At 62.8% G+C, this 227833-nt stretch carries 223 protein-coding genes, 1 tRNA gene, 2 pseudogenes and 1 other annotated feature (2 of these 227 only partly in view); of the genes and pseudogenes, 120 read left to right on the forward strand and 106 right to left on the reverse strand.

Annotated features, from left to right (window positions below):
* The 9 genes from ELS24_RS28300 to pilM form a co-directional block, all read left to right on the forward strand.
* A protein-coding gene (locus ELS24_RS28300) for a PilN family type IVB pilus formation outer membrane protein (RefSeq protein ID WP_052017902.1) crosses the window boundary here: on the forward strand, positions 1-177 show its end. It extends 1575 nt beyond the left edge of the window; the window shows 177 of its 1752 coding nt (coding positions 1576-1752); its start codon lies beyond the left edge, outside the window; the stop codon is at positions 175-177.
* A 4-nt stretch (positions 178-181) separates the two neighbouring features.
* A complete protein-coding gene (gene pilO2 / locus ELS24_RS28305; RefSeq protein WP_006225793.1) occupies positions 182-1510 on the forward strand; it encodes a type 4b pilus protein PilO2 in 1329 nt (442 codons plus the stop codon).
* Positions 1511-1676: 166 nt separating this feature from the next.
* Positions 1677-2015, forward strand: coding sequence for a type IV pilus biogenesis protein PilP (pilP, locus tag ELS24_RS28310; protein ID WP_223283304.1), 339 nt, complete (start codon positions 1677-1679; stop codon positions 2013-2015).
* Between the two features lie 6 nt (positions 2016-2021).
* Positions 2022-3725, forward strand: coding sequence for a GspE/PulE family protein (locus ELS24_RS28315; protein WP_006225791.1), 1704 nt, complete (start codon positions 2022-2024; stop codon positions 3723-3725).
* Positions 3712-4761, forward strand: a complete 1050-nt coding sequence (locus ELS24_RS28320; RefSeq protein ID WP_006225790.1) for a type II secretion system F family protein — start codon at positions 3712-3714, stop codon at positions 4759-4761. The genes ELS24_RS28315 and ELS24_RS28320 overlap by 14 nt, the downstream gene beginning before the upstream one ends.
* A gap of 51 nt (positions 4762-4812) precedes the next feature.
* Entirely contained in the window at positions 4813-5376 is a 564-nt protein-coding gene (locus ELS24_RS28325) for a type 4 pilus major pilin (protein ID WP_006225789.1), read from the forward strand.
* Positions 5376-6371, forward strand: coding sequence for an ATPase, T2SS/T4P/T4SS family (locus ELS24_RS28330; protein WP_006225788.1), 996 nt, complete (start codon positions 5376-5378; stop codon positions 6369-6371). The genes ELS24_RS28325 and ELS24_RS28330 overlap by 1 nt, the downstream gene beginning before the upstream one ends.
* Positions 6368-7606 (forward strand): shufflon system plasmid conjugative transfer pilus tip adhesin PilV, encoded by a 1239-nt coding sequence (gene pilV, locus ELS24_RS28335; RefSeq protein WP_006226463.1) that lies wholly within the window; start codon positions 6368-6370, stop codon positions 7604-7606. The genes ELS24_RS28330 and pilV overlap by 4 nt, the downstream gene beginning before the upstream one ends.
* A 40-nt stretch (positions 7607-7646) precedes the next feature.
* Complete coding sequence (gene pilM, locus ELS24_RS28340) at positions 7647-8099, forward strand: type IV pilus biogenesis protein PilM (protein ID WP_006226464.1); 453 nt, start codon at positions 7647-7649, stop codon at positions 8097-8099.
* A 478-nt stretch (positions 8100-8577) separates the two neighbouring features.
* Here the strand turns inward: pilM and ELS24_RS28345 are convergent, their stop codons facing one another.
* Both ELS24_RS28345 and ELS24_RS28350 read right to left on the reverse strand, forming a co-directional pair.
* Entirely contained in the window at positions 8578-9039 is a 462-nt protein-coding gene (locus tag ELS24_RS28345; protein WP_006226465.1) for a DUF3577 domain-containing protein, read from the reverse strand.
* A gap of 525 nt (positions 9040-9564) precedes the next feature.
* On the reverse strand, positions 9565-10182 hold the full coding sequence (locus ELS24_RS28350; protein WP_124260339.1) for a hypothetical protein: 618 nt from the start codon (positions 10180-10182) through the stop codon (positions 9565-9567).
* A 298-nt stretch (positions 10183-10480) separates the two neighbouring features.
* On the opposite strand from ELS24_RS28350, the gene ELS24_RS28355 reads away from it, so the two are divergent.
* From ELS24_RS28355 to ELS24_RS28390, 6 genes are all read left to right on the forward strand, one after another.
* A complete protein-coding gene (locus ELS24_RS28355; protein ID WP_006226466.1) occupies positions 10481-11089 on the forward strand; it encodes a glycine zipper 2TM domain-containing protein in 609 nt (202 codons plus the stop codon).
* A 91-nt stretch (positions 11090-11180) separates the two neighbouring features.
* The gene (locus ELS24_RS28360) at positions 11181-11537 is read left to right on the forward strand and encodes a hypothetical protein (protein ID WP_006226467.1); all 357 of its coding nucleotides are present in this window, start codon (positions 11181-11183) and stop codon (positions 11535-11537) included.
* 483 nt (positions 11538-12020) lie between these two features.
* Positions 12021-12647, forward strand: coding sequence for a DUF3275 family protein (locus ELS24_RS28370; protein ID WP_006226469.1), 627 nt, complete (start codon positions 12021-12023; stop codon positions 12645-12647).
* Between the two features lie 72 nt (positions 12648-12719).
* Positions 12720-13823, forward strand: a complete 1104-nt coding sequence (locus ELS24_RS28375) for a DUF6094 domain-containing protein (protein WP_006226470.1) — start codon at positions 12720-12722, stop codon at positions 13821-13823.
* Between the two features lie 242 nt (positions 13824-14065).
* Entirely contained in the window at positions 14066-14509 is a 444-nt protein-coding gene (locus ELS24_RS28380; protein WP_006226471.1) for a hypothetical protein, read from the forward strand.
* A gap of 737 nt (positions 14510-15246) precedes the next feature.
* On the forward strand, positions 15247-17523 hold the full coding sequence (locus ELS24_RS28390; RefSeq protein ID WP_006227458.1) for an SNF2-related protein: 2277 nt from the start codon (positions 15247-15249) through the stop codon (positions 17521-17523).
* 69 nt (positions 17524-17592) lie between these two features.
* Here the strand turns inward: ELS24_RS28390 and ELS24_RS28395 are convergent, their stop codons facing one another.
* Both ELS24_RS28395 and ELS24_RS28400 read right to left on the reverse strand, forming a co-directional pair.
* Positions 17593-18537, reverse strand: a complete 945-nt coding sequence (locus ELS24_RS28395; protein ID WP_006227457.1) for a glycosyltransferase family 9 protein — start codon at positions 18535-18537, stop codon at positions 17593-17595.
* Between the two features lie 170 nt (positions 18538-18707).
* Entirely contained in the window at positions 18708-20042 is a 1335-nt protein-coding gene (locus ELS24_RS28400) for a DUF5623 domain-containing protein (protein WP_006227456.1), read from the reverse strand.
* 778 nt (positions 20043-20820) lie between these two features.
* On the opposite strand from ELS24_RS28400, the gene ELS24_RS28410 reads away from it, so the two are divergent.
* Together ELS24_RS28410 and ELS24_RS28415 are read left to right on the forward strand one after the other, a co-directional pair.
* On the forward strand, positions 20821-21363 hold the full coding sequence (locus ELS24_RS28410; RefSeq protein WP_006227455.1) for a helix-turn-helix domain-containing protein: 543 nt from the start codon (positions 20821-20823) through the stop codon (positions 21361-21363).
* A gap of 51 nt (positions 21364-21414) precedes the next feature.
* Positions 21415-21963 carry a hypothetical protein gene (locus ELS24_RS28415; RefSeq protein WP_054485450.1) on the forward strand — a complete coding sequence of 183 codons (549 nt, stop codon included), beginning with the start codon at positions 21415-21417 and terminating at the stop codon, positions 21961-21963.
* A 235-nt stretch (positions 21964-22198) separates the two neighbouring features.
* Here ELS24_RS28415 and ELS24_RS28420 read toward each other — a convergent pair whose 3' ends face one another.
* The 13 genes and pseudogenes from ELS24_RS28420 to ELS24_RS28480 all read right to left on the reverse strand — a co-directional run bounded on the left by ELS24_RS28420 (position 22199) and on the right by ELS24_RS28480 (position 35288).
* Positions 22199-22693, reverse strand: coding sequence for a hypothetical protein (locus tag ELS24_RS28420; protein WP_006227972.1), 495 nt, complete (start codon positions 22691-22693; stop codon positions 22199-22201).
* Between the two features lie 165 nt (positions 22694-22858).
* Positions 22859-24391, reverse strand: a complete 1533-nt coding sequence (locus ELS24_RS28425; protein WP_006227973.1) for a UvrD-helicase domain-containing protein — start codon at positions 24389-24391, stop codon at positions 22859-22861.
* Positions 24388-26064 carry an ATP-dependent nuclease gene (locus ELS24_RS28430; RefSeq protein ID WP_223283291.1) on the reverse strand — a complete coding sequence of 559 codons (1677 nt, stop codon included), beginning with the start codon at positions 26062-26064 and terminating at the stop codon, positions 24388-24390. Before ELS24_RS28430 ends, ELS24_RS28425 begins: the two co-directional genes overlap by 4 nt.
* A 345-nt stretch (positions 26065-26409) precedes the next feature.
* Positions 26410-27690, reverse strand: a complete 1281-nt coding sequence (locus tag ELS24_RS28435; protein ID WP_006221942.1) for an arsenic transporter — start codon at positions 27688-27690, stop codon at positions 26410-26412.
* Between the two features lie 64 nt (positions 27691-27754).
* Positions 27755-29539, reverse strand: a complete 1785-nt coding sequence (gene arsA / locus ELS24_RS28440; protein WP_006221941.1) for an arsenical pump-driving ATPase — start codon at positions 29537-29539, stop codon at positions 27755-27757.
* A gap of 10 nt (positions 29540-29549) precedes the next feature.
* Positions 29550-29909 carry an arsenite efflux transporter metallochaperone ArsD gene (gene arsD / locus ELS24_RS28445; RefSeq protein ID WP_035212057.1) on the reverse strand — a complete coding sequence of 120 codons (360 nt, stop codon included), beginning with the start codon at positions 29907-29909 and terminating at the stop codon, positions 29550-29552.
* A 78-nt stretch (positions 29910-29987) separates the two neighbouring features.
* Positions 29988-30494 (reverse strand): arsenate reductase ArsC, encoded by a 507-nt coding sequence (locus ELS24_RS28450; RefSeq protein WP_006221939.1) that lies wholly within the window; start codon positions 30492-30494, stop codon positions 29988-29990.
* 12 nt (positions 30495-30506) lie between these two features.
* Positions 30507-30869, reverse strand: coding sequence for an ArsR/SmtB family transcription factor (locus tag ELS24_RS28455; protein ID WP_081247808.1), 363 nt, complete (start codon positions 30867-30869; stop codon positions 30507-30509).
* Between the two features lie 61 nt (positions 30870-30930).
* On the reverse strand, positions 30931-31707 hold the full coding sequence (gene pstB / locus ELS24_RS28460; protein WP_006221937.1) for a phosphate ABC transporter ATP-binding protein PstB: 777 nt from the start codon (positions 31705-31707) through the stop codon (positions 30931-30933).
* Between the two features lie 67 nt (positions 31708-31774).
* Positions 31775-32635 carry a phosphate ABC transporter permease PstA gene (gene pstA / locus ELS24_RS28465; protein ID WP_006221936.1) on the reverse strand — a complete coding sequence of 287 codons (861 nt, stop codon included), beginning with the start codon at positions 32633-32635 and terminating at the stop codon, positions 31775-31777.
* Entirely contained in the window at positions 32632-33621 is a 990-nt protein-coding gene (gene pstC, locus ELS24_RS28470) for a phosphate ABC transporter permease subunit PstC (RefSeq protein WP_006221935.1), read from the reverse strand. Before pstC ends, pstA begins: the two co-directional genes overlap by 4 nt.
* Before the next feature lie 95 nt (positions 33622-33716).
* A pseudogene (gene pstS / locus ELS24_RS28475) lies at positions 33717-34738 on the reverse strand (phosphate ABC transporter substrate-binding protein PstS).
* A 100-nt stretch (positions 34739-34838) separates the two neighbouring features.
* A complete protein-coding gene (locus tag ELS24_RS28480) occupies positions 34839-35288 on the reverse strand; it encodes an ArsR/SmtB family transcription factor (protein ID WP_006221933.1) in 450 nt (149 codons plus the stop codon).
* 111 nt (positions 35289-35399) lie between these two features.
* Here ELS24_RS28480 and ELS24_RS28485 point away from each other — a divergent pair, with 111 nt between their 5' ends.
* The 6 genes from ELS24_RS28485 to ELS24_RS28510 all read left to right on the forward strand — a co-directional run bounded on the left by ELS24_RS28485 (position 35400) and on the right by ELS24_RS28510 (position 39877).
* Complete coding sequence (locus ELS24_RS28485; RefSeq protein WP_006221932.1) at positions 35400-35723, forward strand: ArsR/SmtB family transcription factor; 324 nt, start codon at positions 35400-35402, stop codon at positions 35721-35723.
* A complete protein-coding gene (locus ELS24_RS28490) occupies positions 35723-36808 on the forward strand; it encodes an ArsO family NAD(P)H-dependent flavin-containing monooxygenase (RefSeq protein WP_035212062.1) in 1086 nt (361 codons plus the stop codon). Before ELS24_RS28485 ends, ELS24_RS28490 begins: the two co-directional genes overlap by 1 nt.
* An 8-nt stretch (positions 36809-36816) precedes the next feature.
* Positions 36817-37242, forward strand: a complete 426-nt coding sequence (gene arsC, locus ELS24_RS28495; RefSeq protein WP_006221930.1) for an arsenate reductase (glutaredoxin) — start codon at positions 36817-36819, stop codon at positions 37240-37242.
* Between the two features lie 60 nt (positions 37243-37302).
* On the forward strand, positions 37303-38502 hold the full coding sequence (locus tag ELS24_RS28500; protein ID WP_006221929.1) for an MFS transporter: 1200 nt from the start codon (positions 37303-37305) through the stop codon (positions 38500-38502).
* Between the two features lie 10 nt (positions 38503-38512).
* A complete protein-coding gene (gene arsH, locus ELS24_RS28505) occupies positions 38513-39265 on the forward strand; it encodes an arsenical resistance protein ArsH (protein ID WP_006221928.1) in 753 nt (250 codons plus the stop codon).
* A gap of 192 nt (positions 39266-39457) precedes the next feature.
* Positions 39458-39877, forward strand: a complete 420-nt coding sequence (locus ELS24_RS28510; RefSeq protein ID WP_100220332.1) for a universal stress protein — start codon at positions 39458-39460, stop codon at positions 39875-39877.
* A gap of 86 nt (positions 39878-39963) precedes the next feature.
* Here ELS24_RS28510 and ELS24_RS28515 read toward each other — a convergent pair whose 3' ends face one another.
* The 5 genes from ELS24_RS28515 to ELS24_RS28535 all read right to left on the reverse strand — a co-directional run bounded on the left by ELS24_RS28515 (position 39964) and on the right by ELS24_RS28535 (position 45499).
* Positions 39964-41241 carry an FAD-dependent oxidoreductase gene (locus ELS24_RS28515; RefSeq protein ID WP_127186021.1) on the reverse strand — a complete coding sequence of 426 codons (1278 nt, stop codon included), beginning with the start codon at positions 41239-41241 and terminating at the stop codon, positions 39964-39966.
* Between the two features lie 105 nt (positions 41242-41346).
* Positions 41347-41838 (reverse strand): MarR family winged helix-turn-helix transcriptional regulator, encoded by a 492-nt coding sequence (locus tag ELS24_RS28520; protein WP_035212055.1) that lies wholly within the window; start codon positions 41836-41838, stop codon positions 41347-41349.
* A 33-nt stretch (positions 41839-41871) separates the two neighbouring features.
* On the reverse strand, positions 41872-43221 hold the full coding sequence (locus ELS24_RS28525; protein WP_081247807.1) for a sigma-54-dependent transcriptional regulator: 1350 nt from the start codon (positions 43219-43221) through the stop codon (positions 41872-41874).
* Positions 43218-44735, reverse strand: a complete 1518-nt coding sequence (locus ELS24_RS28530; protein ID WP_006221923.1) for a sensor histidine kinase — start codon at positions 44733-44735, stop codon at positions 43218-43220. The genes ELS24_RS28525 and ELS24_RS28530 overlap by 4 nt, the downstream gene beginning before the upstream one ends.
* Positions 44732-45499, reverse strand: coding sequence for a PhnD/SsuA/transferrin family substrate-binding protein (locus ELS24_RS28535; protein WP_240669406.1), 768 nt, complete (start codon positions 45497-45499; stop codon positions 44732-44734). The genes ELS24_RS28530 and ELS24_RS28535 overlap by 4 nt, the downstream gene beginning before the upstream one ends.
* 282 nt (positions 45500-45781) lie before the next feature.
* On the opposite strand from ELS24_RS28535, the gene ELS24_RS28540 reads away from it, so the two are divergent.
* From ELS24_RS28540 to moaA, 4 genes are read left to right on the forward strand one after another with little or no spacing between them, the layout of a single operon-like run.
* On the forward strand, positions 45782-46312 hold the full coding sequence (locus tag ELS24_RS28540) for an arsenate reductase (azurin) small subunit (RefSeq protein WP_006221921.1): 531 nt from the start codon (positions 45782-45784) through the stop codon (positions 46310-46312).
* A gap of 14 nt (positions 46313-46326) precedes the next feature.
* Positions 46327-48810: an arsenate reductase (azurin) large subunit gene (locus tag ELS24_RS28545; protein ID WP_006221920.1), complete on the forward strand. Its 2484-nt coding sequence runs from the start codon at positions 46327-46329 to the stop codon at positions 48808-48810.
* 27 nt (positions 48811-48837) lie between these two features.
* The gene (locus ELS24_RS28550; RefSeq protein ID WP_006224616.1) at positions 48838-49167 is read left to right on the forward strand and encodes a c-type cytochrome; all 330 of its coding nucleotides are present in this window, start codon (positions 48838-48840) and stop codon (positions 49165-49167) included.
* Positions 49168-49175: 8 nt separating this feature from the next.
* The gene (moaA, locus tag ELS24_RS28555; RefSeq protein WP_081247806.1) at positions 49176-50270 is read left to right on the forward strand and encodes a GTP 3',8-cyclase MoaA; all 1095 of its coding nucleotides are present in this window, start codon (positions 49176-49178) and stop codon (positions 50268-50270) included.
* Here the strand turns inward: moaA and ELS24_RS28560 are convergent.
* The 3 genes from ELS24_RS28560 to ELS24_RS28570 all read right to left on the reverse strand — a co-directional run bounded on the left by ELS24_RS28560 (position 50267) and on the right by ELS24_RS28570 (position 53334).
* The gene (locus ELS24_RS28560) at positions 50267-50746 is read right to left on the reverse strand and encodes an ArsR/SmtB family transcription factor (protein WP_231690636.1); all 480 of its coding nucleotides are present in this window, start codon (positions 50744-50746) and stop codon (positions 50267-50269) included. The two genes, moaA and ELS24_RS28560, sit on opposite strands and share 4 nt — an antisense overlap.
* Positions 50747-50938: 192 nt before the next feature.
* Positions 50939-52858, reverse strand: a complete 1920-nt coding sequence (locus ELS24_RS28565; protein ID WP_231690637.1) for a PhoX family protein — start codon at positions 52856-52858, stop codon at positions 50939-50941.
* Positions 52859-52899: 41 nt separating this feature from the next.
* Positions 52900-53334, reverse strand: a complete 435-nt coding sequence (locus ELS24_RS28570) for a mercury resistance transcriptional regulator MerR (RefSeq protein WP_003131969.1) — start codon at positions 53332-53334, stop codon at positions 52900-52902.
* 71 nt (positions 53335-53405) lie between these two features.
* Here ELS24_RS28570 and merT point away from each other — a divergent pair, with 71 nt between their 5' ends.
* From merT to ELS24_RS28610, 8 genes are all read left to right on the forward strand, one after another.
* Complete coding sequence (merT, locus tag ELS24_RS28575; protein WP_006224622.1) at positions 53406-53756, forward strand: mercuric ion transporter MerT; 351 nt, start codon at positions 53406-53408, stop codon at positions 53754-53756.
* Between the two features lie 12 nt (positions 53757-53768).
* Positions 53769-54044 carry a mercury resistance system periplasmic binding protein MerP gene (gene merP / locus ELS24_RS28580; RefSeq protein ID WP_003131987.1) on the forward strand — a complete coding sequence of 92 codons (276 nt, stop codon included), beginning with the start codon at positions 53769-53771 and terminating at the stop codon, positions 54042-54044.
* Positions 54045-54115: 71 nt separating this feature from the next.
* Complete coding sequence (merA, locus tag ELS24_RS28585) at positions 54116-55801, forward strand: mercury(II) reductase (RefSeq protein ID WP_003156770.1); 1686 nt, start codon at positions 54116-54118, stop codon at positions 55799-55801.
* Positions 55802-55818: 17 nt separating this feature from the next.
* The gene (gene merD, locus ELS24_RS28590) at positions 55819-56184 is read left to right on the forward strand and encodes a mercury resistance co-regulator MerD (protein ID WP_000995360.1); all 366 of its coding nucleotides are present in this window, start codon (positions 55819-55821) and stop codon (positions 56182-56184) included.
* A complete protein-coding gene (gene merE, locus ELS24_RS28595) occupies positions 56181-56417 on the forward strand; it encodes a broad-spectrum mercury transporter MerE (protein ID WP_003132004.1) in 237 nt (78 codons plus the stop codon). Before merD ends, merE begins: the two co-directional genes overlap by 4 nt.
* The gene (locus ELS24_RS31635; protein ID WP_003132006.1) at positions 56414-57403 is read left to right on the forward strand and encodes a DUF3330 domain-containing protein; all 990 of its coding nucleotides are present in this window, start codon (positions 56414-56416) and stop codon (positions 57401-57403) included. The genes merE and ELS24_RS31635 overlap by 4 nt, the downstream gene beginning before the upstream one ends.
* A 130-nt stretch (positions 57404-57533) precedes the next feature.
* Complete coding sequence (locus ELS24_RS28605; RefSeq protein WP_003124096.1) at positions 57534-58094, forward strand: recombinase family protein; 561 nt, start codon at positions 57534-57536, stop codon at positions 58092-58094.
* A 2-nt stretch (positions 58095-58096) separates the two neighbouring features.
* Entirely contained in the window at positions 58097-61063 is a 2967-nt protein-coding gene (locus tag ELS24_RS28610; RefSeq protein WP_127186022.1) for a Tn3 family transposase, read from the forward strand.
* Between the two features lie 6 nt (positions 61064-61069).
* On the opposite strand, the gene ELS24_RS28615 is transcribed toward ELS24_RS28610, so the two are convergent.
* On the reverse strand, positions 61070-61423 hold the full coding sequence (locus tag ELS24_RS28615; RefSeq protein ID WP_164741317.1) for a hypothetical protein: 354 nt from the start codon (positions 61421-61423) through the stop codon (positions 61070-61072).
* A 347-nt stretch (positions 61424-61770) separates the two neighbouring features.
* On the opposite strand from ELS24_RS28615, the gene ELS24_RS28620 reads away from it, so the two are divergent.
* Entirely contained in the window at positions 61771-62100 is a 330-nt protein-coding gene (locus ELS24_RS28620) for a PadR family transcriptional regulator (protein WP_223283289.1), read from the forward strand.
* The gene (gene chrA / locus ELS24_RS28625; protein WP_006224630.1) at positions 62097-63326 is read left to right on the forward strand and encodes a chromate efflux transporter; all 1230 of its coding nucleotides are present in this window, start codon (positions 62097-62099) and stop codon (positions 63324-63326) included. Before ELS24_RS28620 ends, chrA begins: the two co-directional genes overlap by 4 nt.
* A gap of 291 nt (positions 63327-63617) precedes the next feature.
* Here chrA and ELS24_RS28630 read toward each other — a convergent pair whose 3' ends face one another.
* The 19 genes from ELS24_RS28630 to ELS24_RS28725 form a co-directional block, all read right to left on the reverse strand.
* Positions 63618-64472 carry a universal stress protein gene (locus ELS24_RS28630; RefSeq protein WP_006224631.1) on the reverse strand — a complete coding sequence of 285 codons (855 nt, stop codon included), beginning with the start codon at positions 64470-64472 and terminating at the stop codon, positions 63618-63620.
* A 9-nt stretch (positions 64473-64481) separates the two neighbouring features.
* Positions 64482-65966, reverse strand: a complete 1485-nt coding sequence (locus tag ELS24_RS28635; protein ID WP_006224632.1) for a SulP family inorganic anion transporter — start codon at positions 65964-65966, stop codon at positions 64482-64484.
* A gap of 86 nt (positions 65967-66052) precedes the next feature.
* Positions 66053-66107: a sequence feature (sul1 is cis-regulatory element that is thought to sense ions involved in sulfur or methionine metabolism; They are found in Alphaproteobacteria), on the reverse strand.
* Positions 66108-66426: 319 nt separating this feature from the next.
* The gene (locus ELS24_RS31470) at positions 66427-67641 is read right to left on the reverse strand and encodes a tyrosine-type recombinase/integrase (RefSeq protein ID WP_231690638.1); all 1215 of its coding nucleotides are present in this window, start codon (positions 67639-67641) and stop codon (positions 66427-66429) included.
* Positions 67638-68321 (reverse strand): hypothetical protein, encoded by a 684-nt coding sequence (locus tag ELS24_RS28645; RefSeq protein ID WP_231690639.1) that lies wholly within the window; start codon positions 68319-68321, stop codon positions 67638-67640. The genes ELS24_RS31470 and ELS24_RS28645 overlap by 4 nt, the downstream gene beginning before the upstream one ends.
* 421 nt (positions 68322-68742) lie before the next feature.
* Complete coding sequence (locus ELS24_RS28650; RefSeq protein WP_054485445.1) at positions 68743-71289, reverse strand: DNA topoisomerase; 2547 nt, start codon at positions 71287-71289, stop codon at positions 68743-68745.
* Positions 71286-71696, reverse strand: a complete 411-nt coding sequence (locus tag ELS24_RS28655) for a hypothetical protein (RefSeq protein WP_006224637.1) — start codon at positions 71694-71696, stop codon at positions 71286-71288. Before ELS24_RS28655 ends, ELS24_RS28650 begins: the two co-directional genes overlap by 4 nt.
* 9 nt (positions 71697-71705) lie before the next feature.
* Positions 71706-71963 carry a hypothetical protein gene (locus ELS24_RS28660; RefSeq protein WP_006224638.1) on the reverse strand — a complete coding sequence of 86 codons (258 nt, stop codon included), beginning with the start codon at positions 71961-71963 and terminating at the stop codon, positions 71706-71708.
* Between the two features lie 56 nt (positions 71964-72019).
* Entirely contained in the window at positions 72020-72526 is a 507-nt protein-coding gene (locus tag ELS24_RS28665; RefSeq protein ID WP_006224639.1) for a single-stranded DNA-binding protein, read from the reverse strand.
* Positions 72523-73101 carry a hypothetical protein gene (locus ELS24_RS28670; protein ID WP_127186024.1) on the reverse strand — a complete coding sequence of 193 codons (579 nt, stop codon included), beginning with the start codon at positions 73099-73101 and terminating at the stop codon, positions 72523-72525. The genes ELS24_RS28665 and ELS24_RS28670 overlap by 4 nt, the downstream gene beginning before the upstream one ends.
* Positions 73102-73113: 12 nt before the next feature.
* A complete protein-coding gene (locus ELS24_RS28675; RefSeq protein ID WP_006224641.1) occupies positions 73114-74166 on the reverse strand; it encodes a PFL_4669 family integrating conjugative element protein in 1053 nt (350 codons plus the stop codon).
* 127 nt (positions 74167-74293) lie between these two features.
* Positions 74294-75751, reverse strand: a complete 1458-nt coding sequence (locus tag ELS24_RS28680; RefSeq protein WP_006224642.1) for a hypothetical protein — start codon at positions 75749-75751, stop codon at positions 74294-74296.
* A 7-nt stretch (positions 75752-75758) separates the two neighbouring features.
* A complete protein-coding gene (locus tag ELS24_RS28685) occupies positions 75759-76217 on the reverse strand; it encodes a hypothetical protein (RefSeq protein WP_006224643.1) in 459 nt (152 codons plus the stop codon).
* Between the two features lie 397 nt (positions 76218-76614).
* Entirely contained in the window at positions 76615-77145 is a 531-nt protein-coding gene (locus ELS24_RS28690; protein WP_006224644.1) for a hypothetical protein, read from the reverse strand.
* Complete coding sequence (locus tag ELS24_RS28695; protein ID WP_006224645.1) at positions 77142-78788, reverse strand: ParB N-terminal domain-containing protein; 1647 nt, start codon at positions 78786-78788, stop codon at positions 77142-77144. Before ELS24_RS28695 ends, ELS24_RS28690 begins: the two co-directional genes overlap by 4 nt.
* A complete protein-coding gene (locus ELS24_RS28700) occupies positions 78788-79012 on the reverse strand; it encodes a hypothetical protein (RefSeq protein ID WP_006224646.1) in 225 nt (74 codons plus the stop codon). Before ELS24_RS28700 ends, ELS24_RS28695 begins: the two co-directional genes overlap by 1 nt.
* Before the next feature lie 398 nt (positions 79013-79410).
* On the reverse strand, positions 79411-80262 hold the full coding sequence (locus ELS24_RS28710) for a ParA family protein (RefSeq protein WP_006224648.1): 852 nt from the start codon (positions 80260-80262) through the stop codon (positions 79411-79413).
* Between the two features lie 447 nt (positions 80263-80709).
* Positions 80710-80786, reverse strand: a tRNA-Pro gene (locus ELS24_RS28715).
* Positions 80787-81036: 250 nt separating this feature from the next.
* Positions 81037-82002 (reverse strand): octaprenyl diphosphate synthase, encoded by a 966-nt coding sequence (ispB, locus tag ELS24_RS28720; RefSeq protein ID WP_050445801.1) that lies wholly within the window; start codon positions 82000-82002, stop codon positions 81037-81039.
* Between the two features lie 169 nt (positions 82003-82171).
* Positions 82172-83332: a fumarylacetoacetate hydrolase family protein gene (locus tag ELS24_RS28725; RefSeq protein WP_127186025.1), complete on the reverse strand. Its 1161-nt coding sequence runs from the start codon at positions 83330-83332 to the stop codon at positions 82172-82174.
* 133 nt (positions 83333-83465) lie between these two features.
* Here ELS24_RS28725 and ELS24_RS28730 point away from each other — a divergent pair, with 133 nt between their 5' ends.
* From ELS24_RS28730 to proB, 5 genes are all read left to right on the forward strand, one after another.
* A complete protein-coding gene (locus ELS24_RS28730; RefSeq protein ID WP_127186026.1) occupies positions 83466-84224 on the forward strand; it encodes an IclR family transcriptional regulator in 759 nt (252 codons plus the stop codon).
* Positions 84225-84504: 280 nt separating this feature from the next.
* The gene (gene rplU, locus ELS24_RS28735) at positions 84505-84816 is read left to right on the forward strand and encodes a 50S ribosomal protein L21 (protein WP_006216228.1); all 312 of its coding nucleotides are present in this window, start codon (positions 84505-84507) and stop codon (positions 84814-84816) included.
* Positions 84817-84850: 34 nt separating this feature from the next.
* Positions 84851-85111 carry a 50S ribosomal protein L27 gene (gene rpmA, locus ELS24_RS28740; RefSeq protein ID WP_050445798.1) on the forward strand — a complete coding sequence of 87 codons (261 nt, stop codon included), beginning with the start codon at positions 84851-84853 and terminating at the stop codon, positions 85109-85111.
* A gap of 188 nt (positions 85112-85299) precedes the next feature.
* Complete coding sequence (gene obgE, locus ELS24_RS28745) at positions 85300-86436, forward strand: GTPase ObgE (protein ID WP_050445797.1); 1137 nt, start codon at positions 85300-85302, stop codon at positions 86434-86436.
* 55 nt (positions 86437-86491) lie between these two features.
* Complete coding sequence (proB, locus tag ELS24_RS28750) at positions 86492-87628, forward strand: glutamate 5-kinase (protein ID WP_050445796.1); 1137 nt, start codon at positions 86492-86494, stop codon at positions 87626-87628.
* On the opposite strand, the gene ELS24_RS28755 is transcribed toward proB, so the two are convergent.
* A complete protein-coding gene (locus tag ELS24_RS28755) occupies positions 87625-88302 on the reverse strand; it encodes a transcriptional regulator (protein WP_127186027.1) in 678 nt (225 codons plus the stop codon). The genes proB and ELS24_RS28755 overlap by 4 nt on opposite strands.
* A 100-nt stretch (positions 88303-88402) precedes the next feature.
* Between ELS24_RS28755 and ELS24_RS28760 the strand changes: the two genes are divergently transcribed.
* A complete protein-coding gene (locus tag ELS24_RS28760) occupies positions 88403-88831 on the forward strand; it encodes a helix-turn-helix domain-containing protein (RefSeq protein ID WP_050445794.1) in 429 nt (142 codons plus the stop codon).
* Positions 88832-88929: 98 nt separating this feature from the next.
* Here ELS24_RS28760 and ELS24_RS28765 read toward each other — a convergent pair whose 3' ends face one another.
* On the reverse strand, positions 88930-89493 hold the full coding sequence (locus tag ELS24_RS28765; RefSeq protein WP_050445793.1) for a SecDF P1 head subdomain-containing protein: 564 nt from the start codon (positions 89491-89493) through the stop codon (positions 88930-88932).
* Positions 89494-89896: 403 nt separating this feature from the next.
* Here ELS24_RS28765 and thiC point away from each other — a divergent pair, with 403 nt between their 5' ends.
* Positions 89897-91810, forward strand: coding sequence for a phosphomethylpyrimidine synthase ThiC (thiC, locus tag ELS24_RS28770; protein ID WP_050445792.1), 1914 nt, complete (start codon positions 89897-89899; stop codon positions 91808-91810).
* A 127-nt stretch (positions 91811-91937) separates the two neighbouring features.
* On the opposite strand, the gene ELS24_RS28775 is transcribed toward thiC, so the two are convergent.
* The 8 genes from ELS24_RS28775 to gpmA all read right to left on the reverse strand — a co-directional run bounded on the left by ELS24_RS28775 (position 91938) and on the right by gpmA (position 100585).
* Positions 91938-92120, reverse strand: coding sequence for a hypothetical protein (locus ELS24_RS28775; protein WP_127186028.1), 183 nt, complete (start codon positions 92118-92120; stop codon positions 91938-91940).
* 194 nt (positions 92121-92314) lie between these two features.
* Positions 92315-93727 (reverse strand): FAD-binding oxidoreductase, encoded by a 1413-nt coding sequence (locus ELS24_RS28780; protein ID WP_127186029.1) that lies wholly within the window; start codon positions 93725-93727, stop codon positions 92315-92317.
* Positions 93724-94440 carry a FadR/GntR family transcriptional regulator gene (locus ELS24_RS28785; RefSeq protein ID WP_050445790.1) on the reverse strand — a complete coding sequence of 239 codons (717 nt, stop codon included), beginning with the start codon at positions 94438-94440 and terminating at the stop codon, positions 93724-93726. Before ELS24_RS28785 ends, ELS24_RS28780 begins: the two co-directional genes overlap by 4 nt.
* A gap of 73 nt (positions 94441-94513) precedes the next feature.
* On the reverse strand, positions 94514-95719 hold the full coding sequence (locus tag ELS24_RS28790; protein WP_050445789.1) for a GGDEF domain-containing protein: 1206 nt from the start codon (positions 95717-95719) through the stop codon (positions 94514-94516).
* A gap of 240 nt (positions 95720-95959) precedes the next feature.
* Positions 95960-96715 carry a HesA/MoeB/ThiF family protein gene (locus ELS24_RS28795; protein ID WP_127186030.1) on the reverse strand — a complete coding sequence of 252 codons (756 nt, stop codon included), beginning with the start codon at positions 96713-96715 and terminating at the stop codon, positions 95960-95962.
* Positions 96712-98157, reverse strand: coding sequence for a S41 family peptidase (locus ELS24_RS28800; protein ID WP_050445900.1), 1446 nt, complete (start codon positions 98155-98157; stop codon positions 96712-96714). The genes ELS24_RS28795 and ELS24_RS28800 overlap by 4 nt, the downstream gene beginning before the upstream one ends.
* A 69-nt stretch (positions 98158-98226) precedes the next feature.
* Positions 98227-99825, reverse strand: a complete 1599-nt coding sequence (locus tag ELS24_RS28805; RefSeq protein WP_127186031.1) for a murein hydrolase activator EnvC family protein — start codon at positions 99823-99825, stop codon at positions 98227-98229.
* A 7-nt stretch (positions 99826-99832) separates the two neighbouring features.
* Positions 99833-100585 carry a 2,3-diphosphoglycerate-dependent phosphoglycerate mutase gene (gene gpmA / locus ELS24_RS28810; RefSeq protein WP_127186032.1) on the reverse strand — a complete coding sequence of 251 codons (753 nt, stop codon included), beginning with the start codon at positions 100583-100585 and terminating at the stop codon, positions 99833-99835.
* A gap of 184 nt (positions 100586-100769) precedes the next feature.
* Between gpmA and ELS24_RS28815 the strand changes: the two genes are divergently transcribed.
* From ELS24_RS28815 to ELS24_RS28835, 5 genes are all read left to right on the forward strand, one after another.
* Positions 100770-101192, forward strand: coding sequence for a rhodanese-like domain-containing protein (locus ELS24_RS28815; RefSeq protein WP_050445785.1), 423 nt, complete (start codon positions 100770-100772; stop codon positions 101190-101192).
* Positions 101193-101254: 62 nt separating this feature from the next.
* Entirely contained in the window at positions 101255-101512 is a 258-nt protein-coding gene (gene grxC, locus ELS24_RS28820; RefSeq protein ID WP_050445784.1) for a glutaredoxin 3, read from the forward strand.
* A gap of 38 nt (positions 101513-101550) precedes the next feature.
* Positions 101551-102093, forward strand: a complete 543-nt coding sequence (gene secB, locus ELS24_RS28825; protein ID WP_050445783.1) for a protein-export chaperone SecB — start codon at positions 101551-101553, stop codon at positions 102091-102093.
* Positions 102094-102108: 15 nt separating this feature from the next.
* Positions 102109-103239, forward strand: coding sequence for an NAD(P)H-dependent glycerol-3-phosphate dehydrogenase (locus tag ELS24_RS28830; RefSeq protein WP_127186033.1), 1131 nt, complete (start codon positions 102109-102111; stop codon positions 103237-103239).
* 49 nt (positions 103240-103288) lie between these two features.
* Positions 103289-104281 carry a Bug family tripartite tricarboxylate transporter substrate binding protein gene (locus ELS24_RS28835; protein WP_127186034.1) on the forward strand — a complete coding sequence of 331 codons (993 nt, stop codon included), beginning with the start codon at positions 103289-103291 and terminating at the stop codon, positions 104279-104281.
* 255 nt (positions 104282-104536) lie between these two features.
* On the opposite strand, the gene ELS24_RS28840 is transcribed toward ELS24_RS28835, so the two are convergent.
* On the reverse strand, positions 104537-105007 hold the full coding sequence (locus ELS24_RS28840; RefSeq protein ID WP_127186035.1) for a tRNA (cytidine(34)-2'-O)-methyltransferase: 471 nt from the start codon (positions 105005-105007) through the stop codon (positions 104537-104539).
* 182 nt (positions 105008-105189) lie between these two features.
* Entirely contained in the window at positions 105190-105681 is a 492-nt protein-coding gene (locus ELS24_RS28845) for a ComF family protein (RefSeq protein ID WP_240669583.1), read from the reverse strand.
* Between the two features lie 465 nt (positions 105682-106146).
* On the opposite strand from ELS24_RS28845, the gene ELS24_RS28860 reads away from it, so the two are divergent.
* The 7 genes from ELS24_RS28860 to ELS24_RS28890 all read left to right on the forward strand — a co-directional run bounded on the left by ELS24_RS28860 (position 106147) and on the right by ELS24_RS28890 (position 110550).
* The gene (locus tag ELS24_RS28860) at positions 106147-107082 is read left to right on the forward strand and encodes a methyltransferase domain-containing protein (protein WP_050445899.1); all 936 of its coding nucleotides are present in this window, start codon (positions 106147-106149) and stop codon (positions 107080-107082) included.
* Positions 107083-107089: 7 nt separating this feature from the next.
* The gene (locus ELS24_RS28865; protein WP_164741319.1) at positions 107090-107680 is read left to right on the forward strand and encodes a sigma-70 family RNA polymerase sigma factor; all 591 of its coding nucleotides are present in this window, start codon (positions 107090-107092) and stop codon (positions 107678-107680) included.
* Positions 107674-107916, forward strand: a complete 243-nt coding sequence (locus tag ELS24_RS28870; protein WP_127186037.1) for a hypothetical protein — start codon at positions 107674-107676, stop codon at positions 107914-107916. Before ELS24_RS28865 ends, ELS24_RS28870 begins: the two co-directional genes overlap by 7 nt.
* Positions 107917-108036: 120 nt before the next feature.
* Positions 108037-108333 (forward strand): BufA1 family periplasmic bufferin-type metallophore, encoded by a 297-nt coding sequence (locus ELS24_RS28875; RefSeq protein ID WP_050445776.1) that lies wholly within the window; start codon positions 108037-108039, stop codon positions 108331-108333.
* A 16-nt stretch (positions 108334-108349) separates the two neighbouring features.
* A complete protein-coding gene (locus ELS24_RS28880; protein WP_127186038.1) occupies positions 108350-109237 on the forward strand; it encodes a DUF692 domain-containing protein in 888 nt (295 codons plus the stop codon).
* Positions 109234-109995: a DNA-binding domain-containing protein gene (locus ELS24_RS28885; RefSeq protein ID WP_127186039.1), complete on the forward strand. Its 762-nt coding sequence runs from the start codon at positions 109234-109236 to the stop codon at positions 109993-109995. The genes ELS24_RS28880 and ELS24_RS28885 overlap by 4 nt, the downstream gene beginning before the upstream one ends.
* A gap of 42 nt (positions 109996-110037) precedes the next feature.
* Positions 110038-110550, forward strand: a complete 513-nt coding sequence (locus tag ELS24_RS28890) for a DoxX family protein (protein ID WP_127186040.1) — start codon at positions 110038-110040, stop codon at positions 110548-110550.
* Positions 110551-110633: 83 nt separating this feature from the next.
* On the opposite strand, the gene ELS24_RS28895 is transcribed toward ELS24_RS28890, so the two are convergent.
* The 7 genes from ELS24_RS28895 to rsmB form a co-directional block, all read right to left on the reverse strand.
* Positions 110634-111875, reverse strand: coding sequence for a YbdK family carboxylate-amine ligase (locus ELS24_RS28895; protein ID WP_127186041.1), 1242 nt, complete (start codon positions 111873-111875; stop codon positions 110634-110636).
* 331 nt (positions 111876-112206) lie between these two features.
* The gene (locus ELS24_RS28900; protein ID WP_050445771.1) at positions 112207-113676 is read right to left on the reverse strand and encodes a TrkH family potassium uptake protein; all 1470 of its coding nucleotides are present in this window, start codon (positions 113674-113676) and stop codon (positions 112207-112209) included.
* Positions 113677-113728: 52 nt separating this feature from the next.
* Positions 113729-115108, reverse strand: a complete 1380-nt coding sequence (gene trkA / locus ELS24_RS28905; protein WP_050445770.1) for a Trk system potassium transporter TrkA — start codon at positions 115106-115108, stop codon at positions 113729-113731.
* Positions 115105-115797, reverse strand: a complete 693-nt coding sequence (locus ELS24_RS28910) for a response regulator (protein WP_050445769.1) — start codon at positions 115795-115797, stop codon at positions 115105-115107. The genes trkA and ELS24_RS28910 overlap by 4 nt, the downstream gene beginning before the upstream one ends.
* Before the next feature lie 11 nt (positions 115798-115808).
* Positions 115809-118121: a sensor histidine kinase gene (locus ELS24_RS28915; protein WP_050445768.1), complete on the reverse strand. Its 2313-nt coding sequence runs from the start codon at positions 118119-118121 to the stop codon at positions 115809-115811.
* Positions 118118-118708 (reverse strand): DUF4390 domain-containing protein, encoded by a 591-nt coding sequence (locus tag ELS24_RS28920; protein ID WP_083447289.1) that lies wholly within the window; start codon positions 118706-118708, stop codon positions 118118-118120. The genes ELS24_RS28915 and ELS24_RS28920 overlap by 4 nt, the downstream gene beginning before the upstream one ends.
* Before the next feature lie 39 nt (positions 118709-118747).
* A complete protein-coding gene (gene rsmB / locus ELS24_RS28925) occupies positions 118748-120085 on the reverse strand; it encodes a 16S rRNA (cytosine(967)-C(5))-methyltransferase RsmB (RefSeq protein WP_127186042.1) in 1338 nt (445 codons plus the stop codon).
* A 94-nt stretch (positions 120086-120179) separates the two neighbouring features.
* On the opposite strand from rsmB, the gene ELS24_RS28930 reads away from it, so the two are divergent.
* Both ELS24_RS28930 and rimO read left to right on the forward strand, forming a co-directional pair.
* Complete coding sequence (locus tag ELS24_RS28930) at positions 120180-120812, forward strand: LysE family translocator (RefSeq protein WP_127186043.1); 633 nt, start codon at positions 120180-120182, stop codon at positions 120810-120812.
* A gap of 132 nt (positions 120813-120944) precedes the next feature.
* Entirely contained in the window at positions 120945-122261 is a 1317-nt protein-coding gene (gene rimO / locus ELS24_RS28935) for a 30S ribosomal protein S12 methylthiotransferase RimO (protein WP_127186044.1), read from the forward strand.
* A gap of 101 nt (positions 122262-122362) precedes the next feature.
* Here the strand turns inward: rimO and ELS24_RS28940 are convergent, their stop codons facing one another.
* On the reverse strand, positions 122363-122914 hold the full coding sequence (locus ELS24_RS28940) for a ferritin-like domain-containing protein (protein WP_050448758.1): 552 nt from the start codon (positions 122912-122914) through the stop codon (positions 122363-122365).
* Positions 122915-123145: 231 nt separating this feature from the next.
* On the opposite strand from ELS24_RS28940, the gene ELS24_RS28945 reads away from it, so the two are divergent.
* Genes ELS24_RS28945 through ELS24_RS28965 form a run of 5 tightly spaced genes read left to right on the forward strand, consistent with a single transcriptional unit; the run spans position 123146 to position 126195 of the window.
* Positions 123146-123733 (forward strand): TIGR00730 family Rossman fold protein, encoded by a 588-nt coding sequence (locus tag ELS24_RS28945; protein ID WP_050448759.1) that lies wholly within the window; start codon positions 123146-123148, stop codon positions 123731-123733.
* Between the two features lie 24 nt (positions 123734-123757).
* On the forward strand, positions 123758-124342 hold the full coding sequence (locus tag ELS24_RS28950) for a hypothetical protein (RefSeq protein WP_370641207.1): 585 nt from the start codon (positions 123758-123760) through the stop codon (positions 124340-124342).
* Between the two features lie 32 nt (positions 124343-124374).
* The gene (locus ELS24_RS28955; protein ID WP_050448761.1) at positions 124375-125001 is read left to right on the forward strand and encodes an HAD hydrolase-like protein; all 627 of its coding nucleotides are present in this window, start codon (positions 124375-124377) and stop codon (positions 124999-125001) included.
* Between the two features lie 21 nt (positions 125002-125022).
* Positions 125023-125649 (forward strand): pyridoxamine 5'-phosphate oxidase family protein, encoded by a 627-nt coding sequence (locus tag ELS24_RS28960; RefSeq protein ID WP_127186046.1) that lies wholly within the window; start codon positions 125023-125025, stop codon positions 125647-125649.
* A 24-nt stretch (positions 125650-125673) separates the two neighbouring features.
* Positions 125674-126195, forward strand: coding sequence for a class IV adenylate cyclase (locus ELS24_RS28965; RefSeq protein ID WP_127186047.1), 522 nt, complete (start codon positions 125674-125676; stop codon positions 126193-126195).
* 4 nt (positions 126196-126199) lie between these two features.
* Here ELS24_RS28965 and fmt read toward each other — a convergent pair whose 3' ends face one another.
* Together fmt and def are read right to left on the reverse strand one after the other, a co-directional pair.
* On the reverse strand, positions 126200-127141 hold the full coding sequence (fmt, locus tag ELS24_RS28970; protein WP_050448764.1) for a methionyl-tRNA formyltransferase: 942 nt from the start codon (positions 127139-127141) through the stop codon (positions 126200-126202).
* A gap of 32 nt (positions 127142-127173) precedes the next feature.
* Complete coding sequence (def, locus tag ELS24_RS28975; RefSeq protein ID WP_127186048.1) at positions 127174-127686, reverse strand: peptide deformylase; 513 nt, start codon at positions 127684-127686, stop codon at positions 127174-127176.
* Positions 127687-127916: 230 nt separating this feature from the next.
* On the opposite strand from def, the gene dprA reads away from it, so the two are divergent.
* The 3 genes from dprA to ELS24_RS28990 all read left to right on the forward strand — a co-directional run bounded on the left by dprA (position 127917) and on the right by ELS24_RS28990 (position 130575).
* Positions 127917-129029, forward strand: a complete 1113-nt coding sequence (gene dprA / locus ELS24_RS28980) for a DNA-processing protein DprA (protein WP_127186049.1) — start codon at positions 127917-127919, stop codon at positions 129027-129029.
* Positions 129030-129196: 167 nt separating this feature from the next.
* Positions 129197-130105 carry a hydroxymethylglutaryl-CoA lyase gene (locus ELS24_RS28985; RefSeq protein ID WP_127186050.1) on the forward strand — a complete coding sequence of 303 codons (909 nt, stop codon included), beginning with the start codon at positions 129197-129199 and terminating at the stop codon, positions 130103-130105.
* Positions 130102-130575, forward strand: coding sequence for a hypothetical protein (locus ELS24_RS28990; protein ID WP_127186051.1), 474 nt, complete (start codon positions 130102-130104; stop codon positions 130573-130575). The genes ELS24_RS28985 and ELS24_RS28990 overlap by 4 nt, the downstream gene beginning before the upstream one ends.
* Positions 130576-130611: 36 nt before the next feature.
* On the opposite strand, the gene ELS24_RS28995 is transcribed toward ELS24_RS28990, so the two are convergent.
* The gene (locus ELS24_RS28995; protein ID WP_050448769.1) at positions 130612-131628 is read right to left on the reverse strand and encodes an amino acid ABC transporter substrate-binding protein; all 1017 of its coding nucleotides are present in this window, start codon (positions 131626-131628) and stop codon (positions 130612-130614) included.
* Positions 131629-131778: 150 nt separating this feature from the next.
* Complete coding sequence (locus ELS24_RS29000; protein ID WP_050448770.1) at positions 131779-133020, reverse strand: PLP-dependent aminotransferase family protein; 1242 nt, start codon at positions 133018-133020, stop codon at positions 131779-131781.
* A gap of 200 nt (positions 133021-133220) precedes the next feature.
* Here ELS24_RS29000 and ELS24_RS29005 point away from each other — a divergent pair, with 200 nt between their 5' ends.
* Both ELS24_RS29005 and ELS24_RS29010 read left to right on the forward strand, forming a co-directional pair.
* Positions 133221-133940, forward strand: coding sequence for a YggS family pyridoxal phosphate-dependent enzyme (locus ELS24_RS29005; RefSeq protein WP_050448771.1), 720 nt, complete (start codon positions 133221-133223; stop codon positions 133938-133940).
* Between the two features lie 161 nt (positions 133941-134101).
* Positions 134102-135070, forward strand: coding sequence for a Bug family tripartite tricarboxylate transporter substrate binding protein (locus tag ELS24_RS29010; RefSeq protein ID WP_050448772.1), 969 nt, complete (start codon positions 134102-134104; stop codon positions 135068-135070).
* A 231-nt stretch (positions 135071-135301) separates the two neighbouring features.
* On the opposite strand, the gene ELS24_RS29015 is transcribed toward ELS24_RS29010, so the two are convergent.
* Entirely contained in the window at positions 135302-139261 is a 3960-nt protein-coding gene (locus tag ELS24_RS29015; protein WP_127186052.1) for a DUF3683 domain-containing protein, read from the reverse strand.
* 132 nt (positions 139262-139393) lie between these two features.
* Positions 139394-139930 carry a YqaA family protein gene (locus ELS24_RS29020; RefSeq protein ID WP_127186053.1) on the reverse strand — a complete coding sequence of 179 codons (537 nt, stop codon included), beginning with the start codon at positions 139928-139930 and terminating at the stop codon, positions 139394-139396.
* Positions 139931-140088: 158 nt separating this feature from the next.
* Between ELS24_RS29020 and ilvA the strand changes: the two genes are divergently transcribed.
* Positions 140089-141597, forward strand: coding sequence for a threonine ammonia-lyase, biosynthetic (gene ilvA / locus ELS24_RS29025; protein ID WP_050448775.1), 1509 nt, complete (start codon positions 140089-140091; stop codon positions 141595-141597).
* A gap of 160 nt (positions 141598-141757) precedes the next feature.
* On the opposite strand, the gene ELS24_RS29030 is transcribed toward ilvA, so the two are convergent.
* Both ELS24_RS29030 and ELS24_RS29035 read right to left on the reverse strand, forming a co-directional pair.
* Complete coding sequence (locus ELS24_RS29030) at positions 141758-142870, reverse strand: porin (RefSeq protein ID WP_127186054.1); 1113 nt, start codon at positions 142868-142870, stop codon at positions 141758-141760.
* 492 nt (positions 142871-143362) lie between these two features.
* The gene (locus ELS24_RS29035) at positions 143363-143746 is read right to left on the reverse strand and encodes a DUF4148 domain-containing protein (protein ID WP_127186055.1); all 384 of its coding nucleotides are present in this window, start codon (positions 143744-143746) and stop codon (positions 143363-143365) included.
* 392 nt (positions 143747-144138) lie between these two features.
* On the opposite strand from ELS24_RS29035, the gene ELS24_RS29040 reads away from it, so the two are divergent.
* Positions 144139-145029, forward strand: coding sequence for a LysR family transcriptional regulator (locus ELS24_RS29040; RefSeq protein ID WP_050446239.1), 891 nt, complete (start codon positions 144139-144141; stop codon positions 145027-145029).
* Between the two features lie 393 nt (positions 145030-145422).
* On the opposite strand, the gene ELS24_RS29045 is transcribed toward ELS24_RS29040, so the two are convergent.
* From ELS24_RS29045 to purT, 8 genes are all read right to left on the reverse strand, one after another.
* Positions 145423-145974 carry an adenine phosphoribosyltransferase gene (locus ELS24_RS29045; protein ID WP_050446237.1) on the reverse strand — a complete coding sequence of 184 codons (552 nt, stop codon included), beginning with the start codon at positions 145972-145974 and terminating at the stop codon, positions 145423-145425.
* Between the two features lie 54 nt (positions 145975-146028).
* Positions 146029-147726: a thiol reductant ABC exporter subunit CydC gene (cydC, locus tag ELS24_RS29050; protein ID WP_127186056.1), complete on the reverse strand. Its 1698-nt coding sequence runs from the start codon at positions 147724-147726 to the stop codon at positions 146029-146031.
* Complete coding sequence (gene cydD, locus ELS24_RS29055; RefSeq protein WP_240669408.1) at positions 147723-149393, reverse strand: thiol reductant ABC exporter subunit CydD; 1671 nt, start codon at positions 149391-149393, stop codon at positions 147723-147725. The genes cydC and cydD overlap by 4 nt, the downstream gene beginning before the upstream one ends.
* A 77-nt stretch (positions 149394-149470) precedes the next feature.
* Positions 149471-149596, reverse strand: coding sequence for a cytochrome bd-I oxidase subunit CydX (gene cydX / locus ELS24_RS29060; protein ID WP_043546919.1), 126 nt, complete (start codon positions 149594-149596; stop codon positions 149471-149473).
* Positions 149597-149610: 14 nt separating this feature from the next.
* Positions 149611-150765 carry a cytochrome d ubiquinol oxidase subunit II gene (cydB, locus tag ELS24_RS29065; protein ID WP_050446234.1) on the reverse strand — a complete coding sequence of 385 codons (1155 nt, stop codon included), beginning with the start codon at positions 150763-150765 and terminating at the stop codon, positions 149611-149613.
* 14 nt (positions 150766-150779) lie between these two features.
* Positions 150780-152354: a cytochrome ubiquinol oxidase subunit I gene (locus tag ELS24_RS29070; protein ID WP_127186058.1), complete on the reverse strand. Its 1575-nt coding sequence runs from the start codon at positions 152352-152354 to the stop codon at positions 150780-150782.
* A 129-nt stretch (positions 152355-152483) separates the two neighbouring features.
* Complete coding sequence (locus ELS24_RS29075) at positions 152484-153029, reverse strand: GbsR/MarR family transcriptional regulator (RefSeq protein ID WP_050446232.1); 546 nt, start codon at positions 153027-153029, stop codon at positions 152484-152486.
* A 204-nt stretch (positions 153030-153233) separates the two neighbouring features.
* On the reverse strand, positions 153234-154451 hold the full coding sequence (gene purT / locus ELS24_RS29080) for a formate-dependent phosphoribosylglycinamide formyltransferase (RefSeq protein ID WP_050446231.1): 1218 nt from the start codon (positions 154449-154451) through the stop codon (positions 153234-153236).
* Positions 154452-154556: 105 nt separating this feature from the next.
* Here purT and ELS24_RS29085 point away from each other — a divergent pair, with 105 nt between their 5' ends.
* The 9 genes from ELS24_RS29085 to ELS24_RS29125 all read left to right on the forward strand — a co-directional run bounded on the left by ELS24_RS29085 (position 154557) and on the right by ELS24_RS29125 (position 162097).
* Positions 154557-155546, forward strand: a complete 990-nt coding sequence (locus tag ELS24_RS29085) for a KpsF/GutQ family sugar-phosphate isomerase (protein ID WP_050446230.1) — start codon at positions 154557-154559, stop codon at positions 155544-155546.
* Positions 155543-156151 carry a KdsC family phosphatase gene (locus ELS24_RS29090; RefSeq protein WP_083447313.1) on the forward strand — a complete coding sequence of 203 codons (609 nt, stop codon included), beginning with the start codon at positions 155543-155545 and terminating at the stop codon, positions 156149-156151. The genes ELS24_RS29085 and ELS24_RS29090 overlap by 4 nt, the downstream gene beginning before the upstream one ends.
* 37 nt (positions 156152-156188) lie before the next feature.
* On the forward strand, positions 156189-156821 hold the full coding sequence (gene lptC / locus ELS24_RS29095; RefSeq protein WP_050446228.1) for an LPS export ABC transporter periplasmic protein LptC: 633 nt from the start codon (positions 156189-156191) through the stop codon (positions 156819-156821).
* The gene (gene lptA, locus ELS24_RS29100; protein ID WP_127186059.1) at positions 156818-157438 is read left to right on the forward strand and encodes a lipopolysaccharide transport periplasmic protein LptA; all 621 of its coding nucleotides are present in this window, start codon (positions 156818-156820) and stop codon (positions 157436-157438) included. The genes lptC and lptA overlap by 4 nt, the downstream gene beginning before the upstream one ends.
* 34 nt (positions 157439-157472) lie before the next feature.
* Positions 157473-158267 (forward strand): LPS export ABC transporter ATP-binding protein, encoded by a 795-nt coding sequence (lptB, locus tag ELS24_RS29105; RefSeq protein ID WP_050446226.1) that lies wholly within the window; start codon positions 157473-157475, stop codon positions 158265-158267.
* Between the two features lie 224 nt (positions 158268-158491).
* The gene (gene hpf / locus ELS24_RS29110) at positions 158492-158830 is read left to right on the forward strand and encodes a ribosome hibernation-promoting factor, HPF/YfiA family (protein WP_050446225.1); all 339 of its coding nucleotides are present in this window, start codon (positions 158492-158494) and stop codon (positions 158828-158830) included.
* 403 nt (positions 158831-159233) lie between these two features.
* Positions 159234-159689 carry a PTS sugar transporter subunit IIA gene (locus tag ELS24_RS29115; RefSeq protein WP_050446224.1) on the forward strand — a complete coding sequence of 152 codons (456 nt, stop codon included), beginning with the start codon at positions 159234-159236 and terminating at the stop codon, positions 159687-159689.
* A gap of 19 nt (positions 159690-159708) precedes the next feature.
* The gene (hprK, locus tag ELS24_RS29120; RefSeq protein WP_006216298.1) at positions 159709-160635 is read left to right on the forward strand and encodes an HPr(Ser) kinase/phosphatase; all 927 of its coding nucleotides are present in this window, start codon (positions 159709-159711) and stop codon (positions 160633-160635) included.
* 22 nt (positions 160636-160657) lie between these two features.
* Entirely contained in the window at positions 160658-162097 is a 1440-nt protein-coding gene (locus ELS24_RS29125; protein WP_127186060.1) for a PLP-dependent aminotransferase family protein, read from the forward strand.
* A 6-nt stretch (positions 162098-162103) separates the two neighbouring features.
* On the opposite strand, the gene ELS24_RS29130 is transcribed toward ELS24_RS29125, so the two are convergent.
* Both ELS24_RS29130 and ELS24_RS29135 read right to left on the reverse strand, forming a co-directional pair.
* A complete protein-coding gene (locus ELS24_RS29130) occupies positions 162104-163384 on the reverse strand; it encodes a c-type cytochrome (protein WP_127186061.1) in 1281 nt (426 codons plus the stop codon).
* Positions 163385-163395: 11 nt separating this feature from the next.
* Positions 163396-164145, reverse strand: coding sequence for a c-type cytochrome (locus ELS24_RS29135; protein ID WP_127186062.1), 750 nt, complete (start codon positions 164143-164145; stop codon positions 163396-163398).
* Positions 164146-164328: 183 nt separating this feature from the next.
* Here ELS24_RS29135 and rapZ point away from each other — a divergent pair, with 183 nt between their 5' ends.
* A complete protein-coding gene (gene rapZ, locus ELS24_RS29140) occupies positions 164329-165201 on the forward strand; it encodes an RNase adapter RapZ (protein WP_050446258.1) in 873 nt (290 codons plus the stop codon).
* The gene (locus ELS24_RS29145; RefSeq protein WP_050446221.1) at positions 165198-166160 is read left to right on the forward strand and encodes a septal ring lytic transglycosylase RlpA family protein; all 963 of its coding nucleotides are present in this window, start codon (positions 165198-165200) and stop codon (positions 166158-166160) included. Before rapZ ends, ELS24_RS29145 begins: the two co-directional genes overlap by 4 nt.
* Before the next feature lie 32 nt (positions 166161-166192).
* Here the strand turns inward: ELS24_RS29145 and ELS24_RS29150 are convergent, their stop codons facing one another.
* A complete protein-coding gene (locus ELS24_RS29150) occupies positions 166193-166777 on the reverse strand; it encodes a methylated-DNA--[protein]-cysteine S-methyltransferase (protein ID WP_127186063.1) in 585 nt (194 codons plus the stop codon).
* A gap of 3 nt (positions 166778-166780) precedes the next feature.
* Positions 166781-167716, reverse strand: coding sequence for a 16S rRNA (cytidine(1402)-2'-O)-methyltransferase (gene rsmI, locus ELS24_RS29155; protein ID WP_127186064.1), 936 nt, complete (start codon positions 167714-167716; stop codon positions 166781-166783).
* 66 nt (positions 167717-167782) lie between these two features.
* Here rsmI and ELS24_RS29160 point away from each other — a divergent pair, with 66 nt between their 5' ends.
* The 4 genes from ELS24_RS29160 (at position 167783) to ELS24_RS29175 (ending at position 170191) form a co-directional block, all read left to right on the forward strand.
* Positions 167783-168265: a YraN family protein gene (locus ELS24_RS29160; protein WP_050446218.1), complete on the forward strand. Its 483-nt coding sequence runs from the start codon at positions 167783-167785 to the stop codon at positions 168263-168265.
* A 101-nt stretch (positions 168266-168366) separates the two neighbouring features.
* Positions 168367-168960, forward strand: a complete 594-nt coding sequence (locus ELS24_RS29165; protein WP_013396736.1) for a phosphoheptose isomerase — start codon at positions 168367-168369, stop codon at positions 168958-168960.
* Positions 168957-169700 (forward strand): BON domain-containing protein, encoded by a 744-nt coding sequence (locus ELS24_RS29170; RefSeq protein WP_127186065.1) that lies wholly within the window; start codon positions 168957-168959, stop codon positions 169698-169700. Before ELS24_RS29165 ends, ELS24_RS29170 begins: the two co-directional genes overlap by 4 nt.
* Complete coding sequence (locus tag ELS24_RS29175) at positions 169697-170191, forward strand: peroxiredoxin family protein (RefSeq protein ID WP_050446216.1); 495 nt, start codon at positions 169697-169699, stop codon at positions 170189-170191. Before ELS24_RS29170 ends, ELS24_RS29175 begins: the two co-directional genes overlap by 4 nt.
* Positions 170192-170300: 109 nt before the next feature.
* On the opposite strand, the gene ELS24_RS29180 is transcribed toward ELS24_RS29175, so the two are convergent.
* Positions 170301-171089 (reverse strand): MetQ/NlpA family ABC transporter substrate-binding protein, encoded by a 789-nt coding sequence (locus ELS24_RS29180; protein ID WP_127186066.1) that lies wholly within the window; start codon positions 171087-171089, stop codon positions 170301-170303.
* Between the two features lie 263 nt (positions 171090-171352).
* Here ELS24_RS29180 and argB point away from each other — a divergent pair, with 263 nt between their 5' ends.
* The 5 genes from argB to ELS24_RS29205 all read left to right on the forward strand — a co-directional run bounded on the left by argB (position 171353) and on the right by ELS24_RS29205 (position 176495).
* Positions 171353-172255, forward strand: coding sequence for an acetylglutamate kinase (gene argB, locus ELS24_RS29185; protein ID WP_006216311.1), 903 nt, complete (start codon positions 171353-171355; stop codon positions 172253-172255).
* Positions 172255-173001 carry a pyrimidine 5'-nucleotidase gene (locus ELS24_RS29190; protein WP_050446214.1) on the forward strand — a complete coding sequence of 249 codons (747 nt, stop codon included), beginning with the start codon at positions 172255-172257 and terminating at the stop codon, positions 172999-173001. Before argB ends, ELS24_RS29190 begins: the two co-directional genes overlap by 1 nt.
* Before the next feature lie 57 nt (positions 173002-173058).
* Positions 173059-173634, forward strand: a complete 576-nt coding sequence (slmA, locus tag ELS24_RS29195) for a nucleoid occlusion factor SlmA (protein ID WP_046803065.1) — start codon at positions 173059-173061, stop codon at positions 173632-173634.
* Between the two features lie 305 nt (positions 173635-173939).
* On the forward strand, positions 173940-175433 hold the full coding sequence (locus ELS24_RS29200; RefSeq protein ID WP_050446213.1) for a DASS family sodium-coupled anion symporter: 1494 nt from the start codon (positions 173940-173942) through the stop codon (positions 175431-175433).
* Positions 175434-175445: 12 nt separating this feature from the next.
* On the forward strand, positions 175446-176495 hold the full coding sequence (locus ELS24_RS29205) for an Ldh family oxidoreductase (protein ID WP_127186067.1): 1050 nt from the start codon (positions 175446-175448) through the stop codon (positions 176493-176495).
* 122 nt (positions 176496-176617) lie between these two features.
* Here the strand turns inward: ELS24_RS29205 and rodA are convergent.
* The 5 genes and pseudogenes from rodA to ELS24_RS29230 all read right to left on the reverse strand — a co-directional run bounded on the left by rodA (position 176618) and on the right by ELS24_RS29230 (position 182252).
* Positions 176618-177753 (reverse strand): annotated as a pseudogene (gene rodA / locus ELS24_RS29210) (rod shape-determining protein RodA).
* Positions 177750-179678: a penicillin-binding protein 2 gene (mrdA, locus tag ELS24_RS29215; protein ID WP_050446210.1), complete on the reverse strand. Its 1929-nt coding sequence runs from the start codon at positions 179676-179678 to the stop codon at positions 177750-177752. Before mrdA ends, rodA begins: the two are co-directional and overlap by 4 nt.
* 15 nt (positions 179679-179693) lie before the next feature.
* Positions 179694-180254 carry a rod shape-determining protein MreD gene (gene mreD, locus ELS24_RS29220; protein ID WP_050446209.1) on the reverse strand — a complete coding sequence of 187 codons (561 nt, stop codon included), beginning with the start codon at positions 180252-180254 and terminating at the stop codon, positions 179694-179696.
* Positions 180241-181074: a rod shape-determining protein MreC gene (mreC, locus tag ELS24_RS29225; RefSeq protein WP_240669409.1), complete on the reverse strand. Its 834-nt coding sequence runs from the start codon at positions 181072-181074 to the stop codon at positions 180241-180243. The genes mreD and mreC overlap by 14 nt, the downstream gene beginning before the upstream one ends.
* A 134-nt stretch (positions 181075-181208) precedes the next feature.
* Positions 181209-182252 carry a rod shape-determining protein gene (locus ELS24_RS29230; RefSeq protein ID WP_006216320.1) on the reverse strand — a complete coding sequence of 348 codons (1044 nt, stop codon included), beginning with the start codon at positions 182250-182252 and terminating at the stop codon, positions 181209-181211.
* 227 nt (positions 182253-182479) lie between these two features.
* Between ELS24_RS29230 and gatC the strand changes: the two genes are divergently transcribed.
* The 5 genes from gatC (at position 182480) to ELS24_RS29255 (ending at position 186695) form a co-directional block, all read left to right on the forward strand.
* On the forward strand, positions 182480-182788 hold the full coding sequence (gene gatC / locus ELS24_RS29235; RefSeq protein ID WP_050446207.1) for an Asp-tRNA(Asn)/Glu-tRNA(Gln) amidotransferase subunit GatC: 309 nt from the start codon (positions 182480-182482) through the stop codon (positions 182786-182788).
* Positions 182789-182791: 3 nt separating this feature from the next.
* Positions 182792-184318 (forward strand): Asp-tRNA(Asn)/Glu-tRNA(Gln) amidotransferase subunit GatA, encoded by a 1527-nt coding sequence (gatA, locus tag ELS24_RS29240; protein ID WP_127186069.1) that lies wholly within the window; start codon positions 182792-182794, stop codon positions 184316-184318.
* Positions 184319-184431: 113 nt separating this feature from the next.
* A complete protein-coding gene (gene gatB, locus ELS24_RS29245; RefSeq protein ID WP_127186070.1) occupies positions 184432-185889 on the forward strand; it encodes an Asp-tRNA(Asn)/Glu-tRNA(Gln) amidotransferase subunit GatB in 1458 nt (485 codons plus the stop codon).
* A 102-nt stretch (positions 185890-185991) separates the two neighbouring features.
* Positions 185992-186240, forward strand: a complete 249-nt coding sequence (locus tag ELS24_RS29250) for a hypothetical protein (protein WP_050446204.1) — start codon at positions 185992-185994, stop codon at positions 186238-186240.
* Positions 186237-186695, forward strand: a complete 459-nt coding sequence (locus ELS24_RS29255; RefSeq protein ID WP_127186071.1) for a type II toxin-antitoxin system VapC family toxin — start codon at positions 186237-186239, stop codon at positions 186693-186695. The genes ELS24_RS29250 and ELS24_RS29255 overlap by 4 nt, the downstream gene beginning before the upstream one ends.
* 62 nt (positions 186696-186757) lie before the next feature.
* Here the strand turns inward: ELS24_RS29255 and pyrE are convergent, their stop codons facing one another.
* Positions 186758-187456, reverse strand: coding sequence for an orotate phosphoribosyltransferase (gene pyrE, locus ELS24_RS29260; protein WP_050446202.1), 699 nt, complete (start codon positions 187454-187456; stop codon positions 186758-186760).
* Positions 187457-187587: 131 nt separating this feature from the next.
* Here pyrE and ELS24_RS29265 point away from each other — a divergent pair, with 131 nt between their 5' ends.
* Complete coding sequence (locus ELS24_RS29265) at positions 187588-188376, forward strand: exodeoxyribonuclease III (protein WP_050446201.1); 789 nt, start codon at positions 187588-187590, stop codon at positions 188374-188376.
* Between the two features lie 477 nt (positions 188377-188853).
* A complete protein-coding gene (gene gdhA / locus ELS24_RS29270) occupies positions 188854-190200 on the forward strand; it encodes an NADP-specific glutamate dehydrogenase (RefSeq protein ID WP_127186072.1) in 1347 nt (448 codons plus the stop codon).
* A gap of 94 nt (positions 190201-190294) precedes the next feature.
* On the opposite strand, the gene ELS24_RS29275 is transcribed toward gdhA, so the two are convergent.
* Positions 190295-190792, reverse strand: a complete 498-nt coding sequence (locus ELS24_RS29275; protein WP_050446200.1) for a copper chaperone PCu(A)C — start codon at positions 190790-190792, stop codon at positions 190295-190297.
* A 20-nt stretch (positions 190793-190812) separates the two neighbouring features.
* The gene (locus ELS24_RS29280; RefSeq protein WP_127186073.1) at positions 190813-191712 is read right to left on the reverse strand and encodes a LysR family transcriptional regulator ArgP; all 900 of its coding nucleotides are present in this window, start codon (positions 191710-191712) and stop codon (positions 190813-190815) included.
* Positions 191713-191882: 170 nt separating this feature from the next.
* On the opposite strand from ELS24_RS29280, the gene ELS24_RS29285 reads away from it, so the two are divergent.
* A complete protein-coding gene (locus tag ELS24_RS29285; RefSeq protein ID WP_127186074.1) occupies positions 191883-192509 on the forward strand; it encodes a LysE/ArgO family amino acid transporter in 627 nt (208 codons plus the stop codon).
* Positions 192510-192642: 133 nt separating this feature from the next.
* Here the strand turns inward: ELS24_RS29285 and ELS24_RS29290 are convergent, their stop codons facing one another.
* The 3 genes from ELS24_RS29290 to ELS24_RS29300 all read right to left on the reverse strand — a co-directional run bounded on the left by ELS24_RS29290 (position 192643) and on the right by ELS24_RS29300 (position 194478).
* The gene (locus ELS24_RS29290) at positions 192643-193068 is read right to left on the reverse strand and encodes an organic hydroperoxide resistance protein (RefSeq protein WP_006216338.1); all 426 of its coding nucleotides are present in this window, start codon (positions 193066-193068) and stop codon (positions 192643-192645) included.
* A gap of 172 nt (positions 193069-193240) precedes the next feature.
* Positions 193241-193702, reverse strand: a complete 462-nt coding sequence (locus ELS24_RS29295; RefSeq protein ID WP_050446197.1) for a MarR family winged helix-turn-helix transcriptional regulator — start codon at positions 193700-193702, stop codon at positions 193241-193243.
* 68 nt (positions 193703-193770) lie between these two features.
* Positions 193771-194478, reverse strand: coding sequence for a Crp/Fnr family transcriptional regulator (locus ELS24_RS29300; RefSeq protein WP_050446196.1), 708 nt, complete (start codon positions 194476-194478; stop codon positions 193771-193773).
* A 168-nt stretch (positions 194479-194646) separates the two neighbouring features.
* Here ELS24_RS29300 and ELS24_RS29305 point away from each other — a divergent pair, with 168 nt between their 5' ends.
* The 7 genes from ELS24_RS29305 (at position 194647) to ELS24_RS29335 (ending at position 203309) form a co-directional block, all read left to right on the forward strand.
* Positions 194647-196623, forward strand: a complete 1977-nt coding sequence (locus tag ELS24_RS29305; RefSeq protein WP_127186075.1) for an AMP-dependent synthetase/ligase — start codon at positions 194647-194649, stop codon at positions 196621-196623.
* A gap of 5 nt (positions 196624-196628) precedes the next feature.
* Positions 196629-197426 carry an ABC transporter ATP-binding protein gene (locus tag ELS24_RS29310; protein ID WP_050446194.1) on the forward strand — a complete coding sequence of 266 codons (798 nt, stop codon included), beginning with the start codon at positions 196629-196631 and terminating at the stop codon, positions 197424-197426.
* A gap of 11 nt (positions 197427-197437) precedes the next feature.
* Positions 197438-198367 carry a branched-chain amino acid ABC transporter permease gene (locus ELS24_RS29315; protein ID WP_050446193.1) on the forward strand — a complete coding sequence of 310 codons (930 nt, stop codon included), beginning with the start codon at positions 197438-197440 and terminating at the stop codon, positions 198365-198367.
* A 26-nt stretch (positions 198368-198393) separates the two neighbouring features.
* Positions 198394-199458 (forward strand): branched-chain amino acid ABC transporter permease, encoded by a 1065-nt coding sequence (locus ELS24_RS29320; protein ID WP_050446192.1) that lies wholly within the window; start codon positions 198394-198396, stop codon positions 199456-199458.
* Positions 199459-199702: 244 nt separating this feature from the next.
* Positions 199703-201043 (forward strand): ABC transporter substrate-binding protein, encoded by a 1341-nt coding sequence (locus ELS24_RS29325; RefSeq protein ID WP_083447312.1) that lies wholly within the window; start codon positions 199703-199705, stop codon positions 201041-201043.
* Between the two features lie 60 nt (positions 201044-201103).
* Positions 201104-201958, forward strand: a complete 855-nt coding sequence (locus ELS24_RS29330) for an ABC transporter ATP-binding protein (RefSeq protein WP_127186076.1) — start codon at positions 201104-201106, stop codon at positions 201956-201958.
* An 82-nt stretch (positions 201959-202040) separates the two neighbouring features.
* Complete coding sequence (locus ELS24_RS29335) at positions 202041-203309, forward strand: phenylacetate--CoA ligase family protein (protein WP_050446190.1); 1269 nt, start codon at positions 202041-202043, stop codon at positions 203307-203309.
* 110 nt (positions 203310-203419) lie between these two features.
* Here the strand turns inward: ELS24_RS29335 and ELS24_RS29340 are convergent, their stop codons facing one another.
* From ELS24_RS29340 to ELS24_RS29350, 3 genes are read right to left on the reverse strand one after another with little or no spacing between them, the layout of a single operon-like run.
* Complete coding sequence (locus tag ELS24_RS29340) at positions 203420-203839, reverse strand: YeeE/YedE family protein (RefSeq protein ID WP_050446189.1); 420 nt, start codon at positions 203837-203839, stop codon at positions 203420-203422.
* A 1-nt stretch (position 203840) separates the two neighbouring features.
* Complete coding sequence (locus tag ELS24_RS29345) at positions 203841-204272, reverse strand: YeeE/YedE family protein (RefSeq protein WP_050446188.1); 432 nt, start codon at positions 204270-204272, stop codon at positions 203841-203843.
* Positions 204269-204604, reverse strand: a complete 336-nt coding sequence (locus ELS24_RS29350) for an ArsR/SmtB family transcription factor (RefSeq protein WP_050446255.1) — start codon at positions 204602-204604, stop codon at positions 204269-204271. The genes ELS24_RS29345 and ELS24_RS29350 overlap by 4 nt, the downstream gene beginning before the upstream one ends.
* A 95-nt stretch (positions 204605-204699) precedes the next feature.
* Here ELS24_RS29350 and ELS24_RS29355 point away from each other — a divergent pair, with 95 nt between their 5' ends.
* The 4 genes from ELS24_RS29355 (at position 204700) to ELS24_RS29370 (ending at position 208059) form a co-directional block, all read left to right on the forward strand.
* Positions 204700-205554, forward strand: a complete 855-nt coding sequence (locus ELS24_RS29355) for an MBL fold metallo-hydrolase (RefSeq protein WP_127186077.1) — start codon at positions 204700-204702, stop codon at positions 205552-205554.
* Positions 205555-205641: 87 nt separating this feature from the next.
* A complete protein-coding gene (gene pap / locus ELS24_RS29360) occupies positions 205642-207108 on the forward strand; it encodes a polyphosphate:AMP phosphotransferase (protein WP_127186078.1) in 1467 nt (488 codons plus the stop codon).
* A gap of 40 nt (positions 207109-207148) precedes the next feature.
* Complete coding sequence (locus ELS24_RS29365) at positions 207149-207598, forward strand: GNAT family N-acetyltransferase (protein ID WP_050446185.1); 450 nt, start codon at positions 207149-207151, stop codon at positions 207596-207598.
* Positions 207595-208059, forward strand: coding sequence for an HIT family protein (locus tag ELS24_RS29370; protein WP_050446184.1), 465 nt, complete (start codon positions 207595-207597; stop codon positions 208057-208059). Before ELS24_RS29365 ends, ELS24_RS29370 begins: the two co-directional genes overlap by 4 nt.
* Before the next feature lie 45 nt (positions 208060-208104).
* Here ELS24_RS29370 and ELS24_RS29375 read toward each other — a convergent pair whose 3' ends face one another.
* Positions 208105-209259: a glycosyltransferase gene (locus ELS24_RS29375; protein ID WP_127186079.1), complete on the reverse strand. Its 1155-nt coding sequence runs from the start codon at positions 209257-209259 to the stop codon at positions 208105-208107.
* The gene (locus ELS24_RS29380) at positions 209256-209615 is read right to left on the reverse strand and encodes a hydrogenase (protein WP_127186080.1); all 360 of its coding nucleotides are present in this window, start codon (positions 209613-209615) and stop codon (positions 209256-209258) included. The genes ELS24_RS29375 and ELS24_RS29380 overlap by 4 nt, the downstream gene beginning before the upstream one ends.
* Positions 209616-210002: 387 nt before the next feature.
* On the opposite strand from ELS24_RS29380, the gene nhaA reads away from it, so the two are divergent.
* The 4 genes from nhaA to ELS24_RS29400 all read left to right on the forward strand — a co-directional run bounded on the left by nhaA (position 210003) and on the right by ELS24_RS29400 (position 215441).
* Positions 210003-211232 carry a Na+/H+ antiporter NhaA gene (gene nhaA / locus ELS24_RS29385; protein ID WP_127186081.1) on the forward strand — a complete coding sequence of 410 codons (1230 nt, stop codon included), beginning with the start codon at positions 210003-210005 and terminating at the stop codon, positions 211230-211232.
* Positions 211233-211271: 39 nt separating this feature from the next.
* On the forward strand, positions 211272-212033 hold the full coding sequence (locus ELS24_RS29390; protein WP_127186082.1) for a uracil-DNA glycosylase: 762 nt from the start codon (positions 211272-211274) through the stop codon (positions 212031-212033).
* A gap of 278 nt (positions 212034-212311) precedes the next feature.
* Positions 212312-214102, forward strand: coding sequence for a DEAD/DEAH box helicase (locus tag ELS24_RS29395; RefSeq protein WP_127186083.1), 1791 nt, complete (start codon positions 212312-212314; stop codon positions 214100-214102).
* Between the two features lie 151 nt (positions 214103-214253).
* Complete coding sequence (locus ELS24_RS29400) at positions 214254-215441, forward strand: class I SAM-dependent methyltransferase (protein ID WP_127186495.1); 1188 nt, start codon at positions 214254-214256, stop codon at positions 215439-215441.
* 18 nt (positions 215442-215459) lie between these two features.
* Here the strand turns inward: ELS24_RS29400 and ELS24_RS29405 are convergent, their stop codons facing one another.
* Together ELS24_RS29405 and ELS24_RS29410 are read right to left on the reverse strand one after the other, a co-directional pair.
* Positions 215460-216620 (reverse strand): CCA tRNA nucleotidyltransferase, encoded by a 1161-nt coding sequence (locus tag ELS24_RS29405; RefSeq protein ID WP_127186084.1) that lies wholly within the window; start codon positions 216618-216620, stop codon positions 215460-215462.
* An 11-nt stretch (positions 216621-216631) separates the two neighbouring features.
* Positions 216632-218770 carry a lytic transglycosylase domain-containing protein gene (locus ELS24_RS29410; protein WP_083447310.1) on the reverse strand — a complete coding sequence of 713 codons (2139 nt, stop codon included), beginning with the start codon at positions 218768-218770 and terminating at the stop codon, positions 216632-216634.
* 162 nt (positions 218771-218932) lie between these two features.
* Between ELS24_RS29410 and ELS24_RS29415 the strand changes: the two genes are divergently transcribed.
* The 7 genes from ELS24_RS29415 to ELS24_RS29445 all read left to right on the forward strand — a co-directional run bounded on the left by ELS24_RS29415 (position 218933) and on the right by ELS24_RS29445 (position 226654).
* Positions 218933-219607, forward strand: a complete 675-nt coding sequence (locus tag ELS24_RS29415; RefSeq protein ID WP_050446178.1) for a 5-formyltetrahydrofolate cyclo-ligase — start codon at positions 218933-218935, stop codon at positions 219605-219607.
* 218 nt (positions 219608-219825) lie between these two features.
* Positions 219826-221256: a circularly permuted type 2 ATP-grasp protein gene (locus tag ELS24_RS29420; RefSeq protein WP_127186085.1), complete on the forward strand. Its 1431-nt coding sequence runs from the start codon at positions 219826-219828 to the stop codon at positions 221254-221256.
* 2 nt (positions 221257-221258) lie between these two features.
* Positions 221259-222233, forward strand: coding sequence for an alpha-E domain-containing protein (locus ELS24_RS29425; protein WP_050446176.1), 975 nt, complete (start codon positions 221259-221261; stop codon positions 222231-222233).
* 15 nt (positions 222234-222248) lie between these two features.
* Positions 222249-223052 carry a transglutaminase family protein gene (locus ELS24_RS29430; protein WP_050446175.1) on the forward strand — a complete coding sequence of 268 codons (804 nt, stop codon included), beginning with the start codon at positions 222249-222251 and terminating at the stop codon, positions 223050-223052.
* Positions 223053-223106: 54 nt separating this feature from the next.
* The gene (locus ELS24_RS29435; protein ID WP_050446251.1) at positions 223107-223970 is read left to right on the forward strand and encodes a proteasome-type protease; all 864 of its coding nucleotides are present in this window, start codon (positions 223107-223109) and stop codon (positions 223968-223970) included.
* A 297-nt stretch (positions 223971-224267) separates the two neighbouring features.
* Complete coding sequence (locus ELS24_RS29440; protein ID WP_127186086.1) at positions 224268-225266, forward strand: tripartite tricarboxylate transporter substrate-binding protein; 999 nt, start codon at positions 224268-224270, stop codon at positions 225264-225266.
* Between the two features lie 470 nt (positions 225267-225736).
* Positions 225737-226654, forward strand: a complete 918-nt coding sequence (locus tag ELS24_RS29445) for an IS110 family transposase (RefSeq protein WP_240669584.1) — start codon at positions 225737-225739, stop codon at positions 226652-226654.
* Positions 226655-226790: 136 nt separating this feature from the next.
* Here ELS24_RS29445 and metF read toward each other — a convergent pair whose 3' ends face one another.
* Entirely contained in the window at positions 226791-227633 is an 843-nt protein-coding gene (gene metF, locus ELS24_RS29450; protein ID WP_050446173.1) for a methylenetetrahydrofolate reductase [NAD(P)H], read from the reverse strand.
* Positions 227633-227833, reverse strand: the 3' portion of a protein-coding gene (locus ELS24_RS29455) for a phage holin family protein (RefSeq protein WP_050446250.1). Its footprint extends 135 nt past the window's final position; only the last 201 of its 336 coding nucleotides appear in the window; its start codon lies off the right edge, out of view; its stop codon occupies positions 227633-227635. The genes metF and ELS24_RS29455 overlap by 1 nt, the downstream gene beginning before the upstream one ends.

Consider the following 227833-nt stretch of genomic DNA (forward strand, 5'->3'; position numbering starts at 1 on the left):
CGCGGGAACAGGAGCGGGATGTTCAGCCCATCAAACTGGCTCACGGGCGGTGGGGGCTCCACGAACAATCGACGCGAGGTGGTCGTGATTCTAATCACCCCTATCGTCTTGGATGATGACTCCGAGATTCACGAGTCTGGCGGCAGCGCTGGCGACTACAGAGCAACAGCGAGCTGAGCCTATGGGTCCGAAACAACCAGAACCCGGCCGGGTGATAGTGATCTCGGCCGGCGGAAAGTCCCTCGTTTCCGGTCTGTACTGGCAGACACTTTCGCAACCCCAAAAGGTCATGAAAGAGGCGCGCGAGATCGGCAAGCGAGACGGTATGGACATCGTCGCTATTCGCCGACTGCCCACAATCATCCAGGCCGGCTTTGTGCGCAAGCAAGCGGGAGTTCAGAAAGGCATGTTCAGCCTCGCCTCGATCGTGGCGGACCTGCTGCTGCGTAAAGAGGGGCAGTCCACGCTCGACCCCCTTATTGCGGCCTTCGCGGTCGGAGATGGGCGATTCGCCATTGTCGCGTTCAAGGATGGCGGCGTGGTGCCTGACTCGGACGTTGTTTTCGACACTCTGGCTCAGGCACAGGACGCAGTGCGCGCTCTTTACGCGCTGCTCTCTTCCAAGGGGAAGGAAGTCACCGTCTACGCCCCATCCGAGCTCGACTTTGGCGGTGATGCATCTGTCACGCTGGAGGTACTCGCCCGAGCTGCCACGCGCGATCACAAGCTAAAGCCGCTTCGCTTCGGGCTGAGTCGCCGCGAATGGCTTCTCCTGGCCCTTTCGGTGGCGGCGATCATCGCGCTCACCATCGTCTATATGGTCTGGCGCCAGCACGAACGCGAGCGCGAAGAACGCCTTGAACGGCTCCGCCAGGCCGAGCTGGAGCGCGTTCGGAAAGATAGTGGCCAGGACGTTCGGCCTGCCGCTTTGGTACATCCATGGACGACTACGCCCTCCGTGCCCGCGATGATTTCGCACTGCATAGCAGCCGCGAGATCGACACCACTGGATGTCGCTGCATGGGAACTCCGCGCGCAAAACTGCACGCCGAGTTCATACGAGGCGGCATATGCGCGGCGGCCCGGCGCCACGGTCATGGAGTTCAGAGCAGCAGCGGCAGCGGTGTTTCCCCCGGGATACGCCGTGTCGATCCAGGCGGACGCCGACCAAGCGACAGTGCGCGTCATGTCCAAAGCGCCTGCGGGAGGCGACGACGAGATGCTGGAGATCGGACACAGGGTGGATAGCCTTGTCTCCCACCTCCAGAAGCAGCTTATTCCGATCAAGGTCGCGCCAAAGGCTCCGCCTACTCACAGCACCCCCAACGAGCAGGTAGGCGAGCCCGCCCCGGACTGGAGCACTGCGACCTTCGAAATCGTCAGTGATTGGCCTGCCGCCTCCGTCTTCGCCGGTTTTGACACGCGCGGCGTGCGGCTGCTGGAGCAGTCTACGTCCCTCAAGGAGAGAAAGCTCTCCTACACGCTTAAAGGAGAGATCTATGGAAAGTAAGAACGTATTTGGCCTAGCGGCGTTCGTCGCTCTGATGCTCGGACCTGTCTCCCACGCGGTCGGGCAAGTCGCGCGCTCGCCCGACTCTGGCCCCGCAACCGCGAGCACCCTCGCAGACCTCGCCGAAATCCAGCTACGCAGGCTCACTTATGAAGCGCTGACCGGAATGAATGAAGCAAAACTGGCCTACGAAAAGACGTCTCGCGTCGAAGATCGCAGTGCGACCGGCGTTCCTACGGTTCGGTCTGTACAAGGGATTGGAGGGAAGCTATCCGCCATTTTGGTGTACGCGGGCGGCGCGCAGGCCACAGCTCGCGCAGGCGAGGACATCCCCGGAGGCTATCGCGTGAAATCAATTTCCGTAGACAGGGTGGTCCTTACGCGGAACGGTCAAGACCTACGCCTGGGCTTCTCGGCGGAAGCCCCCCAAAGCGTTACCGAGGGCTCTGTTCGCCTGACGTCTCCCTTCCCCGGGGCCGCGGTTCCATTCCAGCCTGGAAGGTAAACATAAATGGACACCACCATCCATGCCCCCAACTCGCCCGAAGGCCAGAACGAGACACTCGCCCCGCCCATGGCGCCTGCACGCCGAGTTCAGAATCTCAGCGCTGTCGGCGGGGACTGGCAGGCGCCTGAGTACGTAATCGACCGCGTCGTGCTGGCCGACGACGGCGTCCTGTACGTGGACGAAGAGCACAGCGACGATATGCGTGTGATGTCATACATATCGCGCCTTCGCCTCAACCGAGTAAGTTTCGAACTGCGGACGGTCAGTCACACCGAGATCAAACGCCTACAGCAGTCCGCGAAGGACGGCGCTGCGCTCTCCATGGCCGAAGGCCTCGGAAACACCAAGACCGCCCAGCAAGAACAGATCAATCGAATGATCTCCGAGGCAGCGAGCCTGGGCGCGAGCGACATTCACTTTCTTCCCGACGTCGATAAGACGTATGTGAAATACCGAATCAACGGCATTCCGGAGAGTCGATTCACCCTGGAGCGCGCCGTGGCGGAGGACCTAATCTCCACGCTCTACACGTCGATGTGCGAGAAGCCCGACAACTACGAGCCGTCCCGAAAGCAGAACGCTCGACTCATGGAGCGCTACGCCCGCCAGTCGGGATTGTTTGTTTGCCGGATTGCGACTGGCCCAGCGGCACGCGGTCGAAAGCTCGTCATCCGTCTCTATCCCGATACCGGAGACTCGCCGAAGTCCATGGCGGAGCTCGGCTACCTGCCCGAACAATGTGCCCAAATTCGATCATTCGGCCGCAAGACGTCCGGAATCGTATTGGTGACAGGGACCACTGGCTCGGGCAAGTCCACCACACTGAACCACTACCTGAAGCAAGCGTTGCTGCAAGCAGAAGGGGAGCTCATCGTCGCGACGGCCGAAGACCCCGTCGAGCAGCCCATTCGGGTGGTCACCGTCCGCAATGGCGCCGAGGCCGTCTACGTGGCAGTTCAGGAACCGATTATCCCGGCAGGCACCAGCGAAGAAGACGTTGAAGCAGCGTGGGTCGATGCCATCGATCACATGCTGAGGTCAGATCCGGACTCGATTCTGATCGGCGAGATTCGTGGGAAGGCCTCGGTGAGAGCTGCTATCCGCGCAGCGCTAACCGGCCACCCTACCCTTGCAACGCTGCACGTCAAGGATGCTATGAGCGCTTTTGACAGGCTCGAAGATTCCGGCGTGCCACGCAATTTGCTCACCGATCCAACCCTGTTCATCGGCATCATCAACCAGGCCCTAGTTCCGGTCCTATGTCGGCATTGCAGCAAGCCGTTCGCCAAAGCGGAGGGCGAACTTGAGCCGGGGCTTCGCGACCGGGTTAGGCGAGTCTGCGACGTATCGGGTGTTCGGATTCGAGGCGAGGGCTGCTCGCATTGCCGCCGCGGCCTGGTCGGACGTACCGTCTGCGCCGAAGTGGTGTCCCCGACCCCCTCACTGATGTCGGTCTACCGTAAGAACGGGACGTTCGCTGCGCAGAAATATTGGGTGCAGGAGATGGGTGGCGTAACCCAGTGCGGGCATCTGATCCGATTGATCGAAGCAGGCCGCGTGGATCCGGATCTCGGCGAGCTTATGGTTCGGCCGCTAGACAGCGACGACTGGCTCGCTGAAGGCATAGGGCCGCGCAAGGCCAGGCGCACGCGCCGCGCCCAGCGGACACTCTTCAACCGCCGGAGCTCTCGTCATGGCAAAGCTTAGCTCGCGTCGCCGCATAGTGATCTACCGAACCCTCTACGCCATGGCGCGATCGAAGGTTCCGGTCTTCGACGCCCTTGTCGACATTCAGAAGGCGCATAGCCGCAATGGTCGTCGCCCGAAGGCGACTATCGCGGTCTTCGCACACGAGGTGCTAGTGCGCCTTTCCAGCGGGATGAGCGGCGATCGGTTTTCCGAGGCACTCGAAGGTTGGCTTCCGGGCACCGAGATCTCTATGCTCGCTTCAGCCCAGAAAGCGGGGGACATCGCCACCGGGTGCGAAGACGCCATAAAGCACATCAAGCGCCAGGCACGTGTCCGCGCCGCAATTATTAGCGCTGTCGCGTACCCGGCAGTGATTCTAACTATGGCCGCCGTGCTACTGGCTTTTGTCTCCTTCAAGGTGGTCCCAGTTTTCGCCAGAGGCTCGGATCCAACAACTTGGACGGGGTACACCGCCTTTGTCTACTGGATGAGCGAAACCATCCGGCATTTCGGCATTTTCATCCTGGCCGGCCTTGTCGCGGTTGGCTTTGCGATCCGTTGGTCGCTGCCCAACTGGACCGGATCAATGAGGCTGGCGTTCGAACGCATTCCCCCATGGTCCACGTACAAGACCATGCAGGGCGCGGTTTTTTTTTCCAATCTCGCAATCCTGCTTAATGCCGGTGCGGATTTGCTGCAAACCATGGTGCATATCCATAAGCACGCGAGCCCCTGGCTGCAACAGCGCCTGCAAGACACTATGTATGGCCTCAGTATGGGCAAAAACCTTGGCGTCGCGCTAGACCTGGCAGGTCACAAGTTCCCGGACGAAGAATCGATCGCGTACATCACCACAATCGCCTCGCGCGAGGGATTCGCCTATGCGCTGTCTGAGTTTGCTGCCAACTCGGCAGAGAACGCCGCGCTGCGGCTTGAGGCGTCGGGCAAGGTCATCTTCTTCCTGGGCTTGATTGGCGTAACCGCACTCGCCGCCGTGATTTTCTTCGGACTATTCGGACTTCAGACCGCCGCGATGGGCGATCGAGTTTTCTAACTGCGCGCCGAAGGCGCGTTGCACAACTACTCCCGTTTATTGGAGCATCACATGACCCTTAACATCGACCCTTCCTGCACCGCTGCACCAGCCGATCGCGAGTCGCTATCCGACGGCGCTTCGCAGAAGGTCACTGGCTATGCGCTTCCTCACGCCGGCACGCCGGTAGCTCGCCAAGCAGGAGCCTCCGTCGCCGATTTCCTGGCGTGGATGCTGCTTGCCGTTATCGTGGCCAGCGCCATCTTTGGAGGCTACTACGTCCTCAATAAGGACACCGAGAACAACACGGAAGCTCAGAACATCGCCCAGCTCGTCAAGGGGGCCAAGCTCCTCCGGGACATGAATGGGTACGCCAATGTCACAACTGCGGCGCTACAAGCCGCCGGCGCGATTCCGAGCAACATGGTCGGCGCGACGACGGGCACGCTGTATCACAGTTGGGATGGCGAGGTGACTGTCGTTGGATCGGCCACCCAGTTCGTGATTACCTACCGGGCTGTCCCCAGCAGCAATTGCATCCCTCTGCGCGCCAACCTCTCCCGGACGGCTCAGTTCGTCAGCATGACCAATTGCCCAACCACCGGCAATGTTGACCTTGTAATGACTGCACGCTGATGGACAACACACCCGTTACCTTGGAGGAGGCAACCAGCCTCCTCGACCTGAGATTCGTCGATATGATCATCGGGCCCGACTACGCCGAGCTTCGTGAACTGGAGGGAAGTCAATCGCTCTCAGACAAGGTCCCGGGCCACCTGCAGGCGGACGTCAATCTGCTGCGTCAGCAATGCAGGCAGGCACTGCGGACACTGACGAAGTCGGAGTTCACCGCCACCCTAGGCGAGGAGAAGTTCAGGGTGACGCAGCTCTTCGACGTGGACTCGCAGGACATATTCATCCTGGCCCGCGCGGATGTGAAGACACGACCGCTGAGATCGCTCGGTATGGCGGACCGGCTATTCAACCATTTGATACAGCCGAAGCTGAGTGGCCTAGTCGTCGTGTCGGGAGGAATGCGCCACGGAAAGACGTCCACCGCTGATGCGATCTTCATCGACCGGCTTGAACGGCATGGTGGGCTTGGCATCGCGTTGGCTGATCCGCCTGAAACATCGTTGAATGGCATGCACGGGAGGGGCCGCGCGATTCAAATCGAGGTGGCACGCGAGCATGGCGGTTACCAAGAGCAGCTTATGCGAGGGCTGCGTTCTCGCGCGAACATCTTCTATCTTGGGGAGACCCGCGACCCGTCCTCCGCAATCGAGGTCGTCCGTGTAAGCGGCAACGGATGGCCCGTCCTCACCACACTGCACGCAGACAGTCCGGAGCTCACTTTCACCAAACTGCAATCGCTATGCGCTGGCTCGGGCGCATCGGTTGAGTCGTTCAACGCCATGCTGGCTGACAACATCAGCGCGGTGATTCACCAACAGCTTGAAACAGTCAAAACAGGCACTGGGATTGCCAAGCGCCTGCAAATCAACTGGCTGGTGTTGGATGGCAAAGAGGACACTGCCATCCGGGCCAAGATCCGCAAAGGCGACTTCGCCGGACTGAACACAGAAATTGCAGCGCAGAAAGCCGCTGCCATCTTCGGGAACAGATTATGAACCGACGCTACCAATTGACCGCTTCAAGGCGAAAGCAGGCGGGCTTCACAATGGTCGAGGGCATGCTGGTGCTCCTTCTCTTCGCGATAGGCCTGGGAGCATGGCTCTGGAACCAGACCGACTACATGGCCACGCTCACAAGCCGCCAAGCGGCATTTCATCAAAAACAGGTGGGCAACGCCGCTGCGGCATACGTCAAAAACAACTATGCATCTCTTCTGGCTGCTACCGCCGGCGGTCCTGTCACGATCTCACTGGACACGATCCGCAACGCTGGGAACCTGCCCGCCGCCCTGCCCGCGCTCAATCCTTACGGCCAGGCCTATACGCTCGCAGTACGCCGCGTAACGCAGGGTGGCCAGAACATTCTCGAAGCACTCCTGGTGACAGGTGGCGGCGACATTCCGGAACAAGACCTGCGTCGTACCGCTGCATTGCTGGAGGGAGGCGGGTTCGTTCTCGCGCGCCAGCCCGCCATAGCTCAAGGCTCAATGGGAAGCTGGCAGGTGCCGGTTTCCGGCTTCGGACTGGCATTGCCCGGCGGCAACTTGGCCACCGCGCTGTTCTTCAACAGCGCCGGCCAGGTTACGGACTATCTCTATCGAAATTCGGTCGCTGGGAGGCCAGAGGTCAACCGGATGAACACGAGTATCGACATGAATGGCAATGACCTCAATAACACACGCACCGTTCGCACTCAGACCGTGGAGGCCTCCGGCAATATCAATACTAAGAGCGCACTGGTAATACAGAACGCTGACGGATCTACCCGTAGCGGCTGGTATACAGCAGGCAACGATGGCTGGCTTCGCGTTCTAAATGACAATCATGTGGTCACTGCAGGCGAAGTCCGCGGCGGGGCACTACGTTCGATGGGCCAAACCTATTCTCACGGACGCCTCAACGCCTACGAATACGTGTACGTCGGCGGGGTCGCCAACGAAGGCTGGGCATGCGAAGCAAACGGCCTGGTGGCCAGGACGGGAATCGGTGAACCCCTATCCTGCCAGGCCGGAGTGTGGCGAAAGTCTGGCGGAGGACAATTTCGCTGCGAGTACTACTTCGCGGGACGTGCCGATAATTACCTCCCTACGGACAACTCTTGGTGCCCGGCCGGCATGATCGTAACCAGCGTAACCAGCGCAGGCAGGAACCAGAATTTCTACAACGTCATGGGAAAGAGCCTGTACGCGGGCAACGTCGGGCACGGCTACACGTGCTGCGGGATCTCTTGACCACCTCCGGCGGCGACCCCGTCCCAAAGGACGCACAGCTATGAGCATACTGATGATTCCGCTGCTGGCGCTGTTCATCCTAATTGCATCTCTGGCCTCCACGTCGGAGCAGACTACGTTGGATATGCAGCAGCAGCACGAGGCGGTCGTGTCCGGAGGCAGTCTGCGCATCTACGCGAATTCAGTAGCCAGGTTTGCAAAATCTAACCCAACGTTTTCTGGATCAGCCCCGTCCACGGCGCTCGACCTTCCGACCTGGTTCAGCCCACAGTTCGGCACGGGCAATGTCGTTGTGGGTGGCACCGCCTACATCTACTTTCTTCCAGGCGGACGCGCGGTAGATCTATACCGGATGTTCCCGGACGACGAGGATGGCCTGCCGATTCTCTTTGGCGTCGCCAGGAGCGGTATTCTGAGCTCGCCTTCTGGCGGGGCGGCAGTCCTTTCGTTGCCGCCCGGTGTGCCCGACGGGGCGATTGTGTACGTCCTTTAACCGCAAGGCCAACAAAAACCCCCGTCCGGCGGTGCCGGGCGGGGGTTGGAGCGCTTCATGCGCTAAGGTTGCGAGCGTTACGGGCCGCTGCTGGCCTGGGATAGCGGATAGGGTTGGCGCCCGAGTAAGCTTGACTATAGGCTTGCCACAGACGACGAAGTCGCCTCTGGCAAGCCTACTCGGGCCAAGTGTGCCCTGCCCTGGACAGAGCCGGGATCGGAAGAGAGAGCCGCGGCCGGTTCAGGGCCGCGACGGGTAGCTCAATTTCGATCGAGGAACGCCAATTCACCGAATCGACTGAGGGTGGAGGACACTGCTTTTTTCATCTGGCCTGTTCAGCAGCCTAACCAGATATTCGGGATGCGCCTTTTTGAGTGCGGCGCGCACTGAACAACCTGCGAAGTCTTCTTCAATATGCACCACCGGCGCACATTGAAGAAAACTCCACGTGTGTGGAGTTTCCGGGGTTGGCTAGGACTCAGTTGTCATCCGTGCCAGTTCGAACGCCATCGGCCGAAGCCTCGGGTTCAACGTACTGATAAACCATCACGCCATCAACTTTCGCCATGTGGATCTTCAGTAAGCGGCCCTTGAGGACCACCCCTGTTTGACCGGCACGGGTGCCGCTCGTGATCTTGTAGGTGTCGATGTACGGATCGCCGATGGTCACGGACGCCAGGACCTTGCGGCTGGAGTCGTTCGCGGCTTCTTGAAGCTTTTCGCTCATGACCTTGATGGCGTCTTTGCCGACGACCTTTACGTCGCAATTGAGCCAGGTGAGTGAATCCGCACTGCCTTCCTGCGCCTCACCGTGAAAGATGCTGATGCTGCACGCAAGGAACGGAGCACCTTTCTTGGGCTTAACTTCGCGAACACGACGAACATAGCCGAGGCCACGAAGATGAGCATCGAAGTACTTGGGGGTGTTTGCTTGAGCCATGACGGATCTCCTAAAGAAAAGGGGAACCGCCGCCCCATTCGGGGAGGAAAGTTCCCCGATGGGCTGAAAAGACACTCCTGGTCGCTAGGACCTGCGGTCACCGAATGGTGGAGCCAAACCGCAGTGCTACAAAAGATTCCGACATAAGCTGTCGGACGGCTTTCTAGCCGACATCTTACGTTTCGGCGATGAAGAAATCAATGGAATTTCCTGCAGCACCACACCAATTTTCGAGAGAGAGGAAAGTCCCTCACTCCGGACTCGGAGCCTTAAAGGAAAGTATGGTCGCGGGAGCTCGGCGCGGCAGCAAGTCTCGGCACGGGTCGACCGACGTCAGTTCCGCCGCCGGCACCGTTTCGACAGCGCGCACTTCGCACCCTTCGCTGTCCAGCGTCACTGTTTCGACTTCTCGGCTATCCCCACATTCAGCGAGGATTGACACGTCACCAAGACGTTCGTGTCTTGCCTGAGTTCCAGCACGGCACTTGCTTGCCCAGGGAGAAATAATGTTCATTGCGAGTTCCTTCATCGAGGTTGTTCACCTGTGGGCGGCAGTGGCCCCAGCCGGAGATCGTTATAGCCGACAGGCCGCGCTGGCACTGGCCCGCCTTGTTGTAGGACCGGAGCTGCAGCGCCGTTTTGAACCTCCGAAGCACTCCAGTCGAGGTTGGATTCAACTTCGTCGCCGTCGCCCTCGTCGCCAGAGGCGGTTGGTGGGCTTTGGACGGGTATGTGGTCGGAGTCGGACCCTGCCGCTGCGAGAACAGACGATCGAACGACATCAACGCGGCCTGCAGGCAGCAGCACGGAGAAGCGGTCCGGCCTGCCAGGTACAAAAACGTAGTTGCCTCGCACCTCGGCATCTCCCCGAGCCCCTCCTGGCAGTTCAATTGGCACCGACCGCAGCTTCGACGGCAACGGCTGGTCCAGGACCAGAATGATTTTTCCATGGTCACCAAATGCGCGTACCGCAACGTGGCCGCCGTCCGAACTGACCGTGTAGTCGAAGTCCAATCCCTCCGGCGCGACATGCAGGGCACCGGAGGTTGTCGCGCAACCAGACAGTGCGATCACCGCGACCAGGCCGAGCCCCGCAAACACCGATCGTGTCACGTACTTCGGGATTGAAAATACGGAGTTCAAGTTTATTCCTAAGCCACGGCAAAACAGGACGCTGCCACCGCAGCACCGCAACCATCATAGAGCGGCGGCAAGCTCCAAAAAAGCTCGGTAGCCCTCTTGCCAAACCGTTGAGATTGTGTGTAGGATTCCGCCCAGTATGCCCGTCAGAGCTCATCTGGCATCTTTTGCAGTGCTGCGGTTTGGCTCCACCATTCGGTGACCGCAGGTCCTAGCGACCAGGAGTGTCTTTTCAGCCCATCGGGGAACTTTCCTCCCCGAATGGGGCGGCGGTTCCCCTTTTTCATTCAGGAGAACCGACATGAGTTCAACGTTCAGCGTTGCAAGCCTTTCTATCGCCTTTGGCATCTGCGTCGGCGCCATTGTCTGGGGGGCTATTTCCCTGGCACCGCGGGCCTACGTGGCCGTGCGCGCATGCGCCCACGGCTTCACGCATAGCCGAGGCAACACCCGACGTGCGGCTATTGTCACCTCGATCGCGGTGACCGGCCTTCTCGCCGGATGTGCAAATCAGAGCGCCTCAGGCGGCGTGTACAGCTACCAGCAAGCTCAGCAGGTGCAGCAGGTCCAATCGGGGACGGTCATTTCGGCACGACCAATCACCATTCAGGCCGGCTACAACTCCGGGGCAGGCATGGCAGCAGGTTCCGCACTAGGCGGATTGGCGGGCAGCGCCATCGGAAACCACAAGGGGTCCTATGTCGCGGCAGCCATAGGCGCGCTCATCGGCGGTATCGCCGGCAATTCTGTCGAACGCAAGGTGTCCGAAGCCGCTGGCATCGAAGTCGTTGTACGACTCGATAGTGGTCAAACCCAAGCAATCGCGCAGGAGGCTGACATCCCGCTCAAGCCTGGCCAACGGGTCCAAGTCCTGAGCGGTGCCGGCGCAGTTCGCGTCATCCCGATTTAAACCCAAGCAGTGGCGCCCATTGGACGCCCTGCTCCTTCCCCTACCGGGCCCACGCCCGAACGGGCGAGTGGGCTCTTCTTCGGAGCTTGCGATGAGCAATCATTTCTTCAAAACCCTGCACAACGGCCATGCCATCACGGTCAATCTAGGCTGGGACCGCCCCATGGGCCATTTCTTCCTGGTCATACCGAAGCCGGTCGAGCTTCTTGACACTGATCCGGATGCAGACGACGACGGCGAATTCGGCGGCGACTTCCTTTATTCAAATCTTTACGAGCGAAATCCCTTTGGGTTGGACCTCGATTACTTCCGCGGAGTCTTGCATCGACTCGGCATTACCCTTCCCGAGAGCATGTACGTCGAGGTGCTTGCGGATCGTCGCAATAACGTGGGCAACCGCCTCGTCACACACCAGGCGGATGGCACGTTCTCCGAACATCCGATCTAAGACTGCTGTTCTCATTGACCCATCGGGGCCTCCCGATTGGGGGGCCTCCCTCTTAAAGGCCCAACTATGCCTCACCACTCAAACCGAGAAAGAATGACAAACGTTGAGTGCGTCACGGACTTAATGGAGTTCTCCTCCTATGGCCCGCTCGCTCAAATGTTTGTCGTAGACGCGCTCCTCAAGCACGCGACGAGCGTCGCGAAGTTCAGCGACGAAGATCTCCAAAACTGGCCTGAGAATCATCTCATCCACCCCCATTCATGGAGAGGTGTTGCGCAAGAAATCAAAACGAAACTTGAGCAGCACCTCAACCCCGACGCATCTTCGGAAGTGACGTAAAAATTCTGGAAACTGCCACAGGAACCGCGAATTCGTAGGGCCTGACGCAATCCAGTCCATCCCTCGCGCGGGTTTGCATTCCCGCGCAGCCCCTCTCATTCATCTTGGCCCCTAAGGGGCCGCTTTTTTTTCTGGAGCAACACCATGATCAAGATCCCCGGCACGCTGGAGGTCAAGACGATTCGAGGCGGCAACGGCGACTTCAATGTCGGTGAGCTGCAAACCGCAATCGGTGAATTCAAAATCAAGGACAAGATCTTGGAGCAGTTTCAGTCGGGCTCCTACCCCGGCGAGTTTCTAATCTCGAAGATCTATCCGCACTCATACACGTGGTACGGGAAGATCACAATTGAGATTCGCGCCATGCTCGCGGACGTGATGCTAGACAGCGACGACCCTGGCGACTCGGAGATTGCCACTCAGGCGACCGAGCCCGATCCAGCGGATGAAGAACGCAGTTCCCCATCGATCGCTACGCAGAGCGAGGCCGCAACTCCAAAGGTCTTGTCGGCGGAAGAGGCCCCTCCTCCTCCCGCAGCGAGCGCTCCACTTGCGACCGCCGAGCAGCCCACGGCGTCAAGCGTGCCCTTCGAGGACAGCGAGCTCTTGGAAGTCTTCGGCGCTGAGCTTACGGAGCTGATCAAAGCCCGGCAGCCAGTAAAGCTAGATCCGTCGGTCGACCGCGCGCTGTTCCGGTCGCAGCGCGATTGGCTCGGGAAGCGACTCAACTACAGCTTCCGTGCTGCATCTCAAACCTGGCACGTCAAATAACACCAATCCCTCGATGCGCAGGTCCGGCTTCAGCCGGCCCGCGCTTCAAACCTCCACTACAGGCAGAACCCCATGGCACTTATCTTTCCTAGGCTCGCGCAGAACTTCATTCGCAACGGCTATTTTCCAACCGACGAGGAGACACTGAAGCGAGTTTGCTCCGCCCTTGAGCTGCTCGATCCTGATGCGGGGGCAAGGCTCTATGACCCCTGCTGCGGAGAAGGAAGCGCCCTTAACTGGGTGGCTTCCGCTCTGGACGCGTTTCATGCCTCAAAGTCCACAGTGACGTATGGCGTCGAATTTGACCGGAGCCGCGCCTGGCACGCAAAGGAGCTCCTCTCGTCAGCACTTCACGCTGATGTCCACGATGTGTTTGTATCAGCGCGGTCTATGAGCCTCCTGTTCTTAAATCCCCCTTATGGAGCCGTGGTGGCCGACAAGGGGCACACTGGCGACCGGCACTATGACCGCTTGGAAAAGGTCTTCTACCAGGCCGCGGTGCCATCGCTCGCTTTCGGCGGCGTGCTGGTCTTGATCGTCCCACACTATGTGATGGACAAGCAATTTGCGACCATGATCTCCCGGAACTTTGAAGGGGTGCGGGCCCACTTGGCGCCTGAGCAGGAGTTTCGGCAGCTTGTCGTCTTCGGTGTAAAGAGGCGTTCCGACTCACCTGACCCCAATGTTGTGAAAAGGTTGGTCGAAATTGGGCAAGGAGCACTTCCGTCCGAGCTACCCGCTGAATGGACCACTGCACCCTATCTTGTGCCGCACGTTGCCGGTCAGCTCGCATTTCTGTCCACGAAAATCGACGCCGAACAGTTACGTGACGAGCTTCAACGCATAGCACCTTCGACTTTATGGCCGCAGCTCGGACGCTTCTTTTCGACCGGTGAAGTCACTCATCGACGCCCGCTCTGCAACCTCTCTGACTGGCATCTTGCGCTTGCGCTCGCGGCCGGACAGATAAGTGGCGTAGTGGAGGGCGACGACGGGACCAAGCTGCTTATCCGGGGAGACACGATCAAGGTCAAAGTCCAGGAAGTTCAGCTTGAAGAAGCCAGCAATGGCGATGTTCGCACCACGATCGTGATGCGCGACAAGTTCGTACCGACCATCGTCGGAATCGACTTCACGCCAGGAGCGCGCTTGGGCCGTCTGGTCAACATCCGGTGACTCAAGCCTTATTGAAACAGCCCCTCGCGTTCGCGAGGGCGCTGCCCTAAGCGTATCTCCATGCACTTAGGCCAGCGTTCCACGAAGCCCAGCGTTACTGGGCCGCCGCCGGCGTAACCGGCATCCTTTTGGTTCGGCTCCATGGGCTTTTGCCCAGGCCAAGGTCCTCCAGACCTGGAGTGTTTTCTTAACCCTTGCGGGCAACCTCCCGCAGGGTGCCCGCTGTCGCTTGGATATGACCAATGACAACGCCCTCAAATTTCATCGTAACTTTCGAAGTCGCGTATCGGCATCTCATAAAGGTCGGCGTAGAAGCGCCGAACGATCTAGCCGCATTGCAGCAAGCCGAAGCGGCTTTCGGGAATGCCACACTATGGGCAGAAGATTCCCCGCAAAAACTCCTTCATGATGACTTCCATGAGGATGGGGAATGCGTGAACCGATACGTTACCTATTTGGGAAGCGCCCCGCTTCCGTCTCCGGGCGCAAGCGTTCAGGAATTTGAGCTCCATTCGAGGGCCCGAAGCCTTCTTCAGTTCTGCCGCATGGTTTCTGATGCCGCACCTTCATTAACCGAGCAAGTCGTCGATCTCGACCGCCTGCTTGAGGTAAGGCTGTCTGCACGCTCGATTCAGCAGATTCGCGAGCTGTTGCCGTACTTGGCTTCTATCGAGCTCGCATCCTAACTGTGACCCGTTGCGATTGATCTAAATTCTGGAGCGCATCTATGATGTTCCGCATTCGCGAACTGCAAGATCTATTTGTAGACGCCTGCGTGAGGTTTCCTAACGGAGACCTTGCTTTTCTGTCGTTCTATGGCCGTGATGGGTCCGCGCAGCAGCTCTTCGCATCGCTGCAACTTGGCGTTCAAGAGGGAGGCCTGCGTCAATTGACACTGATGACGACCTCATCAGCCGTTGAAACCGTAGTCTCTGTCGGAGATGTGAAGCGGCTCGAAAAGCATTCGGGCAGACTGCCTAAGCAAACTCTCTTCGGCGGGCTCCTGCACTGCTGGATCTATGACCCCGCATTGTTGAAGCCGTCCCGAGCTACGCGTAGTGGCTGGGTGCTACGCGACGTTGGTGGCGACGAGCCACCGGGCGCTGCTGCAGACCTGGTATGGGACCTGATCAAGCAGGTCTCTGACGTCCCACTTTTGGATCACTGGCGGGACTTCCTTTTAGGAGAACTAAGCACAGACCTACTGGCCGACTTGAATGATGAGGCCTGCCGGCCTGTCGGGAGGATTAGTCCCACTTTCGTACGTCTTCCCACGGACTTTTCGAGGCGAATTTCTTCTTACGTCCGCAATGGACATCTGACACTTCACCCTAGCGCTTAACAGCGTCTTCTCTTCCCTTCCGGGACACCATCCCGGAAGGGGAGTTGGTGTCTCTCAATCCCCTTTTCTTGGAGCACCATTATGAACGCGATCGTTGACGACGAAGTTGTCGCATTGGAAGAAGCCCAGCTTGATGAAACCGATCACATCCCCCTTCCGGAGTTCATCAGCAAATTTGGCGCTGGCCTGTTGCAGGCCGTCCGAGCGCAGAACCCCCCTATATTTGACGAAGCCCACCGCCCCGACTGGGACGGGATCATAGACTCTCTCTCTCGCACACCGTTCCCGGCTCAACGGCGCGTCGTGCACGCCTTGACCACGCTGCTGACGCAGCATGCGCCAGCCGGCGTCATCAACGCTGAAATGGGCACGGGAAAGACTCTTATGGGCATTCTCGTGGCCACGCTCCTCCATCACGCCGGTTTCCCGAGAACTTTAGTACTTGCACCGCCTCATTTGGTCTACAAATGGCGGCGGGAGATTCGTGCAACGGTACCGAACGCACAAGTCTGGATCCTCAACGGTCCAGACACGCTTCGGAAGCTGCTTCAGCTCAGGACCATGCGAGGTCGACCTGCTGCACCGCAGTTCTTCATCTTGGGCCGCGTTCGGATGCGGATGGGGTTCGATTGGCGCCCTGCCTTCGCAACACGGCCGGTCCTCTTCGACTCGGAACTCGGTCGCGTTTGCAGAAGTGCCGCTTGCTGCCCCCGATGCGGTCAGTTCGTGTGCGACGAGGATGGTGTACCGCTCACACCGACGCTGGCTACGGCGGCCTTGAACGAGCGGCGCACCGCGTGCAATTGCGGCGAGCGCCTTTGGACGCTCGTTCCGAAGCGTGCGACGCCCATGAGCTACCGGGACATGGTCAAAAATGCACTCGTTCAAATGCCCACGGTAGGCCCCCGCACTGCGGACGGCTTGCTTTCTCGCTTCGGCGAGGAAATGCTCGGCGACATGCTGCAGGACAACGTCTACGAGTTCATCAACTTGATGGACGATGAAGGCGACTTAGTCTTTTCAGATCGCCAGGCCAAGCGCATGGAACGGGCACTCGCCTATACCGAAGTGTCTTTCGGACAAGGCGGATTCCAACCGACTGAGTTCATCAAACGGTATCTTCCGCAAGGCTACTTTGGCTTGCTCATTGCAGACGAGGGTCACGAGTACAAGAACGAAGGTTCGGCTCAAGGCCAGGCGATGGGCGTGCTCGCGCGCAAGTGCTCAAAGGCGTTGGCATTGACCGGAACGCTGATGGGAGGCTACGCGGACGACCTATACCATCTCCTCTATCGCCTCCACCCGCGGATGATGATAGAGGACGGGTATAACTTCAACTCAAAGGGGTCGATGGCATCTGCGACGATGGCATTCATGCGTGAACACGGCGTCCTCATCGACATCCACAAGGAATCGAACTCGGGATCTCATCGAACGGCAAAGGGGGATAAGAGGACCATCTCCACCGTCAAAGGTCCGGGCTTTGGTCCGAAGGGGATCATGCGGTATGTGGTCCCATACACGGCGTTCTTGAAGCTGTCTCAGCTCGGTCAGGACGTGCTGCCGCCCTATCGCGAGAGCATGGTGGAAGTCGCTATGTCGCCCGACATGGAGGCGGCGTATCACTATCTGGAGCGCACGCTGGTTGACGAGTTGCGGCGGGCACTGCGTGCTGGTGACAAGTCGCTCATGGGAGTTGTTCTGAATGCACTTCTCGCTTGGCCAGAATGCTGCTTTCGGGCTGAGACGGTTCGGCATCCTCATACCAAGTCGCTGCTTGCTAGCCTTCCAGCGCTGTACGGCAACCAGGATGCGTCGCCTAAAGAGAACGCATTGCTGGAGCGCGTGCGACGGGAGACTGCAAAAGGCCGTCGTACGCTCGTTTACACGACGTACACGGGCACACGCGACACATCGGCCAGGCTAAAGGCACTCTTTGACCAGGCCGGCGTGCGCAGTGCCGTGCTTCGTTCCAGTGTGGCCGCGGAAAAGCGGGAGGACTGGGTAATGGAGCAAGTCGACCGAGGGATCGATGCGTTGATCTGCAACCCGGAGTTGGTCAAGACAGGCCTGGATATGTTGGAGTTTCCGACCATCTTGTTCATGCAGACCGGCTACAACGTCTACACACTGCAGCAGGCCGCAAGGCGTAGTTGGCGGATCGGGCAGACGCGAGACGTGGACGTGGATTTTCTTGGCTATCAGGGCACCGCCCAGATGCGCTGCCTGCAGCTCATGGCTCAGAAGATTGCAGTCTCTCAATCCACATCTGGCGATATGCCCGACTCAGGGCTCGATATCCTGAATCAGGGGGGTGACAGCATTGAAGTCGCCCTTGCGAAGCAGTTGGTTAACTGACTTCGGTGCTTTCTCTCAGGACAGGCTACCCCACACCCGGGGTGGCCTTTTTTTTTGCAAGATGTAGCGCTACGCGCGCCGCCGCTCGCCAAGGACGTCCAGACACGCCCTTAGAACTCGCGCCGGCTCGATAGAGTTGATTTCGTCCGTTCCGTTGTCCGGAACCACATCCCGCGTGTACCTTCGCGCCCAGAACCATTCTGGATTCGGCTCATTGAAGATTCCGACATATGGAACGCACAGGCCTTGGGCGATATGCGACGGACCACAATCATTCGATACGACCAGGCGGGCATTGCGCATGAGCGCGGCGAGCTCTGCTGGCGGCCGACAGAACTCAATCTTGAAGTCGCTTCGGCCTAGGTATGCAATGTGCTCCCGCATTCTTCCTTCGTCGGGACCCAGAACGAAGGTGAACCCTGCAGATCCGGCGAAATGGTTTTGAAGAAGATCCGAGAGCGCCACGTAGTGGTCCAACGCCCATCGCTTGAAATCTCCGGCGCCACCGCCCGGTATGAAAACGATATCGGCCGGTGTGACCTTCCCGACGTGCGGCTTGGAGATCTCCAGAAATGCCTGACGCGCAGTTCGCTCAGGCTCATGCCCCTGATGCGTCGCGAGCAGGCGCAGATTTGCAAGCCCAATGTACTCATTGATGTCTTTTCGATGACTGTGGGTCCATACGCGATCGCCCAGCCGGCCATTCTCGAATCCCATGCGCAGCGCTGGCCGCCGAATAAGGTTAATCAGCGAGTAGCGCTCGCTAGAATGGTGAAGACTTAAGGAAGCGTGAGCTCGGCGTGGCAGCGCGCGCACTTGCGCCGCGAACGCATCCGCTTGGACGAATTCGTCCACCCACGGCAGGCTCGTGTAAAAGTGGCCAACTGCGTACCGGGACACTACACGGACGCGCTTTTCACGCCAAAATTTCTTCAGAAGGCTTAGCGCTGGAAAAGCTACGATTTGATCGCCGAACCTCGGCTGGCTCCTGACAAAAACCACAACATCAGACATAAACCGGACACCTAAACAAGTAGGCGGGGATTTATGGTCGTTTTCGGCACGACGCCGGCAATTTATCACGAGGCTGCACCGTGGCCTATAGGCTGTGCTGGCGCGAAGCGCTGCCAACAAAAAGCCCCCTTTCGGGGGCTGTTTGCAGCGAGCGCGCTTGTCGCGAGACGTCAGATCGCAGCGCTAGCGCCTGGGCTCGCCGCCGCGCGGATGCGCTCAACCTTCTGCAGCTCAGCGATGCCCGCGTCAAAAGCCGCGAGCAGTGTGCGCCGCGGCTTGCAGTCGTCGTAGCCGCGCACGACGATGGAACGCGCTTCGGTGAGCATCGCCAGGCGCTCCATGTCCGAATCGCCGCACACTGCGATCGGCCCTCCATAGTAGATATCGTCCAAGGCCCGCCCCTGCTCATCCCGGTGTTCCAATGGCCACCAATTGTCCAATTCGGAACGGGCAGCGCCCAGCTTCGAGTGGACTCGGCTGGAAAACCCGATGGCCGACAGGCCTCGCATTAGAGGGGCAAGTTGTAGATGTAGCTCAATTGGCATCGCTTTGGCCGGGCGCCAGCGCGACGGGATACCGGTTTGGCCACCATACGGCACCGCGCCGTTGTATTCGCCGTAAGACGGCCCCGGCCGCCGCCGGCGCGGCTTTGCATCCGCTTCGCGTTGAGGACTGACAAAATCGTCATTGCACCTGCCCGTCTCGTGTGGCCACGGGTGGGGCTCCACGACGGGGCGCAGATTGGCCAACGCGTCAGCAACACGCTGCAGCAGGGCGCCGTCCAGGCCAATCAGGAGAGGAATGCACTCGCCGGCGTAGTAGATGCCCTCCCACTTGGGCACCACCATTTTGCAGCCATTACTCTGCAGCCAGTGGGCGCGCTTGGCCTCCATGCGCTTGACCTCAGCCGCATACGGCTCGTCCAGGCACACATAGCTCCCGCTCACAGGGTCGAACCAGTCCGAGTTATGGTCTCTGCCGGGCATGCCGTTCAGCACGCTAGCGATGGCGTCGAACTTCTTGGTCGATACTGGTTGCAGGCCTGTCGCTTCCATGAAGCGCAAGCTGCGCTCCGCCTTCAGTAGAAGGTCCCGAGCCGCCTCTTGGTTGTCCACATTGGTCCGGTGTTCCAGATGATCGACGTATTCCATCCGGAAGCCGTAGAGCCCACGCGCGTGGCCGACGCGGTGCTTGGCCACGATTTCGGGCAATGGACGAGAGAGGTGCACACATAGCAGTTCTCGGCCATGCCTCAGCCCATTGGGCGTCTGATCGTCCTTGCGCGGACGCCGGGTGAACCAGTGCACGGAGATGTAGACGGGAAACCCGCGCGGTGCACTTGCGACGGGAAGCTGGCGCTTCGCGTGCACGAAGTTCTCGTAGCCAGCCTGGCGACTGGCAAGATTGAGAGCGTCTGTGTGGGTGATGTTTTGCTCGCGGCTAATTTTCTTGGCGAGCTGCTTGATGCCGTTCACTGAGAGCGGCTTAATGCTGGCGGTATTCATGCGCTTCGATCCTTAAGGCCCCGTTTACAGAGTCACCGTCGCTCTGAAAGGCCGGAAGGAAGGCATCGGCCAATAGAAGATCAAAGCACTGCTCTAGGAGCTTCGGAAGACGGCGTCCTGCGCGTGCCAGCGCAGATCGACTTTACTCCTCACGAATCGTTGAAGTCAATCAGGCCTGGCAGCGGGTGCGCTGGGACGGGGCACCTGTCGGCCAACCGGTAGAATCAGCTCCGTTCCTGTGTGGAGTTCCACACTTGCCGCCTACCGTGGCGCCATGCCTTTGCGTAGCTTACCGGGCCCCTCCAGCAGTTCACGAACCATCAGCTCCTGTTCAGCCACGCAAGGTTCCGCCGCGAGCGCTTCCCACCATTCATCGTAGACAGGGGCTAGAACGCCGGAAGGGCGTTTGAACCTCGCTCGACAACTGCTTCGTTCGCAGCACAAACGAGCGGTACCGCTTGACCTCCAGCAGCAGGGCGAGCACGTCTGCGTCGGAGATCTTGCCATCAGAGCCACGATGACGGTCCTGAATAGCGCGGAGCTCAGCGAGGGATAAAGGAGATCTGAACGGCATAGGCGAATACTGTATGTTTGCACAGTAAACCTATGTCGTCCTATCCCGCTAGCTAGAGCTGCGCCCTCTCTTGACGGGCCTGCACGGCAGCGGCCACAGCTTTGGCGGTGACTCGACACCGACTTGCCCTTACGTCTATTAGTCGCTATAGTGAAATTACGGCTCTAAGTCGCGTCTATTAGACGCATCCGATCGGAGCAAGACATGAACCAGAATCTCAGCCTGGCGGACACCATGAGGCCCACGTCGGAAGACCTCAAGAAATTGCGGGGGAAAACTCGCCGCACGCAAGCGCAAACGGCGGCCATTCTTGGCGTTGGCCTACGCCAAGTGCAACGTTGGGAGGCAGGTGAGCAGTCGATGCCGCCGGCAACGTGGCGCTTTTTACAGATGTGTGGCCACCGTTTGCCCTCGGACTTCCTCGTCCCGGAAGATGGCGCCACCCGATCTTGGGATCTCGACAGCGACACGATACGGGACACCATTGAGCAAGGTGATTTCGTCCACCTACAGCCTGTCGTTGGCCCGATGATCCAAGCCCGAGTGTGGCTGGACCGCGTGCATGACGGCCTGATCGACGAGGAGTCGTATGGCGGCTTTGTTATCGGATTCCCAGGGCACCCCGAAGCAGGCCAAGAATTCGGTGGCTTCTACATCGGCGAACGCATCACCTTCGCTAAGCGGAACGCCGTCCATGTGGAACAGCGCACACATACCACTGCAAGCGCGTCTAACCAGAAAATGTGACCAGATGAGGCATACTCGCCGCCTCGCACAACTCAAAACACGGAAAGAAAAATGGGGGCCAACTGGAACGAAGGAATGATGCGCTGGGCACCATATGTTGACGCCGAAGGCCGGTCCTTTCCGCTCAACCACTTGCATCCTTTCCGATACCAGTTGGAAACGACTGACGGCCGGACGGTAGAAATCCGTGTAGCTTTCGCGATGCACTGCTTCACGCACGGAAATGAGGTTACCGAGCATGCCCCGGATCTGTACCAGGATGAGCGCGAGGTCCGCAGGTTTTGCCATGACCGCTATGCTTTGTCCCCGCGCTTACCGCTCATTGTTCGCGAGCTGGCCAAACGCAAATGCGGCTATGCCAAGCATGAGAACTACGTCACCATCGACGTGGAGACCGCCGAAGGCTCTACCGGAAGCTATGGTGTCTTCTTCAACGTGCGGAGAATCAAGGACGCCGACGGTCTCGCAGTGCTCCTGACCATCCAGAGCGCCTACGAGCTGGACGCGGGAAAACAGCCGCCAATCCACGGCTCCATCAAGTTCACGCGTTTGATCGAACTGACGCTTGACGGAATCAAGCCGCGCCCGCCTCGAAAATAGTATGACCGGAAAAAGCGAAGGCCCCCGAAGGGGCCCCGTAGTCTGGCGTTCTGTTGCCTCCGCTTTTGGCGGAACCGCTTGCGCGGCAGTCAACGCTTTTGCCCGAAGGCTCACCAGCTATTGCGTTAGGTCTATTGTTGCTCAAATTTGAGCATCGCGCAACCCATCCTTCCCAGCCAGACCGGGTACGACGAAGAATTTGCCTCTGTACGTATCACTGTATATGTAACCAGTATCAACATTGGCGGAAATACAGCCTCTCAGGATCCACCGTCAAAAATTCCTCCTCTACCGCGCATGCCCGCGCCGCCATCGCTTGGGGCCGATAATCCCATTCCGGCTTTCCTGCGTCGTCAAATTCGACGATCGCAAAAGACCCGGCGGGCGCGAGGCCCCGCCCTTTTGGCCAATGCTCGATGATCGTGCTCAGGGCAGCCGCATTGGCAAGCACTTCCTCTCGAACAGGCTTGCGTTGCCACCACTTCCTTGCGGGCATGAGGTGCTGCAGCCCGACGTCGTCGTGCAACTGCACGATAGCTGCTTCGCGCACCTCTTCGATGGCATTCGTCACCGATGTCCCGTGATAGTCGTAAAGCTGCGCACAGACGATTACCAGGCTGTCATGTCGCACCCTGGCACGCAAAAAGCACGTGCCAACAGACATCAGGCCGGGGTATTGGAACCTGGGATACTCCTTGTCGATGCCCTGAAACTGCGAATTTCCGTCCATCCCTACATCTCCCTATATCCTGCTCCTATCGGAGACACGCCGGACCATGCGCGCGCCCTGAAGGAACAACGGCAAGATTCATGGGAAATTAAAGGACAACCTTGACCCGCCTGCCACTCACGCCCGCTAGTTCAGGTACGCGGACAGCCGGTAATTGGGGCTAATTCACCAACGGAGCTTGAAAAGGGGACTCGGATTGGATGTCGAAACCACTAAGGTTAGTGACTTTTTCGCCCTGCTAAAGGCTACATACATCTTGGACTTGGCGTACAGGGTCGATGTGAACTGCCCCTTGTCGCAGGCCATCAGCATCGCGTGGTCGCACTCCAGGCCCTTCGCCTTGTGAATGCTGCTGAGCACCTTTGGGGGTAATGACGGATGGGAATGGGAGCGCATACGCGACACCTCCGCAAATCCTTCGTCCGGATCTGCAAACTGACCAATGCGCACGGCATCCCGCAGTTCGGACCAGTGATCAATCTTCACTGTGTCAAAGCCTGCGGCGTTTTCCTTCACCAGCGCAGCAATTTTTGCGAGCGCGTTCGACACGCCCGTATGTGAGGGACTATTCAGGAGACATCGTGCGACCGCTTGGATGTTGGCCGGCTTTCCGGTGGTGGAGCGCGCCGCGCCGGTGCGAACTTCCTGCAAAAGTCGGTCACCGTGGCTGGACGAGCTGAATCCCGCTGCGACGCTGCCCATGAAAGTGATGACACCCTGCGCCAGTGCTTCCGGATCACCATGACCTGCGCGCAGTGTCTGTACGAGCGCCCCTAGCGCATTACGCGTATGACCTTCCCAAATTGGTACTGTACGAAACCAGAACGCCCGAAGTGCCGACACCAAGTCGTTCTGCGATGCGAGAATCATAAGCTGTGAGCTGCTTTTCAGCACCTTGTCGATCGGTGCTCTATGCTCCTTGGACAGTTTGTAGCCCGTACGCATCTGAGCCGTGTTGTTTCCGACAAGCACCCTAACTGATGGAGGCAGCGCTCCAGTCAGGTCTATTGGAATTCCGCGTTCCAAGCTCTCCCGCGCCTCGATGACCCAAGCCCCCAACAGAGGACAACCGGTCTGCCAGCGGTGGGGCGTGATCAGCTTCTCGCCTGCTCCCTGCGCCTTCAAAGCGTCCCAGCGGGCACGATCCTCGCGCGCGGCTTTGTCGGTCTTGGCGCCGTAAATCCGCTGCATGGGATCACCAAAGATCCGGACAACTGCTCCAGCAGACAGCAAGGACATGACAACACTGTGCTGATCGACACTCGTGTCCTGGTGCTCATCGCACACGATGACTGGATAGCGTTGGGCCAGTGCACGAGCCACCATTGGCTGATGCCGCAGAAATCCTGCGACCTTGGTTGCCATGATTTCAAAGCCTCGCCCGCCGTCCTGCCAAGCCCAGGAGGTCAGATCGCGTGGAAGACCAAGTGGCTCATGGTAAGCCAGTGCGATCTGCGCTATCAAGGCATCGATGGTCTTGATCTCGACGCGCGCCCCTGCCTTCTTCGTGCGTTCTGCGAAGACAGAGCACGCGGCGTGGGTGTGCGTCAGGATGAGCAAGCGGCCATCACCGATCGCCCCAACCACCTCCTGCGCGTACGCGGCGGCTTGGTATGTCTTGCCGCAGCCCGCCGCAGCTTCAATGATCACCAGCCGCTCGGGTGAGCGGAGAAGATTGGCAACGGCGTGGTCGCTCATAGATCGAGCTCTTGCAGAGCCTTGTGACCCACGGCTGTCAATACCGCGTTGATCAATGGAAGCAATTGCGGCTCTATTTTCTTCCAAGCGCCTAACGCGACCATTTTTTGGGCCAACTCTTGGCCACCGACAGTGGACTTGAACCATTGCTGGGAGTGCTTCTTCCAAGCCTTTTCTTGACCTGCAGGCGCACCATCCTTACTGCCGCTGGCGGCCGCTATTATCAAAGTACGCCACGTCTTTCCCGATGCTTTCAGCGCCGCATCTATCGTCTCCACGCTCTTGTCTTGAAGTCCGAGGCGCTCCGCCAAAGTCCGGAGTCGATAGCCATCCACCTCGCCTTCTGCATCCCTCAGCAGTGCGAGGAGATTTTCTTCAGGGACGGCCCCGATCACATGGTCCTCGGTGCAGCCCTTGGGCCACTGGTGCAATCGTCCTTTGAGCTTGTCCTTCAGCTTCTTCCACCGCTCTGGTGCGGTACCTTCGTCGTCAGCCAGGCCGGCAAATAGCAAACCGGAAGACGCGAGCGTCTCCAACAGATCCAAGGTCGCACCGTTTCCCTGACCATCGCAGACTCGCACCCCGTAATCAAGCGGGTTGCCCTTAAAGGCCCTCTCTAATAGATACTGCAAAAAGCCGACTTCGGTGGGTCCTTCTGCGATGACGGCCACACGCGCCAGGAATGTTTCAGGATCGCGCTTCTGCTGCGGCCCGATCTTGTCCCGAGGCAGCGCACCGATGGAGCCCGCGCTGTCCAGATACCAGAGGTGCGCGTCCTCGGCACACGAAATGGCGATAGGGCTATGCGTCGTGAGGAAAATCTGCCCGTGTTGGCCGGCCAGGATCTTGATGAGCTTGCGCAGACGGTACGGCTCAAGCCCGCGCTCGATCTCATCGATGAGCGTAATGCTAGCTTCCTTGTCCGTTGACGATGCGATTTCGAGCGCGGACATACGTCTGGTGCCAGCCCCCCAACTACTCAGAGGCAACGCCACGTCATTCTCGGTCGCCACTAGTCCGATGAGCGCGCCGATGGACAACCCCTGGCTGGTCGTGAGACCGAGTTTCAAATTGCTGGGAAGCGCGGCACCGGCCATACGCGCATCCAGCGATTCGATCGCCTTCTTACCCTTGTCATTGAGCGAATCGTGCAAATCGAGCCCTGCTACCTCCTTGCCGATGCGGGCCCGCAATGCGCTATCGGCCAACAACCGATCCAGCGCCGAGCCATAGACAAGCCGCAGATCGCGATCATTGCGCTCATCAGCACTCATTCGAACCGAGCCGATACGCCGGCGAACGGCTGACGAAAAATGGGCCAATTCTTCGTTGGGTTGCATGACCTCCCACGCGAGTTCCAATTCCGCGGTACCCCGTACCCGAACGCGATATACCGGCTCGCCGGGCGCGGCAAGGTCTCCTTCTTCGTCGGCTGACGGAGGTATCGCATTCTGCCCGTCCCACGCCCACGGCCAGGCGAAAGTGCTCTGCGAGCCGATCCCGGTCGTATCGGGTAGGGTCATGACGGCTTCGATGACGAACTCCTGCGCGTTGTCGCGCGCCCAGTAATCGGCCTCAGAGAGGACCGCAGTGTTCGACGGTGAAAGCAGCAATGCAATCGCTTCGAGGATGGTCGTTTTTCCGACGTCACCCCCACCCAGGATGACGTTCATTCCTTCCGCAGGCAGCCATGTTAGGGAGTGGATGCCCCTGAAGCGTTGAATAGTTAGTTTACGAATATGTGCTGTGTGGGCCATGTCATTATCAATTGCGGGCAATAAGAGCTAAGCCGGCAAGCCACTCTCTCACCTCATTCATGGAATGCGAGCTTCGAATACCCTCACAGGTTTACGATCACGCTCATTCCGCAACTGCAACAAAATGCTAAACGCACGTAGCTTAGCAGCACTCAACTCAATAAACAGTATTCGTATGAGCCGCCGTCGCGACAAGAAAAACCGAAGACCGCTTTCGGCCAGAAGCGGTCTTTGTCTGAGATATGAGCACCCTCGCCCTCGCTACCCTAGCCTGATTGCCAAGGCAGCCAGCGTCACCAGAAGCACCGGCAGCGTCAGCACAATGCCAACCTTGAAGTAATAGCCCCACGAGATCACGGTGCCTTTGCGCTCCAATACATGCAGCCAAAGCAACGTCGCCAGGCTCCCGATCGGGGTGATCTTCGGCCCCAGATCGCTACCGATCACATTGGCGTAGACCATCGCTTCCTTGACGACGCCGCTGGCCTGGCTGGCGTCGATCGACAAGGCGCCTACCAGCACCGTCGGCATGTTGTTCATGATGGACGACAGGAATGCCGCCACCAGGCCCGTACCGATCGTGGCCGTCCAGATCCCCTGCTCCGCGATCCCGCTCAGCAGATCAGCCAGGTATTGGGTCAGGCCGGCGTTGCGCAGGCCGTAAACGACCAGGTACATCCCCAACGAGAAGATCACGATCTGCCACGGCGCTTCGCGTATGACCTTGCGCGTGCTGATGATATGGCCGCGTCCTGCAACCAGCAGCAGGATTGCCGCCCCGACTGCCGCCACGGCGCTCACGGGCACGCCCAACGGCTCCAGGCCGAAAAATCCGATCAGCAGCAACACCAGGACGACCCAGCCGGCACGAAAAGTGCCCGCGTCGCGGATGGCTGCCGCAGGCGGCTTGAGCTGGCCCGCGTCGTATCGCGCGGGAATGCTCTTACGAAAATACAGCATCAGCACCGCCAAGGTCGCTGCCACCGCAACGAAATTGACAGGCACCATCACCGCGGCATAACGGTTGAAGCCGATGTCGAAGAAGTCGGCGGAAACGATATTGACCAGATTGGACACAATCAATGGCAAGCTGGCGGTGTCCGCGATAAAACCTGCCGCCATGACGAAGGCCAAGGTGGCGGCCGGGCTGAATCCCAGTGCCAGCAACATGGCCATGACGATGGGCGTCAGGATCAGCGCGGCGCCGTCGTTCGCAAACAGCGCCGCGACCGCCGCGCCCAGCAACACGATCAGCGCGAACAGCGCCCGACCGCTACCCTTGCCCCATCGCGCCACGTGCAAGGCGGCCCATTCAAAAAAGCCCGCCTCATCGAGCAACAGGCTGATGATGATGACGGCGATAAAGGTGGCGGTGGCGTTCCAGACGATATTCCACACCACCGGGATGTCACCGACGTGGACCACGCCGGCGACAAGCGCAAGGACGGCGCCCAAACTGGCGCTCCACCCGATCCCCAGGCCACGGGGCTGCCAGATCACGAGCACGAGCGTAAGAACAAAAATTGCTATTGCACCAAACATTGGGCGAACTCTTTTTTATTTGTGGATTGAAGGTTGAAGCGATAAAGGGTCATTACGTGGGTAACTACGCAAGGCTTGGCGCGGCGTCATGGTGGTGGCTGGCCAATTGCCGCAGGCGCTCGATGCCGACGGGTTCGGACTTCAGCAAGGGCACGACGGCGTATCGCTTCGCGTGTAGCTTGGCGATGCCGTCCATTTCGCGCAGTTCATTGAAAGCGCGTTGGCATAGCAAGGCCGATGTCGGTCCCGCCGCGGCGATGCTGCTATTGACCAGCCAGGCCCAGGGCTCGATGCCGGCGCGGCGCAGGTCTTCCTGAAGAATGGCGGCCTCCAACACGGGCGTGGTCTCCGCCAGGGTGACCAGCAGCACCTTGGTCTGCGTAGGGTCCTGCAATTGCATCATCGGCGTGGTGTAGTGGACATTGCTGCCCGACATCTGGCGGGCGATGTCCCGGTGATAGGCGCCGGTTGCATCCAGCAGCAGCAAAGTGTGGCCGGTGGGCGCGGTATCCATGATGACGAACTTGGTGCCGGCCTCGCGCACGATGCGGGAAAACGCGCCGAAGACGGCAATTTCCTCGGTGCATGGCGAACGCAAATCCTCTTCCAGCAAGGCCTTCCCGTGCGCGTCCAGCTTGGCGCCTTTGGTCGCCAATATGTACTGCTGGTAGCGCTCGGTTTCGACTCGCGGGTCAATGCGGCTGACCGTCAGATTGGGGAGCGTGCCTTCCAGCGTACGTGCCAGATGCGCCGCGGGATCCGACGTGGTCAGGTGCACCGCCAGGCCACGTTCCGCAAGGTTGACCGCGATCGCCGCGGCCAGCGTGGTTTTGCCCACGCCGCCCTTGCCCATCACCATGACCAGGCCGTGCCCGTCGGCGGCAATGCCATCAACCAGCGATGCCAGATCAGGGGCTTCGATCTTGGGAACGTCAACACGGTTCGGCTCGTCGGCATCAAGCGCGGCGTCGCTGAGCAGGTGGCGCAAGGCTTCCAGCCCAACGACGTTGAAGGCTTTCAAGGTGACCTGGTCCTTGGGCAAGGCCACAAGCGGTGCGGGCATGGCCTCGATGGCGGCCTGCTCTCGTGCATAGACGGCCGCGGCCAGATCGTCATGCTGGACGGCCGCGGCAGGCAGGACACCATTGATGACCAGGTGCTGCTGCAACAGCCCGATGCCCGCCAGCTCCTGGCTAGTCCGCGCGGCCTCTTCGAGCGTGGCCCGCTGCGCGCGCGTGACCAGCACCAGGCGCGTGCGTTGCGGGTCCGCCAACGCCGCGACGGCTTCGCGGTACTGGGAACGTTGCTTTTCCAGGCCGGCCAGCGGCCCCAGGCATGACGCATCGCCTTGGCCAGCATCCAGAAAGCTGCTCCAGGCTCCCGGCAACTGCAACAGGCGGATGGTATGCCCCGTGGGCGCCGTGTCGAAAATGACGTGATCGAAGTCCGACGTCAGGTTTGAGTCCGTCAGCAAAGACGTGAATTCGTCAAACGCCGCAATCTCCGTGGTGCAGGCGCCCGACAAGGATTCTTCAATGCCCCGCACCACATCGTCGGGCAAGACGCCGCGCACCGGGTTCACGATTCGGTCCCGGTACTGTTGGGCCGCGCCTTGCGGGTCAATTTCCAGCGCCGACAGGTTGCGCACGGCGGCAATCGCGGTGATGTGGTTGCCGATATCAACGCCGAATACCTGCCCCACGTTCGATGCGGGATCAGTGCTGACCAACAGCACACGCCTGCCCTGCTCCGCCAGCAAGACGGCCGCCGCGCAAGCCAGCGAGGTCTTGCCGACTCCGCCTTTGCCGGTAAAGAAGAAAAACCTGGGAGCTGCATCTAGAAATTTCATGGCCGTCCCCTTAGCAGGTGCGATTGCCGCCACAACAACCCGACTGCGGTTTGGCGTCGCCGGGGGCTTCGATACCTGTCCATCGCACGAGTTCCTCGCGCGTGGGATATCTGCCCGCCAACGCAATCTCGTTATCAACCAAGGTCAAAGGAAGCGCTTCCGCGCCCGAGCGCGTCAGAAACGCGCTCACCACCGCGTTCTGCGCAAACGCCAAGGGCTGTTGGGCCAGGTTGAGCCGTTCGATGTTTGCGCCTTGCCGCTTCGCCCAATCGATGTCGGCCGCACTCGTTACCAAAGCCTGATCCACGTCCAAGCCACACACGCCTGTGCTGCAGCACAGGGCCGGGTCAAATATCTGTATGGTTTTCATTTTGACGCTCCAAGAATTTTCGAAATATTCGTCAAAAAAAATGGCCCATCGACAGGCGTCATGAGCATTAGCACGGCATTACTCGGCCGGCTTGCTTTCACCAATCTGCTTCAACTCGCGATGAATCGCTGCCTTATCCAACGCCGCGATGGGCAGGTTGGCAAAAATATTGATGCGGGCGGAGATCTGCCGAAAGATCTTTTCGAAGACGCGGCGCTTCTCTTCATCGGTGCCCTCCGCGGCGGCAGGATCTTCAAAGCCCCAATGGGCAGAGATCGGCCGGCCTGGCCAAACCGGGCAGACTTCGCCGGCGGCGTTGTCGCACACGGTGATGATGAAATCCATCTGGGGTGCGTCCGGCGCGGCGAATTCGTCCCAGCTTTTGCTGCGCAGTTGCTCTATCGGGTAGTCCAACACTTGCACTCGTTCGATCGCGAACGGATTCACGGTGCCACCCGGATAGCTGCCCGCGCTGTACGCATGGAAGCGGCCCTTCCCCAGCGTATTGAGCAAGGCTTCCGCCATAATGCTGCGCGCCGAGTTGCCGGTGCACAAAAATAGAACGTTATAGACTTTCTCGGTCATGATGCGGACTCTTCAAGAGAGGTTGTTCACGCGCCGCGCGCGAGCGGCTGCATGTGGGGCACAAGCGGTGACGCTTGTCGGGGCACAAGGTTGGCCACCGCAGCAGTTGTCAGTCAGGTAGGCCAACAGTTCCGCCATCGACTCGAATCGAGCTTCATAGATGACAAACCTTCCTTCCTGCCGCGACGTCAACAAGCCGGCATACACCAGCTCTTTCAAGTGAAAAGAAAGCGAAGAGGGAGGGATGCCCGTCTTTTCCGATAGTTGGCCGGCAGGCAGACCTTCCGGCCCCGCCTGGACCAGCAGGCGGTAGACGGTAAGGCGCGATTCGTGTCCGATCGCGGCGAGGGCTTTGACAGCATCTTTCATTTCCATTTTTCGATTATCGTGGAATAGTGGAAGACTGTAAACCCTGATTTAGGGTCGCGGGTGATGGCTAGCCGAAGCGGCCGGTGATGTAGTCGGAAGTTTGTTCACGCTTCGGTTTGGTGAACAGGTCGTCGGTCCGGCCCATCTCGACCAGTTCGCCGGCGCACATGAACCCGGTGTAGTCAGAACAACGCGCAGCCTGTTGCATGTTGTGCGTCACGATCAGGACGGTGTAGTCCTTCTTCAGCTCGGCAATCAGCTGTTCGATCTTTGCGGTGGAGATCGGGTCCAGTGCGGAAGTCGGTTCATCCAGCAGCAACACGTCGGGGCTCAGGGCAATTGCGCGGGCGATGCATAGCCGCTGTTGCTGGCCGCCCGACAGCCCCAGCGCGTTCTGCTCCAGCTTGTCCTTGACCTCGTCCCAGAGCGCGGCGTTGCGCAATGCCGCTTCCACCCTGACGTCCATCTCGGCCTTGGGTAAGCGGTCGTAGTGCCGGATGGCGTAGGCAACGTTGTCGTAGATCGACATCGGAAACGGGACCGGCTTCTGGAACACCATCCCCACCTTGCTACGCAAGCGGTTGATCGAATACTCGGGGTCCAGAATGTTCTGGTTGTCCAGCAAGACCTCGCCGCGCGCTTCCAACCCTGGATAAATCGCGTAGATACGATTAAAGACACGCAAGAGGGTCGATTTGCCGCAGCCGGACGGGCCGATCAGCGCGGTAACGCGATTGGAAGCCAGTTCGATATTGACGTTGTTCAGCGCCTGGACACCCTTGTAATAGAAGCACAGGTCGCGAGTCACCACTTTCGGCTGCGTCGCGATGGCCGGATTGTCCAAGGTGGCGCTGCGGGCCGCAATGGCCCCGGCCGCCGAGGAGTTCAATACCGATGACGGGAAAGCAAATTCAGTCATGATTCACCTTGTTGCGTGACAAGATAGCGCGGGAGAGCAGGCTCAGGAGCAGTACGAACATCGTGACGACGAAGGCGCCGGCCCAGGCCAGCGCATGCCAGCTTTCGTAGGGGCTCATTGCATATTGGAAGATGACGGCGGGCACGCTGGCCATCGGCGCGCTCAGGTCCGCGTTCCAGTATTGGTTGTTCAACGCCGTAAAGAGCAAGGGCGCGGTTTCACCACTGATGCGCGCCAAGGCCAACAACACGCCGGTCGTGATGCCCGGCAACGCGGCCCGGAACAACACCTGAACCGTCACTTTCCATTGGGGCACCCCCAAAGCCAACGCCGCTTCGCGCATTTGGCTGGGAACCAGTTGCAGCATTTCGTCGGTGGTACGGACCACAACCGGCAGCACGATGAACGCCAACGCGATGGCGCCCGCCCAGCCGGAGAAATGCCCCATTTGCCGGACGACCAGTTCGTAGACGAACAGGCCCAACACGATGGAAGGCGCAGAAAGCAGAATGTCGTTCACGAAGCGGATCACCGCGCCGATCCGATGGCGGTTCACGTATTCTGCCAGGTACGTTCCGGCCGCAATCCCGATGGGGGTACCGAGCAGAATCGCGACCACACTCATCAACAGGCTGCCGAACAAGGCGTTGGCCAAGCCCCCATCGGCGCCCGGCGGCGGCGTCATCTTGAAGATCAGGTCCCATTTAAGCGCCGCGAAGCCCTTGGTTGCCGTGGTCCACAGGATCCAGATCAACCAGAACAGCCCAAACAGGGTCGCAGCCATCGACAGCGCTACCGACACCAGATTTCGCGCGGTACGCATGCGTTGCAGACGCAGGCCTTGCGGGGTCATTGCCTTCCCTCCTGACGATTGAGGCGGTTGAGCATCAGTTTGGCAATGGCCAGGACAACAAAGGTCACGACAAACAGCAGGAAACCCAGGGCGATCAACGACGACAGGTAGATGTCGGAGTCGGCCTCGGTGAACTCATTGGCGATGGTGGCCGCAATGGAATTGCCCGGCTCCAGCAACGAGGGCGTCAGCCGATGCGCGTTACCTAATACAAAGGTCACCGCCATGGTTTCGCCCAGCGCCCTGCCCAACCCCAGGAATACGCCGCCGATCACCGCCGAGCGCGTGTGCGGCAAGACGATGTTCCAGACGACTTCCCAGGTGGTGGAACCCAGGGCGTAGGCGGACTCTTTCAACGGGCGGGGCACCGTCAAAAACACTTCGCGCATGACGGATGTGATGAACGGCACCACCATGATGGCCAGCACGATGCCGGCCGTCAGCATGCCCATGCCCAGAGGCGGGCCGGAAAAAAGCACGCCGATGAAGGGAAGCGCGCCGATGTGTTCGTCAAGCCACGGATTGACGTATTCAGCCATCACCGGCACGAAGACGAAGAGGCCCCACATGCCGTAGATGATGGACGGGATGCCCGCCAGCAGTTCTATCGCCGACGCTACCGGCTGGCGCAGCCACTTGGGCGCGACTTCAGTCAGGTAGTACGCAATACCGAAGCTGACCGGTACCGCGATCAGCATGGCAATGAACGCCGTCACCAAGGTTCCGTAGATCGGCACCAACGCGCCAAACTTGTGATTGACCGCATCCCAATCACTGGACCAGAGAAATTCGAACCCAAAGGTGCTGAAGGCGAGCCTGCCTCCCCACAGCATGGACAGCGCGGCCCCGCTCAGCGACACCAATACAAAAATGCCGGCTACGGCAACAATGCGGCGAAAGACCTTGTCCGAAGACGCATCGCGGCGCGATCGCGACTCCTCGGCCTGGAAATCCAGCGCGGGGTTAAAACCCGGATTATTCGACATTTACGTCAACCTGTAAGAACGCAGCCAATTGGCTGTCGGTCTCGCCCGGCGGCGCCGATCCTGCAAGCGCTGCCGGGCGAGACCGACTCCTGGGATCAACGCTTGATCTGCGCGGCCCAGTAGCTTTCGATCTGGGCAACCAGCTCCTTGGGCAGCGGCACGTAGTCCAATGCCTCGGCTTCGTGCTGGCCGTTTTCCAGGGCCCACTTAAAGAAGTCCAGCGTGGCGACCGTACGCGCTGCGTCCTTGGGCTGCTTGTACATCATGACAAACACCGTTGCCGCGATGGGCCAGGCGTCGTCACCCGGCGCGTTGGTGATCACCAGATGGAAATCCTGCGAGTTCTTCCAGTCGGCGTGCGCGGCTGCGGATTGGAACGTCTTGTCACTGGGCACGACGAACTTTCCGTCCGAGTTCTTGACTGCCGCGTAAGACATCTCGTTCTGCAGCGCGTACGCCAGTTCTACGTAACCGATCGAATTCTTGATCTGCTTCACGTATGCGGCGACGCCTTCGTTGCCCTTGCCGCCCACACCAACGGGCCACCGTACGGACGTGCCCTCACCCACCTTGGTCTGCCATTCCGGGCTGATCTTGGACAGGTAGTTGACCCAGTTGAAGGTCGTGCCCGAGCCGTCCGAACGATGCACCACCGTGATCTTTGCGTCGGGCAGTTTCATCCCCGGGTTCAGATCGGCGATTGCTTTGTCATTCCATTTTTCGATCTTGCCCAGATAGATATCAGCGAGCAAGGGACCGGTGAAGCGCAGCTTGCCCGGCTCGATGCCGGCGATGTTAACGACGGGAACCACGCCGCCGATGACCACCGGGAACTGGCCCAAACCGGCCTCTGCGAGTTCCTTGGGGGCAAGGGCTTGTCAGACGCGCCGAAGTCGACCGTACCGGCCTTGATCTGCGCGATACCGCCGCCCGAACCGATCGATTGGTAGTTGATCTTGTTGCCCGTCTTGGTGTTGTAAGTGTCGGACCACTTCGACAGGATCGGGTAGACGAACGTCGATCCGGCGCCCGTGATATCCGCGGCCTGGGCTGAAACCATGCCGAGTGCGAAGGAAATGCCCAATCCGGCAGCGTATCTTTTGGCCTGTGCAAACATGCTTATTCTCCACTTGAGGGTGCATTGAGGAAGTCCGTTTGACTCCCTGATCACAACATCTCTGTCTGTCGTGATTTATGGAAATAATGAATCAAATTCATTAACGGTTTATGACAGTTTCCAATTCCTGCCTGCCCCGTCCCGACGTGCCAATGACAAGCTCGGCGTCGTCAGGCAAGCAGCCACACGCATGCGTCGCGCAGCAGTCTTCCAGGATGAATTCAAGTAGCCCGTAGATGCCTCCGAGCCGCGCACGATAGCGAACGACCTCGCCTGTTCTACTGCCGACGATCAGACCAGCTCTCGCAAGCCCAGCCAAGTGTTGCGACACCGTGCTGCGCGGCCCGCCGACGACGGCGGCTATCTTCGCCGCATCCATTCCGCGCGGCTCCTGGCGTATCAACATCCGGAAAATGGCCAAGCGCGTCGAGTGGCTCAGCGCAGTGAACACCGAGACAGCTTCCGCTGCATTCGTTGCCGAGGCGATTGGAGAGGCGAGCGCTGAGACCATGGCTTGAGGGCGCCCTGAGGGCCAATCGAGGGTTTCCATATAAAGTCCATATGTCTTGATTTAACGACATATTGTGCTTGTCACATGACGATTCGATGACAGTCTAAATTTATCTTCTCAACGTTTCAATTATTGTTGTAGTATTGACGAATGGATAAAAACACTGCTGTGAGCGTTTTCGAATCTCTTGCCTCCGGCGTTCGCTTGGACATATTCCGTCTTCTCGTGCGCGCCGCTCCAGTCGGCTGTGTTGCCGGGGAGATCGCGGCGGAATTAAACCTGCCGCCCACTAATCTTTCGTTTCATCTAAAGGCGCTAACGCAATCAGGTCTACTTACCGTAGAGCAAGAGGGGCGGTACATGCGCTACCGCGCGAATATCGATTTGATGAACGAGTTAGTGAGCTATCTCACTGCGGAATGCTGCAGCGGAATTCCAGCGCCCTCTTCCTCCGAAACTCTGGGGGCCGCCTGATGTCCGAGGTCGCTCCTGACCGCCATGCGGATGTGGTCATTGTTGGGGGTGGCCAGAGTGCCCTCGCCGTTGCCTACTTCCTCAGGCGTACCGCTTTAAAGGTGATTCTTCTGGACGCTGGCGCGGGTCCGGGCGGAGCATGGCGGCACGGATGGGAATCGTTGCACCTGTTCTCACCCGTACAGTGGAGCTCCCTGCCCGGCTGGCCTATGCCCCCGACACAAGGTTACCCGGCGCGAGATCAGGTTATTGAATACCTCGCGCGCTATGAACAACGATACCGCTTCAAGGTGGAGCGGCCTGTAGCGGTTGCGTCCATCAGCAAGCGGGAGTCAGGATTCTTCGTCGATACTGACAAGGGCGCTTGGCATGCCAAGGCCGTAATCAGCGCCACAGGCACCTGGAGCGCTCCATTCATTCCACCGTACGACGACCGGGACGTCTTTCGTGGCGAACAGGTCCATTCCGCGCACTACCAGTCGCCAGCCCCTTACGCGGGCAAGCGCGTGTTGGTCGTTGGCGGCGGTAATTCCGGAGCACAGATTCTCGCAGAGCTTTCCGAGGTTGCCCAAACCACGTGGGTAACGTCCACCGAACCGCTGTTCTTGCCGGATGACGTTGATGGACGGGTTCTATTTGAACGCGCTACCGCGCGTTGGCAGGCGATGCAGTCGGGCAAACAACCCGAAGACCTTCCAGGCGGATTTGGCGATGTGGTCATGGTCCCACCCGTGCGCAAGGCGCGCGAGCGCGGAGTACTGCAATCGGTTCGCCCATTCTCGCGCTTTACGTGCGATGGCGTCGTGTGGGCCGACGGTTCTTCGTCAGTGGTCGGCGCTGTCGTGTGGTGCACCGGATTCCGGCCTGCATTGGCGCATCTCGCCGCACTAGGCATCCTCGACCCCGATGGCAAAGTTCGAGTTTCTGGCACGCAGGCTGCCGATGTTCCAGGCCTGTGGCTCGTCGGTTATGGCGAATGGACGGGTTTTGCGTCCGCCACCCTCATTGGCGTCATGCGAACCGCCAAATCCACTGCGGCCGAAGTGGCCGCTTTTGTTGAAACCGCATTTTCTCTCACCTCCTGATCACACATATGAGCACCGTTACCATCTACCACAATCCCCAATGCGGAACCTCCCGGAACACGCTAGCGCTGATACGCAACGCGGGGATCGAACCGCAAGTTATCGAATATCTACAAACGCCGCCGGATCGCGACACCCTCGTTGATCTGATCGCCCAAGCAGGTTTGACCGTTCGTGACGCTATTCGCCAGAAGGGGACGCCGTATCTCGAGCTTGGGCTGGACGACGCATCCTTAAGCGATGATGCGTTGATCGACGCCATGCTGGCGCATCCCATTCTGATCAACCGCCCGTTTGTCGTGACTCCTTCGGGTGTTCGCCTGTGCCGACCTTCCGAGGAGGTATTGGACATCCTCGAGGCTCCCCAGCGCGGCCCGTTCACCAAAGAAGATGGCGAAGTGGTCATCGACGACAGCGGAAAGCGCGTGCGCTAAACCATGCCAAGTCCTTCGACAGCCGCGGACACTGTGCATCCATCCGACAAGGCGCACGGATTGGTCACAGCATTGGGGATAGGTCAGATCTGTTCCTGGGGATCGCTCTACTATAGCTTTCCGTTGATTGCCGAGGCGATGGGCAAAGAGCTTGGCTGGAGCAAACCCGACCTCTATGGCGCTGCCACGCTCGGGCTGATCCTCGCCGCGTTGGCCGCATATCCGGTGGGTGTTGCGGTTGATCGTGGACACGGTCGTTGGGTAATGGGCCTTTCCTCACTGCTCGCGGGAGGGTTGCTGTTGCTTTGGTCTCAAGTGACGTCCCTGCCGGCTTTCTACGTCCTTGTCGCAGCCCTGGGCGCGTTGCAAGCAGCCACGCTTTACGAGCCGGCCTTCGCCGTGATCGCGCGCCGCGTGGGTCCGGGTCATTCACGGGCGGGCATTACCGCTCTGACGCTATGGGGTGGCTTTGCCAGTACTGTCTTTATCCCGCTGGTGCAATGGCTGTTGAATCTATGGGGCTGGCGTGAAGCATTGATCGCACTAGCTGCGGTCAACGCAATCATCTGCACCGGCGCCTACCTGCTCTTTATTCAGCCTGCCCGAGATGCCAGGCCGACCGACAACGTCAATCCTGGTGAACAGCGCGAAAGAAATCGCCTAGCTGTTCAGGAAGCGCTGCGTCGGCCTGTTTTCTGGGCGCTGCTGTTGTCGCTGACAGCATACGCGGCCATGTTCTCTGCCTTTACGTTCCATATGTACCCCTTACTGCGCGAGCGAGGCATCGACACCGCTTCGGTTGTTCAAGCCATCGCTTTGATCGGCCCCGCCCAAGTGGCGGGCCGAATCGTCGTAAGCATTTTCGCGGCACGCGCCTCCATGCGAATGGTGGGTACAGCGGTGGTGACGGTCTTCCCGCTCGCCTTTGGCGCCCTTGCCTACTTGCACACGGACTTCATTGTCGTCGCGGCAATCTGCGTGGTTTACGGCGGAGCCAACGGCATATTCACGATCGTTCGTGGCATGGTTGTGCCTGAAATGTTGAGCCGACATGCCTACGGAGCCATCAACGGGCTCCTGACCGTGCCGATGACATTTGCGCGCGCCGCCGCCCCGGTGGGCGCCGCGGCCCTTTGGGCCATTGGATCCTCCTACGACGGAGTGCTTGTCTCAATCTTGGTGGTGGCGTTATTACTGGCCGCAAGCTTCTGGCTGGCAGCGTGGCTCAGCCGCCCAAAACTACAATTTTTGCCCGAGTGAGTGTATTGCAATGACGACGTATTCTTCACCCTCTGACCTCGATCTTCCGAGCCTGGATGACTCTTTGCTGGACGTCCCCACGCACGACAAGCTGTCGCTGACGGCCGGCGCGACGCATCCGCCCCGCATACTGCTGCTGTACGGTTCCCTGCGTGAACGCTCGTACAGTCGGTTGCTCACTGAAGAGGCGGCGCGGATTTTGACGCGGCTCGGCGCCGAGACCCGGATTTTCGATCCGAGCGGCTTGCCTTTGCCCGATAGTGTTCCCGCGGACCATCCAAAAGTGGCTGAATTGCGTGCACTATCCCTGTGGTCCGAGGGGCAGGTATGGTGCAGCCCCGAGCGGCACGGCACGCTTACGGGTGTGTTCAAGAGTCAGATCGACTGGTTGCCGCTGGAGACGGGTAGTGTGCGGCCGACACAGGGCCGCACGCTTGCGGTTATGCAGGTTTCGGGGGGGTCCCAATCCTTCAACGCGGTAAACGCCTTGCGCGTGCTGGGCCGCTGGATGCGCATGGTAACCATCCCGAACCAGTCCTCAGTCGCCAAGGCGTTTCAGGAGTTTGACGAAGCCGGCCGCATGAAGCCTTCGCCCTACTACGACCGGGTGGTGGATGTCATGGAAGAACTCTATAAATTCACACTGCTGGTGCGGGACCGAAGTGACTATCTCACGGACCGATATAGCGAGCGCAAGGGCATGGCCGAGGAGATCGCACGCCTGGCTCGTGAAGCGATGACGCATGAGACGGAGACCCAATAAGGTTTACGCCCTCCTCTCCTTATCTTCATCAACTTGACGAACGGACTTTATTTCCATATACCTGGACATACGGAATAGCTTCCGTTCTTTTCAAGAAATGCGGGTGGGACCGGACCGGTTATCCAGCCTATCGACGTTCCGATCAGCCTGAGGGACGCCGGCGAATCACGTTGCCTGGCCTCATGGGTGAAGATGATGTTTACGCGCATTCTGGTGGATTTCGACCTCGCACACCTGAGTCGGCCATCGTTGGTGGCGCTCTTGGACTTGGCACAAGCCAACCATGCTGCATTGACGTTCCTCGCAGTGCGCCCAAAGCTGGATGAGCTTTTGAGCGAATCCGAGGAGTCATTCCTCGCTGATGTGCATAAGCAGATTGGGACCGAGTGGGCTACGCTCTTGTCCGCAGCTCGAGAACGCGAATTGCAGCCGCGTCTTCATATCCTTGCGGGCGATTCTATTGAGTCTCTTTTGGCATTCGGGCGTGAGATGGACGCCGACCTAATCGTCGCAGGCAATTCGCACTGCGGCGGCCTCAAGAACGCCATTCTGGGAGTCCCGTGCAAAGAGCTTTTAGGGCGCGCAGATGTGGCCATCCTGATCCTTCCTTAAAACCACCTCGTCGACGTGGACCGTCTTCATCGGCAGCGGGGTCGCAGATTGAACCTCCGCCTGCGCCCTCCGATGACAATTGCAGATTAGGTGCAGCACTTTGCTTCAGCGCTTGCACGACGAACTTGCGTGTTACACACACCGGTCTCAGGAAGCACAAGCTCCACTCGTTTTGCAGCTTCCAAGTCGCCGGCTAGTGCGGCCACAACAGATCGGACCTGTTCATAGCCTGTCAGCATTAGAAACGTAGGCGCACGCCCGTAGCTTTTCATTCCAACGACGAACACCCCCTCGTCGGGATGCCCCAGTTCCGAGGCGCCATGGGGCCGAACTGTCCCGCAACTATGCACATTCGGGTCGATCATTGGAGCCAAGCGAATAGGGCTTTGCGTTGCAGGATCGAGTTCGAGCCTAAGCTCCGCCATCAACCGAAGGTCGGGACGAAATCCCGTTGCGACGACAATCTCGTCGACGGGGGCAAGCGCCTTGACGCCACTGTGAACCGTCAAGCCCTCGTCGGAATCGCTCACGCGGTCAACGTCGACACCGGTGAAAAGCGCTATCCTTCCCTCGTCCAGAAGCTTTTTGACTGTCGTTCCCAACCTACCGCGCTCCTCAAGCTGGTCATTCTCTCCGCCTCCGAAAAGCCGATCGGTCGAAGCCCCGCGGATCGCCCAATAAACCCGTGTACCAGGTTCAATGCTGGCCAGTTCCACTAGGTCCTGAAGCGCATTGAAGGCGGAATGGCCCCCGCCAATCACCAACACTCGACGATTGGCGTATCGCTGCCGGGCGTCTCCCAGAATGTCGGGAATGCCATAGGCGATCTGGGCCGCGAACCGCTCTTCTCCCAAGGCCGGGATGCCATGCGCGCCCATCCAGTTTGGTGTGTTCCAGGTGCCAGAGGCATCGATAACTGCCCGTGCCCGGACATCCCGCTCGCCATCGGGTCCGCTGACCCGCAGCAGGAACGGTGCGGCAGCGCGATCCTGGCTTCTCATGACATCGTGCCCAACGCGGCTGACCGCCATCACGCGGTGATGGGTCTTCAGGCAACGCTTGATCGGCGCCAATTCCGACAAGGGCTGCAAATACTGCGCCAGCAATTCGCGTCCGGTGGGATAAGCGTCACTGGGCGGGGCAACCCAACCTGACTGCGCGAGCAACTCGCCGGCCTTCTTGTCGATGTTGTAGCCCCACGGAGAGAACATCCGTACATGTCCCCACTGGTTCAGGCTTGCGCCCGACTGGTCCCCTGCTTCGAATACGACGAAGGGTATGCCTCTGTCCAGCAGATGAGCGGCGGCGCTCAGCCCGACGGGGCCGGCTCCGATGATTGCGACGGGGTGGTCATTGATGCGCATTCCAGGTACCTCTCTTCATGGGGTTGGGACACGGCCGAAGCCGTATTTAATTGGTACTACCAACTATTTGCTTAAAAAAAAGCCGCAATTTCTACGGCTTGGACTCTACGGCTCAAACTCCACGGCACACGTCGAGGCGACGCCACAACGTGCTTGTGCGGCGCGCGTCAACTGCCGCAGCAGATCAAGCGATGCCTCCAGGACCTCGGGCTTCATGTGTTCGATCATGGCAAATTCTTCGGCAACCAGATCCGCCCGAATGGTCTGATACAGCTTGCGCCCCGCCGCGGTCGGCTCAAGCTGCACCGCCCGGCGGTCGGCGGCATCTTCGATCCTTGTGACGTAGCCCTTGCGTTCCAGCGAATCAACAATTCGGCTGGCCGTGCTCTTGTCCAGGAACATCACCAGCGCAAGCGCCTGCAACCGCAGCGGCCCTTGCTTGACCAGGGTTTCCAAGGCATAGCACTGCGCCACGGACACGTCATAGCAACAAATGCGATCGCGATCGCGGAATTGATGGACCCTGATCAGCTGGTTCACCGCTTCATAGAGCGCTTCGGCGTCCCGACTGGCCAGACGTGTTCTTGTTGAATTCATTCTTGGTGGCTAAATTAGTTGTTGGTGCCAACGTTATTCGCTTTGGCGCTTCAGGTCAATACCGTAGCGCTTCATTTTTTGCCACAGGTTCTTCCTGGATATGCTCAAGACGTCGGCCGTTTCTTGAATGCGGCCGCCGTGCCGGCGCAACACCTCTTCGATGTACAGCCGCTCACAGATCTGTTGGTAGGCGTTGAGCGTGGCCTCTTCCCCACCTTGCGGCTCATCGTGAAAATGGTCGCCGTCCGGACCTTCAGGAAAGATGTCCCCCGGCAACAAGACGCTGGACTGGCTTACCAGACAGGCGCGTTCGATCCGGTTATGCAATTCGCGGATATTGCCCGGCCAGGGGTACGCCTGCATCTTGGCCAGTGACAACGGGTGCAGGGTTTTTGCAGGCTCTCCCAGGCGCTCGGCAATGCTGGTGGCAAACCGTTTGGCCAGCCAGAGGATGTCTTCAGGCCGATCGCGCAGCGGCTTTACCTCAAGGGTGACGGTGTTGATCCGGTAGTAAAGGTCTTCCCTGAACAACTTGGCGCTGACCATCTCGGCCAGGTTTCGGTTGGTGGCGCAGACCAGGTCGAACTTGGTGTGGGTGTCGTGTTCGGCGCCCAGTCGGCGGACACGCTTTTCCTGTATCGCACGCAACAGCGCGCCTTGCAGCGCCGGCGATAGCTCTCCGACTTCATCCAGGAACAGCGTGCCGCCGTCGGCTTGTTCGAAGTAACCCTTGCGTAGCTTGTCCGCACCGGTATAAGCCCCCTTTTCATAGCCGAAGAATTCCGCTTCGGCGATGGTGGAGGCAATGGCGCCGCAGTTCACGGCTACGAACGGCCGCGCGGTAAGGTCCGGCCCCGCCTGGCTGTGGATCAGTCGTGCCAATACCTCTTTGCCAACCCCTGACTCTCCAACCAACAGGACGGCCGACGCACGGCCCGCCAGCCGGGGCACCATGCGGCGTAGATTCTGGGCCGCCTGCGACACCCCTAGTTCCGTATCGCTTTCCGGCGAGGCCTGCGCCGGGACAACATCGCGCACGGTCTGGATCAGCGTCGCGATGTCAAAAGGCTTGGTCACGTAGTCCTTGACGCCGAGCTTCAGCAAATCCACGGCCCTTTCCACCGTGGCATAGGCGGTCATCAGGATGAACGGTGGCAATGTACCGCCCTGCGCCACCAACTGTAGATAAAGTTCGTCGCCATCCAGGTCTGGCAGGCGGACATCGCTGATCACCACGCCATAGGCATTGGCGTGGATGGCCTCCCTTGCCTCATACCCCTTGGAAAACCAGTCGGCACGGATTCCCTCCAGACGAAACCTTTCCACAATGGATTCGCCCATGATGGCGTCGTCTTCGATCAAACAGACATATGGCTGTATCACGGCGTCAGCTCCAAGTTCGTTTTTTCAATGGGTGCGGCGCAAGGCAGTGTGATGGTGAAGGCGGTGTAGCCTTCTTCGCTTATCACTTCGATCGTGCCTTGCAATTGCGTGACGATTTGGTAAGTCACCCACAGGCCCAGTCCGCGGGAGCGGCCCTCTGCCCGCCCCGCTCCCCGGGCATCCACCCGGTAAGGCTCAAACAAATGGGGCAGCACATCGTGTGGAATGTGCTGCCCGGAATTTGCAATTTCTACTGAAAGGCGGTCGGCGGTTCCGGTCACGGTGCAACTGACGCTACCGCCGCGTTCCACGGCGTTCTTTGCGTTGATGAGCAGGTTCAAGACCAACTGGCGCACCAGATGCGCGGGCAGCGGCAATTCGTCCCGGGTGGTGACGTCCCACAGCAACGAGGCGTTCTTCTCCGATAATTCGGGCTCGATCAGCAAGCGCAGATCCTGCCAATCCGTGGTGTGCATGAAGGCCGAATCCAGGCGCGCCTCCACCAGCAAGGCACCGACCGTATGCCGAATCTGCATCAAGCCCCGTCGCGTCAGGCCGACTGTTCTTTGGGTTAATTCATCGTAGGAACCGTGCTTTTCCAAGGTATCCAACGCGTTGAGCATGCCGCCAAGCGGGTTATTGATCTCGTGCGCGACCCCGGCAGCCACTAGGCCTACCGCTGCCAGCCGTTCGGCGGCAATGATTTCCTGTTCAAGCGCTTCCTGTCGTTCCAGTTGCGTCAGCATGGATGCAAAGCTGCGCCCCAACACCGCGATTTCGTCGCTTCCTTCCTTGCGCAAGGAAAGTCCGATGTTGGCCGCCGGTTCGCGCCCGACACGCTGAGTCGCCTGGGCCAAAGACAGGAGCGGCCGTGCAATGCGGTTTCCCCATAACCAGCCCAGCGCCAGTAGCAACAGCAGCCCGGGAATACTGACCAGCAGCACCTGGCTGACCAGGTCGTACAGGCGCTGGCGCCAGATGCTAGCGTCGTAAGACGCCAGCACGTATCCAGCCAATCCCGCATCTTCAGACACAACTGCGGCGCCGGCGACTGCCAACGTGGCGTCCAGGCTATCGGGGGTATTGAATACAAAGGTGCGCGGATCGTCACGCAGGGTTTGCGCCGCAGCAGCCAGCTCGGTGGGCAAACCGGCGCCGGGCGTCAGCACCGGATAGCGATGCGGATCGGATGACGCATACACATGCAAGCTGGGGTCCAGCACAATGATCGACCGCAAGCCTGGGGCGCCATCTCCTGCCGTGAGCGGTATGCGCAACGCCTCGTAGACCCGCCACAGATCGTCACGCATCAAGGGTTCGCGCACCGACAAGGATAAAACCTGCGTTAACGCCATCGCGCTTTGCCGCGTGTCTCGCAGCATGCCGACGTAAGCGGTTCGCATCAGCGTCGCGGTAACCACCAGTTCCGTTACCACGATCGCGGCGGCCAAGGCCAACGGCACCTTGTAGCGATAGCTGATTCTGGACCAGGGGTTCCAACGGGCTGACTTCATGCAGAATCTCGTGCCGGGTTTTCGCCCGCTGACGTGCGCACCAACCCACGGATACCGTCGTACAGGCTATCGGCCCCCTCAACAAACCGATCGAGGAATAGGCGCTTGAGTATCAAGCGGCCATCCGAACGCGCGTGCATCTGGAGCAAAGCATCGCGCAGCGCAAGCGCGGTGTCGTCGGCAACATGCTCGCCGACCACGATGGGCGGAAACCCATATTCCGGGGATCGCCATGCGACGCGGGTGCCGGCGGCGCGCGCGCCATGTTGCGACGCAATGCTGTCCCAGACGTATCCATCGACCGCCCCGCCGCTGGCCAGCCCCGCCGCGACCGCCTCCACAACTTTGCTGTGCGCAAAGGTGAAGAAAGCCTTGCTGAAAAACCGTAGCGGGTCCTGATGCTCGGCAAGCAGTTCCGTCCGAGGCACCAGAAAGCCGGAATTAGAAAGTGGGTCGCTGTAGGCGAAGACCCGTTCGCGCAAGCCTGCAATTCTTGCCGTGCTTCGGTCCTCCTTGGGCACGATCAGGTACGACCGGTACTGCGGTTTGCCTTGGTACTGCGGCACCACCAGCAGCTTGAGCTTATCGGCGTTCAAGACGTAGGGGTAGCCACAGATCCATGCCGCGTCGATCTGGCCGCGCAACAGCAGGTCCACGATTTCCCCGTAGCTGCGTCGTTGGACGAACTGAATGTCCTGCTTAAGCGCTGCTTGAAGATCGGCCCGCCAGATATCCAGCAGTTGGAGCTGGTCGTCCAGGAACACCGCGGTCGTGCCTAACAGAAGCGGCGCGGACGCCGCTGCGTTGCGCGGCAAGGTACAGGCCGCGATAGACGCTACGCCGGCCGCGAGAAAGCTGCGGCGGTTACCGAACGGTAACGCCAGCCCCTGTTGGGGCGCCTGGACGTTACCTCTCCGGCATCGCGTTGTGCCCATGGTCTTGGTCTCCTCCTGTGTAGGGCAGTGCCAGAGACACTTGGCATGCCCTTTGCTTATCGCTCTACAGAGTACTGAAGCCGTCATTTCGTTTCAATAGGAAATATCGACATGTCAGAGCCACAAATCCTTACCCGGCGCGGATTCCTCAAGTTGAGCGGAACGGGCGGTGCTGTTGCTGCCGCAACACTCATCCCGATCATGCCCGCCCAAGCCCAACCGGCCACGGCGCCGCACACAGGAACCACGCTGCCCTACCCCGTGAAGTCCATCGCCGTCGCGCAGAAGCTCACGGCCGACACGCCCCTGCAGTTCGCCTATCCCGACAATGCCTCGCCGTGTACCGCTGTGAAGCTCGGGCATCCCGTTCCCGGCGGCGTTGGCCCTGACCACGACATCGTCGCGTACAGCACGATGTGCACGCATATGGGCTGCCCCACAGTTTTCGACAACAAAACAAAAACGTTCAAGTGCCCGTGCCACTTCAGCGAGTTTGACGCCGAGAAGGCAGGCCAGATGATCTGCGGGCAAGCCACCGAAAACCTCCCACGGATTCTGCTGCGCTATGACGCCAGTTCGGACGCGATATCCGCGGTTGGGGTCGAAGGCTTGATCTACGGCCGCCAGGCCAACATTCTGTAAGTCGGGAGACGCTCATGTCCGCACCCAAAGACCGCATCACCTTGCCGCCGAAGGATGCCGCGCGCACGAATATGACGTGCCACTTCTGTATCGTCGGCTGTGGGTACCACGTTTACAAATGGCCGGAGCAAAGCGAGGGAGGCCGGGCACCCGAGGAGAATGCGCTGGGCCAGGACTTTCGTCAGCAGCTACCGCCTTTCGCGTTGACGCTTACCCCGGCGATGACCAACGTAATCACGCAGCGGGATGGCTCGCGTCACAACATCATGATCGTTCCGGACAAGGAATGCGTGGTCAACAGCGGCTTGAGTTCGACCCGTGGCGGCCGGATGGCCAGCTATATGTACACGCCCGATGGCGATGGCAAGGCGCGCCTGAAACAGCCGCGCATGTATGCCGCCGACCAATGGGTGGACGTTCCGTGGGACAACGCCTTGGCACTGTACGCCGGCCTGCTGAAGAAGGTACTGGATACCGATGGCCCCGAGGGCATTGTGTTCTCCTGTTTCGACCACGGTGGGGCTGGCGGAGGCTTCGAAAACACCTGGGGCACGGGCAAGCTGATGTTCACCGCGCTCCAGACGCCAATGGTCCGTATCCACAATCGTCCAGCCTACAACTCGGAATGCCATGCTACGCGCGAGATGGGCATCGGCGAGCTCAACAATGCCTACGAAGACGCCGAGCTTGCCGACGTGCTGTGGTCGATTGGAAATAATCCTTACGAATCCCAGACCAACTACTTCCTGAATCACTGGATCCCCAATCTGTATGGGCAGACGGTCGAAAAGAAAAAGGCGCGCTTCGCAGGCGAAGAGCTCCCGGATACCCGCATCGTCTTCGTGGACCCTCGCGACACGCCTTCCATCGCGATCGCCCGCCAAATTGCCGGAAAAGATCGGGTGCTGCATCTGGCGATCGAACCTGGCACTGACATCGCGCTGTTCAACGGGCTGTTCACCTACGTAGTTGAACAGGGCTGGGTGGACAAGCCGTTCATCAAGACGCACACGGCGGGATTTGATGAGGCCGTCAACACGAATCGCATGCCCCTGGAGGAATGCAGCAAGATCACGGGCGTACCGGTCGACGACCTGAAGAAGGCGGCGGAGTGGTCGTACAAGCCGAAGAAGACAGGGCAGCTTCCGCGCACCATGCATGCCTACGAAAAAGGCATCATCTGGGGCAACGACAACTACGTCATTCAGTCGGCGTTGCTGGATCTGGTCATCGCCACGCACAACGTGGGGCGCCGTGGCACCGGATGTGTACGCATGGGTGGGCACCAAGAGGGTTATGCCAGGCCCCCCTACCCTGGCGACAAGAAAATCTACATTGACCAGGAACTCATCAAAGGCAAGGGCAGGATGATGACCTGGTGGGGGTCCAACAACTTCCAGACCAGCAATAACGCGCAAGCGCTCCGAGAGGCGGTGCTCAAGCGATCCGCCATCGTGAAGGAAGCCATGCAGAAAGCGCGCGGCGCTTCAACCGAAGAGATGGTCGACATCATCTATGCGGCCACGCAACGAGGCGGATTGTTTGTTGCAAGCATCAATCTCTATCCAACCAAACTGGCCGAGGCTGCCCATCTGCTGCTTCCAGCGGCGCACCCGGGCGAAACGAACCTGACGTCCATGAATGGCGAGCGGCGCATTCGCCTGTCGCAAAAGTTCACGGACCCGCCCGGGGAAGCGCAAGCGGACTGCCTGATCGCCGCGCGAATCGCCAACACGCTGAAAGCCATGTACGAGAAGGAAGGCAACAGCAAGATGGCGCAACGTTTCGCCGGATTCGACTGGAAGACGGAAGAGGATGCGTTCAATGATGGGTTTCGTCGGGCGGGCCAGAAGGACGCGCCGAAGATTGACAGCCAAGGCGGCGATACCGGTCACCTGGTCACGTACGAACGGTTGCTCGCCGCCGGCAATAACGGCGTTCAGTTACCCGTTCAGGCCTACGCGGATGGGAAGCTCAAAGGCACCGAAATGCTCTACACGGACGGTAAGTTCGACACCGCCGACGGAAAAGCTCACTTCAAGCCGGCGCAGTGGAAAGGCCTGCCCGAGCCCGTGGTCGCCCAAAAGAAGATATACAAGTTCTGGTTGAACAACGGCCGCAATAACGAGATCTGGCAAACGGCCTATCACGATCAGTACAACAGCTTTGCGCAAGACCGTTATCCGATGGCGTACATCGAGATCAACCCTGCCGATTGCCAGGACCTAGGCGTGGAGGCTTCAGACGTGGTCGAGGTCTACAACGACTACGGCTCCACCTACGCGATGGTGTACCCGGTGCCTGAAATAAAGCGCGGCCAGACGTTCATGATGTTCGGCTACGTCAACGGAATCCAAGGCGACGTCACGACCGAATGGACCGACCGCAACATCATTCCTTACTACAAAGGCACCTGGGGGAATATCCGGAAAGTTGGCTCCGTCGAGGAGTTCCGGAACACCATCAGTTTCAAGAGCCGCCGATTCACCCTGGGCTGATTTTCAACAAAAGGAGCATTGCCCCTCATGCGTATCACCAAGCTGTTCGTGTCGGTTGGGTTGGCATCCGCCAGCCTGACCTGTGTTGCGGCCCCGGACGCCACAATCCAAGCGATCTTGACCAAGAACAATTGCCTGGCGTGCCACGCGGTTGACCGCAAGGTCGTCGGCCCCTCATACAAGGACGTGGGCGCCAAGTTCAAGGACGAACCCGGCGCCGCTGCCCTGCTGCTAGGGAAAATCAAGAATGGCAGTGCGGGCACCTGGGGACCTGTGCCGATGCCGCCGAACCCCGGAATTTCAGCCGAGGACGCGAAAAAGGTCGTCGACTGGATACTTGCCGGCGCGCCAGGCTGACGCAGAACATGATCGAAGCTCCACTTTTGGATCGCCGCAAATCTCCTTCGCTACGGTCAACATCGACCGCCTCGTCAGGCATGGACGGCCCGCCCGAAGACCGGCACGGTCGGCCTCTGCATGACTTGCGCATTTCGGTCATAGACCAGTGCAATTTTCGTTGCACCTACTGTATGCCCCGAGATCAGTTCGGCGCGGATCATTCATTCCTGCGCCGCGAAGAGCTGCTGACTTTTGATGAGATTGAGAGAGTCGCAAGCGCCTTCATCAGCCTGGGCGTACGTAAGGTCAGGGTCAGCGGGGGTGAACCGCTGCTGCGCAAAGACGTGGAGCATCTTATTGCGCGACTGGCGGCGTTGCGTACGCCGTCCGGCGCGCCGATTGATCTGGCCATGACCACCAACGGGTCTTTATTGGCACGCAAGGCCCGGGGGCTGGCCGCCGCCGGGTTGCGGCGTCTGAACGTCAGCCTTGACGCGCTTTCGCCGTCCATCTTTGCGCGGGTCGCGGACACGACTGCTTCCGTGGATGATGTATTGGCGGGTATAGCCGCAGCCCAGGCTGCGGGCATCCCGCACATCAAGATAAATATGGTGGTGCACCGTGGTGTGAATGACGATCAGATCCTGCCGATGGCCCGGCGCTTTCGCGGAACCGCGCACGCGCTGCGCTTCATCGAATTCATGGATGTCGGTGCGACCAACGGTTGGAATGCCTCGGCCGTCCTGCCGTCCGACGAAGTCCTAAAGAGAATACATGCCGTTTTCCCGTTGACACCCTTGGCGCCTACGGTGCGCGGCGAAGTCGCCCGCCGCTGGGCTTACCAAGACGGTCAAGGAGAAATCGGTTTGATTTCTAGCGTCAGCCACCCATTCTGCGGCGATTGCTCAAGGGCAAGGCTCTCGGCCGACGGCAAGCTCTATACCTGTCTGTTTGCCGAACAAGGCGATGACATACGTTTGCAATTGAGGTCGGAGTCGAATCCACAAATGCTGATCAACGGCTTGGCTGAGCGGTGGCGATCCCGCAACGATCGATACTCAGAGGTTCGAACGTCACAACCACGCCAACACAAGATCGAGATGAGCTACATCGGCGGCTAGGTAGCCGCCGAGGCGCCAGCATTTTTCTTGGCGCCACGAAGCGGCTTCTTATTCGGGATGATGTCGCAGTCGCAGTGACCCGCCAGCGCAGCGATGACCGGCGCGCACGCCTCGGGGTGGCCATGGCAGCAATCGGTCAACATGAACGACATCAACGAGCCCATGACGCCTACGTCGGCACGATATATGATGCTTCGCCCCTGGCGGTCTCCCCAGATCAAGCCCGCGCGGGCAAGCACCGACAGATGCTGCGACACCGTGTTGTGGGGGCCCTCCACCATTTCCGCGATGGCGCCCGCAGGCACCCCTTCCGGCTCGCGCGCCATCAAAAGGCGAAAAATCTCGAGCCGCGTTGGCTGAGAAAGGGCGTGGAATGCGCTTAGCGCGTGCTGGAAAGACACTCCGTCCCGAGGTAAATCCGGGTTGAAATGGCTGGCAACCGCTGGGGAAGGCGTGGACGTGCTGGCGATGGGCATGGAAATTCGATAAGTCGGTAGTTCTGTATATCCGGACAGACTATATCGCATAGATGACAGATTAGTGTCAGCAACATCTGACATGCTAAAGCGGCCGCCGCAAAAAAATTGGGGCGAGTGCCAGCCCCCCAGCATCGCCCCGCAAAGTCGTCGACGAATCGACGATGTTGGCCCTACTTATGGTTTTGGGTATCAGGTTCCGATACGGCCGCCGTCATCCTTCGTAATCACGATCGTCGCGGAGCGGGGTCGTTTGCCCGCTCCATACCCAGCATTGCTTGGCCATTGGCTGGTGTACTTGGAAGGATCAGCGAGGTTGGCTTGGTCCGTGTTTTCGCCAGGATGTTGGATGTTGACAAAAATGGCCTTGCCATCAGGGGTTTCGCAGAATCCCGTAATTTCGCATCCAACCGGACCCACCAGAAAGCGCTTGAGCTGCTCTGGCGCTGGCGGCTTACCGACATAGGTATCCACCGTAAGCGTGCTGCCGTCCCCCTCGGGATACGCCAGGGATTTCTTCGCCCCATCACCAACCTGCCCGGGGCGCGCGGCCAACATCATGCAGTTGGTCACGTCGGTGTAGGCGCCGTCATCGGTCTGCAGCCAGCACAGACCCGTTACCGCACTGAACACCAGACCATCCGGGCTTGAAAAGTCCTGGTCATCGGTAAGACTGGACAGGTTTACGGTCGTGACATCGGCGTCGGCTTGCGCGCCGAACAGGTACACATCCCATTCGAAGCGATCGCCATCACCGGCCGCTGCCAATTCCTTGATACGAATGATGTGTCCGTTGGGGTTGCCAGACTGGCTAGCGCCACCCTTCATATCGGTGTACACGCGAGGATTGGCGGAGTCGGGCTCATACTGCGAGCCGGTGGGATCAACGCGGCGGCTGCTGTTGTTCGTCAACGTGCAATAGAGTTCGCCGTTCGCGGGGTTCACGCCACACCATTCGGGCCGATCCATCTTAGTTGCACCGGCGGCATCGGCCGCCAACCGGGCATTGACCGCCACATCGGCCTGATCGGAAAAGGGGTAGGTCGCATACCCGCTGACCGCCGAGTTCTGCATCGACAGTTCCAACCACGAGCCGGTGCCATCTTCTGAGAACTGGGCCGCAAATAGTGTGCCGTTATCAAGGTACTTGTCGCCCACAGAGATACGACTGATCGCGTCTGCGTCCGCGGGATCCCAATTGGCCGACGAGACCCACTTGTAGAGGTACTCGCCACGAGCGTCGTCGCCCATATATACGATGATCGGTTGACCCGCGACTGCCGTGCGGAAAGCGGCCGATTCATGGGCAAACCGGCCCAAAGCCGAGCGCTTTTTCGCCTTTCTGCTGCGGTCGTAAGCATCCACCTCGACGACGTAGCCCTGGCCGTTCATCTCGTTGCGGTAGTCATCGCTACCGTCAGCCGACGCGCCAGACTGGCTGATTATCCAGCGAGCATATCGATCGTCCGCGCCGGCCGATTCCCAACCGTGGCGCGACGCAGCGCCTTGATTGCGTCCATAGCGCCGAAGCGAGGTGACAGATTTGTCATTCCCGCGGGCGGCATCGTCCGCAGCGTCTCGCGTGAAATAGCCGTACCAGTTTTCCTCGCCAGTCAGAAAGGTGCCCCAAGGGGTCTTTCCCGTGCCGCAGTTGTTGAGCGTGCCGCGCGTACGCGTCGCGTCGGGCGAGTACTTCGTCACCAGCAGCGGGTTACCTCGGGCGGGGCCGGCGATCTCGACTTCGGAAAGCGCCGTGAGCCTGAAATTGAACAACGAATCGGGAACCGTACCCCAGGCATTGCCGGCTTTCTTTACCTCGACAACCGACACTCCATGAATGGCGATCTCCTTGTCAACCTCGGCGGCTGGCCGGGGTAGCGTATTCGTGCCCCCATTTGCATGCAGGAAGAACGAACTGAGCCCTTCGTTCGTCGTGGCCTCATGGTTGACCGCCAGCAGCCCGCGATCCGTCGAGCTTGCCGACGGCCGGTTGTCAGCACCAAGGCCGAACCATTCCATGCCATCGTGGTGGTCACCAGCACGCTTGTCGAAATCGTTGTCCGTGCCATCGTTCTTGTAGGCAAGCACCCCCTCAGCGAGCGGGTCACCCAAGCCATAGAGGGGTCGTCTCAGAAAACGGAAAATAAAGCACGCTAAGGCATAGCCGAACCTGCCAAGCTTGCTCCACCCTGTAGTGACGCGATCAGCGGGCAGGAAACGTTCCCCCTTCGCGCATGGCAGGCGCACACCAACTCAGACAGCACGGCCTCCATGCGCGCCAGGTCAGCCATTTTCTCGCGCACGTCCTTGAGCTTGTGCTCGGCCAGACTGCTGGCTTCCTCGCAATGGGTGCCATCCTCCAGCCGCAGCAGCTCGGCGATCTCATCCAGGCTGAAGCCCAGCCGCTGGGCTGATTTCACGAAGCGCACCCGCGTTACATCCGCCTCGCCATAGCGGCGGATGCTGCCATAGGGCTTGTCAGGCTCCAGCAACAAGCCCTTGCGCTGATAGAAACGGATGGTCTCCACATTGACCCCGGCCGCCTTGGCGAAAACGCCAATGGTCAGGTTCTCCAAATTGTTTTCCATATCGCTTGACTCCGTACATGAGTACGGAAGTAAGGTTACGCTATCCAATTTCAATTCGAAAGGACAAGCGCATGTCTGAACCAAAAACCGGGCGCGGCGCGCTCTTCACTGGAGGGCTTGCCGCCATCCTCGCCTCGGCTTGCTGCCTCGGGCCGTTGGTTCTGATCGCCTTGGGGTTCAGCGGCGCTTGGATCGGCAACTTGGCGGTGTTGGATCCCTATCGCCCCATCTTTATCGGCGTGGCGCTGGTGGCGTTGTTCTTCGCCTGGCGGCGCATCTACCGGCAGGCAGCGGCCTGCAAACCGGGTGAGGTCTGCGCGATTCCCCAAGTGCGAGCTACTTACAAGCTCATTTTCTGGATCGTGGCCGCGCTGGTTCTGGTCGCGCTCGGATTTCCCTACGTCATGCCATTTTTCTACTGATCGGAGTTCACCATGAAGAAACTGTTTGCCTCCCTCGCCCTCGCCGCCGTTGTTGCCCCCGTCTGGGCCGCCACCCAGACCGTCACGCTGTCCGTACCGGGCATGACCTGCTCCGCCTGCCCGATCACTGTCAAGAAGGCGATTTCCAAGGTCGAAGGCGTCAGCAAAGTTGACGTGACTTTCGAGACACGCCAAGCGGTCGTCACCTTCGACGATGCCAAGACCAGCGTGCAGAAGCTGACCAAGGCAACCGCAGACGCGGGCTATCCGTCCAGCGTCAAGCAGTGAGTCACTGAAAACGGCACCGCAGCACAACGGACGTCATTGTCTGGCGCCACAAACGATAAAGGATCTGTTGCATGACCCATCTAAAAATCACCGGCATGACTTGCGACTCGTGCGCGGCGCACGTCAAGGAAGCGCTGGAAAAAGTGCCAGGCGTGCAGTCGGCGCTGGTGTCCTATCCGAAGGGCACAGCGCAACTCGCCATCGTGCCGGGCACATCGCCGGACGCGCTGACTGCCGCCGTGGCCGGACTGGGCTACAAGGCAACGCTAGCCGATGCGCCACTGGCGGACAACCGCGTCGGACTGCTCGACAAGGTGCGGGGATGGATGGCCGCCGCCGAAAAGCACAGTGGCAACGAGCCCCCGGTGCAGGTAGCGGTCATTGGCAGCGGTGGAGCCGCGATGGCGGCGGCGCTGAAGGCCGTCGAGCAAGGCGCGCAGGTCACGCTGATCGAGCGCGGCACCATCGGCGGCACCTGCGTCAATGTCGGCTGTGTGCCGTCCAAGATCATGATCCGCGCCGCCCACATCGCCCATCTGCGCCGGGAAAGCCCGTTCGATGGCGGTATTGCGGCAACTGTGCCTACGATTGACCGCAGTAAGCTGCTGGCCCAGCAGCAGGCCCGCGTCGACGAACTGCGGCACGCCAAGTACGAAGGCATCCTGGGCGGTAATCCGGCCATCACCGTTGTGCACGGTGAGGCGCGCTTCAAGGACGACCAGAGCCTTACCGTCCGTTTGAACGAGGGTGGCGAGCGCGTCGTGATGTTCGACCGCTGCCTGGTCGCCACGGGTGCCAGCCCGGCGGTCCCGCCGATTCCGGGCTTGAAAGAGTCACCCTACTGGACTTCCACCGAGGCCCTGGCGAGCGACACCATTCCCGAACGCCTTGCCGTAATCGGCTCGTCGGTGGTGGCGCTGGAGCTGGCGCAAGCCTTTGCCCGGCTGGGCAGCAAGGTCACGGTCCTGGCGCGCAATACCTTGTTCTTCCGTGAAGACCCGGCCATCGGCGAGGCGGTGACAGCCGCTTTCCGTGCCGAGGGCATCGAGGTGCTGGAGCACACGCAAGCCAGCCAGGTCGCCCATATGGACGGTGAATTCGTGCTGACCACCACGCACGGTGAATTGCGCGCCGACAAACTGCTGGTTGCCACCGGTCGGACACCGAACACGCGCAGCCTCGCGCTGGACGCAGCGGGGGTCACTGTCAATGCGCAAGGTGCCATCGTCATCGACCAAGGCATGCGCACGAGCAACCCGAACATCTACGCGGCCGGCGACTGCACCGACCAGCCGCAGTTCGTCTATGTGGCGGCAGCGGCCGGCACCCGTGCCGCGATCAACATGACCGGCGGCGATGCGGCGCTCGACCTGACCGCAATGCCGGCCGTGGTGTTCACCGATCCGCAAGTGGCGACCGTGGGCTACAGCGAGGCGGAAGCCCACCACGACGGGATCGAGACCGACAGCCGCACCTTGACCTTGGACAACGTGCCGCGTGCGCTCGCCAACTTCGACACACGCGGCTTCATCAAGTTGGTTATCGAGGAAGGCAGCCATCGGCTGATCGGCGTACAGGCGGTCGCGCCGGAAGCGGGTGAACTGATCCAGACGGCGGCTCTGGCCATTCGCAACCGCATGACGGTGCAGGAACTGGCCGACCAGTTGTTCCCCTACCTGACGATGGTCGAGGGGTTGAAGCTCGCGGCGCAGACCTTCAACAAGGATGTGAAGCAGCTTTCCTGCTGCGCCGGGTGAGAAAAAGGAGGTGTTCAATGAACGCCTACACGGTGTCCCGGCTGGCTCTTGATGCCGGGGTGAGCGTGCATATCGTGCGCGACTACCTGCTGCGCGGATTGCTGCGCCCGGTGGCGTGCACACCAGGCGGCTACGGCTTGTTCGATGACGCCGCCTTGCAACGGCTGTGCTTCGTGCGGGCGGCCTTCGAGGCGGGCATCGGCCTCGACGCGCTGGCGCGGCTGTGCCGGGCGCTGGATGCGGCGGACGGCGACGAAGCGGCCGCGCAGCTTGCCCTGCTGCGTCAGTTCGTCGAGCGTCGGCGCGAAGCGTTGGCCGATCTGGAAGTGCAGTTGGCCACCCTGCCGACCGAGCCGGCACAGCACGCGGAGAGTCTGCCATGAACAACCCCGAGCGCTTGCCGTCCGAGACGCACAAACCGATCACCGGCTACCTGTGGGGCGGACTGGCTGTGCTGACTTGCCCCTGCCACCTGCCCATCCTCGCTGTCGTGCTGGCCGGCACAACCGCCGGTGCTTTCCTCGGCGAGCATTGGGTCATCGCGGCGCTCGGTTTGACCGGCCTGTTCCTTCTGTCCCTGTCGCGGGCGTTGCGGGCATTCAGGGAAAGAGAATGAGCGCTTTCCGGCCGGATGGATGGACGACGCCGGAACTGGCCCAAGCGGTCGAGCGCGGGCAGCTTGAACTGCACTACCAGCCCGTCGTCGATCTGCGCAGTGGTGGGATTGTCGGCGCGGAAGCCCTGTTGCGCTGGCGTCATCCGACGCTTGGACTATTGCCACCGGGCCAGTTCCTGCCCGTGGTCGAATCGTCCGGCCTGATGCCTGAAATCGGCGCTTGGGTGCTGGGCGAAGCCTGCCGCCAGATGCGTGACTGGCGAATGCTGGCATGGCGACCGTTCCGGCTGGCCGTCAATGTTTCGGCGAGCCAAGTGGGACCGGACTTCGACGGGTGGGTAAAGGGCGTGCTGGCTGATGCCGAGTTGCCCGCCGAGTATCTCGAAATCGAGCTGACCGAATCGGTCGCGTTTGGTGATCCGGCGATCTTCCCCGCCCTGGACGCCTTGCGGCAGATCGGTGTGCGCTTCGCCGCCGATGACTTCGGGACGGGGTATTCCTGTCTGCAACATCTGAAGTGCTGCCCAATCAGCACGCTCAAGATCGACCAATCGTTTGTCGCCGGGCTCGCCAACGACCGCCGCGACCAAACCATCGTGCACACCGTGATTCAGCTTGCGCACGGGCTGGGCATGGATGTGGTGGCTGAAGGCGTGGAAACATCGGCGAGTCTTGATCTATTGCGACAAGCGGACTGCGACACAGGACAAGGCTTCCTGTTCGCGAAGCCAATGCCGGCGGCGGCATTCGCCGTCTTCGTCAGTCAATGGAGGGGTGCCACCATGAATGCAAGTGACTCGACCACCACCAGTTGCTGCGTGTGCTGCAAGGAAATCCCGCTCGATGCCGCCTTCACCCCGGAAGGCGCGGAATACGTCGAGCACTTCTGCGGGTTGGAGTGTTATCAACGCTTCGAAGCGCGTGCCAAGACAGGGAACGAAACCGATGCCGATCCGAACGCCTGCGACTCGCTACCGTCAGATTGAGGCATACCCTAACTTGGCGTCAGACCATCCGGCGCTAAATCGTCAGAATAGAGTTGCCTTCCGAATTGATTGACATACGCCGTCAAGGGTCATAGATTTCTTCCTGACACATTTCCCTCAGGAGGATACCTTGCACGGTCAGCGCATCGGTTACGTCCGCGTCAGCAGCTTCGACCAGAACCCAGAACGGCAGCTCGAACAGATCCAGGTGGATAAAGTGTTCACCGACAAGGCGTCGGGCAAGGACACACGGCGGCCCGAACTGGAACGGCTGCTCGCCTTCGTGCGCGAAGGCGACACGGTCGTGGTGCACAGCATGGATCGTCTGGCGCGCAACCTCGACGACCTGCGCCGCCTGGTGCAGGGCCTCACCCAGCGCGGCGTACGCATCGAGTTCCTTAAGGAGCATTTGACCTTCACCGGCGAGGACTCGCCGATGGCGAACCTGATGCTGTCGGTAATGGGCGCGTTCGCCGAGTTCGAACGCGCCTTGATCCGCGAGCGGCAGCGCGAGGGCATCGCGCTCGCCAAGCAGCGCGGGGCCTACCGTGGCAGGAAGAAATCCCTGTCGTCTGAGCGTATTGCCGAACTGCGCCAACGTGTCGAGGCTGGCGAGCAAAAGACCAAGCTGGCTCGTGAATTCGGAATCAGTCGCGAAACCCTGTATCAATACTTGAGAACGGATCAGTAAATATGCCACGTCGTTCAATCCTGTCCGCCGCCGAGCGCGAAAGCCTGCTGGCGTTGCCGGACACCAAGGATGAGTTGATCCGTCACTACACGTTCAGCGAAACCGACCTCTCCATCATCCGGCAGCGGCGCGGCCCGGCCAACCGGCTGGGCTTCGCCGTGCAGCTCTGTTACCTGCGCTTTCCTGGTGTCATCCTGGGCGTCGATGAGCCGCCGTTTCCGCCCTTGTTGAAACTGGTCGCCGACCAGCTCAAGGTCAGCGTCGAAAGCTGGGACGAATACGGGCAGCGGGAGCAGACCCGGCGCGAGCACCTGGTCGAACTGCAAACGGTGTTCGGCTTCCAGCCCTTTACCATGGGCCACTACCGGCAGGCCGTCCAGTTGCTGACCGAGATGGCCTTGCAGACCGACAAGGGCATCGTGCTGGCCAGCACCTTGATCGAGCACCTGCGGCAGCAGTCGGTCATTCTGCCTGCCCTCAACGCCGTCGAGCGGGCGAGCGCCGAAGCAATCACCCGCGCCAACCGGCGCATCTACGATGCCTTGGCCGAACCGCTGTCGGACGCGCATCGCCGCCGCCTCGACGATCTGCTCAAGCGTCGGGACAACGGCAAAACGACCTGGCTGGCCTGGCTGCGCCAATCGCCCGTCAAACCGAATTCGCGGCACATGCTGGAACACATCGAACGCCTCAAAGCGTGGCAGGCGCTCGACCTGCCTTCTGGCATCGAGCGGTCGGTGCACCAGAACCGCCTGCTCAAGATCGCCCGTGAGGGTGGCCAGATGACGCCCGCCGACCTGGCCAAGTTCGAGGCGCAGCGACGCTATGCCACCCTGGTGGCGCTTGCCATCGAGGGCATGGCCACCGTCACCGACGAAATCATCGACCTGCACGACCGCATCCTGGGCAAGCTGTTCAACGCCGCCAAGAACAAGCATCAGCAGCAATTCCAGGCGTCCGGCATGGCGATCAACGCCAAGGTGCGGCTGTTCGGCCGCATCGGCCAGGCGCTGATCGAGGCCAAGCAGGCGGGCCGCGATCCGTTCGCCGCCATCGAGGCCGTCATGTCCTGGGATGCCTTCGCCGAGAGCGTCACCGAAGCGCAGAAGCTTGCGCAGCCCGAGGACTTCGATTTCCTGCACCGCATCGGCGAAAGCTACGCCACGCTGCGCCGCTACGCGCCGGAATTCCTTGCCGTGCTCAAGCTGCGGGCCGCTCCCGCCGCGAAGGACGTGCTCGACGCCATCGAGGTGCTGCGCGGCATGAACAGCGACAACGCCCGCAAGGTGCCCGCCGACGCGCCGACCGAGTTCATCAAGCCGCGCTGGCAGAAGCTGGTCATGACCGACACCGGCATCGACCGGCGCTACTACGAACTGTGCGCGCTGTCGGAGATGAAGAACGCGTTGCGTTCCGGCGACATCTGGGTGCAGGGGTCGCGCCAGTTCAAGGACTTCGAGGACTACCTGGTGCCGCCCGCGAAATTCGCCAGCCTCAAGCAGGCCAGCGAATTGCCGCTGGCCGTGGCCACCGACTGCAACCGGTACCTGAACGACCGGCTGACGCTGCTGGAAACACAGCTTGCCACCGTCAACCGTATGGCGACGGCCAACGAGCTGCCGGACGCCATCATCACCGAGTCAGGCTTGAAGATCACGCCGCTCGACGCGGCGGTACCCGACACCGCCCAAGCGCTGATCGACCAGACGGCAATGATCCTGCCGCACGTCAAGATCACCGAACTGCTGCTGGAGGTGGACGAATGGACGGGCTTCACTCGGCATTTCGCGCATCTGAAATCGGGCGACCCGGCCAAAGACAAGAACCTGTTGCTGACCACGATCCTCGCCGACGCGATCAACCTGGGCCTGACCAAGATGGCGGAGTCTTGCCCCGGCACGACCTACGCCAAGCTGGCTTGGCTGCAAGCCTGGCACATCCGCGACGAAACCTACGGGGCGGCGCTGGCCGATCTGGTCAACGCACAGTTCCGCCATCCCTTCGCCGAGCACTGGGGCGACGGCACCACCTCATCGTCGGACGGCCAGAACTTCCGCACCGGCAGCAAGGCCGAGAGCACCGGCCACATCAACCCGAAATACGGGAGCAGCCCAGGGCGGACGTTCTACACCCACATTTCTGACCAGTACGCGCCATTTCACACCAAGGTCGTGAACGTCGGCGTGCGCGATTCGACCTACGTGCTCGACGGCCTGCTGTACCACGAGTCCGACTTGCGGATCGAGGAGCATTACACCGACACGGCGGGCTTCACCGATCACGTCTTCGCCCTGATGCACCTCCTGGGCTTCCGCTTCGCGCCGCGCATCCGCGACCTGGGCGACACCAAGCTCTACATCCCGAAGGGCGACGCCGCCTATGACGCGCTGAAACCCATGATCGGCGGCACGCTCAACATCAAGCACGTCCGCGCCCATTGGGACGAAATCCTGCGGCTGGCCACCTCGATCAAGCAGGGCACGGTGACGGCCTCCCTGATGCTCCGAAAGCTCGGCAGCTACCCACGCCAGAACGGCCTGGCCGTGGCGCTCCGCGAGCTGGGCCGCATCGAGCGCACGCTGTTCATCCTGGACTGGCTGCAAAGCGTGGAACTGCGCCGCCGCGTGCATGCCGGCCTGAACAAGGGCGAGGCGCGCAATGCGCTGGCCAGGGCAGTGTTTTTCAACCGCCTGGGTGAAATCCGCGACCGCAGTTTCGAGCAGCAGCGCTACCGGGCTAGCGGCCTCAATCTGGTAACGGCTGCCGTCGTGTTGTGGAACACGGTCTATCTGGAACGGGCTGCGCACGCGCTGCGTGGCAACGGCCATGCCGTTGATGACGCGCTGTTGCAGTACCTGTCGCCGCTCGGTTGGGAGCACATCAACCTCACCGGCGATTACCTCTGGCGCAGCAGCGCCAAGATCGGCGCGGGCAAGTTCAGGCCGCTACGACCGCTGCAACCGGCTTAGCGTGCTTTATTTTCCGTTTTCTGAGGCGACCCCATAGAGCACTTGCGCGGTGTATCCGGAAGGAACGCTGACCGCGTCTGCCAGCGATTTCGGAACCGCGCCGAAATTGAGCAGTTTTTCCGAGGGCTCCGTGGGAGGAGCTCCTGTGGGCGGTGTGTCCGGGCTATCGACATCGCTGTCGTCGTCTCCGTCGCCATTACAGCCCGCCAGGCCAACCCCGAACAGGGCAGAGCCCACCGTTGCCATGCCTCCCTTCAGAATCCGGCGTCGACTCAAGCGGGTTTGTAGCACCGCGTCGAATGTCGGATTTGGCGATGTGTTCGAGTCCTCGTCATTGAAGTCCACGACGGGCGCATTCATGTTGGTCTTCATATTGTCCATTTGTCTGGATTTAACGAAGCAATGAATGTAGGTGGCGCCAATTACTTTTTCATGACGGATCGGACGTTCGTTTCGGGCCGTAATGCGCGAGGCGATGCAGCGTCACCATGCGGTGGATTCAATGGACAGCAATCGCTGCACAGCAGCCGTTGACCGAGGCACTCCGACCGGCCGAAGTGGGTCGTCATCGGCCGAGCGATTGAACCAAGCTGTTGCAACGACCGGTTTCATCCACAGCCAATAACTGCCCTTCAAGACGGAACAGCTGGACCAACCTAGAATCTTGGTGCAAGTGCTATGATCGTATTTCGTTATCGAAACTCGATATGAAAGAGAACTCAACACCTCGCGCCATGGAGCACCACGATCTGCTATCGGGGCTGATCCGCCTGCACGTGCTGCACCACGCAGCCGCGCAGGAGATCTATGGGCAGTGGATGATTGACGAACTGGCCCACCACGGCTACCGACTTTCTCCCGGAACGCTGTACCCGATGCTTCACAAGATGGAGCGCGACGGATACCTAGTTTCGCGCCAGGAGCGCGACGGACGCACCGTGCGAAAGCTCTACACGATCACGCCCAAGGGCAAGGAAGGCTTGGCGCTGGCCAAGGAACGCATCCGGGAGTTCACCGGGGAGGCAATGCACAAATGACAGGCTCCACCAACACCGTACAGCACGAAGCTGTAGCTACGCGCGGTTCACCCGTTGAAGTCTTCGGCGCCTTCCTTAAACTGGGATTGACCTCCTTCGGTGGGCCGATCGCGCATCTGGGTTATTTCCGCTCGGAGTTTGTCGAGCGCCGCCGCTGGCTGGATGACCGCAGCTATTCCGATCTGGTCGCCTTGTGCCAGTTTCTTCCGGGTCCGGCCAGCAGCCAGGTGGGCATGGCGCTTGGGCTGGGTCGCGCTGGCTGGTTGGGCTTGCTGGCGGCGTGGGCAGGGTTCACTTTGCCATCGGCCATCGCGCTAATCCTGTTTGCCTTCGGCATCGCTGAGTACCAGGGACTAGCCCAGTCCGGGTGGGTGCATGGTCTCAAGGTAGTCGCCGTGGCCATCGTAGCTCAGGCGGTGTGGGGCATGGCCAAGTCGTTGTGCCCTGACCGGCCACGCGCTGCCCTGGCCATTCTGGCGGCACTGCTGACCATGATCCTACCCTCAGCAGCGGGACAGATTGTCGCGATCTTGTTGGCAGGACTGCTGGGCTGGTGGACGCTGAAGATTTCACAACCTGGCGGTGGCCAAGCTCACAGCTACCCGGTCTCGCGCAGACTGGGCGTCATTGCGCTGCTTCTGTTTGCAACACCGCTTGTCTTGCTGCCCCTATGTGCAGCAGCCACGGGATCGTCCACGATAGCGCTGCTGGATGGGGTGTACCGTTCCGGTGCGCTAGTCTTCGGCGGTGGGCACGTTGTGCTGCCGCTGCTGCAAGCCACCGTGGTGCCCAGCGGCATCGTCAGCAACGCAGACTTCCTAGCTGGCTATGGCGCTGCCCAGGCCGTGCCGGGACCGCTGTTCACTTTTTCGGCGTATCTTGGCGCAATAGCCCACGGCCCGCTGCATGGCTGGATTGGCGGCCTGGCTCTGCTGGGCACCATATTCCTCCCAGCCTTCCTCATGCTGGTCGGCGCATTGCCGTTCTGGGCGGCGCTTCGCCACCGGGCGGGTATTCAGACGACCATGGCGGGCATCAACGCCGGCGTGGTTGGTATCCTGGTATCGGCCTTATATGACCCGGTGTGGACAAGCGCCATCCACGGCAAGGCGGACTTCGGGTTGGCGTTGCTCTCGTTCGGGCTGCTCACAGTGGGGCGCGTGCCGCCAGCGCTCGTGGTGCTGCTGGCTGGCTTGGCAGGCTGGGTCATGGCGATGGGCATCTGAAATTCGTTTCACTCAGAGCTTTCAATCAAACTTCGCATAATTCCTTCGCTGATGTACCTCAGGACGAAGAATCTTCCAGCGGTATAGCTGCTGCTTGGGCGAACGAAGCTTGAACGCAGGGTTCGTTACCTCGGGATCGAGCTAACGATGCCGTTGAGATGGCAGAGCAAACTGAGGTTGATGCATCCCGGGCCGGCGAACGGTCGCTTGCCGGCCAAAGCCGGACATTCACCCGATCCTATGCAGGTGACGCACACCAGTCACCTCAGGGCATTCCATAATTTCACAGCGCTATCGCGCAAGCAGGATCGGCACCTCAACAGCTCGTATCATTGCCGTCGTGGTACTGCCGACGATCAAATTCCTGAGCGGCGAGTGACCATAGGCACCCATGACCAGCACGGACATCGGACCACCGGCTACGCAGTCAGCGATAACTTTCTCTGGAGCCCCCGGGGTAATCGAAAAAGTTGCCGTTCGCCCGCTTTGCGCGAATAGCTGAACGACCTGCTCCATCTGGGCTCGATTCTCCTGCGACTCCGCGCCAGCCCTCACGAGGTGTATTGGCAGACCGTCCAGCATCGGCGTGCTTGTCAGCAATGCAATCGCTCTAGCAATAGACTTTCCGCCATCGTAGGCAATCACAGCGCGCATTGGCGGCACGTGCCGCTCGGGAGCAACAAATAGCGGCTTGTTACTGGCTCGAAGCACGCGCTCGATTTTCGATCCGAGATGGCCGGCGGCGAATTCGCTCGACGCTCCCCGCTTGCCCATCACCACCAAGCCAGCCTCGGCTTCGCGCTCGATAATGGTTTCCACAATGCCACCATGGAGGTGCACCGTACTGACGTCGCCGATGCCGGCAGCCCGTAATCGCTCTTCAGCGGTCGCCAAGAGGGCGCGGCCACCTTCGACCGCCAGTTTTCCTTGCGCTTCTTCGATGCGAGTCAGCTCTTCTAGCAGCTCGCTTTTCACACCTAGCCCGATAGCGCCACTAAGGTCGTGCCGCGCTGTCACCGCGCTTTTTCGCTGCACAACATGCAGCAGTTCAACTCTCCAGGAAAGACGGTGCGCCGCCCAGGCTGACAAGTCGCAGACCGCGGCGGCGTAGTGGGAGGCATCGATGCATGCAAGTACTTTCGACATATCTTCTCCTTAGTGTCCCAACGACTTGGTGTCGGCGCCGGGTTTGTCGTGAATTGCAAATCGACCAATCATGGTGGCGCTGGCGGCATTCAAACCGACGACATCTACAGTCGTGCCTTCGCGGCGCAGCTTGATCACGACCTTGTCCAGGGCACCCACGGCCGAGATGTCCCAGAAGTGCGCGGCGGATACATCCAGCACCACGTGGTCGACGACCTCTTTAAAATCAATGGCTTCTGAAAACCGATCGGTGGATGCAAAAAACACCTGGCCCTCGTAGTAGTAGGTGCGGGTGCGCCCGTCCTCAGACAAGGCCGAAGTCACTGCGAAGAGCCGCTTGACCTTACCCGCGAAGAACACGCCGCTCAACAGCACGCCCGCCAGTACGCCCTGTGCAAGGTCATGCGTCCAGACGACCACCACAACGGTCGCCAGCATGACCACGGAAGACTGCCAGGGATGCGAACGCAGGTTGCGGATCGAACCCCAACTGAACGTGCCGATGGACACCATGATCATGACCGCGACCAGTGCCGGCATGGGAATCCTGGCCACCAAGGGCCCCAGCACCACGATCAGGAACAGCAGGAAGGAACCCGCCACGAAAGTGGAAAGCCGCGTCGAACCGCCCGACTTCACGTTGATGACGGACTGGCCGATCATGGCACAACCGCCCATGCCGCCAAAGAAGCCCGTCACGAAGTTCGCGATACCCTGGCCCTTGCATTCGCGCCGCTTATTGCTGGGCGTGTCGGTCAAGTCGTCCACGATCTGCGCGGTCATCATCGACTCCAGCAAACCCACCGCCGCCATGGTCAGCGAATACGGAAGAATGATCTGCAAGGTTTCAAACGTGAAGGGCACGTTCGGAATCAGGAACGAAGGCAGGGACGACGGCAGCTTGCCCATGTCGCCCACCGTGTTGACGGGCAGGCCCCAGTAAATAGAGATGGCCGTCAACACGATGATCGCGATCAACGGCGACGGCACGGCCCGGGTCAGGCGCGGAAACAGATAGATGATCGCCAACCCTCCCGCCACCATCACGTAGGTGACCCACGTGACGTTGGTCAGCTGCGGCAACTGGGCAACAAAGATCAGAATTGCCAGCGCGTTCACGAACCCGGTGACGACAGACCGCGACACATACTGCATCAGCAGGTCAAGCCGAAGAAAGCCGGCGATGATCTGGAAGATGCCCATCAGGATTGTGGCGGCGAACAGGTATTCAACGCCATGATCCTTGACCAAAGGCACCACCAGCACGGCAATGGCGGCCGTGGCCGCAGAAATCATGCCAGGCCGGCCGCCCACTAAAGCGATGATTACCGCGATCGAGAACGATGCGTAGAGGCCTACCCGCGGATCAATACCCGCGATGATGGAAAAGCCGATGGCTTCGGGGATAAGAGCAAGGGCAACGACGATGCCCGCAAGAATATCGTTACGAGGACTGGACATCCATTCGCGACGAAAAGAGGAGAAAAAAGACATTGTTAGGCTAACCTGACGTTAGCAAGCGATGCCTTGCACCGAGGGTGGTTTGTAGTTGGTCTCGGAGCGAGCCGTAATTCGCTTGGAGTTGTCCGAGGGATAGGCGCCCGGCCGAGCCACCCGGCAAACGCCGGGTCCACTAGTATCGCTATCGAAGCGAAGCCGCATCCGTTGCAGATGCTGCGGGAGCATTGTACACGGGTTGTGCAGCGTGACTCAGACCAGGGCCGAATCGTCACAAACACGATATCGGGCGGCGAGAACTAACCTTTGACCGGCCGCATTGGGTCGGGAGCTGCCTGTCATTGATGGCCGCTCCCGGCCTTCACCAAACATTGCGCGAATCAAGTGGACTTCCGCTTCTGGTCGGTTTGCCCCAAGGACCAGCAAAACATCCAAACATTTCCGCATGAAATTTCATTGCAAGGCCCCCCCTCTATCTGCCGGCTCGGCCCCCCCCTTATTTCCCGAAAAGCTGCGCCTTTTCCATTTCCCGCACGACGTCTAGAAAGTCCAGCTCCGTGTATGCCATAGAAGTCCGTACATCGTCATGACGCATCGCCTTGGCGACCACCCGCACGTCCACTCCCATCGCGGTCAGCTGCCGCCCGAACGTGTGCCTTAGCCAGTGGGTCGACGCCCGCTCCAGCAGCACTGCGTCCTGATCCCGGCCAGCGCTACGAAACCCCGCAGCACATCGCTGAAAGGCGCCCGTGAGTATGTCCCAAAGGGTGGCGCGACGACGAATCTCGGCCCATCGGCGCTGACTACGGCGTCCTACCACGGTGGACGGGCAGCGCGCCGGCCCGTCCACCTTGCGAGTCCGCGTCGACAGGATGAGCGCCGTAGTGTCACCACACACGGGATCTGGCGGAAAGTTAAACGCGTATCGGTATGCACGAAGATCGTCCATGACTGCGGGTGGAAGAGCTACGCGGCCTGTTTTTCCTCCCTTCCCATGCCTCACAACTAAGGACCAGTGCGCGCGCCCGGACTTCGGATCAGCATAGAGCTCGACATCGCCCATACTTGCGAGAACCACTTCGCTCGCCCTCATTCCTGTGAATTGCAGCAGTCGCAAGATAAAACGATCCCGCAAGAACATGAGCTTCTTCTCAACCGATGTGCGGGAGGCCTTTTCCATCGAATCTAGAACCTCCTCAATCAAGTCTGGTGGCACTGCATGCCGGCGTGGAGCATCCCGGCCCACTCCCCCACCACTCCCAATCGATGCCATCGGATTGGCCCGCCGATACCCTGCCTCAAACCAAAACTTGAGGAGGGCATGCAACACTTTCTGAGCATTCGCCAAGGCAGAAGCACCAAGCCTGGCGCGAAAAGGCGTCCAATCGATATCACCAACGCGTGCTGCACGTCTTCCGCAGATGTGGTCGCCTGAATGCTCCCGCAAGAATTTTAGATAGCGGGTAACGTCGGGAATGGACCATCGACTCGGCCCATCAGACCCGACCAAGTCGCAATACCATCGGATGCGGAAGATCTCGCGCTGATAGTTCGCCAGTGTGTGCCGGCTCACCGGCGGCCTTCTTGCAGCGAGCGCCTGAAGCCAACGCTCTGCCGCCTCCCAGTCATCGCTAACATGTCCAAGGACGCAAGAAACGGCCTCAGAGCCGTTTGCAGTGACGAACTGGGGGAGAGGTGCCACTTCGCTCATCGCGGCGCTCCTGCGGCCCCCACCGCCGCTCTTCGGTACGATTCGAGCAGCGCCTGTTCCTCCTTCCTTAGCGCCTGCAGCCCCTCGTAGCGCTCCCTCCACAGCCGGCTTTCCGCGCGTGCTGCCTCAATCGCGCGCAGAGCAAACGCCCGACCGCCCTTCTCCGCTTCCGTGACGTTCGTCACGGTAGTCACAAGCGCAGAGAGCTTATCCGCCATCGCGGCCAACGCCCGCTCGGCGCTGTCGGCCTGACCTTGCACGCGGGCGAGCTCACACTGCTGGGCCACCATCGCAGCCTCTAACCGAGCGTTGTCAGCCTCCAGCACCTGCCGCCGGCGGCGGTGCTCCTCCAACTCAACGGCAAGCAGTCGAAGGGTAGTCGGATCATCCTGCCTCGCCGCACGCTCTGTCACTCGCGGAAGCGCAGTCGCGCGGAGATCCGGATCGACCTGCCCAGCAGAGGTACGAGCCAGGCGCTCTTGCACGCGAACCAACACGGAAAGGATGGTGGTCGTGGAAGGTCTTCGGGTTGGCGCGTAGGCACGCAGTATCCGTTGGTATGTTGGAACGCCGTATAGGCGGCCCGTGACCTCTAGCACCGCGCTTATCAGACCACCAAGAAAAGCGCGGTTATCTGCGACGTCAGGATAGGCAGCCTGGAGGCGAGAGATCTCCGCCATGATTTGCCGCGCCTGGTCGTCCGTTAGCTGAAACGCAGGCCTACCCATTGCCGCAGATCTCCAAGCTATTGATCACGAAAATCGTCATATTTATGATGCTGCTTCTTCACTACCGTACACACCGCGCAGTGTGTACGCTAAACAGCGAATACCGCACCTACAGGTTCTGCAGTGCTAAACAGCAGCCTGCAGGCCGTCCAAACGCTGGCGTCGCTCGACCGCGAGAGTCACGTCCATCATCCCGTCCACAAGCTGCCGTAGTGCCGCAACGTCAAGACTGGCAGTAACTGCCTCCCCGCATGCCCCAACCCCCAAGTCAATAGATAAGCTGGCTTTTGGCACTTGAAGGCTGTCATAGTGGTCAAAGTTCAGAGACACACGCCCTATGGTTCCAATAGCTGCCCTGAAAGGCACGTCCACCCTAATTCGACGCATGACCTTTCTCCCATTCGAAATGACGGCATTTAGGGAACTTGCTGCAGCCTAGAAAGCGCCTGGGCGACGTGCTCGAAGCCCGGCTCACGAGCTTTCCCGAGCCGCAAGTCGGGCACGCCGCTCCGGCAGCGCCACCGGGCGCCTCACGGCTGGCAGATAGCTGCAACGCCTCCGCGACCGGCATGGATGCCGTGACCGTCGCCGTGCGAACGCCTGGCTTTCCGCCATCGTCGGGCTGAGTGTGCTTGCACTGCGGATAAGCTGAACATCCCCAAAAGGCTCCCTTCGAGCTCTGCCGCAGGCGCAGCGGTTGCCGGCAAAGCGGGCACGGATAGCGCTTCTGCGTACCACCGAGCGTCACACCGGCGCCCGTATTGGCGTCACCTCTGGCCTCGAATTCAAACTCCAGACGCCACTCTGCATTTACCTTGAGCTTGGCACTGAACAGTCGCTTCGTCTTGCTGACGAAGCCTTCCAGCAGCCCCGTTTTCCCATCGATGTACAGAACAGTCAGCTCTGCGTCGGAAAGTTCGCGTCCTGCCACCAATCTAACCTGGCGAAACCCACATTCTGCGCTGCACGAGACTTGTAGCGTGCCCGCCTGCAGCGGCGCCTGACACTTTGGGCATGGCGCTGCAAGCCTGGTCTTTGGCGTCGCAGGGGCGGCCGCGGCCCTGGCCTTCAATGTCTCAACCAGGCGACGTGCAAACTGAGCGGTTTCGGTCATGAAGCGCGATCGGTCGTACTGGGCGCGCTCCATAAGTCGCAGTTTGCTTTCCCAATCCCCGGTCATCCTGGGCGAAGTCAATTCTTCAAGTCCGTTGGATTCCAAGAACTGCACAAGCTGAATGCCCTTGTCGGTGGGCACGAGATGCTGCTCCTTTCCCTCCCGCCGCAAATAGGGTTCAATCGGTCGTTTGGCACGATCATGATCCGCTAGGAGTACTTCGATAATGGCCGCGCGAGTGGCGGGCGTTCCAAGCCCTCGCTCTCGCATCGCCTCTCTCAGATCATCGTCCTCCAACAACTTTCCAGCGGTCTCCATTGCCCCCAGCAACGTGGCTTCGTTAAACCGGGCGGGCGGCTTCGTCTTCTGCGCCACGAGCTTCACGCCGCGATTCGCCGCGCCTTCGCCTTGCACCAATGGGCAAAGTGATGTGGAATCGTCCTCCGGATCAAGGTCTCGCCCATAGACCGCCATCCATCCAGCCTCTTGAAGCACTCGGCCCGTGGCCGTGAACTCGTGCCCTGCCATGACTGTCGTTCGCTCGGTCTTAGCGTAGACCGCGGGCGGGTGAAAGGCAGCCAGGAACCGTCGCACGACCAGGTCGAAAACCTTAGCTTCGCCTTCGGTCAGGCCTTCCGGAAGCTTCCCAGTTGGAATAATGGCGAAGTGATCGGAGATCTTCGCATTGTTGAAGATCCGCTTGTCCGGGCGCACCCAGCTATTGGCAATGATCCGTCCAGCATGCTCGCCGTACGCACCCACAGAGAGCGTCTCCATTACTGAGGCAGCTTTCCCCACATAGTCCTCCGGAAGCGCATTGGAGTCTGTGCGCGGGTAAGTTACAGCTTTGTGCTTCTCGTATAAGGCCTGGGTCAAGTCCAACGTTTTCTTGGCGGAGAATTTGAACCGCTTGTTGGCCTCACGCTGAAGCGTCGTCAAGTCGAACAACTTAGGCGGAGCGCTTGTTACTGCCTTGAACTCATCTCGCACCGTGGAGGGCTCCGCAGCGCGGCATCGTGCGTGCAGGGCCTCGGCCGCGGATTTGTCCCATATGCGGTGAGTCGTGTCGCCAGAGTCCCCCGAGTCGATAGACGGACCGCGCCAACGCGCGACATATTCGCCCGCCTGCACGGCGAAAGTCGCATGCAGTTCCCAGTATGGCCGCGGCACAAAGGAGCGAATGGCAAGCTCCTGGTGAACAACAATCGCGAGCGTCGGCGTCTGGACTCGCCCCAGCGAATTCCGCTCGCGTCGATCGGTCAGCACTTCAACCAATGCAGATACCGCTCTTGAACCATTAATGCCAACCAGCCAATCCGCCTCGGACCGGCTGCGCGCCGCATCGCCCAACCTGGCGAAGGCTGAGGCCGGCCGAAGCCCCTTGTAGGCCTCGCGGATCGCCGCAGGAGTCATGGACTGAATCCACATCCGATACACCGGCTTCTGCGCCTTGTGAAACTCATAAATCAGATTGAAGATCAGCTCACCTTCACGGCCCGCGTCGCAAGCGTTGACCACCGAGATCACATCCGGGCGTGCAATCAGCTTCCCGAGCAGCTTGAGCTGGTCGACCGTTCCGGGGATAGGACTCAGCACAAATCGGTCGGGAATGCGGGGAAGGCCACCGAACCCACCAGCAGGCTGACCAGGATCGGGGTCGGCAATCTGAACTAAGTGCCCTATGCCAGAGCTGACAACAAACTGCTCACCTTCCAGCCAGTTCCCGGCCTGACGGCACCCACCAAGCGCCGCAGCGATATCGCGAGCGACAGAGGGCTTCTCAGCGATTATGAGGGTCTTCGTCATTTCCGCTCCTGAGGGATACGTCGCGGCCAGTTCGTGCGCTTTCCATTCATTCGCAAGAAGGACGCCCGCGTCATTTCCTCGCGGCCCAACCGTCGAACAACCGAAAGCAAGTTCCAGGTGCCGAAGCAGAGCACGTACCCGAGGACATAAGCGATGAGGGCCATGTTGAAGGGATGTGCGGCAAACCCGGCAAGACCCTCATGCCCAGACTCGCCGCCAGACACGAAATAGGCGATAAGGTTTGCGAAAAGCACACCAGAGCAGAAAAGAGCCAGAACGCGCCACCACCGGCGCGGCGCTCCCATCGCAGCGATGCGCCCCTTCCTCGCCAGGGCGGCAGTCCCGAGAACAGTCTCAAGAGTGGCTAGGCGCACGCGCGCCAAATACTGACCAATAAAGTTACGCATGGCCCGCCCCTATGCGGCCCGGGCCATTGGACTTGCCGCCATGCCTTTGAGCACCACCACTCCACCGCCCAGCCTAAGCAAGTCCTCAACCTTCCGCTTGGCCTCTTGAAGGCTGTAGGCGACATCCGTCTTATCGGCCGTCTGCCACCAGTACCCCACCGAGCCAATCACGTCGACTCTGCCCACCACTCGCTGCTCTTTCCCGACACGCAGGACGTACGACTCGCGAAACTGCTCCCACTTCGGCCTTCTCGTGCTGATACGCATATCAATGTCCTCCACGTCAGAGGTGGCGGAGCCACCCCCGACCGATCGAATAATGGTTAGAGAGCGGTCGGCGCCGCCTCGGTAGCTCGGGGTGCTTCCGGCTGCGCCTTGGCGCGGTACTGCACGGCTTCAATCCGCTGAAGGCCCAGGGTGACTTTCTCGGCGTCCATGCACATGCCGGCCTCTGCCTGACCGCTTTGCTCGTTGATCCATGGCCGCACATATGCGGCCCCGACCACGCTGACGGCTGCCCCAACCCGCACCACCTCGTACACCCGCTTTGCAGTTCCCTCATGCCAGATGGTCACTTGGACGGGAAACGTCCGTGAGTCGTCCTGCACGTACCCCCCATTGCCATCAGATTTGTATTCCGAGCACATCACTCGGAGCTCGCAAATTTGGCGATCATCACCCTTCACCTTGACGGTCTTCAGCACTGGATTCACCAGAACATTTCCGCCCATCTCGCTTCTCATAGCCATTTCAATGCTCCAAAAAAGTTGATCCTCGTAGAACTCTCTTACCGCGTGGACAGGGTCGTTCGCCCGTTTCGGCAGCTTCAAGATTGCTGGTTTCGTTCATAGGTTCTTGTGTTTTGCTGCAAAACGGCGCGCGGCACCAAGTTTCCAGCCCGTTGGCGCAGCGCACCATTTCGCAAGTACGATTCCACTTGGTCGACGGCTTGGCGCAGCACGCTTTCAAGCGCGTTCAATTCCATCGCGCGAACGTCGCAGTTGCGGAAGTGCTCCACGACCGATGGCGGGAGCGTCTCCAAGATTCCTGCCAGCGCTTCAAATCGCACGTAGCGCGCATGGCCTCGAATGCACCAACGCAACCGCGCCCGTCCCAGCGCCCCGCGGCCACGCTCTTCTACTAGGCGCAAGTAGCAGCCGACTTCGAATCTGGTGGTATCCAGCGCCAGATCGCTCATGGCATCCCTTGCCTGCGCCACCGAATCAGCGAACTGCCGCGACAGGGAGCGGAACGCTCCCTTACCCTTAAAGGCTTTTATGTCCACGGATACGGACGAGCACGAGAACGATGGGACACTGGCGACCGCTCGCGCACCCTCCAGCCCGGAAGGTGACGGCAAACCTGTCATGCTGGTGAGACCATCTGCGACAGACTTTGGCGACATGAGCGTCTCCATCTAGGTCAGAAGGTTCTTGTCGACGCCTGTAGCAACTGCATCCGCTAGCGGCACCGCATCCAACAGTCGCAATTCGGCAGCAGATAGATTTAGCCGGCGCTTCGTATGGCGAGGAGCCTCCTCACCCATGAACACCGGCTTGGGCACCTCCCCGAATATGGCTTTCACGGCGCTCACGCGCTGCTGGGCTGACGCTTCTGCTCCCGCGACAAAGTCGACGCGACTTAGGGTGACGAGCTCGTCCTTCATCAGATACTTCTGCCAGTACAGAACGCGTTCAAAGACGCTCCGACATTTGTGCTTGACGGCCTGCAGTAGCGCATGACCTTGGCGTCCCGAAACTAGGTCGCGACGTTGAGCACTCTTCAACACTCGTGTGAAGTAGTCGACTTCCACGATGAGTAGCGCCACCATATAGCCATAGGGCGAGGCGAAGCCGAGCTGCATTTGCGCGGGCTCCCGGGACTGCAAAACCGAGTACGCGAGGCCCTTGGCTCTCATCTCGTCCAGCTTCAACAGCAGTTGCCCTTGTTCGGATTTGATGTATGCGCGCACTTCCTCAATGCGGGCCTTCGTTTCGACCAGAGCCCAGTCTGCATAGGGATTGTCATTCGACGACAGCGACCAAAGGGATCGAAGTGCTGCCGCAACACGCTTTCCACCCGCAATCGGAGCGCCGGGCTTGCCGGGCTCGACCGCCTTTCCCATAAACAGCCGAAGGGCCTCCAGCGTGTGAAGAGACATAACGTCCTGGCTCTCGGCGACCAGCGACGGCAACGTCTTTATCTGGCGCGCCTCAGAACTCCCAACCAAGGGGTCGGCGCCGGCACGCGCTTCATGGGCCTGACGCATACGCGTAAATTCGGCCTCGCGCTCGTAGTAGAGTTGCAAGCGCCCGAAGAGAGGATGGGCCGGGTCGGGGTCATCGTCGTTGAGGAGGGAGCCCAGTATGCGGCGCTCACCGTCGAGGTCGTAACGATCGGGAAATGGGGAGTTGTCCGCCGTCGCAAATGCGGACAGGGAAGAATCAACCGCCGTTTTTTTCGGTGCCATCAGGCGCTTCTCCGTTGTTGAATGTGTTTATGGGTGATGCTGGCCCGCATCGTTAGGAAATTGCTCCAGGGCGACAGCGTGGTCGCGAATGTCAATTTCCTTGTCGACCTGTTTTGCTGCAAAACACTCATGGCCGAGCCCTCCGCTCCGCCATCACCGCGCGTAGCTCTGCGATTCGGGCGCGTCCCTCTTCCTTCGACGAAGGCTGAGGACCCGGGCAGGCCTTCGCCGCCACCACAGCCTCCGCCGCCCGCACCGAGGCGGAAACCGCAACCAGGTTGCGACGACGCTGTTCTTCAAGATGGGCAAGCTCGGGCACGAATCGTCCTTGCTGGGCCAGGAGAACCAGTCGCCTCAGGTATCCGAGCGGGTTCTCCACAGATTGCCGTCTTGCTCGCGCGCCAAACTCGTCGAGCAGGGTTTGCCGGACAGCAGTTGGCGCGTAGCCAAGAATCGTGATCGCGCCCTGCCTGCTCTCTTGCGGAAGCACGTCTGGCCACAGAAGGGAGTCCAAATCAACCACCACTGACTCGTTTCGCTGCAAAACGGCCTCCCGTGCGCGCGCGTGGGTTGTGGTCGTTGCTGTATTCGGACCTGTAGTCGTATCCCTTATAGAAGTGGACGAATCTGGCAAACTGCTATGCATGTTTCCAGCAATCTGCAATGTACGAATCCCACAATCTGATATTTCCGGTTTGGCATTACCAGTTTGTCGGTTTCGTACATTGGCAGGCGCGGGGCCCGCTTGCGGCATAGTCTGCCCCGGCTCGCCCCTAGACATTTGGAATGCCTGGTGGCGCCGCGTGGTCGCCAAACCTTCCACCTCAGCCCTCTTTCGGGCTGCTGCTTGAGATGCGAACTGTGCTTCCAGAAGCTTGCAGAGCAGTGCGGGATCTACTTGCGTGTAAACGCGCTTGGCGCCGCGGTTCAGGTAGAACTCCTGTACGAGACCTAGCTCTTTCAGCTTATCCTTGGCGTTCTCCAACGAGCGTCTATTCAGCGCGAGATCCTCTTGCCAGTTGAGTGCGGTCAGGCTGAACCAGGGATACCCGGACTCGACGGACTTGCGCTGAAGCTGGAGCAGTCGCGACAGAAGTAGACCGGCGTTCACTCCGCCGGTCACGTCTGCCAGGATGCGGTGATACGCCGTAGTTGGCCCGAGCAGATCCCGCACCGCGCGCTCAGGCGCGCGCATGAACTCAAATGTGAGTTCGACAGGAAGGGCCTCCTTCCTGCACACCTCCAAGGCCCTCGCTATGTTCGGAAGGTTCATTCGATACCACAACGTGGCTGGCCGGCCCGCCAATGTCTCCTCTACGAAGCCGAGATTGCGGAGCCTGCGGCGCGCGGTGTCGAGCTCCGCGCGCGACAGGCCTGTCTCAAGCCACCACTGCTGCTGAGTTTTAAAGATCCAGCCGTTGGTTTGAGCTACGTCTCGTCCGGTTCGCGTCCAATGCGCGAGCTGGGACAGTACGATCGCCGCCTTCGGATTCCCGGTCATACGTGCCAAGAACAGTCCAAAGGCGATAGGCCGGCTCCGCTTCAGGGCCAGCCAAAGTCGGTCGTAGGCGATGTTGGTCGACATACGACTGTCAGCTACTCAGGCTCGGAGATGGACGCGCCAGCGCCGCGTTCGCGGCCTGTACGCGTAGTTCCCTATCCACTACCAGCCAGTTGACGCGAACGGCCGTTCGCGGGGGCATTCCGATGCGCATCGTTTCCAGAAAGCCGTTCCGCTCCAATAGTCTTCGCGCTGTGAGCTGCTCTTTGTAGGACAGTCCCAGGCGCGAACGCCATTCCTCCGCGTCGATATAGACCCAGTCGCCCGCTAGTTCGGTCAGGTCGGATTGGGCGGCAAGGTCGCTCAAGATGGCCGCAGCGTTGAGACTGCCTGCGAGCTCTACGAAGGCGCGATGGATGGTGATCGGCGCGTCCAAGACTCTTAGCAAGTAATGCTCGTTGGCCTGGTCGCGCTGGGCGACGGCATCCGTATCGGCGTTCGCTGTGTACTGTCGCCCGTAGGGATCGAGCGCAAAATCCCATGCTGTCATTGCGGACTCCCGTCTGGGCACACGTGCCGACCCTCGGTGACGAACTGAGGATCGTTCGCAGCGCTTCCGCGTCGATCAAAGAGGCGAATTGGGAACCACGCAGGGTCGATGGGCGAAGCCAAAGGTCCCAAGCCCCTCCTGGGCATTGGGAAGCAACTCAACAGCGACAGGATCCTAATCACGGCCGGCCCTCCACAGGCCGGCACGGCCTGACATCGCCTTCATAGGGGGCTGATCTGCCGCACGTTCCACGACCCGTTGCATCGCGAGTGTGTACGTCAGCGGGCGAAACGCCGGCGTGCCCTTGAGGACGGTGACCATGGCACCAGGAGCATCCTCGCCAGCGTTTGCGGGTAAGGCCCGCGGTGATTTTGTCGCAGTCATCGGCGATCTCCAGTTAGCGCTGATTGAGCGCGGCGAACAGTGTGAGAAGCGTGTGCTTTGGAAATGCCTCATGGAGTGCGAGATATCGCTCCCGGACGTCAGAAGTGGTCCCCTGCAGCTCCTTCCAAATGCTGTGCACCCGAAGGTATTCCGCTGGATCCAGCTCAACGGCTGGGCCAGGCGGACTTAGCCGCATATGCGCCCGCATCTGGTCCACTTCCGCTGCCGGTATTGCCGGAAACAGCGCGCGGATCAGCGATCCGCCCGCTTGTGCGCGGAGAAACCGTCGAAGCTGCGCCATGAGCTCCTGGCGTCGCTGGTGCTCGCTCTGTTGTTCCACCAGTGCTTCGGGGTCCACGTAGATGCGCACCGTGACTGCTGGAAGCATTGCATCAAGCCCTCGATCGCGAAGGCCAGCCAATAAAAGTTCCGCCGTGTGCTGTGGTAGCGCCCCGTCGGCATGTGCGCGCCGCCGGATCTGTTCGTTCAGCTCTCGCAGCGCTTTGCGTTTCAGGGTGGGATGGGTCAACTCCAGGAAATTCATGACGCGCCTCCAGTCAACTCCACCGGCACGCCCACCGATTGCCAGAATGAGTCCTTCGAACGCTCAGGAAATGCTTGATTGAACTGTCGGACGGCTTGGATCACCCTGAGATACACAAGCCCAGTGGCATCATCCGGGTCCGTCATTCGACGCACGACGTGGTAGGAGCCGTCTGCGTAAACCGGGTCTCCCAACAGGTTGTCGCACGCATCCTGCCAGGAGTCAGTGCTTTCGGCGTGGAGCTTGAAGTCTGACTCAAGGGACAGAGCCGCGAGGCCTGCGGGCGTGTTTTGTTGCGACAGAAGGACCAGCCACCACCACGCGTAATAACGTTCGGCGTAGTCCCCACCCTGCAGAGCTTGTTCTTGCAATGAGCCCAGGTCGCCGCCAACATCCTTGGGTATCTCGACCATGAAGCGCAAAGGCAGCTCGTCAACGGACAGGAGGCACCCTTGAAGATGGCTGACCGTCACGAGTTCCTCCAGCGCATGCCAGAGTTCCCGTTCGGCGGAGCCTCGACTGTCGGCGGGCGGCTGCTTCGAACTCGGCTGCGCGCCGGCGGCTTCAGTGTCGTGCTCACCATTCCGCCGCGAGGTTGAGGCATTGGAGGTTTCATGCTGCGGAGGCAGCTTCATCTGCGTGGCCACGTTCGCTGAATCACGGCCTGAACTTTCATCGGCACCGTCCGAGGCTTGCGTGTCTGCCAGGGAGCTGCCTGGTGCTGGCGCATGCTGCTTCGCGTCACGCACCAAGCTCGCGGATTCAGCGTCCGGATTAGCCTGGAGGATCTGCACCGCGCGTTGGAGCTCGTCCACCGTAAGACTGATGCGCTGGGCGAAGTTCTCGTCAAGACGAGCAGTGAATGCCGCGAAGTCCAGCGACTTGGTCGCGACGTAGCGCTCTCGCATGTGATCGATCGCGAGCGTCCAAGCCTGGTCGAGAGCCTCCTCGGCACCAAGCTTCGCCGCAATCGTCGCCAGCCGACTGCGTGCCGGTATGAAGCGGTCCTGCACATCGCGCCTGGAGAGCTGGCTGGCCGCGCACGCCAGGTCGGCCAGATGCTTCATGGTGAAACCATAGTGGCTCAGAAGCGCAGGGGACGCCTGTATTCCTTCACCTGCTTTGAGGTGTTCGGAAAAGTCACGCAAGCTCATCGGGCCGCCGCGTTCGCGCTCCACCTCCTGCTTCAGGTCAAAGGTCGAACGCGCTGCGTCCCAAAACAGCAGGCCCGAGCGTTGGTCGTTCTCCACCATATGGGCCGCGAGAAGGGCTGCCTCGCTGCGGTACGGAACCTTCACGAAGTCCATATGCAAGAACTGCATATGGCCTTCGGCGACCAGTTCCTGCAGGATTTCCAAGCGGGTGTTGCCGCCCTTAGCCGGGATGTACTGCTTCTCGCCAGGTCTCTGCGTAACAGCAATCATCTGATCGAGGCCGCGCGTGCGGATCGACTCCTTGATCTCGTCGTACTTTTCATTGCGAACCGTCCGCGGGTTGCGCTCGTACAGACGGCAGTCGTCTCGGACATTGAGGGTAATCACGTTGGTCAACGCCGAGTCGATTGCGGCAGGGTCCGGCGACCTTTCGCTCAGCCGCGAAGCGATCATTTGGTCCAGGTCTACTTTCTTCGATGCGGGCTTCATCAGTTGCCCCTCAGGATTGGCAGCTTTTCGTCCTCGCCAGCGAGGGCGGTGGCCATGAAAAGCAAGTCGTCTTCATCAAGCACGCCGAGGTTTCGATACGCGCTCACGGCGCCTAACACCACGCCCAAGTGCAGGGCGCGTTCGGGGGAGCCCGCGGTTGCACGATGCAAAAGATCGAGCTCGGTGCTCAAGTGCAGGAGAGCAAGCTCCTTGTTCGTGCTCATGCCTCTACCCTCCCCGAGCTGATGGCGGACCACGCTTTCAAGTAGGGCGTTGGGTCCGGCACGATAAAGATCGGGCGGTGGACCCAGCGATGGAGGACTGGGTCTTCAAAAATTCTTGCGGCCTCGGTCTCTGAGACGCCCATAAGGCTCATTTCGCTGAAGCTCACGACTTCGGAGGGAGCCGTCGACGTAGAATCAAGGCCGACGGGTCGCATCGCGAGGAGAGCGGTCTGCACTACGGCAGCAGCACGCGCGCGTCGCATTTCCAGGGGCGCGTGATCTGAAGACACGGCCACGTAAAACGTCAGGGGCGGCTGCTCTCCTCCAGCAGGCGCGGTTGCGCGGAACACGTCTCCGATGTCCGGCAGTTCGGGAAGTCTAATGGCTCTTTTCATTGCTCAAGCCCCCGCGTCACTAGGCTGGCCCTGACCGTCCACGTAGATGCCGTTCAATGCGGGGAAGAGCTCCCAAGCCAAGCGGTGCATGACGTCCCAGGGCGACTTGTCCCCCCTGCGACGGTCGTATTGATGAACCGGAATTCGTGCAGTCGTCGCAGCGGTATAGGCGGCTGCATGCGGAACGACCGTCTCTAGAATGCCCTTCACCTGCCGATGACCGAGGAAGCTTCGGCGAATTTGATCCGCAACGTGACGCGCGTTGTTGTTACGCTCCAGGGCGCTGATGACGACGTATAGGTCCCCACTGCGGAAGTCGGCGCCGAAGTCGGACAGACTGTTCAAAGACTCCATCATGCGCAGCGTGCCGTCTGCAAATTCAGCCGCAGACAGAACGTCAGGCTTGATCGGCGACAGGATCACGTCCGCCGCCATCGCCGCCGTCTTCTGCAGCTCGCCCGCCGCGCCCTGGGTGTCGATGATGATCGCGTGGTATTTCTCGACGGCCGCTGAGCGCCTCACTGCCCGGCGCATTATCAACAGACGATCTTCACGATCCTTCAGCCACGTTTGCAGATTCCCCGCGACAGCATCCGAGCAAACGATGTCGATTCCCGGAATCGCGGTCTTGCTGATGCAGTCTTCGGTGACGAGGCCACCGCGCGTAATAACTCGCGTCAGCCCGTGTTCAGCGCGCTGTTCGATGGGGTAGTACTTCGTCAGGCTGTTCTGTTCGTCCGCGTCGAACAACAGCACCTGCATGCCGAAATCGGCAAATATTCCTGCGAGATTTGCGCAGGTTGTGGTCTTCGTGACTCCACCTTTGGTGGACGCGACAGCGATCACGTGTGGCATGGCGTTCCTCTTTTCGGCGCTAGGCCATTCGGCCCAGTTGCATACCCGTTCAAGGGCGGTTATCGTTAGTCAAAACACGGTTCCGTGTTACACGATTTTGTGTAATTCAGGGCGACATTACCCGAATCCGTGTAATTCGGCAAGATAGGACTGGCGATGGAATATCAGGAATTTGTAGAAGCCGCGCTCAAGGGGCGCAGCGTGAACAGCATGGCGAAGGCGTGGGGTCTGAAACAGCAGACCCTGGATCGCTATGTGAAGGGCACGCACCTTCCGGACTACCGGACTGCTATGCTGATGGCTCAGGAAGCGGGCGTCGCGATCGATGCGACGTTCATCTTGCTGGCACAGGAAGAGAGCAAACGCAAAAAAGCCGGCGCCGCTTTCGCGGTTCCGGCTATTGCTGCTGGTGTCGAGAACACCACCAAGAATTCGACCACAGATAAGTGGTCGGGGCGAGAGGATTCGAACCTCCGACTCCTGCGTCCCGAACGCAGTACTCTACCAGGCTGAGCTACGCCCCGAATCATTGAGTTTGGCAATTTGCCTAACTCGTACTACCAACTTAGCGGCGCTCAGTGCTACCAAGTTTCTACTGCTTTTTTTCTACTACTTTTTCCGCTGTGAATTAAACAGCGACCGCTATTAGAACCTATATTCCGTTTTTTTGAAAATCAGGTTTGGGGCTTAGCGACTTCAAGCGCTTTGCTACCGACCGCTTTGCTACCTACTGCTTTGCTACCGACTTTCAAGCTGGAATATGTAGTTCGCCTCTCAGCGATCTCTATTCACCGCGAAAGCGCAGAATTCTAGCAGAGAATCCAGAAAAGGCGAAACGGGGTAAATCGACAACGCGTCGCGAGCGCGATCCGCCTCGGCCACGGCGGCCAGGCGGGCGTGTTCCAGCGCATCAGTCGCTTGAATCGCGGCGGCCACCGCGGCGAAATCCGCGTCGCCGGTTTTGATGGCGTCGCGGATCAACTGTTGCTGTGCCGGCGTGCCCACTTCCATCACGCGGATCAGCGGCAGCGTCGGCTTGCCTTCGCGCAAGTCGTCGCCCACGTTCTTGCCCAAGGCCGCTGCGTCGCCGCTGTAGTCCAGCACGTCGTCGACCAGTTGGAACGCGGTGCCCACATGGCGGCCGTAGGCGGCAGCGGCGGCTTCCTGTTCGGGGGTGGCGCCCGCCAGCACGGCGCCCACCTGGGCGGCGGCTTCGAACAGCTTGGCGGTTTTGTAGCGCACCACTTGCAGGTAGCGTTCCTGCGAGACGTCGGGATCGTGCACGTTCAGCAGTTGCAGCACCTCGCCTTCGGCGATCACGGTCGTGGCCTCGGACAGGATGCTCATGATGCGCATCGAGTCGGCCTCGACCATCATTTCAAACGAGCGGGAATACAGGTAATCGCCAACCAGCACGCTGGCGGCGTTGCCGAAGACCGCGTTGGCCGTTTCGCGGCCACGGCGCAGGTCAGACTCGTCCACCACGTCGTCGTGCAGCAAGGTCGCGGTGTGGATGAATTCGACCACGGCGGCCAGCAGTTGGTGATGGGTGCCTTCGTAACCCAGGGCTCGCGCCACCATCAACACCATGGCCGGGCGCATGCGCTTGCCGCCCGCGCCAATGATGTAGTCGCCAATCGTGCGGATCAGGACCACGTCCGAATTCAGCCGATCGCGGATGACCGCGTCGACAGCCTTCATGTCGTCTGCAATGGGGGCAATAAGCGCGGGGAGATTCAAGACGTATCCGACAAGTGAAACGAGCCGCAAGGGGGCTCTTACCGCTGGGCCCGCCAGGTGTGGCGGGGGATTCGACCAGCGATTATACGGGGTGTGATTACGGGCGCCGACAGGGGCGACCACGGGGCGGCCCCCGCCGCCCCGATGGCCACGCCGCGCGCCGTCTCCTCTAGCGCAGCAGGCCGCGCTTGGCCAGATTGGCGTACAGGGCGCGCACGCCAAAGGTCCAGGGCGGGATCTCCGTGGACAACTGCAATTCATTGACCAGCGCCCCGATCCGGGCCGAGGCAATTTCCACGCGATCACCCAGCTTGTGCGTGAACCCCGTGCCGGGGCCGTGGCGGTCCTGGCTGGGCGAGAACATCGTGCCCAGAAACAGCATGAAGCCGTCGGGATACTGGTGGTGTGCGCCGAAGGCCTGGCGCACCAGGTCTTGCGGGTCGCGGCTGATTTCGCGCATGTGGCTCACGCCATCCAGTTGGAAGCCGTCCGGGCCGTCGATGCGCAGCGACACATCGGCCTGGCGCACGATATCCAGATCGAAGTCGCCGTCGAACAGGCGGATGAACGGGCCGATGGCGCAAGAGCCGTTGTTGTCCTTGGCCTTGGTCAGCAGCAAGGCGCTGCGGCCTTCGATGTCGCGCAGGTTGACGTCATTGCCCAACGTGGCGCCCACGATCTCGCCGCGGCTATCCACCGCCAGCACGATCTCGGGTTCCGGGTTGTTCCATTGCGATTCGGGCAGCACACCGATCTGCGCGCCGAATCCCACGGAGGCCATCGGCGGCGTCTTGGAGAAGATTTCGGCGTCGGGCCCGATGCCCACTTCCAGGTATTGCGACCACTGGCCGCGTTCGACCAATTCCGCTTTCAGCTTGGCCGCCTGGTCCGAACCCGGCTGCAAGCGCGACAGATCCGAACCAATCAAGGCCTGCATGCGCACGCGGATGTCGTCAGCGCGGCTGGCGTCGCCGCCTGCCTCTTCTTCGATCATCCGTTCCAACAGGCTGATGGCGAAGGTGACGCCGGCCGCCTTGATGGGCTGCAGATCGCAAGGGGCTAAGAGGCGCGCGCCGCCCTGGTTTTGCACGGTGGCGCTCATCAGGGCACGCACGTCGCCCAACGATTCCCCCTTGGCGCTTTTTGCAAGCGCCACGCGGTCGGGCCGGTCAAGCAGATCTGAAACGGTGGGGGCCACGGCGGTGATGTCGATGACTTCGCCGTTGCGCACCACCACCACGCTGGGGCCGTCGATGGGCGCCGGGCGCCACACACGGCCCACCAGCAGCGCATCCGCCAGATCGACGGGCAGTGAATTTTCTTGGTCCATGAGTCTCCACGCTTTATGCCTTGCAGGCGGCATTTGAATTAGGAGCCACGAGTCTAGAAGAAGGCCGTTATGATGTCCAACATAGTGAATATTTGTCCAATATGTTGGAAATTAACTTACTGGAATAACGCCGATGACCACGGAATACGATGTGCCCGCCATCCGGCGCACCCACGACATCCTGCGCGTGCTGGCCAGCCGCCGCACGCCCGTCAAGGCGGCCGAATTGGCGCAGTCCTGCCAGCTTGCCAAGAGCACGCTGTACCTGCTGCTGGACTGCCTGGAGCAGCGCCGCTGGATCGAACGCAAGGACGGCGGCTACATCATCGGCATTGAATTGATGTCCTTGGGCTTCGCCTATCTGCGCCACGATGGCTTGCAAGCGGCCTTCCACGAGGCGGCCAGCGACTTCGTGACCCGCTGCAACGAGGTCGTGCAACTGGCCGCGCTGGACGGGTTCGACGTGGTCTACATCGCCCGCGAAGACGCCCGGCGCCCGGTGCGGCTGGTGTCGGAACTGGGCATGCGCCTGCCCGCCCACGCCTGCGCGCTGGGCAAGGCGCTGCTGGCCAGTCTTGAACCCGACGCCCTGGCCGCGTGCGTGCCCGATACGCTGCCGCGCGTAACCGAGCGCACCCTGGCCACCCGCGAGGCGCTCTATGAAGAGCTGGAGCGGGTACGCCAGACGGGCTTGGGCCAGGATCAGGAAGAAGTGGCCACGGGCCTGGTCTGCTACGCCGCCTATGTGGGCGTGACGCCGCTGGGCAAGCGGGTGGCGGTCAGCACGTCCATCCCCACCGACCGGTTGGACGACGCCCACCGACACGCCGTGATGGAAGGCATCCGCCAGGTGGCCCGCCACGTCGCGCTGCGGGTGCTGCCCCCGGTCTGAAGCGCGCGCGCCACACCTAAGCCCTTAGCCCACAACGGCTTTTTGACTTTTGAAAAGTGCCACGCTAATATTGCGGATTCGGTCAGCAATGCCCGAATTACGTCGGTTGTTCGCGTAAACCCTTTGGACGTTTGGCTAAAGCATCAGCCAGATACTTGGGCCCACTTCCTTCTTGCCAGATTCTGGCGCCTAGACAGGAATCCAGCCTTTCCGAAGTGGCCCCCCGCCCAGCAGGGCGGCCCGCGCGAATGAACCCATTTACCTATTTAAGGAACACCCCATGTACGCGGTCGTAAAAACCGGTGGCAAGCAGTATCGCGTTGCCGCTGGCGAAAAACTCAAGATAGAACAGATACCGGCAGACATTGGGCAAGAAATCACCCTGGACCAAGTGCTGTCCGTGGGCGAAGGCGACCAACTCAAAGTTGGCACGCCCCTCGTCTCCGGCGCTGTGGTCAAGGCAACGGTTCTTGCGCAAGGCCGCCACGACAAGGTCAAGATCTTCAAGATGCGCCGTCGCAAGCACTATCAGAAGCGTCAGGGCCACCGTCAGAACTACACCGAAATCCGCATCGAAGCCATCACGGCTTAAGACGCGACTCGGTACCACTTAGCAGGAGCTAAACATGGCACAGAAAAAGGGCGGCGGCTCTACGCGAAACGGACGCGACTCAGAATCAAAGCGTCTGGGCGTCAAGACTTTCGGCGGTGAACTGATTCCCGCTGGTTCGATCATCGTGCGTCAGCGCGGTACTCGCTTCCACGCTGGCGTGAACGTCGGCATGGGCAAGGACCACACCCTGTACGCGCTGATCGACGGCAAGGTTCAATTCGGCTTCAAGGGCGCGTTGAACAAGCAGACCGTTTCGATCGTCGCTGCCGAGTAATCGGACAAGCACGTCAGCAACGCGGTTCGCCGCGTTCTCGAACGGCAAAAGCCCTGTCGCATGCGGCAGGGCTTTTTTGTTTTAAGCTTTTTTGTTATCAGGCAATTGGCGAGTAAAGTTTCCAATGCCACCTGGCAGCGCCCCATGGCGGGCGGCTGTCCTTATTACCCACTACACGCGCAAACACCATGAAATTCGTAGACGAAGCCACCATTGAAGTGGTCGCCGGCAAAGGCGGCAATGGCGTGGCGAGCTTTCGCCGCGAAAAGTTCATCCCCAAAGGGGGCCCGGACGGCGGCGACGGCGGACGCGGCGGCACCATCTATGCCGTGGCAGACCGCAACATCAACACGCTGATCGACTTCCGCTACGCGCGCCTGCATCGCGCCAAGGGCGGCGAAAACGGCCGTGGCTCGGACCAGTACGGCGCGGCCGCCCCAGACATCACCTTGCGCGTGCCGGTGGGCACGGTCATCCATGACGCCGAAACCGGCGAAGTCCTGTTCGACATGGACACGCATGACCAGAAGGTCGTGCTGGCCGCCGGCGGCCAGGGCGGCATGGGCAACATCCACTTCAAGTCCAGCTTGAACCGCGCACCGCGCCAGTGGACGCCCGGCAAGGAAGGCGAACACCGCTACCTGCGCATGGAACTGAAGGTGCTGGCGGACGTGGGCCTGCTGGGCCTGCCCAACGCCGGCAAGTCGACGCTGATCACCCGCATCTCGAATGCCAAGCCGAAGATCGCCGACTACCCCTTCACCACGCTGCACCCGAACCTGGGCGTCGTGCGTACGTCGCCGTCGCGCAGCTTCGTCGTGGCCGACATTCCCGGCCTGATCGAAGGTGCGTCCGAAGGCGCCGGCCTGGGCCACCTGTTCCTGCGCCATCTGGCGCGCACCCGCGTGCTGCTGCATCTGGTGGACGTGTCCACGCCCGATCCCGACGCGGATCCGGTCGAGCAAGCCGTCATCGACGCGCGCGCCATTGTTGAAGAACTGCGCCGCTACGACCAGGAACTGGCCGACAAGCCACGCTGGCTGGTCCTGAACAAGCTGGACATGGTGCCCGACCCCGAAGACACCAAGCGCCGCTTCCTGGAACTGTATGACTGGAAGGGTCCGGTGTTCGCCATTTCCGGCCTGACGGGCGAAGGCACGCAAGACCTGCTGTACGCGCTGCAAGACTACCTGGACGCCGAGCGCGAAAAGGAACACCTGTCGCGCGACCAGGCGGACGGCACCTATGTGGCGCCGGACCCCCGCTTTGACGACACGCGGTCCGACGCCGACAAGCCGGCCGCGCCGCGCGGCGGTGACGAATAAGCCATAATCGCAGTCTTTTCGATTACGTCTTTTTTCGCCGCAGCCGGCGCCTACCATGTCTGCTGAAACACCCGCCGTTTCCGTCGTCACCCACGCCCAGCGCCTGGTCGCCAAAGTTGGCTCGTCGCTGGTCACCAACGAAGGCCGAGGCCTGGACCGCGCCGCCGTGGCGCACTGGGCCTCACAGATCGCCGCCCTGCACAAGCAGGGCAAGCAGATCGTGCTGGTTTCCAGCGGCGCCATTGCCGAAGGCATGGCGCGGCTGGGCTGGCGCAAGCGCCCGTCGGTCATGCACGAGCTGCAAGCTGCCGCCGCCGTGGGGCAGATGGGGCTGTGCCAGGCCTACGAAGCGGCGTTCGCCGAATACGGCCTGCGCACCGCGCAGATTCTGCTGACACACGAAGACCTGGCCGACCGCCACCGCTACCTGAATGCCCGCAGCACGCTGTTCGCGCTGCTGCGCCTGGGCGTGGTGCCGATCGTGAACGAGAACGACACGGTCGTCACCGACGAAATCCGCCTGGGCGACAACGACACGCTGGGCGCGCTCGTCACCAACCTGATCGAAGCCGATACGCTGATCATCCTGACCGATCAGCGCGGCTTGTATGACTCCGACCCCCGCAAGAACCCCGGCGCCACCTTCATGTCGCATGCGCAAGCGGGCGACCCTGCGCTGGAAGCGATGGCGGGCGGCGCGGGCAGCGGCATCGGCACGGGCGGCATGCTGACCAAGGTGCTGGCCGCCAAGCGCGCGGCGCACAGCGGCGCGCACACCATCATTGCCTCAGGCCACGAACGCAATGTGCTGACCCGGCTGGCCCAAGGCGAATGCATCGGCAGCGAATTGCGCGCCGTGCTGCCCGTGTGGTCCGCCCGCAAGCAATGGCTGGCCGACCACCTGCGGCTGCGTGGGCGCGTGGTGCTGGACGACGGCGCCGTGCAAGCACTGATGCGCGAAGGCAAGAGCCTCTTGCCCATCGGCGTGACCGAGGTGGAAGGCGAGTTCGGCCGTGGCGACGTGGTGGCCTGCGTGGATAGCCAGGGCCGCGAATGCGCCCGCGGCCTGATCAACTATTCGTCGGCGGATACGCGGCGCATCCTGCGCCAGCCTTCGTCGCAGATCGCCCGTATCCTGGGCAGCATGACCGAACCCGAACTCATGCACCGGGACAACCTCGTCGTCCTTTAATCCTGCGTATCGCGGGGGTGGTCGTGCTGCAGCAAGATGTAGCCCCACCCGCGCACCGCCAGCACCGGCAGTTCAATGTCGAAGCGGCGCGCCTTGCTGCGTAGCCGCGACACCAGCACGTCCACGCTGCGCGCCCCTTCGCGCGGGTTGCACGGAAAGAACCGGTTTCTTGGCAGGCATTGGCCGGGCGCTCTCAACAATCGGATAAAAAAGTCGCGCTCGGTCAACGTCAATGGCAGCCGTTCGCCAGCGGGTCCCGCCAGCACGCGTTTATCCAGCCGCCAGGCCGGCCCGTCCGTGGACGGCGGCAACAGCCGGCGCCGCACGTTGCGCAGCAGCGCGTCCCATTCCTCGGGTTCCATGCGGGCCGAACTATAGAAGTGCACACCGGCCTCCAGCGCCTCGACCCGCTCACGCGCCGACGCCGCTGACGACTGCCACACCACCGCCGCATCCGGCGCCGCACGGCGCAGCAAAGCAATCAGCTGCGGGACCTCGGCGCCCTGCCCCCGCAACACCATTGCGTCGACATGGTCCGTGCGCAGTCGTTCCAACAGCTCGTCGACTGACTCAAACGCGCTGACTTGCCATTGAAAATCACGCAAAGCAGCGACAAAATGATTGCTCGTCATTTCATCAAGTTGCACGACGAACACCTTGCCTCGTTCATGCATGTGTCCTCGCCTCCAAAACTATCACCCAGGTAATGCTTATAACCACCAAAGTAAATCATGAGCAAGCTTCAATCGACGCGTGAAGACATTTTCAGACCGATTGAAGCAAGCCCGTCTTCTGCGTGGTCACACGCAGAAGACGCTCGCTCGTCTTGCGCGAATCTCGCAAAGTGCAATCGCCAGTTACGAAAGCGGGCTACGGCATTCCAGCCGATCCGTCCGTAAGCTTGCGCAGATTCTGAAGATAGAGCTGGAATGGCTGGAGACCGGCAAGGGTCCCATGGAATTGCCCATGGAAGGCTATGACCTGTCAGATACCTTGCTGCCCGTGGGCGTGGCCGAGACCATGCCCCGTGTGGCCCGCAGGCCGCGCCCACAGGCGCCCTGGCCGTTTCCCAACATCGCCCCGTCGCAGTTCGACGGCCTGACGCCCGACGATCGCGCGATGCTTGAAGCGTTGACGCAGACCTTCATTGAAACGGCGCAAGCACGCCGCACCGTCAAGCCTCGCGGCCGCAAGATAGGCTGACCGTTCAACGCAACAGCAGGCGTTCACCTGATCAGCAACAGGCAAAAAAATATCCGCACCCCAAGGTGCGGATATTTTTTTGCTTATGCGCCGGAAGATCAGGGTTTGGGCGCGGGAGCGGTGCCCCCGGTGGCCGGAGCCGGTGCCGGCGGGGCATCGCCACGGATCTTGGCGGCAATGTCAGACGCCGCTTTCGCCGACGGCACGCCAAAAGCAAGCACGCCACGGTTCAGGGGTTCGGCAATGCTGGGTGCGGCGACCAGTTCCTGGTCAATCACCAAGGCCAAACGGTTGCCTACGTTTTTCGTGCTGATTTCAGTCAGCTTGCGGGCGCCAGCTTCCGAGAAGCGCAGACCCACGAAGTTCTGGCCCTGGCGGTCAACCAGCGCGGCGGCGTCGGTCAAGTCGGCGCGCGTCAGCACCGGCACTTCCTGCAAATAGAGCTTGCCGTCGGGCAGCGTGATCTCACGCAGACCCGGGCCGGGTTGCTGGTGAGCCAGATAGAAGTCCACCGATGCGGCGGCGGCGGGCTGGGTCGTTTGTTGGCCAGCGTCGGGCGTGGCGGCCGCGTCAGGCGATTTGGTCGGAGCGGTCTTGCAACCCGCCAGCGCCAACGTCACGACAACCAGGGCGGGCGCCAATTTGCGCAGGGTCAGTTGCATGCTCGTTTCCTTCTTCTAAGTTAGCTATGCCCGGCGGACATAGGGCGACCTGCCGGGCGTTTGGTTGGAAAAAGTGTACCGAACCTGAATGACGGTGTCGCCGCAGACTGAATCCAAATGTAAACCAGTAATACCAGCTCTCCATGACGAGCGCTGCACGAATGATCTCATGCGAGCCAAACAGTGCTGAACAGCGCAGCAAGCGACGTCGGCTTGGCACGCTCTATACTTCGCTTTCGCGCAGGGGTACTCGTTCCGCTTTTTTGGCGGGACGTGTTGAGAGAGTCCCTTCGTACCAGTACGGATAATGCCGATGCTGGGAGCCGTATTTCCGCCTTGCGTCGCTGCACGCCTGGGGGAAGTCCATTCCCGATCGGCTCCAACCACTCGCTTGGAGCTTTCCATGAACGCCAATCCCAAATTCCTGGCCGCTACCGCCGAAGTCGACGCGGCGGCCGTCGCACCGCTGCCCAAATCGCGCCGCGTGTATGAGACGGGCTCGCGCCCCGACATCCGCGTACCGTTTCGCGAGATCGAGCAAGACGACACGCCGACCATGTTCGGCGGGGAAAAGAATCCGCCCTTGACTGTTTACGACTGCAGCGGCCCCTACACCGACCCCGACGTCAAGATCGATATCCGCCGAGGCTTGCCCGCGCTGCGCCGCGGCTGGATTGAAGAACGCGGCGACACGGACGTGCTGCCCGGCCCCACCAGTGAGTACGGCAAGCAACGCCTGACCGATCCCAAGCTGACGGCCATGCGCTTCGACCTGCAGCGCCCGCCGCGCCGTGCCAAGGTAGGCGCCAACGTATCGCAGATGCACTATGCGCGCCGCGGCATCATCACACCCGAAATGGAATTCGTGGCCATCCGCGAAAGCCTGCGCCGCGAGCACTACCTGCAAACGCTGCGCGACAGCGGCCCCGATGGCGAAAAGATGGTCAAGCGATTGCTGCGCCAGCACCCGGGCCAATCGTTCGGCGCGGCCATTCCCGCGGCGATCACGCCGGAATTCGTGCGGGATGAAATCGCGCGCGGCCGCGCCATCATACCGGCCAACATCAACCACCCCGAAGTCGAGCCCATGGCGATCGGGCGCAACTTCCTGGTGAAGATCAACGCCAACATCGGCAACTCGGCCGTGAGCTCGGGCATCGGCGAAGAAGTGGAAAAGATGACCTGGGCGATCCGCTGGGGCGGCGACACGGTGATGGATCTGTCCACCGGCAAGCACATCCACGAAACGCGCGAGTGGATCATCCGCAATTCACCCGTGCCAATTGGCACGGTGCCGATATACCAGGCGCTGGAAAAGGTGGATGGCAAGGCCGAAGACCTGACCTGGGAAATTTTCCGCGACACGCTGATCGAGCAGGCCGAGCAAGGCGTGGACTATTTCACCATCCATGCGGGCGTGCGCCTGCCGTTCATTCCCATGACGGCCGACCGCATGACGGGCATCGTGTCGCGCGGCGGTTCGATCATGGCCAAATGGTGTTTGGCGCATCACAAAGAGAGCTTTCTGTACGAGCGCTTTGAAGACATCTGCGACATCATGAAAGCGTATGACGTGAGCTTCTCGCTGGGCGACGGGCTGCGTCCGGGCTCGGGCTACGACGCCAACGATGAAGCGCAGTTCGCGGAATTGAAGACGCTGGGCGAGCTGACGCAGGTGGCGTGGAAGCACGATGTGCAGGTCATGATCGAAGGCCCGGGCCACGTGCCGATGCAGATGATCAAGGAAAACATGGAGCTGCAGCTGGAACACTGCCACGAGGCGCCGTTCTACACGCTGGGGCCGCTGACCACCGATATCGCGCCCGGCTATGACCACATCACGTCCGGCATCGGCGCGGCGCTGATCGGCTGGTACGGCACCGCGATGCTTTGCTACGTGACGCCCAAAGAGCACTTGGGCTTGCCGAACAAGAAGGACGTGAAGGACGGCATCATCACGTACAAGATCGCGGCGCATGCGGCGGACCTGGCCAAGGGCCACCCAGGCGCGGCGATCCGCGACAACGCCTTGTCAAAAGCGCGCTTCGAGTTCCGCTGGGACGATCAGTTCAACCTGGGCCTGGACCCGGACACCGCGAAGGAATTCCACGACGAAACGCTGCCGAAGGATTCGATGAAGGTCGCGCATTTTTGTTCGATGTGCGGCCCGCATTTCTGCAGCATGAAGATCACGCAGGACGTGCGCGATTACGCGGCGGCGCAAGGCGTCAGCGAGAAAGACGCCTTGCAGAAAGGGATGCAGGAAAAGTCGGTAGAGTTCGTGAAGAAGGGCGCCGAGGTGTATCACCGGCAGTAGATGGGTTACGCGCGAGCCGCATCGTCGTTCTTGCGCGCACCGTGCCGCGCTGCACCCATCCTACGTAGGATGGGTGCAGCGCGCCAGATCGATAGCAAGAACACCACCCCCCATCGCGCGAAACCCATCAAGCAGCGCCCAAAAATTCATCACCCGTAGGATGGGTGCAGCGCGCCAGATCGATGGCAAAAACACCACCACCCACCGCGCGAAACCCATCAAGCAGCGCCAAAAAATTCATCACCCGTAGGATGGGTGCAGCGCGCCAGATCGATGCCAAGAACACCACCACCCATCGCGCGAAACCCATCAAGCAGCGCCCAAAAATTCATCACCCGTAGGATGGGTGCAGCGCGCCAGACCGATGGCAAAAACATCACCCCCCATCGCGCGAAACCCATCAAGCAGCGCCCAAAAATTCATCACCCGTAGGATAGGTGCAGCGCGCCAGATCGATGGCAAGAACACCACCACCCACCGCGCGAAACCCATCACAGCAGCCGACTACAGCAACTTCCCCGGATTCATGATTCCCGCTGGGTCCATCACCTTCTTGATATCCCGCATCAGCCGCAGCTCCACCGCGTCCTTGCTGTGCAGAAAATGGTCGCGCTTGAGCTGCCCGATGCCGTGTTCGGCGGAAATGCTCCCGCCATAGCGGTTCACCTCGTCCAGCACGGCGTCGGTGATGGCCGCCCCGTTCACCGCCACCCAATCGCGGGCCGCGCCAGCCGGGCGCGACAGGTTGTAGTGCAGATTGCCATCGCCAAAATGGCCAAAAATAAAAGGTCGGATATCGGGGTATAGCGCCCGCACGCGCGCCTCGGCGGACACCATGAATTCAGGGATGCGTTCGATCGGCAGCGACACGTCGTGCTTCAAATGCGGACCATCAGCGCGCTGTGCTTCGGAGATTTCCTCGCGCAGTTTCCACAACGTCTGCAACTGCGACAACGAAGCCGACACCGCGGCGTCCAGACACAGGCCGCGTTCCAATGCCGTGCCGATCACATTTTCCAGCAGCGTAGTAAGACCTGCCTCGTCCGCCGTGTCGGCAAGCTCCACCAGCACATACGCGGGATAGCGCTGGTCGAACGGCTCTTGCACGCCTTCGGCATGGGCCAACACCAGATCCAGGCAGTCGCCGGAAAAATATTCAAACGCCTGCAAGCGCGCGCCGCACTGCTCGAACAGGATTTCAAACAACTGCAAAGCCTGGGCGGGTGATTCAACCGCGGTCAACACCACCGACCTCACATCGGTACGCGGAAACAGGCGCAGCGCCACCGCCGTGATCACGCCCAGGGTGCCCTCGGAACCAATCAGCAACTGCTTCAGGTCGTAGCCCGTGTTGTCTTTGCGCAGCGTGCGCAAACCGTTGAAGATTTCTCCGGTGGGCAGCACGGCTTCCAGGCCCAGCACCAGCTCGCGCGCCATGCCGTAACGCACCACGTTCACGCCACCGGCGTTGGTGGCGACGTTGCCGCCGATCTGGCTGGAGTCCTCGGCAGCCAGGCTCAGCGGCAGCAAACGCCCCGCGTCTTGCGCGGCGCGGCGCAGATTGCCCAGGATGGCGCCCGCCTCGGCCACCATGGTGTTGGCCACCGTATCAATCGAACGCACGGCATTCATGCGGTCCAGGCTTAACACCACGTTCCTGGCGCCGGCGTCGGGCGTGGCGCCGCCGCACAGGCCGGTATTGCCGCCGCGCGGCACCACCGGCACGCCTTCTTGCTGGCACAGCGCCAGGCAGGCGGCGACGTCGGCCGTGCTGCGCGGACGCACGACGGCCTGTGCGTGGCCGTTGTACAAGCCGCGCCAATCGGACAGCCAGGGCGCAATGTCGGTATCGGCGGTGTAGACGGTGTCGGGGCCCAGGGCTTGGACGAGGCGCTGCGTGAAGTCGGAGGTGCTCATGGTGGCGTGGCTGCGGGAAAAAGGTGATCGAGTTGCAGGCGGTTGGCCGCCTGCTGCAAATGACGCACCGCCGCCTGGCGGGCGCGGTCAGGATTACGGGCGCGAATGGCTTCAAACACCGCCACGTGTTCCTGATGCACGGCAGCGCTCAGGCCGTCGTGCAAGCGGCTGTTCGCGCGGGCGGTGCTGACGGCCAGACGCAACTGACGGTTCAGATACTGCAACAGGTCCTGATAGCTGCGGTTGTGCGTGGCGGCGGCAATCGCGACGTGAAACGAGATGTCGTGCTCGACGCCCTGTTCGGGGTGTTCAAGATGAGCTTCAAGCGACGCCAAGGCCTGCGCCATGGCATTCAGGTCGGCGGCATTGCGCCGCAAGGCGGCCAACGCCGCCGCGCCCCCTTCCAGTTCCATCCGCAATTCGTACAGGTTGGCCAGCAGTTCGCGGTTGACCGCGACGCCGCTCGACACCTGGAAGCCTTGGCCACCCGTGCGCGACACCACCGTGCTGCCCGAACCCTGACGGCTTTGGATCAGCCCTTGCGCGCGCAGGCGTTCGGTGACTTCGCGGATGACGGCGGCGCTGACGCCGTACTGCTCGGCCAGCACCCGGCCAGGGGGCAGCTTGGCACCCACGGCATGGACGCCGTCGGCAATATCCGTGGCGATGCGGTGCGCGACTTGTTCGGTCAGGGTCAGGCTTTTGGTCAGCATGCGGCGGATTATAAATAACTTTTCAGGTTATCTGATAAGTTTTAACCAAAAAAACAGGTCACGGACTCGGCAGTCAGACGGTCGCGGGCTCACTGCTGCCGCAGTCACCCGCCACGGGAGTCTCAAGCGCGTTCGCCGCACCGTCGTCGACGACGCAGCAGCGCCCTCCTCTTGCCTTGGCGCGGTATAGGGCGGCGTCGGCGGAGTCCAGCGCCGCCTGGGGGCGGCGGTTGGCGGCCGAAATAATCGAAATGCCGATCGACAAGCCGACAATGACGCGCGTGCCATCCGCCAGTGCAATGGGTTGCAAGGCATCCAGCAACAGATGCTCACCCAGGCGCAGGGCGGAAGTGGCGTCGATACCCGTCACCAGCACAATGAATTCGTCGCCGCCGATGCGGGCCGCCACGTCGTCCACCCGCAGCATGGCGCGCATGCGCTGAGCAATGGTCACCAGCACCTGATCACCGGCGGTATGCCCGTAGGTGTCGTTGATGCGTTTGAAGTCGTCCATGTCCATGTAGAGCAGCGCGGCGTTGCTGTCGTGCCCGCGCGCGCTGGCGCAGACGCGTTCAAGCGCCACCTGCAAGCCGGTACGGTTGGCCAGTCCGGTCAGCGCATCTTCGTTGGCGCGGCGTTCGCTGGCTCGTTCGGCCACCATGGTCGACACCAGGATGCGGTTCAGCCGGTGCGAGGCAATGGTCATGCTGACCAAGTAGAACGGGATCTGGATGAAGACGATGGCGGTGACGTATTCGCCTGTGAACAAGGCGCCCAGGCACATGGGGCCCAGACTCAGGAAGATCATCACGCCCACCAGACGCGGCGCGCCGTAGTTGCGGAAACAGATGCCGCCCGCCATGGCCCCGCAGGACACACCCGCCAGGGTGGCCGCCAGCCAATCGCCGTTGAGAAAGGTGATGAAGACGCCGTAGCCCACGCTGAAGGCCCAGACCAGGGCCAGCACGATGTACAGATCGGTATGGGTATTGCCACCCTTGGGCGCGGCACGCAAGGCCGCCCGCAGGATCGTCACGCGGACAACGGCCAGCACCACCTCCAGCAGCAGCCACGACACGTACAGGGGTTCGGGGCGCCGCCAGGCGACAACGCCGGAAATCATGAGTGTGTTGATGACGCCGCCCGCAAAAATGGGCAGCGTGCCGAATAGGCTGGCAATCAGCGCCGCGCGGATGTCCGCGGGGGTGTCCGGCCCCGAATGGGTCAGCCAGCGCGTCAGGCGCCACTTGGGCAAGCTGAACTTCAGTCCTGTATCCACGCGGTCATGTCCATATCGCCACCTTTGATTTCAGTAGGCTGGCTGGCGTTATAGCAGGTATTGATGGCCTTTTATATTGTCCGCAAGGGCAATCCGGCGCGTGCGCGCGAGCGGCGCGGGGGGGTGATAAGAGGGTGGCTGGGTCGTGAACCGGGAAGTAAACCGGTGAATGAACCGGGCGGTGATCCGGTTAGTGGTCCGGCTAGTGGTCCGAGTAATGGACAGGGACAGGCTGGGGAATTAGTGCCCGCGATGCCCGCAGACCGCGCATTCGGGGTCTCGCTGCACGTTGACGCTGCGCCATTGCATGGTGCGGACATCCAGCCACAGCAGCCGGCCCGACAGGCTTTCGCCCACGCCGGACAACAGTTTCAGGGCCTCGGCGGCCTGCATGCTGCCGATGATGCCGACCACGGGCGCAAACACGCCCATCGTGGCGCAATTGGCTTCTTCGACATCGTCGGCTTCGGGAAACAGGCAGTGATAACAGGGCGCGCTGTCGTCGCGCAGGTCGTACACGCTGACCTGCCCGTCAAAACGGATGGCCGCGCCCGACACCAAGGGCTTGCGGTGCTGCACGCAAGCGCGGTTGATGGCGTGGCGGGTGGTGAAGTTGTCGGTGCAGTCCAGCACCAGGTCCGCCGCCGCGACGGCGTCAGAGAGCGCTTGCCCTTGCAGCCGTTCGACCCGGGCATGCACCTGCGCCTGGGGGTTGAACGCCGCCAGCATGTCGCGCCCGGACTCGGCCTTGTGGCGACCAACGCTGGCGGTGGTGTGCAGGATCTGGCGTTGCAGGTTGCTGAGTTCAACAATGTCGTCGTCGGCAAGCGTGATGTCGCCTACACCGGCCGTGGCCAGGTACAAGGCGGCGGGGGAACCCAAGCCCCCCGCACCCACAATGAGCACACGCGCCGCCAGCAGTTTTTCCTGCCCTTCGATACCCAGCTCATCCAGCAGGATGTGGCGGGCATAGCGCAGCAATTGCTGGTCGTTCATTTGGCCTTGCTGGGTTCGACTCCGGTCGGCGTGATCGTCATGCGCACCGGGGTGCCGCCGCCGGCCTTGGCGTCAGCCTTGGCCTGGGCGCGCGCCGAACCCTTTTGCACCGGCTTGCCGGCCAGCACGTTCAGGGCTTGCTGCAGTTGGAAGTCGTCCTTGCCGCCGAACTCGAACATCTTGGTGGGCAGATCGACGTTGTCTTGCGTCGAGCTGGACTTCACCTCGTTGGCGGTCTCGGGGTTGGACAGGTGGCGTTGCAGGTCGGCTTCGCGCGGCAGGCGGAACAGATCTCCGTCGGCCGTATCGGCCACGACGTAGTCCGGTTCAATGCCCGTGGCCTGAATGGAACGGCCGCTGGGCGTGAAGTAGCGCGAGGTCGTCAGCTTGACGGCGGTGGATTCGGACAACGGCAGGATGACCTGCACCGAACCCTTGCCGAACGTGCGGTTGCCCAGCACCTTGGCGCGCTTGTGGTCTTGCAGCGCGCCGGCCACGATTTCAGACGCCGAGGCCGAACCCACGTTCACCAGCACCACCATGGGCACCGTCTTGGTCCAGGCAGGCAGGCCCGACAGGTAGTTGCTTTCGCCGCGGGCATATTCCGACGGCGTGGCCAGGTACTTGTGGCGGGCGTCAGGCGTGCGGCCGTCGGTGGACACCACCAGGGTATCCGGCGGCAGGAACGCGCCCGACACGCCGATGGCGCTGGTCAGGAGACCGCCCGGGTCATTGCGCAGGTCAAGCACCAGGCCCTTGGGCGCTTCCTTGGCGCCAAGGTCCTTCAGTTGCTTGGCAAGATCAGCGCCGGTCTTTTCCTGGAACTGCGCAACCCGAACGTAGCCCACGCCGTTGTCCAGCATCTTGCTGCGCACGCTGCGCACCTTGATCACGTCGCGCACGATCTTCAGCACGATGGGCTGAGGACGATCGGCACGCATGATGGTCAGGGTGATGGGCGACTTGGGCGCGCCACGCATGAGCTTGACCGCGTCGTTCAGGGTCATGCCCTTGGTGGGCGTGTCGTCGATTTTGATGATGAGGTCGCCGGCCATGACGCCAGCACGCGCGGCGGGCGTGTCTTCGATGGGCGAGATCACCTTCACGAAGCCGTCTTCCGCGCCGACCTCGATACCCAGGCCGCCGAATTCGCCTTGGGTCGCCGTCTGCATTTCGCGGAAGGCGTCGGCGTCCAGATAGGCCGAGTGCGGATCAAGGTTCGAGACCATGCCCGAGATCGCGTTGTCGATCAGGGTTTTGTCGTCGACCGCTTCGACGTAGTTGTTCTTGATGGCTGCGAAAACATTGCTCAGTTGCCTGAGCTCGTCCAAAGGCAATGGACTGCCGCGCTGGGCAACGGCTGTTACCCCTACGCTAAGCAATACGCCAGCCACCGCACCGATGGCAATCAGACCGAAACCGCGAAACTTGCGAGTGCCCATGCACACTTCCCGAATTTTGTTTTCGCCGATGGCGGTTTGGTAATTTACCAACGACTTGTACCTACCAACCTATTGGGCCAGCCACTGGGCCGGGTCCACAGGAGCGCCACGATGGCGAATTTCAAAGTATAGGCCGGATTCTACTTGACCGCCGGTTGCTCCTACCGTAGCAATAGTATCGCCACCCGCCACCGGATCCCCCACCTGTTTGAGCAGGCTTTGGTTGTAAGCATAGACAGTCAGGTATTGCTGGCCATGATCCACAATGATGAGATTGCCAAAACCACGCAGCCAAGCGGCGTAGACCACGGTGCCGGGGGCCACGACCTTGACGGGCGTGCCTTCGGGCGCGCGCAGCACCACCCCGCGCCATACGCCGCCGTCCGGGCGGTCAAGCCCGAAACGGCCCTGCACCTGGCCGCGCACCGGCATGGCCAGGCCATGTTTCAAGCCGCTGCCGCCCCCCAGCGGGGCGGCGCGGGCGCTTTGCTGCGCCGATGCACTGCGAGTTGGAGTGGTTTCGGCCTCTGCGGGTTCCGTCTTTTTTGCGGCTTCCGTGGATTGGGCAGGCGTCTGCCGCGCCGATTCGGCCGGGTCGGTCAGGCGCGTCTGCCTTTGTTCAGCCGGACGTAATCCGGCGGCGTCGGGGTCGGCTACGGCAACCTGGCCGCGGCTTTGGCGCGTAGCCGCCTCAACCTGTTCGCGGGCTTGCGCCGCGTCGCGGGCATCGCGGCTGTCGCGGTCACGCTGGGCGGCGGCTTCGGCGGCCAGCTTGCGGTCGGCCTCGGCTTTTTTGCGGGCTTCTTGCGCACGGCTTTCGGCCTCGGCCCGCTTTTTGGATTCTTCGGCGGCGCGGCGCGCTTCTTCCACGCGGCGGGCCTCTTCGGCCTTCTTGCGCGCCTCTGCGGCCTTGCGGGCTTCTTCAATCTGCTTGGCGATGGCCGCGTCCAGATCGGTGATCAGGCGCGACAGGCGCTGGTCATCGCGCCCCAGCTTGTTGGCTTCGGCGCGCTGGGCGGCAATCTGCCCTTCCAAGCGCGCCAGAAGCGTGGCGCGCTCTTTCTGCTGCCCCACCAGCGCGGCTTTCTGCTCGGAGGTTTCAGCCACGACCTTTTCGATTTCATCGCGCCGAGCGTCGGCACGCGCCTGCAAGGCCGCCAGGCGATCGATGTCCGCCCGGAGCGCCTTGACGGCATTGGCCCGGGCTTGCGACACGTAGTCCAGATAGCCCAGGTTGCGGCCCAGCACCTGGGGATCGTCGCCGGACAGCAGCGCCGTCCAGGGCGACAGGCCGCTGGTGTACTGGGTGCGAAGCTGGTCGGCAAGTTCCACGCGGCGCTTGGCCAACACGGCTTCCTGCGCGGTAATCTGCTTTTCCAGCCCGGTGAGTTCGGTCTGCGCCTGACGGCCGGCATCAGCCAGCTCGCGCAGGCGCAGATTGATCTTGGAAATGGCCGATTCTGACTGTTTGAGCGCGTCGGCCGCTTCCTTGCGGGCGGATTCGCGCCCGTCGATTTCCTTTTGCAGATTCTCGATGCGGTCGCGCAAGGCTGCCTGCTGACGCTCGGCGTCGGACTGGCGGCCTGCAAGGTCGTTGGGCGCGGCGTGAGCCGACAGCACTCCACCGGTCAACATGACCGCCAACAACAACCCTGCCGTGCGACGCATAGAGATATCAGTCCTTCTTAGCCTTGCCTTGGGCGGCAACCGCAGCCATCGCCGCCTCGATCTCGGCGGCATCGCCCAGATAATAGTGGCGGATGGGGCGCAGGTCATCATCCAATTCATAAACCAGGGGCTGGCCGGTCGGGATGTTCAGGTTGACGATGTCGTCGTCCGACACGTTGTCCAGATGCTTGATCAGCGCGCGCAGGCTGTTGCCGTGGGCGGCGATCAGCACCTTGCGGCCAGCGCGGATGGCCGGGGCGATCGAATCGTTCCAGAACGGCAGCACGCGGTTCACGGTGTCTTTCAGGCACTCGGTGGCGGGAAGCTGATCAGCCGGAATCTTGGCGTAGCGGCTGTCAAAACGGGGATGGCGTTCGTCGTCCAGCGACAGCGGTTCCGGGGCGATGGCGTAGGCACGGCGCCAGATCAGCACTTGCTCGTCGCCGTACTTGGCGGCGGTTTCGGCCTTGTTCAAGCCCTGCAGCGCGCCGTAGTGGCGTTCGTTCAGGCGCCAGTTCACGCCCACCGGGGTGTACATGGCGTCCATGGCGTCCAGCGCGATCCACAGGGTGCGGATGGCACGCTTGAGCACCGACGAGTAGGCCAGGTCGAAGGTATAGCCTTCTTTCTTCAGCAACTCACCGGCTTTGCGGGCCTGTTCACGGCCGGTTTCGGTCAGGTCGACGTCGGTCCAGCCGGTGAAGCGGTTTTCCAGATTCCACTGGCTTTCGCCGTGGCGCATGAGAACAAGTTTATGCATGGTTTGGCACGCTTTCCGCGCGGGTTAAAGTTAAAGGATGGTTAAAGAATGCGCTCATTTTATAATTGAGTGATTTTGCCCTTGATTTTGCCCCGGCGCACTCGTCCAATTCCCTGGCGCGGCGCCCGCGGGTTGGCCGAGGGTTCGCCCATATCCGGCTAGCTGCCGCCCTTCAGGATGCCCCGTGGATCTTTTGCAATTCTTGCTCGATAAAAACAATGTCTTCATCGTCGGCGTCGCCGTGATCTCCGGCGTGATGCTGGCGATTCCCGCCCTGCGCAAGGGCCGCAAGGGCTCGGCCGTCAGTACCGGCGAAGCCATCCAGATGGTGAACCAGCGCAACGCCGTGTGGATCGACGTGCGCCCCGCCGAACAATTCCAGGCCGGGCACATCGCCCAGGCACGAAATGTGCCGGCGGCAGACCTGGAACAAAAGGCTGCGTCGCTGCCCAAGAACAAGCCGCTGGTTGTGGTTTGCGACAATGGCCGTGATTCGGCCCGCGCCGCCGCCAAGCTGCGTGCGCAAGGTTTTGCCGACGCGGTGCCGCTGGAAGGTGGCATGCGCGCCTGGTCGGCGGCCAGCCTGCCGGTCACCCAAAAGGGCTGACACGGGCCGCCGCCCTCGTGGCTACCCCGATTTTTTCCATCTTCGATTCGCAAGGAGCGCCTATGAATAAAGTCGTCATGTACAGCAAGGACTACTGTCCCTATTGCTCGCGCGCGAAGGCCCTGCTTGAGCAGCGTGGCGTGACCGATCTGGAAATCATCCAGATCGACCGCGACCCGTCACAACGCGATGTCATGATCGAACGTACCGGCCGACGCACCGTGCCGCAAATCTTCATCGGCGATACCCATGTCGGCGGTTGCGACGACTTGATGGCCCTGGACCGCTCGGGTGGCCTTGCCCCCATGCTCAACGGCTAATCGCCTCTACTTTTGCCCCCCCACCAACGGAAACACTCATGGCTGATCAAGACCAAAACACCCAGCAAGAAGGCAGCAACGACGCGCCCTCGTTCAATCTGCAACGCGTCTACCTGAAAGACCTTTCGCTGGAAATGCCGAACGCGCCCCACGTCTTCCTGGAGCAAGAAGCGCCCCAGGTTGAAGTGAGCATCACCGTGGGTGGCCAGCGCCTGGCCGAGACCGTGTTCGAAACCACGGTCACCGTCACCGTCACCACCCGCATCAACGACAAGGTCGTGTACCTGGTTGAAGGCACGCAAGCGGGCATCTTCGAAGCGGCCAACATCCCCGAAGAGCAGTTGGATCCGCTGCTGGGCATTGTGTGCCCGACGATGCTGTACCCGTACCTGCGCGCGAACGTGGCCGATGCCATCACCCGCACCTCGATGCCGCCGCTGCACCTGACCGAAGTCAACTTCCAAGCCCTGTATGAACAGCGCCTGGCCGAGTTGCAACAGCAGCAGCAAGGCGCCGCCAACGGCAATGCCAACGGCAGCGATTCGGGCATCATCCTGCCCGCCAGCGCCACCCGTCAGTAAGCACGCCGCGCCCCGATGAACCATCCCGCTCAGCCGCGCTTGCGCGTTGCCGTCCTGGGTGCGGGAAGTTGGGGCACCGCGTTGGCGGCGGCCTCCAGCCGCCGCCACCCCACCGTGCTCTGGGCGCGCGACGCCGCGCAGGCCGCCAACATGGCTGCCGCGCACGAAAACGCGCGCTACCTTCCGGGCATTAACCTGCCCGCTTCCCTGAATTTTTCATCCGACCTGGACGCCACACTGCGCAGCTTGCGCGGCGAGGGCGAGGTCGGAGACATGTCCGACGACACGCGCCGTCTGATCGTGCTGGGCGTGCCCGTGGCCGGGCTGGCCGCCCTTTGCGGCGAACTGGCCCGCCGGCTACCCGTCCTGGGTCTGCAAGACACCCCCATCGTATGGACCTGCAAGGGCTTTGAAGCCGACACGGCCAGGCTGCCCCACGAGATCGTGCAAGCGGCCCTGCCCGGCGCAATCGGCGGCGTCTTGTCTGGCCCGTCCTTCGCGCGCGAAGTGGCCCAGGGCCTGCCAGTGGCGCTGACAGTCGCCAGCACCCATGCCGGGCTGCGGGATGCCACCACCGCGGCCTTCCACGGCGCGGCGCTGCGCGTCTACGCTAGTTCCGACCTGGTGGGCGTCGAGGTCGGCGGGGCGCTGAAAAACGTCATCGCGGTTGCCTGCGGCATCGGCGACGGGCTGGCGCTGGGCACCAATGCCCGCGCCGCGCTGATCACGCGCGGCCTGGCCGAAATGACCCGCTTTGGCGTTGCCTTGGGCGCGCGCGGCGAAACCTTCGCCGGGCTGACCGGCCTGGGCGACCTGGTGCTGACCGCCACGGGCGAGCTCTCGCGCAACCGTCGCGTAGGCCTGGAGATCGGCGCCGGCCGCAAGCTGGCCGACATCCTGGCCAGCGGCATCACGGCCGAAGGCGTGCGCTGCGCCCGCGCGGCGCGCGACCGCGCCCGCGCCATCCATGTCGAACTGCCCATTACCGAAGCCGTATGCGCCGTGTTGTTCGACGGCGTTGCGCCCATGACCGCGGTGTCGGCGCTGCTGGCGCGCGACCCGCGCGATGAAAGCGCCGACGTCAGCGTGAACATCGGCGCCAACGGCAGCGGCCCGCTGGACGACACGCTGGGTGGCCATCTTTGACCCCTCTCTAACAACAACACACACGCCCCATCCCGAGGAGACATCCGTCATGACGCAAACCCGCAAATTCCGGGTCGGCCCGCTGCTGCGCGGCCTGTGCCTGAGCCTGGCCGCCGTGCTGCCCGCCGCCGCCCATGCCGACTGGCCCGACCGCCCCATCCATATGGTCGTGCCGTTTCCGCCCGGCTCGTCGCCGGACCTGTTGGCACGCACGATATCCGAGCCGCTGTCGCAGGCGCTGGGCCAGCCCATCGTCATCGACAACAAGCCCGGCGCGGGTGGCAACATCGGCACCCGCATCGTGGCCAAGGCCAAGCCGGATGGCTACACGTTGCTCTATACGATCAACGGCCCGCTGGTGACCGCGCCCACGCTGTACAAGAAAACGTTGGGCTACGACCCGCTGAAGGACCTGGCGCCGGTGACGCTGGTGGGCACCAGCCCGAACGTGCTGGTGGTGCCCGGCAGCCTGAAGGTCGACAACGTCCAGGACTTCGTCAAGCTGGTCAAGGAACGCGGCAATTCGTTGAACTACGGGTCGGTTGGGCCGGGCAGCTCGGCGCATCTGGCGATGGAAATGTTCAAGGAAAGCGCGGGCGTGGACCTGGCGCATATTCCGTATTCCGGTTTTCCGCAGGTGATTACGGCCATCATCGGTGGCGATGTGCAGGCGGGTTTCATGGTGCCCGCGATTGCGGTGCCGCAGGCGCGCGACGGCAAGGTGAAGCTGCTGGCGGTGACCAGCCTGCAGCCCAGCGAGGCGCTGCCGGGGGTGCCGACGATGGCGTCGCAGGGCTATCCCGACTTCGAGGCGATTTCGTGGAACGCGGTGCTGGTTCCGGCGGGGACGCCCACGCCGGTGGTCGAACGGCTGAATAGTGAGTTGGCGCGTGTGATCAACAGCGAGGCGGTGCGCAAGCAGTTGGCGTTGCAGTATTTCACCCCGGCGGCGTCGACGCCTGAGGCGTTGACGACGCGGATCAAGAATGAGAAAGCGCGGTGGGATCAGGTGATTGAGCGCTTGAAGCTGTCGCTGGATTGATGGGTTTGCGTGTTTGAGGTGAGTGGGGCGATTTTTTATTCGCCGCTGCTTTGTGGGGTGGGCGGTTTGGTTTCGCCGCTGTTTGATGGGTTTGCGCGTTGGAAGGCGGCGTTCTTGGGTACGTCGTGGCGCGCTACACCCATCCTACGATCAACGGAAGGTGGGGTTCCTGGGCGGACCGTGGCGCGCCGCGCCCGTCCACGATCCGTGTTGGAAGGTGGGGTTCTTGGGCGGGCCGAGGCGCGCGGCGCCCATTCACGATCCGCCTTCGAAGGCTTGTTGGCGCCAGGCTTCGAAGACGGTGACGGCGACGGCGTTGGACAGGTTCAGGCTGCGTTGGCCCGCGCGCATCGGCAAGCGCAGACGCTGCTGGGGCGGGAACATCGCTTGATGCTCGTCGGATAGGCCGGCTGTTTCGCGGCCGAAGACGAAAACGTCGCCTGGCTTGAAGGCGACGTCGGCCACGCTGCGCTGCGCGTGCGTGGTCAGCGCGTAGATGCTGGAGGCGTCGGCCCCCGTGTCGTCCAGCGCTTCCTGCAGGGTGTCATGCACCCGCACGGGCTGCCACTCGTGATAGTCCAGCCCGGCGCGGCGCATGCGGGCGTCATCCAATTCGAATCCCAACGGACGCACCAGGTGCAATTGCGCGCCCGTGTTGGCGCACAGCCGGATGGCGTTGCCGGTGTTGGGGGGAATCTCGGGGCAGACGAGGATGACGTGGAACATGGCGAATACGGAACTGGGACGTAGGACTAGGACGGCTTGCGGCGCCAGGGTGGCGGCGTGGCGCGATTGTCGCCGATTTGAGAGAGCGGCGCGCTGACGGCCCGGGCGCTTCCCACGCTTTATGGGCGAGCCGCGCCGAAAGCCCGGCGCTCCACCAGCGCGGTAACACGACGCCGGCGCCATTACGGCGTGCGGGCGACCACCAGCACCGTCACTCCGGCCGCGCCCGCCGCCAACAGCGCCACCGCTGCGGCCTGCACGGTGCTGCCGGTGGTCATGACGTCGTCCACCACGGCCACGTGGCGGCCGCGTACTGCTGTAGAAGCCACGAACACGCCGGCTGCAACCTGGCGCCGCGCGTGCCGTCCCAACGCCGTCTGCCTGGGCGTTTCCCGGCACCGCCGCAGCGCTTGCCGGACCAGCTGCAGGTTCAGTTCGGCCGCCAGGCTGCGGGCGATTTCTGCTGCCGGGTTCATGCCGCGTGCGCGTAACGACGCGCGGCTGGCGGGCACGGGCGCCAGCAAGACGCCGTCGGGCAGCGGTGGTTTATTTCGGATGGCATCGGCCAGCAGGCTGGCCAGCACCGGCGCCATGCTCAGGCGCAGTTGCGTTTTCAGCATCCGGATCAGCGCGTCGGCGGGCGGCGCATAGTCAAAGGCCGCGATCGTCTGCACGTAAGCCCTTGGTGCTCCCAGGCAGGCGGGACAAATTGGAGCTGGGAGGGAGGCTGGGGCCGGGGCGGCAGTGGGCGTTGGGGCTGAGGCCGGGGCCGAAGCCACGTCCGAGGGCAACGCCGAAGCCACGTCCGTAGCCACGTCCGAAGCCACGTCCGAAGCCAAACCCGAAGCCAAACCCGGAGCCACACCCGAAGCAATAACCGGCAGCCGCAGCGCGCAGCACGGGCAGCGCGGGTTCGTGCCGGAAGGCGCGGCAGTGATGTCGTCCGCGCAGCCTAAACACAAGCGCGCGCCTGCCACGCGCACCCCGCACAACGGGCAATCGCAACCCACGCGGGACCAAAGCCGCCGCCCCATGGCCTGTAGGGACAATCGAATCCGCCGACCGGGATGCGTAATAATGGATGCCATTCCTCATGAAACCATGTTCCGCCCCGCCGCCAAGACGTGGGTGCGACCGAAATGTCCCTGCCAGAATCCGCCCCGCTTCCCTCCCTTCCCATCGTCAGCGCCGACGTGCCGCGGCAGTTCGCCCGCCGTGGCGACCTGTCCGACGCCCAGTTTCTTTACGGTGAAGTCGCCCGCCGCATGCTGGGCCGTTTGCAGTACATCCGCGTGCAGCCACAGGCCATGCTGGACGCGGGCTGCGGCGCGGGAGACAACCTGCCGCTGCTGCGCGAACGCTATCCCGACGCGGGCTACACCGGCCTGGACAACTGCCAACCGCTGCTGGATCTGGCCAAAAAGCGCCATGCGCCGGCCGGTTTAGGCGCCTGGATCGGCAAACTGGCTGGACGCGGGGCCAAGGCCCCGGCCTTCGTCAACGCCGACCTGGCGGAAACAGGCCTGCCCCCGGAATCCCTGGAGCTGGTGTGGTCCAACCTGGCGATGCATTGGCACCGCGCCCCGCATGCAGTCTTGGCGGAATGGCGCCGCATCCTGAAAGTGGGCGGGCTGGCAATGTTCTCCTGTCTGGGGCCTGCCACCCTGCGCGAATTGCGCCAAGCCCTGACCGATGCGGGCCTGTCCACCGCCACGCCGTCCTTCGTGGACATGCATGACTTTGGCGACTTGCTGGTGGAAAACGGTTTCGCTGACCCGGTGATGGACCAGGAAATCCTGACGCTGACCTACCGCAGCCCTGAAAAGCTGCTGGCCGACGTGCGCGCGCTGGGCGGCAACCCCGCCGAAGGCCGGCGCGGCGGGCTGGTGGGGCGAGACTGGCGCAACCGCCTCTGCGCCGCCCTGGAAGCCCAACGCCGGGCCGATGGCCTGATCGCACTAAGTATTGAAGTGGCTTACGGCCATGCCTGGCGCGCCGCGGCGCATCGCACCGTGGCGGGTGAGACTCGCCTGTCCGTCAGCGCCATCGGCGGCCGGCAGGCCAAGCCCCTCTGAGGCCGCGATGACACTGCCCCCCCGCGCCACCGCCGACCCACATGCCTGGATCGACGCCTTCCGGGGGCAGATGCTGCGCTTTGCCACGTTGCAGTTGGGCCAGCCCGAAGCGGCGCAGGACGCGGTGCAGGAAGCAATCGCGGCTGCGTTGGCCAAGCGGGGCGCGCTTGAAGATAGCGCGGCATTCAAGCAATGGGTGTTCGGCATCCTCAAGCACAAGATCGTGGACACTATCCGCAGCCGCGCGCGCTTGACGCACTTTCCAGAAGCCGACGACCCCGACATGATGGACGCCTGCTTCACACCGAACGGCGAATGGACCCCACAAGCCCTTCCGGCGGCCTGGGCGGCACCGGACGAAGCCATGCACAGCAAACAGTTCTGGCTGGTGTTCAGCACATGCCTGGAACGCTTGCCGCCTGCCAATGCGCGCGTCTTCATGATGCGCGAGTACCTGGAATTTGAGGCCGCCGAAATCTGCGAGCGCCTGTCCCTGACACCCGGTGCGCTGCACATCGCCATGCACCGGGCCCGCCTGCGGCTACGCAGTTGCCTGGAACTGAACTGGTTTGCTGACCAAGGGGGCCGCAAATGCTGAAATGCCGTGACGTCTCGCAACTGGCGTCTCAAGAACGCGAAGCGCCCCTGCGCCTGCCCCAACGCATCGGCATGACGATGCATCTGGCGATGTGCTGGCGCTGCCGCCGCTTCCGGCAGCAGATCGGTCTGCTGGGGGATTTGACGCGAGCCTACCCTGGCCCCTCGGAAGAAGGCGCCGACCCTCGCCCCTCGGAACGCGACGACGACGCCGCCCCCAAGCCGCCTTCGCTCTGAATTTACATTTCTTACAATTCTCTCCGTAAGGAAAGCGCTCTCTCGCGCGACTACCTCTTGCCAGCACTGCAATCCGTGGTGCGGTAACCGTTCACGTAGATTCCCCAGGAGAGAGACACCATGAAGACACGTACCACCGCCGCCCTGGCACTGGCTTTTGGCGCCGCGTTCACCATGGCCGGCGCCCCCGCCGCCCACGCCGCAGACATGGAAAAGTGCTACGGCGTCGCCCTCAAGGGCAAAAACGATTGCAAGGCGGGCGCCGGCACAACCTGCGCGGGCAGCTCCAAGGTCGACTACCAGGGCAACGCCTGGAAGAACGTGCCGAAGGGCACGTGCGAGAAAACCCCGTCGCCCACCTCGCCCACGGGCCAGGGTCAACTGAAGGAATTCAAGGAAATGAAGAAAGCGTCCTGACCTGCCCTGGCGCGTCATGAAATCGCTCCCCTTCCCGGCCACGGCGTCCGGCCCGGGCCTATCGGCCCAGGTCGGCGTCGGCTTGAAGCCCGAACACGCGGACGCCCTGCTGGACGGGGCGGCCGGCGTGGGGTTTCTGGAAATCCACGCCGAGAACTATATGGTTCCCGGGGGGCCGATGCACGCAATGCTGACCCGCTTGCGTGAACGCTACCCCCTGTCTGTACACGGCGTAGGCCTGTCGCTGGGCGGGCCGGACCCGCTGGACGAGGAACTGCTGGCCGGGCACCGTCGCTTGCGCGATCGCTACGCGCCCGCTCTGGTTTCCGAGCATCTGGCCTGGTCTCGCGGCGCCGGGGTGTTCTTCAATGACCTGCTGCCGTTTCCCTACGACGGCACGACCTTGCGGCGTACCAGCGAGCACATCGATGCGTTCCAGAACAGCCTGGGCCGCCGCATCCTGATCGAGAACCCGGCGACCTACCTGCGTTTTGATGCAAGCCTGATCGACGAAGCGCAGTTCCTGGGCGAGCTGGTCGCCCGCACAGGTTGCGGCCTACTGCTGGACGTCAACAACGTGTACGTCAGCGCGGTGAACCATGGATTTGACGCATGCGGCTATCTGAGGCTGCTGCCGCTTGGCAGCGTTGAAGAAATTCACCTGGCCGGCCATCACCGGCAAGTCGAGCCCGACGGCAGCGTGGTGCTTATCGACAGTCACGACGCCCCCATCGCCGAGCCCGTCTGGGCGCTGTATGAAACGGCGCTGCGCGCGACCGGCCCTGTTGCCACGCTGATCGAACGCGACGGCAACATCCCGCCCCTGACCGAATTGCTGCACGAGGCGGCGCGCGTTCAGGCCTGCCTGGCCAAGCTGGACGCCACACTGGTCACGCCGCCATGACAGCCCTGCGCCAATTCGCCGATTTGCTGTTGGACCAGGCGCCTCCCACGCCGGACGAGGTCAGGACGCGGCTGCAAGTCGCGCCTCCGGAACGCTTCGCCATCTATCGGAACAATGTCGTCAGTTCACTGATGCAGGCCTTGGCCGACAACTTCCCCGTTTGCGTTGAACTGGTGGGCGAGCCGTTCTTTCGGGACATGGCCCGAGGATATGCGCTGGCGAGTCCGCCGCGTTCCGCCATCATGGCCTACTACGGCGACACGTTTCCAGATTTTGTCCAAGCCTATGCGCCCGCGGCGTCGCTGCCCTATCTGGCGGATGTGGCGCGGCTGGAATATCGGGTCGTGCGCGCCTACCATGCCGCCGACCACGAGCCGCCCGCCCCAGCGGTGCTGCAAGCCTGTATCGCCGGCATGGCCGACTTGCCCGCCGCGCGCCTGCATATTCATCCCGCCGTGCAGGCCATGTCGTCGAACTACGCCGTGTTCTCGATCTGGGCCGCCCATCGGGGCCAGGGAGACCTGGCAACGGTCGACGTCTGCGTGCCGGAATCAGTGGTGGTGCTCCGGCCGGGGCAAACCGTGCATGCCGTTCCGGTGGACGCGTCGCTTGTTGAGCTGATCGACGCCCTTGGCACGCAGCCGCTTGGCGAAGCATTCGAACGACTGACCCAGCAGCATGACGATTTCCAGTGGAGCCACGCGCTGGCGCAACTGATCCGCCACCAGATCATCGTGGGTATATCGCCGGGCGCGTGATGCCGCGCCTGCCCCTTATTTGCTGACCCAAGGACTCTCATCATGGACCGCTCCGCCACTGCCGCTCCCGTACCCGAACACCGCTGCGTCTGGCGGCGGCTGAATGCGCAGTTCGAACGCATTCCGCACTGGTTGATTGCCTTGCTGGGGCGGTTTTCGATTGCGGCGGTGTTTTGGAAATCCGGACAGACGAAGGTCGAGGGTTTCGCCGTGGACCTGATCTCGGGTGAATTCCAATTGGGCTGGCCGTCGGTGTCGGCCTCGGCCGTGAGCCTGTTCGCCGACGAATACCGGTTGCCCCTGGCACCGCCCGAGTGGGCGGCGCTTGCCGCCGCCACCGCCGAGCATGTGCTGCCCGTGCTGTTGCTGCTTGGCTTGGCCACGCGCTTGTCGGCGCTGGGGTTGCTGGTGATGACCGCCGTGATCCAGATCTTCGTGTACCCAGACGCCTACCCCACGCACGGCGTGTGGGCGGCGGTGCTGCTGTATCTGGTTGCGCGCGGCGGCGGCGCCGTGTCGCTGGACGCCCTGATCCAGAACGCCAAGCGAAGATAAAGCACAGTCGCGATAAAACAAAGCCGCGATAAGACTCGCGGCTTTGTTCCCCTCGATGACTTCCGCCCAAGCGGCGGCAGCGGCTAGTGCAAGCGTTCCGGCAAGGGCACGCTGACACCGGGTTCCGACGCCGACAAGGGTTGCATCGGTTCGGAATTTGCCCGGATGCGCCGGCGCAGCACGGCGGTGGGCTCAGCCGGCGGGGCAGCCACCGTCTCGCCACGCCAGGCGTGCGTCATGGCGTCAACCATCAGCGGCAGGTCGCGCAGGCGATGGAACTGGCTGCGCAGCCAGCGTGCATCGTTGCCGCTGCGCATGGCCTCGTCGCGCAGGGCGGCGATCATGTCGCCCGTGCCCAGCTCTTCGGCCACCGACATCAGGCGTTGGAACAGCGTGCGCAGGTGGTCCATCAGGCGCAGCCGTTGGCCGTCGGGCGTCACGTAACTGCCCTGCAAGCCAAAACGGCAGGCCTGGAAATGGTTGCTGCGGTAAGACAGCCAGGCATTGTCGCTGGGGTCGTCCTCGCGCATCAGCAGCACGGCCAGGGCTTGCGCGAACGCCGCGATCTGGCAGGCACGCTCCACGGTCAAGGGCGTGTCGCAGACGCGGATTTCGACCGTGCCGAATTCCGGCTTGGGGCGGATGTCCCAATAGAGGTCCTTGATGCTCTCGGCCAGCCCGTAGGCGCGCAGTTGCGACAGATGGGCTTCGAACTGGTACCAGTCCTTCACCTCGGGCGGCATGTGGCCGGCAAGCGGGAAGCTGTTGACGGCGTTCAGGCGCGAGCACGAGAACAGGGTATCCACACCCTCGCAGTACGGCGACGAGGCCGACAGCGCGATGAAGTGGGGCACGTAGGGCGATAGGCGGCGCAGCAGCTTGATGGAGTCGTCGCCACTTTTCACGCCCAGATGGATGTGCTGGCCGAAGACCGTAAATTGACGCGCCAGGTAACCATACATTTCGGCCAGGTACTGGAAGCGCGGGGTGTCCGAAATGGACCGTTCCTGCCAACGCATGAAGGGGTGGGCGCCCCCGCCGGCCACCGACACGCCAACCGCGTCGGCCGCTTCGACCAGGGCATCGCGCATCTCGCGCATTTCGGCCAACAGGCCCATGGGGTGCTCGTGCACCGAGGAATTCAGTTCGATCATGGACCGCGTGATCTCGGGTTTGACGCGGTCGGCAATGGGGTGGTTGGCCATTTGGGCCAGCAATTCGTCAGAGGCGGCGGTCAGGTCAAAACTGCGGGGGTCGATCAGTTGCAACTCAAGTTCGATGCCCAGGGTGTTGGGGGCCGACGAAATGAACGGGATCGGTTCCATTCCGGACTCCTTTGAATGTTTGATATGAGGGGACGCGCCGTTCGACCTTGAAGCCCGGTAACTTCCCGGGGGGCACTAGACGGCAGCTTGTGGACTGGATGATAGCCGCAGGTTTGTGGCAATACGATTGAAAATCGTGACATTTGTGTGCAACATCGCGTAGCACACGGTTTTGCCCTCTGAAGATAAGTGAGCAAGCGCTTACAAGTCAGGAATGGCGCGGGTTGCCAAGCGATGGCGCCCGCAATTGCAGTAGCCAAGCGGTTTTCCGAGAGGGACGGGATAACCCTGAGTAGGGTTATTCCTGAGAGGCTTTCGGGGTCAGCGCCCCTTATTTGCGCCAGAACATGGGGGTGAACAGCACCAGCACGGTCAGCAACTCCAGGCGGCCGATCAGCATGGAGAAGGTGCAGACCCAGATCTGGAAATCGGACAGCACCGAGAAATTGCCCATGGGTCCAACGGGCCCGAGCCCAGGACCGGTGTTGTTGATGGTGGCGAATACGGCCGAGAACGCCGTGATGGGGTCCAGCCCGGACAGCAGCAGCAGGCTGGTGAACACCGCGATGGACAGCCCGTAGATCAGCATGAAGGCCAGCACGGACGACATGGTCCGCCCTTCCACCGCGCGCCCGTTGATTCGCACCGGGCTGATCGCATGCGGGTGCAGCATGGTCACCAATTCATTGCGAGCCTGCTTGACCAGCAAAATCGCCCGGATCATCTTGATGCCGCCCCCGGTGGACCCCGCCGACGTGGCGAAGCCCGACAGCAGCAGCATGGTCAGCGGCGCAAAGAGCGGCCACTGGGCAAAATCCGTATTGGCGTAGCCGGTGGTGGTAGCCAGGGAAATGGTGTTGAACATGCCATAGCGCAGCGCTTCCAAAGGCTCGTCGTAGACACCCTTGGCGTACAGGAACACCGAGATGACCAGGCCGGCCCCCAACACCACGACCAGGTACGGGATCGCTTGCGGGCATTGCACGTAGGCGCGCGCGCTGCGCTGGCGGAAGGCGTTGAAATGGGTGGCGAAGTTGATACCCGCGATCACCATGAACACCATCGCAACCATTTCCACGGCGACCGAATCGAAGTGGGCAAAGCCGTCGTCCCAGGTCGAAAAGCCGCCCAGCCCCATGGTGGTGGCCATGTGGCACCAAGCCTCAAACCAGGACAGGCCCGCCGCGCGGTACGCCAGGAAGCACAAAATGGAAAACACGAAGTACACCGCGTACAGCGCCTTGGCGGTGCTGGCGATGCGGGGCGTCAGGCGTTCATCCTTCATGGGGCCGGGCGTTTCGGCCCGCACCACCTGGTGGCCACCCACCCCCAGCAACGGCAAGATCGCCACCGCCAACACCAGGATGCCCATGCCGCCGATCCAGACCAGCGTGGCGCGCCACAGGTTGATGGACGGCGGCAAGGCGTCCAGGTTGGTCAAGACCGTGGCGCCCGTCGTGGTCAGCCCCGACATGGCTTCAAAATAGGCGCTGGTGAAAGACAGCGGCAAGCCAGCCCGGTGGAAGTAGAGCAACAGGGGAATTGCCGCCAGCAGCGGCAGGCCGGCCCACACCGCGGACACCAGCACGAAACCGTCGCGCGCGCGCAATTCGCAGCGGCTGCGCCGCGTCAACGCGGCAAGCGCCCCCCCGATCCCCAGGGAAAGCAGGAAGCCGTGCAGGAAGGCGTCACGCGCCGCGTCGCCCCCCACGTAGGCGATCAGCAGCGGGATCAGCATGGTTAGGGCGAACATCACCATGGTCAGCCCAAGGATATAGAGGGTTCCGAGAACGCGATTCATGGAGCCTATCCGGCGGCGCTCGGCCCGCGACGGAGCATGGAGTGGGCGCGCATCAGAAGAACGACGCCGACACTTGGAACAGCTTTTCCACGCGCGGCATCTGCCGGCGCGACGGAACGAAGACGATCACATGGTCGTTCGTTTCAATAATGGTGTCGGCATCCGGCAAGATGATTTCGTCTTCGCGCACCAAAGCGCCAATGCTGGCGCCCTTGGGCAGGCTGATCTGGCCCACCGGCCGGCCAACCACCTTGGACGTGGAGCGGTCACCGTGGGCAATGGCTTCCAGCGCCTCGGCCACGCCTTGGCGCAAGCGGTGCACGGCGGCCACGTCGCCGCGCCGCACGTGGCGCAGCAATTCGCTCATCGTCGCCTGCGAGGGCGATACGGCGATGTCGATATGGCTGCCCTGCATCAGTTCGCCATACGCCTGGCGATTGATCAGCGCAATCACCTTGCGGGCGCCCAGCCGCTTGGCCAGCAGCGACGACATGATGTTGTCCTCGTCGTCGCTGGTCAGGGCAAGCCAGGTGTCCATGTCTTCGATATTCTCGCGCTCCAGCAAGGCTTCGTCCGTGCCGCTGCCGTGAAGCACCAGCACGCTATCAGGCAGTTGCGTCGCCAGGTATTCGCAGCGCTTCAAGTCGCGTTCAATGATGCGGACGCTGTATTTTTCATCGGCCAACTGGCGCGCCAGGCGCAGGCCGATGTTGCCGCCGCCCGCGATCATCACGCGGCGCACGGCGCGTTCGGCATCGCGCAGTTGGCGCACGGCGCGGCGCGCATCGCGCGAATCCACCACCAGCACGACCTCGTCGCCCGGGGCAATGACCGTGCCGCTACCCGCCCGCAGCGGGCGGCCGCCGCGCAGCACGTCAACCACCCGCGCCTTCACGTCCGGCCACACGTCTCGCAGCTTGTCGACGGGTGAATGCGCCATGGGGCTGCCATGCCCCACGCGCACGGTCACGACCGACACGCGACCTTCGGCGAATTCCACCACCTGCAAGGCTTCGGGAAATTCAATCAGGCTATGCAGATAGGTAGTGACGCTGCGCTCGGGGCTGATCAGCGCGTCAATACAGAAGCCCTCTTCGCTCATGAGTTCCGGGTGTTCCGGAAATTCGGCCGAGCGGATGCGGGCAATGCGGCGGGGAATGTTGAACAGTTGGCGGGCGATCTTGCACGCCACCATGTTGGCGGCGTCAGAGGCCGCACAGGCAATGAACAGGTCGGTATCGGCCGCGCCGGCGGCTTCCAGCACAGAAACCTGCGAGCCGTCGCCATGGACGACACGCAGGTCGAAGTGTTCCTGCAGATAGCGAAGTTGCGTGGGGTCGGTATCCACCACGGTGATGTCGTTTTCTTCGGACACCAGGTTTTCGGCCACGCTGGTGCCTACGCGACCAGCGCCCATGATCAGGATTTTCATGTGCTGCGCTTGCGCGCCGATTCAATGCCCAATTGCTTGAGCTTGCGATACAGGTGGGTACGTTCCAGGCCGGTGCGCTCGGATACGCGCGTCATGCTGTGGCTTTCGCGGACCAGGTGATATTCGAAATAGATGCGTTCGAATTCGTCGCGCGCTTCCCGCAGGGGCTGGTCCAGCGAAATGGTGCCCAATTGGCCGTTGGAAGCAAGCGGCACTTCGTTGGCGGGCGCCGCCGTCAGAACCGGAGGGTCCAGCTCGTCTTCCAGCGCCACGGCCGTGTTGGCGGCCGCCGAATGCACGGCCACGGGCGCCGGTTGCGGAGCACGCCCGCGCGCCAGACCCGCCGCCACGGTCTTCAGAAGCCGTTGCAGCGTGATGGGCTTTTCCAGGAAATCCATGGCGCCGATGCGCGTGGCTTCAACCGCGGTGTCGATGGTGGCGTGGCCGCTCATCATGATCACCGGCATGTCCAGCAGGCCTTGCGAGCCCCACTCTTTCAGCAAACTTACGCCATCCGTGTCGGGCATCCAGATGTCCAGCAACACCAGATCAGGACGCATGCGAAGGCGTGCCGCGCGCGCTTGCGCCGCGTTTTCGGCCAGTTCGACCGTGTGCCCTTCGTCGTAAAGGATCTCTGACAAAAGCTCGCGTATACCGACTTCGTCGTCAACCACCAGAATTCTGGCCATAAAGCATCCACCTATTGCGTAGCCGCATTATCCTTTTCTTGCGCGGTCGCGTCCATAGTATCTGCCCCGGTCGCCAACCGGGTCAGCAAGATGGAAATCCGCGCGCCCCCTTCCTTGCGGTTCGCAAGGTCGATACGTCCGCCGTGCTCTTCCACAATCTTGCGTACGATTGCCAATCCTAACCCAGTCCCGTGGGACTTTGTGGTTACGTAGGGCTCGAACGCGCGCTGCATCACCTGGGCCGGAAAGCCCGGCCCGGTGTCTGCCACGGTAAATCGCAAGGCTTGCTGGTCGGCGCGGTCGGGTTGTTCACTGCGCATCAACTGCGTCGTCACGCTGACCCGCCCCTGGCCGCCCAGTTCGGCAATCGCGTCGCGCGCGTTGGACAGCAGGTTGTGGATGACCTGGCGCAGTTGGGTCGGGTCGCCTTCGATGTCGGGCAGGCCCGGCGCCAGCGTCACGTCCAGGTTCAAGGCTTTGCCGGTGATGCGAGACGCCCCGCCATCGGGCTCCCAGCCATACAGCGACAGCACGTCGGCCACCAGCGCGTTGAAGTCAATGCGCTGCATCACGGCCGGCGGCGTGCGCGCGTATTCACGGAAATCGTCCACCATCTGCTTCAGCGATGCCACCTGGTTGACGATGGTATTGGTGGAGCGCTGAACAATCTGCGCTTCCGCCGGTTGCAGCTTGCCTTCCAGCTTCATGGCCAGCCGTTCGGCCGACAACTGTATAGGGGTAAGCGGATTCTTGATCTCGTGCGCCAGTCGACGCGCCACTTCGCCCCAGGCCACGGTGCGGTTGGCGGAGATCACTTCGGTAATGTCATCGAACACCACCAGATAGCCGTTGCCGCGCCCATCCACGCGCAGATGGGTGCCGCGCGCCAGCAGGGTCAGCGGCTGCGGTGCCGTAGTGGCATCGCCTTGTGCCGGGCTGATCTCAAACTGCTGTTGCCAATGCTGCCGTTCCGACCCGACCGCCGCGTGCGTGGAAAACGCCTGTCGAACAATGTTCGCAAATTCGAGCATGCCGTCCACCGTTTCCAGTGGCCGGCCGATTACCGAACGCAGGTCCACGCCCAGAATGGTCTGGGCGCCCTGGTTGACGGTGGTCACGCGGAACGACTCGTCAAACACCAGCACCCCGGAAGACAGGTTCGACAGCACGCTTTCAAGATAGACGTTGGATCGCTCCAACTGCTGGCGATTGCTTTCGACCATGCGGCGCGCTTCATCCAGTTGGCGTGTCATGGCATTGAACGAGCGCGTCAATTGGCCGACTTCGTCACGCTCCGGGGGCTCGGGCAGCGGCCGGTAATCACCCACGCCCACCGCCTGCGTGCCACCGGCCAGGCTGAGCAAGGGGCGCACCAGGCGCTTGGACAGCGACAGCGCCACCGCGATGGCGCCGAACGCGGCCAGAAGCAGCGCCAAGGTCAGCGTGATGCCATAAAGCTTGCGCAACCCCAGGCGCGACAGCGCCAGTTCTTGATAATCCCGAAACCCCTGCTGCACCAGATTGGCGTTGTGCGCGATCTGTTCCGGCACCGGCTGCAGCAGTTGCAGCCAGCGCGGTTCGGACGACCCCAGCAGATTGTCGTAGCGCTCGGGCCCGGTCAGCGGAATCACCACGCGCAAATGCAGCCCGCCTTCGGCGCCCGCCGTGACGGGGTCGTCCGCTTCGGCGGCGGAATAGCCGCGCGCCAGCCGAAGCTGGTTCATGACAGTGGACGGGGGCATGGCGGGCAGCAACTGGCCGTACTGGCTGGTGGAAAACGCCACCATGCGGCCGCTGCCCGTGAACACCATGGCCTCTTGCACGCCATTGGCTTCGCGCAGCCGGGTCAGCGCCAGCGTCACGCCGCTGTCCGTGTTGCGGTTCAATTCCACGGCCATGGAGCGGGCGCGCGCATCCAGATCGGCCAGCAGCGAATCCAGCGCCGCGCGGCCCAGGTTCAGCCCGGCTTCCAGCGCCGTATCCACCCTAACGTTGAACCACGATTCGATCGACCGCGACATGAACTGCACGGACACGGTGTAGATCAGGGCGCCCGGCACCACGCCGATCAGCGCGAACGCCAGGGAAAAGCGCGCGGTCAGCCGCGCGCCAAACTGCCGCCGCCGGATCTGGCGCGCCAGCCGCACCGTCAGCGCCACCACCCAGACAAACAGCGCCAGGGCGAAGATGCCGTTCAACACCAGCAGCGTGTCGTAATAGCGCGCAAAGCGCGAGGCGTTGCCCGTGGACCATGCCAGCAAGCCCAGCAACGCCAGGCCGCTTACGGCACCCACCATCAGGGCCAGCCGGAGCAACAGCCTCATGAGGGATCCTTCTCCTTGTCGCTCAGCATGAACGAGAAGTCCATCCAGGGCGTGCTTTGCGCCCATGAGCTGCTGTTCAAGGCGTTGACCTGAAACGGACGGGGCAGCAGCGAGGTGTCCAGACGCAGCCGAATCTGTCCGCCATAGAGCACGCCGGCATCAAAATCGGTGGCATCCGCCACCGACCAGTTGCGTATATGCTGGATGACGCTCATCGCGTCGTCCAGCGACGCCACGGGAAAGGACAGTTCGCCCACGCCCGCGCGCCATTGCCGCGTCAGCGCGTTGTAGATGACGCGCCACGTGCGTGAGGTGTCCACCAGCGACTCGTCGAACCACCACCAGCGTTCGCGCGTCACGGTCAGGTCGGCCGTGAAATAAAGCGGGATGCCGCGCTGGGCCGCATCCCGCAATTGCTGATTCAGTTCAAATTCGATATCCGCATCGAATTCAAGCTTGCCATTGCGCACCGCCGGCTCAACCCGCGTCACCTGCGGCTCGGCGGCATGCACCTGGCCGCCCGGCACCGTGGAAAGCAAGGTAGATACCAGCAACAAGCCAAGAAATAAACGCGAAATAATGGACATACGACACCGCAACACCGTTATGCCCCTATTCTTGGTGATTCAGGACTGCTTGGCAAACAAGGCATAGAAAAAGCCGTCATGTTGCTCGACGGGTGTTGCATTGAGCGCAACTGGCAGCAACTGCCCGGGCGCATCCAGCCGTTGGGCCTCGGGATGACGCTGCAGGAACTCGAGCGCCTGGCGCGCCCCTTCAATCGGGAAGACCGAGCACGTCACATACAGCAAACGCCCCCCGGGCGCGACGGTTTTCCACAGGGAGTCCAGAATCCGGGCCTGCAACGTGGCCGTGCGGCGCACATCGTTTTCCCGGCGCAGCCAGCGGATGTCGGGGTGGCGACGCACGATGCCCGAAGCCGTGCAGGGCACGTCCGCCAGCACCGCATCAAAAGGCTTGCCGTCCCACCAGGCGTCCAGGTCAGCCGCGTCGGCCGCTTCCAGGTGCACGCGCTTGCTGGCCAGGCCCAGGCGGTCCAGGTTTTGCTCCACCCGTTCCAGCCGTTCGCCGTCGGCGTCCAGCGCCACCAGGTCGATATCGGCCAGTTCCAGCAGGTGCGCGGTCTTGCCGCCGGGCGCCGCGCAGGCGTCCAGCACCCGCATGCCGTCAGCCGGCGCCAGCAGTTCGGCCGCCAACTGCGCGCCCGCATCCTGCACCGACCACCAGCCCTCGGCAAAGCCGGGTAACTGCGTCACGGGCTTGGGGCTGCCGAGCACCACGCCGGCTTGGCCAACGGGTTGCGCCGCGAGGCCGGCGGCCTCGAAGGCGGCCAGCACCTGTTCGCGGCTGGCGCGGCGGCGGTTTACGCGCAAGGTCAGGGGCGCCGGTACATTGGCCGACTCCAGGATCCGCTGCCAGTCCTGCGGGTAGGCAATACCCAACTGCTTGACCCACCAGCCGGGGTGGTTCCATTGCGCCTCGGGGCTGTCGGCCACCGCGGCTTCCAACGCCGCGCGTTCGCGCAAAAACCGGCGCAGGCAAGCATTTAGCATGCCTTTGAACGACGCCAGGCTGCGGGTGTTGGAGGCGGCTGTCACGGCCTGGTCCACCACCGTATGGGCCGCGTAGACCGGCATGCCCGGCAACTGCGCAGCGGCCTCGCCCTCTTCTTTCAGCAGCGTCAAGGACACCAGCAGCAGCGATTCGAACAACACGCTGGGGTAGCGCTGCACCAATTCCCGGCCCACGGCATCCGCCCAGCCCAGATAGCGCATCGCATGAAACGACACCGCCTGGGTGGCCGGGCGCAAGGCGGCGCTGACGTCGGTCAACGCGTCCGTCAGGGAACGGCCGTCCAGCACGCCCTCGACCACCCCCGCGCTGGAAAGAAGAACGGAGGAAAGCGGGGGAGCAAGATGGGGGGAGTCGGAACGCGTGGACATGGCGGAAATTCTGAGGATAAGACCGATATGGTAGCCGGACCTGGACGATTGGCGCAGGCGGCGTCAAACTGGCCGCTGCCTAGGAGAGCGCTTTATGTCCACCGCCACGCTGCTGCTGTTCATCCTGGCCTCGGCCGTCGCCATCGTGACGCCCGGCCCAACCACCCTGCTTGCCATGAGCAATGGCTCGCGCCACGGCGTGCGCGCCGCCGGTTGGGGCATGGCGGGCGCGGTGCTGGCGGATTTGATTCTGGTTGGCTCGGTGGCGTCCGGCCTGGGCGTGTTGCTGGCCGCCTCTGAAGTTGCGTTTCAGGTTATCAAGTGGGTCGGCGCGGCGTATTTGGCCTATCTGGGCTGGAAGATGCTGCGGTCCGACTCGGCGCTGGTCTTACCAACCGCCACTGCGATGGACGGCCGCGCGGTTGGCCTGTCGCTGGGCGTGCGCAGCTTTCTGGTGGCGCTGACGAATCCCAAGGCCTTGTTATTCATGTCGGCCTTCTTGCCGCAGTTTATTGATCCGCAGGCGCCGCTGTTGATGCAATACGCCATCGTGGCGGGGGTGCTGGCTACGATCAATGTGCTGACCATGCTGGTTTATGCGGCGCTGGGCGCGCGGTTGGTGCGGCTGTTCAGGGGTGCAGGGTTACGGTGGATGAATCGGGTTTGTGGGGGACTGATGATCGGGCTGGCGGGGACGCTGGCGCTGTATCGGCGCGGGGCGGGGTAGCAAGCCCCGAGAAATGGGAACGGAACGGCCAGCACAGCCCGTTTGCCCCTAAAATAACGGCCCCCGCTCTGCCGCGCTAAAATTGCGCAGATTTTGATCATTGGCGCCGGCTCGCGCCCACCGAGGTATTCCATGTCTTCCCCCAAAGTCGGCTTCGTCAGCCTGGGCTGTCCTAAAGCCCTGGTCGACTCCGAACGCATCCTGACCCAACTGCGCACCGAAGGGTACGAAGTCACGCCCGAGTACAACGATGCGGACGTCGTCGTCGTCAACACCTGTGGATTCATCGACAGCGCCAAGGCCGAATCGCTTGAAGCCATTGGCGAAGCGCTGGCCGAGAACGGCAAGGTCATCGTCACCGGCTGTATGGGCGTTGAGGAATCGGTGATCCGCAAGGTGCACCCCAGCGTGCTCGCGGTGACCGGTCCTCAGCAATACGAAGAGGTGGTGCGCGCCGTGCATGACGCCGCGCCGCCCAAGCAGGACCACAACCCCTATCTGGATCTGGTGCCGCCGCAAGGCATCAAGCTGACGCCGCGCCACTACGCGTACCTGAAGATCTCGGAAGGCTGTAATCATCGTTGCAGCTTCTGCATCATCCCGTCGATGCGCGGTGATCTGGTCAGCCGCCCGGTGGGCGACGTGCTGAGCGAGGCCGAACGCCTGGTCAAGGCCGGCGTGAAAGAAATGCTGGTGATCTCGCAGGACACCAGCGCGTATGGCGTGGATGTGAAGTACCGCAGCGGTTTCTGGAACGGTCGCCCGGTCAAGACGCGCATGACGGAGCTCTGTCTGGCCTTGTCCGAAATGGGCGTCTGGACGCGCCTGCACTATGTGTACCCCTACCCGCACGTGGACGAAGTGATTCCGCTGATGGCCGAGGGCAAGATCCTGCCCTACCTGGACATTCCGTTCCAGCACGCCAGCCCGCGCATCCTGAAGGCCATGAAGCGCCCGGCGTTCGAAGACAAGACGCTGGCGCGCATCAAGCGCTGGCGCGAGATCTGCCCCGACCTGACCATCCGTTCCACCTTCATCGTGGGCTTTCCCGGCGAGACCGAGGAAGACTTCCAGTACCTGTTGGACTGGATGCAGGAAGCGCAGTTGGATCGCGTGGGCTGTTTCCAGTATTCGCCGGTGGAAGGCGCGCCCGCGAACCTGCTGGACAACCCCGTGCCCGACGAGGTCAAGCAAGACCGTTGGGAACGCTTCATGGAATTGCAGCAGGGCATTTCGACCGCGCGCCTGGCCCGCAAGGTGGGCCGCGAGATCGACGTGCTGATCGACGAAGTGGACGAAGACGGCGCCATTGGCCGCAGCAGCGCCGATGCACCTGAGATTGACGGCTGTGTGTACGTCAGTTCGGAAAAAACGCTGAAGGCGGGCGACATGGTGCGCGTGCGCGTCACCGAATCAGACGAATACGACCTCTGGGGCGAGGCGGTCTGAAAAAGCAGGGGCGCGCCGCCAGCCTTGGCGGTGCGCCCCTCTTGGTTTGACCGCGCCCGTCAGCCGAGCGCCTTGGCCGCGCGCGACGCGCGGCTGCTTCTTTACAGGAAATCCGCCAGATCGTCGGCGTGTTCCTCTTCCACCGCCAGGATCTCTTCCAGCAAGCGGCGCGTGGTGGAATCCTGTTCACCGATGTATTCGATCATCTGGCGATAGCTGTCGATGGCGATACGTTCGGCGATCAGGTTTTCCTTGATCATCTCCTGCAGGCTTTTGCCTTCGACGTATTCCGAATGGCTGCGCTCCAAGAGGCCCTTGGGCGACAGGTTCGGCTCACCGCCCAACTGCACGATGCGTTCGGCCAGACGGTCGGCATGATCCTGCTCTTGCGTGGCGTGTTCGGCAAATTCCGCGGCCACCGGTTCGGCGTTCAAGCCACGGGCCATGAAGTAGTGGCGCTTGTAGCGCAGCACACAGACGATTTCCGTGGCCAAGGCTTCGTTCAGCAGTTTCAGCACGGTTTCGCGGTCGGCGCGGTAGGTGTCCGTGACGGCGCCGGACTCGATGTCTTGGCGTGCCTTGGCGCGGATCGCCTTCACGTCCATGTCAAATGGGCGGCTGGCCTTCTCGGGGGTTCGGGTTGCTTGTTCCATATCGTTCGCTCCTCTAGTTAGTGAAAGCCCTACGACGCTGGATTTCCAGTCGTACCGAACGACCCAGTCTACCGATCACAGCGGAACTTGCTGTGTCGAAACATTGCTCCTGCCACTAATTTGCACGGCTGGCCGGGCCTGAAACACGCCCGCCGGCCTTCTCGTAAACTATCGGCTTCCCGGAACGCCCGTGACGCAATCTGTAACGGGCCCGGCCATCTCGTACCTGTCATGAACCTGAAGAACATCTGCGTGTATTGCGGCTCGAATCCCGGCACCCGCCCGGACTACATCGAACAGGCCCGCGTGCTGGCCCGCGAATTGGTCAAGCGTGACCTGGGGCTGGTGTACGGCGGATCGGTCGTCGGCATCATGGGCGTGGTGGCCAACGAAGTGCTTGCGGCCGGTGGCCGCGTGATCGGCGTGATCCCTGAACTGCTGCAGAAAAAGGAACAGGCGCACCGCGGCCTGACCGAACTGCACCTGGTGCAGAACATGCACGAACGCAAGGCGATGATGATCGAGAAGTCCGACGGCTTCATCGCGCTGCCTGGCGGCGCCGGCACGCTTGAAGAATTTTTTGAAGTCTGGACCTGGGCGCAATTGAACATGCACCAGAAGCCCTGCGGTCTGTTGAATATCGCGGGATACTACGATGCGCTGGTGCAGTTCGTGGACCACGCCGTCGAAGAAGCCTTTATCCGCCCGCAGCATCGCGACATGCTGGTGGTGGAAGAAGACCCCGCGCTGCTGCTGGACCGCTACGCCATCTACGAGCCGCCCAACGTCTCGAAGTGGTTCGATCCCATCACCGCCTGATGCCCCACTCTTACTGTTGAGACCATGACGGAAGCCCTTGCAATGTCCTCCGATTCGTTGTCCCCTTCCAGCACCGAGTCCGTGTTGCGCGCTTATTTCCACGCCAAGGACGAAAACCGCCCCCACCACATGGCGCGTGCCTTCGCCCCCGATGCCGTGCTGAAAATGGCGCTTCGCACGCAGGCCATTGCCTTTCCACCGGAATCCCACGGTTTGGCGGCCATTGCCGACACGCTGGTGCGCAAGTTCGGCCAGACCTACGAAAACGTCTACACGTTCTACCTGTCGCGCCCGGCGCCCGACACCCGCCTGCCTGACTACCAGTGCGACTGGATCGTGGGCATGACCGAAAAAGCCACCGGCAACGTGCGCGTGGGCTGCGGCCGGTACGACTGGAAGTTCCAGCCGGAACCCTATCGCGCCACCGACCTCATCATCACCATCGAAACCATGGTCACGCTGCCGGCTGCCGACATGCCCGCCGTGTTCGGCTGGCTGCTGGGCCTGGACTACCCCTGGACCAATGCCGCCCGTGTCGTGGCCAGCGCGCCGCCGCTTGAAGCGCTGGCGCCAGTGGTGCACTATTTGCTTCACCCCAACGGCTTGTAGCGCCGCCGCAAGCCGGCAAACGGATTGATTACTTGAAATACGACATCGCTGCATTCGACTTCGACGGAACCTTGGCGGACACCATGCCTTGGTTCAATTCCATACTGAACACGGTGGCCGACAAATACGGCTTTCGCAAGATCGACCTGTCCGAACGCGAAAACCTGCGCCATCGCGAAGCCTCGGAAATCCTGAAGTACCTGGGCATTCCGCTGTGGAAGCTGCCGGCCATCATGACGCATGTGCGCACGCTGATGCAGGACATCGACCCCAGCGTGCACCTGTTCGAGGGCATTCCCGCCATGCTCGCGCAGTTGAAGGCAAGCGGCATGCGCCTGGCGGTGGTGAGTTCGAACTCGATTGAAAACGTGCAGCGTGTGCTGGGCGCCGACACCGCCGCGCTGTTTGACGACTATGAATGCGGCACCGATCTGTTCGGCAAGGCCGCCAAGATCGACCGCCTGATGCGGCGCCATGACGTGACCCCCGAACGCTTTCTGCTGGTGGGCGACGAAATGCGCGACATCGACGCCGCCCGCAAGGCCGGCGTGCGCGTGGGGTCGGTCGCCTGGGGCTATAACCACATGGATGCCCTGCGCGAGCGCAAGCCCGACGAACTGTTTTTGACTGTAGCCGACCTGCCCGCCATCCTGGCCTGACCCTGCCCGCCGGAACCCGCCATGCATACCGACCCCGCCCATCTCGTCACCGAACCCGCCGCGCTGCAGGCGCTGTACGGCGCGCCTGGCGAGGCCTCGTTGAAGAAGGAAGTGGATCATGTGCACCCGCACTACCGCGCCTTCATCGAGGCGGCGCCGTTCGCGATGCTGGCCACTTGTGGGCCGGATGGCCTGGATGCATCGCCGCGCGGCGACCCCGCCGGCTTCGTGGTGGTGGAAGACGAAAAGACGCTGTTGCTGCCCGACCGTCGTGGCAACAACCGCATGGACAGCCTGCTGAACGTGCTGGCCGATCCGCGCGTGGCGCTGCTGTTCCTGGTGCCGGGCGTGGGCGAAACGCTGCGGGTCAACGGCACGGCGCGCATCAGCGTCGACCCGGCCTTGCTGGAACGCTTTGCCATGGACGGCAAACTGCCGCGCTCGGTGCTGATCATCGATGTGCAGACCGTGTACTTCCAATGCTCGCGCGCCCTGCTGCGCTCGCGCCTGTGGGATCCGGCCACGCAAGTGCCGCGTAGCGCACTGCCCAGCACCGGCCGCATCCTGTCTGACCTTAGCGCCGGCACCTTCGACGGCGAGACCTACGACCGCGACCTGCCCGCGCGGGTGGCAGGCACCTTGTACTGACATCGGCCCAGGGGGTCCGCTCGCATGGCACGCAACGTTGAAATCAAGGCCCGAGTCGATAGCCTGGCCGCGCTGGAACCGCTGGCCGCCGCGCTATCAGGGCAAGAGCCAGTGGCCCTGGAACAAGACGACACCTTCTTCACCTGCACCCACGGCCGCCTGAAACTGCGCGCATTCGCCGACGGCACGGGCGAACTGATCTTCTATCGCCGCGCCGACGACACCGGCCCCAAAGAAAGCTTCTACTCGATCTCGCCCACGGAATCGCCCGACACCTTGCGCGAGACCCTGACGCTGGCCTACGGCGCCATCGGCCGCGTGAAAAAGCACCGGGTCGTGTTCATGGCCGGACGCACCCGCATCCATCTGGACCGGGTCGAGCGCCTGGGCGAATTCCTCGAATTGGAAGTGGTGCTGCGCGATGACGAAAGCATCGACGCCGGCATGCAAGAAGCCCGCACCTTGATGGCGGGGCTGGGAGTAGCGCCCACGCAGTTGGTGGCGGGCGCCTACCTGGACTTGCTGGCCGGCAGCCGCCGGCCCTGAGCGATCAAGCCGGCTGCCAGCCGCGCATGAACACATCCACCGGCTGGCGCTTGCCGCCCGCCTTTTGCAATTCCAGCAAACGCAGCACACCCGCGCCGGTGGCGATGTCGATACCGTTCGCGTCGGCGCGCAACACGCTGCCGGGCTCGGCCGTCACGGCCATGTCCAGCGCCTGCGCGCGCCATACCTTGACGGGGTCGGCCAAGCCAGCCAGGCGGATACTGGCGCCGGGTACGGGGTTGAAGGCGCGCACGCGGCGCGCCAGCAATTCGGCGGGCTGGCTGCAGTCCAGCGCGGCTTCGGCCTTGTCCAGCTTGGCGGCGTAGGTCACGCCGGCTTCGGGTTGCTTGCGCGGGGTCAGGCCGCCTTGAGCCAAGGCGTTCAGCGCATCCACAATGGCTTCGCCGCCCGCCAGCGCCAGTGCGTCATGCAATTGCGCGGCGTTGGTATCAGCAGAAATGGGCACCACGCGTTCAAGCAGCATGTCGCCCGTATCCAGGCCCTGATCCATCTGCATGATGGTCACGCCCGTTTGCGTATCGCCCGCTTCAATGGCGCGCTGGATCGGCGCCGCGCCACGCCAGCGCGGCAGCAGGCTGGCGTGAATGTTCAGGCAGCCCAAACGCGGCAGGTCCAGCACCCATTGCGGCAGAATCAGGCCATAGGCGGCCACCACCATCACGTCGGGCGCCACCTGTTCCAGCAGCGCGCGGGCCTCGGCGGCTTCCTCGGGATAACGGCCATCCAGGCGCAGGCTGCGCGGCTGGGCAACGGGAATGCCGGCGTCCAGCGCGGCCTGCTTGACCGGGCTGGGCGTCAGCTTCAAGCCGCGTCCGGCGGGGCGATCGGGTTGGGTCATCACCAGGGCAATCTCGTGACCCGCGGCCCGCAAGGCGTCGAAAGCGATACGAGCGAATTCCGGCGTGCCGGCAAAAACTAGGCGCATGGGGGTTCAGACCAAAGAATGGAAAACGGGAATCAGTCGCGCAGCGCTTCGCGCTCGGCCTTCTTCAGCTTGGTCTTGATGCGGTTCTGCTTGAGGTTGGACAGGTATTCAACGAAGACCTTGCCTTCCAGGTGGTCCAGCTCGTGCTGCACGCACACGGCCAGCAGGCCGTCGGCCTCGAACTCGAAGGGTTTGCCGTCGATGTCCAGCGCCTTGCAACGGATGCGCGAGGCGCGTTCGACCTCGTCGTAGATGCCCGGCACGGACAGACAGCCTTCTTCGTAGACCTTGTGGTCGTCGCTGCGCCAGGTGATCTCGGGATTGATCAGCGTGAGCAGTTCGTTGCTGTCCTCGGACACGTCGATCACAACCACGCGTTCGTGCACGTCGACCTGGGTTGCGGCCAGGCCGACACCCGGCGCGTCGTACATGGTTTCGGCCATGTCGCGCACCAGTTGACGAATGCGGTCGTCGACTTCGGCTACCGGCTTGGCCTTTTTGTGCAAGCGCGGGTCCGGGTAGCGAAGGATAGGAAGTAAAGCCATTGAAAAGGGGTCGCCAGTAATTGATGCTTGGGCAAGAGTTTAATTCATTAGAGTCTTGATTTCTAATAGTTTTCGGCTAAGTCCGGCATTGCGGGATTGCTGTGTCCCCGCTTGTAGCTGGCGCCATCCTTCCGGCTTGCAGGGCCGCTTTCATCCCTGCCGCCGCGGCATGTATCGCGCCTTGCATGCGACACTTGCCCACCTCTGCTTGCCTGCTATCCGCCCGCCTCATGCCGCTTACGCATACTGTTGACGAACTGTCCGCCTGGTTGCGGCTGTCCCTGGAGCCCAACGTGGGTTCCGCCACCGCCTGTACGCTGCTTAGCGCGCTGGGCCTGCCCGAACAAATCTACGCGCAGCGCGCCACCGCCCTGGCCCGCCATTTGCCCGACGCGCTGGCACGCCAACTGGCCGCGCCCATGCCGGCCGACATGGCTGCCCTGGTGGAAGGGGGGCTGCAATGGGTGCAAGGGCCCGACCGCTACATCGTGACGCTGGCCGACCCGGCCTATCCGCAGAATCTCTTGACCATCGCCGACCCGCCCATCCTGCTGTACGTGGTGGGGAATCCCGATTACCTGCAAGGGCCGTCGCTGGCGGTCGTAGGCGCGCGCAACGCCACGCCAGGGGGCCAAGAGAACGCGCGCGCGTTCGCCCGCCATCTGGCCGCGCACGGCTGGCGCGTGGTCAGCGGCCTGGCGCTGGGCATCGACGCCGCGGCGCACGAAGGCGCACTGGAAGCGGGCGCCGATGGCGCGGGCACGGTTGCCGTCATGGGCACCGGCATCGACCGCATCTACCCCGCGCGCCACCGCGAGCTGGCGCACCGCATCGCCGCGCAGGGCGCGCTGGTGTCTGAATTTCCCTTGGGCACGGGCGCCCTGCCGCCGCACTTTCCCAAGCGCAACCGCATCGTGGCGGGTTTGGCGCGTGGCGTGCTGGTGGTGGAAGCCGCCAAGCAAAGCGGGTCGCTCATCACCGCGCGGCTGGCCGGTGAAAGCGGACGCGAGGTCTTCGCCATTCCCGGCTCCATCCATTCGCCCTTGTCGCGCGGCTGCCATGCCCTGATCCGCCAAGGCGCAAAGTTGGTGGAAACGGCCGCCGACATCACCGACGAACTTGGCGGCGGCCCCACGCCCAGCGCGCGCCGCGTGGCGCCGGCCGCCCCCGCATTGCACAGCCACCCCGTGCTGGACGCGCTGGGCTTCGACCCGCTGCACCTGGACGCCATCCAGGTTCGCTCGGGGCTGGCGGTGGGCGATCTGCAAGCGCAATTGGTGGAACTGGAATTGCAGGGCCGCATCGCCCGGCTGGATGATGGGCGGTATCAGCGGCTGACGTAGGGGCCGGTGCGTGGGCTCTCAAGCCACGCACATTGCATGCGGCTCATGTACCTATCATCCGCTATACCCATCACCCGCTTGGGCAGCGCGCGTTCCGATGGCGCTAATATTGACGATGGCGCCGCAGCCTTGCGCGCCGCGTCACCCAAATCGAACCAGGAAGAGACATGGCTTTGCCCTCCCGCGTGAAGATCGTCGAAGTGTCGCCCCGCGACGGTCTGCAGAATGAAAAGGAATTCGTGCCGACCGAGATCAAGGTCGAGCTGATCAACCGCCTGTCGGCCGCGGGCTTCCCCAACGTGGAAGCCGCGTCGTTCGTGTCGCCCAAGTGGGTGCCGCAGATGGCCGATGGCGCCGACGTCATGGCGCGCATCGAGCGCCGCCCCGGCACGATTTATTCGGTGCTGACGCCCAACATGAAGGGCTTCGAAGGCGCGCTGGCCGCCGGCGCGGATGAAATCGTCATCTTCGGCGCCGCCAGCGAAGCGTTCTCGCAAAAGAACATCAACTGCTCCATCGCCGAATCCATCGCCCGCTTCGAACCCGTGGTGCAAGCCGCGCGCGACGCCGGCATCCGCGTGCGCGGCAGCATCAGTTGCGCGCTGGGCTGTCCGTACCAGGGTGAGGTTCCGGTCGAGGCCGTGGTGGACGTGGCGCAGCGCTACCTGGCGATGCAGGTCGATGAAATCGACGTGGCCGACACCATCGGCGTGGGCACGCCGCAGCGCGTGCGCGACGTGATGGAGGCAGTCACCCGCGTGGTTGACCCGGCGCGCGTGTCCGGCCACTTCCACGACACCTACGGCCAGGCGCTGGCCAACATCCTGGCGGCACTGGAAACCGACATTTCCATCTTCCATACCTCGGTCGCCGGCCTGGGCGGCTGCCCCTACGCCAAGGGCGCCACCGGCAACGTCGCCACCGAAGACGTGCTGTACATGCTGCGCGGCCTGGACATCGACACGGGCGTGGACTTCGACGCCGTGGTCGATATCGGCCAATGGATGTCGGCCCACCTGAACCGCAAGGGTTCCAGCCGCGCGGGCAATGCCATCGCGGCCAAACGGGCCGCATGAGCCAGTCCGGCCCTGCCCCGTCTTTGGAAGATCGCGCGGCCTTGCTGCGCGAAATCGGCCCCCTGCCCCTGTCGGGGCAGGCGTGGCCGGATTGGGTGCGGATCCTGGCCTGGGTCGTCCTGGCCGTGTTGGGCGTACAGGTGGTCACCACCGCCATCCGCGCGCCCGCGCAGCCCTTTGACACCTTGCTGGCCGTCGTGGTGGTGCTGTGCTTTGTGGGGCTGTTGTTCGTGTCCTGGCACATGCAGGTGTCCATCACCACCATCGACGAGCGCGGGCTGCGTCAGTCTTGGTTCACACGCCGCGAAGTCGCGTGGGAAGACGTGCGCTACGCCCGCTTCGTGCCAATGCTGTTCTCAAAACGGCTGGTGATCTTCACGCACCGGGGCCGGCCTGTGATTCTTCAGGGCGGCACCCGGGAACTGCGCGCGGCTTTCGTGAAGATCGCGCAGTTGTACCGGCAGGGGTGACCGGGGCGCCTGCTTGCCGTCAGGGCAATCGAACGATCAACGGATCGGCAGCGCGTACATCAAACCGCCCTGCGTCCACTGCGCATTCAGGCCGCGCTTGATCTTCAAGGGGCTGCCTTCGCCCACATTGCGCTCAAAGCTTTCGCCGTAATTGCCCACTTGCTTGACGATGTTGTAGGCCCACTTTTCATCCAGGCCCAGGTTGGCGCCGCTGCCGGGCGTTACGCCCAGAATGCGCCTGATATTGGGATTGGCGCTTTTCAGTTGCTCGTCCACGTTCTTGGACGTTACGCCGTATTCCTCGGCTTCAATCATGGCCGATAGCGACCAGCGCACGATGTTCAGCCATTTATCGTCGCCTTGTCGCACGAAGGGGCCCAGCGGCTCTTTCGAGATGATCTCGGGCAACACCAGGTAATCGTCGGGATTTTGCAGCTTGGAAATACGGATCGAGGCCAACCCCGACGCATCGGTCGAGAACACATCGCAACGGCCCGTGGCAAAAGCGTTGACCACTTCGTTGAACGTTTCGATCACCACCGGCTTGTACGTCACGTTGTTGGCGCGCGCCCAATCGGCCAGCGTGTTTTCGTTGGACGTGCCCGTTTGCAGGCAGATGGTGGCGCCGCTGATTTCCTTGGCGCTTTTCACGCCCAGCGACTTCGGCACCAGAAAGCCCTGGCCGTCGTAGAAGTTGATGCCGGCGTGAATGATGCCCAATGCGGTATCGCGCTGTTGCGTCACGGTGGTGTTGCGCGTCAGCACATCCACTTCGCCCGATTGCAGCGCGGTGAAACGCTGCTGCGAATTCAAGGGCACCACCTTGATCTTGTTGGCGTCGCCGAAGACCGCCGCGGCAATGGCGCGGCAAACGTCCACGTCCAGCCCCTGCCATTTGCCTTGCGCATCGGGCGCCGAAAAGCCGGCGAAGCCCGTGGTGGTGCCGCAGGCCACGGCGCCGCGCTCGCGCACCACGTCCAATGTTGCCGCCTGCGCACCTTGCGCCGCCGCCATCAAGAGCGCCGCGCCCACCAACCCTTTTGCAATGTTCATGACCTGGTTCCTGTGTTACTGGGCGCGGGGACGCGCCAAGGCAAGAAGCTTATAGACATGAAGCGCTCGCGCCAAATAACAAGCGCTTATTAAGGTATGTGCGCGGCGGCCCGCAAGCGAGTGCCGCTTTGCCGCGATGCGGTTATGCCGTCACGCCGCCAGCGAAATCGACACGGGCTCGTTGGCTTGGCAGGCATCCAGCGCGCGGCCCAGGCGCACCATGCCCTGGGCGATCTGGCTTTCGTTCATGGTGGCGAACGACATGCGCATGGCAAACAGGTCGGCCTGTTCGACGTTGGCGTAGAACGCCTTGCCGGGCACATAGACCACTTCATGCTCGATGGCGTAGGGCAGCAGGCGTGTCGCGTCCACATCGCCTGTCAGGCGCGCCCAGAAGAACATGCCGCCTTCGGGTTTGCTGAAGCTGACGCGGCCGTCCAGTTCGCGCGCCAAGGCCTCAGCCATGGCGTCGCAGCGCAAGCCATAGGCGGCGCGGATGCGCGGCACATGTTCGTCGTAGCGGCCGTTGGCCAGGTACTGCGCCACCACTTCCTGGATCCAGGCGGATGACGCCATGTCGTCGGCCGCCTTGGCGCTGACGCAGCGGCGGCGGATTTCGGGCGGGGCGATCAGCCAGCCGATGCGCAGCGCCGGCGCCATGGTCTTGGACATGCTGGCCAGGTACACGGCCCAGTGGCGGGCTTCGCCCTCGGCCAGGGCGGCGATGGGCGGCACCGCTTCGCCGGCAAAACGCAGTTCGCTGTAGGGGTCGTCTTCCACGATCAGGAAGCGGTGCTTGACGGCCAGTTCCAGCAAGCGCAGGCGGCGCTGTCGCGAGATCGTGGCGCCGCAAGGGTTCGAGAACGACGCCACCACGCAGACCATCTTGGGTTTGACGCGCGCGGCCAGTTCGTCCAGCGCATCCACGTCGATGCCATCCGGGCCGGACGCAACCGTATGCACCGTGGCGCCGGTGTAGCGCAAAGCCTGCACGGAATTGGGGAACGCGGGCGATTCAATGATGGCGTGGTCGCCAGGTTGCAGCATCACCCGGGTCAGCAGCGCCAGGGCCTGCTGCGAGCCGCCGGTCACGACCAATTCGGTATCGGCGTTGCAATGCAGGCCGCGCGCGGCGGACAGGCGGGCCAGTTCGTTGCGCAGGCTGGCCTGGCCGTCAATGTTGGAATACTGCAGGCACGCGCCCAGGCGCGACATGACCTGGGTGGACGCGACCGACAGACCCTCGACGTCGAACAGTTCTTGCGCGGGGTAGCCGCCAGCCAGCGAAATCGTGCCCGGCCGCAAGGCATACGGCATGAGCGATCGAATGGGAGATGCGGGGGGATTCAGGAACGGCGTGGCAAAGGCGTATTCTGGCGCTGCGCTGGACATGGCGGGGAGACTGGGAAGGGGAAGAACCGTGTCGCCTGCTGGGGCGGCGCCGGAGGGCATAGAACATTGAAATATAAACAAATCTCTGCAAATTCTAAGCCTGCCGATTACGCAGGGTCAACGACGGCCGCACGCGGTGTGGCGAAACCGTCCCGCACAGTCCTACACTATGGGACATCCTGTTCCTGCAAGAGAGCTGCATGACCGTCGTAGACACCATGGCCGGGCGCCTCGCCCACATCCGCCAACGCATTGCCGATGCCTGCGCGCGCGCCGGGCGCAGCCCGGACAGCGTGGTGCTGCTGCCCGTCAGCAAAACCTTCGAGGTGGACGCGATCCGCGAAGCCATGGCGCTGGGCCTGACCCGCTTCGGCGAAAACAAGACCCAGGAAATCCGGCAGAAGGCGGCCGCGCTGGCCGGGCAAGGCCTGCAATGGGTGCTGATCGGCCATTTGCAGACCAACAAGGCCAAGGACGCCGCGCGCGACGCCACCGAAGTGCAGTCGCTGGACCGCGCCGACCTGGCCGAAGCCCTGCACCGTCGCCTTCTCAATGAGGGCCGCACCCTGGACGTGCTGATCCAGGTAAAGACGTCGACCGAACCCAGCAAGTTCGGCATGGCGCCCGAGGACGTATCCGCGTTCCTGCGCCGCATTGCGGCGGAATTTCCCACCTTGCGCGTGCAAGGCCTGATGACGCTGGCGGTGAACTCGCCCGACCCGGAACAAGTGCGGGCCTGCTTTCGCGCCCTGCGCGAGCTGCGCGACAGCCTGCGCGCCGAGCATATCGACGGCGTTTCGCTGGAGCGCCTGTCGATGGGCATGAGCGGCGACTTCGAACTCGCCATCGAGGAAGGCTCGACTGAAGTGCGTATCGGCACCGCGATTTTCGGCGCCCGCACTTACCCCGATCCCCAGTAAGCGGACAGCTGCATGCGGGAAAACAGGGGGCCAGCCGGCCCCCTTTTCGCGTCGAACGCGAGCATAATAGCGGCGCAAAAATAGCGGCGCAGACTGACGGCGCAGAACAGAAAAGCGCCCGCGTCGCGCTCAATCTTTGATCCCGCACGAGGAGACACCCCATGCACAATCCCGCACGGCGCCTGTTGGCGCTGGCCGCCCTGTCGCTGGCCGCCGCCACGGCTTCCGCCCAATCCTGGCCCACCCAGCCGATCCGCTGGATCGTGCCGTATCCGGCAGGTGGCGGCACCGACGTGGTTGCCCGCACGGTCGCCAGCAGCCTGGAAAAGACGCTGGGCCAGACCATCGTGGTGGAAAACCGCCCCGGCGCGGCCACGATCATCGGCGCCACCGCCATCGCGCAGGCCGAACCTAACGGCTATATGGTCGGCACGGCCGATTCGGGCACGCTGGCGTTCAATTCGTCGCTGTACGCAAAGCTGTCCTACGATCCGGCCAAGTTCACCTACATCGGCGGTATTGCCAAGTTCCCGCTGCTGCTGGCCGTGAACGTCAATTCGCCGTACAAGACGGTGGCCGACGTGCTGGCCGCCGCCAAGAAAGAGCCGGGCAAGCTGAGCGCGGCATCGGCCGGCGCGGGCTCGCCGCACCATCTGGCGCTTGAGCTTTTCAAGCAGCGCACCGGCGCGGACCTGCTGCACGTGCCTTACAAGGGCGCGGCGCCCGCCATCCAGGATCTTCTGGGCGGACAGGTGGATGTGATGTTCATCGATCTGGCTTCGGGCTTGCCAAACGTCAAGGCCGGCAAGCTGCGCGTCCTGGCCGCCGCCACGCCGGAACGCCTGTCGGTGCTGCCCGACACGCCGACGATGGCAGAACAAGGCGTTGCCAATTTCACGGCCTACGCCTGGCAAGGCCTGGTCGGCCCCGCCGGCTTGCCGGAAGCGGTGGTGAAGAAGCTGTCAGCCGACCTGGACGCCACGCTGAAAAGCGACGCCGTGTCCAAGAAGATGCTGGACATGGGCGTGATCCCGATGCCGATGTCCGCGCAAGACTTCAAGGCCTACGCCGAACAAGAGCGCAGCACTTGGGCAGACGTGATCAAGAAGGCGAACATCAAGCTGGAGTAATCCGGCCAGCCATTAAAAAACCCGCGTTCAGCTTGGGCTGAACGCGGGTTTTTTTTGTTGCTGTCGGGAAGTTGCCTGGTACCGCGAAGATGGGTTCCGCGCGATTCGCGATTCGGTCCTTCTGACCAAGCTCTCGCGCTTCACCCATCCTACATAAGACGACCATCCGTAGGATGGGTGAAGCGCGCACCACCGTCGAGAAAAGCCCAAGTCAATTTCGCGCGTAACCCATCACACCAGCACCCGCTCAATCCCACCCGCGTTCGCGCGCTTCACGTAATCTTCCATCCACCCCTCACCCAGAATGTGCCGGGCCATCTCGACGACGATGTAATCCGCTTCCATCTTGACGTCGCCTTCATAGCGCGACAGCCCCTGCAAGCACGACGGGCATGACGTCAGCACCTTCACGTCGCCGGCAAAGCCATCACCGCGCAGCGCCGCGTCACCCTTCAGCAGTTCTTCCTGCTTGCGGAAACGCACCTGCGTGGAAATGTCCGGCCGGCTGACCGCCAGCGTGCCCGATTCCCCGCAGCAGCGGTCGCTCTTGATGGCTTCATCGCCCACCAGCGCCCGCACCGTCTTCATCGGCTCTTGCAGCTTCATCGGCGTGTGGCAGGGGTCGTGATACATGTAGCGCACGCCCTTGGCGCCTTCCAGCTTGATGCCCTTTTCCAGCAAATACTCGTGAATGTCGATCAAGCGGCAGCCCGGGAAGATCTTGTCGAATTCATAGCCGGACAACTGGTCGTAGCAGGTGCCGCAACTGACCACCACCGTCTTGATGTCCAGGTAGTTCAGCGTATTGGCGACCCGATGGAACAGCACACGGTTATCGGTAATGATCTGCTCGGCCTTGTCCGTCATGCCGTTGCCGCGCTGGGGATAGCCGCAGCACAGATAACCCGGCGGCAACACCGTCTGCACGCCCGCATGCCACAGCATGGCTTGCGTGGCCAGGCCCACTTGCGAGAACAGGCGCTCTGAACCGCAGCCCGGGAAATAGAACACGGCTTCCGTATCGGCGGTCGTGGCCTTGGGGTCGCGGATGATCGGCACGTAGTTCGCGTCTTCGATATCCAGCAGCTTGCGCGCGGCCTGCTTCGGCAGCCCGCCCGGCATCTTCTTGTTCACAAAGTGAATGACCTGCTCGCGCAGCGGCGGCTTGCCCACGGTGGCTGGCGGCTTGGCCGTCTGCTTTTTCACCAGGCCCGAAAACAGGTCGTGCGCCGCGCGCTGCACCTTGTAGCCCACGCCCACCATCGCCTTGCGCGTGGCGTTGATCGTGGCCGGGTCCTTCGCGTTCAAGAAGAACATGGCGCTGGCCGTACCCGGGTTGAAAGACTTGCGACCCATGCGGCGCAGCACGGCGCGCATGTTCATCGACACGTCGCCGAAGTCGATATCCACCGGACAGGGGTTGTAGCACTTGTGGCAGACCGTGCAGTGGTCAGCCACGTCTTCGAATTCTTCCCAGTGCTTCAGGCTGACGCCGCGCCGAGTCTGCTCTTCGTACAAGAAGGCTTCGACCAGCAGCGAGGTCGCCAGGATCTTGTTGCGCGGCGAATACAGCAGATTCGCGCGCGGCACGTGGGTGGCGCACACTGGCTTGCACTTGCCGCAGCGCAAACAGTCTTTGATGGATTCCGAGATGGCGCCGATGTCGCTTTGCTGCATGATCAGCGACTCGTGGCCCATCAAATTGAAGCTGGGCGTCCAGGCGTGGCGCAAATCGGCGCCGGGCATGAGCTTGCCCGCGTTGAAGTGGCCATTGGGGTCGACGCGGCGCTTGTAATCCTGGAACGGCGCCAGCTCGGCGTCGGTCAGGAATTCGTACTTGGTCAGGCCGATGCCGTGTTCGCCGGAAATCACGCCGTCCAGGTCGCGGGCAATCTGCATGATGCGGTCGACAGCCTGGTGGGCCTCGCGCAGCATCTCGTAGTCGTCCGAGTTGACCGGGATATTGGTGTGCACGTTGCCGTCACCGGCGTGCATGTGCAGCGCCACGAACACGCGGCTCTTCAGCACACGGCCGTGGATGGCGATCAGCTCATCGACGATCTTCTTGTACGCCGCGCCCGAAAACGCACGCTGCAGGCCGGGCAGCACTTCGATCTTCCACGACACACGAATCGTGCGGTCCTGCACCACGTCGAACAGGCGCGCCGTGGGTTGCGCGGCCAGGCGGTCGGTCAGCGCGGCTTGCACGTCGCCCAGGCCCAGCGCTTGCAGTTCAGGCAGCGCCTGCGCCAGCGGCAGGTCCAGGTTGTCCAGCAGCCATTGCCAGCGCTGGCGCACGCTGCCCAGCACTTCAAGCGCCTGGCGCGTACGTTCGGCCAGCACTTCGGCGCGGGTGCTGTCGATGTCCGCATCATCCGCCTTGCCCACCGGCAGCGGCGTGCACAGGTAGGCGTCCAGCGCACCCAGCAGCTTCAACTTGTTGCTGGTCGACAGTTCGATGTTGATGCGTTCGATGTGATCCGTGTATTCGCCCATGCGGGGCAGCGGAATCACCACGTCTTCGTTGATCTTGAAGGCGTTGGTGTGGCGCGCGATGGCGGCGGTGCGCGAGCGGTCCAGCCAGAACTTCTTGCGCGCCTCGGGGCTGACGGCCACAAAGCCTTCGCCATGGCGCGTGTTGGCCAGGCGCACGACTTCGCTGGCGGCGGCGGCCACCGCGTCATCGTCGTCGCCGACGATGTCGCCAATCAAAACCATCTTGGGCAGCACGCCGCGCTTGCTCTTGGTGGCGTAGCCCACCGCGCGCAGATAGCGTTCGTCCAGATGCTCCAGGCCGGCCAGGATGGCGCCGCGCGCCTTGCCTTCGCCGTCCAGGTAGCCCTTGACCTCGACAATCGACGGGATGGCGTCACGCGCCTGCCCGAAGAATTCCATACAGACCGTGCGCGTGTGGCGCGGCATGCGGTGCAGCACCCAACGCGCCGACGTGATCAGGCCGTCGCAACCTTCCTTCTGAATGCCGGGCAGGCCGGCCAGGAACTTGTCGGTAACGTCCTTGCCCAGGCCTTCCTTGCGGAACACACGGCCCTTGATTTCCAGCAGTTCGGTCTTCAACAGACGCTCGCCGGGCTTGCCCTTGCCATCGAACCACTTGAGTTCGAAGCGCGCCGTTTCCACGTCATGGATCTTGCCCATGTTGTGTTCCAGGCGGGTGACTTCCAGCCAGTTGCCGTCCGGATCCACCATGCGCCACCAGGCCAGGTTGTCCAGCGCGGTGCCCCACAGCACGGCCTTCTTGCCGCCCGCGTTCATGGCGATGTTGCCGCCCACGCACGATGCTTCGGCCGACGTCGGGTCCACCGCGAATACAAAGCCCGCGGCCTCGGCCGCTTCGGACACGCGCTTGGTCACCACGCCGGCGCCAGCGTGGATGACGGCCACGGGCTCGGTCAGCCCGGGCAAGATACAGGACTCGACCTTGCCCAGCTTGTCGAACTTTTCGGTGTTGATGACGGCCGACTTCCAGGTCAGTGGGATGGCGCCGCCGGTATAGCCCGTGCCGCCGCCACGCGGAACAATGGTCAGGCCCAGTTCAATACAGGCGGTGACCAGCGCGGCGATCTCATCTTCGGAATCGGGCGTCAGCACCACGAACGGGTATTCCACGCGCCAGTCGGTGGCGTCCGTCACGTGGGACACGCGCGACAGGCCGTCGAACTTGATGTTGTCGCGCGCGGTGATGCGGCCCAGCACCTTCTGCGCCTGTTTGCGCATCATGGTGGTCTGGTCGAATTCCCCTTCGAAGGCGGCAATCGCGGAACGGGCACGGGCCAGCAGGCCGACCACCTTTTCGTCGCGATGCGGATCATGGCCTGCTTCGGTGGGGATGCCCGGTTCACGGCGGCGGTCGATCTCGCCCAGGCGATGGTGCAAAGCATCGATGAGCTGCTTGCGCCGCTTGGGATTGTCGAGCAGGTCGTCCTGCAGGTACGGGTTGCGCCGCACCACCCAGATATCGCCCAGCACTTCGTACAGCATTCGCGCGGAACGGCCCGTGCGGCGTTCCCCGCGCAGGTCGGTAAGCAGGCTCCAGGCGTCATCGCCCAGCAACCGGCCGACAATCTCGCGGTCGGAAAACGACGTGTAGTTGTAGGGGATTTCGCGCAGTCGCGCGGGCGTTGCGGGCGGCATCGCCCCGTTCAAAATGTGGCTAGCGAGTGGGGCGTTCATGGCAGCAAGAGGGGCCCATAAAAAATTATTTTATGCCATTGGCCGGACTTGACCCCAAATACCCCTGGGAAGCCGGCTCACGGCACGGGGAAAACGGCACATACCGTCCCCATTTAAGTTCGATGTCAGTGCTTAGATCTGGCCCGGGAAGAACCACAACAGACTGGCCGTCATGGTCAGATACCGCAGAAACTTGCCGATGGCCATGTAGATGACGCACGGCCAGAACGACAGACGCAGCCACCCCGCTACGGCGCACAGCGGGTCACCGACGGCGGGCAGCCAGGACAGCAGCAAGGCCGGCGGCCCCATGCGGTGCAACCAATCGTGGGCGCGCTCGTTCCAGCGACCCCGCATCCTTCCGCTTTCCGTGGCGTCGGGATGAGGATGGGGATGTTTTTCCTTCCAGCGTTCCACCGCTTTTCCAGCACCCAGGCCCATGGCGTAGCTGATGGCCCCGCCCACGGTATTGCCCACCGTTGCCACCAGGATGGCCGGCCAGAACATATCGGGCGACAGCTTGATATACCCAAACACCGCGGGCTCGGAGCCCAGCGGAAGCAAAGTGGCGGACACCAGCGACACCGTAAAGATGGCGGACAAACCCACCGAGGGCAGCGCCAAGGTGCCCATGAGCCAGTGAACCGCTGATAAGAGGCTTTCTTCCATGATGAGCGAGTGTAGCCGCGCGCGAGCGAATGACGATCGGGAATCGATTCAGGCGCGACTCGTCCATGCCGCACGATCTCCCCGACAAAGCTTTTCAGGCAGCGCGGCATTCCCTGCAATAATCTGGCCCAGTCCTCACTCTTGCTCTTGCGCGGTCCATGTCCACTGATTATCTGAAACGCATCCTGACTTCGAAGGTTTACGACGTAGCGGTCGAGTCGCCGCTGGAAGCCGCGCCCCAGCTATCCGCGCGGATTTCAAACACGGTGCTGCTCAAGCGCGAAGATACTCAGGCGGTGTTCAGTTTCAAACTACGCGGCGCCTACAACAAGATGGCCAATCTGCCGCCAGCCGCCTTGAACCGAGGCGTGATCGCGGCCTCTGCCGGCAACCACGCCCAAGGCGTGGCGCTGGCCGCCAGCCGCTTGGGCTGCCGCGCCGTCATCGTCATGCCCACCACCAGCCCGCAGGTAAAGATCGACGCCGTGCGCCGCCTGGGTGGCGAAGTGGTCCTGGCGGGCGAAAGCTTCACCGACGCCTTCGCGCATGCGCAAATCCTTGAGAAGAAAGAGAAGCTGACGTTCGTCCACCCCTTCGACGACCCCGACGTGATCGCCGGCCAGGGCACGGTGGGCATGGAGATCCTGCGTCAGCATCCGGGGCCGATCGACGCCATCTTCGTAGCCATCGGCGGCGGCGGGCTGATTTCCGGTGTCGCCGCCTACATCAAGCAACTGCGGCCCGAGATCAAGATCATTGGCGTGCAGACCGAAGATTCCGACGCCATGCTGCGCAGCGTGCGCGCCGGTCGCCGCGTGCAGCTGAACGACGTGGGCCTGTTTTCGGACGGCACTGCCGTCAAGATGGTGGGCGCTGAAACCTTCAAGCTCACGCGCCAATATGTGGACGACTTCGTGGTGGTCAATACGGATTCAATCTGCGCCGCCATCAAGGACGTGTTCCAGGACACGCGCAGCGTCCTGGAACCGGCGGGCGCCATGGCGGTGGCCGGCGCCAAGCAATACGCGGCCGAGCACCATCTGAAAGGCAAGACGCTGGTGGCCATCGCCTGCGGGGCCAACATGAACTTCGACCGCCTGCGCTTCGTGGCCGAACGGGCCGAGGTCGGCGAAATGCGCGAAGCCGTGTTCGCCGTGACCATGCCCGAGCAACGCGGCAGCTTCCGGCGCTTTTGCGAACTGGTCGGTGAACGCAGCGTCACTGAATTCAACTACCGCATTTCCGACGCGGACCGAGCGCACGTGTTCGTCGGTATCCAGGTGTCGTCCGCGACCGAGCCCGACAAAATCGCCGCCAACTTCCGCCGCCATGGCTTCGACACGCTGGACTTGACCCACGACGAAATGGCCAAGACGCACTTGCGCCACATGGTGGGCGGGCGTTCAGCGCTGGCGCGCAACGAACTGCTGTATCGCTTTGAGTTCCCGGAACGTCCCGGCGCGCTGATGCGCTTTCTGAACGCGATGAACCCGGACTGGAACATCAGCCTGTTCCACTACCGGAACCAAGGCGCGGACTATGGGCGCATCCTGATCGGCATCCAGGTGCCGCCCACGGACAAGAAGCAGTTCCGCACGTTTGTGGCCGAACTGGGCTACCCGCATTGGAACGAAACCGAGAACCCGGCCTACAAGCTGTTCCTGTAGACAACACGGCGCCGGAATGCGAGAGGGCCTCCTGATGGAGGCCCTTCCCTTCTGGGCATCGAATGCGCCCGACCGGACCCAGGCGGGGGGGGTGCTGTCACTCGGCGGCCTACGGAGATAAGCCACGCATTCAGCAAGGTCCGGTCAGACGCCCCGTTGCTTAGAAACGGTGGCGCATGCCGACAGCAACGGCGGTGTCGCGCGCGTCGTGCTGGAACGCGTAGTTGTCGCCATAAGACGCGTAGGCGTACAGATTGGTGCGCTTGGTGAAGTCGTAGGTGTAGCCCAGGCTGTAGACGTTGAACGTGGCGTCATCGCCGGTCAGTTTGTCGTTGCCGGCGGTGGCGCGCTGCCAGGAACCGAACACGGCGTGGCGGCCCAAAGGCACGGTGGCGCCGATCATGTACGAGTTGGCGCGAAAGCCGTCGGCCAGCTTGAACGAGCCCAGCGTGTTCATGCCTTCCGGCGTGGTGCCCATGTTCTGGCCCACGAACCAGCCGTCGCGGGTCTGGCCAAATGCGGCCGCCAGCTTCACGACTTCAAAGTCGTACGAACCGCCGATGATGTATTCCTGGATGCGAGCCGCGCTCTTGCCGCCAACGCGGTCGTTGGTCGGATCGAAGCGGTCATAGGCCGCGGCCAGGTTCAAGGGGCCATTCACGTACTGCATGCCAACGGTCAGCACACGGTTGTTGTCGCCGGTGGCGAAGCCGGTCTGCGTGGTGTCGCTGACGGTGTCGTCGGCGCTGAACGAATAGCCGATGCCGGCCTTGAAGCCGCCCAGGCTGGGGGTTTGGTACAGCACCATGTTGTCCAGGCGCATCGTGTTGGCGCTGCCGAACGTGGTGCCCATGTTGGCGGTGTTGTAGCTCGTGGAGAACGGGTCGATCGAACCGAAGTACTTCGACGCCAGGTTCGTCTGACGACCGAATTCCAGACGGCCCCAGGAATCGCTGTCCAGGCCCACGGTGGCCTGGCGGCCGAACAGGCGGCCGTTCTGGGCCGACTTGCCGTTCATGGGGCCGAAGCCGCCTTCCAGGGTGAACACGGCGCGCAGGCCGTCACCCAGGTCTTCCGTGCCGCGCAGGCCGAAACGCGAGCCGCTGCTTACGCCCTGCACGCCGCCGACGCGGCTTTGCTTCACCCCATTGAATTTCACTTGCTCGTAACCGATACCCGCGTCGATCAAGCCGTACAGCGTTACGGAGTCAGCGGCTTGCGCGGCGCTGGCAAAGCCTGCCAGCAACGCAACGGCCAATAGCGTCTTCTTCATGTAAGTCCCCAAAATGGCGAGATAAAGGCATGCGCAGTCGCGCCGTCCAGGTGACGGGGCTCTGCGTGCCGCTGCAATCCGCAAGCGGCGTCTGCACTAAATCCAGTGTCCATCCTGATGCAACTTGAAGTAACACGGATTTCGACGAACTACTTTCCACGGTTGGGATAATGACAGTCGGCTGACATGTCAAAAGACCGGCTGGCTCTCCGCAGGTTCTCTTTAACGCCTTGAAAACAAATACGAATGTTTGCTCGCTATTGAGAGGGGCGCAAGACGCGGTAGCGTCACGGCACAAGAATTCTCGACAGCAGTTGTTGGTGGCTGCGTACAGTGTTGCGGCGTAAACACCACAGTGTCGCCCCACAATCACCACGCCATCGCGGCCACCCTTGCTTCGACGAGGACAAAAAAACCCCTTGGCGTCTCAAGGGGTTTCGTGACCATCCGGGTGTAGGCGCCAAGCTGAATAGCCAGGCCTGGCTTGCAGCCTTACTTGCCCTGGGGCGGGTAGTCGAGTTCACCAAAGGTGTATTCGCCGCTGGCCTTGGCTTCGGCCAATTCCTGGCGCACTTGTTCGCGCGTCTTGCCGCCGGCTTGCGACACGGCAGCCTTGGGCGGGTAGTCCAGTTCGGCGGAAGTGACTTGGCCGGCGATCTTCGCGGCTTGCAGTTCTTGTTGGACCTGAGCGCGCGTCAGGCTGGTTTGCTGCACCGTGGCGGGCGGGTAATCCAGTTCACCAAACGTGACTTGGCCGGCGGCCTTGGCGGCTTGCAGTTCTTGCTGAACCTGCTCACGCGTCTTGCCATCGGCGTGGGCGGCGGACATGCCAACCAGGGTTGCGGTGACCATAAGTGCGCTTGCTAGTGCTTTCATTGTGATGACTCCATCCTAAACCTTGCACAGCGTCTGCTGCCAGAATGGCAACGGCTTTGTGACTGTTTGATTGCTGGGACGAAGTATCTGGGGTTTCGAGACTAGTAAAAACCCTTATTTTGGTGAACATATTTTCACAGACGGGATAATTACCGGCCATATCGGCCAAATGGGGAAGAAATTTGCGCGATCTTTGCGCAATGCAGGGCATGGCGAAGCGCCGCAACCCTTGCAGGGTTTCAGCTTGCCGCAAGAATGGACGCAAAACCCAGGCTGGGTGCCGCAGGGGCGCCGATGTTCCTCAGGCGGGAATAGACATTTTCGCTGGCGGGACAATAAATCCATTTATCATACAAACCTGCCAGAAATGGAATTTAGAGATTTGAGGCCCCATGGATATCCAGCTTAACGACATCGCGCTCTTTGTCGAAGTCGCCAAGCGCAAGAATTTCAGCCACGCCGCCGAAGCCCTGAATATTCCGACATCCACGCTCTCGCGCCGCGTCAGTGAACTGGAACGCAGCGTCGGAATGCGGCTGCTGAACCGCAGCACGCGCAAAATCGATCTGACCGAAGCTGGCGCCATCTATTTCGAGCGCTGCCGGCACATCGTCGAGGAAGCGCGCATTGCGCATGACCAATTGCTGGACATGGCGGTGCAGCCCAAAGGGCGTTTGCGCATTTCACTACCCACCAGCTTGGCGCAATTGTTCCTGCCCGCCGTCATACGCGAGTTTCGCGAACAGCACCCCGACATCGAATGCGATTTCGATCTGAGCATGCGTCCGATCGACCCGATCAGCAATCCGTTCGATTTGGTTCTGCGCTTCGGACAGCAGCCCGATTCCAGCCTGATTTCGCGCAAGATCGTGCTGATGGCGCACCAGTTGTATGCGTCGCCGGAGTATCTGGCGCGCTATGGTGAACCGCGCGTGCCCGCGGACCTGGCCCACCACGAATGCCTGCGCCCCACGATGCGCGAAGAATCGTCGTTCTGGATGCTGCATTCCGGCGACAAGGTAGAGCGCGTGCAAGTGTCGGGCAGGTTGTCGGCGAACAATGTAGGCATGCTGGGACGCCTGGCCGGCCAGGGCTTGGGCATTACGCCGCTGCTGGTATTCGACGCGATGGAACGCGCCATCAATCAAGCGGGCCTGGTGCGCGTGCTACCCGATTGGAGCCTGACGCCCCTGCCGCTATTCGCCCTGCTGCCCTCGCGCATGCTGCCCGCAAAAACCAAGGCGTTCCTGGATTTCATCCAACCGAGGCTGTCCGATTCGTAGGATGGGTGCAGCGCGAGGAATCCGCCGCCAAGCACCCCACCGCAATTCGCGCGAAACCCATCAAGCAGCCGCTGAACAAACAAAAATTCAGCCACACCGCAGCGATGAACACCTGGCAAATTCACCCACAACGCGACGGTCGCCTGATGGGTTCGCGCGATCAGCATTGCATTCCCAATGCACACCATCGCGCGCCACACCCATCCTACCAACAACCGTAGGCTGCGTGCAGCGCGAGAGATCCACGCCAAGCCCCCACCCCATCCACGCGAACCCCATCAAGCAACGGCAAATAAACGGCAACTCGTAGGATGGGTGCAGCGCGAGCAACCCGCGCCAAGAACCCCACCGAGGTTCGCGCGAAACCCATCAACCCGCCGCGAACAGCACCCCCTAAGGCGTATCCGCCCCATACTGGCAAACCGTAAACAGCGGCGTACCCGTCGCCGCCACTTTCGCTGACCCGCCCAGATCAGGCAGATCAATGATCGCGGCAGCCTCCACGACATTCGCGCCCAGGCGTTGCAGCAGCTTGATCGCGGCCAGCATCGTGCCGCCCGTGGCGATCAAATCATCGACCAGCAGTACGCGCTGACCGGTGCGCACGGAATCCGTGTGCATCTCAACCGCCGCGTTGCCGTATTCCAGCGAATATTCCTCGGCCACGGTACGGAAAGGCAGCTTGCCCTTTTTGCGCACCGGCACGAAACCCAGGTTGAGCTCATAGGCCAGCACGCTGCCCACGATGAAACCGCGCGCGTCCACGCCCGCCACCAGGTCAAGGCGTTGGCGCATATAGCGGTAAACGAACAGATCGATCAGAACCCGGAACGCCCGCGGGTCCTGCAGGACGGGCGTGATGTCGCGGAAAGTGACACCGGGTTGGGGCCAGTCCGGAACGCTGCGGATGGTGCGCCGGATGGCCTCGGCGTTGTCGGTCTGCATGAAAGGCGGGCCTGAAGAATTGAAGCAAGGCGAACTATAACCTTGCCACCGCGCTTAAGCCAGGATTGCCGCCCGCGATGACACGTCATGTAATCGTCCATTGCGCAATTGCAGGCAACGGTCCACCGCGCCGGGCGGCAGCGCCGCGTGCGTGGCCAGCACCACGGTGCGTCCCTGCACTGCGCGCTCCAGGTCGCTCAAGAAGTCGGCCTCGGCGACGGCATCCAACCCGGCAGTCGGCTCGTCCAGCACGATAACGGCAGCTGGTGACAGCAATGCGCGCGCCAGGCACAGGCGGCGCGCCTGCCCCGCCGACAACTGCGACCCCGTTTCTCCTGCCCAGGTGTCCAGTCCTTCCGGCAACGCGCGCACGAAATCGCCCAGACGGGCGGCGTCCAACGCACGCCACAACGCCGCGTCGTCGGCTGTGGCGTCACCAATCAGCAAATTGGTGCGCAACGTGCCCAGAAACACGGGCGCATCCTGCGACAGCAAGGCAATACGCCGATGCCAGTCACCTTGCGTACAGGCGCGCGCATCGCAGCCGCCAAAGCGCACCTGCCCGGCGTGCGGGTCTTCCAAGCGCAGAATCAAGTGCAACAAGGTGGACTTGCCCGCCCCGCTGGCGCCCAGGATCGCCACGCGCTCGCCGAATTCCACCCGCAGGTCGATACCATCCAGCACCGTCGGGCTGGCCCCCGCCGACCGAGCGGGGTAGCGAAAGCTCACGCCGTCCAGTTCCAGCGCACCGCTGGCCGGCAAGGGGCGTGGCGCGGTCGGGTCGAGCATGTCGGGCTGCGCCTGCGTCACCTCGCGGATGCGTGCCGCCGCCGTCATGGCGGAACCCATGCGGGATGCGCCCCGCATGATCGGCCCCGCCACTTCAAAAATACCGATGACCGCCAGCAGCAGCCCCACCAGCACCGGCCCTTCGATGTCGCCCGCTTCGTGCGTGCCCAAGCCGAACCACAGCAATGCCAGCACCGACACGCCCGCGGCCACCTGCAAGAACCACTGTCCCCTTGCGGCAACGCGCGCCTGGCTGCGGCGAGCCAGCGCGCTGGCCTCGCACAAACGTTCAAAATACTCGGCCGTCTGCGCTTGCGCGTGTAACGCCACCATGTCCGCGTGGCCGTCCACTGCATCCAGGGTTGCCGCGCGCAATCCCGCCGCGCTTTCCTGCGCAGCCGCGCCTGGCTTGCGCGCGGCGCGCAGCAGCCACAGGGGCACCAACACGCAGGCGGTCAGCAGTGCCAGCGCGAACGCCAGCGCGGCGGCAGGCACCCACATGCCCAACACCGCGGTCAGCACCGCACCGGCCAGCACCGCCGTTGCCAAAGGCGCCAGCACAAACAGGAACACCGTATCCAAGGCATCGACGTCGCCCGTCATGCGCGCGACCAGATCGCCGTTTCGATAGCGCGCCAGTTGGCGAGGCGTCAAACGGATCAAGGCGCCGAACACCGTGGCGCGCAAGTCCGCCAGCAGACGCAAGGTGGCGGAATGGCCCACCACGCGATCCGCGTAACGGGACACGATACGCAGGAAGGAAAGCCCGCGCACCAGCGCGGACGGCGCAAACAGATTGAAGACACCGCCCGCGCCCGCCAGCGCGGCGCCGGTGAGGAACCAACCGGAAACACCCAGCAGCCCAACACCCGCCGCCACCGTTGCCAGCGCGCAGAACAATGCGAGCAAAAGCCCGCTTTTACGGCGTGCATACAGAGGCAAGAGCAACAACAGGTTTTTCATACGTCTTCCACTTTTCCGTCCACCACCCGCCATACTCGACCCAGACGCGCCGCGACCGCGGCCGAATGCGTCGCCAGCAGCAAGGTGCGGCCCTCGGAAAATGCGAGGATTTCATCCAGCAGCCGCGCCTGGGTCGCCTCGTCCAGATGCGCGGTGGGCTCGTCCAGCAGGATCAGGCCGGGGTCGCGCAGGAACAGGCGTGCCAGCGCTACGCGTTGCGCCTGCCCGCCCGACAAGCCCTGCCCCCGGCTACCCAGCAGCGTATCCAGGCCTTGCGGTAGCGCCGCCGCGAACTCCAGCACGCAGGCCCGTCGCGCGGCTTCCTGCACGTCGGCGTCGGATGCGTCAGCACAGCCCAACCGGATGTTGTCGGCGATGGAGCCCGCCAGCAGTTGCGGCGTCTGACCGATCAAGGCCACCCGGCTGCGCAACGCGGCTTCGTCCCAGTCCGTCAAGGGCTGGTCGTCGATACGGATATCGCCCTGGCTGGGGCGCAGGCGGGCAAGCGCTTCGATCAATGTGGACTTGCCGATACCGCTGGGGCCCATCAGCGCCACATGCTCGCCGGGCGCCAGCGTCAGCGCGGCATCGGACAACACGGCTTGCGCACGACCCGGGGCCAGCACGGTCAAGCCCGACACCGCCAGACTCGCGCCCCCAGACGCTGCCACCATGCGGGCGGTATCCGGGTGCAAGGGAGTGGCGGCATCTTCTTGCGGCAAGCCATCGAACAACACGGCGATCTGCGTCACGGCGGCCAGCGCCGTGGCGCGGTCGTGATAGTGCGCCGCGAACTGACGCAACGGCGCATAGACCTCCGGCGCCATCAACAGGCAGAACAGGCCCGCCTGCAAGGTCAGCGGCGACCAACGCACATCCAGGAAGCCAAGGTACGTCAGGCCGATGTAAACGGCCACTCCCGCCACGCCCAAGGCCGCAAAGAACTCCAGCACGGCTGACGACAGGAAGGCAATGCGCAGCACCGACATCGTGCGCTGACGCAACGCATCGCTGGCCGCCACAACAGACGCCGCTTCGGCGTCGGCACGGCCATAGAGCTTTAACGTGGACAAGCCACGCAGACGGTCCGCGAAGAAGCCAGACAGGCGAGCAAACGCACGTAGATGTCGGCGGCTGGCGCCTTGCGCGCCCCACCCGACCAGGGCCATGAAAAGGGGAATCAAGGGCGCCGTGATCAGCAGCACCAGCCCGGCGATGACATCCACCGGCAGCAGCAGTACCGAAAACGCCACCGGCAACATCGCGGCGGCCGCCATGGCGGGCAGGTACTTGGCAAAGAAGCCGTCCAGCGCTTCAACCTGATCCACCACCGCGCTGGCCAGTTCGCCAGACGCCTTGCCCCGGCTCCAGTACGGCCCCTTGGCGACCATGCGCGCGAACAACGACTGGCGCACATGGCGCTTGATGCGTTCAGCCGCGTCCGCACCCGCCCGCTCGCCCGCCCAGGTAATGGTGGCGCGCAGCAGCATCAAGGCGGCAATGCCCACAATGCTGGCCAGCAATTCCTGGCGCGGCACATCGCGCACGATTGCCGCATCCAGCACACTGGCCAATAACCACGCCTGAACCACCAGCAAGGCGCCGCTGACCAGCGGGGCGGCGCCCGCCAGCATCAAGGGAAGCCTGGCCGCCTTGGCAAGCGCCATCAACCACCGCGACTGCTCGCGCGGCGGTTTCTGCAAACTGGCCGAAGGATCGTGCTCTAGGCTGCTAGCGCCGCTGCTCACTCGTCGTCACGGCTGGCGCGCGGGTCATGCGTATGACCTTCGCGCAGCTCAAACCACATTGCATTCAGGATGGCGAAGGCACACGCCAAACCCAGACCGAGTATCCACGAGAAATACCACATGGATTGGACTCCTTTTAGTATGAGTTGGGCGTGTCGCCCACGGATTCATGGGTGACCTTGCCGCGCATCACGCGATACACCCAGGCGGTGTACAGCGTGACGATCGGCAGGAAGACGGCCACGGCGATCACCATGATCCACAGCGTCAGATGGCTGGACGATCCGTCCCAGATGGTCAGGCCGGCCTGCGGCTTGGTCGACGACGGCATGACGAACGGGAACAGCGCAAAGCCCACCGTCAGAATCACCCCGGTGATCGACAGCGCCGACGACAGAAAGGCCAGCATATTCGCGCGCACGGTCAAGAGCAGCACCACCAACAGCGCGCCGCCCACGCCCAGCGCGGGCGCAATCCACATCAAGGGCCAGGTGGTGTAGTTGGCCATCCAGGCGCCGGTCTGCACCGCCACGGTCTTGAGCATGGGGTCGGACGGCCCACCCGCGTTGACCGCGCTGGTAATGGTGTGCCCGCCAATGCCGCCGGCAACCCAGAAACCGCCGGCAACGAACAGCGCGGCAGTCAGCAAACCCGCCAGCCGGCCCCAGTTGCGCGCGCGGGAGGACACGGGGTCGTCCGTGCGCCAGGCCAGCAGCACCGCGCCGTGCATGGCCAGCATCACCACGCTGAGCACGCCGGCCAGCAAGGCGAACGGCGCAAAGAGCTGATAGAAATGCCCTTCGTAGATAGGCCGCAGCGTCACCGGGTCGAACGTGAACGGTACGCCCAGGATGATGTTGCCCATGGCGACGCCAAACACCAACGAAGCCACCACGCCCGAAAAACACAGCACGGCGTCCCAGCGGTTGCGCCAGCGCGTGCCTTCCATCTTGCTGCGGTACTTGAAGCCCACGGGACGCAGGATCAGCGCAATCAGCACCAGCATCATCGCCAGGTAGAAGCCGGAGAATGACGCGGCGTACAGCAAGGGCCAGGCGGCGAAGATGGCGCCGCCCGCCGTGATCAGCCAGACCTGGTTGCCTTCCCATACCGGGCCGACAACGTTGATGACGATGCGGCGTTCGGCGTCGGTCTTGGCCACGACGGGCAGCAAGGCGGCCACCCCCAGGTCAAAGCCGTCCATCACGGCAAAACCGATGAGCAAGGCGCCCAGCAGCACCCACCAGATCACCCGCAAGGTGCCATAGTCGAAAGGAATAAGGGTATCCATCTGCTTCTCTCCCCTTAGGCGCGCACGGCGGCGCGCACAGGATCGGCGGCGGCGTTGCCCGCCACCGGCCCATCGGATTTCGGACCCGCCTTGATGGCGTGCAACATGACCTTCACGCCGATGATCAGCAGAACGGTGTAGAGCACCAGGAAGATGGCCAGGCTGATTGCCAGGTCGGTGATGGTCAGGCCGGATGCCGCGTAATACGTCGGCAGCACCCCTTCGATCACCCAGGGTTGGCGGCCGTACTCGGCCACGAACCAGCCGCTTTCAATGGCGACCCAGGGCAGCGGCAGGCTCCACAGCGCCACCTTCAACAGGCCCGGACGGCTGTCCAGACGCCCGCGCGAGGCCAGCCAGAAGGCCACGCCGAAGAACAGGATCAGGTACATGCCCACCGCCACCATGATGCGGAACGCCCAGAATAGCGGCGCCACATTTGGCACGGTGTCGATCGCGGCCTGCTTGATGTCGGCCTCGGTGACCTTGCTCATGTCGTCCTGGTAGCGCTTGACCAGCAGCGCATAGCCCAGGTCAGGCCAGGTCTTGTCGAAGACCATGCGCGCGTCCACGTCCTTGGGATTGGCGCGGATCTTCTGCAAGGCGTCATACGCCACCATGCCGTCACGGATGCGGTTTTCGGCGCGCAGGATCAGGTCGTTGATACCCAAGAGCGGCGTGGTGAGCGACCGGGTGCCGATGATGCCCATGACGTACGGGATCTCGATGCCGAAGTCGTTCTTGCGCTCGGCCTGGTTGGGAATGGCGAACAGGTTGAAGGACGCGGGCGCGGGCTCGGTCTCCCACATGGACTCCATGGCCGCGATCTTCATCTTCTGATGCTCGGTGGTGAGGTAACCGCTTTCGTCACCCAGCACCACCACCGACAAGGCGCCGGCCAGACCGAAGCTGGCAGCCACCGCCATCGAGCGCTTGGCCAGGTCGGTATGGCGGCCCTTCAGCAGATACCAGGCGCTGATCGACATCACGAACATGGCGCCCGCGACGTAGCCAGCGCTGACCGTGTGCACGAACTTAGCCTGCGCCACCGGGTTGAAGATCACCGAAGCGAAGTCGGTCATCTCCATGCGCATGGTGTCGGGGTTGAAGATGGCGCCCACCGGGTTCTGCATCCAGCCGTTGGCGATCAGGATCCACAGCGCCGAGAAGTTGGTGCCGAACGCCACCAGCCAGGTCACCACCAGGTGGCTGACCTTCGACATGCGATTCCAGCCGAAGAAGAACAGGCCGACGAAGGTGGCTTCCAGGAAGAAGGCCATCAGCCCTTCCAGCGCAAGCGGCGCGCCGAAAATATCGCCAACGTAGTGACTGTAGTAGGACCAGTTCATGCCGAACTGGAATTCCATCACCACGCCGGTGGCCACACCCAGCGCGAAGTTGATGCCGAACAGCGTGCCCCAGAACATGGTCATCCGTTTCCAGATGGGGCGGCCGGTCATGACGTACACGCTTTCCATGATGGCCAGCATGAACGACAGGCCAAGCGTGAGAGGGACGAACAAGAAATGGTAAAGCGCGGTCGCGGCAAACTGGAATCGCGACAGGTTGACGACGTCGAGATCAATCATTGGGGCGCTCCCAAGCAGTCGAGACACCGCGGCAACCGGCATGGTTCCCAGGCCGACTCTGGCGCCATCTTAAGGGCGATGGATACAACTTCATAGCGGTTTCCTGAAAAATTCGGGGCGCATGGCAACTCAGTCCTTGCCCCGCAGTTTGCCGGCGAAGCCCAGCACCTTTTGCACTTGCGAACCCAGTCGCATGAGCTTTTGCAAGGTCTCCGGGGGCAGGCGTTGAACCTCATCGAACCATCCGGAAGACAGTTCAATAAGCTCCAGCATTTCGGTCATGCGTTGTTGCGCGTAAGCGTCATTGGGCCCTGAAGGCGATTCCAGCAGGGTGTCGCGCAGCAAGGTCAGGGTGGGATCGATTTCGCGTCGGCGCTTTTCTTCCATCAGGATGCGGAAGATTTCCCAGACGTCTTTGGGCGTCTCGAAGTAGTCGCGGCGGTCGCCCACTTGATGGACCAGTTTGACCAGGCGCCAAGACTGCAACTCTTTCAGCCCCAGGCTGACGTTAGAGCGCGAAAATCCCAGCGTCTCGGCGATTTCGTCTGCATTCAGCGGTTCTGGATGCAAAAACAACAGGGCGTAGATCTGGCCCACCGTGCGGTTCACGCCCCAACGGCTGCCCATTTCGCCGAAGTGCAGGATGAAACGCTCGTTTTGCGGGGTAAGAAACATGAAGTGATCGACGCCAGAGAAACTATATGGCGGCGTCACTGACAAATAACGTTACACCGCTTCCAGAAATTTCTGAAATTATCGAACAAACTGTTCATCAGCGCAAATAGTGTCGCAAACAGCAAACAGCAAACAGCCACCGGGCCCGAAGGCGCGGTGGCTGTAAACAGGGACAAAAGCCCCTGCGGGATTCAATTGGGCAGGTCAGCCCGCCTTGACGGCGACGGCGGCGGAAACGCGCTTGGCCTTGGCGCGGGCGGCGGCCACGTCTTCGGCCACGGCCAGGCCCACGCCCATGCGGCGCTTGACGAAGGATTCCGGCTTGCCGAACAGGCGGATGTCGGTGCCAGGTTCGGCCAGCGCTTCGGCCACGTTATGAAACGACACGGCGGCGGCGTCCACGCCGCCATAGATGACGCTGCTGGCGCCCGGCTGGCGCAGGCTGGTGTCGACCGGCAGGCCAAGCAAGGCCCGCGCGTGCAGTTCGAATTCGTTCTGGGCCTGGGTGATCATGGTGACCATGCCGGTGTCGTGCGGACGCGGGCTGACTTCCGAGAACCACACCTGGTCGCCTGCCACGAACAGTTCCACGCCAAAGATGCCCAGGCCGCCCAGGTCGGACGTGACGGCCAGGGCGATTTCCCGGGCGCGCGCCAACGCGGCGGGCGACATGGGGTGAGGCTGCCAGCTTTCCACGTAGTCGCCATCAACCTGCTTGTGGCCGATGGGTTCGCAATAACGGGTTTCAACCGTGCCGTCCGCACCCCGGGCGCGCACCGTCAGCAGCGTGATTTCGTAGTCGAAACGGATGAAGCCTTCAACGATGGCGCGGCCGCCGCCTACCCGCCCGCCTTCCTGGGCGTAGCGCCACGATTGCGCCACGTCATCGGCGCTTTTGATCACGGACTGGCCCTTGCCGGACGACGACATCACCGGCTTGATGACGCAGGGATAGCCGATGCCGCCGTCAATGGCGGCGCGCAATTCTTCTTCCGTGTCCACAAAATGATAGGGGGACGTGGGCAGTCCCAGCGTCTCGGCCGCCAGGCGCCGGATGCCCTCGCGGTTCATGGTCAATTGGGCGGCCCGGGCGGTCGGCGTCACGCGGGCCACGCCCGCCGCTTCCAGTTCCACCAGCAAACTGGTGGCAATGGCTTCGATTTCAGGGACAATAACGTGCGGTCGTTCCTGCTCGATGATCTTCTTCAGGGCGTCCGCGTCGGTCATGGAGACCACATGCGCGCGGTGCGCCACCTGATGGCCCGGCGCGTCGGCATAACGATCCACCGCAATGACTTCCACGCCCAGTCTCTGCAGGGCAATGATGACCTCTTTGCCCAATTCGCCGGAGCCGAGCAACATGACTCGGGTGGCCAGGGGAGACAGGGGCGTGCCAAGAACGGGGCTGGAGATGCTGGACATGGAGTGGGCCGGGATAGAAGAATTTGAAAGCCATTGAAAAGAGCCGCCAGGATGCCATACGCCCCTGCCCGGGGCAAACCCGCCCACTGATATTAAAATCCCTGAATGACTGATCATCCCATCACATCGTCCGATGCCGCGCTGGCATCTGCACGCAGAACGTTGCAAGTCGAAAGTCAGGGTCTGCTGGACTTGGCCGCACGCCTGGACGACTCATTCACCCAGGCCGTCGCCTTGCTGTTGGCCTGCCAGGGCCGCGTCGTGGTCACGGGCATTGGCAAGACCGGGCACATTGCACGCAAGATTGCCGCCACGTTCGCCTCGACCGGCACGCCCGCTTTCTTTGTGCACGCCGCGGAAGCCGTGCACGGCGATCTGGGCATGATCACGCAAGATGATGTGGTGATTGCTGTGTCGTACTCGGGTGCGGGCCAGGAACTGCTGACCATCCTGCCCGTGGCTCGGCGCATGGGCGCCAAACTGGTGGCAATTACGGGCAACCCGCAATCCGAACTCGCCCTGCTGGCCGATGTGCACCTGGACGCCAGCGTGGCGCAGGAAGCCTGCCCGCTGAACCTGGCGCCCACGGCCAGCACCACGGCCGCATTGGCCCTGGGCGATGCACTGGCGGTCGCCTGCCTGGAAGCCCGCGGATTCGGCCCCCAGGATTTCGCGCGATCCCATCCCGGCGGCGCGCTGGGCCGCCGCTTGCTGACCCACGTGCGCGACGTCATGCGCCAGGGCAATGCCCTGCCTATCGTGCTGGCCGGCACCCCCGTATCGCAGGCGCTGGAAGTCATGTCCGACAAGGGCATGGGCATGACGGTCGTGACCGACGCGCAGCGCCGGCCGCTGGGCATCTTCACTGATGGCGACCTGCGCCGCCTGATCGCCCGGCACGGCGATATCCGAAGCTTGACCGTGGAGGCCGGCATGACCCGGTCGCCGCGCAGCATTTCCCCCGATGCGCTGGCCGCCGAGGCCGCTCAGCACATGGACGAGCTGCGGCTCAGCCAGATGCTGGTGCTGGACGCCGACGGCGCGCTGCTGGGCGCCTTGCATATGCATGATCTGATGGCCGCTAAAGTGGTATGACTATGACTCTTCCTGCTTCCGTGACTCACCCGGCCGAAGCGCTGGTCCTGGCCCGCATTCCCGCCACCGTGCGCGATCGCGCCGCCGCCGTGCGCCTGATGGTGTTCGACGTGGACGGCGTGCTGACCGACGGCAGCCTCTACTACGGCGAAGGTGGCGAATTGCAAAAGCGCTTCCACGCCCTGGACGGCCACGGCTTGCGCCTCTTGATGGAAGGCGGCTTGACGGTGGCGCTGATGACGGGCCGGTCCGGCCCCATCGTGGCGCGGCGGGCTGCCGAACTGGGCATCTCGGAAGTGGTGCAGGGCGTACGCGATAAAGGTTCGGCGCTGGCCGAACTTGCGCAGCGCGCCGGTGTCCAACTGAATCAAACCGGCTATATGGGCGATGACATCATCGACCTGCCGGCCATGCAGCGCGCCGGCTTTTCGGCCAGCGTGCCTAACGCACCCGGCTATGTCAGCCAGGCGGCGCATTGGATTTCCACGCAGCCCGGCGGCAGCGGCGCGGTGCGCGAATGCTGCGACCTGCTCTTGGCTTCCCAAGGGCGCCTGGGCGCGTTCCTGGCCGCGCCGGGCCTGTTAGGCCCCGGCGCCATCCAATGACGGCCCCGAACCCCGACACGCCCTGGCGGCGACACTGATGAAAGAACGTTTTCCTTCCCTGATCGCGTTGTTCCTGCTGCTGGTGCTGGTCACCAGTTCATGGTGGGCCGCCGATTACGCGCAGCGGGCCATCCAGGTGGACCCGCCCCGCCGCGTCACCCACGAGATGGATGCGTGGTCACGCGATTTCGTCATGCTGCGCACCGACCCCACCGGCCGCCCGATCAACCGGCTGGAGGGCGAATACGCGGAACACTTCCCCGACGACGATTCGTATCACATCACCGCGCCGCGCGCGGTGGGCCAGCGTGAAGACAATCCTGTCACGGTAGGCGTATCGAAAACGGCCGTCATGGAACAAGGCGGCAAGCGCATCGTCATGAATGGCGACGCCCACGTGCACCGCCAGCCCGACGCCAACAATGACGTGCTGGACGTGCGCAGCCAGCAGTTGATCATCCTGCCCGACGAAGACGTCGTCTACACCGACCTGCCCGCTGAAGTCCTCAAGGGCCGTTCGCGGATGAATGGCAAGGGCATGCACTACAACAACAAAACGCGCCAATTGCAGGTATCCGCGTCGACGGATGTTGAAATTGCCGGTTCCGAAGGCAGGCAACAGCGCCGCACCGAGATTCCCGCCAACAACACTGACCAAAAGAAACCATGACCGACTTTCGGACTCTCCTTGCCCCGACGACCCGCCTGCTGGGCGCCGTCCTGCTGTCGGCCTCGGTGCTTGCACCCGCCTACGCGGCGGAACCCGAGGCCAAGCCGGCCGAAGAGCCCAGCACACTGATCCTGTCGGACACGCTGCATTACGACGACGTGAAGAAGCAAAGCGTGTTCACCGGCAACGTCAACATGACGCGCGGCCTGATGACGCTGACCTCCGACACGCTGGAAATGCACGAAGATGCCCAAGGCGGCCAATACGGCACGGCCACCGCCAACAAGGGCAAGGTCGTGACCATCCGCCAGGAGCGCCCCGAAACCTTTGAGCTTATCGAAGGCAAGGGCTTGCGCGCCGAATACGATGGCACGAAAAGCACGTTTGACCTGATCGGACAGGCGGTCGTGGTCCGTTACGTCTGTGGCAAACCGTTCGACACGATTCGCGGCGAACGGATACGCTACAACGAAAAAACGGGCACCTACGAAGCCCAGGGCGGCCCCAACTCCGCCGCGGCGGGCGGCCGCGTGCGTTCGGTTGCCGAACCGCGCGCCAAGTCCGATGCCGCCGTGGCCGAATGCCGCAAGCAGCAAGCCGCCAAGAAAGGACGCTAAAAGCGTCCCCCACGCAACACCACTCGCAGCCACGATGAACCAACCTTCTGTGCCGACCCCCGTCACCTCCGCCCCCTCCGGGGTCAAGCAGGGCAGCCTGCGCGCAACCGGTTTGCGCAAGACCTATAACGGCCGGACCGTGGTGCAGGACGTGTCCCTGTCCGTGGTCAGTGGCGAAGTCGTGGGACTGCTTGGCCCCAACGGCGCCGGCAAGACCACCAGCTTCTACATGATTGTGGGCCTGGTGCCCGCGGACGCGGGGCGCATCGAAATCGACGGCGCCGTCATCACCGCAATGCCGATCCACAAGCGCGCGCGCATGGGCCTGTCGTATCTGCCCCAGGACGCTTCCGTGTTCCGCCGCCTGACGGTCGAACAGAACATCCGCGCCGTGCTTGAGCTGCAAGTGGGGGCCGATGGCCGTCCGCTTTCCACGCCCAAGATCAATGAGCAGATGGAGGCCCTGCTGGAAGAGCTGCAGATCGGCCATATCCGCAGCAATGCCGCGATTTCGCTGTCGGGTGGCGAACGCCGCCGCGTGGAAATCGCGCGCGCCCTGGCCACCAGCCCGCGCTTCATCCTGCTGGACGAACCCTTCGCCGGCGTGGACCCCATCGCCGTCATTGAAATCCAGCGCATCGTGCGCTTCTTGAAGGGCCGTGGCATCGGCGTGCTGATCACCGACCACAACGTGCGCGAAACGCTGGGCATCTGCGACCGCGCCTACATCATCAGCGAAGGCAAGGTGCTGACCGACGGCCACCCCGACGAAATCGTGGGCGATCCGGCCGTGCGCCGCGTGTATCTGGGCGAGCACTTCCGCATGTAAACCGGCACCTGGGGAAGACCCCTAGTTCCCTCTGGGGACAAGGGCAAATACGCCCTAGGGGCTCCGCCATAAAAATGCCATGTTCTTGCGGTAGGTCAGCTTGTTTTATCGGCCCGAGTCTATACACTAGTACTAAACGTAGCCACCCAATCAAGGAGAACGCCTAACGACCTCACCGCGCATTTCGCGCAACCATTTTTTCTCTTTTAGAAGGAGAGCACACTATGAACCTGAGCATCTGCGGTCGTCACCTCGACGTCACCCCGGCAATCCGGGAATATGTCATGAACAAACTGGCGCGAGTGCTGCGGCATTTCGATCACGTCATCGATACCCAGGTCATGCTCTCGGTAGAGCCCCTGCGGCATAGAGCCGAAATCACCATGCGTCTAAGCGGTAAGGACATTCATTGTGAAGCAACCGATGAAAATCTCTATGCAGCCATAGACCTTCTTGCTGACAAAGTCGACCGTCAGGTCATCAAGCACAAGGACAAGGTACGAAGTCACTCAGCGGAGTCCGTGAAGCGGCAAGCGGCGAACCTTTCGCCACCCCAGCAGTAACGCGCTTCATGATCACTCGCTCTGAGCGATACGCTAAACAGCGATTGTAAAAATCCTGCCTAAGTCCCGGTGTCCCGCTAGACGCAAGTCCAGCCGGGGCATCGGCAAAGCTCCCCGCAGTTCCCCTCCGCAGTTCTCCCCCTCCGCATTTCCCCTCCGCCCTAGCCCCATAGATTTGTCCCCGAAATTCCGGCATTCATTGGCCCCAGGTCCGTGCGCCGCGCCTTTTTGCGTGTTTGCGACCAAAACCCGTGCCCCCCGGGTTGGCCCGGATGCCGGAAAGCCCACAATGCGCCGTGATCAGACTATGCTGTCGCTCTTGCCGCAACGCCTGACGCCCATCCCATGGGCGCGGCGCCGGGCCAATTTATTGCACTGCGTCATATAACCATATAATGATCCGATGAATCATTTGTCGCGCATCCTACCCGCCGGCAACGTCGTGCTCGATATGCTCGCAACGAGCAAGAAACGGGCGTTCGAACAAGCTGGCCTTCTTTTTGAAAACAACCATGGCTTGGCACGCGCGCTCGTGTTCGACAGCCTGTTTGCCCGGGAACGTCTTGGCTCCACTGCCCTTGGGCAGGGCGTGGCCGTTCCGCATGGCCGCGTGAAAGGATTGGAACAGGCGCTGGCGGCATTCATCCGCCTGGCCCAGCCCATTTCGTTCGACGCGCCCGACGGGCAGCCAGTGTCGATGCTGCTGTGCCTGCTGGTGCCGGAAACAGCCACTCAGCAGCATCTGGATATCCTGGCCGAACTTGCGCAGTTGATGTCGAACAAGGCATTGCGCGAGGCGCTGGCCACTGAGCCTGATGCCGCCATCGTCCACAAAATGCTCACGACCGGCAAACTCTGACCCTCGCGGACACGCAGCCATGCTAACGGTGCAGGAACTCGTCGACGACAACGCCGACAAAATCCCTTTTAACTGGATATCCGGCCAAGGCGCCGCCGACCGCGCCATTCCCGATGACGGCATGGCGGCCGCCGACCTGGTCGGCCACTTGAACCTGATCCACCCGTCGCGCATCCAGGTGTTCGGGCAGGAAGAGCTGGCGTACTACACCCGCTTCGACTTGCGCCGCCGCATGCACCACATGGACGAGCTGCTGATCGGCGGCGTGCCCGCCATTCTGCTGGCCGATGGCCTGACGCCCCCGCAAGATCTCGTGGACCAATGCGACCAGCACCAGGTGCCGCTGCTGTCCACGCCGGTAGCCGCCGCGCAGCTGATTGACCTGCTGCGCATCTACCTGGGCAAGAAGCTGGCGCCCACCACCACCGTGCATGGCGTGTTCCTGGACGTGCTGGGCCTGGGCGTGCTGATTACCGGCGAATCGGGGCTGGGCAAAAGCGAGCTGGCGCTGGAACTGATTTCACGCGGGCATGGCCTGGTGGCCGACGACGCCGTGGAGTTCTCACGCACGGCGCCCAACATGATCGAAGGCCACTGCCCCCAACTGCTGCAGAACCTGCTGGAAGTTCGCGGGCTGGGCCTGCTTGATATCCGCACCATCTTCGGCGAGACCTCGGTACGCCGGAAGATGCGCCTGAAGCTGATCGTGCACCTGGTGCGCGCCACCGCGCAAGACAAGTTCGAACGCCTGCCGCTGCAAGACATCACACAAGACATGCTGGGCCTGCCCGTGCGCAAGGTGATGCTGCAAGTCGCAGCCGGCCGCAATCTGGCCGTGCTGGTGGAAGCCGCCGTGCGCAACACCATACTGAAGCTGCGCGGCATCGATACGCTGGGCGAGTTCATGGAACGCCAGGCCATGGCTATTCTCCAAAGCAGCAAGTGAACGCACGTCGCCTTGCGGCATCGTGAGCCTGTACGAAACCCTGGCCGACGAGATCGCCAAATCGATCCGCGACGGCGTTCTGCGTGTTGGCGACAAACTGCCTTCCGTGCGCCACGCCTGCACGACGCGAGGCGTCAGCCCCTCGACGGTATTCCAGGCCTATTACCTGCTTGAAGCGCGCGGCCTGATCCGCGCCCAACCACGCTCGGGCTACTACGTCCACGCCCCGGTCGAATCACTGCCGCCGGAACCCGGCGCGTCCAGCCCTGGCGGCGAATCCACCGAGCTCGCCATCAGCGAGCGCATCTTCGATATCCTGGACTCCGTGCGCAACCGCGACGTGACGCCGCTGGGATCCGCCTTTCCTTCTCCGCTGCTGTTCCCGCTGCCGCGCCTGGCCCACGCCATGGCCGCGCACCTGAAACGCCAGGACCCACTGGACACGGTTGAAGATCTGAGCCCGGGCAGCCCGGGGCTGCGCCGCCAGATCGCCCTGCGTTACCTGATCGGCGGCATGAACGTGCCCGCCAGCGACATTGTCGTCACCAACGGCGCGCTGGAAGCCCTGAACCTTTGCCTGCAGGCGGTCACCGAGCCCGGCGACGTCGTGCTGGTTGAAGCACCCACGTTCTACGGCGCCTTGCAGGCGCTGGAGCGCCTGGGTCTCAAGGCATTGGAAGTGCCCACCCATCCGCGCACCGGCGTGGACCTGGACGCCATGGCGTCTGCCATCAAGCGGCACTCACCGAAGGCTTGCTGGCTGATGACGCAATTCCAGAACCCGCTGGGCAGCCTGATGCCGGAAGACAAGAAGCGGCAACTTGTGGAGTTATTGCGCCGCCACGACATCCCGCTGATAGAAGACGACGTGTACGGCGAACTGTATTACGGCGCTGTGCGGCCCGTGCCGGCCAAGGCCTACGACAAAGATGGGCTGGTGCTGCATTGCTCATCTTTTTCCAAATGCCTGGCGCCTGGCTACCGTATCGGCTGGGCGTCAGCTGGCCGATACGCGCGGCGCGTGCAGCGCTTGAAATTGTCATCCACGCTATCGGCTTCAGGCCCGGCGCAAGGCGCCATCGCCGCATACCTGGAACAAGGCGGCTACGACCGCCACCTGCGCCGGCTGCGTCAAACCCTGCACGCGCAACAAGCCCGCATGGCTGATGCGATTGCCCATGCATTTCCCGCGGGCACGCGCGTGACTCGCCCGCAAGGCGGCTTCTTTTTGTGGGTGGAACTACCCGCGGAGGTGGACGCGCTGGCGTTGCATCGCGACGCCCTGGCGCGCGGCGTCAGCGTGGCGCCGGGGCCGATTTTTTCGGCCAGCAGCCAATTCGCAAGCGCCGTGCGCCTGAACTACGGCCATCCCTGGGATTCCTCGCATGAAGACGCGATCCGCGTGCTGGGTGACCTGGCGCATCAGCATCAGGCCCGCGCGCGGTCGGCCGCGCCGCGCTAGCCATGTTTAGTTCAGCGTGGACGACGCCCGCGCCCGCTTGACCTCAAGCGCGGTGACGCCGCCCGCTTCGTTGCCCCAGCTATTGCGGATGTAGGACACCAGCATGGCAATGTCGCTGTCGCTCAGGATCTGGCCAAACGGCGGCATGCCATGCGGCCGGGGGTTGGCGGCCGTAGCCGGTGCGTAGCCGCCATCCAGCACCATGCGTATGGCGTTGACCGGTGACGGCGCCGTCACCGTCGGATTGCCCGCCAACGCCGGCCACGCCGTGCCACTGCCCTGGCCTTGCGGCTGATGGCACTGCGCGCAATGCTGGCCATAGATCTTGCTGCCCAGTTCCATGGCCGCAGGCGCGGCCGCCGCCGTGGACCGTGGCGTGGAGGGAGGTGTCGCCGGCAAGGACTTGATGTACACGCCAATCGCCAGCGCGTCGTCGTCCGTCAGGTGCTGCGTACTGCCCAGCACCACTTCAGCCATCGGGCCGCTGGCGGTGGAATGCGCCGAGATGCCGGTCTTGAGCAAAGCGGCGATGTCTGCCGCCGTCCAGCGGCCCATGCCGGTCTGCATATCGTTGGTGAGCGGCGGCGCATACCAATCCAGCACGGGAATGATGCCGCCGATGAACGCATCGGACGACCGCGTGGCCCCCAGGCTGTTGCGGGGCGTATGGCAGGCGGCGCAGTGCCCCACGCCTTCAACCAGATAGCGGCCTCGGTTCCATTGCACCGATTGCCCCGCGTCGGACTCTTGGACGCCCGGCTTGAAATACAGCGCGCGCCAGGCGGCCAGCAAGGCGCGCTGGTCGTAGGGGAACGCCATGTCGGGCGCGCGGTTGGGCTGGTTGACCGGCGGCACGCTGCGCAGGTAGGCGTACAGGGCGTCGGCATCGGCCCGCGTGATACGGGTGTACTCGGTGTAGGGGAAGGCCGGATACAGCAGCGTGCCGTCCTTGGACTTGCCGTTGTGCAGCGCTTGCCAGAAGTCGTCAGCGGTCCAGGCGCCAATGCCCGTTTTTTCATCAGGCGTGATGTTCGGACCGTACACCGTGCCAAATGGCGTCGGGATGGGCATGCCGCCCGCCAGCACTTTGCCGCCTCGGCTGGTGTGGCAGGCCATGCAGTTGCCGGCCTGCGCCAGATAGCGGCCACGCTCAACCAGCGTGCCGGTGTCCGCTGTGGCGGCAGGCCCCGTACTGGTGTCGTCACGCGTACCCAGCCAATACAGGACAGCCACCGTGGCGATCAGCGCCAACAGCACAAAAGACAGGATTTTCTGCAGCAGTTTCATGGTGGCCCCGATCAGCGTTGCGCCTGGCTGCCGCATTCCGCGGGCAAGCGCAGCGATCCCGCGCTTTCAGGCGCATAGGGCTCGGTAATAGGCTGGGACGAGAGCCATGCCGCCAGGGCGCCGATATCGGCAGGCGTGAGCTTGTCGGCGATATCGGCCATGCAGTCGGGCGCGGCGGCACGGCGCAGCCCTGTCTTCCAACTGCCGATCTGTGAACCGATGTAGTCGCGCGGCAAGCCCAGCAGGCCAGGAATGGCGGGCATCAAGCCGCTGAGCGCGGCGCCGTGACAGGACGCACAGGCGGGAAGGCCGCGCGCCGCATCGCCCTGCAAGGCCAGCGCGCGGCCAGCTTCCAGCGTGGCGGGCGAGACGTCCGCGCGCGCGGGCGACGGATAAGGCACGTGCTGTTGGGAGAAATACGCGGCCATCTCACGCAGGTAATCGTCGGGCAGGCCGGCCAGCAGATGCGACATGGGCCGGTACTGGCGGCGACCGTCACGGAAATTCAGCAACTGGTGGTACAGGTATTCCTGTGGCTTGCCGGCCAGGCGGGGGTAGTACCCGTCAGCGCCAGCCCGGCCCTGCGCACCATGGCAGGCAGTACAGGCCGCGACGCGAGCCGCCATGGTGTCGGGCCGCAGCGCCGTCGGCTGTGCCTGCGCGACGCTTGTTGCAAAGACAATAACGCCTGCCGCCAATACGGAGAAAATCGCCCCAAACCGCGGCAGTGAAACACTACGAAAGGAAATGAGCGCTAACATCTAGGTCGAATTCCTATCCCCGAAAGCATGACGTCGGGGCTGGTCAGTGAATCGATCAAGTATCCGGTCCGTAAGCTTACGCGACGGGGCAAGAAAGGGTACAGGCGCAGATTCTCAATTTACGGCCATATCAGATGCCATCCCGCCTGCATCGTCCTGGAAAAGCGTGCCACAATCATGTCCATGTTGAAAGTCGTCCTAGTCACCGGTATCTCTGGCTCGGGAAAATCCGTTGCCTTGCGCATGCTTGAGGATGCCAGCTACACCTGCGTCGACAACTTGCCGGTGCGCTTCCTGGCCGAATTCATCGCCAACGCGCGCGACGAAGGCCTGGAGCGCGTGGCCGTGGCCATCGACGTGCGATCGCCCGGCGAACTGGCCGAACTGCCTGATGTGGTTACCGCCTTGCGCGCCATGGGCACCAGCCTGCGCGTGGTCTTCCTGGACGCCAACACCTCAACACTGGTTCAGCGCTACTCCGAATCGCGCCGCCGCCACCCGCTGACCGATCGCCTGCAACGCGGCGGCACGCCGCCGTCGCTGGCCGACTGCATTGCATTGGAACGTGAACTGCTGGCGCCGCTGCGCGAGCAGGAACATGTGATCGACACCTCTGACCTGACGCCAGGCCAATTGCGCGCCTGGATCCGCGACCTGATCCAGGCCGACCGCGCGCCGCTGGTGCTGACCTTCGAATCCTTTGCCTACAAGCGCGGCGTGCCCGGCGACGCCGATCTGGTGTTTGACGTGCGCTGCCTGCCCAACCCCCACTACGACCGCAACCTGCGGCCGCTGACCGGGCGTGATGAGCCGGTTGCCACCTGGCTGGCCGGTTACGAGCAAGTGGGGCAGATGGTGGACGACATCGCCGGCTTCCTGAACCGCTGGTTGCCGCAGTACACGCAAGACACCCGCAACTACCTGACCGTAGCCATCGGGTGCACGGGCGGCCAGCATCGCTCGGTGTATGTGGTGGAGCAATTGGCGCTGCGCTTCGCCCACCACGATCCCTTGCTGGTGCGCCACCGAAACCAACTGCCCACCGAACCCGCATGATCCTGCCTCGCCCGCTACACCTGATCCTGATGCTGCTGCTGGCCATTGCCGTGGCGGGCTGCTCTTCCACCGGTGGCGGCAAAAAGGGCGGCGGGTACTACAAGGATGATGGCCCGGACGCCAACCCGCCGTCGAACCTGGACCAGGTGCCCGACGCGGTGCCCCGCATCGAACCCTACGCCAGCGGCGCCAACCGGCCTTACGTGGTCTTCGGCAAGCGCTACGTGCCGGACACCAGCGGGCAACCGTACAAGCAGCGCGGCATCGCCTCCTGGTATGGCAAGAAGTTCCACGGCAATTCCACGTCCATCGGCGAGTCTTACGACATGTACGCCATGACGGCGGCCCACACCACGTTGCCGCTTCCCAGCTATGCACGCGTCACCAGCCTGGTCAACGGCAAGACCATCATCGTGCGCGTGAACGACCGCGGGCCGTTCCACAGCGATCGCATCATGGATTTGTCTTACGTGGCCGCGTACAAGCTGGGCATCATCGGACCCGGCAGCGGCCAGGTCGTGGTGGAGAGCATTCCGCAGGAAGAGATCCGTCGCCTGGCCTCGCAAGGAACGCCAGCGGCGCCCGCGCCGGAACCCGATTCCGCCACTGGCTCGCTGCCCGTCCAGGCGCCGTTGAGCGCCGCGCCAGTAGCGTTGACGGCTGAACCCTTGCCAGGCCCCGCCGCGGGTTCAGCGCCGGTACGCCAGACGCCGGCAACCGGCCTTGGCAATGTCTATCTGCAAGTGGGTGCATTCAGCCAGGCGGGCAACGCGCAATCACTGGTTGCCCGCATCAATCCGCAACTGAACGCGGTGGGCGCGCCGCCTGCCCAGGTTGAGCAATCGAACAATCTGTACCGGGTCAGGATCGGTCCGTACCCCGACCGCCAGAGCGCGTTGAACGCAGTGCCGGTCGTGTCGGACCGCATCGGCATCCTGCCCAGCATCGCCACGCAGTAAACGCGGGCGCTTTCGGGCTTACCGACGCTGCTTTACCAGGGCAGCTCGGCTTGCCCGTCGCAGACGCGGCGCGCGCGCGGGTTGCGGCTGACATAGCGGTTGCCCTCGTGGGCCAACAGCGCCTGCTTGCGCGGGAGCCCGCCGCCAAACCCCGTCAGCGAGGTATCGGCGCCAATCACGCGGTGGCACGGAATGATGATGATGATGGGGTTGCGGCCGACCGCGCCGCCGACCGCCTGCGCGCCCTTGGGCCGCCCCACGTTGCGGGCCAGATCGCCATAGCTGGCAAGCTTGCCAAAATCCAGTGCGCACAGTGACTGCCAGACCTTGTGCTGGAACGCGGTGCCGACGGGATCCAGGGCCACGTCGAAAGCGCGGCGCTTGCCCGCGAACCATTCGTCCAGTTCGCGACGCGCCTGCTCCAGGATGGGATCGGCGTCCGTGTGCGTCCAGCCTTCAGGCGATGGCAGCGATTCTTGGTCGGTGAACCAGGCGCCACGCAAGCCTTTCGGGCTGGCGACCAGGCGCAACTCACCTAACGGGGTGGGCATATCGCGGTATGTCAGGGATTCCAGCGGATCGGCGGGCTTTTTTGACACGATTGTGGGGTACGCCATGGCTTACTCCGCCGATTTCTTGCGCGACAGCGCCCGGTTGTACAACACGTCACGCGGCTGGCCCGTGACCTTGGCGGCGACGCGCGCGGCGTCGCGCACCGACAGCGACTCCAACAGTGCGTCCAACAACACATCGGTACGCGGGTCGGCGTCCGCGTCGATTTCCTGCGCGACGGCGGCATGCGCGATCAGCACGAATTCACCCTGCTCGCGGTGCGAGTCGGCAGCCAGCCAGGCCGCCGCTTCGCCCAGCGTGAGCGTCGCGATTTCTTCAAAGCGCTTGGTGAGCTCGCGCGCCACGGTCAGTTGCCGGTCGGGGCCGCAGACTTCCAGCAGATCCGCAATGGTGGCGGCCAGCCGGTGGGGGGATTCGAACATCACCACAGGGGCGGGCAAGGCGCACCACGAACGCAGCCAGCGCTGGCGGGCCACGGCCTTGGATGGCGGGAAGCCGGCAAAGGCATAGGCGGGATTTTCGTCGGTGGTCACGCCGCTGCCCATCAGCGCCGCAATGACAGCGCTAGGCCCCGGCACGGGCACCACCGCGAAGCCGGCGTCGCGCACAGCGCGCACCACGCGCGCGCCGGGGTCGCTGACGGCGGGCGCACCCGCATCCGACACCAGCGCCACGCGCTGGCCTTGGGCCAGGCGTTCACAGATGGCCTGGGCGGCGGTGGCTTCATTGTGGCGATGCGCGGCCATGAGCGGCGTGCTGACGCCCCAGGCATCCAGCAAGGTGCGGCTGGCGCGCGTGTCTTCGGCGGCGATCACGTCGGCGCGTTGCAGGGCATGCCAGGCCCGCAGCCCCAGGTCGCCCAGGTTGCCGATTGGCGTGGCCACGACGTACAGCGTGGACGCGGGCCAATGCTGCCCCGCCACGCGGTCGGCCACGCGGCTCCAGGCATCGCCGGCGGGCGAGGGTGAGACATTTTGATTCATTGCAGCCTACTGACACGAAAAACCATGTCAGTGTAGCCGCCAATCCCTGCCATCTTCGGAGCCTGCATGACGGACGACACCTTGCGCCTGGCCTGCGAACTGGCGCTGCTTGCCCGCCGCCGCGCGGACAAGCGGCGGCGACGCATCCGGCGGCCGGCCGCGCCTGGCGACACGCCGGTGCGCCGCTCACCCATGCAGCGCCGGGGTGATCACCACGAAGACGCCGCGCTGCGCTTGCTGGTGGCTCACGGGCTGGTGCTGCTGGCGCGCAACCTGCAAACGCGCGCGGGCGAGATCGATCTGGTCATGCGCGATGGCAACACGCTGGTCTTCGTTGAAGTCCGTGCCCGCGCGCACAGCCACTATGGCGGCGCGGCGGCAAGCATCGGCCGCGACAAACAGGCGCGGCTGGCACGCGCCGCCGCGCACTGGCTGCCGGAACTGGCTCGGCGGCATTGGCAGGGGGTGGCGCCCCCGGCCCGCTTTGATGCCGTGGTCTTCGACGCTGGCGAGCCGCAATGGCTGCGTGCCGCCTTTGTGCTGCCGTAGCCGGCGGCGCTTGCAGGGTCCGGACACGTCCGTAACCCGCTGCCGCACAGTCGTTACGCATGGACAGAACGGCGCGACGGCCCCGTGAGATAATCGCGCCCATGGATATGACCTCTCGTATGACGTCGCACTTTCGCGACGCCATGGCTGCGTGCGAACAAAGTATGAACGTCCTGGCGGAACCGCTGGCAGTGGCGGTCGACGTGCTGTTCGGCGCCCTGGCGAACAACGGCAAGATTCTGGCTTGCGGCAACGGTGGCTCGGCCGCCGATGCGCAGCATTTCATCGCCGAACTGGTGGGCCGCTTCGAACGCGAACGCCTGCCGCTGGCGGGCATCGCGCTCAATACCGACACCTCGATTCTCACCGCCGTCGGTAACGACTACGGCTTTGACGAAATCTATGAACGCCAGGTCAACGCCTTCGGCCAGGCGGGCGACGTGCTGGTGGCCATTTCAACCAGCGGTAATTCGCCCAACGTGGTGCGCGCCATGGAAGCCGCCAGCGCCCGCGAAATGCACGTGCTGGCCCTCACGGGCAAGGGCGGCGGCGTCATGGGGGAACTCATCACGCCCATGGACGTCCATCTATGTGTTCCCAGCGACCGCACCATGCGGATCCAGGAAGTCCATATTCTGCTGCTGCACGCGCTGTGCGATGGCATCGACGCTCTTCTGCTTGGAGACACCGAATGATTTCTGACGTCAGAACCGCAGTTCGCCCCCTGATGCTCGCCGCGGCGCTGTCCACCGCCGCCCTGTCGCTGTCGGCCTGCGCGCCACTGATCGTGGGCGGCGCTGCCGCCACCACGGCGGTCGTCATCACCGACCGCCGCACCTCCGGCATCCAGCTTGAAGACCAGAACATCGCCTTCAAGGCGCAAAGCCAGATCTCGCAAAAGCTGGGCGACACGGCCCGCGTCAATGCCATGGCGTATGGCGGCCACCTGCTGCTGACGGGCGACGTGCCCACCGAGCAAGCCAAAGCCGAAGCGACCACCATTGCCCAAGGCATCGAAAACGTCAAACAGGTCATCAACCAGTTGAACGTCGGCCCCATCGCCTCGTTCGGCACACGTTCGAACGACACATGGCTGACGTCCAAGGTCAAGACCGCGCTGATCAATACCAAGTACGTGCCGTCCGGCACCATCGCGCTGACGACCGACCACAGCGTGGTCTATCTGATGGGCAAGGTGACCCAGGCCGAAGGCGACTATGCCGCCAACGCCGCGGCGGATGTCGGCGGCGTGGTCAAGGTGGTTAAACTCTTCGAGACCATCAGCCGCGAAGAAGCGATCCGGCTGTCCAACAGCAGCACCCGGGACGCCTCCACAGAAACCAAAGCGCCTATTCAAAGCGGCGCCGGCGCAGCACCCAGCGACAACAACGCGGCCGGCACGAGCAACGGCGTAGAAGCGATGCCCATCAAATGAAAAAAGCCATCGTAGCCCTGGCCGTCCTGGTGGCCGTTGGCATTGGCGCCTGGTTCGTCTGGCGCCCTGCCCAAACCGCGCCTGACGTCACTTTCACCACGCTGGAAGGCAAAACCTTTTCAATGCAGGACTTGCGGGGCAAGGTGGTGCTGGTCAAGTTCTGGGCGACCAGCTGCGTCACTTGCGTGAAGCAGATGCCGGAAACCATCGCGGCCTACAAGGAATACGCCGCGAAGGGCTACGAGGCCGTGGCGGTCGCCATGGACTACGACCCGCCCAATTACGTGCTGAACTTCGCCGAGCAGCGCAAGCTGCCTTTCCCGGTGGCGTTGGACACCAAAGGCGAGATCGCGCGCGCGTTCGGCGACATCCGGCTCACCCCCACCGCCTTCCTGATCGACAAGCAGGGGCACATCATCAAGCGCTATCTGGGTGAATACGACGTGGCCGAATTCCACGCCACGGTGGAAAAGGCGCTGGCGGCAGGCTGATTGCGCTGAGTCTTGCTCCCCGCCCCCCAAAACAAAACCGCCCGATGGGCGGTTTTGTTTTTGCCCGGCTGAATCGGCGGGCCTACCCGATCAAACGGGCCTGCAACACTCAGAACGCCGGAATGACCGCGCCCTTGTACTTTTCCTGGATGAACTTCTTCACATCTGGCGAGTGCAGCGCGTCAACCAGCTTCTTGATGCCGGGTGCATCCTTGTTGTCCGACCGGGTAACCAGAATGTTGGCGTAGGGCGAATCAGCACCCTCGATGAACAACGCATCCTTCGTGGGGACCAGGCCGGCTTCCAGCGCGTAGTTGGTGTTGATGAGAGCCAGGTCCACGTCATCCAGCGCGCGTGGCAGCATCGCGGCTTCCAGTTCGCGGAATTTCAGCTTCTTGGGATTGTCGACCACATCGGCCGCGGTGGCCAGAATGTTGGCCGGGTCCTTCAGCTTGATCACACCCTGCTTTTGCAGCAGCACCAGCGCGCGGCCGCCGTTGGACGGGTCGTTCGGGATGGCCACCGTGGCGCCGTCCTTGAGCTCGGCCAGGCTCTTGATCTTCTTGGAATAGCCGCCAAAGGGTTCAACGTGGACCAGCGCCACCGGCACCAACGTGGCCTTGCGGTCTTTGTTGAAGGAATCCAGGTACGGCTTGTGCTGGAAGAAGTTGGCGTCCAGCTGCTTGTCCACCAGTTGCAGGTTGGGCTGCACGTAATCGCTGAACACCGTGATGTCGAGCTCGACGCCCTGTTTGGCCAACTGCGGTTTCACCACTTCCAGGATTTCGGCGTGGGGAACCTGGGTCGCGCCCACCACCACTTTTTCTGCATGGGCGGCATGGGCCGCCACCAGGAAGGCCGATGCCACCAGGGCAGACCGGACGAAGTTCAAACGCATGTGTTGCCTCTTTATAGGATGAAAATAGGGGACTGAGTCTCAGCGAGCCGGATTCACCCCCTTGTGCGGGGCTCCGCTGCCTGGAAAACGCACCCAATTTACCTGAATGCCGCTTATTTGTCGGGCATATGGACATGGGTTTTAGGCATATGAAACGCGGGGGTACTACAATCCGTCGTATGCTTGCGCTACCGCGTTCCGAACGCGATGTTGTGCAGGCATTTTTTCTAACCTTTTCATATCTATTTGCCGACTTAGCTGCCATGACCGACACCCCCGACCCTGCTGCCGTTTCGTCCCCCGCTGTCAAAGCCGCTGTGCTGTCTGAAGCACTGCCGTATATCCGACGATTCCACGGCAAGACCATCGTGGTCAAGTACGGCGGCAACGCCATGACGGAAGAGCGCTTGCAGCGCAGCTTCGCGCACGACGTCGTGCTGCTCAAGCTGGTGGGTCTGAACCCGGTGGTGGTGCACGGCGGCGGTCCGCAGATCGACGACGCGCTGCGCCGCATCGGCAAGCAAGGCACCTTCATCCAGGGCATGCGCGTGACCGATGCCGAAACCATGGAAGTGGTTGAATGGGTGCTGGGCGGCCAGGTCCAGCAAGACATCGTCATGATGATCAACGAGGTCGGCGGCAAGGCCGTGGGCCTGACCGGCAAGGACGGCGGCTTGATCCAGGCTCAGAAAAAACTGATGGCCAACAAGGACAACCCCGCCGAACCCATCGACATCGGCTTCGTGGGCGACATCACGCTGGTTGAACCCGCGGTGGTCAAGGCCCTGCAAGACGACCAGTTCATTCCCGTGATTTCGCCCATTGGCTATGGCGAAGACGGCACCGCCTACAACATCAACGCCGACGTCGTCGCCGGCAAGATGGCCGAAGTGCTGGGCGCCGAAAAGCTGTTGATGCTGACGAACACCCCGGGCGTGCTGGACAAGGCGGGCAAGTTGCTGCGCAGCCTGTCGGCCCAGACCATCGACGAACTCTTCGCCGACGGCACCATCTCGGGTGGCATGCTGCCCAAGATCTCGTCGGCGCTGGACGCCGCCAAGAACGGCGTGAATTCCGTGCACATCGTCGACGGCCGTGTGCCGCACTGCCTGCTGCTGGAAATTCTGACCGACCAGGGCGTGGGCACGATGATCAGCTCGCATTGATGCGAGCACAGCGTCTTTTGTTGCGACCGGCGGTGCGCCTGCGCCGCTCGCGCCGCGTGGCCACGGGCGTTTCCGAACGCCTGTGGCTGTTCGACCTGGACAACACGCTGCACGACACCTCGCATGCCATCTTTCCGAAGATAGACCTGGGCATGACCATGGCGGTGGCCGAGGCGCTGAATGTAGACGTCGACACCGCCAACGATCTGCGCAGGCAGTATTGGCACCGCTACGGCGCCACGATGATCGGCATGGTGCGCCATCACGGCGTCAATCCGCACGACTTCCTGCATCGCAGCCACGACTTTGACGTCAATCCGCTGGTGCGCAGCGAAAAGGCGCTGGCCTACAAGCTGCGCCGCCTGCCCGGCCGCAAGGTGCTGCTGACCAACGCACCGCTGCGCTATGCGCGTTCCGTGCTGGAACGCCTGGGCATCCTGAACCAGTTCGATAGCCTGTGGGCCATCGAACACATGCAACTGCACGGTGAATTCCGGCCCAAGCCCTCACCCGCGCTGCTGCGTTACGTGCTGGCCCGCGAAGGCGTGCCCGCCCACCGCGCCGTGCTGGTCGAAGACACCCTGGCCAACCTGCGCGGCGCGCGCAGCGTGGGCGTGCGCACGGTGCACGTGTATCACCCCGGCACACCCTTTTCACGCGGCCAATCGCATCGTCCGCCCTATGTCGACTTGCGGGTAAACTCCGTCAGTGATTTGTTGTTACGTCGGCGTCCCCTGCGGGGATAGCGGCGCGCTCCTCCCCTTCCCTTCACCGTCCAAGCCTGCGCGAGAGCAGTCCCTTCCATGGCGAGCAAACCCGGCGAGCGCAAGACCCAGATTCTGCAGACCCTGGCCGAGATGCTGGAGCAACCGCACGCATCCCGCATCACCACGGCTGCGCTGGCCGCGCGCCTGCAAGTTTCGGAAGCCGCGCTGTACCGGCACTTCGCCAGCAAGGCGCAGATGTTCGAAGGGCTGATCGAATTCATCGAAACCAGCATCTTCACGCTGGTCAATCAGATTGCCACCGTGGAACCCTACGGCGTGCCGCAAGCGCACAAAACCGTGGCAATGCTGCTGACGTTTTCCGAGCGCAACAAAGGCATGACGCGGGTGCTGACCGGCGACGCCCTGGTCACGGAAGACAACCGGCTGCAAGAGCGCATCAACCACATCAATGACCGTATCGAAACGTCGTTGAAGCAGTCGCTGCGCATCGCCATCACCGACGGCGGTTTGCCGGCGGACGCCAACGTGGCTGCCCATGCCAGCCTGCTGACGCATCTGGTGTTGGGCCGCTGGCTGCGCTATGCGCAAAGCGGCTGGCGCGTGGCGCCGACGCTGCACCTGGATGAGCAACTGCGCCTGGCCCTGGGTTGAGCGACGCCCCCCCATTAGCGGCATAACACGAACGAATTCAAGTAGAAATCAGGTGCCAACGCCGCAGGGCGCTGGCACAATTCGTGTGCATTCATGCAACAGTCCTTGCTTGCGACCCACAAGGGCGGTCGAGCATAATGCCCCGGATGGGTTTGCTCAAGCCCAGATTTCCATCAGCTTGATCCACATCAATGCGGGTTTTCCTCAATGCCGTCACGATCGTCCTGTAGCGTCGACACATCGAATTGAATAAACCCGTGCTCGCGGGAAGTGTGTCGACGGTTTGACCTCAACCGGAGATGGATATGACCGCGCCAGTCGCTGTCCCTGCCTCGCAAGCCCCCAAGAAAGTAAAAATACCCATCGGACTCATCGCCGGCGTCTTGGTGATGATCGGGGTGCTGATGATGCCCCTGCCCGCCGACCTGCCGGTTGCGGGCCACCGCATGCTGGCTATCCTGGCGTTCGCCGTGGTGGTCTGGATTACCGAAGCCGTGTCTTACGAAGCCAGCGCGATCATGATCACGACGCTGATGGCTTTCCTGCTGGGCACGGCTCCGACAATCAAAGACCCGAACGTGCTTTACGGCACGTCCGCCGCCATCAGCATGGCGCTGACAGGCTTTGCCAACTCGGCGCTGGCGTTGGTCACCGGCGCCTTGTTCATTGCCGCCGCCATGACCTTCACCGGGCTGGACCGGCGCATTGCGCTGGTCACGCTGTCGCGGGTGGGCACCAGCACGCGCCGCATCCTGATCGGATGTATAGCCGTGACGATCGTACTGAGCCTGGTCGTGCCCAGCGCCACCGCGCGCAGCGCAGCGGTCGTGCCGATCATGATGGGCGTCATCGCCGCCTTCGGCGTGGACAAGCGGTCGAACATCGCGGCCGGCATCATGATCATCGTGGCGCAAGCCACCAGCATCTGGAACGTGGGCATCCAGACCGCCGCCGCGCAAAACCTGCTGACCGTCGGCTTCATGGAAAAGATGCTGGGCGAGCGCGTGGCGTGGTCGGACTGGCTGATCGCCGGCGCGCCGTGGTCGCTGATCATGTCGGCCGTGCTGATCGTGGTGGTGCTGAAGCTGCTGCCGCCGGAAAGCGACAGCATCGCCGGGGGCAAGGAAGCGGTCGAAAAATCGTTGCTTGAACTGGGCCCGATGACCAGCGCGCAAAAGCGCCTGATGGGCGTGTCGCTCATGCTGCTGCTGTTCTGGGCAACCGAAGGCAAGCTGCACAAGTTCGACACCACATCCACCACCTACTTCGGCCTGGTCCTGCTGCTGCTGCCGCGCTTTGGCGTGATGACGTGGAAAGACGTGCAGTCGCGCATTCCATGGGGCACCGTGATTGTGTTTGGCGTGGGCATCAGCCTGGGTACCGCCCTGCTGACCACCCAAGCCGGCCAATGGCTGGGCAACCAGGTCGTTGCGCACACCGGGCTGGACCATCTTGGGCCTCTGGCCATCTTCGCCGTGCTGGCCGCTTTCCTGATCATCATCCACCTGGGTTTTGCCAGCGCCACCGCGCTGACCTCGGCCATGCTGCCCATCCTGATCTCGGTGCTGGCCACGCTGCCCGGCGATTTCAGCCGCCTGGGCATGACGATGCTGCTGGGCTTCGTCGTCAGCTACGGCTTCATCCTGCCGATCAATGCCCCGCAGAACATGGTGTGCCTGGGCACGGAAACCTTCAACGCCAAGCAGTTCGCGAAAGTCGGCATCATCGTCACTATCGTGGGCTACCTGCTGATGCTGCTGATGGGCATGACCTACTGGCGCTGGCTCGGCTGGCTGTAGGGAGAACGCGTCATGAAACTCTCTTTAGCCCAAGCCAATGAATACGGCCGCCGCGTGCTGATGGCGCAAGGCGTACCGGAAGACATCGCGCGCGACGTGGCCGAACACCTGGTCGAGTCCGACCGGGTGGGCTACACCAGCCACGGCCTGTCCATCCTGACGAACTACCGCCGCGTGCTGTCGCAGGGGCTGGCGCAGGCGGACGGCCGCCCCGAGCTGGTCAATGACCGCGGCGCCATGCTGGCCTATGACGGCCATCACGGCCTGGGCCAATATGTGGGCAAGGTGGTCATTGAAAAGGCCATCGAGCGCACGCAGGAACACGGGCAGTGCATCGTGACCCTGCGCCACAGCCATCACCTGGGCCGCATGGGCCACTTTGGCGAAATGGTGGCGGCCAAGGGCCTGATCCTGCTGGCCTTCACCAACGTGATCAATCGCGCCCCCACTGTGGCGCCATTTGGTGGCGCGCAGGCCTGCCTGACCACCAACCCGCTGTGCTTTGCCGGCCCGCTGCCCGGTGGACGGGCGCCCTTCATCGTGGACATGGCGACGAGTTCCATCGCGGTGAACAAGGCGCGGGTGCTGGCGGCCAAGGGCGAACAGGCGCCGCCCGGGTCGCTGATCGACGCCGACGGCAACCCCACGACGGACCCCGGCGCGCTGTTCGCCGACCCGCCGGGCGCCCTGCTGCCCTTTGGCGGACACAAGGGCTATGCGTTGGGCCTGGTGGCCGAACTGCTGGCGGGGGTGTTGTCAGGCGGAGGCACGATCCAGCCCGATCACCCGCGCAACGGCGTGGCAACGAACAATATGTTCGCGCTGCTGCTGGATCCGCAAGTGGACTTCAACACGGATTGGCGGTCGATGGAGGTGGGTGCGTTCATCGATTATTTGCACGCCTGCAAGCCGCAACCGGGTATCGAGGCCGTGCAGTATCCGGGGGAATATGAAGCCCGGAATCGGGCAGTGAATGCGGAGTCGGTGGAGTTCGACAGCCGGATCTGGGACGGGTTGACGAAGTTGGCGGTGGAGCTGGGGGTGCCTGAGGCGTTGCCTTGAGGGGGGGCGTGCTTGCGGAGATGATGGGTTTCGCGCGACGGAGGATGGCGTTTTTGGGTAGGGGGTGGCGCGCTGCACCCATCCTACGCCATCCCGCGCCATCCACCGCGCGGCGCGCGGTGTCAGGTTTTGGTGGATCGGTGTCGGCTGATGCTCATCATGATGCCGAACGCGATGCCCATCGTGAATAGCGCGGTGCCGCCGTAACTCATGAAGGGTAAGGGTACGCCTACAACCGGCAGGATGCCCGTCACCATCCCGACGTTCACGAACACGTAGATGAATAGCATCATCGTCAGCGCGCCGGCCAGCAGCCGGCCGAACTGCGATGAGGCGCGAGAGGCGATCGTCAGGCCGCGCGCCATCATCAGGCCGTACAGCACCAGGATCGCAATACCGCCGTACAGGCCGAATTCCTCGGCGTAGACCGCAAAGATGAAGTCGGTGGTGCGTTCGGGAATAAAGTCCAGATGGGTTTGCGTGCCCTTCATGTAGCCCTTGCCGTACACGCCCCCCGACCCCACCGCAATCATCGATTGGATCGTGTGGAAGCCCTTGCCGAGCGGATCGGAACTGGGGTTCAGCAGCGTGCAAACGCGGTGCTTCTGGTAATCGTGCAGCACGACCCAGTTCACGTCCGGTTCGCACAACTGGTCTTCGTAGTACACCAGCGTGCCGATGGCGATAATGCCGGCCAGCATGACGGGCACCAAGAGCTTGAAGGACAGGCCCGCGAAATAAATCACGAAAAAGCCGGCGCCGAACACCAGCAGCGCCGTGCCCAGGTCAGGCTGCAACACAATCAGTCCAAAGGGCGCGGCCAGCATGGCGGCGGCAGCCAGGAAGTCGCGGATGCGCACGGCGCCTTCGTGGCGCTGGAAATACCAGGCCAGCATCATCGGCACGGCAATCTTCATCATCTCGGACGGCTGGATCCGAGTGACACCCAGGTCCAGCCAGCGCGTTGCGCCCTTGCTGGTTTCGCCAAAGAACTCCACGCCCAGCAGCAACACCACGCCCACCACGTAAAACGGCAAGGCCAGCTTCATCAACCACTTGGGGGAATCAGCGCCATGGTCCACATGGCGAAGAACGCGATGATGAAGTTGCGCGATTGTTCGGCGAATCGCCAGTCGGTACCGCCCACCGCCGAATGCATGACGGTCAGGCCCAGCGCCGCGAACATCATCAGGATGGCCAGCAGCGGCCAGTCGAACGCCGTGAAAATGCGTAGCAGGATCAGGCCCAGGCGTTTCATTGTTGGCGCACCACGTCGTCGGTGATGGTTTCGACGGAAGCCAGGGGGTCGCCGCGGTCGGGCCGCACGATCTGGTCCTGACGGTCTTTGGCGAGCCAGTAGTCGAAGACCTTGCGCGCGACCGGCGCGGCCACGCTGGCGCCCCAGCCTGCGTTCTCGACAATCAGCGACACGGCAATGCGGGGGTGCTCCAGCGGGGCGAAGCCCATGAACAGCGCGTGGTCGCGCAGGCGTTCATCAATGGCGCTGGCGCGGTAATGGCCGCCGCGCAGGCTGAACACCTGGGCGGTGCCGGTTTTACCGGCCGCCTGGTAGGGCGCGTTGGCGAACGCGCGGCGCGCCGTACCGGATCGCACCACGTCAGCCATGGCGTTCTTGATCACGTCCACGTTGGCCTGCTTGAGCGGAATGCGGTAGTCGGGCACGGACACCGTCGGCTTGGCGACGCCGGTGCGGGAATCACGCACCGCGTGCACCAGGTGCGGCCGCCGGTACAGCCCATTGTTGGCCAGGGTCGAGGTGCCCTGCGCCAGTTGCAGCAGGGTGAATGAGTTGTAGCCCTGGCCCACGGCCACTGAAATGGTTTCACCCGCGTACCAGCGCTGGCGGTCCTTGTCTTTGTAGGCCGCGCGCTTCCAGTCGGTGGACGGCAACACGCCGCGCTTTTCGCCTTCCAGGTCGATGCCGGTGATCTGGCCAAAACCGAACTGCTTGGAGAAGTCATGCAGGGCATTGACGCCGATTTCGGGGCCAAGCGAATAAAAGTAGGTGTCGGACGACACCACGATGGCCTTGTGCATGTCGGTCATGCCGTAGGCCGCGCCGCCCGCGTTGCGAAACTTCTGTCCGCCGAATTCGTAGTAACCGGGGTCCGAGATGCGATCCGTGGCGCTGCGCTTGCCCAGCTCCAGCGCGGCCAGACCAACGAAGGGCTTGTAAGTGGAGCCAATGGGGTAGGTGCCGTAAAGCGGGCGGTTGATCAGCGGATGGTCTGGCGATTCGTTCAGCATGCGCCAGTTGTCGACATCGATGCCATCCACGAAAAGATTGGGGTCGAATGACGGTTGCGACACAAAGGCCAGCACTTCGCCCGTGTCCGGGTCAATGGCGACGAGCGCGCCGCGCTGTCCCGCAAAGGCTTCTTCGGCCACCTTCTGCAGGCCCATGTCGATCGACAACATGATGTCCGACCCTGGCACCGGGTCAATCCGCCGCAGGGTACGCATGGGGCGGCCGCCCGCGGTGACTTCGACCTCTTCCAGGCCGGTGCGGCCATGCAACTGCTCTTCCCAGGTCTTTTCGATGCCTTTTTTGCCGATGACGTCGGTACCGCGATAGTTGCCCAACTGGCCGGTGCGCTCGAGCTCTTCGTTGTCGCCCTCGGCGATGCGGCCGATATAACCCACCACGTGCGCGGCAGACACGCCTTGCGGGTATTCACGCACCCAGCGTGCCCGCAATTCCACGCCCGGAAACTGGAAAGCGTGCGCGGCGAACCAGGCGGCCTCGGTGTCGTTCAGATTGTTGCGCAAGAGCAGGCTGGCGTAGCGGCTGGATTCCGCCGCGCGCCGCTTGAAGCGCCGTTGATCCGCCGGGCTGATGTAGACGACTTCGGTCAGGCGCTCGAACAGCTCGTTCATGTTGCCGGCGTGGGCAGGCACCACTTCCAGCGTGTAGGTACGGTAGTTGCGCGCCAGGACTTCGCCATTGCGGTCCAGGATCTCGCCGCGCCGCGGCGGAATCGGCACCACCGCGATGCGGTTGCGGTCGGCGCGCTCGGACAGGCCTTCGTAACGGTCAACCTGCAAATACCAGAACCGACCCACCAACACGCCGAAGCACACCAAGGCGAACACGCCGCCCACCCAGGCGCGCATGCGGAATCGCTGCTTTTGCTGCTGGCCGGTTTTCTTGAATTCAAACATCACGCATCACCGCCATCAGGCGGAGGAGGATTCGGCGTCATCGGCGCCGCGCTGCGGCAGGTGCAAGACCCAGCCCGCCAGCGGCCACAAGGCGGCCGTGATGGCCACGCTGATGCACCAGTCCCAGCCCGGCCACTTGCCCGCCAGCCAGGCATGGATGATCTGCGTCAGGAAACGGGCGACGAAGAACACAGGCAGCATGTGCATCGCCTGGCTCCAGAGGTCAAACCGTTGCAGTCGGCGGTGCAGCACCACGGCGCCATAGGCAACCAGCGTGTAGGACAAGGCGTGCTCGCCGAGCAAGCCGGCGTCGTGCACATCCATCAGCAAGCCGAAAAAGAACGCGGTGAAGAGACCAACGCGGCGCGGTTCATGCACGCACCAGAAGGCGATGATCAGCACCAGCACGTCGGGCGCGCCCTGCCACAGCCGCCACGGCAGCAAGGACACCAGCCACACCAGCAACAATGTTCCCCAGACGAACACACCATGCGCCGGCCCGGAAAGCCGGTCGGGATGCACGTTGCTGGGCGTTCCCAGGCGGCGCCTGGGCGGCGATTGGTTAGTCCGATCCACCGGAATCGACCTCCTGACGGTTGGACTCGGCGCGGGCCACATCCACCTGCAAAACCAGGAAGTGGCGATAGCGTTCGGGATGGGCCAACGGTTCACATACGGCGCGGGCGAACCCCGACGCGGTGTCGCGTTCGACCGAAGTCACTTTGGCCACGGGCAGGCCGGCGGGAAACAGGCCGCCCACGCCGCTGGTGACGATAGTATCGCCTTCCTTGATGTCGGCATTGGCGGCAAGGTAACGAACTTCCATCTTGCCCGGCGAATTTCCGCCGAACGCGATCAGGCGCAGGCCGTTGCGCAGCAATTGCACGGGAATGGACACCTGCTCGTCGGTAACCAGGGCGGCTTCGGCCGTCATCGGCGTCACGCGCACGATCTGGCCGACCACGCCGCCTTCGTCGATGACCGGCATGCCCGGCGCCAGGCCGGCCTTGCTGCCCTTGTTGAACACCAGCCGTTGCGTGAAGGCGTTGGTGGGTTCGTACATGACCTCGACCACCACGGCCGATTGCGCCACGGTATCGGTCACGCCAAGCAAGCGGCGTAATTGCGCGTTTTCGGCGGCCAGTTGCGCAGCGTGCGACGCCACCTGGGCCAGCTCGATGCGCTGGCGCTGCAAGGCTTCGTTTTCACTGCGGATGAGGTTGGCCGCGTTGACCCATTCGTTGACCTGCTGGACCAGATCGCGCGGCGCCATGACGGCGCGCTGAAAGGGATACAGCGCCACGGCAATCGTCCGGCGCGCGGGTTCCAGCATGCGCCATTGGGAATCCATGACGATCAAGGCCAACGCAAGGACGACCAGAACGACCAGCCGCACCTCGGCAGGTGGGCCGCGCCTGAATAGGGGGGGGTCCCTTGTCGTTGCATGAATCTCAGCCCGGACGCCCGCGTCCGTAGCCCCCGCAGCGGCCGGAGCCGAAAAAAAGCGGGGCTCCGGGCTGGCGGGCGGTATTAGTCGTTGATGAAGATGGCGCCCAGTTTCTCAAGGTGTTCCAGCGCCTCGCCGCAGCCCCGCACAACGCAGGTCAGGGGATCGTCGGCCACCACGACGGGCAAACCGGTTTCTTCCTGGAGCAGGCGATCAAGATCGCGCAGCAGCGCGCCGCCACCGGTCAGGGCAATGCCCTTGTCGGTGATGTCGGCACCGAGTTCGGGCGGGGTTTGCTCAAGCGCGATCTTCACGGCGGACACGATCTGGTTCAGCGGATCGGTCAGCGATTCCAGGATCTCGTTGGACGAGACCGTGAAGCTGCGCGGCACGCCTTCAGCCAGATTGCGGCCCTTGACTTCGATCTCGCGAACTTCGGAACCCGGGAATGCGGAACCGATTTCCTTCTTGATCAATTCAGCCGTGGGTTCACCGATCAGCATGCCGTAGTTGCGACGGATGTAGTTGACGATGGCCTCGTCGAACTTGTCGCCGCCGACGCGCACGGAACCCTTGTAGACCATGCCGCCCAGCGAGATGACCGCCACTTCCGTGGTGCCGCCGCCGATGTCGACAACCATGGAACCGCTGGCATCGGACACGGCCAGGCCGGCGCCGATGGCCGCGGCCATGGGTTCTTCGATCAGGAAGACGTGGGACGCGCCCGCGCCCAAGGCCGATTCGCGGATGGCGCGGCGCTCAACCTGGGTGGAACCGCAAGGCACGCAGACGATGATCCGCGGGCTGGGCGCCAGCATGTTGCGGGGGTGCACCATGCGAATGAACTGCTTGAGCATCTGTTCGGTGACCGTGAAGTCGGCGATAACGCCGTCCTTCATGGGCCGGATGGCCTCGATGTTGCCGGGAACTCGGCCGAGCATCTGCTTGGCTTCGTGGCCGACGGCCTGGATGATCTTTTTGCCGTGAGGCCCGCCTTCATGACGGATTGCGACCACGGAGGGCTCATCGAGCACAATGCCCTTGCCGCGGACGTAAATCAGCGTATTGGCGGTACCGAGGTCAATCGCCATATCGCTGGAAAAATAACTGCGCAGGAATCCGAACATGGGAGCTCAGCTAAATTCTGGGGGGAATTGGGTTCATGCCGGGGGGCGTATGGCCCGAAAAAGGTCGGGTCCGCCTGTCATCACGGCGATTAAACCGTGAATCATAACTTATAATTTCACCGGAAATAGCGCATAAATGCAGGCTATTCAAGCTTTGTAACGGGTTTGGCGCATGCATACTGCCCAGTCCCGCCCTTCGGCCTTCGCTTATCGATTTTGCAATCCCTATGGCGCTTAATGACACAGATGTGGCCCGCATTGCCCGGCTGGCCAGGATCGAACTGACTCCCGACCAGCGCACGCTTGCGCAGGCGGAGCTTAACGGCATTCTCCACTTGATAGAACGGCTTCAGTCCGTCGACACCCAGGGCGTCGAACCGCTGGCCCACCCGCTGTCCGCCCATGAGGACATTGTGCTGCGCCTGCGTGAAGACGCCGTGACGGAGACCAGCTCGGAAGCGCGCCGCGAAGCGCTGCTGGCCAATGCCCCCGACGCCCAGGAAGGCTTGTTCCTGGTCCCCAAAGTCCTCGACTAAGCCATGACAAAACCTGCCTTGCATACCCAATTCGAGGGGATCGCCGCCTTGCGCGCGGCCCTCGCCCAACGCCAGGTCAGCGCCGTTGAACTGGCGCAAAGCGCCTTGGCGGCCGCCGATGCGGCCAGCGGCCTGAATTGCTTTTTACATATTGACGCTGAATTGACGCTGGCCCAGGCCCGCGCCGCCGACGCCGCCCTGGCCGACGGTTCGGCCGGCCCCTTGGCCGGCGTGCCCATCGCCCACAAAGACGCTTTCGTGACTCGCGGCTGGCGTACCACCGCGGGCAGCAAGATGCTGGACGGCTACGTCAGCCCATTCGACGCCACCGTCGTCGAGCGCCTGGGTTCGGCCGGCGCCGTGTCGGTCGGCAAGCTCAACTGCGACGAATTCGCCATGGGCTCCGGCAACGAAAATTCCGCCTACGGCGTCGTGAAGAACCCCTGGGATCACGCCGCCGTTCCGGGCGGGTCGTCGGGTGGCTCCGCAGCCGCGGTCGCCGCTCGTCTGGTGGCGGCCACCACCGGCACCGACACCGGCGGCTCAGTGCGCCAGCCCGCTGCTCTGTGCGGCGTCAGCGGCATCAAGCCCACTTACGGCACCGTGTCGCGCTATGGCATGGTGGCTTTCGGGTCCAGCCTGGACCAGGCCGGCCCCTTGGCGCAAAGCAGCCGCGACCTGCTTGAACTGCTGGACGTCATCAGCGGCTTTGACCCGCGCGACGCCACCAGCCTTGAAAAGTGCGATGGCGCCGTGAACGAACCCGGCCGCGTCCGTCGCGACTTCGACGCCGCGCAAGGAAAGTTCGACGCCGCCGGCAGCCAGCCCCTGAAGGGCCTGCGCATCGGCGTGCCGGAAGAATATTTCGGCGCCGGCCTGGCAGCCGATGTAGCCGCCGCGGTGGAAGCCGCGCTGGCACAGTTCGAAGCGCTGGGCGCCGTGCGAGTGCCCGTGTCGCTGCCGCGCACGGAACTGGCCATCCCGGCTTATTACGTCATCGCGCCGGCGGAGGCGTCCAGCAACCTGGCCCGCTACGACGGCGTGCGCTACGGCCACCGCACTGAACAGTACGGCGACCTGAACGAGATGATCAGCCGCTCGCGCGCCGAAGGCTTCGGCGACGAGGTCAAGCGCCGCATCCTGATCGGCACCTACGTGCTGTCCCACGGTTACTACGACGCCTATTATTTACAGGCACAACGTCTGCGCCGCCTGATCGCGCAAGATTTCCAGCGCGCCTATGCCGGCCAATGCGACGTCATCATGGGCCCGGTCACGCCGTCGGTCGCCAAGAACATCGGCGACAACCGCGACGACCCCACCGCCGACTGGCTGGCCGACGTCTACACGCTGGGCGTGAGCCTGGCCGGCCTGCCTGCCATGTCGATCCCCTGCGGCTTTGGCGGCGACAACGGCAAGCGTCCTGTCGGCCTGCAAATCATCGGCAACTACTTCGATGAAGGCAGGCTGCTGGCCATCGCCGACCGCTACCAACAAGTAACGGACTGGCACAAGCGGTCCCCGCTGTGATGATGCCCCGACGCTCTCTTCGCTTGCTGGCCCCAAAGGGGGCCGCCAGCGCTTGGGGCGGCCCGGCGCCGCTGGCATCACAGCCGCGGCACTACTGATTGGAACTACAGATAATGAACTGGGAAATCGTCATCGGCCTGGAAACGCACACCCAGCTTTCCACCGACTCCAAGATTTTTTCGGGCAGCAGCACGCAATTCGGCGCGGCGCCCAACACGCATGCCAATGAAGTGGACCTGGCCTTGCCGGGCAGCCTGCCGGTCATGAACCGGGGCGCGGCTGAACGCGCCATCCGCTTCGGGCTGGCCGTGGGCGCCACCATCGCGCCGCGTTCGGTCTTTGCGCGCAAGAACTACTTCTACCCCGACCTGCCCAAGGGCTACCAGATCAGCCAGTACGAACTGCCCGTCGTCGTGGGTGGATCGTTGTCGTTCTTCGTCGGCGAAGAAGAAAAGACCGTCAACCTGACGCGCGCCCACCTGGAAGAAGACGCCGGCAAATCGCTGCACGACGACTTCACGCTGGCCAACGGCTCGCCCGCCAGCGGCATCGACCTGAACCGCGCCGGCACCCCGCTGCTGGAAATCGTGACCGAGCCCGAAATGCGCTCCGCCGCCGAAGCCGTGGCCTACGCTCGCGCGCTGCACAGCCTGGTCGTGTGGCTGGGCATTTGCGACGGCAACATGCAGGAAGGTTCGTTCCGCTGCGACGCCAACGTGTCCGTGCGTCCGGTCGGCCAGAAGGAATTCGGCACCCGCACCGAAATCAAGAACGTCAACTCGTTCCGCTTCCTGGAACGCGCCATCGTCTACGAAGCACGCCGCCAGATCGAACTGATCGAAGACGGCGGCACGGTCGTGCAGGAAACCCGTCTGTACGACGCCGACCGCGACGAAACCCGCAGCATGCGCAGCAAGGAAGACGCGCACGACTACCGCTACTTCCCCGACCCCGACCTGCCCACGCTGGTGATCTCCAGCGCCTGGGTCGATGAAGTGCGCGCCGCCATGCCCGAACTGCCGGCCGCGCAACGCGCCCGCTTCGAATCGGAATATGGCCTGCCCGCCTACGACGCCGCCCAACTCACGGTCAGCCGCGATCTGGCCGCCTACTTCCAGGCGGTGGCGAATGCGCTGCCGGCGGGCCAGGCCAAGCTGGCCGCGAACTGGGTCATGGGCGAAGTGGCCGCCGCCTTGAACAAGGACGAAAAGAGCATCGCCGATTCGCCCGTACAAGCACCCGCGCTGGCCGCCCTGATCGGCCGCATCATCGACGGCACGATCTCCAACAAGATCGCGCGCGAAGTCTTCGGCGCCATGTGGGCCGGTGAAAACGGCGGCGACGCCGACGCCATCATCGACGCACGCGGCCTGAAGCAGATCAGCGACACGGGCGCCATCGGCGCCATGATCGACGACGTGCTGGCCGCCAACCCGGCCATCGTCGAAGAGTACCGGGCCGGCAAGCAAAAGGCGTTCAATTCGCTGGTGGGCCAGATCATGAAGGCCGCACGCGGCAAGGCCAACCCGCAGCAAGTGAACGACCTGCTCAAGGAAAAGCTGGGCGGCTGATAGCCACGACAGGGATCAGTCCGACAAAGGGCCGCGGCACATTGCCGCGGCCTTTTCTTTTGCCAAGAATGGGGATGACCAATTCTTGATCGGAGATCCCCAATGTCTGACTACATCGAAGTGCCGCAGGAAGCGGTTGCGGATTGCCTGGAAGCGCTGATTGTGGCGGCGCAAAATGGCGCGCGCATCGTGATCATGAAAGGCGGCAAGGCGCGGGCTTATATTCGGCCCGCGAACTCCGCAATGACCAAGGACGCCTATGACGCGCTCCTTGCTCTCAAACGCTTTCCTCGCGTGCCTGGCGTGCCAGACGAACAGTTGCTCGCCTGGATAAAGGAGGATCAACGATGATCACGGTGCTGGATGCCTCCGTCGCCTTGGCTTGGCTTGCCGACCGCACCGACGTCACCGAAGCCATGCTGGCACGCCATTTGTTCGAAGAAGTCGATCATTTCGATCTGCTGGTTCCTCAACACTGGCGAGTAGAAGTCGCCAACGGCATGCTACGGCTGCAACGCGCGCAACTCGTGTCGCCCGCTAAAGTCACCTTGTTCGCCAATCAGATTGAGGCCCTTGCCATAGAAAGCGACAAGGCGCACATCCCCCATCGCTGGGCCCACATCAGGCTGATTGCGTTGACGCACGCGTTGACGGCGTACGATGCGGCGTATGTTGAGTTGGCTATGCGCTCTGGCGGCTGCCTGGCCACGTTTGACCGCAAGTTGGCCGATGCCGCCAGCGCATGCGGTATTCCGATATTCGGGCAAGCGCATGGCATCGCGGAACCCATGGCGGCCTATGGCTAGCGAGGTAGCGCGCCGCGCCACCTCTCCCGCGACGGGTCGTTCGCGGCCTTAGGTTCACGGCCTTACTTCACCCCGTACTTCGTCCGATACGCCTGCACCGCATCGCGGTTTTCCGCGAAAGACGCGTCGTCTTCCAGCAAGCCCATGATGTCCGACAGCGATGCAATCGCCACCACCGGAATGCCGTAGGTCTTGGCCACGTCCTGCACCGCCGAATGCGGGGACAGCGCGTCATCCGGGCCCGCACGTTCCATGCGGTCCAGGGCGATCAGCACGGCGGCCGGCTCAGCGCCCGCGTTGCGGATGATTTCCACCGATTCGCGCACCGACGTGCCCGCCGTGATCACGTCGTCAATAATGACGACCTTGCCCTTGAGCGGCGCGCCGACCAGGGTGCCGCCTTCGCCGTGGTCCTTGGCTTCCTTGCGGTTGTAGGCGAACGGCACGTCGTTGCGGCCGTCCATCGCCGGGTGGCCCGCCAGCGCTACCGCCGTTGCGGTGGCCAACGGAATGCCCTTGTACGCCGGGCCGAACAGCATGTCGAACTGCACGCCGGAATCCAGCAGCGCCTGGGCATAGAACTGCGCCAGCTTGCCGACCGCGCGGCCGCTGTTGAACAGGCCGGCATTGAAGAAGTAAGGGCTGATCCGACCTGATTTGACCTTGAAGCTGCCAAAGCGCAGCACGCCTTCATCAAGGGCGAAGCGGACGAATTCTTGCGGCGTGGCGGAAGTCGGGGTGGCGGGGGTGGCGGCGGGCATGCGAGTGGGTCCGGTGGATGGCAAACCCCCGCATTTTATCCGTTGTCGGGGCTATTCCCTGCCCCCAACGCCGAGTCGGTTAAATTCCTTGCATTGTTCCGGCCCCAGGGCCGCTCTACAGGAGTTTCGCTTTGCTGCGCATCACGTCGATCAATCTCAACGGCATCCGCTCCGCCTTCCGCAAGGGCCTGCAACCTTGGATGGAAAAACATGCGGCGGACATACTTTGCCTTCAGGAAATCAAGATTGCCGAGCCGGACCTGACGGACGACCTGCGTCATCCGCCTGGCTATACCGGCCACTTCCACCACGCGGTGAAAAAGGGCTACAGCGGCGTGGGCATCTACCTGCGTAACGCCGCCGAGCGCGTGAACATCGGCCTGGGTTGCGAAGAATTCGACCCCGAAGGCCGCATCATCCGCGCCGACTGGAAGAACCTGTCGGTGGTCAGCGCCTACCTGCCCTCGGGCTCCAGCGGCGACGAGCGCCAGCAGGCCAAGTACCGCTTCCTGGATCGCTTCGGGCCGTGGATCGACGCTCTGATGCACGAGCACAAAACCACCGGCCGCGAATTCGTCATCTGCGGCGACTGGAACATCGCGCACAAGGAAATCGACCTGAAGAACTGGAAGGGCAACATGAAGAATTCGGGCTTCCTGCCCGAAGAACGCGCCTGGCTGACCGACGTGTTCGACAAGCGCGGCTTTGTGGACGTGTTCCGTACCATCGATGATCGCCCTGATCAGTACACCTGGTGGAGCAACCGTGGCCAGGCCTGGGCCAAGAACGTAGGGTGGCGGATCGATTACCAGATCGCCACACCCGGCATTGCCGCCCGCGCGCGCAACGTGGCCATCTACAAGGACGAGCGCTTTTCCGACCATGCGCCGTTGACGATCGATTACGACACCACGCTTTGATAGGTAAAGGCGGGCGCGCGCGGCGCGTCCACTGATGCCGACCGGCACCACGGGCGTCAAATCACGGTCCGATCAATAAAATAATAAGGGACGCATAGCGTACCCGTGAGGCGCTTGCCGACCCTTGCCTTGGCGTCAAACCCCTTTGTTTGCGCGGTCCAACGGCAATTTCAGCCCTACACTTTTATTTCCATAAACCGGGGACACATTAAAATCCCCAGCGAAATCAACGACTGCCCTGAAATTTCGGCCATTTTTCCGTATCAAGACCGCATCCTTTTCTAAATACGTCCCCATTTTATTAAAAGAAAAACCGCTTTCTTTTCAACGCACTAAGACGTTCAGGCACCTTTGCGCAGGGCAACAAATTTCCCCTACACTTGCGCACCATGACGGTGCTGTTTATGCACCAGAATAATTAATCCGCGCCCCACAATGGCGCAGAACGCACCCATTCGTAGCACCCCCGAGGAAATCATGTTGAAAGTGCAGAGTCTGGACGACTTCCTGCGTGGCGTCGCCGCGCGCGACCCGCAGCAGCCCGAATTCATGCAAGCCGTCCAGGAGGTCATGCATAGCCTGTGGCCTTTCATCGAAAAGCACCCTCACTATGCCGACCACGCCCTGCTTGAGCGCCTGGTTGAGCCGGAACGGGTCATCCAATTCCGTGTGTGCTGGACCGATGACCGGGGCCAGGCCCAGGTGAACCGCGCGTTTCGCATTCAGCACAGTTCGGCCATCGGCCCGTTCAAGGGCGGCATGCGCTTTCACCCCTCGGTGAACCTGTCCATCCTCAAGTTCCTGGCGTTTGAACAGACGCTGAAGAACTCGCTGACGACGTTGCCCATGGGCGGCGGCAAGGGCGGGTCCGACTTCGACCCCAAGGGCAAGTCCGACGCCGAAGTCATGCGCTTTTGCCAGGCATTGATGCTTGAGCTGTACCGCCACCTGGGCCCCGACACCGACGTGCCGGCCGGCGACATCGGCGTGGGCGCGCGCGAGGTCGGCTTCATGGCCGGCATGATGAAAAAGTTGTCGAACTCGACGGCCAGCGTCTTCACCGGCAAGGGTCTGACCTTTGGCGGCAGCCTGATTCGCCCCGAAGCCACGGGCTACGGCACCGTGTACTTTGCCGAAGAAATGCTCAAACGCGTGGGCAAGTCGTTTGACGGCCTGCGCGTGTCCGTGTCGGGGTCAGGCAACGTGGCGCAGTACGCCATCGAAAAAGCCATGTCGCTGGGCGCCAAGGTCGTTACCGTGTCGGATTCCAACGGCACCGTGGTGGATGACGCCGGCTTCACGCACGAAAAACTGGTGGCGCTGATGCACATCAAGAATGACCTGCGCGGCCGCCTGGATACCTATGCCCAGCAATTTGGCCTGAAGTACGAAGCAGGCAAGCGCCCGTGGCATGTGCCCGTGGACGTGGCACTGCCCTGCGCCACCCAGAACGAACTGGAACTGGCCGACGCCCAAACGCTGATCAAGAATGGCGTGCTGTGCGTGGCCGAAGGCGCCAACATGCCGGCCACGCTGGATGCCGCCAAGGCCTTCATCGCGGCGCGCGTGCTGTACGCGCCGGGCAAGGCCAGCAATGCGGGCGGCGTGGCGGTGTCGGGCCTGGAAATGGCGCAGAACTCCGCGCGCCTGTCCTGGACCCGCGACGAAGTGGACGCGCGCCTGCACGCCATCATGCGCGACATCCACGAAAATTGCGTGCGCCACGGCCACAGCGAACGCGAATACGTCAACTACCTGGACGGCGCCAACATCGCCGGTTTCGTGAAGGTTGCCGACGCGATGCGCCAGCAGGGCCTGTACTGATCCCGGCCCCGGTCGCCACATAAAGCATGGCGGCCCATGAAGAATGGCGGCTCATCGAGCCGCCATTCTTGTTATTCCGTCACCAATCGCGCGCTCAGTGCTTCATGGCGCCGTGATCGTGGTTCATGCTCATGCCGGGGTTGTGCGACGCTGGCTTGACCTTGAATTGCACGGCGACTTCGCCAGCCTTTTCAAACTTCAGCGTGGCAGGCACGGTGGCGCCGTCCTTGAACGGCGCGCGCAGCTTGATGAACATGACGTGATAGCCGCCCGGGCTGAGCTTGACCTCGGCATCGGCCGGCACCACGATGCCGCCTTCCACCTGGCGCATCTTGGACACGCCGTTCTCCGTCAGCACGGTGTGCAGCTCGACCCGTTCCGCGGCATCGGACGACACCGACAACAGGCGGTCCTCGGTCTTGGCATCGTTATCGATGTCCATATACCCCGCCCCATTGGACTGGCCCGGCGCCGACGCACGCACCCAGACATCGTCGATTTCGATCTGGCCAACCTTATAGTCCTTCGCCCACGCCGATCCGGCCGTGCACAGGCCCAGGGCGGCGATGAATGCGAATTTGCGGATATTCATGGGGGTGTCCTCCTAGTGGGTTAACGCCGCCGGACCAAGCTGCGGGCGGCCGACAGAACCGAATCGGTCAAGGCTTCCATCGCCTCGGAGTTTACCCGCCAATGCTGCCAGTACAGCGGCACGTCCTCCCAGGCGCGGCCGCGAAGCAGCATCAGATGACCTGCATCAAGATGCTCTTGCACCAACGGCAGCGGGTTCATGGTCCAACCCAGACCGCCCAGCGTGGCCTGCACGAAGGCGCGTGTGGACGGCACCCACCAGACCGGCGGCTGCCAGGGCGCGGGGTCCGAGATCTTGTGCGCAAAGCGTGCCTGCAAGGCATCCTTGCGGTTGAACACCAGGACCGGCGCCTGCGCCAGCGTCTGCGCGTTGACGCCTTGCGCGAAATAGCGCTTGTGGAAATCGCGCGTGCAGGTGGCCACGTAGCGCATGCTGCCCAGCGAATGGATCCGGCAGCCCTGGACCGGATCGGCCAACGTGGTCACCGCGCCCAGCACAGCGCCGTTGCGCAACAGCGCGGCGGTGTGGTCCTGGTCTTCGGACTGCATGTCCAAGGTAGCGCGCGTGCGGGTTGAAAACAGCAGCGCGGCTTCAACAAACCAGGTTTCCAGGCTGTCGTGGTTGACCGCGATGGGAATACTGGCGTGCGGCACGTCGTCGTCGGACACTCCCAAGCGGTTCAGCGCGTCGTGCTCCAGCAGCGCCGTCTGCTCGGCCAGTTGCACCAGAACCTGGCCGTCGGCCGTGGCGGCGGCCGGTACCGTGCGCTGGACCAGCAGGCGGCCCATGCGATCTTCCAACGCCTTGATCCGCTGCGACACCGCCGACGGCGTCACGCTTAGCGACAGCGCGGCCCGCTCAAAGCTGCCTTCGCGCACTACCGCGGCCAGCGCTCGCAGATTGCCGTGGTCAATTTTCATACATTAGCCCTGCTTAATATAGTGAAGGAAAATTAGCTTTATTTCATTCACATGGCAAGGGAAAATACGCTATTGCCGAACTGCGCGACGCCCTCGCACGACACGCACGACACATTCGGCACCCACATCAAAGCGCCGCCACAGGCGTTGCAGTCACAGGTATTTGCATCATGTTCGCCACATCCCCCCTCTTCCTCACAGCCTGGGCCAGCGGAACGGCCACCGGGCTGGGCCTGTTCGCGGTTGTGGGCGCGCAAAGCGCCTTTATCCTGCGTCAGGGCTTGATGCGTGCGCACCTGCTCAGCGTGGTCGCCATCTGCGCGCTGATCGACGCGGTGTTCATCTTCGCCAGCGTATCGGGCTTGCAAGCCTTGACCACCTGGTTCCCCTGGCTGACCACCGCCGTGCTGTGGTTTGGCGTCGCGTTCCTGTCTTGGTACGGGCTTCAGTCGGCCCGCCGCGCGCTGTCGGCAACGGGCGGCCTGGCCGCTGCGCGGGACGTCGCCCCATCGCGCCGCGCCGCCATGCTTGGCGCGCTCGGTTTTTCACTGCTGAACCCGCATTTCTGGCTGGACATGGTGGTGGTGGGTTCGCTGGCCCACGGCTTCGACGACGCCCGCATGGCGTTTGCCGCCGGCGCCTTCACCGCCAGCCTGTTGTGGTTGGCGGTACTGGGCATCGGTTCGCGCTTGTTTGCCCCGTTTTTCTCCAGCGCCTTGGCCTGGCGCGTGCTGGATGGCGTGATTGCCGTGGTCATGGTCGGGCTGGCCATCGGCCTGGCGGTCAAGGGCGTATAAGAAAAGGCGCTGACCAAGGAAAAGCGCCACCCCATCCTATGAAGGAGGGGTGGCGCTTTCGCCATCAAGTGACCGGATCAACGGGAACGAATCAACGTGACCCGATCACACTGACCGGCCGAACATCAACGACTCAGACAATCGTCAACGTCACATCGATGTTGCCGCGCGTGGCGTTCGAGTACGGGCAGACGATGTGCGCGGCGGCGACCAGCTTTTCGGCCTGTTCGCGGTCCATGCCCGGCAACGAGATCTTCAGTTCGACTTCAATACCGAAACCGGTCGGGATGGCGCCGATGCCCACAATGCCGTTCACCGACACGTCGGCCGGAATGGCGATCTTGTCGCGGCCACCCACGAACTTCATGGCGCCCAGGAAGCAGGCGGAATAACCGACGGCGAACAGTTGTTCGGGGTTGGTGCCGGCAGCGCCCGCGCCGCCCAGCTCGCGCGGCGTGGTCAGCTTGACATCCAGGTTGCCGTCATCGCTGACGCCACGGCCTTCACGGCCGCCGGTTGCGGTGGCATTGGCGCGATACAGAACTTTTTCGATAGACATGGTGCGTTTCCTTTGTAGGATAAAAGTTGAACTGCCTGGCCTGGCGGGCCCTCCCGCTTCGGCGTTTACTGATGACCTGCAAACCTGCAAATCCGTTTTGCCATTTAAATAGTGCACAACTATATCGTGCACTACTCATTAGACCGGATGATGACACGCATCACCCCACACTTCAAATACTTTCGACCAGCTTGACCCGCAATGCGTGCAGCGCTTTCATCATGCCCTGTGCCTCGTCCAGCGTGCATTGCGCGGCGGCTGCCACCGAATGCGGGACCGTTTCGGCGCGCTCTCGCAGCGCTCTGCCCTGCTCCGTCAGCCCCACGATCACCTGCCGTTCGTCGTCCACGGCGCGCTTGCGCGTCACCAGACCCGCCGCTTCCAGACGCTTCAACAAGGGTGTCAGCGTGGCCGAGTCCAGAAACAGGCGGTCGCCGATATCCGTCACCGTGATGTCATCGCCTTCCCACAGCACCAGCATCACCAGGTACTGCGGATACGTCAGGTCCAGCCCGCGCAGCAGCTTGCGGTACACCTTGTTCATCGCCAGCGAAGTCGAGTACAGGGCGAAGCACAGCTGGCTGTCCAGCAGCAGCGGGTTGAATGCGCTTTTGGCTTTGGATCGGGATTTCATTGCGCAATATTAAATAGCACACTACTTAACGTCAAGCGGTTTTTTAAAAGATGTGGTGCACCGTGCGTTCAGGCCGCCTGCTCGCCGTCGACGGTGCTGCGGTCCGACCCGTATTGTTTCAAACCATCCAGGTCCAGCACGCGCACGGCGCCGTATTCCACATTCAGCAGGCCCGCCTCTTCCAGCTTGCGCAGCGCCTGATTGGCGCGCTGGCGCGACACCCGCGCCAGATAGCCGACTTCTTCCTGCGTAATGGTCAGGCGCATCCCCATGCCGGGATACAGCAAAGGGTTGAACAGTTCGGCCAGACAGCGGGCTACCCGCGCGTCAGGGTCCAGCAATCGGTCGTACTCCGCCTTGCCGATGAACTGCGCCACGCGCTCGTTCAATTGATGCAGCAAATAGCGATTGAAGGGAATGCTGGTGTCCAGCAGCCAATCGAACGTGGGGGCCGGCAGCCGCGCCACGACGGAATCGCGCAGCGCAACGATGTCGTACTTGCGGACTTCGCGTTTAAGCAATGAACCTTCGCCGATCCAGCCGCCAGCGGGTACGCCGGTCAACGACGCCACCTTGCCTTCCGCGTTGCCCACCGACACCTTGACCAAACCGGCCAATACGCCAATCCAAGCCTGTGCGAGTTCACCTTTGCGCTCTATGATCGATCCGGCAACGACTTGCTGCACGGAGAGGTCCCGCTCGACGCGCGATTGCTGCTCGGCGTTGAGCACGCGAAACCACGCCGCGGCAAGTTGAAGGGAGTCGGATAGCTGCATCGGGAATACCCTAAAAGTTCCTTGAATGTCGCGATGGTGACAGTTGGTAGCAACCCAACCTTATACCTTAAGTCCTGCCGTAAATCTAAAACCAACTGGTCAAGCCCCTTCTCGCCAATGCCGCTTCCGCGGCGCCTGGCACGGTGTGCCCAAACCGGAGGAGACAACGTGGCACATTCATCGCCCGCATCCGCACAGGTGCCGGCCGCGCTGGACACCTTTCCAGCGCTGCTGTTCGCGCATGCCAATGTTCGTGGGTCGCGGCCCGCGATACGAGAGAAAGATCTGGGGATCTGGCAAACCCTGACGTGGTCTGAAGTGGCGGCGCATGTGCGCCATGTCGCGAACGGATTCGCGTCGCTGGGCATCCGGCCCGGCATGCACGTGGCCGTTATCGGCGAGAACCGCCCCCGCCTGTATATGGCCATGATGGCCGCGCAGTCGCTGGGCGCGATTCCAGTGCCGCTCTACCAGGACGCCGTCGCGCAGGAAATGGTCTATGTGCTGCAAGATGCCGAGATCAGCGTGGCCGTCGTGGAAGACCAGGAACAGGTCGACAAGATGCTGGAAGTGCGCGAGCAATGTCCGGCCTTGAAGCATGTGGTGTTCGACGACCCGCGCGGGCTGCGTCATTATTCGGACCCGATGCTGCAGTCGTATGAGCAATTGGAAACGCTGGGCCAGCAATACGCCGCGCAGCATCCCGACTACCTGGACCAGGCCATCGCCGCCGTGCAACCGCACGACCCGGCCGCCATGTTCTATACCTCGGGCACCACCGGCAAGCCCAAGGGCGTGGTGCTCACGCACCATGCGCTGATCGACCGCGCGCGCGCCGTGTCCGACATGGAAAAGCTGACCGACCAGGAAGACGTGCTGGCCTACCTGCCGCCCGCGTGGATCGGCCAGAACATGTTTTCGTACACGCAGTTGCTGGTCACGGGCTTTACCGTCAACCACCCCGAATCGCCCGACACCGTGGCGATCGACATGCGCGACATCGGCCCCACCTATTACTTCGCGCCGCCGCGCGTGCTGGAAGGCTTGCTGACGCATGTGATGATCCGCATGGAAGACGCGGGCTACATCAAGCGCAAGCTGTTTGGCGCCTGCATGAATCTGGCGCGCCGTGTCGGCACCAAGATCCTGGACGGCGAATCCGTCAACGCCTGGGACCGCCTGCGCTACGCCATTGGCAACGCGCTGATCTATGGCCCCTTGCGCAATGCGCTGGGCATGAGCCGCGTGCGCGTCGCCTACACGGCGGGCGAGGCCATCGGCCCGGACCTCTTCGTGTTCTACCGGTCCATCGGCATCAACCTGAAGCAGTTGTACGGCTCGACGGAAACGTCGGTGTTCGTGTGCGTGCAGCCTGACGGCCAGGTGCGCGACGACACGGTCGGCCCGCCCGTGGCCGGCGTTGAAATCCGCGTGGCGGACAACGGCGAGATCCTGGTCAAAAGCCCTGGCTTGTTCAAGGAGTACTACCGCAACCCGGACGCCACGGCCGAGGCGCGCAGCGCCGACGGCTGGTTCCACACGGGCGATGCGGGATACCTGGATACCGACGGGCAGTTGAAGATCATCGACCGCGCGAAAGACGTGGGCAAGCTGGCCAATGGCAGCCTGTTTGCGCCGAAGTACATCGAGAACAAGCTCAAGTTCTTCCAGCACATCAAGGAAGCCGTGGCCTTTGGCGCCAACCGCGATGACGTCTGCGCGTTCATCAACATCGACCTGGAAGCCGTGGGCAACTGGGCCGAACGCCGGGGCCTGCCGTATGCGGGCTACACCGACCTGGCCGCCAAGGAAGAGGTCTACCAGTTGATCGCGGAATGCGTGGAACAGGTCAATGCGGATCTGGCCACCGACCCGAAGCTGTGCGCGTCCCAGGTCAGCCGCTTCTTGATCCTGCATAAGGAGCTGGACCCGGACGACGACGAACTGACCCGCACGCGCAAGGTGCGCCGCGCCTTCATTGCGCAGAAGTACGGTGTGCTGATTGACGCGCTGTTCGGCGGCAAGCAGTCGCAGTTCATCGAAACCGAAGTGAAGTTCGAAGACGGACGCACCGGCAAGATCTCGGCCGACCTGAAGATCCGACCCGTCAAGACGTTCCCCGCCATCACAGCCCGAGCCGCGTAGAGATCATGAGCAACAACGACCGCGACCAGCGTATCGGCGACGTCATGCTGGACATGCAGAACATCTCCCTGTCTTTCGGCGGCGTGAAGGCGCTGACTGACATTTCCTTCAACGTGCGCGAGCATGAGATTCGCGCCATCATCGGCCCCAACGGCGCCGGCAAAAGTTCGATGCTGAACGTCATCAACGGCGTCTACACGCCGCAGCAAGGCAGCATCGAATTTCGCGGCGAGCATTTCTCGAAGATGAATCCGCGCCGCGCCGCCGAAATGGGCATCGCGCGCACCTTCCAGAACCTGGCGTTGTTCAAGGGCATGAGCGTGCTGGACAACATCATGACCGGGCGCAACCTGCGCATGAAGTGCGGGCTGCTGTCGCAGGCATTCCGCCTGGGGCCGGCCGAACGCGAAGAAACCCAGCACCGCGAGTTCGTCGAGAACATCGTCGACTTCCTGGAAATCCAGGCCTATCGCAAAACGCCGGTGGGCCGTCTGCCCTACGGCCTGCAAAAGCGCGTGGACCTGGGCCGCGCGCTGGCGATGGAGCCGCGCCTGCTGCTGCTGGACGAACCCATGGCCGGCATGAACATCGAGGAAAAGCAGGACATGAGCCGCTTCATCCTGGATGTGAATGACGAATTCGGCACCACCATCGTGCTGATCGAGCACGACATGGGCGTGGTCATGGATATTTCCGACCGCGTGGTGGTGCTGGACTACGGCAAGAAGATCGGCGATGGCCGCCCGGACGAAGTCCGCGCGAATGAAGACGTCATCCGCGCCTATCTCGGCGTGTCGCACTAAGGCGGACAGACATGGGATTTTTTCTAGAGACCTTATTCGGCGGCTTGATGAGCGGCATGATGTATGCGCTGATCGGCCTGGGCTTCGTACTGATCTTCAAGGCGTCGGGCGTCTTCAACTTCGCGCAGGGCGCGATGGTGCTGGTGGCGGCCTTGTCCATGGCGCGCTTTTCGGAATGGATACCGCGCTGGCTCGGCTTTGACAACATGATCCTGGCCAACGTGCTGGCTTTCATCGTCAGCGCCATGGTGATGTTTCTGCTGGCGGTGGCCATTGAACGCTACGTGCTGCGCCACCTGGTCAACCAGGAAGCGACCACGCTGTTGATGGCCACCCTGGGCATCAGCTACTTCCTGGACGGCCTGGGCCAGATCACGTTTGGCAGCTCGGTGTATTCCATCAACGTGGGCATGCCCAAGGACCCGCTGTTGATCCTGGACACGGTCTTTGAAGGTGGGTTGTTGATCAACCTGGAAGATCTGACCGCAGCCGTCATCGCGGCCTTGCTGGTCGCGACGCTGGCGCTGTTCTTCCAATACACGTCCACCGGCCGCGCGCTGCGCGCGGTGGCCGACGACCACCAGGCCGCGCAATCCATCGGCATTCCGCTGAACCGCATCTGGGTCATCGTGTGGTGCGTGGCGGGCTTGGTGGCGCTGGTGGCCGGCATTATCTGGGGGTCGAAGTTTGGCGTGCAGTTCACGCTGTCCACCGCGGCGCTGCGCGCGTTGCCGGTGGTGATCCTGGGCGGCCTGACCTCGGTGCCGGGCGCCATTCTGGGCGGCCTGATCATCGGCGTGGGGGAAAAGCTGTCCGAGGTCTATCTGGGGTCGCTCGTGGGCGGCGGTATCGAAATCTGGTTCGCCTATGTGCTGGCGCTGGTGTTCCTGCTGTTCCGTCCGCAAGGGCTGTTCGGCGAGAAGATCATCGACCGCGTGTAAACCACCAGGCCCTCTAGGATAAAAACATGTTCTATCGCGAAAACGGCCAGTTCAAAACCAGCTACCGGGCGGATCAGCAGATTTTCCCGATCCGCCAGGACCGCATCTTCATCTGGCTGCTGCTGGCAGTGGCGTTCATCGTCGTGCCGGCGCTGTCCTCCGACTACCTGCTGCGCGCCATCCTGATTCCGTTCCTGATCCTGTCGCTTGCAGCGGTGGGCTTGAACATCCTGGTGGGCTATTGCGGCCAGATCTCGCTGGGCACGGGCGCCTTCATGGCGGTGGGCGCGTATGCGGCCTGGAACTTCGGGGTGCGCTTTCCGGGCATGCCGCTGCTGTTCCAGATTCTGCTGGGCGGGTGCTTCGCCACCATCGTGGGCGTGATCTTCGGCATTCCCAGCCTGCGCATCCGCGGCCTGTATCTGGCGGTGGCCACGCTGGCGGCGCAGTTCTTCGTGGACTGGGCCTTCCTGCGCATTCCCTTTTTCACCAATTATTCGTCCTCGGGCAGCGTCTCGGTGCCGCCTCTCACCGCCTTTGGCCTGCCGGTGCAATCCGCCATGGAAAAGTACTTGTTCGTGCTGATCCTGGTGGTGGTCTTCAGCCTGCTGGCCAAGAACCTGGTGCGCGGCGCGATCGGCCGCCAATGGATGGCCATCCGCGACATGGACGTGGCGGCCTCGGTGATCGGCATCCGCCCCATGTACGCCAAGCTGACGGCGTTTGCGGTCAGTTCGTTCATCGTGGGCGTGGCGGGCGCGCTGTGGGGCTACATCCACCTGGGCTCATGGGAACCGCTGGCGTTCGACCTGACCCGGTCGTTCCAGCTGCTGTTCATGGTCATCATCGGCGGGCTGGGTTCGATCATCGGCAGCTTCTTCGGCGCGGCCTTCATCGTGCTGGTGCCGGTGGCGCTGTCGAACATTCCGCACGCATTGGGCATTCCGCTATCGGTGGACACCGCCGCGCACATTGAGCACATGGTGTTCGGCGCGCTGATCGTGTTCTTCCTGATTGCGGAACCGCATGGGCTGGCTCGCTTGTGGAGCATTGGCAAGGAAAAGCTGCGCATCTGGCCGTTCCCGCACTGAAGGAGGCTCACCCCCGAAGCGCCGTTGGCGCTTCCCCCTCAAGGGGGCCCCGCTGGGGACCGGCAAAGCCGGATCCGCCGCGGGCCCCCTCAGAGGCACTGAAGCAACACGCGATAAGAGCTTATTGATCAACGGCTGTCAGGGCGGCATAAGCGCCACGGCAACCATCCTGAATACCCGGCTCAAGACCGGGCCAATCCCGGTGTCCCAGGGTTTACTGACCCAAGCACCACGCAGGAGGTAAATGGAGATGAAGCGTCTTAACCTGAAGTTGGCGGCGGCATTGGTTGCCGCAGCCGGCGCCGTCGGCGCCGTGGCCACGCCGGCAATGGCGGCCGAAGAGCAGTTCGTTCCGTTGCTGGTGTATCGCACCGGGTCGTTCGCACCGCTGGGCATTCCGTGGGCCGATGGCAAGCTGGACTACCTGAAGCTCGTCAACGAGCGCGATGGCGGCGTCAACGGCGTCAAGATCACGTACGAAGAATGTGAAACGTCCTACGCCACCGACCGCGGCGTGGAATGCTATGAACGCCTGAAGGGCAAGGGCACCGGGGCTTCCGGCTTCGACACCCAGTCCACCGGCATCACCTTCGCGGTCAGCGACAAGGCCATCCAGGACAAGGTGCCCGTCGAAACGATGGGCTACGGCCTGTCGCAATCGGTGGACGGCAGCGTGTTCCAGTGGAACTTCCCGCTGCTGGGCACGTACTGGACCGCCGCTGACGTGATGATCCAGGACATCGCCAAGAAAGAAGGCGGCATGGACAAGCTCAAGGGCAAGAAGATTGCCCTGGTCTACCACGACTCGCCGTACGGCAAGGAACCGATCCCGCTGCTGCAAAAGCGCGCCGCCAAGGAAGGCTTCGAGCTGGTGCTGTATCCGGTCACCGCCCCCGGCGTCGAGCAGAAATCCACCTGGCTGCAAATCCGCCAGGCACGCCCGAACTACGTGCTGCTGTGGAGCGCCGGCATCATGACGCCGACCGCCATCCGCGAAGCACAGGCCAGCGGCTATCCGCGCGACAAGATGTACGCCATCTGGTGGGCCGGCTCCGAAGGCGACGTGAAAGACCTGGGCGACGTCGCCAAGGGCTACAACGCCATCACCGTGCACAACAGCGGCGCCGATACCGACAAGGTCTACGACGACCTGAAGAAGTACGTCTACGACAAGGGCGAAGGCGCGGACAAGACGGCCAAGAACACCCTGAACACCATCGCCCACACGCGCGGCATGATGATTTCCATGTTGCAAGTCGAGGCGATCCGCGCGGCGCAAGAGAAGTACGGCAAGGGCAAGGCCATGACGCCCGAGCAAGTGCGCTGGGGCTTCGAAAACCTGAACCTGACGCAAGAGAAGCTGGACAAGCTGGGCTTTGGCCAGATCATGCGTCCCGTCAAGACCTCGTGCAGCAACCACATGGGTGATGACTGGGCCCGCATCGTGCAGTGGGACGGCGCGAAGTTCAAGGTGGTGTCCGACTGGTATCAGTCCGACAAGTCCATCCTGGATCCGATGGTCAAGGAAGCCGCGGCCAAGTACGCCAAGGAAAAGAACATCACGCCCCGCACTTGCGAGAACTGATGTGAACCGGCGGTCGGCGCCCTGGCGGGCGTCGGCCGCCACCACGCCGCAGGAATCGTCATGACCGCTGCAACACACGCTGAAAACACCGCCGTCACTCCCAACGCCGTCCCTAACGTGCTGCTGGACGTGAACGGCATCGAGGTGATCTACAACCACGTGATCCTGGTGCTCAAGGGCGTGTCCCTGCAAGTGCCGGAGGGCAAGATCGTGGCCTTGCTGGGCGCCAACGGCGCAGGCAAGACCACGACGCTGCGCGCCGTTTCGAACCTGCTCAAGGGCGAACGCGGCGACGTCACCAAGGGCCATATCCAATACCGAGGCCAGCGCATCGAACGGCTGTCGCCCTCGGAGCTGGTCAAGCGCGGCGTTGTGCAGGTGATGGAAGGCCGGCACTGCTTTGCCCACCTGACCATTGAAGAAAACCTGCTGACCGGCGCCTACACGCGCAACTTGAACCGCGCCGACACCGCCGCGGCGCTGGAGCGTGTCTACCAATATTTCCCGCGCCTGAAGCAGCGGCGCGCGAGCCAGTCCGGCTACACCTCGGGCGGTGAACAACAGATGACCGCCATTGGCCGCGCGCTGATGGCCAACCCCAACATGATCCTGCTGGACGAACCCTCGATGGGGTTGGCGCCGCAGATCGTGGAAGAGATCTTTGAAATCGTGCGCGACCTGAACCAGCGCGAAGGCGTGAGCTTCCTGTTGGCGGAGCAGAACACCAACATTGCGCTGCGCTATGCCGACTACGGCTACATCCTGGAAAACGGGCGCGTGATGATGGACGGCGCCGCGCAGGACCTGGCCCAAAACGAGGACGTGAAGGAGTTCTACCTGGGTATATCCAGTGGAGAACGCAAGAGCTTTCGCGAAAACAAGTTCTACCGCCGCCGCAAACGCTGGCTGGCCTGACCCCTGGAGCGGCAGCGCCTGCACGCACGGCGCCGCCGCTGGCAACGACACCGCAGTACGGCACACGAGAGGGTGCGATCCCATGTCCGAGTTTTTCGATGTCCTGGAAACCCGAGCGCCCGAGCAACGCGAGCGCGAGCTGATGGCCGCCTTGCCCGCCGCGATTACCCGGGCGATAGCCCGCGCACCGGCCATTGCCGAGCAACTGCGCGGCGTCGACCCCGCCACCATCACGTCGCGCGAGGCGCTGGCCCGACTGCCGGTCTTGCGCAAGCATGAATTGCTGGAGCGCCAGCAGCACAGCCGCGATGACGACGCCACCCCCGCCGGCCCCGGCAAGGCCTTCGGCGGCTTCTCGGCCATCGGCTGGGGCGAAGCGATGCGCGTCTTTGCCTCGCCCGGCCCCATCTACGAACCGGAAAGCGCGCGCGCCGACTACTGGCGTTTTGCCCGCGCCTTGTACGCGGCGGGCTTTCGCGCCGGGGAACTGGCTTACAACTGCTTTTCGTATCACTTCACGCCGGCGGGCTCCATGATGGAAACGGCGGCGCACGCGGTGGGCTGCACCGTGTTTCCGGGTGGCACCGGGCAGACCGAACAGCAGGTGCGCGCTATCCAGGACCTGGCGCCCAGCGGCTACACGGGCACGCCCAGCTTCCTGAAGATCATCCTGGAAAAGTCGGACGAACTGGGCGTCAAGCTGAGTTCATTGCAGCGCGCATTGGTATCGGGCGAGGCCTTTCCGCCGTCGCTGCGCGACTGGCTGGCGGCGCGCGGCATCGAAGGCTATCAGGCCTATGGCAGCGCCGACCTGGGCATGATCGCGTTCGAAACCCCCGCCCGCCAAGGGTTGGTGCTGGGCGAAGACATCATCGTGGAGATCGTTCGCCCCGGCACCGGCGAACCGGTGCCCGACGGCGAGGTCGGTGAAGTCGTCGTGACCACCTTGAACCCGGACTACCCGCTGGTGCGCTTCGGCACGGGCGACCTGTCGGCGGTCATGCCCGGCATTTCGCCTTGCGGACGGACCAACACGCGCATCAAAGGGTGGATGGGCCGGGCCGACCAGACGACCAAGGTGCGCGGCATGTTCGTGCATCCGTCGCAAGTGGCGGACGTGGCGCGCCGCCATCCGGAAATTTTGCGGGCGCGGCTGGTCATCAGCGGCACCACCGGGTCGGACCGCATGGTGCTGAAAGTGGAATCTCGCGTGCGCGGCGAAGACCTGTCCAAGCGCATCGCGGACTCGGTACGCGACGTGACCAAGCTGCGCGCGGACGTCGAATGGGTAGACGTAGACGGCTTGCCCAACGACGGCAAGGTCATCGACGACGTGCGTACCTACGAATAGAAGCAGCGCAACCGCTTTACAGCCGCGTCAGCAGCAGGAACGACGCAGCCGTTTTAGCAGCAATAGCAATCACGGCGTAGCCGTTCCACAAGCCGGCGGGCCACCTTGGCCTACCGGCTTCTTAACGCTTCAAGCGCGGAATAGATCGCCATGCCGGCCAGCATGGCGGCCACGAAGATCAGCGCCTGCGGCACGCCCGCCGCCGCGGCCACCAACGCCGGCCCCGGGCAGAAACCCGCCAGGCCCCAACCTGCCCCGAACGCCAGGCTGCCCAAGGCCAGACGCAGGTCGATGCGGGTAGCGGTAGGCCAGCGCAACGGCTCACCCGTCAGGCTGGCGTGGCGGCGGCGCAGCACGGCAAAGCCCGCGGCCGTGATCAGTACCGCGCCCCCCATGACGAATGCCAAGGACGGATCCCACTGGCCCGCCAGGTCCAGAAAGCCCAGCACCTTGGCCGGGTTGGCCATGCCGGACACAATCAGGCCCACACCAAAGACCAAGCCCGATACGAAAGCAATCAGTGCGGTCATGTCATGCTCCCATCAGATGTCGAGTGACGTAGACCATGGCAAAGCCCGCCGCCATGAAGAGCGCCGTGGCGGCCAGCGAGCGCGGCGACCCGCGCGACAGCCCGCAAACGCCATGGCCGCTGGTGCAGCCCGATGCGTAGCGCGTGCCGATGCCCACCAGCAGGCCCGCCACGATCAGGCGCGGCGTGCCGGCCTCGACCACGATGGCCGGCAGCGCGGCGCCCAAGGTGTATAGCCAAGGGGCGGCGCACAGCCCCAGCAGGAACGCCAGCCGCCACGCGCCATCGCGTTGCGGCGGCAGCAGGCCGCCCAGGATGCCGCTGATACCGGCGACGCGACCCGCGCCCGCCATCAGCAACACGGCGGCGGCGCCGATCAACAGGCCGCCGACCGTGGCCGTGGCGGGAGTGAAGGCAGACCAGTCCAGGTTCATGTGAGTGACTCCATTGCGCGGCCGCAGTACAAACTGGATAGCGTTTTCATGACCTGGCTGACTTCGAAGCTGGCCATCTGGTAGTAGACATACTTGCCCTCGCGGCGCGTCGACACCAGGCCTTCGTCGCGCAGTACGCCCAATTGCTGGGACAGGGTCGGCTGGCGGATGCCGGTCAGCGATTCCAGTTCGCCCACGTTGCGTTCGTTCTGCACCAATTGGCACAGCAGCAGCAAGCGGTCTTCATTGGCCAGCGCCTTCAACAGCGTGCAGGCCTGGGCGGCGGATTCTCGCAGAGCGGCAAGCTCGCAATCATTCAGGGAAGCGTTCATGGGGGGGCTGGCGTGAAAAATAAGCGATCATTATATTTACAGATAAACTATTCCGCAATATTATTTAAATTCATATATTGATATTGCGGGCCGCCATGAATCCACACATCCAAGCATTCTTCGACTCCGTCACCGCCACCGTCACCTACGTGGTGCATGACGGCAGCGCCTGCGCCATCATCGATTCCGTGCTGGACTACGACCCCAAGTCCGGGCGCACCAGCACCGCCAGCGCCGACCGGGTAGTGGGCTACGTGCGTGAAAACGGGCTGGACACACAATGGCTGCTGGAAACCCATGCCCACGCCGACCACCTGTCCGCCGCGCCTTACCTGCAGCGAAAGTTGGGCGGCGTCATCGCCATCGGGCAGAGCATCCGCACCGTGCAGGGCGTGTTCAAGCAGATATTCAACCTGGAACCCGAGTTCCAGCTTGACGGCTCGCAGTTCGGCCGCCTGTTCGCCGACGGCGAAACCTTCAAGATCGGCAACCTGGACGCCACCGCCATCCATGTGCCAGGCCACACCCCGGCCGACATGGCCTACCTGATCGGCGACGCCGCCTTTGTAGGCGACACGATGTTCATGCCCGACGTGGGCACCGCGCGCTGCGATTTCCCCGGCGGCAACGCGCACGAACTCTATCGTTCCATCCAGCGCCTGCTGAACCTGCCCGGCAACACCCGGCTCTTCATGTGCCACGACTATCCGCCCAATGGGCGCGATGCGTGTTGGCAGACCTCGGTGGCCGAGCAACGCAGCGGCAATATCCATGTGCGCGACGGCATCAGCGAAGACGAGTTCGTTGCCATGCGCACGCAGCGCGACGCCACCTTGTCCATGCCGACACTGATACTGCCGGCGATCCAGGTGAACATCCGCGCGGGCAATTTTCCGCCGCCCGATGACAACGGCGTGCGCTATCTGAAGATTCCGGTTGACGCCTTGTAGGCCTGCGCCCCGCTTGCCATACTTGCGCGGGGCGGGCGAATCCCTCAAGATCGGCCGATCTTTCCGATAGCCGACCAGACGGATCCCATGTTCGCAGAAGCAGAAGCAGACCCCAGCCTGTCCAAGGACGAATTCAAATCCCTAGAAACGCGACTGCGCGTCGCCCTGCTCAATGCGCAATACCAGCGCTTGAAAAATGCAGACAAGACCCTGCTGGTCGTGGTGGCGGGCATCGACGGCGCCGGCAAAGGCGCCACGGTCAATCTGTTGAACGAATGGATGGACCCGCGCCACATCAAGACGCTGGCCTACGGGCCGCCCGAAGGCGAAGAGCTGGAACGCCCGCCGTTCTGGCGCTATTGGAAAGACCTGCCACCCAAGGGCAGCACGGGCATCGTGTTCGGTTCCTGGTATGCGCCGCTGGTGATCGAAGCGGCCCGCAAGAAGCCCAACCAGGAATATATCGACGCGCATGCCGCCGCCATCCGGCGCTTTGAAGCCATGCTGGCCATGGAAGGCGTGCAGATCGTCAAACTGTGGTTTCACCTGTCGGCCGATGCCCAGCACGAACGCGCGCAGCGCCTGCTGGCCAGCCCCGAAACCTCGTGGCAGGTCAGCCCGGTGGATTTGAAGGTCTACAAAAAATACGATCGCATCCGCAACGCCGGCCAGGTCGTGCTGAACCACACGGACAGCGGGCACGCGCCCTGGGTCGTCATCCCCAGCGCCGACGAGAACATGCGCGCTGCGCGCACGGCCGAAGCCGTGTTGGTGGCCATGCGCCAGCGCGGCGTGCCGCGCATTCCGCAATCGTTCCTGGCGCACTCCCGCCCGGCCCGCATCGTGGACCGCCTGAGCCAACTGGATTACGGCGCCAAGATCGACAAGGACGCCTACGAGTCCGAGCTCGGCCTGTTGCAGGGCCGATTGGCGCGCGCGGCACGGTCGCAGAAATTCCTGGACCGCTCGCTGGTGCTGGTGTTCGAAGGCCAGGACGCCGCCGGCAAGGGCGGCGCCATCCGGCGTGTGACGCACGCGCTGGATGCCCGCCAGTTCGACATCACGCCCGTCTCCGCGCCCAACAGCTACGAGCTGTCGCGCCCCTATCTGTGGCGCTTCTGGCGTCACCTGCCACGCCACGGCCGCATCGCCATCTTCGACCGGTCCTGGTATGGCCGCGTGCTGGTCGAACGTGTGGAAAAGCTGACCACGCCCGCGCAGTGGCGCCGCGCTTATGGCGAGATCAACGACTTTGAGGAACAACTGGCGGCAAGCGGCGCGATCGTGCTGAAGTTCTGGCTGGCGGTGACGGCCGACGTGCAGCTTGAACGCTTCAAGGAACGCGAAAAATCGCCCTTCAAGAATTTCAAGATCACGCCCGACGACTGGCGCAACCGTGAAAAATGGAAGGACTACGCGGCTGCCGCCAACGAGATGCTGGCGCGCACGGACATCGCCCACGCGCCCTGGCATCTGGTGTCCGCCAACGACAAGCGTTACGCTCGCGTGCAAGTGCTGCGACACATCGTCCAAGCCTTGGAAGATCAACTCTGAACCCGCATCTGAACCCGAATCCGCCAGGAGAACCCGCGCAATGAGCACCCTTGAAATCCGCCCTGTCGTGGCCGCCGACTTTGACGTCTGGCTGCCGTTGTGGAAGGGCTACCAGGAGTTCTACCGCGTCAACATCGACGACGCCGTGACCCGCACCACCTGGGCGCGCCTGCTGGACCCCGCCGAGCCCATGCATGCCGCGCTGGCCTACAGCGGCGGCCGCGCCATCGGCATGGTGCATTGGATCTTCCACCGATCCACCTGGACGGCGGGCGACTACTGCTATCTGCAAGACCTGTACGTGGACGCGGATGTGCGCGGCACCGGCGCGGGCCGCGCGCTGATCGAACATGTCTACGCTGAAGCCGCCGCCAAGAATGCCTCGCGTGTGTACTGGCTGACCCACGAAACCAACGCCAACGCGATGCAGTTGTATGACCGCATCGCCGACCGATCCGGCTTCATCCAGTACCGCAAGGCGTTGGCATGAGCGCTCGTGACCCGAACTGTCCGCTGTGCCTGGAGGATGGCGGTTCGCTGCTGTGGCGCGGGCCGCATCTGCGCGTCATCGAGGTCAACGACGCGGACTACCCCGGCTTTACCCGCGTGATCTGGAACGGCCATCTGGCTGAAATGACCAGCCTGTCCACGCATGGGCGCGATCTGCTCATGCGCGCGGTGTACGCGGTGGAAGAAGCGCAGCAGGCGGTGCTGGCGCCCGACAAGATCAACCTGGCGTCGCTGGGCAACATGGTGCCCCACCTGCACTGGCATGTAATTCCGCGCTGGCGCGGCGACCGCCACTTTCCGGACCCGATCTGGGCCGCGCCGCGTATCGCAGCCGGCGCGGAAACCGCGGAATGGACAGACCGCCAGGCGCGCACGCAGGCTTTGCTGCCGCGCTACCGCAATCGCGTGGTCGAAAGCATGAACGCGCTGCTGATGCACTGAGATCCGGGCCGCGCGCCAGCACGTCCGCGGCGCCCATGGCCCGCATCACGCCGTGCGGCCGGAGCGCCCCCGTTCAGCGAGCCACGACGTGTAAGCGTGCTCGACCTGCCCCGCGATGTGCTCGGCGGAAAACAAACCTTGGCCACGGATGCGAGCCCGGCCCGCACCGCCCATCTGGCGCCGCAAGCCCGGATCAGCCAGCAGGGAAGCCAGCGCCCCCGCCAACGCGGCGGGATCGCGCGGCGGCACCAGCAGGCCGGTCACGCCGGCTTGCATGGTTTCCGGGACGCCGCCCACGTCGGTGCCGATGACGGGTAAGCCCATCGCCGCGGCCTCAATGAATACGGTGCCCAGGGCCTCGCGGTGCGTGGCCAGCGCAAATACGTCGAACGCCATCAGTACATTGCCGATGTCGTGGCGCCGGCCAGTGAAATGCACCCGCTGCGCCAGTCCCAGCGCCGCCACCTTGGCCTGCAGTTGCTCGAACAGAGGCATGCCGTCGCCCACCAGCACCAGATGCGCCGTCGGAAAGCGGGCTGAAATCTGCTCGTATGCGTCGATCAGGTCGGCATGGCCCTTTTCGGCGCGCATGACCGCCACGCAACCCACTACCAGCGCGTCCGGCGGCAAGCCCAGCTCCTGCCTCAGGCATGCGTCTTCGCGCACCTGCGGCAACACCACTGGCGAATGGATCGTAGCGACGGATTCAGGCCGGGCCCCGCCATCCAGCAATTGCTTGCGCACGTACCGGCTGACGGCAATGACCCGGTGCGCCAACCAGGTATAGGCATAAAGCGAATTGATGGGCTTGGCCAGATGCCGCGTCCGCACGATCAGGGGCGTACCCGCCAGCCGCGCGCCCAGCGCCGCCAGCACGGTGTCGCGGCGGCTGTGCGTGTTGAGGACATCAAAGCGTTCGCGCCGCAACAAGCGACGCACGAATGCCACGCCACGCAGGAAATTGCCGGGGCCATCCATCACGATGCGGTGCACCGTGAACCCGGCTTGGCTCAGCCGGTCGCCCAGTTCCGCGCCGGGTTGGCAAACCAGCTCCAGATGATGGCCACGATCGCGCATCGCGACCATCTCCTTATAGATGCAGAACTCCTGCCCCCCGAACGAGGTGGCAGCCTCCGTATGCAGGATGCGCAAACGGGCGCCGGTGTTGCCGGCCGACGAATCAAAGACAGGTGGCGTCATCGCGAGTTGGAATTGTTCCCCGCACGGTCGCGGGCCAAAAGATAGGCTTCCAGATAGGCCACGTCTTCCTGCTCTAGCGGGGGCACGCCATGGGCGCGGCATTCTTCGGCGCATTCGGACGCCGCCAGCCGCCGGCCGGCCCAGATCTGGATCCGACCCGCATGCGACAACTCGAAGCGCGCGCCCTCGCGCCGCCACGTCAACAGGCGCATGCTAGGCGTCAGGCGCAGCACCTCGTACGTGCCATGCGAGGCCGACACGGCCGGAACCGTCAGGTCGCTACCGATGTCGACCAGACGGCGGGCGCTGGACGCTGCGGGTTGGTACATCAATACGAATAGAGGAAGGAGGGGCATGAGAGGCTAGCCGAAGATGCCAGCCGACCGATGCTAGCCCTGAGAAAAACGTTTTGTTCAAGAAAATTCTTATTTTAGAAATTGATTGTAATGACTGTTACAAATCAATGTATCGCAACCAAGGCATGTGCTCGACGCCCCGGGGAAGTTCGTCCCTGTCGCACCTGCAGCGTGACCCAGTGCGCGGGGCGTTGCACGCCGCGATTCAGGAAGTCGCGCCGCGTTTACCCATGAATTTCTGAGAAAGCATGAGAATTCCCCGACGTTGGCATACAGTTACGCCGCTTTGATCCCACCGGACCTACCCGGTATTCGCGGAACTCGGCGCTCGTTCAGGTAAAATTCAGCACAATTTCCGATGTTAACAAATCACACAAAGGACACCCATTGACCCAGCAGGCCACGCCCCACCGCCCCGTTTCCTTCCTCCAGGCGTTCCTGCGTTCCGAAGCCTTGGGCGGCTACGTGCTCATGGCCGCCGCGCTGGTCGCCCTGATCATCGCCAACAGCCCGGCCGCCCCCGTTTACTTCGATGTGCTGGGAACCAAGCTGGGTTTCGAAGCCGGCCCCGTCGTGCTCAAGGAAACGGTGTTGCATTGGATCAACGACGGCCTGATGGCCGTGTTCTTCCTGCTGGTGGGCCTGGAAATCAAGCGTGAGGTAATGGACGGGCAACTGCGTGGCGTCGGCCGCATCGTGCTGCCGGGCGTGGCCGCCGTGGGCGGCATGGCGGTGCCCGCGCTGATCTATGTGCTGATCAATCTGAGCAGCCCCGAGACCCTGCGCGGCTGGGCCATTCCAGCCGCGACCGACATCGCGTTCGCGCTGGGCATCCTGGCGCTGCTGGGCAGCCGCGTGCCGACATCGCTGAAAATCTTCCTGACCGCGCTGGCCATCCTGGATGACCTGGGCGCCATCGTCATCATCGCCTTGTTCTATACGTCGGAATTGCAGGTGTTCGCGCTGGGCATGGCGGGCGCGCTGCTGGCCTGCCTGTTCTGCCTGAACCGCGCCGGCGTGCTGCGCCTGACGCCTTACCTGCTGATCGGCGCCGTGCTCTGGTATTTCGTGCTGAAGTCCGGCGTGCATGCCACCCTGGCCGGCGTGGCGCTGGCGCTGACCATCCCGCTGCGGCCGCGCAACCAGGGCAAGCCCGAAGCCCATTCCCCCCTGCATGACCTGGAGCACGCCCTGCACAAGCCCGTGGCGTTGCTGATCGTGCCGATCTTCGGGTTCGCCAACGCGGGCGTGTCATTCGCGGGCATGGGCCTGTCCAGCTTGGCGCAACCGGTGCCCATGGGCGTGGCGCTGGGCCTGTTCCTGGGCAAGCAGGTGGGCGTGTTCGGCTTCGCCTGGCTGGCCATCAAGAGCGGCATCGCCAGCCTGCCGCGCCATGCGACGATGACGCAGGTGTACGGCGTGTCTATGCTTTGCGGCATCGGTTTCACCATGAGCCTCTTCATCGGCGCCCTGGCTTTCACCGATGCAGCCACCGTCGACGCCACCAAGATCGGCGTGCTGACCGGCTCCTTGCTTTCCGCCGTACTGGGCTTCCTGCTGCTGCGCGTGAACAGTGCGCCGGCAGCGGAAGTTGCCGCGACCGAGGCCGCGCGGTAAGCCCCGAGGCTGGCGCCGCGCTATGCCAAAATCGCGCCCATGCCGATTGATAACCGCCTGACTCCCAACGCCCTTGCCGCCCAGACGGCCGAACTTCCCGCCGCCTGGGCCACGGCGTTCGCGCCACGCCCCGTGGCCGATGCACTGGCCTCGGCCACCGCCCACGTGGAAAAGCGCCTTGCCGACGGCGCGGTCGTGTACCCCGCCACGCCGTTTCGCGCCCTGCACGGCCTGGCGCCATCGGATGTGCGCGTGGTGATCCTGGGACAAGACCCCTACCATGGCCCCGGCCAAGCCCAAGGCTTGGCGTTCTCGGTGCCCGATGACTGCAAACGCCCGCCCAGCCTGCGCAATATCTTCAACGAAATCGCGCAGGAATATCCCGGTACCGCCCTTCCCGCCGGCAACGATCTCAGCCCCTGGGCCGAACAAGGCGTGCTGCTCTTGAACACCTGCCTGACGGTGGAAGACGGCCAGCCCGCCTCGCACGCCAAGCGCGGCTGGGAAACGGTGACTGATGCGCTGATCTCATTGGTTGCGCGTGACCCCGCCCCCAAGGTCTTCATGCTGTGGGGCGCCCATGCCCAAGCCAAGCGTTTGTTGCTGCCCGACAACAACGGCCACCTGGTGTTGATGGCCAATCACCCCTCGCCGCTGTCCGCCCGCAGGCCCCCCGTGCCTTTCCTGGGCTGTGGGCACTTCCAGATGACCAACGCGTGGCTGGCGAACCAAGGGAAAAACCCTATTGATTGGGGGCTGGACAAAAAAGTAATTCCCTTGCAAGGCGAATTCGGGTTATGATCGCCGCACTGCACAAAACGAGTTCGGCATTTACCGCTTTGATTTAGCGGCATTTTTTGCAGTTCGCCGGGCAACCTAGCCCGGGCCCCATGCCGAACTATCATCGATTCCTGACCTCCTTTCCTTTCGCCCTGCGTTCCAATCTGTACAAGAGAACGCGCCACGCGCACGGTTGATTCGGTCGGCACGATGCTCCATCAACCGTCGCCTGGATCCGGCCGCCTAATCCCCTGGCCCGACCAAGCACTGCGTCGCATTGTCTGCGGCAAGGGAAAGTAATGTCTTTCGAAACTCTGGGTCTTGCACCCGCTCTGTTGTCGGCCGTTCAAGAAGCTGGCTTCAATACCCCCACCTCGGTCCAAGCTGCCGCCATTCCGCAAGCGCTGGCCGGCCACGACCTGATGGTGTCCTCGCAAACGGGTAGCGGCAAGACCGCCGCCTTCATGCTGCCGGCCCTGCACCGTATTGCCCAGATGCCCGCCAACAAGGGCGTCGGCGTGCAAGTGCTGGTGCTGACCCCGACCCGCGAACTGGCCCTGCAAGTCACCGAAGCCACGGCCACCTATGGCCGCAAGCTGGCTGACCTGCGCACCGCCACCGTTGTGGGCGGCATGCCCTACGGCGCCCAATTGAAGGCCCTGTCGCGTCGCGTTGACGTGCTGGTCGCCACCCCCGGCCGCCTGATCGACCACCTGCAATCGGGTCGCGTCAAGCTGAACACCGTGCACACGCTGGTGCTGGACGAAGCCGACCGCATGCTGGACATGGGCTTCATTGAAGACATCGAAACCATCGTCAGCCGCCTGCCGGAAGACCGCCAGACGCTGCTGTTCTCGGCCACGTTGGACGGCACGATCGCCAAGCTGGCCGCGAAGATGATGCGCGACCCGCAGCGTATCGAGATGGCCGGCGCCAAGGAAAAGCACACCAACATCACGCAAAGCCTGCTGTACGCGGACGACGCCGGCCACAAGATGCAGTTGCTGGATCACGTGCTGCGCGACGCCAAGCTGGACCAAGCCATCGTCTTCACGTCCACCAAGCGTGGCGCTGACGACCTGGCCGACCGCCTGGCCGACCAAGGCTTTGCCGCTGCCGCCCTGCACGGCGACATGAACCAGCGCCAGCGCACCCGTACGCTGTCGCAACTGCAACGCGGCCAGCTGCGTATTCTGGTTGCCACCGACGTTGCCGCCCGCGGCATCGACGTGCAAGGCATCAGCCACGCCGTCAACTTCGACCTGCCGATGCAAGCCGAAGACTACGTGCACCGTATCGGCCGTACCGGCCGCGCCGGTCGCAGCGGCCTGGCGTTCACGCTGGCCACGCACTCCGAGCGCCACAAGGTTCGCCGTATCGAGCACTACATCGGCCAAACGATTACGCCGGAAACCATCGCCGGTCTGGAACCCAAGCGCACGCCGCGTCCGTCGGCCGGCGGCAGCGGCGCCCCGCGTGGCGGCAAGCCGTTCGGCAAGCGTCCTGGTGGTTTCGGTGGTTCGCGCCATGAAGGCGGCTACCAAGGCAACCGCGAAGGCCGTTCGTTTGGCGGCCCGCGTGAAGGCGCCGCTCCCCGTGGCGAATTCAAGCCGCGTGAAGGTGGTTACCAAGGCAACCGCGACAGCGCCCCGCGCGAAGGCGGCTATCAAGGCAATCGCCCCTTCGGCGACCGTCCGGCCCGTTCGTTCAGCGATCGTCCCAGCTTCGGTGATCGTCCCCAACGCGAAGGCGGCTACCAGGGCAATCGCCCGTTCGGCGACCGTCCCCCGCGTGAAGGCGGCTTCCGTGGTGGTGACCGTGATGCCCGCCCGAGCTTCGGCGACCGCCCCAGCTTCGGCGACCGCCCCCAGCGCGATGCCCGCCCGTTCAACGAACGCGCTCCCCGTGAAGGTGGTTTCCGTGGCGCTGACCGTGACGCCCGCCCCAGCTTCGGTGATCGTCCCGCTCGTGAAGGCGGCTTCCGTGGCGGCGACCGTCCGGAAGGCGGCTTCCGCGCCAAGCCCTCGTTTGACAAGCGCCCCGGCGGCCCCGCCAAGCGTTTCGCCAAGCCGGCTGATCGCCGCGGCTAATTCGCCCGCTTGATCGCTTGATCCCCATGCAAACCCCGCGCCTGTCGCGGGGTTTGTTTTTGGGGCAGCCCCCAACTGAAGCGCGCAACAACGCCCAGCGTCGCCGTCCTTTTTTTGGGAAAATGCGCCCATGACCACGCCTTCCTCGACCATGCAACGCCCCGCGCCCGCCAACCTTCCCCCGCTATCGCCCGCCGCCCAGGCGCACAGCGACGCCACCGCCGCGCATTTGCGCAAGACGATCACCGCCAACGGCGGCTGGTTGCCATTCGATCATTGGATGGCGGAGGCGCTGTACGCCCCCGGGCTGGGTTACTACGCAGCCGGCAACGTCAAGCTGGCCGATGCGGATGACGGCGCCAAGACGCCTGCCGGCGACTTCGTCACCGCGCCGCAGCTGACTCCGCTGTTCTCCCGCACCCTCGCCCGCCAGGCGGCGCAGGTGCTGCGCCAGACCCAAACCCAGGCGGTGCTGGAATTTGGCGCGGGCACGGGCGCGCTGGCTGAAGGCGTGCTGCGCGAGCTGGACGCGTTGGGGCTGAACCACACGCAATACCTGATTCTGGAAGTCTCGGCCGACCTGCGCGCGCGTCAGGCCGAAAGGCTGGCGCCGTTCGGCAGCCGCGTGCAATGGCTGGATGCACTGCCTAACGCCTTTGCGGGCTGCGTGCTGGCCAACGAGGTGCTGGATGCCATGCCCGTTTCCCTGTTTTGCTGGAGCGAGGATGGCGCCGTGCTGGAGCGCGGCGTGGCGCTGGATGCACAGCAGGGCTTTGTCTGGAGCGACCGGCCCGCGCCGACCGCGCTGGCGCAGGCCGTGGCCGCGCGCATGCCGGCGCTGCCCGGCTACGTGTCCGAGATCAATCTGCAGGGCGAAGCCTGGATCGCCGCCATGGGCAGTTGGCTGGAACGGGGCGCGGCACTGCTGGTGGATTATGGTTTTCCGCGCAGCGAGTTCTACCATCCGCAACGCGCGGGCGGCACGCTGATGTGCCATTTGCGCCATCACGCGCATGGGGATCCCTTCACCGCGCCGGGGTTGCAGGACATCACCGCGCACGTGGATTTCACGGCCATGGCCGATGCGGCGCTCGAGGCCAATTTGCAGGTGTTGGGTTACACATCCCAGGCGCGCTTTCTGATGAACGCCGGGTTGATGGATCTGCTGGAGCAACTGGACCCATCGGATCCGCTGCAATACGCACAAGCGGTGGCGCCGGTGCAAAAGCTGCTGTCCGAAGCCGAAATGGGCGAACTCTTCAAGGTGCTGGCCGTGGGCCGGGGCATGACGGAACCGCTGGCCGGGTTCTCGCGCGGCGACCGCCTGGGCAAGCTGTAGCCGCCATAGCCGCCGGCCTCAGCCCGCGCGCAGCCGGTCCAGCCGTGCGCGCCGGACGCTGTCCTTGATGCGGGCCGGGTCGCCGGCGCAAGCCTTGGCGATGGCGCCGGCATCCACGCCGCGCACCGCGTCCACCCGCGACCGCCAGACGGCCATGTCCACGGGCCGCAAGATCGACGCCGTCTTCAACAGGTCAAAAAACCGGTCGGGCTTGCGCAGCGCATCGGCGCGCTCCATCAGCGCCAACTGCGCTTCGGTGGCGTCGGCTTGGTCCATACCTTGGCCCATGTCTTGGTCCATGCCTTGGTCCGTGCCCGTAGTGCGATCCACCGCCTTCAGCCCCGTCAACACTTCTGGCAGCAGGCGCGCGTAGTCGTTGCATTCGGTGGGAACGCGCATGCGCCGGCCCAGCGCCTCGCGCTCCGGCGTCAGGCGGCACAGCAAGGCATAGCGACCCGGCAGCGACAAACCTTGCGCCGCCGCGCGGTCCACGTCGGCGCCCGCCTCCTTGACCGCTTGCAGCTCCGGCATCACACGGGCCAACGCGCCGCAATCCTGCAGTACGTCCAGCATGCGCGATGGCTTCTTTGCCATCAGGCCGCGCGACAGTTCTTTCCAGACCCGCTCGGCCACCAATGCATCGGCCTCGCCTTCCTGGACCATCCGCTGGCACAACGCCAGCGTTTCCGGGGCCACGGAGAAATCATCAAAGCGTGCCGCGAAACGGCCCAGGCGCAGGATGCGCACGGGGTCTTCCTGGAACGCCTCTCCCACGTGGCGGAACACGCGGGCACGCACATCGGCCGCGCCGTCCAGCGGGTCGACCAATTCGCCGTCTTGCGTCTGGGCGATGGCATTGACGGTCAGGTCGCGGCGGCGCAGGTCTTCTTCCAGCGTCACGTCGGCGCCGGTATAGAAGGTAAAGCCCTTGTAGCCGCGGCCGGACTTGCGTTCGGTGCGCGCCAGCGCGTATTCCTCTTTGGTGCGCGGGTGCAGAAACACGGGAAAATCGCCGCCGACGGGAATGAAGCCACGGCGGACCATGTCTTCGGGCGTCGTGCCCACCACAACCCAGTCGTGGTCGCCGGGCGGAAAACCCAGCAGCGCATCACGCACCGCGCCGCCCACGATATACACCTGCAAGCCGTCGATGGCCGGGTCTTGCTTGCGCTCTTGCATCGGGCCGTTCGTCATCGGGCCGCGGTGGCCTCGGCGCCGGGCGGCACGATGTTGCCCAGCCGCTCTTTCAGCGACTGCGGCTGGCCGGAGAACATCGCCGCGTAGTACACCGAGTTGGACATCACGTTCTTCACGTAGGTGCGGGTTTCGTTGAACGGAATGGTCTCGGCGAAGATGGCGCCTTCAATGGGATGCGAGAAGGTCGCGCGCCAGTTCTGCGGGCGCCGCGGGCCCGCGTTGTAGCCGGCACTGGCCATCATCTGCGACCCATCCAGGTCGCGCAGCACCATGTTCAGGTAGTTGGTGCCCAGTTCAGTGTTGGTGTCGAAATCGTTCACGCTGGACGGCGTGAAATCCGTCATGCCGATCTTGCCCGCCACCCACTTGGCCGTGGCCGGCATCAGTTGCATCAGGCCCGACGCACCCACGTGCGAACGCGCGTCCATGATGAAGCGCGATTCCTGGCGGATCAGGCCATAGACCCAGGCGGGGTCCAGCGCAATGGCGTTGGCCTTGGCCGTGACGCGGCCTTCGAATGGCGCGATGAAGCGCTGCGAAAAGTCGAACTCTTTTTCCGTACGGTCGGACGTATTGACCACGCGGTCGTAGATGTTCTCGGCGCGAGCCAGCTCGGCGGCGGCCATCAGTTGGCGGTCGTTCATGCCGCGCAGCGTGAAATTCCATTCAGGCACTGCTTCGCCACGCCAACCCAGGCGGAACAGTTGCACAGCCCGTTGCAGCCCGGGGTTGGCGCGCGCTTCGGCGATTTCGCTGTCGGTGATGGGCGCCGGACGCGGCGGCACGTTGATGCGCCGGCCCAATTCCTCGGAAGCCAACTGGCCGTAGAAATCGAAGCGGTCGGCAATGCTGGCGTACAGCGTGTTGGCGTCGTCCTTGCGGCCGGTGGCAGCCAGACCGCGCGCCTTCCAGTACACCCACGACGGGTCGTCGCGCTGCGACGCCGGCATGTCGTCAATGGAGGCGATGACCCATTTCCAGTCAATCTTGGGCTGGCGCAAGGCGGCGCGCACCTTCCACCCCGCGTTGTACTCCGTCATGCGGATGTGGCCGGCTTCGTGGTACCAGTCGTCGGCACGGCTATCCATGCGCAGCGCGGCGATCAGCGCGTATTGCCCACGCACCCAGGCCAGATTCGGCTTGGACATGGACTTGGCCCATTCGCGGCGCAGGTAGGAATCCGCAACCCCGACGTCCGCCCGCGCCAGCCGGGCCAACGCGATGGTCACGAGTTCTTTCTCGTTGCGGCCCACCGGCATGCGATCTTGCCGGGTCAGCCACTTCATCGGGTCCTTCATGAGGACGTCGTAGGTTTTCAGGTCGCGCGGCTCGAACATGTATTGCGCAAACTTGCGCGCATTGGAGGTTTTGTCGTCCTCGATGGCGTCACGTAACTGCGGTTCCAGTTGTTGCCAGCCCAACACACCGTCCGCCACCAGTTGGTCGTACAGCGCCCAACAAGCGCTGCCCGGCGCGAAGACAGACATCGCCTGCTCGGCCGTGGCGCGCTGGCCAGTCATGTGCTTGGCGTCCAGGATGGCGCATTCGATCTGGCTATTGCTGTTCTTCACGGGCGCCAGCTTGCGCACGGTGTCGAAGTCGCCGCTGCGGGCGGCGGCCAGCAGCCAATCGCCACGCAAGCGGTCGGCCAGATAGGCATCGCCGTTGCTGCTGATGAAGCGCTGCAGGTCGGCCGTGGGGCGGGCGCTGGCGGGTGCAGTCCAGAGTTGATAGCGCAGCAGCCAGTATTCGGGGTACATGCCCAGCGTGTCGGACTTGGCCTGCGGCACCAAGGCGCCCAGGATGGACCATTGCTTGCGGCTCATGGCGGCGCGCGCGGCGACAACGGCGGCCAGGGCGGGGGTTTCAGCGGTGGGCGGCAGGCCGGCCAGCACCACAGGCGGCACGGCAATGACGGGTTGGGCGGATTGGGGGGTTTGGGCAGCGGTTGGGGCTGGCGCGCTGATGGCGGCGTTGCGTTGTTGCGCATCGACCGGTGCACAGGCGGCGGTGAAGAGCGCCAGCAAGGGCAGCCAGCGGCGCAGGCCAGCGCGCGGGGTCGGTGCGAACGCGCCTTGCGGGGATTTCCGGCGAGTTTTCTGATACCGTCCAGATTGCTGCGCTTGTGTCATGCCGCGTCCCTCATTTACCGTCATACCAAGGCCTTGCCGCACGCCTGCATGCACATCGGCATGCTGCTTTGCAGGCCGCCTTGCACACCGCGTTGCACACCCGATTCCAGCAGCTTCGCTTTCATCTTCGCCTTCATTGTCCACCCCCATTACAGCCACTGCATGACTACGCAAAATACTCCAGAGGATACCGCAGTCCAGCACCGTACGCGATTGCGGAAACTGCGTGCCGAGATGCCCGAAGACCAGCGCAGCCGGGGCGGTTTGCTGATGCGCGCGCGGCTGTTCACCTGGCTGAACGTGGCCCGCGACGAGGCCCGGCGCGCAGGGCGCGCGGCGCCCGCCACCGTGGCCGCCTTCTGGCCCCTGGAAGGCGAACCCGACCTGCGCCCGCTGCTGACGCAATGGGTGGAAAACGGCGTGGCCGTGGCGCTGCCCGTGGTGCGCGCGCGCAATGCGCCGCTGGCCTTCCTGCCCTGGACGCCTGAGGCCGAGCTTCGCGCCGGCCCGTACGGCATCCAGGAGCCCGTGGCCGGCCCCGACGTGCTGCCGGACGTGGTCCTGGTGCCCACGCTGGGTTACACGGAACACGGCGACCGCCTGGGTTATGGCGCCGGCTACTACGACCGCACGCTGGCCGCCTTGCGCGACCGCGGCCATCCTTTCATCACCATTGGCATCGCCTGGAGCTGCGGCGAGCTGGACGCCGACTATCAGGCCGCCCCGCACGACTTTCCGCTGGACGCCGTACTGACCCAGGACGGCTGGGTGCCAGAGGCCCCGCTTTCAGAAGGCGCCACGGGCGGCACCACCCTGCATACGTTCCGCATGAACTGACGCACCAGAACCGCCCGGCGGCGCGCACCAAATTGGTGCCATCAACCGCCGAGGGGATGGTGTTTCAGCGCCCTTGAGAGGATATTTCTCCCAAGGCGTGTCCCCAAAAGCTGGCACGCAGGTTGCTTGTTAGTTTGTGACCGGCCGAGCATTGGCCGGGTTGACCGCGTGCAAGCCGGCCACCACAAGCCGGTAGCAGGCACAGCATTGGAGGAGCCATGAAGGACAGAACATCCCGTCCCGCCGCTTATGACGAAATGCGCGAAGGCGCAGGCGGCATACGCTCCCACTACCAGGCGTTCGAACGCTGGCACCAAGAGCAATCGGCCGAGGCCATGGCCGTGCGCCGCCTGGAAGCCGACCTGAGCTTTCGCCGGGTCGGCATCACGTTTTCGGTGGCGGGCGACGCCGCCGGCACCGAGCGCCTGATCCCGTTCGACCTGATCCCCCGGATCATTCCCGCCGACGAATGGCGCCACCTGGAAGCCGGCCTGAAGCAGCGCGTGCGCGCGCTGAACATGTTCATCCACGACATCTATCACGGCCACGACATCGTGCGCGCCGGCATCGTGCCGGCCGAACAGGTCTTTCTGAACGCCCAGTACCGCCCTGAAATGCAGGACGTGGATGTGGCCGAGGACATCTACTGCCACATCGCCGGCGTGGACATCGTGCGGGCCGGCGCGGGCGAATTCTATGTGCTGGAAGACAATCTGCGCGTGCCGTCGGGCGTGTCCTACATGCTTGAAAACCGCAAGATGTCGATGCGGCTGATGCCCGATGCGTTCAGCCGCATCAAGGTTGAACCGGTGGCGCATTACCCCGACCTGCTGCTGGACAACCTGCGCGAAGTCGCCCCGCATGGCGGCGACGACCCCACCGTGGTGGTGCTGACGCCCGGCATGTACAACTCGGCCTACTTCGAACACGCCTTTTTGGCGCAGCAAATGGGCGTGGAACTGGTCGAAGGGCAAGACCTGTTCGTCGAACAGAACACCGTCTACATGCGCACCACGCAAGGCCCGCGCAAGGTGGACGTCATCTACCGCCGCCTGGACGACGACTTTCTTGACCCGTTGTCGTTTCGCGCCGACTCGGCCCTGGGCGTGCCCGGACTGCTGTCGGTGTATCGCGCCGGCCGCGTCACGCTGGCCAACGCCATCGGCACCGGCATCGCCGACGACAAGTCCACCTATCTATACGTGCCTGACATGATTCGGTTCTATCTCAGCGAAGAGCCCATCCTGTCCAACGTGCCGACCTGGCGCTGCGGCCGGCCCAGCGAGCTTTCCCACGTGCTGGCCAACATGCACGAGCTGGTGGTGAAGGAAGTGCATGGCGCCGGCGGCTACGGCATGCTGGTGGGCCCGTCCGCCAGCCACGCCGAGATCGACGCCTTCAAGGACCGCGTGCGCGCCAACCCCGGCAACTACATCGCGCAACCCACGCTGGCGCTGTCCACCGTGCCCACCTACGTGGAATCCGGCGTGGCGCCGCGCCACGTCGACCTGCGCCCCTACGTGCTGTGCGGCAAGGACATCCGCACCGTGCCCGGCGGCCTGTGCCGCGTGGCGCTGACCGAAGGCTCGCTGGTGGTCAACAGCAGCCAGGGCGGCGGCACCAAAGACACCTGGGTTCTGGAGGACTGAACATGCTGAGCCGTACCGCCGACAACCTGTTCTGGATGTGCCGCTACATTGAGCGCGCTGAAAACACCGCGCGCATGCTGGACGTGAACCTGCAGATGTCGCTGCTGCCGCAAGACCCGCAAACGCGCGAAGGCTCGTGGCTGGGCGTGCTGCGCATCTCTGAACTGCAAGGGCTTTATCAAAGCAAGTACGAAACCATCTCGCCGCACGACGTGCTGCAGTACATGGTGCGCGACCCGGAAAACGCCTCGTCCATCTATTCCTGCATGCGCGCCGCCCGGGAAAACGCGCGCGCCGTGCGCGGCAGCCTGACCACCGAAGTCTGGGAGACCTACAACACCACCTGGCTGGAACTGCTCAAGCACCTGCATACCGGCCTGTTGGAACGCAACCCCGGCGAATTTTTCGAATGGGTGAAGTTCCGCTCGCACCTGGCGCGCGGCGTCACCATCGGCACCATGCTGGAAGACGAGGCGCTGTACTTCCTGCGCATCGGCATGCATCTGGAGCGCGCGGACAACACCGCCCGCATGCTGGACGTGAAATTCCATGAACGCGGCAGCAACGGCACGATGGAGCCGCGCGGCGAACCGGCCGGCACCGCCGCGCTGCAAAGCGAGTTCTATCGCTGGTCGGCGCTGCTGAGTTCTGTGTCCGGGCTTGAGATCTACCGCAAGGTGTATCGCGACGTCATCACGCCTGACCGCGTGGCCGAGCTGCTGATCCTGCACCCCGATATGCCGCGTTCGCTGCTGGCGTCGATGCGCGCGGTGTCCGAGGACCTGGCGCGCGTGTCGAACCAGCGCTCGACCGAAACCCAGCGGCGCGCGGGCATGCTGTGCGCCGAACTGCAATTCGGCCGCGTCGAAGACATCCTGGATAGCGGCCTGCACCAATACCTGGACCATTTCCTGGACCGCATCAACGACCTGGGCAACCGGATCAGCCAGGACTTCCTGGTTCCGCTGTCGGCATAACCTGGAGACAGCACCATGAAACAGTTCATCACGCACATCACCCACTACCGCTACACCGCACCGGTCACCTACAGCATCCAGACGCTGCGCCTGACCCCACGCGACGACGAGCACCAGCGCCTGCTGCGCTGGAACATCGAAGCCCCGGGCGCGCTGGAAAAGCAGGTGGATGCCTACGGCAACATTACGCACACGCTGACCTTGAACCGCCCCCACACCGATATTGAATTGCGCGTGGTGGGGCAGGTGCAGGTGGCGCCGTTGACGCGCGGTCTGCTGGGCGGCGAAGACAGCCGCCTGCCGGTGCACGCCTATTGCGTGCAGACCTCGTTGACGCAAGCCGACGACACCATTCTTGCCTTTGTGCGCAGCGTGCTGCCCAACGGCATCACCACCCCGGACGACATCCTGGCGCTGGCCAACGCCATCAGCGACCGGGTTGCCTACGAGCCCGGCACCACCGACGTCACCACGGCGGCCAACCAGGTCCTGGCGATGGGCCACGGCGTGTGCCAGGACCACGCCCACCTGTTCCTGGCCTGCGTGCGCGGCCTGGGCGTGCCCGCGCGCTACGTCAGCGGCTACGTGCACACCACCACCGAACACTCGGCCAGCCATGCCTGGGCCGACGTGTGGCTGGCCGATATCGGCTGGACCAGCGTCGACATCACCAACCGCCAGTTCGCCTCGGACAGCCATTGCCGCCTGGCCGTGGCGCGCGACTATGACTCGGCTTCGCCGGTGCGCGGCGTGCGCAGCGGCGGCGGCGAAGAATCCATGGAGATCAGCGTGCAGGTGCAAACATCTGGCCAGCAATAACCGCCGCGCCCGCGCCGCAATACAATGCGGCGTGGTTTCTCCAAATTTTCGATCATGACCTACTGCGTAGCCGCCCGCCTTGACGCTGGCCTGGTATTTCTTTCTGACTCCCGCACCAATGCGGGCGTCGACCAGATCAGCGTCTTCCGAAAGATGACCGTCTTCGAACGACCAGGCGAACGCGTCATGGTCATGATGACGTCCGGCAACCTGGCCGTCAGCCAGGCCGTGCTGCATGCGCTGGCCCGCCAGCACGACGAAGGCGGCGACACCATCTGGACCGCCACCGACCTGTTCGAGGCCACCCGCTGCGTGGGTGCCGCCGTGCGCGAGGTCTATCAGCGCGAAGCCCCTGCCCTGCACGAGCAAGGCGTGGACTTCAACGTCAGCATCATCTTCGGGGGACAGATCGGCAGCGAACGCTGCCGCCTGTTCCAGGTTTACGCGGCCGGCAATTTCATTGAAGCCGGCCTGGAATGTCCGTATTTCCAGATCGGCGAAGCCAAGTACGGCAAGCCCATCCTGGACCGTGTGCTGCGCCCAGACACGTCGCTGGACGAAGCCGCCAAGTGCGCGCTGATTTCCATGGACTCGACCTTGCGGTCGAACATTTCCGTGGGCCTGCCGCTGGATTTGCTGGTCTATGACACCAACGCCCTGCGCGTCACGCACTTTGCCAGCATCGACGAAAACAACGAGTACTTCCGCATGATCCGTGGCACCTGGGGCGAACGCCTGCGCCAGGTGTTCGCCGAGATCCCCGACCCGCTCTGGACCAACCCCGACGATCCCAGCTCGCTGGTGCCCTTGAGCCGCATCCATCAGCCGATACGCATCGAGCCGGTGAATACGCCCGAACCCAGCTACCCCACCCCGCAGGTGCTGGCGCAAGATCCGGGCAAAGACCAGGCGAGTTAAAGACCCGCCGCATTGGATAGCGGCGGCTGTCTCGCCCCGAGTTGCGCCAGCGCGCGTTAACCCCCCCGGGTATCTCCGGCATTAACCCCTGGGTTATCTGCCGCATTAACCCCTGGGTTATCTGCCGCGTTTCCCCCTGGGTTGCCTCTCGCGTCCCCCCCTTTCCACTTGCCGAAACCCGGCTTGTGAAACGGCGAATTCTCATCCTTGGCGTCACGGGCCACACTGGTTGCGGCCTGCATTGCGCACGTCCGTTGACGCATGCCGGGCACGAGAAAAAACCACAAGGAGCGAGACATGCCCAATATCTTCGGGCGCGCGGCAACGCGCGCAGCCTGGCCCGTGCTGGCCCTGTCATGCCTTGCCTGGGGTTCCGCCAGCGCGCAAGGCGCCTATCCCAACCATCCCATTTCGCTGGTGGTGCCGTTCGCGGCCGGCGGCCCAACCGATGTGGTCGCCCGCAGCCTGGGCGCGTCCATGGCCAAGACGTTGGGGCAAAGTGTCGTGATCGAAAACCGCACCGGCGCGGGTGGCACGCTGGCCTCGCAACACGTGGCGCGCGCCGCGCCGGACGGCTACACCTTCCTGATCCATCACAACGGCATGGCGACCGCCCCGGCGCTGTACCGCAAGCTGTCGTACAACCCCCTGACGGACTTCGCCTATGTCGGCCAGGTCGCGGACGTGCCCATGACCTTGCTGGGCCGCAAGGACCTGCCAGCCGACGGCATGGCGGGCTTTATCAAGTACGCCCGCGAAAACGGCAACAAGGTCAACCTGGCCAACGCAGGCCTGGGCGCGGTATCGCAGTTGTGCGGCATGCTGTTGCAGGAAGCGCTGGGTGTGCAGTTCACCGCCGTGCCCTATGCCGGCACGGCCCCCGCCATGACGGCGCTGCTGGGCGGCCAGGTGGATGTGCTGTGCGACCAGACCACGCAGACCATCCCGCAGATCAAAGCCGACCGCGTGAAGCTATTTGGCGTCACCACGCTGGACCGCATCAAAACACTGCCTGACGCACCGACCTTGCAGGAAGCCGGCTTGAAGGGGTTCGAGGTAAAGGTCTGGCACGGCGTCTATGCGCCCAAGGGCACGCCGCCCGAAGCCATCAACAAGTTCAACGCGGCGCTGCGCACGGCCCTGAAAGACCCGGCATTCACGCAGAAAATGGCAGAATTGGGCGCCGAGATCGTGCCAGAATCAAAGCAGACGCCAGAAGGCCTGCAAACCTGGCTGCAATCCGAAATCAACAAATGGGGAGGCGTCATCCGCAAGGTAGGCGTCTACGCGGACTAAACACAACGGCACGTAGGATGGGTGTAGCGCGCAAGGCTCGAGGCAAGAACCCAAACAGAGATCGCGCGCAACCCATCAAGCAACCGCGAACAGCGCACAACCTGGCGAAGAACCCAGACCGTGATCGATGGGTTCCGCGCGGCGCGGCATCGCATTCTTGTGCCAAGCCGCGCGCGCTTCACCCATCCTTGTATGTTTTCATAGCACTTACCGATCTTGCTTCGGGGGTGCTGGGGATCGGGACGCACCCATCCATCAGCCGTCACTAGCGGACTGACGTCGGTAGATATCCCACCCCGCCCAAATACGTCGATTAAGAATCTAGCGGCCATGACCGCCGATTGATCGCAAGGTAACGAATCGGGCGCGGCTTCCCCAGCAGACACAACGCTATCGCAGGGAGTCTAGAGATGCAAACGTCTCAATCTTTCTTTGGTGTGGATGTGGGGAAATCCGAGGTTGTTGTGGCGATGCACGGGGCGGCCAAGCCGTTGACCCGGGCCGTCAAAAACTCAACGACTGGCTTGGAAAAATGGTTGCAAACGCTGCCGCGCGGAAGCGTTCTTGCCATGGAGTCCACCGGTGGCTACGAGCGCCTGTTGGCCGACCTGGCATATGAGCGTGGGCTGCGCGTCTACGTGCTGAACCCCAAGGCCCTGCACCATTACGCCAAGTCGCAGGCTCAACGGGGCAAGACCGACCGACTCGACGCTGTCATGATTGCGCGTTACGTGGCGCTCGAGCACGAGCGGTTGCATAGGTACGAACCTTGCCCGGAGCACATCGAGCGCCTGAGTCAGATCCAACGCTTACGCAAGGTGGCGGTCACGACGCGCACGAGGCTGCGCCTGTCCAGCGATCGGCACAAACACGTGGGCTCGCAAGCTCAGGTCCAGCGAGCGTTGGATGCCTTGACGCAGTTGGCAGACGCTCTTGAGCGCGAAATGCTCGATCAGATCGCTGCCGAACCCGCCTTGGCCGACGACTTCAACTTAATCACCAGCATTACCGGCGTGGGAAAGCTGACTGGGGCCGCACTGGTGACCGCCTTCGCCCGCATCCCGTTCGCCTCCTCGGACGCCGTGGTGGCCTACGCGGGGCTAGACCCCAGGCCCAAGGAGTCTGGCGCCTACAAAGGCCTGCGTAAACTCAGCAAGCAAGGCGATGCGGCCCTGAGAAGCCTTGCCTACAACGCGGCATCCTCAGCAAGCCGAACAGCTGCCTTCAAACCCCTCTACACAGCGCTACGAGTCAAGGGCTGGGCCTCAACGCAGGCATTAAACATCATCGCCAGAAAACTCCTACGCATCGCCTTCGGCGTATGGAAATCGCGCAAACCCTTCGATGTAAACCTCTTTATGGCCAGCCAGGCTTGCGCCAAACCATAGAATCTACGAATGCCGCAACTATGCGAGCACGCCAACACGGCCCGCGCACGGCCCTGAAAGACCCGGCATTCACACAAAGCAAGTGGATGGGTGTAGCGCACAACCCACCGAACAGCGGTGACGATGTACCAGCCCCTTACAGCGCCAGTTCCTTCCACACCGCAAGCGGTGCTTCCGCCTGGTTCAGCGTATAAAAATGCAGACCCGGCGCGCCGTTGTCCAGCAGGGTCTGGCACAGCTCGGTCACCACATCCACGCCAAAGGCGCGGATGGACGCTTTATCGTCACCAAACTCCGCCAATCGCAGGCGAATCCAGCGCGGCACTTCCGCGCCGCACATTTCCGAAAAGCGCAGCAGTTGCGTGTGGTTCGTGATGGGCATGATGCCCGGCACGATCGGCACGTTCACGCCCTTGGCCTGGGCGCGGTCGACAAAGTCGAAATAGGCGTCGGCGTTGAAGAAGTACTGCGTGATGGCGGCATCGGCACCCGCCTTCACCTTGGCCACGAAATGATCCAGGTCGGCCGACGGGTTGGCGGCTTGCGGATGCATTTCGGGATAGGCGGCCACTTCGATGTGGAACCAGTCGCCGGTTTCCTCGCGGATGAACGACACCAGTTCCTTGGCGTAGCGCAGCTCGCCCGCGTCGCCGCCCATGCCCGAGGGCAGGTCGCCGCGCAGGGCGACCACGCGCCGCACGCCTTCGCTCTTGTACGTCTGGAGGATGTCGCGCAGATCCTGGCGCGTGGCGCCCACGCAAGACAAGTGAGGCGCCGCGTCGCAACCCAGGTTGCGCAACGTGCGCACGGCGTCGGCCGTGCCGGCGCGCGTGGAACCACCCGCGCCGAAGGTCACGCTGACGTACTTGGGCTGGATGGCCAGCATCTGCTTGGCCGCGCGAACCAGCCGCTCTTGGCCGGCCAGGTCGCGCGGAGGAAAGAACTCCAGGCTGAAAGCAGGGGAAGTCGAGTCAGACATTAGGGGATCAGTTTGGTGAGCAGGCCAGAGATGATGCTGTACAGAATGGCACCGCCCACGGCCCACCAGAACCCGTTGACCTGGAAGCCCTTCAGCACGGAGCCGACGAACCAGAACAACAAGGCGTTGATGACGATGAGGAAGAGCCCGAGCGTGACGATCGTGATGGGCAAGGTAAGCAACACCAGCACCGGCTTGAC

Source organism: Achromobacter spanius (genome assembly GCF_003994415.1).
Lineage (GTDB): Bacteria > Pseudomonadota > Gammaproteobacteria > Burkholderiales > Burkholderiaceae_B > Achromobacter > Achromobacter spanius_C.

Bases quoted from the DNA above. Each gene is read 5' to 3' on its own strand.
- ELS24_RS28650 (WP_054485445.1), bottom strand. From the start codon at position 71,289: ATGACGAAGACCCTCATAATCGCTGAGAAGCCCTCTGTCGCTCGCGAT.
- ELS24_RS29250 (WP_050446204.1), top strand. From the start codon at position 185,992: ATGTCTGACTACATCGAAGTGCCGCAGGAAGCGGTTGCGGATTGCCTG.
- ELS24_RS28915 (WP_050445768.1), bottom strand. From the start codon at position 118,121: ATGAGGCTGTTGCTCCGGCTGGCCCTGATGGTGGGTGCCGTAAGCGGC.
- ELS24_RS28675 (WP_006224641.1), bottom strand. From the start codon at position 74,166: ATGGCACCGAAAAAAACGGCGGTTGATTCTTCCCTGTCCGCATTTGCG.
- arsA (WP_006221941.1), bottom strand. From the start codon at position 29,539: ATGAAATTTCTAGATGCAGCTCCCAGGTTTTTCTTCTTTACCGGCAAA.
- fmt (WP_050448764.1), bottom strand. From the start codon at position 127,141: ATGCGCCTAGTTTTTGCCGGCACGCCGGAATTCGCTCGTATCGCTTTC.
- pyrE (WP_050446202.1), bottom strand. From the start codon at position 187,456: ATGCCCGCCGCCACCCCCGCCACCCCGACTTCCGCCACGCCGCAAGAA.
- merP (WP_003131987.1), top strand. From the start codon at position 53,769: ATGAAGAAACTGTTTGCCTCCCTCGCCCTCGCCGCCGTTGTTGCCCCC.
- ELS24_RS28830 (WP_127186033.1), top strand. From the start codon at position 102,109: ATGAACCATCCCGCTCAGCCGCGCTTGCGCGTTGCCGTCCTGGGTGCG.
- ELS24_RS28960 (WP_127186046.1), top strand. From the start codon at position 125,023: ATGCATACCGACCCCGCCCATCTCGTCACCGAACCCGCCGCGCTGCAG.
- ELS24_RS28985 (WP_127186050.1), top strand. From the start codon at position 129,197: ATGGCTTTGCCCTCCCGCGTGAAGATCGTCGAAGTGTCGCCCCGCGAC.
- ELS24_RS29440 (WP_127186086.1), top strand. From the start codon at position 224,268: ATGCCCAATATCTTCGGGCGCGCGGCAACGCGCGCAGCCTGGCCCGTG.
- chrA (WP_006224630.1), top strand. From the start codon at position 62,097: ATGACAGGCTCCACCAACACCGTACAGCACGAAGCTGTAGCTACGCGC.
- ELS24_RS29090 (WP_083447313.1), top strand. From the start codon at position 155,543: ATGACTATGACTCTTCCTGCTTCCGTGACTCACCCGGCCGAAGCGCTG.
- ELS24_RS28775 (WP_127186028.1), bottom strand. From the start codon at position 92,120: ATGGGTTTCGCGCGATGGGTGGTGGTGTTCTTGGCATCGATCTGGCGC.
- ELS24_RS29320 (WP_050446192.1), top strand. From the start codon at position 198,394: ATGTTCTATCGCGAAAACGGCCAGTTCAAAACCAGCTACCGGGCGGAT.
- ELS24_RS28800 (WP_050445900.1), bottom strand. From the start codon at position 98,157: ATGGGCACTCGCAAGTTTCGCGGTTTCGGTCTGATTGCCATCGGTGCG.
- arsD (WP_035212057.1), bottom strand. From the start codon at position 29,909: ATGAAAACCATACAGATATTTGACCCGGCCCTGTGCTGCAGCACAGGC.
- ELS24_RS29175 (WP_050446216.1), top strand. From the start codon at position 169,697: ATGAAAAAAGCCATCGTAGCCCTGGCCGTCCTGGTGGCCGTTGGCATT.
- ELS24_RS28480 (WP_006221933.1), bottom strand. From the start codon at position 35,288: ATGGAAACCCTCGATTGGCCCTCAGGGCGCCCTCAAGCCATGGTCTCA.
- ELS24_RS29180 (WP_127186066.1), bottom strand. From the start codon at position 171,089: ATGCGTTTGAACTTCGTCCGGTCTGCCCTGGTGGCATCGGCCTTCCTG.
- ELS24_RS29030 (WP_127186054.1), bottom strand. From the start codon at position 142,870: ATGAAGAAGACGCTATTGGCCGTTGCGTTGCTGGCAGGCTTTGCCAGC.
- ELS24_RS28560 (WP_231690636.1), bottom strand. From the start codon at position 50,746: ATGCCCATCGCCAGCACGTCCACGCCTTCCCCAGCGGTTGCCAGCCAT.
- ELS24_RS28990 (WP_127186051.1), top strand. From the start codon at position 130,102: ATGAGCCAGTCCGGCCCTGCCCCGTCTTTGGAAGATCGCGCGGCCTTG.
- ELS24_RS29045 (WP_050446237.1), bottom strand. From the start codon at position 145,974: ATGCAGACCGACAACGCCGAGGCCATCCGGCGCACCATCCGCAGCGTT.
- ELS24_RS28415 (WP_054485450.1), top strand. From the start codon at position 21,415: ATGGGGGCCAACTGGAACGAAGGAATGATGCGCTGGGCACCATATGTT.
- ELS24_RS29430 (WP_050446175.1), top strand. From the start codon at position 222,249: ATGAAACAGTTCATCACGCACATCACCCACTACCGCTACACCGCACCG.
- obgE (WP_050445797.1), top strand. From the start codon at position 85,300: ATGAAATTCGTAGACGAAGCCACCATTGAAGTGGTCGCCGGCAAAGGC.
- ELS24_RS28795 (WP_127186030.1), bottom strand. From the start codon at position 96,715: ATGAACGACCAGCAATTGCTGCGCTATGCCCGCCACATCCTGCTGGAT.
- cydX (WP_043546919.1), bottom strand. From the start codon at position 149,596: ATGTGGTATTTCTCGTGGATACTCGGTCTGGGTTTGGCGTGTGCCTTC.
- ilvA (WP_050448775.1), top strand. From the start codon at position 140,089: ATGTCCACTGATTATCTGAAACGCATCCTGACTTCGAAGGTTTACGAC.
- ELS24_RS29190 (WP_050446214.1), top strand. From the start codon at position 172,255: ATGCGAGCACAGCGTCTTTTGTTGCGACCGGCGGTGCGCCTGCGCCGC.
- merE (WP_003132004.1), top strand. From the start codon at position 56,181: ATGAACAACCCCGAGCGCTTGCCGTCCGAGACGCACAAACCGATCACC.
- ELS24_RS28710 (WP_006224648.1), bottom strand. From the start codon at position 80,262: ATGCCACACGTGATCGCTGTCGCGTCCACCAAAGGTGGAGTCACGAAG.
- def (WP_127186048.1), bottom strand. From the start codon at position 127,686: ATGGCTTTACTTCCTATCCTTCGCTACCCGGACCCGCGCTTGCACAAA.
- ELS24_RS29290 (WP_006216338.1), bottom strand. From the start codon at position 193,068: ATGTCTATCGAAAAAGTTCTGTATCGCGCCAATGCCACCGCAACCGGC.
- purT (WP_050446231.1), bottom strand. From the start codon at position 154,451: ATGTCCAGCATCTCCAGCCCCGTTCTTGGCACGCCCCTGTCTCCCCTG.
- ELS24_RS28890 (WP_127186040.1), top strand. From the start codon at position 110,038: ATGGACCGCTCCGCCACTGCCGCTCCCGTACCCGAACACCGCTGCGTC.
- rsmB (WP_127186042.1), bottom strand. From the start codon at position 120,085: ATGTCCACGCGTTCCGACTCCCCCCATCTTGCTCCCCCGCTTTCCTCC.
- ELS24_RS29405 (WP_127186084.1), bottom strand. From the start codon at position 216,620: ATGCAAGAGCGCAAGCAAGACCCGGCCATCGACGGCTTGCAGGTGTAT.
- ELS24_RS28450 (WP_006221939.1), bottom strand. From the start codon at position 30,494: ATGACCGAGAAAGTCTATAACGTTCTATTTTTGTGCACCGGCAACTCG.
- ELS24_RS29130 (WP_127186061.1), bottom strand. From the start codon at position 163,384: ATGAAACTGCTGCAGAAAATCCTGTCTTTTGTGCTGTTGGCGCTGATC.
- ELS24_RS28530 (WP_006221923.1), bottom strand. From the start codon at position 44,735: ATGAAGTCAGCCCGTTGGAACCCCTGGTCCAGAATCAGCTATCGCTAC.
- cydD (WP_240669408.1), bottom strand. From the start codon at position 149,393: ATGGCGCTTGCCAAGGCGGCCAGGCTTCCCTTGATGCTGGCGGGCGCC.
- ELS24_RS28875 (WP_050445776.1), top strand. From the start codon at position 108,037: ATGAAGACACGTACCACCGCCGCCCTGGCACTGGCTTTTGGCGCCGCG.
- ELS24_RS28725 (WP_127186025.1), bottom strand. From the start codon at position 83,332: ATGGACCAAGAAAATTCACTGCCCGTCGATCTGGCGGATGCGCTGCTG.
- ELS24_RS29390 (WP_127186082.1), top strand. From the start codon at position 211,272: ATGCCGATTGATAACCGCCTGACTCCCAACGCCCTTGCCGCCCAGACG.
- ELS24_RS28630 (WP_006224631.1), bottom strand. From the start codon at position 64,472: ATGTCGAAAGTACTTGCATGCATCGATGCCTCCCACTACGCCGCCGCG.
- ELS24_RS28395 (WP_006227457.1), bottom strand. From the start codon at position 18,537: ATGTCTGATGTTGTGGTTTTTGTCAGGAGCCAGCCGAGGTTCGGCGAT.
- ELS24_RS28695 (WP_006224645.1), bottom strand. From the start codon at position 78,788: ATGAAGCCCGCATCGAAGAAAGTAGACCTGGACCAAATGATCGCTTCG.
- ELS24_RS28965 (WP_127186047.1), top strand. From the start codon at position 125,674: ATGGCACGCAACGTTGAAATCAAGGCCCGAGTCGATAGCCTGGCCGCG.
- ELS24_RS29170 (WP_127186065.1), top strand. From the start codon at position 168,957: ATGATTTCTGACGTCAGAACCGCAGTTCGCCCCCTGATGCTCGCCGCG.
- ELS24_RS28430 (WP_223283291.1), bottom strand. From the start codon at position 26,064: ATGAACGTCATCCTGGGTGGGGGTGACGTCGGAAAAACGACCATCCTC.
- rimO (WP_127186044.1), top strand. From the start codon at position 120,945: ATGTCTTCCCCCAAAGTCGGCTTCGTCAGCCTGGGCTGTCCTAAAGCC.
- ELS24_RS28545 (WP_006221920.1), top strand. From the start codon at position 46,327: ATGTCCGCACCCAAAGACCGCATCACCTTGCCGCCGAAGGATGCCGCG.
- lptB (WP_050446226.1), top strand. From the start codon at position 157,473: ATGAACCAACCTTCTGTGCCGACCCCCGTCACCTCCGCCCCCTCCGGG.
- ELS24_RS28805 (WP_127186031.1), bottom strand. From the start codon at position 99,825: ATGCGTCGCACGGCAGGGTTGTTGTTGGCGGTCATGTTGACCGGTGGA.
- ELS24_RS29000 (WP_050448770.1), bottom strand. From the start codon at position 133,020: ATGTCCAGCGCAGCGCCAGAATACGCCTTTGCCACGCCGTTCCTGAAT.
- gatB (WP_127186070.1), top strand. From the start codon at position 184,432: ATGAACTGGGAAATCGTCATCGGCCTGGAAACGCACACCCAGCTTTCC.
- moaA (WP_081247806.1), top strand. From the start codon at position 49,176: ATGATCGAAGCTCCACTTTTGGATCGCCGCAAATCTCCTTCGCTACGG.
- ELS24_RS28520 (WP_035212055.1), bottom strand. From the start codon at position 41,838: ATGAATTCAACAAGAACACGTCTGGCCAGTCGGGACGCCGAAGCGCTC.
- ELS24_RS28920 (WP_083447289.1), bottom strand. From the start codon at position 118,708: ATGTCCATTATTTCGCGTTTATTTCTTGGCTTGTTGCTGGTATCTACC.
- ELS24_RS28425 (WP_006227973.1), bottom strand. From the start codon at position 24,391: ATGAGCGACCACGCCGTTGCCAATCTTCTCCGCTCACCCGAGCGGCTG.
- ELS24_RS28620 (WP_223283289.1), top strand. From the start codon at position 61,771: ATGAAAGAGAACTCAACACCTCGCGCCATGGAGCACCACGATCTGCTA.
- ELS24_RS28540 (WP_006221921.1), top strand. From the start codon at position 45,782: ATGTCAGAGCCACAAATCCTTACCCGGCGCGGATTCCTCAAGTTGAGC.
- ELS24_RS29145 (WP_050446221.1), top strand. From the start codon at position 165,198: ATGATCCTGCCTCGCCCGCTACACCTGATCCTGATGCTGCTGCTGGCC.
- trkA (WP_050445770.1), bottom strand. From the start codon at position 115,108: ATGAAAATCCTGATCATGGGCGCTGGTCGCGTAGGCACCAGCGTGGCC.
- ELS24_RS28785 (WP_050445790.1), bottom strand. From the start codon at position 94,440: ATGCTGACCAAAAGCCTGACCCTGACCGAACAAGTCGCGCACCGCATC.
- ELS24_RS28950 (WP_370641207.1), top strand. From the start codon at position 123,758: ATGACGGAAGCCCTTGCAATGTCCTCCGATTCGTTGTCCCCTTCCAGC.
- ELS24_RS28865 (WP_164741319.1), top strand. From the start codon at position 107,090: ATGACACTGCCCCCCCGCGCCACCGCCGACCCACATGCCTGGATCGAC.
- ELS24_RS28400 (WP_006227456.1), bottom strand. From the start codon at position 20,042: ATGAATACCGCCAGCATTAAGCCGCTCTCAGTGAACGGCATCAAGCAG.
- ELS24_RS28655 (WP_006224637.1), bottom strand. From the start codon at position 71,696: ATGCGTAACTTTATTGGTCAGTATTTGGCGCGCGTGCGCCTAGCCACT.
- ELS24_RS28490 (WP_035212062.1), top strand. From the start codon at position 35,723: ATGTCCGAGGTCGCTCCTGACCGCCATGCGGATGTGGTCATTGTTGGG.
- ELS24_RS28870 (WP_127186037.1), top strand. From the start codon at position 107,674: ATGCTGAAATGCCGTGACGTCTCGCAACTGGCGTCTCAAGAACGCGAA.
- rplU (WP_006216228.1), top strand. From the start codon at position 84,505: ATGTACGCGGTCGTAAAAACCGGTGGCAAGCAGTATCGCGTTGCCGCT.
- ELS24_RS29010 (WP_050448772.1), top strand. From the start codon at position 134,102: ATGCACAATCCCGCACGGCGCCTGTTGGCGCTGGCCGCCCTGTCGCTG.
- ELS24_RS29285 (WP_127186074.1), top strand. From the start codon at position 191,883: ATGTTCGCCACATCCCCCCTCTTCCTCACAGCCTGGGCCAGCGGAACG.
- ELS24_RS29445 (WP_240669584.1), top strand. From the start codon at position 225,737: ATGCACGGGGCGGCCAAGCCGTTGACCCGGGCCGTCAAAAACTCAACG.
- ELS24_RS29070 (WP_127186058.1), bottom strand. From the start codon at position 152,354: ATGATTGATCTCGACGTCGTCAACCTGTCGCGATTCCAGTTTGCCGCG.
- ELS24_RS28635 (WP_006224632.1), bottom strand. From the start codon at position 65,966: ATGTCTTTTTTCTCCTCTTTTCGTCGCGAATGGATGTCCAGTCCTCGT.
- ELS24_RS29380 (WP_127186080.1), bottom strand. From the start codon at position 209,615: ATGCCCCTCCTTCCTCTATTCGTATTGATGTACCAACCCGCAGCGTCC.
- thiC (WP_050445792.1), top strand. From the start codon at position 89,897: ATGAACGCCAATCCCAAATTCCTGGCCGCTACCGCCGAAGTCGACGCG.
- ELS24_RS29040 (WP_050446239.1), top strand. From the start codon at position 144,139: ATGGATATCCAGCTTAACGACATCGCGCTCTTTGTCGAAGTCGCCAAG.
- ELS24_RS31470 (WP_231690638.1), bottom strand. From the start codon at position 67,641: ATGAGCGAAGTGGCACCTCTCCCCCAGTTCGTCACTGCAAACGGCTCT.
- ELS24_RS28515 (WP_127186021.1), bottom strand. From the start codon at position 41,241: ATGCGCATCAATGACCACCCCGTCGCAATCATCGGAGCCGGCCCCGTC.
- ELS24_RS28835 (WP_127186034.1), top strand. From the start codon at position 103,289: ATGACGCAAACCCGCAAATTCCGGGTCGGCCCGCTGCTGCGCGGCCTG.
- ELS24_RS28455 (WP_081247808.1), bottom strand. From the start codon at position 30,869: ATGGAAATGAAAGATGCTGTCAAAGCCCTCGCCGCGATCGGACACGAA.
- gatC (WP_050446207.1), top strand. From the start codon at position 182,480: ATGGCGCTTAATGACACAGATGTGGCCCGCATTGCCCGGCTGGCCAGG.
- ELS24_RS28390 (WP_006227458.1), top strand. From the start codon at position 15,247: ATGAACGCGATCGTTGACGACGAAGTTGTCGCATTGGAAGAAGCCCAG.
- ELS24_RS29400 (WP_127186495.1), top strand. From the start codon at position 214,254: ATGCAACGCCCCGCGCCCGCCAACCTTCCCCCGCTATCGCCCGCCGCC.
- ELS24_RS28485 (WP_006221932.1), top strand. From the start codon at position 35,400: ATGGATAAAAACACTGCTGTGAGCGTTTTCGAATCTCTTGCCTCCGGC.
- ELS24_RS28895 (WP_127186041.1), bottom strand. From the start codon at position 111,875: ATGGAACCGATCCCGTTCATTTCGTCGGCCCCCAACACCCTGGGCATC.
- ELS24_RS28375 (WP_006226470.1), top strand. From the start codon at position 12,720: ATGGCACTTATCTTTCCTAGGCTCGCGCAGAACTTCATTCGCAACGGC.
- rapZ (WP_050446258.1), top strand. From the start codon at position 164,329: ATGTTGAAAGTCGTCCTAGTCACCGGTATCTCTGGCTCGGGAAAATCC.
- ELS24_RS29150 (WP_127186063.1), bottom strand. From the start codon at position 166,777: ATGGCGTACCCCACAATCGTGTCAAAAAAGCCCGCCGATCCGCTGGAA.
- ELS24_RS29435 (WP_050446251.1), top strand. From the start codon at position 223,107: ATGACCTACTGCGTAGCCGCCCGCCTTGACGCTGGCCTGGTATTTCTT.
- ELS24_RS28550 (WP_006224616.1), top strand. From the start codon at position 48,838: ATGCGTATCACCAAGCTGTTCGTGTCGGTTGGGTTGGCATCCGCCAGC.
- merT (WP_006224622.1), top strand. From the start codon at position 53,406: ATGTCTGAACCAAAAACCGGGCGCGGCGCGCTCTTCACTGGAGGGCTT.
- ELS24_RS28680 (WP_006224642.1), bottom strand. From the start codon at position 75,751: ATGTCGACCAACATCGCCTACGACCGACTTTGGCTGGCCCTGAAGCGG.
- ELS24_RS28910 (WP_050445769.1), bottom strand. From the start codon at position 115,797: ATGGCCAGAATTCTGGTGGTTGACGACGAAGTCGGTATACGCGAGCTT.
- pilV (WP_006226463.1), top strand. From the start codon at position 6,368: ATGAACCGACGCTACCAATTGACCGCTTCAAGGCGAAAGCAGGCGGGC.
- ELS24_RS28780 (WP_127186029.1), bottom strand. From the start codon at position 93,727: ATGAGCACCTCCGACTTCACGCAGCGCCTCGTCCAAGCCCTGGGCCCC.
- ELS24_RS29420 (WP_127186085.1), top strand. From the start codon at position 219,826: ATGAAGGACAGAACATCCCGTCCCGCCGCTTATGACGAAATGCGCGAA.
- ELS24_RS29005 (WP_050448771.1), top strand. From the start codon at position 133,221: ATGACCGTCGTAGACACCATGGCCGGGCGCCTCGCCCACATCCGCCAA.
- ELS24_RS29295 (WP_050446197.1), bottom strand. From the start codon at position 193,702: ATGAAATCCCGATCCAAAGCCAAAAGCGCATTCAACCCGCTGCTGCTG.
- ELS24_RS28840 (WP_127186035.1), bottom strand. From the start codon at position 105,007: ATGTTCCACGTCATCCTCGTCTGCCCCGAGATTCCCCCCAACACCGGC.
- ELS24_RS28860 (WP_050445899.1), top strand. From the start codon at position 106,147: ATGTCCCTGCCAGAATCCGCCCCGCTTCCCTCCCTTCCCATCGTCAGC.
- ELS24_RS28645 (WP_231690639.1), bottom strand. From the start codon at position 68,321: ATGGCGGAGATCTCTCGCCTCCAGGCTGCCTATCCTGACGTCGCAGAT.
- gpmA (WP_127186032.1), bottom strand. From the start codon at position 100,585: ATGCATAAACTTGTTCTCATGCGCCACGGCGAAAGCCAGTGGAATCTG.
- ELS24_RS28410 (WP_006227455.1), top strand. From the start codon at position 20,821: ATGAACCAGAATCTCAGCCTGGCGGACACCATGAGGCCCACGTCGGAA.
- ELS24_RS29340 (WP_050446189.1), bottom strand. From the start codon at position 203,839: ATGACCGCACTGATTGCTTTCGTATCGGGCTTGGTCTTTGGTGTGGGC.
- ELS24_RS28670 (WP_127186024.1), bottom strand. From the start codon at position 73,101: ATGTCGCCAAAGTCTGTCGCAGATGGTCTCACCAGCATGACAGGTTTG.
- ELS24_RS28685 (WP_006224643.1), bottom strand. From the start codon at position 76,217: ATGACAGCATGGGATTTTGCGCTCGATCCCTACGGGCGACAGTACACA.
- cydC (WP_127186056.1), bottom strand. From the start codon at position 147,726: ATGAAAAACCTGTTGTTGCTCTTGCCTCTGTATGCACGCCGTAAAAGC.
- ELS24_RS28660 (WP_006224638.1), bottom strand. From the start codon at position 71,963: ATGCGTATCAGCACGAGAAGGCCGAAGTGGGAGCAGTTTCGCGAGTCG.
- ELS24_RS29275 (WP_050446200.1), bottom strand. From the start codon at position 190,792: ATGAATATCCGCAAATTCGCATTCATCGCCGCCCTGGGCCTGTGCACG.
- ELS24_RS29410 (WP_083447310.1), bottom strand. From the start codon at position 218,770: ATGACACAAGCGCAGCAATCTGGACGGTATCAGAAAACTCGCCGGAAA.
- ELS24_RS28765 (WP_050445793.1), bottom strand. From the start codon at position 89,493: ATGCAACTGACCCTGCGCAAATTGGCGCCCGCCCTGGTTGTCGTGACG.
- hprK (WP_006216298.1), top strand. From the start codon at position 159,709: ATGCTAACGGTGCAGGAACTCGTCGACGACAACGCCGACAAAATCCCT.
- ELS24_RS28330 (WP_006225788.1), top strand. From the start codon at position 5,376: ATGGACAACACACCCGTTACCTTGGAGGAGGCAACCAGCCTCCTCGAC.
- ELS24_RS28345 (WP_006226465.1), bottom strand. From the start codon at position 9,039: ATGGCTCAAGCAAACACCCCCAAGTACTTCGATGCTCATCTTCGTGGC.
- pilP (WP_223283304.1), top strand. From the start codon at position 1,677: ATGAATGAAGCAAAACTGGCCTACGAAAAGACGTCTCGCGTCGAAGAT.
- ELS24_RS29085 (WP_050446230.1), top strand. From the start codon at position 154,557: ATGACTGATCATCCCATCACATCGTCCGATGCCGCGCTGGCATCTGCA.
- pap (WP_127186078.1), top strand. From the start codon at position 205,642: ATGTTCGCAGAAGCAGAAGCAGACCCCAGCCTGTCCAAGGACGAATTC.
- pstA (WP_006221936.1), bottom strand. From the start codon at position 32,635: ATGACCCCGCAAGGCCTGCGTCTGCAACGCATGCGTACCGCGCGAAAT.
- ELS24_RS29345 (WP_050446188.1), bottom strand. From the start codon at position 204,272: ATGAACCTGGACTGGTCTGCCTTCACTCCCGCCACGGCCACGGTCGGC.
- ELS24_RS28885 (WP_127186039.1), top strand. From the start codon at position 109,234: ATGACAGCCCTGCGCCAATTCGCCGATTTGCTGTTGGACCAGGCGCCT.
- ELS24_RS29205 (WP_127186067.1), top strand. From the start codon at position 175,446: ATGAAACTCTCTTTAGCCCAAGCCAATGAATACGGCCGCCGCGTGCTG.
- ELS24_RS28570 (WP_003131969.1), bottom strand. From the start codon at position 53,334: ATGGAAAACAATTTGGAGAACCTGACCATTGGCGTTTTCGCCAAGGCG.
- ELS24_RS28610 (WP_127186022.1), top strand. From the start codon at position 58,097: ATGCCACGTCGTTCAATCCTGTCCGCCGCCGAGCGCGAAAGCCTGCTG.
- arsC (WP_006221930.1), top strand. From the start codon at position 36,817: ATGAGCACCGTTACCATCTACCACAATCCCCAATGCGGAACCTCCCGG.
- ELS24_RS29020 (WP_127186053.1), bottom strand. From the start codon at position 139,930: ATGGAAGAAAGCCTCTTATCAGCGGTTCACTGGCTCATGGGCACCTTG.
- ELS24_RS28690 (WP_006224644.1), bottom strand. From the start codon at position 77,145: ATGAATTTCCTGGAGTTGACCCATCCCACCCTGAAACGCAAAGCGCTG.
- lptC (WP_050446228.1), top strand. From the start codon at position 156,189: ATGAAAGAACGTTTTCCTTCCCTGATCGCGTTGTTCCTGCTGCTGGTG.
- ELS24_RS29425 (WP_050446176.1), top strand. From the start codon at position 221,259: ATGCTGAGCCGTACCGCCGACAACCTGTTCTGGATGTGCCGCTACATT.
- hpf (WP_050446225.1), top strand. From the start codon at position 158,492: ATGAACCTGAGCATCTGCGGTCGTCACCTCGACGTCACCCCGGCAATC.
- ELS24_RS28730 (WP_127186026.1), top strand. From the start codon at position 83,466: ATGACCACGGAATACGATGTGCCCGCCATCCGGCGCACCCACGACATC.
- ELS24_RS29160 (WP_050446218.1), top strand. From the start codon at position 167,783: ATGACGGACGACACCTTGCGCCTGGCCTGCGAACTGGCGCTGCTTGCC.
- ELS24_RS29255 (WP_127186071.1), top strand. From the start codon at position 186,237: ATGATCACGGTGCTGGATGCCTCCGTCGCCTTGGCTTGGCTTGCCGAC.
- secB (WP_050445783.1), top strand. From the start codon at position 101,551: ATGGCTGATCAAGACCAAAACACCCAGCAAGAAGGCAGCAACGACGCG.
- ELS24_RS28615 (WP_164741317.1), bottom strand. From the start codon at position 61,423: ATGAATGCGCCCGTCGTGGACTTCAATGACGAGGACTCGAACACATCG.
- pilM (WP_006226464.1), top strand. From the start codon at position 7,647: ATGAGCATACTGATGATTCCGCTGCTGGCGCTGTTCATCCTAATTGCA.
- ELS24_RS29350 (WP_050446255.1), bottom strand. From the start codon at position 204,604: ATGAACGCTTCCCTGAATGATTGCGAGCTTGCCGCTCTGCGAGAATCC.
- pstC (WP_006221935.1), bottom strand. From the start codon at position 33,621: ATGTCGAATAATCCGGGTTTTAACCCCGCGCTGGATTTCCAGGCCGAG.
- ELS24_RS29135 (WP_127186062.1), bottom strand. From the start codon at position 164,145: ATGTTAGCGCTCATTTCCTTTCGTAGTGTTTCACTGCCGCGGTTTGGG.
- ELS24_RS29365 (WP_050446185.1), top strand. From the start codon at position 207,149: ATGAGCACCCTTGAAATCCGCCCTGTCGTGGCCGCCGACTTTGACGTC.
- pilO2 (WP_006225793.1), top strand. From the start codon at position 182: ATGGGTCCGAAACAACCAGAACCCGGCCGGGTGATAGTGATCTCGGCC.
- ELS24_RS28755 (WP_127186027.1), bottom strand. From the start codon at position 88,302: ATGCATGAACGAGGCAAGGTGTTCGTCGTGCAACTTGATGAAATGACG.
- ELS24_RS29315 (WP_050446193.1), top strand. From the start codon at position 197,438: ATGGGATTTTTTCTAGAGACCTTATTCGGCGGCTTGATGAGCGGCATG.
- argB (WP_006216311.1), top strand. From the start codon at position 171,353: ATGACCGACACCCCCGACCCTGCTGCCGTTTCGTCCCCCGCTGTCAAA.
- ELS24_RS29300 (WP_050446196.1), bottom strand. From the start codon at position 194,478: ATGCAGCTATCCGACTCCCTTCAACTTGCCGCGGCGTGGTTTCGCGTG.
- gatA (WP_127186069.1), top strand. From the start codon at position 182,792: ATGACAAAACCTGCCTTGCATACCCAATTCGAGGGGATCGCCGCCTTG.
- ELS24_RS29395 (WP_127186083.1), top strand. From the start codon at position 212,312: ATGTCTTTCGAAACTCTGGGTCTTGCACCCGCTCTGTTGTCGGCCGTT.
- slmA (WP_046803065.1), top strand. From the start codon at position 173,059: ATGGCGAGCAAACCCGGCGAGCGCAAGACCCAGATTCTGCAGACCCTG.
- ELS24_RS29035 (WP_127186055.1), bottom strand. From the start codon at position 143,746: ATGAAAGCACTAGCAAGCGCACTTATGGTCACCGCAACCCTGGTTGGC.
- ELS24_RS28435 (WP_006221942.1), bottom strand. From the start codon at position 27,690: ATGTTTGGTGCAATAGCAATTTTTGTTCTTACGCTCGTGCTCGTGATC.
- merA (WP_003156770.1), top strand. From the start codon at position 54,116: ATGACCCATCTAAAAATCACCGGCATGACTTGCGACTCGTGCGCGGCG.
- merD (WP_000995360.1), top strand. From the start codon at position 55,819: ATGAACGCCTACACGGTGTCCCGGCTGGCTCTTGATGCCGGGGTGAGC.
- ELS24_RS29230 (WP_006216320.1), bottom strand. From the start codon at position 182,252: ATGTTCGGATTCCTGCGCAGTTATTTTTCCAGCGATATGGCGATTGAC.
- ELS24_RS28360 (WP_006226467.1), top strand. From the start codon at position 11,181: ATGAGCAATCATTTCTTCAAAACCCTGCACAACGGCCATGCCATCACG.
- ELS24_RS31635 (WP_003132006.1), top strand. From the start codon at position 56,414: ATGAGCGCTTTCCGGCCGGATGGATGGACGACGCCGGAACTGGCCCAA.
- ELS24_RS29165 (WP_013396736.1), top strand. From the start codon at position 168,367: ATGGATATGACCTCTCGTATGACGTCGCACTTTCGCGACGCCATGGCT.
- ELS24_RS28880 (WP_127186038.1), top strand. From the start codon at position 108,350: ATGAAATCGCTCCCCTTCCCGGCCACGGCGTCCGGCCCGGGCCTATCG.
- ELS24_RS28315 (WP_006225791.1), top strand. From the start codon at position 2,022: ATGGACACCACCATCCATGCCCCCAACTCGCCCGAAGGCCAGAACGAG.
- cydB (WP_050446234.1), bottom strand. From the start codon at position 150,765: ATGGATACCCTTATTCCTTTCGACTATGGCACCTTGCGGGTGATCTGG.
- rsmI (WP_127186064.1), bottom strand. From the start codon at position 167,716: ATGAATCAAAATGTCTCACCCTCGCCCGCCGGCGATGCCTGGAGCCGC.
- ELS24_RS29375 (WP_127186079.1), bottom strand. From the start codon at position 209,259: ATGACGCCACCTGTCTTTGATTCGTCGGCCGGCAACACCGGCGCCCGT.
- ELS24_RS29330 (WP_127186076.1), top strand. From the start codon at position 201,104: ATGACCGCTGCAACACACGCTGAAAACACCGCCGTCACTCCCAACGCC.
- ELS24_RS29280 (WP_127186073.1), bottom strand. From the start codon at position 191,712: ATGAAAATTGACCACGGCAATCTGCGAGCGCTGGCCGCGGTAGTGCGC.
- ELS24_RS28995 (WP_050448769.1), bottom strand. From the start codon at position 131,628: ATGAACATTGCAAAAGGGTTGGTGGGCGCGGCGCTCTTGATGGCGGCG.
- ELS24_RS29355 (WP_127186077.1), top strand. From the start codon at position 204,700: ATGAATCCACACATCCAAGCATTCTTCGACTCCGTCACCGCCACCGTC.
- ELS24_RS28700 (WP_006224646.1), bottom strand. From the start codon at position 79,012: ATGAGCACGAACAAGGAGCTTGCTCTCCTGCACTTGAGCACCGAGCTC.
- ELS24_RS29200 (WP_050446213.1), top strand. From the start codon at position 173,940: ATGACCGCGCCAGTCGCTGTCCCTGCCTCGCAAGCCCCCAAGAAAGTA.
- ELS24_RS28940 (WP_050448758.1), bottom strand. From the start codon at position 122,914: ATGGAACAAGCAACCCGAACCCCCGAGAAGGCCAGCCGCCCATTTGAC.
- ELS24_RS29115 (WP_050446224.1), top strand. From the start codon at position 159,234: ATGAATCATTTGTCGCGCATCCTACCCGCCGGCAACGTCGTGCTCGAT.
- dprA (WP_127186049.1), top strand. From the start codon at position 127,917: ATGCCGCTTACGCATACTGTTGACGAACTGTCCGCCTGGTTGCGGCTG.
- ELS24_RS29335 (WP_050446190.1), top strand. From the start codon at position 202,041: ATGTCCGAGTTTTTCGATGTCCTGGAAACCCGAGCGCCCGAGCAACGC.
- metF (WP_050446173.1), bottom strand. From the start codon at position 227,633: ATGTCTGACTCGACTTCCCCTGCTTTCAGCCTGGAGTTCTTTCCTCCG.
- arsH (WP_006221928.1), top strand. From the start codon at position 38,513: ATGACGACGTATTCTTCACCCTCTGACCTCGATCTTCCGAGCCTGGAT.
- ELS24_RS28420 (WP_006227972.1), bottom strand. From the start codon at position 22,693: ATGGACGGAAATTCGCAGTTTCAGGGCATCGACAAGGAGTATCCCAGG.
- ELS24_RS29325 (WP_083447312.1), top strand. From the start codon at position 199,703: ATGGAGATGAAGCGTCTTAACCTGAAGTTGGCGGCGGCATTGGTTGCC.
- rpmA (WP_050445798.1), top strand. From the start codon at position 84,851: ATGGCACAGAAAAAGGGCGGCGGCTCTACGCGAAACGGACGCGACTCA.
- ELS24_RS28900 (WP_050445771.1), bottom strand. From the start codon at position 113,676: ATGAATCGCGTTCTCGGAACCCTCTATATCCTTGGGCTGACCATGGTG.
- ELS24_RS28945 (WP_050448759.1), top strand. From the start codon at position 123,146: ATGAACCTGAAGAACATCTGCGTGTATTGCGGCTCGAATCCCGGCACC.
- ELS24_RS28370 (WP_006226469.1), top strand. From the start codon at position 12,021: ATGATCAAGATCCCCGGCACGCTGGAGGTCAAGACGATTCGAGGCGGC.
- ELS24_RS29015 (WP_127186052.1), bottom strand. From the start codon at position 139,261: ATGAACGCCCCACTCGCTAGCCACATTTTGAACGGGGCGATGCCGCCC.
- ELS24_RS28380 (WP_006226471.1), top strand. From the start codon at position 14,066: ATGACAACGCCCTCAAATTTCATCGTAACTTTCGAAGTCGCGTATCGG.
- proB (WP_050445796.1), top strand. From the start codon at position 86,492: ATGTCTGCTGAAACACCCGCCGTTTCCGTCGTCACCCACGCCCAGCGC.
- mrdA (WP_050446210.1), bottom strand. From the start codon at position 179,678: ATGTTTGAATTCAAGAAAACCGGCCAGCAGCAAAAGCAGCGATTCCGC.
- ELS24_RS28510 (WP_100220332.1), top strand. From the start codon at position 39,458: ATGATGTTTACGCGCATTCTGGTGGATTTCGACCTCGCACACCTGAGT.
- gdhA (WP_127186072.1), top strand. From the start codon at position 188,854: ATGTTGAAAGTGCAGAGTCTGGACGACTTCCTGCGTGGCGTCGCCGCG.
- ELS24_RS29310 (WP_050446194.1), top strand. From the start codon at position 196,629: ATGAGCAACAACGACCGCGACCAGCGTATCGGCGACGTCATGCTGGAC.
- ELS24_RS28355 (WP_006226466.1), top strand. From the start codon at position 10,481: ATGAGTTCAACGTTCAGCGTTGCAAGCCTTTCTATCGCCTTTGGCATC.
- ELS24_RS29415 (WP_050446178.1), top strand. From the start codon at position 218,933: ATGACTACGCAAAATACTCCAGAGGATACCGCAGTCCAGCACCGTACG.
- ELS24_RS28930 (WP_127186043.1), top strand. From the start codon at position 120,180: ATGTCCACCGCCACGCTGCTGCTGTTCATCCTGGCCTCGGCCGTCGCC.
- ELS24_RS28320 (WP_006225790.1), top strand. From the start codon at position 3,712: ATGGCAAAGCTTAGCTCGCGTCGCCGCATAGTGATCTACCGAACCCTC.
- lptA (WP_127186059.1), top strand. From the start codon at position 156,818: ATGACCGACTTTCGGACTCTCCTTGCCCCGACGACCCGCCTGCTGGGC.
- ELS24_RS28325 (WP_006225789.1), top strand. From the start codon at position 4,813: ATGACCCTTAACATCGACCCTTCCTGCACCGCTGCACCAGCCGATCGC.
- ELS24_RS29075 (WP_050446232.1), bottom strand. From the start codon at position 153,029: ATGTTTCTTACCCCGCAAAACGAGCGTTTCATCCTGCACTTCGGCGAA.
- ELS24_RS29370 (WP_050446184.1), top strand. From the start codon at position 207,595: ATGAGCGCTCGTGACCCGAACTGTCCGCTGTGCCTGGAGGATGGCGGT.
- grxC (WP_050445784.1), top strand. From the start codon at position 101,255: ATGAATAAAGTCGTCATGTACAGCAAGGACTACTGTCCCTATTGCTCG.